General features: G+C 43.1%; 191 protein-coding genes, 2 tRNA genes and 1 pseudogene (1 of these 194 only partly in view). 74 read left to right on the top strand and 120 right to left on the bottom strand.

Annotated elements, in window-relative coordinates:
• The 4 genes from ACTXGF_RS16065 to ACTXGF_RS16050 form a co-directional block, all read right to left on the bottom strand.
• Positions 1-164, bottom strand: the 5' portion of a protein-coding gene (locus ACTXGF_RS16065; RefSeq protein WP_224737782.1) for a hypothetical protein. The gene continues 127 nt to the left of window position 1, outside the view; only the first 164 of its 291 coding nucleotides appear in the window; the start codon lies at positions 162-164; its stop codon lies beyond the left edge, outside the window.
• Positions 165-462: 298 nt separating this feature from the next.
• A complete protein-coding gene (gene glyS, locus ACTXGF_RS16060; protein WP_443534639.1) occupies positions 463-2,556 on the bottom strand; it encodes a glycine--tRNA ligase subunit beta in 2,094 nt (697 codons plus the stop codon).
• 9 nt (positions 2,557-2,565) lie between these two features.
• Positions 2,566-3,567 carry a glycine--tRNA ligase subunit alpha gene (gene glyQ, locus ACTXGF_RS16055; protein ID WP_347163058.1) on the bottom strand — a complete coding sequence of 334 codons (1,002 nt, stop codon included), beginning with the start codon at positions 3,565-3,567 and terminating at the stop codon, positions 2,566-2,568.
• A 475-nt stretch (positions 3,568-4,042) separates the two neighbouring features.
• The gene (locus ACTXGF_RS16050; RefSeq protein ID WP_057761485.1) at positions 4,043-4,255 is read right to left on the bottom strand and encodes a PspC domain-containing protein; all 213 of its coding nucleotides are present in this window, start codon (positions 4,253-4,255) and stop codon (positions 4,043-4,045) included.
• A gap of 761 nt (positions 4,256-5,016) precedes the next feature.
• Here ACTXGF_RS16050 and nadR point away from each other — a divergent pair.
• The 3 genes from nadR (at position 5,017) to ACTXGF_RS16035 (ending at position 7,571) form a co-directional block, all read left to right on the top strand.
• The gene (nadR, locus tag ACTXGF_RS16045; protein ID WP_443534641.1) at positions 5,017-6,075 is read left to right on the top strand and encodes a multifunctional transcriptional regulator/nicotinamide-nucleotide adenylyltransferase/ribosylnicotinamide kinase NadR; all 1,059 of its coding nucleotides are present in this window, start codon (positions 5,017-5,019) and stop codon (positions 6,073-6,075) included.
• Between the two features lie 108 nt (positions 6,076-6,183).
• A complete protein-coding gene (gene pnuC, locus ACTXGF_RS16040) occupies positions 6,184-6,915 on the top strand; it encodes a nicotinamide riboside transporter PnuC (protein WP_443534643.1) in 732 nt (243 codons plus the stop codon).
• A gap of 221 nt (positions 6,916-7,136) precedes the next feature.
• Positions 7,137-7,571: an Mpo1 family 2-hydroxy fatty acid dioxygenase gene (locus ACTXGF_RS16035; protein ID WP_443534645.1), complete on the top strand. Its 435-nt coding sequence runs from the start codon at positions 7,137-7,139 to the stop codon at positions 7,569-7,571.
• Positions 7,572-7,770: 199 nt separating this feature from the next.
• Here the strand turns inward: ACTXGF_RS16035 and ACTXGF_RS16030 are convergent, their stop codons facing one another.
• The 3 genes from ACTXGF_RS16030 to ACTXGF_RS16020 all read right to left on the bottom strand — a co-directional run bounded on the left by ACTXGF_RS16030 (position 7,771) and on the right by ACTXGF_RS16020 (position 9,931).
• Entirely contained in the window at positions 7,771-8,382 is a 612-nt protein-coding gene (locus ACTXGF_RS16030) for a nitroreductase family protein (RefSeq protein WP_443534647.1), read from the bottom strand.
• 109 nt (positions 8,383-8,491) lie between these two features.
• Positions 8,492-9,205 carry a pirin family protein gene (locus ACTXGF_RS16025; protein ID WP_443534649.1) on the bottom strand — a complete coding sequence of 238 codons (714 nt, stop codon included), beginning with the start codon at positions 9,203-9,205 and terminating at the stop codon, positions 8,492-8,494.
• Positions 9,206-9,550: 345 nt separating this feature from the next.
• Positions 9,551-9,931 carry a DoxX family protein gene (locus ACTXGF_RS16020; RefSeq protein ID WP_443534651.1) on the bottom strand — a complete coding sequence of 127 codons (381 nt, stop codon included), beginning with the start codon at positions 9,929-9,931 and terminating at the stop codon, positions 9,551-9,553.
• 137 nt (positions 9,932-10,068) lie between these two features.
• Between ACTXGF_RS16020 and ACTXGF_RS16015 the strand changes: the two genes are divergently transcribed.
• Positions 10,069-10,974, top strand: coding sequence for a LysR family transcriptional regulator (locus tag ACTXGF_RS16015; RefSeq protein WP_443534653.1), 906 nt, complete (start codon positions 10,069-10,071; stop codon positions 10,972-10,974).
• Positions 10,975-11,011: 37 nt separating this feature from the next.
• On the opposite strand, the gene ACTXGF_RS16010 is transcribed toward ACTXGF_RS16015, so the two are convergent.
• Both ACTXGF_RS16010 and ACTXGF_RS16005 read right to left on the bottom strand, forming a co-directional pair.
• Positions 11,012-12,415, bottom strand: coding sequence for a Na+/H+ antiporter NhaC family protein (locus tag ACTXGF_RS16010; RefSeq protein ID WP_522885860.1), 1,404 nt, complete (start codon positions 12,413-12,415; stop codon positions 11,012-11,014).
• A gap of 210 nt (positions 12,416-12,625) precedes the next feature.
• Positions 12,626-12,700: transfer RNA gene (locus tag ACTXGF_RS16005), tRNA-Gly, on the bottom strand.
• Positions 12,701-13,229: 529 nt separating this feature from the next.
• On the opposite strand from ACTXGF_RS16005, the gene ACTXGF_RS16000 reads away from it, so the two are divergent.
• The 4 genes from ACTXGF_RS16000 (at position 13,230) to ACTXGF_RS15985 (ending at position 15,642) form a co-directional block, all read left to right on the top strand.
• Positions 13,230-14,042 (top strand): M48 family metallopeptidase, encoded by an 813-nt coding sequence (locus ACTXGF_RS16000; protein ID WP_057761502.1) that lies wholly within the window; start codon positions 13,230-13,232, stop codon positions 14,040-14,042.
• Between the two features lie 284 nt (positions 14,043-14,326).
• Positions 14,327-14,647 carry a BolA family protein gene (locus tag ACTXGF_RS15995; RefSeq protein ID WP_443535089.1) on the top strand — a complete coding sequence of 107 codons (321 nt, stop codon included), beginning with the start codon at positions 14,327-14,329 and terminating at the stop codon, positions 14,645-14,647.
• Between the two features lie 74 nt (positions 14,648-14,721).
• Positions 14,722-15,081 (top strand): SirB2 family protein, encoded by a 360-nt coding sequence (locus ACTXGF_RS15990; protein ID WP_443535091.1) that lies wholly within the window; start codon positions 14,722-14,724, stop codon positions 15,079-15,081.
• Positions 15,082-15,246: 165 nt separating this feature from the next.
• Positions 15,247-15,642 carry a hypothetical protein gene (locus ACTXGF_RS15985; RefSeq protein ID WP_371547533.1) on the top strand — a complete coding sequence of 132 codons (396 nt, stop codon included), beginning with the start codon at positions 15,247-15,249 and terminating at the stop codon, positions 15,640-15,642.
• Positions 15,643-15,834: 192 nt separating this feature from the next.
• On the opposite strand, the gene trxC is transcribed toward ACTXGF_RS15985, so the two are convergent.
• From trxC to ACTXGF_RS15970, 3 genes are all read right to left on the bottom strand, one after another.
• The gene (gene trxC, locus ACTXGF_RS15980; protein WP_443535093.1) at positions 15,835-16,266 is read right to left on the bottom strand and encodes a thioredoxin TrxC; all 432 of its coding nucleotides are present in this window, start codon (positions 16,264-16,266) and stop codon (positions 15,835-15,837) included.
• A gap of 152 nt (positions 16,267-16,418) precedes the next feature.
• Complete coding sequence (locus ACTXGF_RS15975; RefSeq protein WP_443535095.1) at positions 16,419-17,039, bottom strand: class I SAM-dependent methyltransferase; 621 nt, start codon at positions 17,037-17,039, stop codon at positions 16,419-16,421.
• Positions 17,040-17,198: 159 nt separating this feature from the next.
• Positions 17,199-18,071, bottom strand: coding sequence for an MBL fold metallo-hydrolase (locus ACTXGF_RS15970; RefSeq protein WP_443535096.1), 873 nt, complete (start codon positions 18,069-18,071; stop codon positions 17,199-17,201).
• Positions 18,072-18,401: 330 nt separating this feature from the next.
• On the opposite strand from ACTXGF_RS15970, the gene ACTXGF_RS15965 reads away from it, so the two are divergent.
• The 6 genes from ACTXGF_RS15965 (at position 18,402) to ACTXGF_RS15940 (ending at position 23,652) form a co-directional block, all read left to right on the top strand.
• The gene (locus tag ACTXGF_RS15965; protein WP_238052827.1) at positions 18,402-18,737 is read left to right on the top strand and encodes an ArsR/SmtB family transcription factor; all 336 of its coding nucleotides are present in this window, start codon (positions 18,402-18,404) and stop codon (positions 18,735-18,737) included.
• Positions 18,738-18,783: 46 nt separating this feature from the next.
• On the top strand, positions 18,784-20,487 hold the full coding sequence (locus ACTXGF_RS15960; RefSeq protein ID WP_443535099.1) for a SulP family inorganic anion transporter: 1,704 nt from the start codon (positions 18,784-18,786) through the stop codon (positions 20,485-20,487).
• Positions 20,488-20,724: 237 nt separating this feature from the next.
• The gene (locus tag ACTXGF_RS15955; RefSeq protein ID WP_057761519.1) at positions 20,725-21,051 is read left to right on the top strand and encodes a protein tyrosine phosphatase family protein; all 327 of its coding nucleotides are present in this window, start codon (positions 20,725-20,727) and stop codon (positions 21,049-21,051) included.
• A 66-nt stretch (positions 21,052-21,117) separates the two neighbouring features.
• Entirely contained in the window at positions 21,118-21,450 is a 333-nt protein-coding gene (locus ACTXGF_RS15950; protein WP_057761521.1) for a protein tyrosine phosphatase family protein, read from the top strand.
• A 387-nt stretch (positions 21,451-21,837) separates the two neighbouring features.
• Positions 21,838-22,695, top strand: a complete 858-nt coding sequence (locus tag ACTXGF_RS15945) for a bile acid:sodium symporter family protein (protein WP_443535102.1) — start codon at positions 21,838-21,840, stop codon at positions 22,693-22,695.
• A 195-nt stretch (positions 22,696-22,890) separates the two neighbouring features.
• Positions 22,891-23,652: a glutathione S-transferase family protein gene (locus ACTXGF_RS15940; RefSeq protein ID WP_443535104.1), complete on the top strand. Its 762-nt coding sequence runs from the start codon at positions 22,891-22,893 to the stop codon at positions 23,650-23,652.
• Between the two features lie 83 nt (positions 23,653-23,735).
• Here the strand turns inward: ACTXGF_RS15940 and ACTXGF_RS15935 are convergent, their stop codons facing one another.
• Both ACTXGF_RS15935 and ahpF read right to left on the bottom strand, forming a co-directional pair.
• The gene (locus ACTXGF_RS15935; protein WP_443535106.1) at positions 23,736-25,184 is read right to left on the bottom strand and encodes an alanine/glycine:cation symporter family protein; all 1,449 of its coding nucleotides are present in this window, start codon (positions 25,182-25,184) and stop codon (positions 23,736-23,738) included.
• A gap of 259 nt (positions 25,185-25,443) precedes the next feature.
• Positions 25,444-27,021, bottom strand: coding sequence for an alkyl hydroperoxide reductase subunit F (gene ahpF / locus ACTXGF_RS15930; protein ID WP_443535108.1), 1,578 nt, complete (start codon positions 27,019-27,021; stop codon positions 25,444-25,446).
• Between the two features lie 439 nt (positions 27,022-27,460).
• Between ahpF and ACTXGF_RS15925 the strand changes: the two genes are divergently transcribed.
• A complete protein-coding gene (locus ACTXGF_RS15925) occupies positions 27,461-27,709 on the top strand; it encodes an HP1242/YdcH family protein (protein WP_057761532.1) in 249 nt (82 codons plus the stop codon).
• Positions 27,710-27,878: 169 nt separating this feature from the next.
• Here the strand turns inward: ACTXGF_RS15925 and ahpC are convergent, their stop codons facing one another.
• A complete protein-coding gene (ahpC, locus tag ACTXGF_RS15920) occupies positions 27,879-28,445 on the bottom strand; it encodes an alkyl hydroperoxide reductase subunit C (protein WP_057761534.1) in 567 nt (188 codons plus the stop codon).
• A gap of 268 nt (positions 28,446-28,713) precedes the next feature.
• On the opposite strand from ahpC, the gene ACTXGF_RS15915 reads away from it, so the two are divergent.
• Together ACTXGF_RS15915 and ACTXGF_RS15910 are read left to right on the top strand one after the other, a co-directional pair.
• Complete coding sequence (locus ACTXGF_RS15915; RefSeq protein WP_057761536.1) at positions 28,714-29,625, top strand: hydrogen peroxide-inducible genes activator; 912 nt, start codon at positions 28,714-28,716, stop codon at positions 29,623-29,625.
• A 40-nt stretch (positions 29,626-29,665) separates the two neighbouring features.
• Positions 29,666-30,337: an HD domain-containing protein gene (locus ACTXGF_RS15910; RefSeq protein ID WP_443535111.1), complete on the top strand. Its 672-nt coding sequence runs from the start codon at positions 29,666-29,668 to the stop codon at positions 30,335-30,337.
• Here the strand turns inward: ACTXGF_RS15910 and ACTXGF_RS15905 are convergent.
• The 7 genes from ACTXGF_RS15905 to ACTXGF_RS15875 all read right to left on the bottom strand — a co-directional run bounded on the left by ACTXGF_RS15905 (position 30,315) and on the right by ACTXGF_RS15875 (position 39,136).
• Complete coding sequence (locus ACTXGF_RS15905) at positions 30,315-30,917, bottom strand: methyltransferase domain-containing protein (protein WP_443535113.1); 603 nt, start codon at positions 30,915-30,917, stop codon at positions 30,315-30,317. The genes ACTXGF_RS15910 and ACTXGF_RS15905 overlap by 23 nt on opposite strands.
• Positions 30,918-31,141: 224 nt before the next feature.
• Complete coding sequence (locus tag ACTXGF_RS15900; RefSeq protein ID WP_443535115.1) at positions 31,142-31,681, bottom strand: M48 family metallopeptidase; 540 nt, start codon at positions 31,679-31,681, stop codon at positions 31,142-31,144.
• A 210-nt stretch (positions 31,682-31,891) separates the two neighbouring features.
• A complete protein-coding gene (locus tag ACTXGF_RS15895; protein WP_443535117.1) occupies positions 31,892-33,454 on the bottom strand; it encodes a DUF1513 domain-containing protein in 1,563 nt (520 codons plus the stop codon).
• Between the two features lie 3 nt (positions 33,455-33,457).
• Positions 33,458-34,609: an imelysin family protein gene (locus tag ACTXGF_RS15890; protein ID WP_443535119.1), complete on the bottom strand. Its 1,152-nt coding sequence runs from the start codon at positions 34,607-34,609 to the stop codon at positions 33,458-33,460.
• 83 nt (positions 34,610-34,692) lie between these two features.
• Complete coding sequence (locus ACTXGF_RS15885; RefSeq protein WP_443535121.1) at positions 34,693-36,357, bottom strand: di-heme oxidoreductase family protein; 1,665 nt, start codon at positions 36,355-36,357, stop codon at positions 34,693-34,695.
• A gap of 306 nt (positions 36,358-36,663) precedes the next feature.
• Positions 36,664-38,124, bottom strand: coding sequence for an imelysin family protein (locus ACTXGF_RS15880; protein WP_443535123.1), 1,461 nt, complete (start codon positions 38,122-38,124; stop codon positions 36,664-36,666).
• A gap of 355 nt (positions 38,125-38,479) precedes the next feature.
• Positions 38,480-39,136 carry a YiaD family glycine zipper/OmpA-like lipoprotein gene (locus ACTXGF_RS15875; protein WP_057761553.1) on the bottom strand — a complete coding sequence of 219 codons (657 nt, stop codon included), beginning with the start codon at positions 39,134-39,136 and terminating at the stop codon, positions 38,480-38,482.
• 404 nt (positions 39,137-39,540) lie between these two features.
• Here ACTXGF_RS15875 and yihG point away from each other — a divergent pair, with 404 nt between their 5' ends.
• The 5 genes from yihG (at position 39,541) to minE (ending at position 44,258) form a co-directional block, all read left to right on the top strand.
• Positions 39,541-40,503, top strand: coding sequence for a 1-acylglycerol-3-phosphate O-acyltransferase, YihG family (gene yihG / locus ACTXGF_RS15870; protein ID WP_443535125.1), 963 nt, complete (start codon positions 39,541-39,543; stop codon positions 40,501-40,503).
• 366 nt (positions 40,504-40,869) lie between these two features.
• On the top strand, positions 40,870-41,967 hold the full coding sequence (locus ACTXGF_RS15865) for a hypothetical protein (RefSeq protein ID WP_443535127.1): 1,098 nt from the start codon (positions 40,870-40,872) through the stop codon (positions 41,965-41,967).
• Positions 41,968-42,038: 71 nt separating this feature from the next.
• The gene (gene minC, locus ACTXGF_RS15860) at positions 42,039-42,863 is read left to right on the top strand and encodes a septum site-determining protein MinC (protein WP_443535129.1); all 825 of its coding nucleotides are present in this window, start codon (positions 42,039-42,041) and stop codon (positions 42,861-42,863) included.
• A 289-nt stretch (positions 42,864-43,152) separates the two neighbouring features.
• Positions 43,153-43,965: a septum site-determining protein MinD gene (gene minD / locus ACTXGF_RS15855; protein WP_057761560.1), complete on the top strand. Its 813-nt coding sequence runs from the start codon at positions 43,153-43,155 to the stop codon at positions 43,963-43,965.
• Positions 43,966-43,967: 2 nt separating this feature from the next.
• A complete protein-coding gene (gene minE, locus ACTXGF_RS15850; protein ID WP_057762631.1) occupies positions 43,968-44,258 on the top strand; it encodes a cell division topological specificity factor MinE in 291 nt (96 codons plus the stop codon).
• An 86-nt stretch (positions 44,259-44,344) separates the two neighbouring features.
• Here the strand turns inward: minE and ACTXGF_RS15845 are convergent, their stop codons facing one another.
• From ACTXGF_RS15845 to pilG, 9 genes and pseudogenes are all read right to left on the bottom strand, one after another.
• Positions 44,345-44,872 carry a cytochrome b gene (locus ACTXGF_RS15845; RefSeq protein WP_443535131.1) on the bottom strand — a complete coding sequence of 176 codons (528 nt, stop codon included), beginning with the start codon at positions 44,870-44,872 and terminating at the stop codon, positions 44,345-44,347.
• A gap of 138 nt (positions 44,873-45,010) precedes the next feature.
• Positions 45,011-45,508: a hypothetical protein gene (locus ACTXGF_RS15840; protein ID WP_443535133.1), complete on the bottom strand. Its 498-nt coding sequence runs from the start codon at positions 45,506-45,508 to the stop codon at positions 45,011-45,013.
• A gap of 17 nt (positions 45,509-45,525) precedes the next feature.
• Positions 45,526-46,521, bottom strand: a complete 996-nt coding sequence (locus ACTXGF_RS15835) for a chemotaxis protein CheB (protein ID WP_443535135.1) — start codon at positions 46,519-46,521, stop codon at positions 45,526-45,528.
• The gene (locus tag ACTXGF_RS15830; RefSeq protein ID WP_443535137.1) at positions 46,511-53,386 is read right to left on the bottom strand and encodes an Hpt domain-containing protein; all 6,876 of its coding nucleotides are present in this window, start codon (positions 53,384-53,386) and stop codon (positions 46,511-46,513) included. Before ACTXGF_RS15830 ends, ACTXGF_RS15835 begins: the two co-directional genes overlap by 11 nt.
• Before the next feature lie 30 nt (positions 53,387-53,416).
• Positions 53,417-54,274 carry a CheR family methyltransferase gene (locus ACTXGF_RS15825; protein WP_443535139.1) on the bottom strand — a complete coding sequence of 286 codons (858 nt, stop codon included), beginning with the start codon at positions 54,272-54,274 and terminating at the stop codon, positions 53,417-53,419.
• A gap of 185 nt (positions 54,275-54,459) precedes the next feature.
• Positions 54,460-55,746, bottom strand: a pseudogene (locus ACTXGF_RS15820) (methyl-accepting chemotaxis protein); the annotation flags it as partial.
• A gap of 303 nt (positions 55,747-56,049) precedes the next feature.
• Positions 56,050-56,580, bottom strand: a complete 531-nt coding sequence (locus ACTXGF_RS15815; protein ID WP_160022438.1) for a chemotaxis protein CheW — start codon at positions 56,578-56,580, stop codon at positions 56,050-56,052.
• 3 nt (positions 56,581-56,583) lie between these two features.
• Positions 56,584-56,946 carry a response regulator gene (locus tag ACTXGF_RS15810; protein WP_057761573.1) on the bottom strand — a complete coding sequence of 121 codons (363 nt, stop codon included), beginning with the start codon at positions 56,944-56,946 and terminating at the stop codon, positions 56,584-56,586.
• 179 nt (positions 56,947-57,125) lie between these two features.
• Positions 57,126-57,503: a twitching motility response regulator PilG gene (pilG, locus tag ACTXGF_RS15805; RefSeq protein ID WP_102091826.1), complete on the bottom strand. Its 378-nt coding sequence runs from the start codon at positions 57,501-57,503 to the stop codon at positions 57,126-57,128.
• A gap of 687 nt (positions 57,504-58,190) precedes the next feature.
• Here pilG and ACTXGF_RS15800 point away from each other — a divergent pair.
• The 7 genes from ACTXGF_RS15800 (at position 58,191) to ACTXGF_RS15770 (ending at position 66,674) form a co-directional block, all read left to right on the top strand.
• Entirely contained in the window at positions 58,191-59,411 is a 1,221-nt protein-coding gene (locus ACTXGF_RS15800) for an efflux RND transporter periplasmic adaptor subunit (protein WP_443535142.1), read from the top strand.
• Between the two features lie 258 nt (positions 59,412-59,669).
• Entirely contained in the window at positions 59,670-60,392 is a 723-nt protein-coding gene (locus ACTXGF_RS15795) for a response regulator transcription factor (protein ID WP_057761578.1), read from the top strand.
• An 85-nt stretch (positions 60,393-60,477) separates the two neighbouring features.
• Positions 60,478-62,607: an ATP-binding protein gene (locus ACTXGF_RS15790; protein WP_443535144.1), complete on the top strand. Its 2,130-nt coding sequence runs from the start codon at positions 60,478-60,480 to the stop codon at positions 62,605-62,607.
• Between the two features lie 256 nt (positions 62,608-62,863).
• The gene (locus tag ACTXGF_RS15785; protein WP_057761581.1) at positions 62,864-63,634 is read left to right on the top strand and encodes a methionine ABC transporter ATP-binding protein; all 771 of its coding nucleotides are present in this window, start codon (positions 62,864-62,866) and stop codon (positions 63,632-63,634) included.
• A 19-nt stretch (positions 63,635-63,653) separates the two neighbouring features.
• Positions 63,654-64,340: a methionine ABC transporter permease gene (locus ACTXGF_RS15780; protein WP_057761583.1), complete on the top strand. Its 687-nt coding sequence runs from the start codon at positions 63,654-63,656 to the stop codon at positions 64,338-64,340.
• A gap of 170 nt (positions 64,341-64,510) precedes the next feature.
• Positions 64,511-65,488: a MetQ/NlpA family ABC transporter substrate-binding protein gene (locus tag ACTXGF_RS15775; RefSeq protein ID WP_443535147.1), complete on the top strand. Its 978-nt coding sequence runs from the start codon at positions 64,511-64,513 to the stop codon at positions 65,486-65,488.
• A gap of 337 nt (positions 65,489-65,825) precedes the next feature.
• A complete protein-coding gene (locus ACTXGF_RS15770) occupies positions 65,826-66,674 on the top strand; it encodes an aldo/keto reductase (protein ID WP_443535149.1) in 849 nt (282 codons plus the stop codon).
• Positions 66,675-66,774: 100 nt separating this feature from the next.
• Here ACTXGF_RS15770 and ccmE read toward each other — a convergent pair whose 3' ends face one another.
• From ccmE to ccmA, 5 genes are all read right to left on the bottom strand, one after another.
• Entirely contained in the window at positions 66,775-67,275 is a 501-nt protein-coding gene (gene ccmE, locus ACTXGF_RS15765) for a cytochrome c maturation protein CcmE (RefSeq protein WP_201579143.1), read from the bottom strand.
• Positions 67,276-67,518: 243 nt separating this feature from the next.
• Positions 67,519-67,740: a heme exporter protein CcmD gene (gene ccmD, locus ACTXGF_RS15760; RefSeq protein WP_443535151.1), complete on the bottom strand. Its 222-nt coding sequence runs from the start codon at positions 67,738-67,740 to the stop codon at positions 67,519-67,521.
• A 16-nt stretch (positions 67,741-67,756) separates the two neighbouring features.
• Positions 67,757-68,545, bottom strand: coding sequence for a heme ABC transporter permease CcmC (gene ccmC, locus ACTXGF_RS15755; RefSeq protein ID WP_057761594.1), 789 nt, complete (start codon positions 68,543-68,545; stop codon positions 67,757-67,759).
• A 286-nt stretch (positions 68,546-68,831) separates the two neighbouring features.
• The gene (locus tag ACTXGF_RS15750; protein WP_160023583.1) at positions 68,832-69,539 is read right to left on the bottom strand and encodes a heme exporter protein CcmB; all 708 of its coding nucleotides are present in this window, start codon (positions 69,537-69,539) and stop codon (positions 68,832-68,834) included.
• Positions 69,540-69,623: 84 nt separating this feature from the next.
• Entirely contained in the window at positions 69,624-70,253 is a 630-nt protein-coding gene (ccmA, locus tag ACTXGF_RS15745; RefSeq protein ID WP_443535153.1) for a heme ABC exporter ATP-binding protein CcmA, read from the bottom strand.
• Between the two features lie 162 nt (positions 70,254-70,415).
• On the opposite strand from ccmA, the gene ACTXGF_RS15740 reads away from it, so the two are divergent.
• From ACTXGF_RS15740 to ACTXGF_RS15730, 3 genes are all read left to right on the top strand, one after another.
• Positions 70,416-71,531, top strand: a complete 1,116-nt coding sequence (locus ACTXGF_RS15740; RefSeq protein WP_443535155.1) for a hypothetical protein — start codon at positions 70,416-70,418, stop codon at positions 71,529-71,531.
• A gap of 30 nt (positions 71,532-71,561) precedes the next feature.
• Entirely contained in the window at positions 71,562-72,380 is an 819-nt protein-coding gene (locus tag ACTXGF_RS15735) for a type III secretion system chaperone family protein (protein WP_443535157.1), read from the top strand.
• Between the two features lie 128 nt (positions 72,381-72,508).
• Complete coding sequence (locus ACTXGF_RS15730) at positions 72,509-73,423, top strand: histone deacetylase family protein (RefSeq protein WP_443535159.1); 915 nt, start codon at positions 72,509-72,511, stop codon at positions 73,421-73,423.
• A 33-nt stretch (positions 73,424-73,456) separates the two neighbouring features.
• On the opposite strand, the gene ACTXGF_RS15725 is transcribed toward ACTXGF_RS15730, so the two are convergent.
• Both ACTXGF_RS15725 and coaBC read right to left on the bottom strand, forming a co-directional pair.
• Entirely contained in the window at positions 73,457-74,239 is a 783-nt protein-coding gene (locus ACTXGF_RS15725; protein WP_101206033.1) for a sulfite exporter TauE/SafE family protein, read from the bottom strand.
• Positions 74,240-74,307: 68 nt separating this feature from the next.
• Positions 74,308-75,711, bottom strand: a complete 1,404-nt coding sequence (coaBC, locus tag ACTXGF_RS15720) for a bifunctional phosphopantothenoylcysteine decarboxylase/phosphopantothenate--cysteine ligase CoaBC (protein WP_443535161.1) — start codon at positions 75,709-75,711, stop codon at positions 74,308-74,310.
• Positions 75,712-75,839: 128 nt separating this feature from the next.
• Here coaBC and radC point away from each other — a divergent pair, with 128 nt between their 5' ends.
• The 3 genes from radC to ACTXGF_RS15705 all read left to right on the top strand — a co-directional run bounded on the left by radC (position 75,840) and on the right by ACTXGF_RS15705 (position 81,704).
• A complete protein-coding gene (gene radC / locus ACTXGF_RS15715) occupies positions 75,840-76,523 on the top strand; it encodes a RadC family protein (RefSeq protein WP_160023559.1) in 684 nt (227 codons plus the stop codon).
• Between the two features lie 349 nt (positions 76,524-76,872).
• Positions 76,873-79,803, top strand: a complete 2,931-nt coding sequence (locus ACTXGF_RS15710) for an acyl-CoA dehydrogenase (RefSeq protein WP_443535163.1) — start codon at positions 76,873-76,875, stop codon at positions 79,801-79,803.
• A 524-nt stretch (positions 79,804-80,327) separates the two neighbouring features.
• Positions 80,328-81,704, top strand: coding sequence for a dicarboxylate/amino acid:cation symporter (locus ACTXGF_RS15705; RefSeq protein ID WP_057761609.1), 1,377 nt, complete (start codon positions 80,328-80,330; stop codon positions 81,702-81,704).
• 118 nt (positions 81,705-81,822) lie between these two features.
• Here ACTXGF_RS15705 and ACTXGF_RS15700 read toward each other — a convergent pair whose 3' ends face one another.
• Positions 81,823-82,578 carry a TSUP family transporter gene (locus tag ACTXGF_RS15700; RefSeq protein ID WP_296208159.1) on the bottom strand — a complete coding sequence of 252 codons (756 nt, stop codon included), beginning with the start codon at positions 82,576-82,578 and terminating at the stop codon, positions 81,823-81,825.
• A gap of 464 nt (positions 82,579-83,042) precedes the next feature.
• Here ACTXGF_RS15700 and nhaA point away from each other — a divergent pair, with 464 nt between their 5' ends.
• From nhaA to ACTXGF_RS15685, 3 genes are all read left to right on the top strand, one after another.
• On the top strand, positions 83,043-84,245 hold the full coding sequence (gene nhaA, locus ACTXGF_RS15695; RefSeq protein ID WP_443535165.1) for a Na+/H+ antiporter NhaA: 1,203 nt from the start codon (positions 83,043-83,045) through the stop codon (positions 84,243-84,245).
• Between the two features lie 212 nt (positions 84,246-84,457).
• Positions 84,458-85,060: a DUF2799 domain-containing protein gene (locus tag ACTXGF_RS15690; protein WP_443535166.1), complete on the top strand. Its 603-nt coding sequence runs from the start codon at positions 84,458-84,460 to the stop codon at positions 85,058-85,060.
• 77 nt (positions 85,061-85,137) lie between these two features.
• The gene (locus ACTXGF_RS15685) at positions 85,138-86,526 is read left to right on the top strand and encodes an oxygenase MpaB family protein (protein ID WP_443535168.1); all 1,389 of its coding nucleotides are present in this window, start codon (positions 85,138-85,140) and stop codon (positions 86,524-86,526) included.
• A 132-nt stretch (positions 86,527-86,658) separates the two neighbouring features.
• On the opposite strand, the gene ACTXGF_RS15680 is transcribed toward ACTXGF_RS15685, so the two are convergent.
• Positions 86,659-87,393 carry an NUDIX hydrolase gene (locus ACTXGF_RS15680; protein WP_443535170.1) on the bottom strand — a complete coding sequence of 245 codons (735 nt, stop codon included), beginning with the start codon at positions 87,391-87,393 and terminating at the stop codon, positions 86,659-86,661.
• Between the two features lie 567 nt (positions 87,394-87,960).
• Between ACTXGF_RS15680 and ACTXGF_RS15675 the strand changes: the two genes are divergently transcribed.
• Positions 87,961-88,524 (top strand): NUDIX hydrolase, encoded by a 564-nt coding sequence (locus ACTXGF_RS15675; RefSeq protein ID WP_102091805.1) that lies wholly within the window; start codon positions 87,961-87,963, stop codon positions 88,522-88,524.
• An 82-nt stretch (positions 88,525-88,606) separates the two neighbouring features.
• Here the strand turns inward: ACTXGF_RS15675 and ACTXGF_RS15670 are convergent, their stop codons facing one another.
• Complete coding sequence (locus ACTXGF_RS15670; RefSeq protein ID WP_443535173.1) at positions 88,607-91,687, bottom strand: insulinase family protein; 3,081 nt, start codon at positions 91,685-91,687, stop codon at positions 88,607-88,609.
• A 296-nt stretch (positions 91,688-91,983) separates the two neighbouring features.
• Here ACTXGF_RS15670 and ACTXGF_RS15665 point away from each other — a divergent pair, with 296 nt between their 5' ends.
• Positions 91,984-92,445, top strand: a complete 462-nt coding sequence (locus ACTXGF_RS15665) for a universal stress protein (RefSeq protein WP_443535175.1) — start codon at positions 91,984-91,986, stop codon at positions 92,443-92,445.
• 99 nt (positions 92,446-92,544) lie between these two features.
• Positions 92,545-93,006 (top strand): universal stress protein, encoded by a 462-nt coding sequence (locus ACTXGF_RS15660; RefSeq protein WP_057761630.1) that lies wholly within the window; start codon positions 92,545-92,547, stop codon positions 93,004-93,006.
• A gap of 110 nt (positions 93,007-93,116) precedes the next feature.
• Here ACTXGF_RS15660 and ACTXGF_RS15655 read toward each other — a convergent pair whose 3' ends face one another.
• Positions 93,117-94,052 (bottom strand): LysR substrate-binding domain-containing protein, encoded by a 936-nt coding sequence (locus tag ACTXGF_RS15655; protein ID WP_443535176.1) that lies wholly within the window; start codon positions 94,050-94,052, stop codon positions 93,117-93,119.
• A gap of 220 nt (positions 94,053-94,272) precedes the next feature.
• Here ACTXGF_RS15655 and ACTXGF_RS15650 point away from each other — a divergent pair, with 220 nt between their 5' ends.
• Entirely contained in the window at positions 94,273-95,397 is a 1,125-nt protein-coding gene (locus tag ACTXGF_RS15650) for a YeiH family protein (protein WP_443535178.1), read from the top strand.
• A 302-nt stretch (positions 95,398-95,699) separates the two neighbouring features.
• Here ACTXGF_RS15650 and ACTXGF_RS15645 read toward each other — a convergent pair whose 3' ends face one another.
• The 3 genes from ACTXGF_RS15645 to ACTXGF_RS15635 all read right to left on the bottom strand — a co-directional run bounded on the left by ACTXGF_RS15645 (position 95,700) and on the right by ACTXGF_RS15635 (position 97,036).
• A complete protein-coding gene (locus ACTXGF_RS15645; RefSeq protein WP_045453470.1) occupies positions 95,700-95,909 on the bottom strand; it encodes a cold-shock protein in 210 nt (69 codons plus the stop codon).
• Positions 95,910-96,152: 243 nt separating this feature from the next.
• Positions 96,153-96,575, bottom strand: a complete 423-nt coding sequence (locus tag ACTXGF_RS15640; protein WP_102094045.1) for a YbaN family protein — start codon at positions 96,573-96,575, stop codon at positions 96,153-96,155.
• Between the two features lie 269 nt (positions 96,576-96,844).
• Positions 96,845-97,036 carry a hypothetical protein gene (locus ACTXGF_RS15635; RefSeq protein ID WP_443535180.1) on the bottom strand — a complete coding sequence of 64 codons (192 nt, stop codon included), beginning with the start codon at positions 97,034-97,036 and terminating at the stop codon, positions 96,845-96,847.
• Positions 97,037-97,286: 250 nt separating this feature from the next.
• Between ACTXGF_RS15635 and ACTXGF_RS15630 the strand changes: the two genes are divergently transcribed.
• Complete coding sequence (locus tag ACTXGF_RS15630; RefSeq protein ID WP_443535182.1) at positions 97,287-98,183, top strand: ABC transporter substrate-binding protein; 897 nt, start codon at positions 97,287-97,289, stop codon at positions 98,181-98,183.
• A gap of 109 nt (positions 98,184-98,292) precedes the next feature.
• Here the strand turns inward: ACTXGF_RS15630 and ACTXGF_RS15625 are convergent, their stop codons facing one another.
• The 4 genes from ACTXGF_RS15625 to ACTXGF_RS15610 all read right to left on the bottom strand — a co-directional run bounded on the left by ACTXGF_RS15625 (position 98,293) and on the right by ACTXGF_RS15610 (position 104,491).
• Positions 98,293-99,591 carry a VWA domain-containing protein gene (locus tag ACTXGF_RS15625; RefSeq protein ID WP_443535183.1) on the bottom strand — a complete coding sequence of 433 codons (1,299 nt, stop codon included), beginning with the start codon at positions 99,589-99,591 and terminating at the stop codon, positions 98,293-98,295.
• A gap of 214 nt (positions 99,592-99,805) precedes the next feature.
• Complete coding sequence (locus ACTXGF_RS15620) at positions 99,806-100,276, bottom strand: hypothetical protein (protein WP_443535185.1); 471 nt, start codon at positions 100,274-100,276, stop codon at positions 99,806-99,808.
• Positions 100,277-100,344: 68 nt separating this feature from the next.
• Positions 100,345-101,307, bottom strand: a complete 963-nt coding sequence (locus ACTXGF_RS15615) for a hypothetical protein (RefSeq protein ID WP_443535186.1) — start codon at positions 101,305-101,307, stop codon at positions 100,345-100,347.
• A gap of 250 nt (positions 101,308-101,557) precedes the next feature.
• Positions 101,558-104,491: a valine--tRNA ligase gene (locus tag ACTXGF_RS15610; RefSeq protein ID WP_443535187.1), complete on the bottom strand. Its 2,934-nt coding sequence runs from the start codon at positions 104,489-104,491 to the stop codon at positions 101,558-101,560.
• A 258-nt stretch (positions 104,492-104,749) separates the two neighbouring features.
• Here ACTXGF_RS15610 and ACTXGF_RS15605 point away from each other — a divergent pair, with 258 nt between their 5' ends.
• The gene (locus tag ACTXGF_RS15605) at positions 104,750-105,892 is read left to right on the top strand and encodes a formate/nitrite transporter family protein (protein ID WP_443535189.1); all 1,143 of its coding nucleotides are present in this window, start codon (positions 104,750-104,752) and stop codon (positions 105,890-105,892) included.
• A gap of 187 nt (positions 105,893-106,079) precedes the next feature.
• Here ACTXGF_RS15605 and ACTXGF_RS15600 read toward each other — a convergent pair whose 3' ends face one another.
• From ACTXGF_RS15600 to ACTXGF_RS15575, 6 genes are all read right to left on the bottom strand, one after another.
• The gene (locus ACTXGF_RS15600) at positions 106,080-107,003 is read right to left on the bottom strand and encodes a bile acid:sodium symporter family protein (RefSeq protein WP_443535191.1); all 924 of its coding nucleotides are present in this window, start codon (positions 107,001-107,003) and stop codon (positions 106,080-106,082) included.
• 305 nt (positions 107,004-107,308) lie between these two features.
• A complete protein-coding gene (locus ACTXGF_RS15595; RefSeq protein ID WP_102090473.1) occupies positions 107,309-107,815 on the bottom strand; it encodes a YbjQ family protein in 507 nt (168 codons plus the stop codon).
• 108 nt (positions 107,816-107,923) lie between these two features.
• Complete coding sequence (locus ACTXGF_RS15590; RefSeq protein ID WP_057761652.1) at positions 107,924-108,364, bottom strand: YbjQ family protein; 441 nt, start codon at positions 108,362-108,364, stop codon at positions 107,924-107,926.
• A 108-nt stretch (positions 108,365-108,472) separates the two neighbouring features.
• Positions 108,473-109,030, bottom strand: coding sequence for a UPF0149 family protein (locus ACTXGF_RS15585; RefSeq protein WP_101206057.1), 558 nt, complete (start codon positions 109,028-109,030; stop codon positions 108,473-108,475).
• A 290-nt stretch (positions 109,031-109,320) separates the two neighbouring features.
• Positions 109,321-109,557 carry a PA3496 family putative envelope integrity protein gene (locus tag ACTXGF_RS15580; protein WP_057761656.1) on the bottom strand — a complete coding sequence of 79 codons (237 nt, stop codon included), beginning with the start codon at positions 109,555-109,557 and terminating at the stop codon, positions 109,321-109,323.
• Between the two features lie 186 nt (positions 109,558-109,743).
• A complete protein-coding gene (locus tag ACTXGF_RS15575) occupies positions 109,744-111,201 on the bottom strand; it encodes a hypothetical protein (protein ID WP_443535194.1) in 1,458 nt (485 codons plus the stop codon).
• 435 nt (positions 111,202-111,636) lie between these two features.
• Between ACTXGF_RS15575 and serB the strand changes: the two genes are divergently transcribed.
• The 6 genes from serB (at position 111,637) to hemJ (ending at position 117,413) form a co-directional block, all read left to right on the top strand.
• The gene (gene serB / locus ACTXGF_RS15570) at positions 111,637-112,827 is read left to right on the top strand and encodes a phosphoserine phosphatase SerB (protein WP_443535195.1); all 1,191 of its coding nucleotides are present in this window, start codon (positions 111,637-111,639) and stop codon (positions 112,825-112,827) included.
• A 317-nt stretch (positions 112,828-113,144) separates the two neighbouring features.
• A complete protein-coding gene (locus ACTXGF_RS15565; protein ID WP_443535197.1) occupies positions 113,145-114,140 on the top strand; it encodes a DUF368 domain-containing protein in 996 nt (331 codons plus the stop codon).
• Positions 114,141-114,423: 283 nt separating this feature from the next.
• Positions 114,424-114,816 (top strand): AciT family ciprofloxacin tolerance protein, encoded by a 393-nt coding sequence (gene aciT, locus ACTXGF_RS15560; RefSeq protein WP_224737784.1) that lies wholly within the window; start codon positions 114,424-114,426, stop codon positions 114,814-114,816.
• A gap of 206 nt (positions 114,817-115,022) precedes the next feature.
• Positions 115,023-115,529, top strand: coding sequence for an SCP2 sterol-binding domain-containing protein (locus tag ACTXGF_RS15555; RefSeq protein WP_102090478.1), 507 nt, complete (start codon positions 115,023-115,025; stop codon positions 115,527-115,529).
• 245 nt (positions 115,530-115,774) lie between these two features.
• On the top strand, positions 115,775-116,938 hold the full coding sequence (gene bioB / locus ACTXGF_RS15550) for a biotin synthase BioB (protein WP_443535199.1): 1,164 nt from the start codon (positions 115,775-115,777) through the stop codon (positions 116,936-116,938).
• Between the two features lie 40 nt (positions 116,939-116,978).
• Positions 116,979-117,413, top strand: coding sequence for a protoporphyrinogen oxidase HemJ (hemJ, locus tag ACTXGF_RS15545; RefSeq protein WP_057762639.1), 435 nt, complete (start codon positions 116,979-116,981; stop codon positions 117,411-117,413).
• A 111-nt stretch (positions 117,414-117,524) separates the two neighbouring features.
• Here the strand turns inward: hemJ and ACTXGF_RS15540 are convergent, their stop codons facing one another.
• The 6 genes from ACTXGF_RS15540 to ACTXGF_RS15515 form a co-directional block, all read right to left on the bottom strand.
• On the bottom strand, positions 117,525-118,163 hold the full coding sequence (locus ACTXGF_RS15540) for a hypothetical protein (protein WP_443535201.1): 639 nt from the start codon (positions 118,161-118,163) through the stop codon (positions 117,525-117,527).
• 262 nt (positions 118,164-118,425) lie between these two features.
• Positions 118,426-118,917, bottom strand: a complete 492-nt coding sequence (locus ACTXGF_RS15535) for a hypothetical protein (protein WP_443535203.1) — start codon at positions 118,915-118,917, stop codon at positions 118,426-118,428.
• A 118-nt stretch (positions 118,918-119,035) separates the two neighbouring features.
• Entirely contained in the window at positions 119,036-119,752 is a 717-nt protein-coding gene (gene rph, locus ACTXGF_RS15530) for a ribonuclease PH (RefSeq protein ID WP_057761673.1), read from the bottom strand.
• Positions 119,753-119,933: 181 nt separating this feature from the next.
• A complete protein-coding gene (locus ACTXGF_RS15525) occupies positions 119,934-121,733 on the bottom strand; it encodes an AMP-binding protein (RefSeq protein ID WP_443535205.1) in 1,800 nt (599 codons plus the stop codon).
• Between the two features lie 509 nt (positions 121,734-122,242).
• Positions 122,243-123,970, bottom strand: coding sequence for an AMP-binding protein (locus ACTXGF_RS15520; protein ID WP_443535207.1), 1,728 nt, complete (start codon positions 123,968-123,970; stop codon positions 122,243-122,245).
• A gap of 353 nt (positions 123,971-124,323) precedes the next feature.
• On the bottom strand, positions 124,324-126,117 hold the full coding sequence (locus ACTXGF_RS15515) for a vWA domain-containing protein (RefSeq protein ID WP_443535209.1): 1,794 nt from the start codon (positions 126,115-126,117) through the stop codon (positions 124,324-124,326).
• 457 nt (positions 126,118-126,574) lie between these two features.
• Between ACTXGF_RS15515 and parC the strand changes: the two genes are divergently transcribed.
• Positions 126,575-128,881 carry a DNA topoisomerase IV subunit A gene (parC, locus tag ACTXGF_RS15510; RefSeq protein ID WP_443535211.1) on the top strand — a complete coding sequence of 769 codons (2,307 nt, stop codon included), beginning with the start codon at positions 126,575-126,577 and terminating at the stop codon, positions 128,879-128,881.
• A 251-nt stretch (positions 128,882-129,132) separates the two neighbouring features.
• Positions 129,133-129,492, top strand: a complete 360-nt coding sequence (locus ACTXGF_RS15505) for a hypothetical protein (RefSeq protein WP_165597893.1) — start codon at positions 129,133-129,135, stop codon at positions 129,490-129,492.
• A gap of 138 nt (positions 129,493-129,630) precedes the next feature.
• Here the strand turns inward: ACTXGF_RS15505 and ACTXGF_RS15500 are convergent, their stop codons facing one another.
• From ACTXGF_RS15500 to ACTXGF_RS15485, 4 genes are all read right to left on the bottom strand, one after another.
• On the bottom strand, positions 129,631-130,110 hold the full coding sequence (locus ACTXGF_RS15500) for a BLUF domain-containing protein (RefSeq protein WP_443535213.1): 480 nt from the start codon (positions 130,108-130,110) through the stop codon (positions 129,631-129,633).
• Positions 130,111-130,217: 107 nt separating this feature from the next.
• A complete protein-coding gene (locus tag ACTXGF_RS15495) occupies positions 130,218-130,697 on the bottom strand; it encodes a BLUF domain-containing protein (RefSeq protein ID WP_443535215.1) in 480 nt (159 codons plus the stop codon).
• Positions 130,698-131,069: 372 nt separating this feature from the next.
• Complete coding sequence (locus ACTXGF_RS15490) at positions 131,070-131,543, bottom strand: BLUF domain-containing protein (protein ID WP_443535217.1); 474 nt, start codon at positions 131,541-131,543, stop codon at positions 131,070-131,072.
• Positions 131,544-131,994: 451 nt separating this feature from the next.
• On the bottom strand, positions 131,995-132,501 hold the full coding sequence (locus tag ACTXGF_RS15485) for a hypothetical protein (protein WP_443535218.1): 507 nt from the start codon (positions 132,499-132,501) through the stop codon (positions 131,995-131,997).
• A 298-nt stretch (positions 132,502-132,799) separates the two neighbouring features.
• Here ACTXGF_RS15485 and ACTXGF_RS15480 point away from each other — a divergent pair, with 298 nt between their 5' ends.
• Positions 132,800-133,630 (top strand): Cof-type HAD-IIB family hydrolase, encoded by an 831-nt coding sequence (locus tag ACTXGF_RS15480; protein WP_443535220.1) that lies wholly within the window; start codon positions 132,800-132,802, stop codon positions 133,628-133,630.
• Positions 133,631-133,831: 201 nt separating this feature from the next.
• On the opposite strand, the gene ACTXGF_RS15475 is transcribed toward ACTXGF_RS15480, so the two are convergent.
• Positions 133,832-134,659: a 3-oxoacyl-ACP reductase gene (locus ACTXGF_RS15475; protein ID WP_443535222.1), complete on the bottom strand. Its 828-nt coding sequence runs from the start codon at positions 134,657-134,659 to the stop codon at positions 133,832-133,834.
• 375 nt (positions 134,660-135,034) lie between these two features.
• Here ACTXGF_RS15475 and ACTXGF_RS15470 point away from each other — a divergent pair, with 375 nt between their 5' ends.
• On the top strand, positions 135,035-136,168 hold the full coding sequence (locus ACTXGF_RS15470; protein WP_443535224.1) for an ABC transporter substrate-binding protein: 1,134 nt from the start codon (positions 135,035-135,037) through the stop codon (positions 136,166-136,168).
• Positions 136,169-136,249: 81 nt separating this feature from the next.
• On the opposite strand, the gene ACTXGF_RS15465 is transcribed toward ACTXGF_RS15470, so the two are convergent.
• The 11 genes from ACTXGF_RS15465 to pilM all read right to left on the bottom strand — a co-directional run bounded on the left by ACTXGF_RS15465 (position 136,250) and on the right by pilM (position 153,221).
• A complete protein-coding gene (locus tag ACTXGF_RS15465; RefSeq protein ID WP_443535225.1) occupies positions 136,250-137,461 on the bottom strand; it encodes an FUSC family protein in 1,212 nt (403 codons plus the stop codon).
• Between the two features lie 289 nt (positions 137,462-137,750).
• The gene (locus ACTXGF_RS15460) at positions 137,751-139,172 is read right to left on the bottom strand and encodes a glutamate synthase subunit beta (protein ID WP_102090376.1); all 1,422 of its coding nucleotides are present in this window, start codon (positions 139,170-139,172) and stop codon (positions 137,751-137,753) included.
• Between the two features lie 218 nt (positions 139,173-139,390).
• Positions 139,391-143,854: a glutamate synthase large subunit gene (gene gltB / locus ACTXGF_RS15455; protein ID WP_443535228.1), complete on the bottom strand. Its 4,464-nt coding sequence runs from the start codon at positions 143,852-143,854 to the stop codon at positions 139,391-139,393.
• Positions 143,855-144,718: 864 nt separating this feature from the next.
• Positions 144,719-145,807 (bottom strand): hypothetical protein, encoded by a 1,089-nt coding sequence (locus tag ACTXGF_RS15450; protein WP_443535229.1) that lies wholly within the window; start codon positions 145,805-145,807, stop codon positions 144,719-144,721.
• Between the two features lie 129 nt (positions 145,808-145,936).
• A complete protein-coding gene (gene aroB, locus ACTXGF_RS15445; RefSeq protein WP_443535231.1) occupies positions 145,937-147,043 on the bottom strand; it encodes a 3-dehydroquinate synthase in 1,107 nt (368 codons plus the stop codon).
• A 75-nt stretch (positions 147,044-147,118) separates the two neighbouring features.
• Positions 147,119-147,679 (bottom strand): shikimate kinase AroK, encoded by a 561-nt coding sequence (aroK, locus tag ACTXGF_RS15440; protein ID WP_296208225.1) that lies wholly within the window; start codon positions 147,677-147,679, stop codon positions 147,119-147,121.
• A gap of 205 nt (positions 147,680-147,884) precedes the next feature.
• Positions 147,885-150,236 carry a type IV pilus secretin PilQ gene (locus tag ACTXGF_RS15435; protein WP_443535233.1) on the bottom strand — a complete coding sequence of 784 codons (2,352 nt, stop codon included), beginning with the start codon at positions 150,234-150,236 and terminating at the stop codon, positions 147,885-147,887.
• A gap of 27 nt (positions 150,237-150,263) precedes the next feature.
• Complete coding sequence (locus tag ACTXGF_RS15430; RefSeq protein ID WP_102090382.1) at positions 150,264-150,797, bottom strand: pilus assembly protein PilP; 534 nt, start codon at positions 150,795-150,797, stop codon at positions 150,264-150,266.
• The gene (gene pilO, locus ACTXGF_RS15425; RefSeq protein ID WP_339728345.1) at positions 150,797-151,516 is read right to left on the bottom strand and encodes a type IV pilus inner membrane component PilO; all 720 of its coding nucleotides are present in this window, start codon (positions 151,514-151,516) and stop codon (positions 150,797-150,799) included. The genes ACTXGF_RS15430 and pilO overlap by 1 nt, the downstream gene beginning before the upstream one ends.
• Complete coding sequence (locus ACTXGF_RS15420; RefSeq protein ID WP_101204297.1) at positions 151,513-152,166, bottom strand: PilN domain-containing protein; 654 nt, start codon at positions 152,164-152,166, stop codon at positions 151,513-151,515. Before ACTXGF_RS15420 ends, pilO begins: the two co-directional genes overlap by 4 nt.
• Positions 152,166-153,221, bottom strand: a complete 1,056-nt coding sequence (gene pilM, locus ACTXGF_RS15415; protein WP_101204296.1) for a type IV pilus assembly protein PilM — start codon at positions 153,219-153,221, stop codon at positions 152,166-152,168. The genes ACTXGF_RS15420 and pilM overlap by 1 nt, the downstream gene beginning before the upstream one ends.
• A 193-nt stretch (positions 153,222-153,414) precedes the next feature.
• Here pilM and ACTXGF_RS15410 point away from each other — a divergent pair, with 193 nt between their 5' ends.
• Positions 153,415-156,051, top strand: coding sequence for a penicillin-binding protein 1A (locus ACTXGF_RS15410; protein ID WP_443535236.1), 2,637 nt, complete (start codon positions 153,415-153,417; stop codon positions 156,049-156,051).
• 159 nt (positions 156,052-156,210) lie between these two features.
• On the opposite strand, the gene ACTXGF_RS15405 is transcribed toward ACTXGF_RS15410, so the two are convergent.
• From ACTXGF_RS15405 to ACTXGF_RS15335, 15 genes are all read right to left on the bottom strand, one after another.
• Positions 156,211-156,735, bottom strand: a complete 525-nt coding sequence (locus ACTXGF_RS15405; RefSeq protein ID WP_290178582.1) for a DUF6586 family protein — start codon at positions 156,733-156,735, stop codon at positions 156,211-156,213.
• A gap of 166 nt (positions 156,736-156,901) precedes the next feature.
• A complete protein-coding gene (gene rpoC / locus ACTXGF_RS15400; RefSeq protein ID WP_057761718.1) occupies positions 156,902-161,119 on the bottom strand; it encodes a DNA-directed RNA polymerase subunit beta' in 4,218 nt (1,405 codons plus the stop codon).
• A gap of 151 nt (positions 161,120-161,270) precedes the next feature.
• A complete protein-coding gene (rpoB, locus tag ACTXGF_RS15395; protein WP_101204292.1) occupies positions 161,271-165,389 on the bottom strand; it encodes a DNA-directed RNA polymerase subunit beta in 4,119 nt (1,372 codons plus the stop codon).
• 765 nt (positions 165,390-166,154) lie between these two features.
• On the bottom strand, positions 166,155-166,526 hold the full coding sequence (rplL, locus tag ACTXGF_RS15390) for a 50S ribosomal protein L7/L12 (protein ID WP_057761722.1): 372 nt from the start codon (positions 166,524-166,526) through the stop codon (positions 166,155-166,157).
• A gap of 120 nt (positions 166,527-166,646) precedes the next feature.
• Positions 166,647-167,174: a 50S ribosomal protein L10 gene (rplJ, locus tag ACTXGF_RS15385; RefSeq protein ID WP_057761724.1), complete on the bottom strand. Its 528-nt coding sequence runs from the start codon at positions 167,172-167,174 to the stop codon at positions 166,647-166,649.
• Between the two features lie 457 nt (positions 167,175-167,631).
• The gene (gene rplA / locus ACTXGF_RS15380; protein WP_057761725.1) at positions 167,632-168,333 is read right to left on the bottom strand and encodes a 50S ribosomal protein L1; all 702 of its coding nucleotides are present in this window, start codon (positions 168,331-168,333) and stop codon (positions 167,632-167,634) included.
• Positions 168,333-168,764 (bottom strand): 50S ribosomal protein L11, encoded by a 432-nt coding sequence (rplK, locus tag ACTXGF_RS15375; RefSeq protein WP_057761727.1) that lies wholly within the window; start codon positions 168,762-168,764, stop codon positions 168,333-168,335. Before rplK ends, rplA begins: the two co-directional genes overlap by 1 nt.
• Positions 168,765-168,854: 90 nt before the next feature.
• Complete coding sequence (gene nusG, locus ACTXGF_RS15370) at positions 168,855-169,385, bottom strand: transcription termination/antitermination protein NusG (RefSeq protein ID WP_057761729.1); 531 nt, start codon at positions 169,383-169,385, stop codon at positions 168,855-168,857.
• A 71-nt stretch (positions 169,386-169,456) separates the two neighbouring features.
• On the bottom strand, positions 169,457-169,942 hold the full coding sequence (gene secE / locus ACTXGF_RS15365; protein WP_057761731.1) for a preprotein translocase subunit SecE: 486 nt from the start codon (positions 169,940-169,942) through the stop codon (positions 169,457-169,459).
• 51 nt (positions 169,943-169,993) lie between these two features.
• Positions 169,994-170,069, bottom strand: a tRNA-Trp gene (locus ACTXGF_RS15360).
• Between the two features lie 329 nt (positions 170,070-170,398).
• Positions 170,399-171,589 carry an elongation factor Tu gene (tuf, locus tag ACTXGF_RS15355; protein ID WP_057758488.1) on the bottom strand — a complete coding sequence of 397 codons (1,191 nt, stop codon included), beginning with the start codon at positions 171,587-171,589 and terminating at the stop codon, positions 170,399-170,401.
• Positions 171,590-171,812: 223 nt separating this feature from the next.
• Entirely contained in the window at positions 171,813-173,939 is a 2,127-nt protein-coding gene (fusA, locus tag ACTXGF_RS15350; protein ID WP_057761733.1) for an elongation factor G, read from the bottom strand.
• A gap of 344 nt (positions 173,940-174,283) precedes the next feature.
• On the bottom strand, positions 174,284-174,757 hold the full coding sequence (gene rpsG / locus ACTXGF_RS15345) for a 30S ribosomal protein S7 (protein WP_057761735.1): 474 nt from the start codon (positions 174,755-174,757) through the stop codon (positions 174,284-174,286).
• A 218-nt stretch (positions 174,758-174,975) separates the two neighbouring features.
• Positions 174,976-175,350 carry a 30S ribosomal protein S12 gene (gene rpsL / locus ACTXGF_RS15340; protein ID WP_011281154.1) on the bottom strand — a complete coding sequence of 125 codons (375 nt, stop codon included), beginning with the start codon at positions 175,348-175,350 and terminating at the stop codon, positions 174,976-174,978.
• A gap of 411 nt (positions 175,351-175,761) precedes the next feature.
• On the bottom strand, positions 175,762-176,868 hold the full coding sequence (locus ACTXGF_RS15335; RefSeq protein ID WP_201572714.1) for an EcsC family protein: 1,107 nt from the start codon (positions 176,866-176,868) through the stop codon (positions 175,762-175,764).
• 498 nt (positions 176,869-177,366) lie between these two features.
• Between ACTXGF_RS15335 and ACTXGF_RS15330 the strand changes: the two genes are divergently transcribed.
• Together ACTXGF_RS15330 and ACTXGF_RS15325 are read left to right on the top strand one after the other, a co-directional pair.
• Complete coding sequence (locus ACTXGF_RS15330) at positions 177,367-178,602, top strand: beta-ketoacyl-ACP synthase II (RefSeq protein WP_102091614.1); 1,236 nt, start codon at positions 177,367-177,369, stop codon at positions 178,600-178,602.
• Between the two features lie 3 nt (positions 178,603-178,605).
• Positions 178,606-180,339 (top strand): anthranilate synthase component I family protein, encoded by a 1,734-nt coding sequence (locus ACTXGF_RS15325; RefSeq protein WP_443535468.1) that lies wholly within the window; start codon positions 178,606-178,608, stop codon positions 180,337-180,339.
• A 155-nt stretch (positions 180,340-180,494) separates the two neighbouring features.
• Here ACTXGF_RS15325 and hisC read toward each other — a convergent pair whose 3' ends face one another.
• The 8 genes from hisC to ACTXGF_RS15285 form a co-directional block, all read right to left on the bottom strand.
• Positions 180,495-181,628 carry a histidinol-phosphate transaminase gene (gene hisC, locus ACTXGF_RS15320; RefSeq protein ID WP_443535470.1) on the bottom strand — a complete coding sequence of 378 codons (1,134 nt, stop codon included), beginning with the start codon at positions 181,626-181,628 and terminating at the stop codon, positions 180,495-180,497.
• Positions 181,629-181,702: 74 nt separating this feature from the next.
• Positions 181,703-182,998, bottom strand: coding sequence for a histidinol dehydrogenase (gene hisD, locus ACTXGF_RS15315; RefSeq protein WP_443535471.1), 1,296 nt, complete (start codon positions 182,996-182,998; stop codon positions 181,703-181,705).
• 251 nt (positions 182,999-183,249) lie between these two features.
• Entirely contained in the window at positions 183,250-183,942 is a 693-nt protein-coding gene (gene hisG, locus ACTXGF_RS15310) for an ATP phosphoribosyltransferase (RefSeq protein WP_101205353.1), read from the bottom strand.
• 94 nt (positions 183,943-184,036) lie between these two features.
• On the bottom strand, positions 184,037-185,305 hold the full coding sequence (gene murA, locus ACTXGF_RS15305; protein WP_114701832.1) for a UDP-N-acetylglucosamine 1-carboxyvinyltransferase: 1,269 nt from the start codon (positions 185,303-185,305) through the stop codon (positions 184,037-184,039).
• 111 nt (positions 185,306-185,416) lie between these two features.
• The gene (locus ACTXGF_RS15300; RefSeq protein WP_102091608.1) at positions 185,417-185,668 is read right to left on the bottom strand and encodes a BolA family protein; all 252 of its coding nucleotides are present in this window, start codon (positions 185,666-185,668) and stop codon (positions 185,417-185,419) included.
• A 164-nt stretch (positions 185,669-185,832) separates the two neighbouring features.
• Complete coding sequence (locus ACTXGF_RS15295; protein ID WP_443535474.1) at positions 185,833-186,828, bottom strand: alpha/beta hydrolase; 996 nt, start codon at positions 186,826-186,828, stop codon at positions 185,833-185,835.
• A 236-nt stretch (positions 186,829-187,064) separates the two neighbouring features.
• Positions 187,065-187,865 carry a BON domain-containing protein gene (locus ACTXGF_RS15290; protein ID WP_443535476.1) on the bottom strand — a complete coding sequence of 267 codons (801 nt, stop codon included), beginning with the start codon at positions 187,863-187,865 and terminating at the stop codon, positions 187,065-187,067.
• 267 nt (positions 187,866-188,132) lie between these two features.
• Complete coding sequence (locus tag ACTXGF_RS15285; RefSeq protein WP_443535477.1) at positions 188,133-188,570, bottom strand: YraN family protein; 438 nt, start codon at positions 188,568-188,570, stop codon at positions 188,133-188,135.
• A 190-nt stretch (positions 188,571-188,760) separates the two neighbouring features.
• Here ACTXGF_RS15285 and rsmI point away from each other — a divergent pair, with 190 nt between their 5' ends.
• Together rsmI and ACTXGF_RS15275 are read left to right on the top strand one after the other, a co-directional pair.
• A complete protein-coding gene (rsmI, locus tag ACTXGF_RS15280; protein ID WP_443535479.1) occupies positions 188,761-189,717 on the top strand; it encodes a 16S rRNA (cytidine(1402)-2'-O)-methyltransferase in 957 nt (318 codons plus the stop codon).
• 54 nt (positions 189,718-189,771) lie between these two features.
• Complete coding sequence (locus ACTXGF_RS15275; protein WP_443535481.1) at positions 189,772-190,791, top strand: adenosine kinase; 1,020 nt, start codon at positions 189,772-189,774, stop codon at positions 190,789-190,791.
• A gap of 112 nt (positions 190,792-190,903) precedes the next feature.
• On the opposite strand, the gene ACTXGF_RS15270 is transcribed toward ACTXGF_RS15275, so the two are convergent.
• Together ACTXGF_RS15270 and nfuA are read right to left on the bottom strand one after the other, a co-directional pair.
• A complete protein-coding gene (locus ACTXGF_RS15270; RefSeq protein ID WP_443535482.1) occupies positions 190,904-192,241 on the bottom strand; it encodes an O-acetylhomoserine aminocarboxypropyltransferase/cysteine synthase family protein in 1,338 nt (445 codons plus the stop codon).
• Between the two features lie 255 nt (positions 192,242-192,496).
• Positions 192,497-193,180 carry a Fe-S biogenesis protein NfuA gene (gene nfuA, locus ACTXGF_RS15265; protein ID WP_057761762.1) on the bottom strand — a complete coding sequence of 228 codons (684 nt, stop codon included), beginning with the start codon at positions 193,178-193,180 and terminating at the stop codon, positions 192,497-192,499.
• Between the two features lie 568 nt (positions 193,181-193,748).
• Between nfuA and ACTXGF_RS15260 the strand changes: the two genes are divergently transcribed.
• The 4 genes from ACTXGF_RS15260 (at position 193,749) to ACTXGF_RS15245 (ending at position 198,395) form a co-directional block, all read left to right on the top strand.
• On the top strand, positions 193,749-194,738 hold the full coding sequence (locus ACTXGF_RS15260) for an alpha/beta fold hydrolase (protein WP_443535484.1): 990 nt from the start codon (positions 193,749-193,751) through the stop codon (positions 194,736-194,738).
• A 139-nt stretch (positions 194,739-194,877) separates the two neighbouring features.
• A complete protein-coding gene (locus ACTXGF_RS15255; protein WP_443535486.1) occupies positions 194,878-195,945 on the top strand; it encodes a bifunctional nicotinamide-nucleotide adenylyltransferase/Nudix hydroxylase in 1,068 nt (355 codons plus the stop codon).
• 198 nt (positions 195,946-196,143) lie between these two features.
• A complete protein-coding gene (locus ACTXGF_RS15250) occupies positions 196,144-197,541 on the top strand; it encodes a nicotinate phosphoribosyltransferase (protein WP_443535488.1) in 1,398 nt (465 codons plus the stop codon).
• Positions 197,535-198,395, top strand: coding sequence for an SGNH/GDSL hydrolase family protein (locus ACTXGF_RS15245; RefSeq protein WP_443535490.1), 861 nt, complete (start codon positions 197,535-197,537; stop codon positions 198,393-198,395). The genes ACTXGF_RS15250 and ACTXGF_RS15245 overlap by 7 nt, the downstream gene beginning before the upstream one ends.
• Positions 198,396-198,506: 111 nt before the next feature.
• Here ACTXGF_RS15245 and ACTXGF_RS15240 read toward each other — a convergent pair whose 3' ends face one another.
• On the bottom strand, positions 198,507-198,785 hold the full coding sequence (locus ACTXGF_RS15240; RefSeq protein ID WP_057761772.1) for a type B 50S ribosomal protein L31: 279 nt from the start codon (positions 198,783-198,785) through the stop codon (positions 198,507-198,509).
• Positions 198,786-199,288: 503 nt separating this feature from the next.
• Between ACTXGF_RS15240 and ACTXGF_RS15235 the strand changes: the two genes are divergently transcribed.
• Positions 199,289-199,888, top strand: a complete 600-nt coding sequence (locus tag ACTXGF_RS15235; protein ID WP_443535492.1) for a YceI family protein — start codon at positions 199,289-199,291, stop codon at positions 199,886-199,888.
• Between the two features lie 233 nt (positions 199,889-200,121).
• The gene (locus tag ACTXGF_RS15230; protein ID WP_443535494.1) at positions 200,122-201,213 is read left to right on the top strand and encodes a GNAT family N-acetyltransferase; all 1,092 of its coding nucleotides are present in this window, start codon (positions 200,122-200,124) and stop codon (positions 201,211-201,213) included.
• Positions 201,214-201,368: 155 nt separating this feature from the next.
• Here ACTXGF_RS15230 and ACTXGF_RS15225 read toward each other — a convergent pair whose 3' ends face one another.
• On the bottom strand, positions 201,369-201,806 hold the full coding sequence (locus tag ACTXGF_RS15225) for a COG4315 family predicted lipoprotein (protein ID WP_443535496.1): 438 nt from the start codon (positions 201,804-201,806) through the stop codon (positions 201,369-201,371).
• Positions 201,807-202,363: 557 nt separating this feature from the next.
• Between ACTXGF_RS15225 and ACTXGF_RS15220 the strand changes: the two genes are divergently transcribed.
• On the top strand, positions 202,364-203,983 hold the full coding sequence (locus ACTXGF_RS15220; protein WP_443535498.1) for an FAD-dependent oxidoreductase: 1,620 nt from the start codon (positions 202,364-202,366) through the stop codon (positions 203,981-203,983).
• Positions 203,984-204,114: 131 nt separating this feature from the next.
• Here the strand turns inward: ACTXGF_RS15220 and ACTXGF_RS15215 are convergent, their stop codons facing one another.
• Positions 204,115-204,798 (bottom strand): LOG family protein, encoded by a 684-nt coding sequence (locus ACTXGF_RS15215; protein WP_057761780.1) that lies wholly within the window; start codon positions 204,796-204,798, stop codon positions 204,115-204,117.
• A 348-nt stretch (positions 204,799-205,146) separates the two neighbouring features.
• On the opposite strand from ACTXGF_RS15215, the gene ACTXGF_RS15210 reads away from it, so the two are divergent.
• Positions 205,147-206,067 (top strand): alpha/beta hydrolase family protein, encoded by a 921-nt coding sequence (locus tag ACTXGF_RS15210; RefSeq protein WP_443535571.1) that lies wholly within the window; start codon positions 205,147-205,149, stop codon positions 206,065-206,067.
• A gap of 48 nt (positions 206,068-206,115) precedes the next feature.
• On the opposite strand, the gene ACTXGF_RS15205 is transcribed toward ACTXGF_RS15210, so the two are convergent.
• Positions 206,116-206,838 carry a putative quorum-sensing-regulated virulence factor gene (locus ACTXGF_RS15205; protein ID WP_404693756.1) on the bottom strand — a complete coding sequence of 241 codons (723 nt, stop codon included), beginning with the start codon at positions 206,836-206,838 and terminating at the stop codon, positions 206,116-206,118.
• 197 nt (positions 206,839-207,035) lie between these two features.
• Here ACTXGF_RS15205 and ACTXGF_RS15200 point away from each other — a divergent pair, with 197 nt between their 5' ends.
• Positions 207,036-207,626, top strand: coding sequence for a M23 family metallopeptidase (locus ACTXGF_RS15200; RefSeq protein ID WP_404693757.1), 591 nt, complete (start codon positions 207,036-207,038; stop codon positions 207,624-207,626).
• 107 nt (positions 207,627-207,733) lie between these two features.
• Here ACTXGF_RS15200 and phoR read toward each other — a convergent pair whose 3' ends face one another.
• The 3 genes from phoR to dtd form a co-directional block, all read right to left on the bottom strand.
• The gene (gene phoR / locus ACTXGF_RS15195) at positions 207,734-208,825 is read right to left on the bottom strand and encodes a phosphate regulon sensor histidine kinase PhoR (protein WP_101205334.1); all 1,092 of its coding nucleotides are present in this window, start codon (positions 208,823-208,825) and stop codon (positions 207,734-207,736) included.
• Positions 208,826-208,883: 58 nt separating this feature from the next.
• Positions 208,884-209,588 carry a phosphate regulon transcriptional regulator PhoB gene (gene phoB, locus ACTXGF_RS15190; RefSeq protein ID WP_057761786.1) on the bottom strand — a complete coding sequence of 235 codons (705 nt, stop codon included), beginning with the start codon at positions 209,586-209,588 and terminating at the stop codon, positions 208,884-208,886.
• A 112-nt stretch (positions 209,589-209,700) separates the two neighbouring features.
• A complete protein-coding gene (gene dtd, locus ACTXGF_RS15185) occupies positions 209,701-210,153 on the bottom strand; it encodes a D-aminoacyl-tRNA deacylase (protein WP_404693758.1) in 453 nt (150 codons plus the stop codon).
• A 274-nt stretch (positions 210,154-210,427) separates the two neighbouring features.
• On the opposite strand from dtd, the gene asd reads away from it, so the two are divergent.
• On the top strand, positions 210,428-211,264 hold the full coding sequence (gene asd, locus ACTXGF_RS15180) for an archaetidylserine decarboxylase (RefSeq protein WP_443535502.1): 837 nt from the start codon (positions 210,428-210,430) through the stop codon (positions 211,262-211,264).
• 94 nt (positions 211,265-211,358) lie between these two features.
• On the opposite strand, the gene ACTXGF_RS15175 is transcribed toward asd, so the two are convergent.
• The 4 genes from ACTXGF_RS15175 to fadB all read right to left on the bottom strand — a co-directional run bounded on the left by ACTXGF_RS15175 (position 211,359) and on the right by fadB (position 216,651).
• Complete coding sequence (locus tag ACTXGF_RS15175) at positions 211,359-211,988, bottom strand: HD domain-containing protein (RefSeq protein WP_443535504.1); 630 nt, start codon at positions 211,986-211,988, stop codon at positions 211,359-211,361.
• Positions 211,989-212,227: 239 nt separating this feature from the next.
• On the bottom strand, positions 212,228-212,803 hold the full coding sequence (locus ACTXGF_RS15170; RefSeq protein WP_101205330.1) for an isochorismatase family protein: 576 nt from the start codon (positions 212,801-212,803) through the stop codon (positions 212,228-212,230).
• Positions 212,804-213,088: 285 nt separating this feature from the next.
• Positions 213,089-214,261 (bottom strand): acetyl-CoA C-acyltransferase FadA, encoded by a 1,173-nt coding sequence (gene fadA / locus ACTXGF_RS15165; protein ID WP_057761795.1) that lies wholly within the window; start codon positions 214,259-214,261, stop codon positions 213,089-213,091.
• Positions 214,262-214,491: 230 nt separating this feature from the next.
• Positions 214,492-216,651 carry a fatty acid oxidation complex subunit alpha FadB gene (gene fadB / locus ACTXGF_RS15160; protein ID WP_443535507.1) on the bottom strand — a complete coding sequence of 720 codons (2,160 nt, stop codon included), beginning with the start codon at positions 216,649-216,651 and terminating at the stop codon, positions 214,492-214,494.
• An 880-nt stretch (positions 216,652-217,531) separates the two neighbouring features.
• On the opposite strand from fadB, the gene ACTXGF_RS15155 reads away from it, so the two are divergent.
• Together ACTXGF_RS15155 and ACTXGF_RS15150 are read left to right on the top strand one after the other, a co-directional pair.
• Entirely contained in the window at positions 217,532-218,608 is a 1,077-nt protein-coding gene (locus tag ACTXGF_RS15155; protein WP_443535509.1) for a polyprenyl synthetase family protein, read from the top strand.
• Between the two features lie 71 nt (positions 218,609-218,679).
• Positions 218,680-219,498, top strand: coding sequence for a DUF72 domain-containing protein (locus ACTXGF_RS15150; RefSeq protein ID WP_443535511.1), 819 nt, complete (start codon positions 218,680-218,682; stop codon positions 219,496-219,498).
• Between the two features lie 101 nt (positions 219,499-219,599).
• Here ACTXGF_RS15150 and ACTXGF_RS15145 read toward each other — a convergent pair whose 3' ends face one another.
• A complete protein-coding gene (locus tag ACTXGF_RS15145; RefSeq protein WP_443535512.1) occupies positions 219,600-221,000 on the bottom strand; it encodes a surface lipoprotein assembly modifier in 1,401 nt (466 codons plus the stop codon).
• Between the two features lie 86 nt (positions 221,001-221,086).
• Positions 221,087-222,403: a Slam-dependent surface lipoprotein gene (locus ACTXGF_RS15140; RefSeq protein WP_443535515.1), complete on the bottom strand. Its 1,317-nt coding sequence runs from the start codon at positions 222,401-222,403 to the stop codon at positions 221,087-221,089.
• 515 nt (positions 222,404-222,918) lie between these two features.
• Between ACTXGF_RS15140 and ACTXGF_RS15135 the strand changes: the two genes are divergently transcribed.
• On the top strand, positions 222,919-223,659 hold the full coding sequence (locus tag ACTXGF_RS15135) for an SDR family oxidoreductase (protein WP_443535517.1): 741 nt from the start codon (positions 222,919-222,921) through the stop codon (positions 223,657-223,659).
• A 127-nt stretch (positions 223,660-223,786) separates the two neighbouring features.
• Here ACTXGF_RS15135 and sodB read toward each other — a convergent pair whose 3' ends face one another.
• Entirely contained in the window at positions 223,787-224,416 is a 630-nt protein-coding gene (gene sodB / locus ACTXGF_RS15130) for a superoxide dismutase SodB (protein WP_101205324.1), read from the bottom strand.
• Between the two features lie 552 nt (positions 224,417-224,968).
• Here sodB and rdgB point away from each other — a divergent pair.
• A complete protein-coding gene (gene rdgB, locus ACTXGF_RS15125; RefSeq protein ID WP_443535519.1) occupies positions 224,969-225,622 on the top strand; it encodes an RdgB/HAM1 family non-canonical purine NTP pyrophosphatase in 654 nt (217 codons plus the stop codon).
• 544 nt (positions 225,623-226,166) lie between these two features.
• Positions 226,167-227,510, top strand: a complete 1,344-nt coding sequence (gene tig / locus ACTXGF_RS15120; protein ID WP_160023344.1) for a trigger factor — start codon at positions 226,167-226,169, stop codon at positions 227,508-227,510.
• A 198-nt stretch (positions 227,511-227,708) separates the two neighbouring features.
• On the opposite strand, the gene ACTXGF_RS15115 is transcribed toward tig, so the two are convergent.
• The 4 genes from ACTXGF_RS15115 to ureE are packed head-to-tail and all read right to left on the bottom strand — an operon-like array spanning position 227,709 to position 230,665.
• Positions 227,709-228,446, bottom strand: a complete 738-nt coding sequence (locus ACTXGF_RS15115) for a HupE/UreJ family protein (RefSeq protein WP_443535521.1) — start codon at positions 228,444-228,446, stop codon at positions 227,709-227,711.
• A 49-nt stretch (positions 228,447-228,495) separates the two neighbouring features.
• A complete protein-coding gene (ureG, locus tag ACTXGF_RS15110; protein WP_341610615.1) occupies positions 228,496-229,185 on the bottom strand; it encodes an urease accessory protein UreG in 690 nt (229 codons plus the stop codon).
• A 57-nt stretch (positions 229,186-229,242) separates the two neighbouring features.
• The gene (locus ACTXGF_RS15105; protein WP_443535523.1) at positions 229,243-230,037 is read right to left on the bottom strand and encodes an urease accessory protein UreF; all 795 of its coding nucleotides are present in this window, start codon (positions 230,035-230,037) and stop codon (positions 229,243-229,245) included.
• The gene (ureE, locus tag ACTXGF_RS15100; RefSeq protein WP_443535525.1) at positions 230,027-230,665 is read right to left on the bottom strand and encodes an urease accessory protein UreE; all 639 of its coding nucleotides are present in this window, start codon (positions 230,663-230,665) and stop codon (positions 230,027-230,029) included. Before ureE ends, ACTXGF_RS15105 begins: the two co-directional genes overlap by 11 nt.
• Positions 230,666-230,686: the final 21 nt, after the last annotated feature.

Genomic DNA, 230,686 nt, shown 5'->3' with positions numbered 1-230,686 from the left:
CCGCGATATTCAGCCAAGCTGTTGCCACAGAAATTGCACTGACGCGGAGTGGTCACATCCCCTTCTTTTGGCATCATACTCTTAGGTGCACGCGGGTACATAAACTTATAAAAAGCCCACATTGAAGCCCAGATAATAAGGATGACGATAATAACAGCAAACACGGCAGTGCTCCTTCGATTACGGGTAAACGTGAGAAATAACGAAATCTACTAAATAAGATTATTTAATACGTTTTGATAGCATAAATTTTACCGTCAATAATAGCGATAATACAATGCCTTTACCGTTTAATTACTGATTGCGCTAACGGACGAGTTATATCCACTAGATAAACCTACCAACAAATCCGTCAACTGTACAACAAAAAACCTGGCCACGATAAGCCAGGTTTTTTTATCAGAAGTAACCGTCAAGTTAAAAGGACAGTCAAGTTAAAGTAACTATCAGCTTTTAGCAGGGTTACAGCTGTAGCTCGCTGATATCAGCTACTGTCAAGAACAAGGCGCGAAGCTGCTTTAGCAATGCCAAACGATTGTTTTTAAGCGCAGCATCTTCACTGTTGACCATTACTTGATCAAAGAACTGGGTCAACGGCTCATCTAAGCTAGCCAGCGTTTGCAATACTTGCGTATAGTCCGCTTGCTCAAGCAATGGTTGTACCACTGTCTGTGCTTGCTGCACATCTGCATATAGGTTTTGCTCAGCAGATTCAGACAGTAGTGCTTCATCGACTGTATCAGCCACGCTCACTTCTGACTTGGCCAATATATTAGCAACACGTTTGTTTGAGTCAGCCAACATCGACGCTTGTGATAGCTCGCTAAATGCTTGCACTGCACGGATACGCTGATCAAAATCAAGCGGCATATGCGGGTTAATCGCTTGCACTGCTTGAATCGTATCGACACTAACGCCCTGCTCCGTATACATCGCACGGTAGCGCGAGTTTAGGAATGCCATGACTTGGGTAAAAGTATCACCCATTTTGGCAATCTTGCTACCTTCAGCATCGCTATAGCCTTTAATCGCTTGCTCAACGAGCGCTACCAGATTAATCGGCAACTGCTTTTCGATCAAAATACGCAAGATACCAATAGCAGAACGACGTAAGCTAAACGGATCCTTTGAACCCGTTGGTGCTTGGTCAATCGCAAAAATACCAACCAATGTGTCCAAACGGTCAGCCAATGCTAGGCAAATACCAATCGGTGTTTGTGGTAATACATCACCGCTGAATTTCGGCAGATACTGCTCTTCTAAACTGGCAGCGACCGCTTCTGGCTCATTATTTAGGCGCGCATAATACGTACCTGCGATACCTTGTAATTCAGGGTATTCGCCGACGAGCGAGCTGGCCAAATCCGCTTTAGACAAAATGCCTGCACGTACGGTTTCATCAACATTGATATCGTGGCCTTGCTGCTGCATCAACGTAGCGATAAACGCAGCAAGTTTAGCAATACGCTCAGACTTCTCCCAAATCGTACCCAATTTGTCTTGGAATACGCGATTTTTTAGGCTTTCTGTGAGCGCAAACAACGGCTGCTTTTGATCTTGCAAGAAGAAAAACTCTGCATCAGCCAAACGTGGACGCACAACTTTTTCATTACCTTCGATAATCTGGTTAGGATCTTTTGATTCAATATTGGTAATAAAGATAAAGTAAGGCTGTAATTTGCCAGTTTTATCGGTTAAGCAGAAATACTTTTGATCCGCTTGCATGGTCGAGATAAGCGCTTCTTGCGGTACTTGTAAAAAGCGTGCTTCAAAGCTCGCTCGTAGCGCAATTGGGAAATCAACCAATGCGGTGACTTCATCCAACAAATCTTGCGGTACGATGGCATCAGAATTAACTTCATCTGCCAAAGCTTTGACTTGGTTTTTGATCAGCATTTGACGCTTATCAAAATCTGCCACTACTTTTAGATCGTCTAGCAACTGTTCGTAATCATTGGCATGAGCAATGTTATGGTAGTCAGGGCTGTGGAAGCGATGACCACGCGTTTGCGTACCAGTCTGATGACCTTGGATAGTGGCATCAATGACAGTATCATCCTGCATTAATACTGCCCACTGTACTGGACGCACAAACTCGTTACGGCTAGCACCTGAGCGCATACGCTTAGCAATCGGCAGATTATCTAGTGCAGTTTGGAAAATAGCAGGTAGTAGCTCAGTAGTCGCTTGACCACGGATAGTCTGCTCAAAACCAACATAGTCACCTTTATCGGTATTAATCGTCGTAAGCTCGCTGGCTTCAATACCCAAGCCTTTGGCAAAACCCATGGCCGCACGTGTTGGATTACCCTCTGCGTCAAACGCCGCTTTAATCGCTGGTCCGCGTTTTTGTTCAGTACGATCCGGCTGCTTATCGCTAATACCTTGAATCTGAATTGCCAAACGGCGCGGAGCAGCAAAAGCCTTGATGCTATCAAAGGTAATATCTGCTGCAGTTAATTGCTCAGTGACACTGGTTTGTAGCGCATCACGTAATGGTTTTAGGCTCTTTGGAGGTAGCTCTTCACACCCCAGTTCAAATAGAATAGTACTCATGGGATGCTCCTATTTATCGTTAGTAGATTGGTTAGTATCAGTAGTTTCTTTTGCTGAGTTGTCTGCTGCTAAGCTGTCCTTTGACACGTCTTCTTTTGGCAAATACTTATCAAGCGCGGCTTGGCGATGTTCTTCATCAGCCAATGGGAAGCCCAATTTGGCACGAGCTTCGACATAACCAAAGGCAACCTTACGAGCAAGCGTACGCACACGCAGGATAAAACGCTGACGCTCAGTCACTGAAATAGCGCCGCGTGCATCAAGCAAGTTAAACGCATGAGATGCTTTTAATACCATCTCATAAGCGGGTAACGGCAATCCTGCATCGACCAATTTGTCGGCTTGTTGCTCATAAAAGTCAAACATCTCGCCCATCATCGGCACATCAGCGTGCTCAAAGTTGTAGGTAGACTGCTCGACCTCGTTTTGATGAAAAACATCACCATAAGTCACACGACCAAACTCACCGTCTGCCCAGACCAAATCATAAACGCTATCAACGCCTTGTACATACATGGCCAAACGCTCAAGCCCGTAAGTGATTTCGCCAGTGACTGGGAAGCACTCGATACCGCCGACTTGCTGGAAGTAGGTGAACTGCGTGACTTCCATACCGTTTAGCCAAATCTCCCAACCAAGTCCCCACGCACCAAGCGTTGGCGACTCCCAGTTGTCTTCTACAAAGCGCACATCATGCACTAATGGATCGATACCAATGGCTCGTAGTGAATCCAAATACAACTCTTGGATGTTCGGTGGATTTGGCTTTAGTACAACTTGGAACTGATAATAATGCTGCAGGCGGTTCGGGTTATCACCATAGCGCCCGTCAGTAGGACGACGTGATGGCTGTACATAGGCCGCATTCCAGCGCTCAGGACCTAATGAGCGCAAAAACGTCGCGGTATGAAAAGTACCTGCACCGACTTCCATGTCATAAGGCTGCAATACAACGCAGCCTTTGTCGGCCCAATAATTTTGCAAAGTTAAGATTAAATCTTGAAAAGTCATCGGTTGAGAGTCTTTATCTTGTGTCATCGGGGTTATCGCTTGGGATGTCATAGTTTCGGTTTTCATAGTAAAGCCACTGTGAAATGAGTATTATTAAATAAATCTCTGATAGCGCACGCGCGACCTATTCGGCAACGACTCTATCTGCCTGCTCACCTTACTAAAAATTGACTATTTTATCCATATTTACATCAACTAAATTTGCATAGTGGGCACAAAACCTCGGTTGTATAGCGTATTTTCAGGCAAATCATCATGGAAGTAGTACTAATACAATAAATAAAAAAATACCCAAATGCGCTAGCATTCGGGCAGGAGGAAAATTGTGTCTTGGGCATCCTGATTGGTCAGGCTTTTTATTTTTTGGAGGTTTACTGTTTTTAGCAATTACGTCTAACTTAAACTTGACTCTTTAACTGGTTCAGAAAACATAATTTTAAAAAAGCTAATTTTGAAAATAACTATCAGGCTTCTATTATTGATAAGACTGACTGTTGGCTTTTGGCATAATTATCCATAGGATAATATAAATCAAAATGCCTGGTACTGCTGCGCTTAACGATGAGATGATTACGAATAATACTCTCACCCATGTTGGCGACCAACCAGCATATTCTGCAATGCCACCCATCACGCCTGCTATCATGCGATTGTTTGGTGAGCGATGTAATTTTGCTAACTTAGCCAAATCAAATACCTCTCTATTTTCTATTCTTGTTTATTTTTTATTCTATTTTTCTGATTGTCTTACGTATTTAGCTAAAACATTATCTTGCTTTGCTAACTTACGAATCAGTATATCAATAATTCAGGATTTATCTGTTGAAGGTATAGCAGTACTTTGTGAGTTTATGCTACTCAAGCTTACCCTAATCTGTCATAGCACCATGCAAGCCCCTGATTTTAAATAGTTATTTCAAAATGTTTCAAAATCATCTTTGTTGCTATAACCTTGCAATCTCGCTTCACGTATCTTGTTATTTTTAATTTAATCAAAGAGATAGGCTCGCTTCATAACGCTAAAATCGAGTGAAAATTTTAATAGCCTGAATAATCTTTTAGCTAACCAAGTTTACCCAGTTAAAAAAACCTCAATTAAAAATCCGCGATTCCGTGTACGTGCGATATACCTCATTTTTACAATAACCCACCTGCAAATCCTCCAAAAGCTTTATACCATGCTGATAAGTATACTATGCTGATAAGCAACTTAGGTTTTCAGACGTTCTATGATGAAAGTTAGAACCCTGCTCAACTGTTAGATAAAAATACCTTTACGAAGAAGATTGAAAGTAAATAACGTGGTTGGTATTACGATTCTTAATAGATTTCTGCTTTGGATCTTGATAGATATCTAGTTTGGATTATCTAACTTAGACAGCATTAGACATATTTTTTGGAATAGACATGGAACACTGAGATTAAAATAAAAAAATAATAAGGATAACTATGTACGACACTGGATTGATGATTGGTCATTTTGAACCCCTACATTTAGGACAGATGCGCAGCATATTGAATGCAGCAGGACAAGCCAAAACCTTGCATATCGTTATTATGGCGCATCCATTGCCGCATCCTGATTTTACTATTACCTTACAAGACAAAGCGCGTTGGCTACAGATGGCCTGTGCCGACTTGCCATTTATTCATATTCATACTACTCATGAGAGCGAACTACCGCTGCACGAAAATCTGTATAGTGCCAGTGATGATGTCAGTATTGATGTCGCTGCTAGTAATGCCAAATTGCAACGCTTAATGGACGCACTATCACTATCAGCAGAGACTGTATTGTTTATGGCGGAAAACCATCCGCTCACTCGCAATGACATACAAGAGCAGCTGCTTTTGCCAGTCGTTACTACGCCGCTACAGCCGGAATTTGACTCTTATGCGATTGCGCGTGATCCCGTTGCCCATTGGTCAGCACTTCATCCGCAAGCCCGCGCCGACTATACCAAGACTGTCGCTATCGTCGGCGGTGAAAGCTCAGGTAAAACAACGCTGGTACATAAGCTTGCCAATTATTATGGTGCCAGCTTTGCCCTAGAAATGGGGCGTCTGTATGTCGGTACAGATTTGGGTGGTAGCGAGGTTGGATTACAGTACAGTGATTATGGCCCTATTTGTCTCGACCATGCTGAGGCAATCCGAGAAGCTAAAGCCAATGCAACGGCCCCTATCACCATCGTTGATACTGACTTTGTCACTACGCAAGCATTTTGTGAAGAGTATGAGGGTCGAACACATCCCTTTGTGGCTGCTTGTATCGATGAATTTCGTTTAGACCACACCATTATGTTAGATAACAATACGCCATGGGTTGATGATGGTATGCGATCTTTGGGTACGCCTGAAGCGCGTGGACGCTTTGAGCAGCGTTTGATAGATATTTTTGCGCGTCACGATATTACGCCGCATATGATTGATCAGCCTGACTATGATGCTCGCTATCAGCAAGCACTACTATTGATTAATCAATATATCTATGGCAAAAAATCATAAACTGTACTGAGCATATTTATAATAATTTATTCACTAGCATATGTTATTCAACTAGCACATGGTAGTTAGCACTATGTTGATATCAGTATTTACTTGAGGGGAAAAGCGATGCGTATTCAGCTATTGGACAACATCACCGGAAAATGGGCGATGCAATGGATTATCATTTGGTTTATTTGCGGTGTTATTGCTTTGTCCGCAGGTTTTTGGCTCACGACAGACCATACCACGCTTGATTGGTTTTATTTAGCGGTCTCGTTCATTGGTTTGGTTTGCGTGGTCTCGCTATCATTCCGCAAAAACGTTATGGGCAATGGCTTTGGTATGGGGGCAACGGCTGGCGAAGTCATTGTGCAGGCAACGTCTGGCGCAGTTGGTTTGATGCTTGCTCCACTATTTAACTTTTTTACCCATGTTTACGGTATCTTTTATTGGTCGAAGCACACCGATCCTGATGGCGACATGATACCTAAATCAGCAAGTAAAGCTGTTTGGTTGATTACCGCTGCCTTCATCATCGTTGGACTTGCACTGTTCCCTACGGTAAATGACTTATTAGCGAGCTACGGCTATGCGGTCGTAGAGGATGATAGTAGTCTGTTTTTGGGATTTATCTCTTTCTTTTGGATTAATGTGATTGCCTTTGTGCTTTCTATTACCGCTCAGGCAGCTATGATTCTGCGTTATTCATTTAATTGGTGGTTGTGGATTATCGTCAACTTCGTCTGGCTCATTGTGAATCTGATGTCTGGTAACTATATCTTTGCTATTCAGACTATGGTGTATCAAGTAAACGCCTTTATCGGCCTGTATGAATGGCATCGTAGCGAGCAAAGATAATGCGTCTCTTATAGAAAAACCCCTTAGAAGTTTGAATAAAATCTTGCTGATATAGTATCAATAGTACGAGTAAACTTGACTGTGCCGTCTATCAGATAACATGGTAGACAGGCGCAATTAGTGCTACAACTGATGTTAACAATCATCTTCATACCGAGATCAGTAGCAAGTCCATTAGCTAGTATAAGTTACTTATCTTATTTACTAACAGGGAGGTTAGTATGTCTCGTCAACCAAAAATGTCCAAACGTACGCTAGAGCAATGGCTTAGTGAGTACTCTGTCAGTCACCAAAACTTGGTCAATAAAAAAATCCATTGGCTATGTGTGCCGACGATCTTTGTCAGTCTGTTAGGTATGGGCATGTCACTATCTGTGTGGTTTACCTTGGTACTAAGCGCATTAGTATTATTGTTTTATATACGCTTATCTACGCCACTGTTTTTAGCGATGGGAATGTTTATTCTTATCTGTCTATCAGTGATGGCAGCGATGCCATGGGGCTTTAAAGCGTGGGCAGCGGTATTTGTCGTCGCTTGGATTGGCCAGTTCATTGGTCATAAAATCGAAGGCAAAAAGCCTTCTTTCTTTAAAGATTTACAGTTTTTGTTAATCGGTCCAGCATGGGTGGCTAACAGTTTGATGCAGCGTAAATAGTCGTTAATCTCTGCGTAATTTTCTCAGGAACCTAGCTTAGCTGTAGGCTATTCGATAAAATCTATAATTCTCACCCTCAACAAAAGAATGTCACCAACAAAAAATCGCCACCCAGAGATTACTGAGTGGCGTTTTTTGTTTTACGTAAGCTTTTAGGACTATTTATTTTTGGGGACTATATAAAATAGACTACACTATCTTACGCACCAAACACTTTCATACGCTCTTCGACTGGCTTGAACGCTTTTTCGCCTGCTGGCTGCTCAATCGTTCCAAATACCAACTGTGCATTTAGCGTCCAGTCTTTGTCGATATCCCAAGCGCTAGCTACTTTTTGATCGATTACTGGATTGTAGTGCTGTAAGTTTGCGCCAACACCGATACTGGCTAGTGCCGTCCAGATAACATACTGATGCATGGCGCTGGTTTGGCTTGCCCAGATTGGGAAGTTATCAGCATATAGTGGCGCTGCTTCTTGCATGCCTCTAACGACTGCTTGATCTTCAAAAAACAATACAGTACCAGCACCGTTACGGAAACCATTGACACGCTCTTTGGTCGATTTGAACTTCTCTTCGTCACCAACGATTTCGCGTAATGTATCTTCGGTCATATCCCACAATTTACGATGATCATCGCCGAACAATACAACGATGCGCGTTGATTGCGAGTTAAACGACGATGGCGTGTGCAAAATAGCATGCTCAACTATTTTTACGATTTCGTCGTTAGCTACTGGCAGTTGGTTGCTTAGCGCATAGATAGAACGACGTTTCTCTGCTAGCTGCTGTAATGTTGTTAAATCTGACATAGTGTTTCTCCATGTTGTTGGTAAAATAGTTGTTAATAAAAATAATTTTTAGCGTTAATATTTATTGGTATGAGTACTTTAATTGATAAATTGCTTTGCTTCTCAATGACTACATAAATAGCGGTACTTCCATCACTAGCACACGGCTAGCTACTGTTGCATCCATCGTAAAGCTCTGAGTATCCCAAATGCAAAGGCCGTCACGAGTAGACAGGACTTGGCCATGTATCACGACCTCACCGCTGAGGACAAATACGTAGACACCGTTGTTAGGATCATTTAACTGGTAAGTTTGCGATATGCCTTCGTCAAAATCACCCATGCTAAACCAAGCATCTTGATGAATCCAAACCCCTGCATCATCAGCATTAGGTGATAGCACTTGGCTAAACTCGTTAGGTCGCATGATATCGCCCATATGCACTTGCTGATAACGCGGTGCGACATCCATTTTGTTTGGTTTCACCCAAATTTGCAAAAACCTCACAGCCTCTGCATCGTCACCGTTCATTTCACTATGGGTAATGCCTGTACCCGCTGACATTACTTGAATTTCACCAGTTTCTATGACGCCCTCGTTGCCGATACTGTCGCCATGAGCGAGCTTGCCGGATAGAGGAATACTAATAATTTCCATGTTAAGGTGCGAGTGATTGCCAAACCCCTGACCGCCAATGACGAAATCATCATTAATAACGCGTAAGACACCAAAGCCCATACGCTCAGGATTATGGTAATTAGCAAAGCTAAAGGTATGACTGCTTTTAAGCCAGCCATGATTGGCATCGCCACGTGAGTCTGCTGCATGATAGATTGTTTTCATAATTTGTCCTTAGCTATCAACAGATTAATCCTCTATATACTTATTATCGATTAATCTATTTAAACAATGGGCTTATTATAATTATTAATACTACATAGATAAACAACACTAAATGCAATTAACTATTCTGTTTTATAGAACAATTAGAGCAGTTCTAATGTACTACAGATTTTTTACATATATTAGCACAGCTAACTTTATATAAATTACTTTAAGTTATGCTTATATAGAAAACTGTCTGCTGTTGAGGTTTTCTGTGAAAATTTCATGACGCTCTTTATTTGAAAGTACCCCTTTATGATTATTCTTCGTAAACGTATAAGAGGTAACTCAGCCACTTATTGTTTATCGCTTATTGTCTATTGAGTAAGCACCCGCACCATGAGCAAAAATCATCAAAAACCCACCTGCGATTGAAATGTTTTTCATAAATGAGATCATCTGTGATTCGTCAGTCCAGAACTGATGAAAAATAATAGCTGACACGATGCTAAACCCAGCAAACAAAAAAGCGATTGGGCGAGCTTTATACCCTAGCAAGATAGCGATACCACCTAGTACCTCAAACGCAATTACCAATGGTAATAACATACCAGGCACACCTACTGACTCCATATAGCCTTGAGTAGTCGCATAATCTGTGATTTTACCAATGCCTGCAAAGATGAAAATGATTGATAATAATAGACGACCGAGCGGTGCGCTAAATTGCTGTGATTTGTCCATAATGATACTCCAAAAGTGTGTTTAATCATGTCTCTGAATAGAGAATAGCGCGATTATAGGCGTTGACTAGCATGGGATAAACAGCAATAATCACAAATATAAGTTCTTGGTGTAAGAACAATCATGAGGCATCAATAATGGGTCAATTAGAAGACATGGCGATGTTTGTACGCATTGTTGAGGCAGGTAGTATTACCAAGGCTGCTGAGCAGTTAAATATTGCAAAATCAGCCGTCAGTCGCCGACTTAAAGAGTTGGAAGAGCGTTTAGGCAGTCAATTAATCAGCCGTACTACCCGCCAATCTAAATTGACGCAAGCTGGTGAGCAATATTATCAGCAAGTGAACCATATCTTGCGTGCAGTTGACGCTATCAATGAGCATACTACTGACGCTCCTATGCGTATTGAAGGTACGCTAAAAATGACAGCGCCGTTGTCCTTTGGACTCATGCATCTGAACGATGTGATTGATAAATACGCCAATAAACATCCCAATCTGAGATTCGATCTGGATTTTTCTGACCGACGTATCGATTTGATTGAAGAAGGCTATGAGTTGGCCATTCGAATCGGCGAGCTACAAGATTCTAGCTATCAAGCAAAAAAGTTGGCATTGATTCGTTGTGTGATTTGCGCCAGTCCCGATTATTTGGCAAGAATGGGCATGCCTGAGACGCTAGACGATTTAGACAACCATGCGCTTTTGCAATACAGTCTTGGTCAAACCAATAGTATAAACTTGGTGGATACTGAAGGCAGAAGTCATCATCGTACGATAGATGCCAAAATCAAAGCCACCAATGGTGAGTTCTTAGTGGATTTGGCAGTCAAAGGGCATGGGATTACTTTTGTACCGACTTTTATTGCTTATAAACAACTGGCGCTGGGCGAGCTTGTACCTGTCTTTCAACACTATCAACTGCCAACCCTAACGGCTTATGCTGTTTATCCAAAGAACCGTTTTTTGTCGCAGCGTTGTCGCTACTTGATTGATTTCATTGCAGAGCAATTCGGTGATAATCCGTACTGGGATCAATATTAGCGCATGTTTCTGTTATCCCTAATGATATCAATTGTTACTAGTGTTGAGTCATATTATCCTCTTTAACCCGACTAATCGTCAGCCCCGTGAACCCGAATAGCAGTGTCAGCAGTAATGACAAATAACAGAAGAATGCATAAGGCAGATAATCTAACACCGGTACCCCTAATGCCTGACTGATAAACACCCCGCACACACTCCAAGGCACCAATGGATTAATCACCGTTCCTGCATCCTCAATCGTCCGAGATAAATTCTTAGGATGCAAGTGTAAGCGCTCAAACGTCGACCGAAATGCCGTACCTGACAATAGAATACTCAAATACTGCTCACCAATCAGCACGTTAATGCTTAGTGCCGACATCGCTGCGGCAAATATCGCTCGTCCTGATGTCGTCAATGTATCCTTAATACCAGATAGCAGTGCTGGCAGAATCCCTAGTGCGGTTAGTAACCCACCTAAGCTTAATGCTAGTATCACAATCGCCTGAGTAAAGAACATACTCTGTACACCGCCACGCGACAGCATACCACCTACCTCACCCAGCTCTAATGACTCAGCAGGGGCATAGCCTGCAAACAAGTAACCACCCAATTGACCAAAGCTTGGTGAGCTGTGGATATAAGTAATGATAAGTGCCGCAGCAATAGTACAGATAATCGTATAAATCGCATTGACCCGAAACAGTGCTAGTCCGACTAATACGACAAAGGGTAATACTGAATACCCATGTACCAAACCACTGTCTATCAGCTGACCTTGTAATATAGTCACTTGACTCAGATCAGCACTGGTCGTCTGTCCTGAGAACATCCAAAACAATATCACCGTCAGTATCCACGCAGGTACGGTTGTATACATCATATTGCGAATGTGCTCAAACAGATCGATACCCACTACAGAAGAGGCAATCGTACAAGTATCAGATAATGGCGACATCTTATCACCAAAGAACGCCCCTGATACTACCGCCCCCGCTGCTATCGCCACATTGGCATCAAACGCATTACTCATACCAATAAAGGCCACGCCAAGCGTTGCTGCAGTCGTCAAACTACTGCCTAGAGCAATACCAATAATAGAGGTCAAGATAAAGGCGGAAATATAATAGTACTCAGGTGAGATCAGCTGAAAGCCCATATACATAAGCGTTGGAATCGCTCCTGACATCATCAGAGCCGCAACCATCAGTCCGATAAAGAAGAACAAATAGATGGCACCAATACCACGCATGACACCTGAGGCCATTTGAGCTTGCATGTCATCAAAGCTGAGTCCTTTATACATACCGATAGCCAGTAGTACACAGATGGCCAATATAAGAGACAAGTGCGGCACCCAGCCAAAGCCAATCATGGTGACGCCCATGATGCCGATGACAATGGCGGAGATGATAAAGGCGAGCTTGGCACTGATTAATGTAAGCGGTTTTGGTGGCATTGGATGCCCTTATGTTGCTATAGGTTTAATTCGTTCAGGTATTCGGGGGTGCGCATCTATTCTTCAATATCGATAATCTCTGTCTTGCTGATAGTTAGCTTTAGTTTTTGATTTCTATGTTTTCGCTATTAGCTGACTTAGGACAGATTTTACACATAAAAAAAAGCCTCACTGTGAAGTGAGGCTTTTTGCGCTTTTTCAAGCCATATTTGGAGCGGGAAAAGAGATTCGAACTCTCGACCCCAACCTTGGCAAGGTTATGCTCTACCACTGAGCTATTCCCGCTTAGTATCAATCCGTAGCGTTGTTAACAACTACTCCGTCTCGATAGGCTGGCTATTTTAGCAAATATTCTGTGGGTGTCAACACCTTTTTTAGAATTTATTTCTAATATTTTTAGATAAATGCCTTTCTTATCGGATAAACAAACATAAGCAATTGATTTAAAAACAGGAATTAATTTTGATAATATAAAAAATATCTCACATTAATTGTAGAAATTTAATTCTGGAATTCACTTCCCTTAGCTTTATAACGGTCATAAGACAATCGATAAAAGAAAAACTCACTATTTTCACTCTAATAAAAAGATATCGCACTTACAATCATACGCTTTATTGTTACTTTTCCTATCTTGGTTTTAGGTGGTTAACATTATTATACTTATGTCCAATGGCAGTTAAGGTAAACTTTTACTGTTTAAGCGGATGAATGAGCACTACTAAAAGATTAATAAACACGACTCCCACATCTGCTGCACTATTTTTTAACTTGTTTGACTTTACGTTTTTCCATCTTATAGAGAGGATATTTTATGAAGAAGTTATTAACCACGACAGTGATGGCCGCTTCGTTGTCAGCACTCACCTTAACTGGTTGTACCAGCACTACCAATTCTGGCGCAGTTGGTGTTGATCGTCAGCAGTTGCTATTGGTGTCTAGTGAGCAAGTATTGGCACTATCTGCTCAAAGCTATGCCAAGACAATACAAGACGCAAAATCAAAAGGTGTGCTAGATACCAACACCGCTCAGCTAAACCGCTTAAAAAATATTGCGAATCGCTTGGTTGGTCAAGTTGGCGTCTACCGCGCAGATGCAGCCAAATGGCAATGGGAAGTCCACACTATCAAGTCTAACGATTTAAATGCGTTTGTGGTGCCGGGTGGTAAGATCATGTTTTATTCAGGCATCATCGATCGCTTGAATCTCACTGATGATGAGATTGCTGCCATTATGGGTCATGAAATCTCTCATGCATTACGTGAGCATTCACGTGAGCGTCTATCACGCGAGTATGCAACCCAAACTGGTATCGGTCTGGCTGCTAGTATATTTGGCTTATCACAAGGACAGGCTGAGCTAGCAGGTACTGCGGGTAATTTAGGCTTGAGCCTACCCCATAGCCGCACTCAAGAAAGTGAAGCTGATCAGATCGGTCTTGAGCTGATGGCACGTGCAGGTTATAACCCTCAGGCGGCTGTTACGCTTTGGCAAAAAATGCAAAAAGCAAGCCAGGGTGAGCCACCACAATTCCTCAGCACTCACCCAACGAGTAGCAGCCGTATCGCAGAGTTACAGTCATTGATGCCAAAAGTTACGCCTCTATATCAACAGTCGCGCCGCTAATAAGTAGATAACTAGCGACTTTTAGGTTTTAGCAGTGCATGTTTAGATATCATAGAAGCAAAGTACAGCCAAAGCGTTGTGCTTTGCTTTTTTAATTATAGCCGTACATGACAGGTTTTATAATTGACAAGTATTGCAGTTGATAAGCATTGTAATGGGCAGGGTTTGCAATTGTTCGATTTGGCAATCACACTCTATCCCGCCTACCGTGTCTGTTATAATGTCGACAAATATTATTTGCAGATTGCTCAATCAAATTATACAAAATACACTGAAGGATTGTTATGAGTACCACACCTACTGCCGACGCACTTCATGCCGAATTACAGGCGCTTGCGCCGCAGCATATCGAACTGATCAATGAGTCAATATCGCATGCCGGTTACTTTGAAGGTAAAGAAAGCCACTTTAAACTCACTATCGTTAGCGATGCATTTGAAGGCAAACGACTGGTCGGGCGTCATCAGCTTATATACGGCTTAGTCACGCCTTTGCTCACTTCACAAGGCGGCCAAGTACATGCCCTCGCTATCCATGCCTATACTCCGACAGAATGGCAAGGTCAAAGCCCTGCGAGCCCATTATGTGCTGGTCAAAACAAATAGACGATTATGTTTGAATCGCAACTACATATTTTAAATTAGCCTATATACTGCAGTTTTAGAGGGAGCAATATTCAATGAAACATCTACATATGCTGATGGCAGCGCTGACTGTTGTGCTATTTTTATATCAAAGCTACTTAGTACTCAGCGCAGATAGACGCGCACCACGAGCAGTCAAAATAGCCACGCATATTATCTATGCCCTGCTTATCTTGTCAGGTGCGATGATGCTAATGCAATTGATGGGTGCCAACGCTCCTGTACAGTGGGTGTTTGCCAAAATCATCTTACTTATCGCTGCTATTAGCTCAAGCATTAAAGCGTTTAAGGTTGATGCGACACCTGTGCAAAGAAAAACAGGTATTCTTATCGCTGCCGTTGCCTATATCGGTATTGTGATACTTGCCTTTGCCAAGCCAGCAAACTTATTTTAATAAGCGATTTTCTGTTTTAATAAGCAACCGTTTTAGAAAGCTATCCTTATGTTGATGATACGATTCGAAAATTTTTCATCATCGATGGATTTTCAATATCTTAATCGCGCTATTTTTGCTATCTTAAATAGATATAAATACAATCACTTAGCCACTGGAGCCATTATGAAAACGTTTACGACAGCGACACTACTAGCTGGCATTTTTGCGCTCTCAGGCTGTGCCTCTACTGGTAACATCACCCCGCAATATGTACCGCCAAGTACTTATCAAAATTATAATTGCCAAGCACTTAGCCAAGAGTACATTCGCGTCAACCGCTATGTCGAAGCGGCTCGCAATGAGCAATCTACCCTATCGGCATCAGGCGTCGGTGTTGGCGTCTCTGCGGGACGCTGGGGTATCTCGCCGAATATCAGCTTTGGTCTAGGCAAGAGCAACAATACCAAAGCACGCGACGCAAAATTATCGCGTCTCTATGGTGAGCGTGATGCAATTGTCCAGTCGGCACGTATTCAGCGTTGCAGTTTTGCCAATGGCATTAAAATTTATGGTGAATAAGTTTAAGAAAATGCAAGGCTATCTGCACCACTAAGATAGTGTGTGACACCGTAAAATAGTACATGAAATAGCAAAAAGCCAATATGCAGATCGCATATTGGCTTTTTTATTGCTGCGGTTTTTTATAAGAAAACATAAGTATTTGGATAAATAGCTTGGATGATAAACAGTCTTATCTGGCTCATATTACGACTATAAGCTTTGTACCCACTGAATGATTTGATGACTTGGTAGCGCGCCTGATTGTCGCGCGACTTCTTTACCATTTCTAAAAGCAACCATCGTTGGCAAGCTGCGAATGTTGTAAGGAGCGGCTGCCTGCTCGTATTTATCCGTTTGTACCTTAGCGAAGACCACCTGCGGTAATTGGCTAGCAGCGCTCTTGAACTCTGGCGCCATCATGATGCAAGGCTGACACCAACTCGCCCAAAAATCCACGATAGTCAGTACATCATTTTTTTGGATAACCTTATTGGCTGTTTGCGTATTTAACTCATGTGGACTGGCAGTCAATAATGGCTGGCCACATTTACCGCATTTTGGCGCAGCGCTCAATCGTGCAGCGGGTACACGGTTGGTTGCTTGGCAATGTGGGCATACTAGATGAAAACTTTGCTCACTCATTATTTAATTCCTATTCTAATTATTTTGTTGTTTCAAATACTGTTCATGAACGCTCTTATCTAAAGGCTATTTACGTTGATTATTGTAGTTATAGCGTAGTCTCGTCGCGTTGATTGGTAAATAATTTTAGCATATTTAATTGGGCTTATCCTTTATGCGATTTGCTGTGCCACACCGCTATACACATAGCTCATTGGTCTTGGGCCGGGCAAGTACGCTTCGCTCAACTCGTCAATGACAAAACCACCTTCTCTGATAAGCGCTGGAATATCGCGATCTAAATGACACCCACCTGCTATAGGTTTCCAAAAAGGTGTCAATCGATGCTGCCAGCGTTCAACAGAAGAGTCTGGTGCCAGTCCATGCTCACAAAATAGTAAGCGACCGCTAGGTTTTAGCACGCGCGCCATTTCTCGAAGCGCCACTACTGGGTCATCAATACTGCACAAGGTAAAAGTCATTACAATCGTATCAAATTGATCTGTATCAGCATGAATACCTTGTACATCGACGGCTATCACTTCAACCGGAATGCCAATGTCAGCTGCACGCTCACGAGCCAACGACTGCATTTGAGCCGCTGGATCCACACCGATAATAGAAGAGACTTTATTAATATCATAAAACTGTAAATTCAGACCGCTGCCAATGCCAATCTCCAACACCTTACCGAGCGCTTGCGGAACAATTTTAGAACGCGCTTTCATCACATTACCCGTACTACAGGCAATATCTATCATCTTTGGCAACACATAGCGCTCGTAAGGGTTCATTGCTCTCTCCAGTTATTGCCGCACTTAGCGCTTGCAGTTGGTCATACACAGTATCTAAAAATGGACAGTCTACAGGTTAGCATTCTTATAGATATCAATCATACGATACTTACGTAGAGCTGCATCAGGTAATGATCTTCAGTTATTAAACTGTTTAACTTATCCACCAAGGATATTGATCGGTACTTTTAGATAGCGCGTACCATTGTCCTCTGGTTCGGGAAAATGTCCTGCATCGATATTGATTTGTACAGCGGGAATGATAAGGCGAGGCATATCTAAAGTCGCATCACGGCGTTCACGCATCTGCACAAACTCTGCTTCGTTTATACTGTCTTTGACATGGATATTTTCTAATTTTTGCGCGGTTACTGTCGTCGTTGGACAATGCTGACGACCTTTGCTTGGATAATCATGACACAGATACATGACCGTATCTTCAGGAAGTGCTAGTAGCTTCTGAATAGACTGATAGAGTGTTTTGGCATCGCCGCCAGGGAAATCACAGCGCGCTGTACCGACATCAGGTGCGAACAATGTATCTCCAACGAATACTACTGTTTTCTCATCATCAGCGGCTAGATAAGCCATATCGGCACGTGTGTGACCGGGTACATACATCGCAGTGATAGTAATGTTGCCAATCTCTAAGGTCTCGCCTTCGTCTGTCAAAATATCAAACTGGCTGGCATCAGTGCGGAAACTGGTATCAAAGTTAAAAATTTTCTTAAAGATTTTTTGTACTTCGGTGATATGCTGACCAATGACTAACTGTCCGCCAAGGCTTTCTTTTACATGGATGGCCGCTGATAAATGATCTGCATGCGCATGGGTCTCGATAATATACTTGAGCGTCCAATCTTGCTCACGTACAAACTCAATCACTTCATCGACACTACTGGTATTGGTTCGGCCTGATTTAGCATCGAAGTTCAATACAGGATCGACAATGGCGCATAATTTTTGCTCAGTATCAGCAAGTACGTGGGTATAGGTTTCTGTATCGCTATCTAAAAAAGAATGAACTTGCATGGCGGCCTCTTTAATTATTTATACATAAGTTATTCATACATATTTTGGACATAGGAGTTTTTATCTTTAATTAACCCCTAAGTATGATATTCAGTCGTATATAATGCGTTCCTACGACTTATCTGATGCCCCCAATATAACAACCACTATACAATTTATCAATTTATATAATGTAATTAATGATAACTTGCTATGTGGCGTGATATCATTGATAATCAACTATATATTGTTCAAAACATCATGGCATTTGTTACCATCTAATGTAAGGAATTTGTTCTGACTACTTCTATTTCAGCCGAAGGTACACCTACTCGCAGTACCACTGACGATGTGTCATCTGATACTGCAGATTTAGTACCTGCCGATCTTGCCAAGCAAATGCAGCAAGCATCGCTACAAGCCAGCCAACTATTAAAGTCGCTATCGCACCCTGATCGCCTACTTCTTCTTTGTCAATTGACCCAAGGTGAATACTGTGTCGGTGAGCTCGAAGATTTAGTCGGGGTTGGACAGCCGAGCTTATCGCAGCAATTGGGTATATTGCGTAAAGATGAGCTGGTCGCCACACGCCGCGAAGGTAAGCAAATTTACTATAGTATCGCAAGCGAGGATGCGCTAGCTGTACTTGATCTACTGTATCAACGTTTTTGTGCCAAAGCAGAATAACGCCGCCCTCGCCTAATTATTTGTACTATCTACTGTGGTGATTGATATGTCCTCTATCGTCGCTCGTCTGATTCCAGCTTGGCTGCGTCAATACCAGCTCTCAGCGTTACCGACTGATCTCGTCGCAGGCATAGTCGTGGGCGTGTTGGTCATACCGCAGAGCCTAGGTTACGCGGTGCTTGCAGGACTGCCACCTGTCTATGGCCTATATGCAGCGATCGTACCTGTCCTCGTTTATGCGTGGCTCGGCTCTAGCAACGTGCAAGCCGTAGGACCAGTTGCCATTACCGCCATCATGACCGCCAGTGGTCTACTGCCTTATGCTGAGCAAGGCACTGAACAGTACGCACTGATGGCTAGCCTATTGGCACTGATGGTAGGTGCACTGCTGTGGATAGCAGGCAGATTAAAACTTGGCTGGATCATGCAGTTTATCAGTCGCGGGGTGTCTGCAGGGTTTGTAAGCGGTGCAGCGGTCCTTATATTTGTCAGTCAGCTCAAATATCTGACAGACATTCCGGTCACTGGCAATAGTTTGATTGGGTATTTGACTACTATGCAACGCTATGCCAGCCAGCTGCATCCATTAACCTTAGCTATCGGTATTACCGCATTTGCGCTATTGGTTGCTAATCGCTATGCAAGTGAGTGGATATGGCAGACGTGGCTATCATCGTCATATGCCAAATGGGCAGAGCGCTTATTTCCGCTTATTTTACTTGGCGTCGCTATCGTACTTAGTATGGCACTGCATTGGAGCACGTATGGTGTGGCGACCATCGGTCGTATTCCACAGGGGCTACCGAGCTTTACGTTACCGCATATCTCTGACCTACAAGAGGCGCTGAAGCTTTTGCCAACAGCAGGATTGATGGCACTAATCGTATTTGTGTCGAGCAGTTCAGTTGCCAGTACTTATGCTCGCTTGCGTGGTGAGAGTTTTGATGCCAATCGTGAGCTGACTGGACTTGGGCTGGCCAACCTGTCTGGTGGACTGTTCCAAAGTTTTGCGGTTGCTGGTGGTTTTTCGCGTACGGCTATCAATGCCGATTCAGGTGCGAAGACACCACTTGCCAGTCTCGTCACCGTACTGGTAATGATTGCCGCACTCATAGCCTTTAGCAATGCACTTGCCCCACTACCCTATGCACTACTGGGCGCAACCATCATGGCCTCTATCATTGGCCTGATAGATATTGCGACGTTGAAATCTGCATGGCAGCGCGATCGCTTAGATGGTGCTAGCTTTTTGGCCGCGTTCGTCGGTGTTCTGATATTTGGTCTAAACACAGGGCTGGTCATTGGTCTCATGGTGTCCTTCGCCAGTCTCATCTGGCAGTCGAGTAAGCCGCACGTGGCTGTCGTTGGGCAGTTGGGCGGCACAGGACATTTTCGTAATATCAATCGCCATGACGTCGTAACTTTTAGCAATTTATTGATGTTGCGTATCGATGAGAGTCTGTTCTTTGGTAATAGTGAATCTGTACATCGACGCATCCTCAATGCCATGCAGCAATATCCCGCTGCCAATGAAATCATATTGATTATGGCGGCCGTCAACCATATAGATCTGACCGCTCAAGAAATGCTTTGCACCCTAAACCACGAATTGGCGTTACAAAACAAGCGCTTACACTTTAGCTTTATCAAAGGTCCTGTGATGGACATCATCGGTCACACCCCATTGATTAGCGAGCTATCAGGGCAAGTCTATCTGAGTACCTTAGATGCTGTCGATGCGTTAAAATAATTTATAGTTTGCTCATAACAAAATCGCTGCGACATTAATTTCACTCAATCTCAATTACTATTGTCGCCTACAACACAATATCGCTATGATAGCGCCTGTGTTATGCTAGACGCACTAAATAGGGAGTCAATTAACCTAGAAATCGGTCTAAAAAATTGCTGATTTATAGTCCTTTGATATTCTTAGCCCAACCCTCAATAATAAATATACTTTAACAAATATAACTGAACCTATTTTATGACTGATGATTTAACGATTTATAAGCAAATATACCCAAGCCAATGCGTTAAGATTGCTGAGCTTGGTTATCGCTCAGTGCTTAATATTCGCCCAGATGCCGAAATTGAAACACAGCCTAATAGCTGCGATTTGGCAACGGCTACCGAACAGGCAAACCTAGCGTATCAGCATTTGCCGTTTGATGATGAGCGCCTAAGTATGCTAACGGTCGAGCAGTTTGCCGATTTTTATCACTCAATGCCCAAGCCTATATTAATGTTTTGCGGTACTGGTGCACGCGCCAAGCTACTGTACCAAAGCGCATTGATGCAAGGTCTGTTATAACAACAACCGTCGCTCGAACTAACACGTTTTATAAACCCAACAACACCAATAAAAAAAGGAGCTCTTATGAGCCATGAAGTTAGCTTTACCGGACAAATCACGCCTGACCAAGTGCCTATGATTGCCGAAAATGGTTTCAAAACCATTATCAACAACCGTCCTGATGGTGAAGAGCCAAATCAGCCAACCAGTGCCGAAATCGAAGCAGCCGCCAAAGAAGCTGGACTTGCTTATAAAGAGATTTCTTTTGCAGGTAATGAGCTAAATCAAACTCATGTTGAAACGTTTGCAGATTTCTTTAATCAAGCTGAGCAGCCAATGCTGATTTTTTGCCGCACAGGTAACCGCTCAAACGGTATCTATGAAGCCGCTAAGCAAATGGACTTACTAGATGACTAGTGCAGCATAAATAGACTAGACAGTTAGCGTATTTAGCCCACAGAATCTTGTGGGCTTTTTATTATGCGTATCATTATGTTCAAAGTTTCATTAACTACAAACAGCCCAATCACTACTTAGTCACTGCCTAATCATTTCCCGATAGCTTCCAACAACCTCGACCAACCTCAATAGTCACGATAAGTGGGTTACTATACGAGCGTAATACCGCTATTATCATTTGATAGGCTTGATCTAGCTTAGTGGTTGAGGCACCTAAATAGCTAGACGATTAAATACCAAAACACATGGAATGTGAGCAGCTGCCTGATGACAAGGTTGCCCCGCTGCTATTTACTTTCAAAACGCCATCTTGATGTGGCATTTTAGTTTTACAAGGAATGTTTGATGAATAATACCGCGCTAGCATTACTGCCACTAGCCCTTGCCTACATTATGTTCACTCTAGGAGCAGGGCTAAAACTTAGTGATTTTAAGGTCATTGCCAAATATCCAAAATCGTTCTTTGTCGGCTTAATCAATCAAGTTGTGTTGGTACCGTTGGTTGCGCTAGCAGTCGTGTTAGTAACGGCTCCGCCACCAGCGATTGCTTTTGGGATTATGCTGATTAGTTTTTGCCCCGGCGGCGTCACTAGCAACATGCTAACCTACTATGCCAAAGGAAATGTCGCTCTCTCTATCGCGTTGACCGGTGTAGTCAGCATATTGTCGGTCATTACATTGCCCATTTTAATTACGTTGGCTTTTGATCATTTTATGAAAGATCAGGCAAACTCTATTAGCGCGATAAAGATTGGCCTAGTCATGTTCTTATTGACCACATTGCCCGTATCTCTTGGTATGCTTGCTCGCCACAAATTTACTGACTTTATGGTACGTCGTAGTAGTCTTCTAAACGGCTTGGCTAGCGTGTTTTTTGTACTAATTGTCTTTGCTGCTATTGCCTCCAACTGGCAACTACTACAATCACAGTTCACTCAAATTGGTTTAGAACTTATCTTTATCATTGCTATTTTATTTGCTATTAGTATCTTAATCTCTAGAGTCTTAAAGCTTAGTTGGTTTGATACCAAAACCATCTCGATAGAAACCAGTATCCAAAATAGCACGACGGCTATTACCTTAGCCCCTATCATCATGGGTGTGAGCACACTACCCGTCATCGCGCTGCCTGCTGCTTTGTACGGTGTGCTGATGTATGTCGTTGCGCTGCCCGTTATTTTCCTAATCAAAAACAAGAACTGATGATAGCGAATGTAAGAAATAAAAAGCGTCCTTCTAAATAAGTGCCCGTCTAAATAAGCGCCCTTCCAAACATTGGATGGGCGTTTTTTTTGAAATAGGATTTACATGATAGAGACATGGCTCGGGTTATAGACTGGTCAATACTCAACATTGAGTACATAATAAAATGCTACTGTTATCGCCTAATAGGACTCTATGATGCAAAAACCGCTATTAATTATTGGGAATAGAAACTACTCATCTTGGTCGCTACGAGCATGGCTATTGCTCAAAGCATTCAATGTTGATTTTGATGAGCAGCTTATTGAGTTGTTTCATCCATCAGCACGTCCAACGCTCGAAGCACATTCGCCAACGGGTAAAGTGCCTATTTTAGTCTACGGTGAAAAAGATAATAAAGTAACCGTTTGGGACACATTAGCGATTGCTATGCATATTAATGAGCACTTTACGGATATTGATATTTGGACAAGTATTGATAAATCTAACGCTGAAAAACGCAATAGTAATCAAAGTAGGATAAATAGCGCCTATTGCCAAAGCATCGTGGCTGAGATGCATTCGGGATTGACAGGCATTCGTAACGAGATGCCGATGAATATACGAGCAACGGCTAAGATACAGCCAAGCGACGCTTGCTTAGCGGATATCGCTCGTATCGAAGACATCTTTGCCGATTGTTTAAAAACTCGCTCAGCAGACAGTTTCTTATTCGGAGATTTCACAGCATCTGATGTGTTTTTTGCTCCAGTGGTGCTGCGATTACAGACTTATGCTGATGCGTCTGATATTGCTTTGCAGCCACTGACTAAGCAATATTGCCAAACTATGCTAAATCATCCGTACATACAGGCATGGCAACAATCAGCACTGACAGAGACTCGTATTATTGAAGAAGATGAAGCAGGCGAGATACTGTCTGTCGTTGGCGTATTGGCGAATAAACATTCATTTTAGGCATAAATAGTATCTTGCATAAAAAAACCACTTCAGCTTAGCTAAAGTGGTTTTTTGTTTGATAAGACTTCGAGCATAACGTTTTACTGCTTTTGCTCTAATGCCTCTTTTACTGCTTTTTTACCCCATGCGCTCAGATCGAGATCTAATTTTTCATACTCTTTTGCATCAAATAGCGGCTCTTTAACCCCTGATTTTAATTGACTTGCAAAGTCGTCAAGTAGACGCTTAGCTCGTGGAAACAACATAATCAAGGCCAATAAGTTTGCTAGCGCTAGCACGCCCATCAACGGATCAGCGAAGAAGAATACTGTAGTAGCGGCAGGAGCCACTGCGCCCAAGAATAATATCGCCATCACGACAATTCGTAAAACCAAAGTCGCTTTTTTAATATTCTTTTTGATCAAGAAATTAATGGCGTTTTCGCCCATGTAGTAGTTATACATGATAGAACTTAGTGTAAATAACAATAGCGATATGGTCAGAATATACTGTGCCCAATTCCCAAGCTGAGTCGTTAACGCTTGCTGTGCCAGTACAATACCATCGACTTCAGCACCTGGTTGATATACGCCGCTCAGTAAAATCATAAATGCGGTAGCACTACATACGATTATCGTATCAATAAATACAGACAGTGACTGCGAGATACCTTGACTCACAGGATGAGTGGCATAAGCGGTAGCAGCAATATTAGGCGCAGAACCCAAACCTGCTTCATTAGAGAATAAACCACGCTTCATACCTTGCTCAATCGCCACACCAATACCACCGCCCACGACCGACTCAATACCAAATGCATTTTTGACAATCATTACCATCAACGTAGGCAGCTCTGTGACATTGAGCAATATAACAACAAGTGCCATACCAATATAGATTAATGCCATAACAGGAATGACAACGTCAGCTACTTTTGCAATGCGCTGAATACCGCCAAAGACAATAAATCCACCTGCAATGACCAATACCACACCCGATATCCAGCGATCAATCCCAAAGCTTTCAAGCGCAGAACCTGCCACCGTATTACCTTGGAACGCGATAAACCCGATAGAGAAGGATAGTAGTAAAGCGATAGCATAAATGACGGCAAGCCAGCGATAGTCTTTACCTAACCCATGTAAAATATAGGTCGCAGGGCCACCGCGAAAGTTACCATCAGTGTCTCTACGCTTATAAAGCTGGGCTAAGCTACACTCGACAATGCTGGTCATCATGCCAATTAAAGCCACAACCCACATCCAGAATACCGCTCCCGGTCCTCCTAAAGAGATGGCAACAGCAACGCCAGCAATGTTACCGCCGCCTACACGTCCACCGATAGAAACGAGCAACGCCTGACGAGCAGAAATTCCGTCGTCTCCTACTTCATCCGTTTTGAACACACGGAACATACGTTTAAAATATTTAAACTGAGCGAACCTACCTACGATGGTAAATAATAAACCAAAAATAATTAGCATAGGCACGAGCGCCCAGCCCCACGTTAGATCCCCGACTAGGGCAAAAAAAGCTTCAATGTATTCCATGCCTATTTTCCTTATAGTTCATGACGCTATGATAGGTTTTATTGCATACATTATTGCATCAACAACACGAGTTTGTAATGCAAATGTCGAATTTGTAACGTAAATACTGATATTTTCTGAGTGAAATCGCGTTATTTGTTTACTTAAGAGTCTATTTTATAAATATCAGGATTTTTTTTATATAGACGTATTTATGCGATAGCATAAAAAAACCACCTCAACCGAGGTGGCCTTTTATACTGAAACTAAACTGAACAGCTTACTGCATGACCAAGTATTCAAAGGCTGACAATGCCGCTTTGCTACCTTCACCCATCGCAATGTTAATTTGCTTAAATGGCACGGTGGTTACATCACCACAAGCGAAGATACCTTTACGATCTGTACGGCAGCGCTCATCGATTTCGATCTCACCAAAGCGGTTTAGATCAACGAAGCCTTTGATGAATCCAGTATTTGGTACTAAACCAATCTGTACAAACACCCCTGATAAATCACGCTCATGAGTCTCACCTGTGCTGCGATCTTGGTAGACGATAGAAGATACTTTGCCGTCAGTCGCTTTAATCTCTTGTGTTGCTGCACCGGTAATAAACTCAATGTTGGTCTTCTCTTTCGCTTTGTTGATCAGTACTTGGTCAGCTTTTAACTCATCAGCGAACTCGAGTACAGTAACGTGATTAACGATACCTGCCAGGTCCAATGCTGCCTCAACGCCTGAGTTACCACCGCCGATTACTGAAATGTCTTTACCCTTGAAGAATGGGCCATCACAATGTGCACAGAAAGCCACACCTTTACCGATATTCTCTTCTTCACCCGGTACACCAAGCTTTCTCCACTGAGCACCTGTCGCTAAGATAATACTACGAGTATTAAAAGTTTCACCAGTGTTTAGGTGGATACTGTAGTTCTCTTCTTCAGTCTCGCCGATTTCTTTAACGCTCACATGCTCTTTTAGCGTGATGTTGTATTCAGCCAAGTGCTTAACAAAGTTAGTCGATAAATCTGTACCATTGGTTAGCGGTACTGAAATCAAGTTCTCAATGTCTTGCGTATCTTTTACCTGTCCACCGATACGGTCAGCGACCATTGTAACTTTCAAGCCTTTACGCGCTGTATAAATAGCAGCAGCCACACCTGCAGGGCCAGCACCGATGATAGTAACGTCTTGCTGCTCTAATTGCTCAGCATCATCTTCTACTTCTGACAATAAGTCAGGGAACTGCTCTTGCAATTTTCCAATCAATTTAGCAGTGTCGATTAGGCCGTTAGCAAATGGCTTACCGTTCAAAAATACAGCTGGTACACCTTGGATTTTGTTCGTTTCTACTTGCTCTTGGAACAATGCACCATCAATCATTTCATTACTGATACCATCGTTTAGTAGCGCAAACTGGTTCAATGCCTGAACGACTTCTGGGCAGCTATGGCATGACAATGACACGTAGGTCTGGAACTGTAGTGGCTTATTAAAGCGCTTAACTAACTTTTGGATGCCTTCATCCAACTTTAGCGTATGACCACCCGCTTGCAGAATCGCCAAAATTAATGACGTAAACTCATGACCACCTGGGATACCGCTGAACACGATACCAGTGTCGTCTGATGCGCCATCAATGTGACTGACTACTTTGAAACTAATCGCACTAGGCAAACTATCGTCAGTTGCTTCTGCATCGAAGTTGATTTTGTCTGTCGTTCCAGCAATCTTGGTCAAAAAATCTACCAATTCTGCACGTTTTGCATGCGTACCATTACCCAATACAAAGGTAATTGGACGTGTCATGTTTTCGCTATAGCTCTTAACGGCATCTAATAAATTCTGATCTATCATGTTTGTTCCTCATTATGACTGAATATGTAACGGCAGCTGTCATGCCACGCGTCTAAATATGAAATAGTTGGTGTTAATAATTTTGTATAAAAGATTATATGTAGTGGGCTCTTGCCCTTTGATGTGTCTATTATCAAGCGTTTAGCGAATTTCGGCAAGCTGAGAAACTCAAACTTTATGTTTTATAAAACCAATCGTTTATTGATTTAAATAATTAAATATAAATACATAAGCAAATGATAGTGATGGTACATGGTCTATTTTTTCGCTACAATCGAATGGTATTGATAGCAATATGCATTATCAATATCGTGAAGTAACTATCTTTATTACCATTAAAATTTCACCCCTTCCAAACAAAGTCTCACCATCATAAGCGTCTTAACCATAACGTGCTTACGCTTATTCTAAGCCTGCACTAAATAACAAGGATGACAACATGACAATGACAGACACATGGCAAGATCACAGTGATATTATCGATGAGTTAAAGCAAAAGGACACGCATTTTGCGAGTATCTTTGACGAGCATACGACTCTAGATAGGCAAATTAATAAGCTTGAAAACGATGTGGTCAAGCATGCCAGTCGCGACGAAGAAATCGAACAGATGAAACGACGAAAGCTACAGCTTAAAGACGAGATTTATAAAACCATTGATAAAAATAAAGCACAGTCTCGCGCTTAATATTGCGTCTATACTTAGAGATATGCTGAAAAATAATACTAACAATATCTATGCTTAAGACGTAAAAAGACCCCATCAACTTATGTTAATGGGGTCTTTGTTTGTAGCACTACCTTAAATCAGATGTTTAAGATACGGCGCTACTTTTATCTAAGTATAAAATAACTACTTAGATTTTACCAACTAGATCAAGACTTGGCTTCAATGTGTCGCCGCCTTGTTCCCAAGCTGCTGGGCAAACTTCACCGTCGTTTTCACGAACATACTGTGCTGCTTTCACTTTACGTAGCATATCTTTTGCACTACGGCCGATACCGCCAGCATGGATTTCAGCTACTTGGATCAAGCCATCAGGATCTACTAAGAACGTACCGCGCTCAGCCAAACCTGCTTCTTCAATCATGACGTTAAAGCCACGAGTGATTTTACCAGTAGGATCGCCGATCATTGGGTATTGTACTTTACCGATAGCTTCTGAAGAATCATGCCATGCTTTATGCGTGAAATGCGTGTCAGTAGATACTGAGTATACTTCAACACCAAGGCCTTTTAGCTCGTCGTAATGAGCGGCCATGTCTTCTAGCTCAGTTGGGCAAACAAATGTGAAATCAGCTGGGTAAAATAGGAAAATCGCCCAGTTGCCTTTTACGTCTTCTGAAGTGATGGTTTTGAACTCACCGTTTACGTATGCATCTGCTGAAAATTCTGGGATTTCTTGATTGATAATAGACGCCATGGTTGGCTCCTCTATAGTTAAGTAAATTGGAAATTATTTATATGGTTTTTTCAATTAGCCCTCTAGCTCTCTGGGCTACCTGACAAACTATACGCGAATTCTATAGTTAATCCAGTTAAAAGTTTTTAATGTGATGTTTTGTTTTATTAAACTTGTTAAACTATTATCTCTACATTTTATCATTGGTGCTTAATTGGTAATTTGCTACCTTATAAAGGTTGACCAAACATAATAAATTGCATTAAAAACCCACTAATAGAGAGGTTTTATGATTACTTTACGACAACTTGAGTTTGCCCTAGCCGTGGCTAAACATCGTCATTTTAAACGTGCGGCTGAAGATTGCAATATCTCGCAGTCTGCACTGAGTTTGGGTATCGCAGAGTTAGAAAAACAACTAGATACTCAGATTTTTGAACGTAATAATAAGCAGGTATTGATTACCCCTATCGGTCAAGACATCCTCACGCGTGCGCAGCGAGTGTTTTCTGAGGTAAGCGATTTGACCACACGTGCCCATAGTCATCAGACGCCGCTCGCCTATCCTATGACTGTCGGTATCATTCCGACGATTGCGCCTTATTTGCTGCCAAAAGTACTGCCTGCGCTGCGTGCACAATATCCAGAGTTCCGTATGACCATCGTCGAACAACAGACAGAGCGTCTGCTTGAGCAAGTACGCTACGGTCATATCGATACGGCTATCATTGCACTACCGTATGCGGTAGATGGGCTACACAGTTTTGAGTTCTGGAGTGAAGACTTCTTCGCTGTATTTCCAAAAGATGACATACATGCCAAGCTTGATACCATCAATGCTGATGAACTGGCGACTGCCAACCTCATGTTACTTGGCGAAGGACACTGCCTAACCGATCAGACCCTGTCTGTCTGTCATTTCGACCGTGCACAAATGAAATCAAGCTTCTCAGATGCCAGTTTAAATACTTTGATTCAAATGGCACTTGCCAATATGGGCACAACGCTAGTGCCTGAAATGGCACTCGATCAGCTACACCTGCAAAACCAAAATGCCGTCGCCATACCATTGGCTGAAGACGGGCCGCATCGCCATATTGCCTTTGTCACCCGTTTGAACTATGCGCGTGTCGATGATGTTAGCTTGCTTGGAGATGTATTCAACAAAGCATTTAAAGATGCGGTAGCTAATAAAGAATAATCAAACCATTTTTACCACGGTCATAGTGAAAAAATGACATATGAAAACTGTCTCAAATAAGCATGATGAGCTTGGCAAGTGCTGTGCAAAGTACTTGTCAGCTATGACCAGCGATATCTCGCCAAAGCAAATAGATAGGCTTTGGCAAGATATCGTAACGCGCTATGGCGAACCACAACGTGCTTATCATACACTCAATCATATTAAGCAGCTATTGGTAGAGTTTGAAAGCACTAAACACCATCTGTCTGAGCCGCATATCATTGCATTGGCACTGTACTATCATGATGTGATATACGACCCAACACGCTCCGATAACGAGCTAAAAAGTGCAGAATTTGCGATGGATGCTTTGAGGCCTTATCTCAATCAAAAGCAATGCCGACAGATCCACGCTCTCATTATGATGACGGCTAATCATCAGATAGATACTTTGGTAGACAGTGACAAATACAACGATGCTGCGTATCTGTTAGATATGGATTTGAGTATCTTAGGTGCGCCTTGGCCTACCTACAAACAGTATGCAAAGGCAATACGTCAAGAATATAAGCATGTCGCAGATGATACCTACCGTGATGGGCGCACTGCAGTGTTACAAGGATTACTAGCGCATCCCAAACTCTATCTGACTGACCATTACTATAATCAGTTAGAAACGCAAGCTCGAGATAATATCAAGCGCGAGCTTACTTCGCTCGCAGCTTTATAAATAGCTCACTACCCTGCCGTGCTGGATGTGAATTATAGCTGGGCTCCATAATATCGATATCAAAGTGACTTTGAAAACGCTGTTGGTACTCTTCCTTGCTGCCGCCGAATGGTGGCTCTTGGCGTCCAAAATCCGTGTCAAACAACAACCCAACCAGTTTACCTTGTGGCTTTAACAGCATTGCCATCTGTTGCACGTATTCATCACGTCGCGATGGATTGATCGCACAAAAAAACGTCTGCTCAAGTATCCAATCAAATTGACACTGCTCAGCTGACAAACTAAAAAAGTCCGCACAGATCAGATATTCAGATGGAAAATCAGGATAGCGCTCTGCAAACGCTTCAATCGGTGCAGGGGCAAAGTCAACCAGCGTGACATTGGTAAAACCTTGCTCATATAAATAACCCACTTCATAGGCGTTACCTGCACCTGGCACTAATATCGCTTGACCTTTCGCACTCTCAGGTAACTGGTCAATATAAGCTTTTAGCGGTGGCGATACCTGCCCCATATCCCAACCGATGCTGTTCTTCTCATAACGCTGCTGCCAAAACTCCGCTTGGTTGACGTTTTTCATATGACATCCCTGTATATAAACCTGCTGATTAAACGAAACGATTTGTACCGTTATTCCTTATCATATCAGGCTTGTTCAGGCATGTCCCTATTTTAAAGGCGTGTCCTTATTTTAAAAATGATGACGGAAATAGGGTAAGGTGACTTTGCATAATGAAAGTTACATAGATGATATCGAGGTGCTTACTAGGGCTATTTATATGGGTAGATAGTTAGATGATAGGTTTAGTCCAGCTGTCCTGTCTTGCCCGCTAGGATATTATGCCATTGCTGGTAATCTGGCATCGCTGTGGCAACGGTTTGCCAAAACGCTCGGCTATGGTTGGCATGATGCAAGTGGCACAGCTCATGAACAATTACGTATTCGGTGCATTCGATAGGATAGGCAGGAAGATAAACCGACAGCCAAATTCGTTTTGCGCGCGTGTTGCAGCTGCCCCAACGCGTGTGCATTTTTTTCAAACGTATTTCATTGGCATAAGCGCCAACGATTGGCTGCCACTTATCAAATAGTGCAGGTGCGACTTCGGAGAGTTGTTGCCGATAGTAGGTGATTTTTTCATCAGGACTGAGCGTAAATGATTGCTCTGCACCCCATAATAGAACTGAGTTATTAGCAGTTGGAAAGTCTGACGACCTGCTCTGTCTACGTTTGTATTGCTCTAATACTTGCGGGTGATTTGCAATAGCCCACGGCACCCGCTTAGCCACAGCATGCAACATTTGTGGTGCTCTGACATGCATCGGTGCAGAGACCATCAACATATAAGGCTTTAAGCGAAAATTGATATTTTTAACACGCTTTTGACTGATATGTAGCTCGATGCCTGCCTGTGCAAGCTGCTGTCTGACAGTATCTAAATTGGTGTCTAAGCTAATGCTCTACCTCCTTGGCTGACTATTACTACTGTTCTAGTAATAGTCATTATTAATCACCATGCCTGTTCGTCTGTCGCTCTTGTTGAGCGTCATGGATCACAGTGCTTGCAAATGGTTGTCAAACGACATCATATGCAGTTGATTGTCTTTGATAATACGCTCAGAGTGTTCAGCATCATTTGCCTCCAGTGTTACCTTTGGTAAAGCATTTACTCTTAACGTGGTTAACTGACCTTGACCGTCACTGACAATAAATCCTGTCGGCTCAGTATGTTTATCAATTTTACTCATTGAAGCACTAGAATTGGCTAAAACTGAAGCCCCTGCACAATCTGGCAAGCTTACATCATCAATTAGCTTGCGAGTATGTAAATCATAAATTGCCGCACAGCCACCAATCGGCGTGGTCACACACAGTAAGTTGCGCTTACTATCCACCGCCACGCTAGCGATATATTGGTGGAAACGTTGCCATTGATTGTTTGGCATAGTGAGTGGTGTAAAGCTGGCGTCACCACGTTTATGAGTCAGCACTAACGGTACATTGATATGTTTTTCACCTTGGAACTGAATACCGATCATCACTGTGCCGTCATCGTGCATAGCTAAGTGGCGCACACTCATCTGATTATGCTCTGGAGTCACTTGCTCAAGCAATGTGCCATCATGACGATTCAGATAAACCAGTGATGGTCGCATGGTATCTAGATTTAGCTCTTCGCGTGAGGCCTGCTCGGTTTTGATACCACCATTTGCAATGACGAGCGTTTCGCTATCAGGATGCATAATCAGTTCATGCGGGCCGATACCATATGAATCAAACTCTGCTACTTTTTGATAAGCATCATGGGCATCATAGATACCAATTTTGCCTGCCAAACTCACCGTGTCATTCTCAGTTACGTAGAGCAAGCTGCCATCTAAGCTATAACAAGCATGACCATAAAAGTGACGGTCTACATCGGCTGTAAACGCATGTTGTACTTGCCCATTTGACGTATTAAGCACCCAGAATCTTTCGCTTGGACGACGACCCATGACGACGACATCACGTCCTTGATCCACATTGCTATGCTGAGTTTGAGCTTCAGATACATTGATAGGCAGAGGCTGAACAACGATGTCATGGACGCGCTCAGGCATAGTCGTCTGCCAAACAATTTGTCTGTCAGCATCAATACCTACTACGCCAAAGTCATGCTCATTTTGGCTTGATGTGGCATGATCTTTTGGCAGTGATGCGACACCACTGACCCAGCTGACTGGTCGCGCCAGCATCGTTGTCGTATGCACAGCAGCAAAGTCAGGCGTGTTACTTTTATCATCACCTATAGCATGATAAGCCTGCTTCCATGTTGCCGCTGCTTGCTCGCAAGCATAACGTAAGCGCGAAAGCTTCGGCGTTGAAACAGGTGCCGCACTTAATGCTTGCAACTGCGTACGAATACCATCTACATAATCTTGTAAACTGGCATCTGGATGCTGCTGCTTACGATGACGATGATGAATACCGACCAACGCCGCCGTGCCAACTGCTGTCAACACTGAAGTCGCCAAAAGCTCATGAGCTGACGAAGTTCTCCCAGACCGATTAGACCTGTTCATCTGGTCATGAGTCTGGGCTGTTGACACTGCTGTACTCGCTTCGATAGTAGACATTGTCTAATCGCCATCAGTGCTGTTAAAACCCACACGGATACCAAGTGCTGGGATTAACTGACGTTTAATCAGACGAGTGACATCAGTCAGATGATCGTATAACGCTTGTTGATCGTCCTTATTCGCTTTTGACAAATCTTCTGGCATTTGCGCCAATAATGCGGTTGTGTCAGCCAATGCGGTCGATAGATTATCTGAAACTTTGTTTTCATCATTGCTACCAAGAATAGCCGTCAATACTGGGTCAGTCATGGCTTTATTAATCGTATCTAACTTAGCATTGATGATAGCGCGGCTTTGACCAGCAGTAGCAGCAGGCAAATGGCCTTTTGCCTTACCTGTCAGACCGAGTGGCTGATCAATGGCGTTAGATTTCATGGTCTCAATCAATGATAGTAGAGAATTAATCCACTGATTTAGGCCTCTATCGCTTTCTGCTGTTTTGTCTATCGCCAATAGATCAGTCGCATTTTGCTGCCAGTTTTTCTCGATGTCTTTTAGACGCGTGCTCAACGCACTACTGGCGCTAATCACATAAGCACACTGACTAGCGTCTAGACTTTCATTAGCAAACAAAGCCTCTTCCAACCCTGGCACACCTTGTACGATAGCACTCTCACCAGCAAGCTGCTCTGGCGTTAGTTTTGGATTGGCAGCGATTAAATCAGCCACGCCACTGTGTACGAGTCCGCGCTCGTCAGGATAGTAGTTAATGTATAGATTGCTCATACTAGCAGTCGCAGGACCAAAGTTGACCATCTCAGCACTTGACCATGCTTGTGCCAACACTAGCCACTGTGCACGTAATGCTTGTAGCTCATCGCCACTTACGGGTGCTTGGGTACAATGCTTCTGCGCCAATTCGTTCAATAGATCGCTTTGCTTGGCTGCATCAGCATACGCAGGAATCACGATATCGTCTGCCACATGCGTCAAGTACGTTTTTGCAGTCTCAGGGCTGATATCTACTGCAACGATTTGCTCAGTAATTTCTTCGCTGTTTTCTACTGAGCTGTCGGTAGCTGTACTGTCTTGCACAACTTTTTGGCTGTCTACATCTGCAGCTTTGTTGTCATCGGCAGGTTTGACACAACTGATCAGCAGTCCAGCACTCAATGCAGATAGCGCCATTGCCAAAGCGTGGTTTATTTTCATAGGTTTCTCGGTAATGTTATAGGTAGTAATTTATAGCGTTTTTATGCTGACTTTATAATAGCGACTTTATTACAGTAATTTTATTATAGCGACTTTAGGAACGCATTAAGCTCTGCGCGACCTTGTTTGTCCAACTTCAATACTTGTTGCTTTTGCTTTTCGGCTTCTCCGCCATGCCACAAAACCGCTTCCATCAACGTACGGGCACGGCCATCATGTAAAAACGTTGCTTGAGGATCAACCGTTTGTGCAAGTCCTACGCCCCAAAGTGCTGGCGTACGCCACTCATAAGAATTGGCTAAAAACTCAACTTGGGCACTTTTCGGTGGTAGCTTACCAGCAATCGTACGATCAGCGAGATCATCGCCCATATCGTGCAACAGCAAATCTGTGTAAGGATAAATCACTTGGCCATGCTGCTCAAGATGATCATCGTCGGTTTTTGGCAACTGATATCTTGGCGTATGACAACTTTGACAACCCATATCATAAAAACGCTTTTTGCCAGCCAGCACAAGCTTATCATCTGCATTACGGCGATGCGGCACTGCTAAATTGCGAGTATAAAACTCTACAAATTTCGCGACCTCATCGTTTACTTCCACAGGTGATTTACCATTGCCCTGCTCATCAGCACCTGTCGCTGCATTTAGACAAGCGGTCTGCGTTGGCATACAGGATTCGTTCGGACGGATGTTCGACGTCAGACCCATGTCTTCGTTAAAGGCACTTTGGTTCTGAGTAATAAGTTTGGTTTGACCCGCTTTCCACCCAAATCGTCCAAGTGCACGCTTGCCCGTTTGTGGATCCATGACCCAGTTAAATTTACCACTGATATCACCATTGCTACTGTCGCTGGCTTGTTTTTTAATGTCATCGTCAGGTATTTGCTCTAGTAGCCCAAGCCCAATCATTGGTAGCGCCACACGGGGTGATACCATCATGTCATCGTCAAAAGCGCCGTAACCAGGTTTAGTCAAATTAAACGTTGGCGCACGTAGTGTCTCAACATATCCGTCAGCAAAGGTAACTGGTTTGTCTGTCCACTGCACTGCGATTCTTGCTTCAGCAGGCACGCCCTGAATACCGCGATCTTGTAGCTGGCCACCATACATAGGATGAGCCACCTTTTCAATCAGCGAATCCTGTAGCTGCTGGCGTTGCTCATCGGTCGTCGCTGGCATAGACAGACGAATTAACAAACTATCAGCATCGTCATCGGCAGTCATCGGCGCATGACCGCGCCCATCTTTGACATGACAAGACTGGCAAGCGGCCACATTAAATAATGCGCCCAGTCCATCACGACTATCAGTACTAGCAGGAGCAACGACCCATGGCTGCTTAAAGAACGCGTTACCAATAAAGAACGATCCTTTTCGAGAAGCTGCTAGGTTTGATGAAGGCTTCGAGTAGCTCTCAGCACTGCTAATGCTAATACCAGAATCACCGCCCTGCTTGATCTCTTGTGGGTCAAAGCTTACCAGTTGCTGCATTGGCACGCCTGCTAGTGTTTCTATATTTTTGACGTGTTCGGACGACAGCGATTGGCTGCTTTGATTACTTGAGGCCTGCTCTGAAGTATCATCAGTAACATCGTCAGAAGTATCGTCAGAAACGCTATCAGATGGTTGACACGCACTGATAGCCATTGCACTGGCGATAATTAGCGCAAGCTTAGAAGGTATATGTCGTAGGATTTGAGTAGCAAGAGGAGAATCAGAGGGGTTAACATAATTGGCGTTCATAGAAATTAATTGCCTTAGCGCTAGAGTAGAACCATGAAAATTTTGTCATACCATTTCATTATATGTCGTCACAATCATTGCTTATCGACATATAATGAGACGGTACACCAGCCAATTGGCTCATTTAATGCTCGTAAAAATGCGTTGCCAACGGTGGCTGACAACGCACGTATTATATCTAATCTAAGTATCTAATAAACAGCGGCTACTGACCTATAACGACTAATAAAACGTCGCAAAGCCAATGAAAGGCTTTTAAATAAGCGCCGCTAGCTTATAGATAAGGGCCGCTAGCTTAAATTTTTCTTAAAACTGTGACCCTGCATCTGCGTCTAGATTATCGATTCCAACTGCTTTTGCAGCGTTCTCGATACTGGCTGTGAGCTCTTGTAAGCTAGTGATGCCCGCTTCAACCCATCCACGACGGACGTTTTGTTCTTCAGCAGAGATACCTTCTTGGCTAGCTTGACCGACAGTTGCAATCATCTGGTCAATCTTGATGCCGTCTTTTTCGCCTTTTTCAACGATAACGTTGAACGCGCCTTCTACTTTGTTGAACTCAGCAGCCAATTTATCAGCAGCTTCTGTATGTCCGTTATCCGTCAGATAATCTTTGATACCGTAGCCGCCCACTGTCTTACCAGCGACTGTTGTATAGCTACCATTAAAGACGTTTTGGATACCGCGCGCATTATTGGCATAGCTTAAATGAGTCAAATCACTAAAGCATTCGTGCTCATCTTCGGTAGAACCAGTAACAAAAGCGACCTGCATACGCTCAGACGCAAGCTCACCTAATGCTAGGCTGCCCATTTGATACATAATTTGGCGCAGACCATTATCATATTTACGCGCTATCAAATCACTACGCAAGGTATTCTCAGTGTCAGGCTGCCACTGGGCTTCCATCGCGGTCAGATCATCAACCAATAGTTGAGTTGCAGCAGTTAAGAATTCCCCGCGGCGCTCACAGATACTGGTATCTTCATTGACGGTCTCACCACTAGTACACTGTCCGGCTTCAGTCGCATAGTCAGTGACTGGGCGATTACCTGCGCCTTCTTTTACGCCATTGTTGTCTTGACCCCATAGCATAAACTCAATCGCATGATAGCCAGTCGTTACATTGGCTTCACTACCACCGATTTCATTCATTTCTGCGAGTAGCTCAGGTGTGATTGTACTGGTATCTTGCTTGATACTACCGACAGTAATGCTGTCGCTATTGATAATGTTCTCTTGGCTGTTATATTCGCCTTCGTAGTCGTCACCGACATAATCAATTAATGCTTCATCAAGTGGCCAAGCATTGATCTGCCCTTCCCAGCTATCAATACTGTTGATAGCACGTTTATCATTGGCAGTCACAAAGCCTTCATCAAAACGGAAAATCTCAGTTTGTGAATATGGTTGACGTGCTGCTTTATAGGCAGCTTTTGCAGCATCAAGGTTTTTTTGTGTTGGAGTGGCTACGTAAGTTTCTACCGCAGTTTGTAGTGTTTTAGCCGTTTCCAACGAATCTTTATAAGCGGCGTGTGCCATATTTGCATAACTGATAATCAATCTATCAATATGTGCTTTTTCGGCAGCAGTCATCTCTGAATTATCCGCTGTCTCTGTGTTTGCTACTTCTGTTTGCGTTTCTGTCGCAGCATTGGTGTCTTCATCGGCTTGCTTTGTACAGCCCGACACCATTAACAATCCTGCAAGTGCAACAGCTAAAGTAGTTGGTAAAAGCTTACGGCTCGTTACTGTGGTAATCGTCATACATATCCTCAAGAAATATAGCAAAAAATTCGTTTTGGTTAAGTAGCCTCAATTATTTTGATAATCAAGCCATGTTACAGCAGGCTATCTTAGCCATGCACATTGACTCTCAGTGCGCACGATAAGACGTTTAATATTGCATTGATAGCAAACACTGACAAATTATAGTGTTATTGATAATCATTATCAATATTTAATTTAATATTAACTATATCTATCAATCATCACTGTTTTATTCAAACTGAAAACACAAAAAAAGAGCCAGCATATTGCTGACTCTTTTTAAAATATATGTGCTCAAATATCTAGCACATACTTAATAGCTATATAGCTATTTATTAGTTATAGCTATTGATTAGTTTACGCTCTGTGGTGCGTTAACTGTTAGCTCAACACGGCGGTTTTGACCACGGCCATATTCAGTGTTGTTGTCTGCGATTGGACGTGACTCACCGTAAGCAACAACGTTTACACGGTTTGAAGCAACACCGCGAGCTGTTAAGTAGTTAGCAACTGAGTAAGCACGATCACGTGACAGACCCATGTTATAAGATGCAGAACCTTTGCTATCAGTGTGGCCAGCGATAGTGATTGTGTTTTGGTTGTACTGGTTCATTGTTGAAGCAAGCTTATCAAGCGTTGGCTTGAATGATGAGCTAAGGGTTGCATCATCAAATGAGAACGTGATGCTACCTGGCATAACCAAATCAATGTTACCAGTAGTTGGATTTTGCTCAACAGTTACGCCTGTACCAGCCATTTGCTGCTCAAGCTGACGAGCTTGACGCTCCATGTAGTAACCAACGCCTGCACCTAGTGCTGCGCCGATAGCTGCATCACGACCAGTTTTGTCGCCGCCTGTTGCTTTTGAAATAGTTGCACCACCTGCTGCACCAACTAGACCACCTAGAGCAGCTTTGTTTAGACGCTGTTGTCCAGTGTTTGGATCTGTTGTACAACCACTAAGTGCTAAACCTGATGCTACTGCTGCAATCATTAAAGTATTACGCATAATATTTCCTCTTAAGTTTAAAAAATCGTGCTTTTTATAAAGATTGTCCATTAATCTTTTTTAAGTACTTATCTACATTCCCCATTATTATGGCAACTACAACCTATCTCTGTGTAATATTTTGTCATGCCTATGTATGAGAAGTGCAGGTTATACTTCAATGATTTTATAGGTCAAATCTTCGCGCCTTGCTACCACTAGTCACGTTTACAACCGTACACTACAACATGTTTCTGCTAAAATTATATTGCTGAGTTTGTCGGCTTTAAATAGTCATAAATAGTTAACATTATTGTGCTTTCGAAATAACTTGGCTATCAAATATTGGCTATTGAAAGCCTAGCTACGATAAATTCAGCGACATACAGCTTATTATTAATCAGATAGACTGAAAAGGATTGAGCATGCGATTGACATCTACCATTCGAAAAATGCATAAACGTTCGCCTACATTGGGTAAAGCTGTGTCGCTGGCAACAGCCACTGGTGTCATCGCCGCCAATAGCTTCGGTGGTAGTATTCCTTTATGGCTAATGGGCGTTGGTAAAGTCATTACTGGCGCTTCTATTGCAGATAAAGCCGTCATCAAAATTGCTACTCACTGGATCAGTAGCAACAGTGCCTTGATCGATAACATGTTGCCTCGCAAAGATTGGCGTATCAACTTACCCGACGATATTCATACCAATGGTAAATACCTGCTAGTGAGCAATCACCAATCATGGGTCGATACCAGCATCGTGCAGTATATTGGCGAAAAACGCTTGCCACTCACGCGATTTTTTACCAAGTTTGAGCTGATTTACATCCCTATCGTTGGTCAAGCTTTTTACTTTTTAGATTTTCCAATGATGCGCCGACACTCAAAAGAAGCCATTGCCAAAAACCCTGCGTTAAAAGGCAAAGACATCGAAGAAGCCAAACGTGCCTGCGCCCTACTAAAAGACAAACCTTTTACCTTATTAAATTATTTGGAAGGTACTCGTTTTACCAAAGCCAAACAAGCTCAGCAAAAATCGCCTTATAAGCACTTATTGAAACCTCGTGCAGGCGGATTATCATTGGCTATCAGTGCATTAGGTGAAGATATCGATGGCATATTAGACATGACCATCGTATATCCTGATGGTGTGCCAAGCTACGGCGATCTTTGGAAAGGTAATATCAAACGCTTGGGCGTTGATTTGCGCTACATCGATATACCAGATACGTTGTTCGAAAGTATCAAGCAAGGTGGCTACGAAAATGATGAAGACACAAAAGCTCAAATGTTCGACTGGGTTGAACAAGTGTGGCGTCAAAAAGATGAACGTATTAGCACTATGTTGGCAGACTTTGAAACCAACCCTAAAATGCAAGATGCCTAATGAGGATGCTCAGTAATACTAAACTGGCTGAGCGTTAAATTTTATCAAATACCAAGCACAGTCTATGCAAGCGTACTAAGTAGTAAATGTCGATGTAATAAATATCGAGCACGAGTTGAAAAGTTATTGAGGAACAAAGCTACGGGTACGAGTGTCACAATAGTCATATCTTACTTATGATGCTTACTCTTAAAACAGCCATGCATCATAAGTAAATTTTAATCAAAGATGGGTTGTGTTTTAGCCTTATTCATTGATAATGTGACTAAACATGAACTCATAGAGTTTCGATGTCTACTTTCATAGTAATTGGTAGTAAATATCGATTTCTGACCCATTTTTTGTGCCACTTATTACTTATAAGGTATGACTGTGCCCACCTCTACTACTAGCTCGCCGTTAGCTACCGAATCTATTTTGAGTCAGCCTCCTTATCCAATAAGTGATGAGCCACCAAAACCTAACCATCCAAAGCCGAGTCGCTTTAAGCTCACTTACGATATTGTCATGGTTATTGCGATCAGTATTGATCTGCTATTGATCAGTATCGATGCTATTTTGATGAGCAATTTTAGTAGTAATGCTGCAGAATGGCTAACCATCAGTGAAGCGCTCAATTGGTATCAGAGCACTCTACATGATCCTCTACGCAATGCTGGAGGGTTTTTTACTATCTTTTTGATCATTGAGTTGCTATTGCGCTGGGCAATTGCCATCAAACAAAAAGTCTATTATCGCTGGTTCTTTTTTCCCTTTGTTCATTGGTATGAAGTATTAGGCTGTTTTCCGCAGCTACGTGCTTTGCGACTGCTGCGAGCGGTCGTTATTGGACGACGTCTATATCAGCTTGGCTATCAAGTACTGCCGCAGACGTGGATCAACCGAATCAAGTTCTACATTGACCTACTGTTAGAAGAGCTCTCCGATCGCGTTATTTTGACAGCGATACAAAACTTTCGACAAGAGCTAACCAGTTCAGACACGCATAAATCATTCATCGAGTCGACGATTGCAAAAAATCGAAATGAAATTGAAGCGGCCGTACTATCGGTGCTGCGTACAGAGCTTGCACCGAAGCTGCAGAAACTGACTGCCTCATCAGGTGGTGGCAGTATATTGGCGAGCGAAATGGGCAATGCTATTGAAGAAGGGTTGGCCAATACACCTGAGTTGCGCCGCTATCTACGCATGATACCTATTGCGGGCAGCCTGATTGAATCACAGCTACATCACGTCGGGCACAATATCGGTGAGAACGTCGTAAATGCATTAAACAAGCGACTTTTAGACCCTAAGCGCTTGGATATATTAATGATGGAAATTGCTAGCAGTATTGCGCAAATAGATACCAATAATACAGCGCTAGATACTTTAATTTCTAGTATCATTGATGACAGTTTGACTGCGTTTGAAGCGCAAGTAAAAGTGCAGCAATGGAAACACCAAGATATGCTAAATCTATAGTTTAGCTATCTAATAGCATGATGTAATAAGAGACATAATACCGTGACAGAATTATTTTTAAGGGTTTGTATATGACAGTTTCAGCTAACGATAACCAGACTGCACCAGCGCTAGCTTTCTACGGCAAGATGCTGACGTTTTCACGCGTACAGTTTAGTACAAGCGATCTAGCAGCTATAGAAGCTCAGCTAACTGAAACGCTCAGTAATAAATCGAGCAATATCCCTATCCTTATTGATAGTGACGTTGAGCAGGATTTATCAGCACTAGTAGAGCTGTTATGGGCATGGGGATTGCAGCCTATTGGCGTGGTGACAGGTATGCTTGATGCGCAAGCACGTGAGCAGCGCTTAGCGATATTTCCAGCAGATGGTAAGCGTATTGAACGTATATTACCAAGTAAAAAAGCCTCTATCCCTACCCAACTATCAGCAGAGAATGACAACGCTGAAGCAGTTAGTGCTAACAACGTCGATAATGCTTCTACCACGAGCGAACCTGCCACTGAAACCACACTATCTAGTCTGCCAACCGAGACATTGGTAAGCACTCAGCATATTACTAGCTTAATCTATGATCAAATGCTGCGTTCAGGACAAAGCCTCAATCATGTTGGCGGCGACTTAATTTTGACCAGTAGTATCAATAGCGGCGCTGAAGCGATTACTGACAATAGCTTACATGTATATGGCCGTGCACAAGGGCGTTTGGTAGCAGGCGCAACAGGGGATAAAGATGCCCGTATATTCTGCCAAGTCTTTAATCCGTCATTGGTATCAGTAGCAGGAACTTACTGCTTGCGAGATAACTTACCTGAGCATGTTATCGACAAGTCAGTGCAAGTAAAATTTGTAGAAGGCGAAGGCTTAGTATTTACCGTGATGGATGAAGCTTAAGACGCCATTAAAAATAATACACCGTGAAGTGACTTTATAGAAAACTAAGGTAGTTAAGCTGCTCTATTCGACAAGCCAAAAACCATATTTATGACCCTACCAATACCACGCAAAGAGGCTAATGGAGCGATACATAGGTTGTTTTTCTGCTTTAGTATCGACCTGCTATAAATTTTTGTTTATTTATGCTAGGCTAGCTTCGAAGATAGTGTATATATGTTAGGTAAATAACATGTAATTTTGCTATTTATATAAAAGATATCCCATTGATTCATAGGAGTGTGCCATTGTGGCGAAGATAGTTGTAATCACTTCAGGTAAAGGCGGTGTGGGTAAAACCACGACAAGTGCTTCTTTTGCCGCTGGTTTGGCGTTACGTGGCTATAAAACAGTTGTTATCGACTTTGATGTAGGTCTACGTAATCTAGACTTAATCATGGGTTGCGAAAACAGAATTGTTTATGACTTCGTAGATGTCATCACTGGAAACGCGCGCTTGTCGCAAGCACTTGTCAAAGACAAACAGCTTGAAAACCTATATATCCTGCCAGCCAGTCAGACGCGTGATAAAGACGCATTGACCGACGAAGGGGTATCAGAGGTGATGGCTGAACTCTCAAAGCAGTTTGACTACATCATTTGTGACTCACCTGCCGGTATTGAGCGCGGTGCACAGCTAGCGATGTATCATGCGGATGAAGCTATTATTGTCACTAACCCTGAGATTTCTTCAGTGCGTGACTCAGATAGAATCATCGGTATTCTGCAAAGTCAGACGAAGAAAGTAGAAGAGAACCAAGGCACTGTTCGCGAGCATTTAATTATCACTCGTTATAATCCTGAACGTGCGGCTGCCAATGAGATGATGGATATTGATACTATCTCAAATGATATCCTAAAAGTTCCACTACTTGGGGTTGTTCCTGAGAGCCATTCAGTGCTCGAAGCGTCCAACCATGGCGAACCAGTTATTCATTATACCGACTCTGTTGCTGGTCAATGTTATGAAGACATTGTCGCCCGTTTCTTGGGTGAAGAGCGTCCATTACGTCATATTGACGTGAAGAAAAAGAGTCTATTACAGCGCTGGTTTGGAGGATAATGATGACTAAGAAAAAAGGATTTTGGAGTAGCCTATTTGGTACTGACGACAACAGTAACGCAGGTAGCGCAAATTTAGCAACTGAGCGTTTAAAAGTTATCGTTGCTAGCGAAAACAGATTGAACAATCGCTTAACGGTTGATCGTATCGAAAAAATGAAACGTGAAATCTTAGAGGTTGTGAACAAATACGTTAACGGTGTGCAGATTGATGATGTCAATATTAACCATCGTTCTGAAGACAGCTTAGATGTGTTAGAGATGAATATTAATTTGCCTGAGCATAAAAAATAACGTTCTAACAGTACGTATTTCTACAATGAATAAAAAAAAGCCCCAAGTTTGATACTTGGGGCTTTTTAATGTTGATCGATTATAGATTATTTCATACGGGCAATAAGATTGTCTTTTTTGACAAACTGATGGTATAACGCGGCTGCTATATGCAAGACCGTAAAACCAATAATCAGTGGCCAGATAATCTCAGTATGCAAGTTATTATAAAAACGAGCCAAACTTCTATCTGGGGTCACAAATACAGGGATTTGAAAGATACCAAAAATATCAACCGGACGACCGCCATATACTGCCATCAGTAAGCCAACCATTGGCATAGCAATCAGTATGGCATAGAGAGCAAAATGTGACAGCTGAGATACGAGCATTTGCCATTTTGGCATAGCTAACGGTGGTGGCGCCTTAGTAAAAATGCGGTTGATGACTCGGGCAATCATCCAAAATAATAGGCTCACGCCGAACGCTTTATGATATCCAATAAACAGATTGCTATCTAAATTCTCATATAGCAGTATCATTATCCATGTGGTTAACAGTAAGGCTGCACTAATCCAATGAAAAATACGGCTACTAACCGACCACTTTGATACATTCGAGTTGGCATTATTCATGAGTGACTCTACTACCTTTATCAGGAATTATCTCTAATCAGTTTTATAAGCCAGCTAATGCTCTTCAACAGATGAAGTCATTAACATTACTGGCTTACTATTTATAGAATGGAGAATACCTTAAATACAGGTGAGAATCTAGCCATCCGAATCAATCAGGTGGTGGGCTATTTTATCCAAATCTGGCACTAAGTAGATTTCGTCATCAATCATCACTGTTTGGTATAGGTAGGATGAGACGTCATTTTTATCAAAATACTCTTCCCTACCTTCGATATTAGCACCACTAAATTGTTCCGGTGTTTCTACATCTTTCACTTCAGAAATTCGTGCTTGCAGCTGACGCAAATCACCTGCCGCCTGTAAGGCAAAACGGTGATCAGTCGTATTACCTTCCAAAACAACCATTTTATCTGGAGTTTGATCTTGCAGTAGCAAATGAAATACAGCCAAATCTTGCTGTTGCCAGTCGTATCTAGAAACCTGCTGCTGAGACTCATCCACACTCAAAATTAGGCTGCTTGGAATGATCCAGTCCGGCTGGTTAACTGCTGGAACAATAGTGACGTCAAGCATACCGTTGTTGGTAGTCAACAGACTCACAGCCTCAAACGAATGTTTTAAAATTTGTGTCATACGTCACTCGCAATAAGTTAATGTGAATGGCTATCTGCCCTTTCACCAATGTAATCGGTTAGTTTTTTTGCTAAATCGGTAGGGCTACCAACAAAATTGCAATACCCTGAGTCAATGATAGCCTGAGGCTGACTTGGACATGCACTCAAGCTCGGATCTTGTGCCCATAATTGACTGTTATTGTCTTGGATTAAGTCTAGATACTGAGAGCCATCATTACCCATACCTGAAAATATAATATTAATAAGCTCGCTACCATGAACATCACTGGTATTTTTGAGCAGCTGCCCGATTGCAGGCTTATATTCACCATGCCAATCTTGATCCAATAGTATCACGCGACCTGTTGAATCACAGACAACCTGCTTATCAATAGGTACTATCAGACACTCTCCTGCTCGTAGCCGCTGTGAAGAAGCGATAATCTTACAGCGCCAGTCATTATGACGATTAAGTATGCGGGGCAACGTACCAATCATAGCCTGATTAAAATGATGTGCCAATAAAATACAAATTGGCAGTGTGGCTGGTACGTTATCTAAAAACTCTTTGACAGCACTAGGACCACCCATAGAAGCACCTAAAAATACGACATAATGCCAGTCAGTAGCGGTACTCTTGTAAGCTGGGGCATCTACTAGTGTTGGTAAATCAAGCAACTGGGCAAATTTACGCTTTAACTTACGTTGCCATTTTGCATATTCTTGCGATTCGTTTAGATACGGTGCTTGACTGAAGCCTACTAGTACTGCTGCTGGTTTGGATGCCACCGTCGCTATTGCCACACTGTCATCATAATCACTGTCTATCAGCCAAATATCGATAGTTGAGTTAGAAAGCTCACCTGTTTCCTGCCACTGTGCTCGTGACACACAGCCGACTAGCATAAAGCCGAAACCACGTACCGTATCTGAAAAAGCCATGCGCTGGCGGTGGTCTTCTGCCACCACCATCACTTTAATATCGTTTCTATTTTTTTTTCGCAGCGCTAAAACACGTGCATTATCCTTCATTAGTCAGGCTGACCCCTTCACCTAGTAATTTTTGCATTTTATCAAGCAGCTCTTTTTCTTGGAATGGTTTACCCATATAGTCATTCACACCAATCTCTAAGGCACGCTCACGATGCTTTTCACCAGTACGTGACGTTATCATAATAATTGGAATTTGCTTTAGACGGTTATTATGTCTGACTTGAGTGGCGACCTCGAAACCGTCCATACGAGGCATTTCGATATCAAGCAATATCATGTCTGGTGTCATATCTTGCAATATCTCAATTGCGTCAATACCATCTTTAGCGACTACCACATTGAACCCTTGGCGCTCTAAGAAACGTGAGGTTACTTTACGCACTGTCACTGAATCATCAACCACTAGAATGGTAGATTTAGACTCTATACGTCCTCTTTTAGCATCAGCAGCTTTCGTAATATTCTTGACCAATTGCGCATTACGCATAAGAGCAATTAGATCTAAGATGAGCATGACCGAGCCATCACCCATGATAGTAGCAGCTGAAACCCCTGGAATATTTGACAATTGTTGACCTAAAGGTTTGACAACAACTTCTATGCGCGAACCTGCAATCTGATCCACTTGCAAAGCAATATTCTGTCCGGTACGGTTTTTAATAATGATAAGCGGTAAGCTGGTATTGGTATTTACGACCAACTCATTTAATTTATTGCCTGATAAGATTTCATTTAGATAGCGTACTCGATACTCAGTGTCTTCAAAATTCAATGTGGCATCATTTGATTGATAATAGTCATAAAGCTTCTCTGGATTCACTCGAACCACGCGCTCAATCTGTACCAATGGAATTGCATAGTAGCGATCTGCAGCACGAACAACCAATGCGTCAGACACGGCTACCGTCAATGGTAGGCGCATTGTGAAACTTGAGCCTTTACCCAACTCTGAAACGACGGATACTGAGCCACCTAGTTGACGAATTTCACTAATAACAACATCCATACCAACGCCGCGTCCAGAAATCTGAGTCACTTGCTGACTCGTACTCAATCCAGCGTTGAAAATATATTGCATAATATCAAGGTCTGACAAACTATTATCGTCTGCATCAATTAGCCCCTGAGAAATGGCTTTGCTACGTACTGCTTCAACATCAATGCCTCGCCCATCATCTGTTAATTGAATGACGATTTCACTACCTTCACGATGCACTTCAAGGGTGATACGGCCGCTACGCTCTTTGCCTGACTTCAAACGGGTCGATGTGGTTTCAATACCATGGTCGACAGCATTACGCAACATATGCTCAAGCGGTGACGTAATGCGCTCTAGGATGGTTCTATCCATCTCGTCATCAGCATTAATGATGGTCAGCTCAACAGACTTATTAAGCTCGTTAGCTGTTTGACGTACGATACGTTCAAGACGTGGTGTCAAGCGCGTAAATGGCACCATACGTGAATTCATCAAACCATCTTGCAGTTCAGTCTGAGTACGAGACAACTGTAACAGCAGACTTTCACTATCACGTGTCTTTTCTAATAATGTATGGTTAATATCAACCAAATCCGAGGCCGACTCTGTTAAAGATTTAGACAGCTGATTTAAAGATGAGTATTGATCCATTTCTAGAGGGTCAAAGTCTTCATTATCGATGAGATCCTCATCTATCTGAGACAAAATTTGTGCTTCTAGCTCGATCTCCATACGACGTAGCTGATCTGCCAAGCGTTGTACTGTCGTACCCATCTCTTCAATACTGTTTGTTAGACTACTGATACCCATATCGATACGAGCACGGTTAATCGCTGACTCACCAGACAAATTAATCATGTGCTCAATCAAACCACCTGAGATACGAATCATCTCATTACTACTAGCGCTCTGATCTTCCTCATGAGTATCTCTAAGCATAGACGGCATTTCACTGATATCTTTTGCAAGATACTGTGAATCTTGGTTTTCTTTGGCAATTAGGATTGCTTCACGCTGGGCTTGTAGAGACTCTTTAGGTATCGTTTTTAGGCTATCAGGGTTTCTACCAAACTGCTCCAATGCTTCAATCAACAACGTAGGCGTTGGTGGATTAACATGTTGTTGGAGAATAAATACTGCATCAGCCAGCCAGTCATGACTTGCAACCAGTAATTCTAATACTTTTTTGGTGGCTGGACGTCGATTACTGACGAAGTCTGTATAAACTGATTCCATTTCGTGAGCTAAGTCAGCGATACCAGCGGCAGTGACCATTCGTGCGCCACCCTTTATGGTATGCAAGTCACGTTGGAGTGCTTGTAACGCTGTGGTATTACTCGTGTCTTTTAAAAACAAATGCAGATACTTATTACGATTGGTAAGCTCTTCTGCTTCTTCTAAAAATACCGCTAATATATCAGGATCAGGGAGTCCGTTAGCCCATGATTGTTTAATCATGCTATCTAAACTTAGGGTACTCAATGCCTCATTATCACTGTCAACAACATTGGCAGCAATGCTACGCTCTGTAGGTTCAAAATGATTTTTTGGCACTGGTATGACTAGATCGACTACCTCTGGTAACACTTTTGCTTTTTCAAGCTGGCGCAACTGTTCAATCAGCTCTGGAGTAAAGAAAGATTTCTTATGACTCACAATATGCATCACTTGTAGTGACATCGTGTCTTGCACCATTTGCATGATTTCAAGCCACTGCGCGGTTGGCGCTCTTCGGTTCTCTACAAACGACTCATAGACACTTTCTGCTTCATGGGTCAAATCGCCAATACTACGGATACCAGCCATCCGTGCACCGCCTTTAATCGTATGCAAATGACGCTGTAGAACCTTTAGCGCATTGACATTGGTGATATCGGCACGCCACTTATTGAAGCTTTCATCTAGTGCAGTATCAAGCTCTTGTGCTTCTTCTAAAAATATTTCTAATAGCTCAATATCAGTGTCAATGGTTTCGAACTGTAGGTCAGTTGCTGGAACAACTCTAACGGTGAAGCCAACGTCCTCGTTCTCATCCCTTTCTTGATAAATACTCTGTAGATCATCAATGACTTGTTTATCTATTTTTAAAGATGTACTTCCAGCTAAAGCATCAAACAAGCCTATCAGCTGAGCATGACCTGCGTGCAATATTGCTTGAATGTCTTGATTTTGAGCTTTATCGATATGATTACTCAAATAACGATACGCATTACCTAGCTCATCTAAAATTATGACGAATTTTGGGAATGCTTGTGCTTTTTTCATTAGAGAAGCTATTTGAGAGACTTGCTGCTCTATATAACCTTGAATATACTCTATCTCAGTATGATTCAACGCATCATCTAATTCCCACTCAGCATCGAGTAACGTATCAATATTACTGTCTAATAACTCTTCTATCGTCGGTTTCTTATTGATCATGACAGTAGTGTCATTAGCCACGTATTGCTCACCAAGCATGGCTTGCAATGACGCTATATCATGCTGACTCTGCGACCCATCGTCCTCTGTTGATACATCGTGCTGCTCTATATTTTGCTTATAGTTATTTAGATAACCCTCTATTAATGTGGCTGACTGGGCTAATGCTGCTAAGTGCTGAGCATTCATGCCTATATCTTGTTGTTGTAGTGACTCCAAGCTATGCTCGATGGTCGCACTGACTTCACTGATAGCGGCCAAAGCACTAGAGCCCGAAGCGCCGCGCAAAGTATGAAATGCGCGTACGATTTCATCTGTGATTTCTATATGACGCTGTTCTCTATTGTCTTTGACAAACTGTTCGATACAGTCAAGCAGCTCTTCTGCTTCATCAATAAATATCTTACAAAATGCTTTTTCTTCCTCAGTTTGAGGAGTAAGGACAATTGCTGCCTCTGCCATTTTTTCATTGACCGAACGAAAGGTCTGTAATGTAGAGTCTATAGCTTCATTACTGTCGTCATCATAAGCATTGTCAGTCTCAGTTGTATCAGACAATGGCATTGTTTTTTCAATCTTATCTATAGAACTATCTATTGACTGTGCAAACAACGCAGAATAACTAAATTCATTACCCTGCTGTTTGCTATACGCATCAGCACACGCAATCCACACTGGAACTACAGCTGGATAGTCTTGAGTACCCTGTTCAAGTGCTATGAGCATATCAGGATAAGCTGCCAATACATCTGTAATTAACTGCCTCATATCAGCTGAGATAGCGACACTATTATCTAAAACACGGTTAAGCATGTTTTCTATAGACCATGCCAGCTCCGCTGTATAGTTAGCGCCTACCATGCGGCCCGAACCTTTCAAGGTATGGAAACCACGGCGAATATCTTTCAAGCCCTCTAGATCGGTCGATGTCTTCTGCCAGCTTTCATACAATGGCACAATTTCCGCCAATACTTCATTGGCCTCTTCTATAAATATCTCTTTGATATCAGGATCTGCATCGTCGGCATCGGCTGGTAGTTGATTAGTCTCTCTAATAAAAGGTACAAGACTTTCTGGAATATCCAACGTAGATAGATATTCGTTGGTATTTGCTTCCTTGTTATTCGAGTCAGTAACCAACTCGGTACTATCGTTATTAGAATCGTTATCAGCATCATCGATTTCTAGTAGCGATTTTTCTAATTCTGCCTCATCTGATATAAACTCTTTAGGAGCAAGTTCAGCTAGCGTCAATCCAGTGTTGACCGGCTGCTGACTCATAAGATTACTACTTTGTAAAATAGTAATCGCAGGGTCGAAGCTTGGTGGGCGCTGCGCTGAAAAATCTGCTACCAACGCTGGTAGAATTTTTGTAGTTTCAACCACTAGATTCACAACATCATCTGTTACTGGCAATGTTTTATCTAATAAACGATTTAGTAGGTTTTCAATTGACCATGCTATCTCACTGATACTAAAGGCACCAACCATACGGCCTGAGCCTTTTAGAGTGTGAAAACCTCTACGCACTTCAGTCAACGGTGTTAGATCTTGTGAGTCTTGCGCCCAGATAGAAAGAAAATCTTCAAGATCAGTAATAATTTCAGTCACTTCTTCAATAAAGATATCGTGGACATCTTCATCTGTTTCGAAGTTATCAGGCTTCACATGTTCACGAGCCTGCTTTAGTGCATCACTTTCAGTATTGTTGGACAGACTCACACTATTTTGTTCAACTACATTTGCATCGTCTATATTGATAACAGGGTTAATTTCACCACTATCATCATAACGTACAACATTCGTCGCAGCTGACTCTTGAGCGAATACAGTCTTGTTAATCGTTGCTGGTGATTCGATATCAGTATCAAGAAGCTGTGTTGCTCTGGCCGTATGTTCATTTGCTAAAGTGAGCAGCTGCTGATCAAAAACCTGCTGTGCAAGATAATCAAGTAATAGCTCAATAGACGTTAAGCTTTCAGCCAACGCCTGCACCAAACTCCAGCTCGGGGTAGTAATATTACGAGTAGTTAACTGTGTAAATAGACTACCGATATCATCCATAGTATGACGAATTTCTGGCAATTCCATATCGTCAAAAGCTTGACCAATACTGGTAAAAGCCGTAGACGCTGGTAATAACCCAATATCTTGATGTTGTATATAATCGTTGAAATTTTGCTTTATCTCTTCTACTGCAATTCGAAGCTCACGTAGGCCATCATCGGTAGGAATAGAGTCATGTTTACTTGTTAATTCTGTCTCATTACTATTCATCACTTCAGGCAAAGTAGCAAAAGAGGTCGCATCACCAATCTTAAGAGAAATAGTTTGTTCAGTACTATAAATAGCGTTGTATAACTCTTGCAGCTTGCGTTCAATTTGCCATTGCTCTTGCGCAAAACTTGTTTCTGATACGAGAGACTGTTTCAAATCTACAAGAATTGATTCCACCTGAGACACATAGTAAGTCCAGCCTCGGTTTTTGAGCTGTTCTCTGATATGTTGTAAAGGAGCTACCAAGCTATCTGGATCATCCAGTTTGAAAATAAGCGCATCGAGCTGAGTTAATAATTGCGGTAAAAAACGAGACGCTGTCGTGCTACTTTGAGGTACTTTATCCAAAATAGACTGAGTACGTTTGCTACTGTGCGCTAGATAACTCAATTCGACATAGATTGCGGTGGTCAATCTTACAACTATAGTTGAAGGTACTTCATTTGATTGGGCACAAGATTCTATGACTTGATCAAGCTGACCTAATAATGGAGCATAACGCTCAGGAAGTGGTTTCTCGTTTTGGGCCAGATCGCTTAGCAGTAATTCGGTTAAACACCATAGTCTTTGTAAACCACTATCTTGTGTTGTCTGCCTGAGATACTGGCTAGCTTTTTCTAAGGTACTGAGTGCTGACGACTGATTTGTATTAGTGATCAGTAATGCTTGTACTTGCTGACGCCATACGAGTAGCAACTGCTGACACTGTTCACTTGTCAAGCTAGCAGTAGCTTGTTCTGTAGGTAGGGCGGCTTCAATATTATTGATAATATTTTCGTTATTCGCATGATCGTTTGCGTATTCATGCTGAACGTCACTAACATTTACAAGAATGTCAGTTTCTATATCTCGTTGAGACAAAGCTTGGGTCAGCTCATCAATTGCTCTACTTATTAGACCTCTATGATAGATTCCTGTACGCGCATACTGATTAATCTCTCGTTGTAATAATCGATGAGAGAACTGACCTATACGGCGCTCTTTAATAGAAAAATCGTCACAACTTTGTAATCCTGCGAGTTGACTCAACTTGCTAGCAACACCTGCTAGTAAAGGTAGTTTAAGTATGATGAGCGCACCATTAACCTGATGATAACTTGATATTAGTTGCTCATGGTCGATGCTAGATTCACCTAATTGCCAACCGTCAGATATCTGTGTTAACTGCTGATTGAATAATGGTAGCAACCACTGAAACGTCACTATGTCATTGGGCTGGTTTTTCATAGGTTTATCCTAACTCGTCTATGCACTAATTTAGGCACTAATTTTTTGCCACACATTAACCTGTGGGTGCGCAATGCGGCGCATATTTGAAGGACGCCAGAACAACGCCTCACCTGGAGCCAATATAATATATCCCTCTAACGCGCACTGCTCTGATAACCGTGCCAAAATATCACGCTGATCAAATTTACGAAAATATAGCAGCATGTTTTGGCAAATAATCACATTCTGAAGATGCGTAGTGGGTGGTTTTTGTTCAATAATATTGTGTACAGAAAAATTGACATGTGGCTGCAATACAGGCGCTACCTGCCAATTCTCCTGCATACTATTAGCCGCTTCTGGTGTGTCAGGCTTCGATCTGTTTAATGTACTCTTAGAAGGCAGCGGCTGAACGAACGGCTGACACGATTGCGGGATTAAAGTTTGTTGCCTGTTATCGTATTGTCCCAACCGTGCGCTTTTAATAGCCTCTTCGCTGATGTCCGTCCCTAATATTTCATAGTCTTGACATCGCTGTGCGGCCAAGCTCATGGCCAGTGACCAAGCTTCTTGTCCACTTGCGCAGCCAACACTCCAAATACGAAACAAACTATCAATGTTGCCTGCTTTACGATGCTGCAGTGCATACTCTGTGACAAAGTCGATAGAGGGTCTATGTCGAAAGAAGCGACTCTCATGAATGAGTACTTTATCTAGCAACTGCTGACGCAACTCATTATTTCTCGATAGTTGATACCATAATTGTTGAACACTCAATCCGTTCGACATCGCCGTACAGTCGATTGCATTAGCCAGCCACTGTAGCTGTATGTCTGGCAGCACAAATCCAGTCTCTTGCTCTATGTACTTCTGCCATCGCTGCACATCCAAACTGTCGACTTTCATCAAAGTATTACCCAATGTCAGATCAACTGTATTAAGCAGATGATTTGGCTTATTAACGTTATTTAAGCTAGATAAATCATCTACTATAATTACGGCTTCTTTTTATCATTCTTGGTACAGCAACTTTGTTCAATATACAGAAAAATAAAATGCTATCAATCTTGCTCTAAAAGAATAATTAATCACTAAACACTTTCTTTCAAGGCGCCTTCCGTATCCAACACTTCATAATCTACTAGCTCGTCGTCATTCGTTACCTTAAAGCCTGTTACCGATTCTTGTAGTGCTGCTGCCATTTCACTTAGTTCACCAATAGAACGGGCTGTTGCCATCGTTCCAGAAGAAGTTTGTGAGGTGATATCTTGAATGATGTTCATGGTATGAGAAATATGACCCGCAGACTCAGCCTGTTGTAATGCAGCGTTTGAGATGTTTTGAATCAAGTCAGCCAAAGTGTTAGAAACGCTCTGTACCTCTTCTAGCGCCTCACCTGCATCTTTTGCTAAGCGTGCACCGCGTACAACTTCAGAAGTTGTTGATTCCATTGACATAACCGCTTCGTTGGTATCAGCCTGAATGGTTTTTACCAATGTTTCAATCTGTTTAGTAGCGTTTGCTGAACGCTCAGCCAGACGCTGTACCTCATCAGCAACAACCGCGAAGCCTCGGCCCGCTTCCCCTGCCATCGATGCCTGAATAGCGGCGTTCAATGCCAAAACGTTGGTCTGGTCAGCAATATCGTTAATTAGTCCAACGATATCACCAATCTCTTGCGAAGACTCACCAAGGCGCTTAATACGTTTTGACGTTTCTTGAATCTGATCACGAATAACGTTCATACCCTCAATAGAGCGTTGTACAACTTCTGCCCCGTTATGAGAAATAGCAACTGAACGCTGGGCAACCGTTGCAGACTCTGCAGCGTTGTTTGAAACCTGATCAATTGAAACAGTCATCTCATTAATAGCGGCCGATACACCAGCAATTTCTTGTGCTTGGTGTTCAGAAGCTTCGGCCAGTTCAACAGCATTCATCTGCGTTTGCTCTGAAGACTGTGAGACTCGGTCAGCAGTGCTGTTAATAACCAAAACCAACTGTCGTAATTGGTCAATTGCAAAGTTGACTGAATCGGCAATCGCCCCTGTAAAGTCTTCTGATACAGTCGCATTAACGGTCAAATCACCTTCTGCCAAATCGCCCAACTCATCAAGCAGACGTAAAATAGCGATCTGGTTACGTTCGTTTTCTTCTTGGATTTGACGCGCTCGCTCAGACTCAGCTTCTGCTTCTTGACGACGACGCAAGGTTTCTTTTTCAATAAGCGATCGCTCTGATCCACCACGGTTTTTCAGTAGCTGGTACAAAGCAAACAGAATCCCTAATGCGCCGATTGCAAATACAGCCGCTGGCAAGATAACGGATTGATTGAAACTATCGAAATATTGACTTACCGATGATAGCGAGTTAACTAGCCAAATCAGACAAGCCAAACTTAATAGAACAAAAAATCCTAACAATAGCTTCCAAGTACTATCAGCGTCTCTGCCATCTGCTGATGTTTTGGACATACCAGCTACAGGTTTTTTTATCACATCACTCATCTTGCGTTTTCCTTTCAAACAGTCATCAAAGTCTAATTGTGGCTGACTTTGACAATCGTATTGTTATCTAAACAATGATTAGCAAAGCCTGTATAAATGCTGACATCGAACCCTATTATGTCAGTCGCTATTCCTCTATCATTACTCAATAGACAGGTATTTTATAAGTAATAGCTATATCGCAGCATCTGAATACTGAGGATCCTGTGCGAGCAAACTTGGCATAAATACATACCAGTCTTGGTCGTTTTTGAAAAACTTGCCATGGTTATAAGGCGCAAATGGCGACTCTGGATCTATGGCTTCTGGACGATACTGTTCTTGTGTGAACTGTTCGATACCAAGCACTTGATCCACCAGCAGTCCTGAAAAGTTATTGTCATAATCAATAACGATAACTTTTCGTTGGCTCATTTGTGTCAAGCGACTAGGTACTTGCAAAAAATGCGACAAATCCGTCAAAGGTAATAGTCGCCCACGAATGTTGGCAATACCTAGCATCCATGGCTTTACTAGAGGTAGGCTAGTATATTCTGGCATAGATAATACTTCTGATACCTGACCCATAGGGGCAACTAAGCGCTGTCCACCAATTTCAAATACCACACCTTGCCAATCAAACTCTTGGCCACCGCGGCGACCGCTTTTGCGCGCGCGTGCCAAATCTGCTAAACGCAGAAGCTCGATAAATCCTCTAGAAGCCACAAGTTACTCCATCACTTTGCGAATCATATTGACCAATCCACTTTCATCAACTGGCTTGTTCATATATTCTTTGGCGCCTTGACGCTTGCCCCAAACTCTATCTGTTTCTTGGTTTTTGGTACTAATCATAATAACAGGGATATGAGCAGTGGTTTTACCGCGAGTAATCTTGCGCGTGGCTTGAAAACCATTCATTTCAGGCATGACCACATCCATCAAAATCACATCTGGTAAATGTTCAGCTGCCATCTGGCAACCCTGCTCACCATTGGTCGCTTCCAACACTTGGAAGTTGTTTTTGGCAAGCATATCGCGAAATTTCGCCATTTCTGATGGCGAGTCGTCAATGACTAAAACGGTAGTCATAGGAGGTTCCTTTATGTTCTAAAATATCTGTGAAGATATATTGATATATGGTTCAGATAAAATGATTAAAAATAGCACTTATAAATCGACTGGTAGCGATTCTTTAATCATAACTATTCAGTATTGAATAATCTGGAGCGATAATATCAATCACTCCCTGTAAGTCTATATTTATTCGATTAACGGTACTGATTAATGGCATCAAAAAGCTCATCTTTACTAAATGGCTTAGTCAGATATTCATCAGAACCCACAATACGACCACGTGCCTTATCAAATAGACCATCTTTAGATGACAACATGATTACAGGTTTATCAGCATAATCGGGGTTGTTTTTTATTAGCGCACAAGTCTGATATCCATCTAGACGTGGCATCATAATATCGACAAAAATAATATCTGGATTGTTATCTACAATCTTCGCTAACGCATCAAAACCATCGATAGCGGTCACTACTTCACAGCCCGCTTTTTGTAATAAAGTTTCTGCAGTACGGCGAATGGTTTTTGAATCATCAATTACCATTACTTTTAAACCTTCAAAATTATTTTCCATTCTCATTGTCCTGTAAACGACTATTTGTTCGTAACGCTATATAACAATACAAAATTTTCTTGGCTATTTTAAACTTTTATATCATCTCTTGTCAGATCGATATAAGTACCTACATTTGCATTGTCTGCGTTGAAATTTGTTATAACAGCGAATCTTCTGCAATTGATGCCTACTGACTAATCGCGGTATCAATATAGCGTACTATACGCACTTTATTATTATTAATCTTACAAAATCTAGCGTTATTTGAGTGCCTCGAATAAGATAACTTACCCCGCGAATATCTAATAGAAGAGTCAAATATAACAACGATTCCAATTAACCATAAATCCATTTTCCAACATATAAATAGATTGAAATTTGAATTGAAGGCAACGCTATTATATTTTTGTATTGTATATAACTGGCAATGATATTACTGAATAATTTTCATTTGTAATAAAAATGTATCAATGCATTTTATAATGTTTGTTTTAGCACAGTTATTATTGCTTTTCCAGTAATTAGTAAAATTATGTTCGAACTCATTAGTATCACAAATAGCTGTTCTTATTTATTAAAGGTATAACTTCAACTTTACTTAATACTTGAATTATCAACTTTCTTAAGTTTAGTAAATATTTTACAGGCGTTCCACCGAGTTACAATTCACTATATAATGATATGACGATTACAATGGTGACTGCTATGACAGCTTCTAGACATTTAAGAAAAAGCCTCTATTTATTCAGCATGCTATTTATCGCTGCTTGTCAGCCGTCATCTATAAATAAATCAGCCGTTACTGACACTGAAGCAGAGACCGCAGACACGCCACTTATCATCACAAGCGACAGTGTCACAATGACACCAGAACATATCTTGAGTATCAAACCTTCAAGATATCAGCCGAGTCTCGGATTACAAGGTAATATCGAACCTATCAAGCAGACCACATTTGTTGCGGTACATCCGATTCGTATAGAAAAGACACTGGTTAGTGAAGGTCAATGGGTTGAAAAAGGCACGCCATTGCTTGTCTTTAGGCGTGTGGGTACGGCTAGCAAAACTGAAGATTTAAAGAAGCCTGAGCAAGTTAATTCAGAATCAGAGGATGCTAATCAGAACACTCCAGAAAATACGCAAAACTCCGATGCTGAATCTGCACAAGCTGCGCCAGACGCAGACATTGCTGTTGCAAGAAAGACTAATAATGATAAAACGTTAGAAGCAAATTCTGCGATAGATACTGATAGCAACATCACTAATCAAAATGCAGACATTAATACGGCTAAACAAGATACCCCGTATAATTCGATTACCATTCATGCTAGTTTCTCAGGGCGAGTAGAAAGCTTATCTGCTGATGCAGGACAACAGCTAGCGGCGCGCGCGTCTCTACTACAGATCAGTGACGAAACCAAGCTGCACTTTATGGCTACCCTGCCTATACAAGCAAAACCACAGCTCTCAGTTGGCCAAACGGTCAATTTTACCGCCGAAGGTATCTCAGACAAGTTTACGGGACAGGTCAGCAAACTGGTATCGACCAGTCAGCCCAAAAAGCTCTTGGTCTATGTTAATGTCATCGACAATGAAGTTAGTCGTGATAAGTTACTGCCAAATATGAAAGTCACAGGGCGCGTCAATTATGGTCAAATAGATGTAGGCACTATCGTACCTAGGCGCGCGCTACATGACGTCGACCTGACAGAGTTACAAACTCCTCCTTATATGCCGCTACAACCATTGACTGCAAACGTTTGGATTATAGGCCAAGATCAGCGTTTAACACGCCAACCTATTGAAGTAGTTGAATACGATCCTACTACGCAGCAGTATTTGATAGCAGGGGTTAGCAATGATAGCTTAATTTGTTTGGCTGACTTACCTGTTGATTCTAAAGGTAAAAAAGTCATTGTGTCGTAATAGCTTATGCTGACAGTTACATTGCGTAGAAACATTAACAAAGCTTCTCTTGTTTTGTAACAGCATAATTAGGCAATATGACCCTACTATATATAGCGTTATCCGAGTATTGAAATACGACTCATATTTAATTATTCGCTATTCTGTATATTTTAAAACGTAGAGGCTTAATAGTTTAACTATTTATTATTACCAACAGTCATCATTACCGAAAATGTTATATTTTTATAAATCACAATAACAATTAGAGGACATCCCATGAGTAAGCAGATTTTATTGATTGAAGACGATCCAGATTTGGCTGAGCTGATCAGCGATTATTTGACCATGAACTATTATGATGTGCATCATGCTGGTCTTGGTCAAGAAGGTCTCGACTTATTAGACACCAAAGAGCGCGATATTGATTTGGTTGTATTGGATCTCATGCTACCTGATATGGACGGTATGCAAGTATGTCAGAAGATTCGTGGCAACAAGAACAACATGACCAATAAAGTACCTATTATCATGCTGACCGCAAAAGGCGATACAACCGATCGCGTGTTGGGGCTAGAGATGGGTGCTGACGATTATATCGCCAAGCCTTTTGAGCCACGTGAGCTTTTAGCTCGTATTCGTGCGGTTATTCGTCGTCATGAGCAACCAAATCAAGCCGATAGCCAATCAGACAGCTTAACCTTTGGTCGTTTAAGCGTGTTCCCTGATAGTCATGAAGTCACGATCGATGACCAACCGGTACGCCTAACCACGCATCAGTTTCAGTTGTTACACTACTTTGCCACTCATTCTGGCAAAGTGTTGAATCGTGAGCAGCTCTGGCAAGCGATGCCAAATGATGACAGCTCAGATAACATTGACCGTGCAATTGATGTACATATTTCGCGTTTACGTGCTTTGATCGAAGACAATCCACGCCAGCCAAAACGTATTATTACCGTACGTGGCGTCGGCTATCAATTTGCCACTGATCAGGTGTAATCATAAAGGATGCCTAATTAGCTGACTCATGGTGTAAACTCTATACCATGAGTCAGTATAAGCGTTTAATAATAGAGATCGTTTAATGCAGCAATTGGGTTTTCGTTCCGTATTTGCCAAACTATTTGCCAGCGTTATGCTGGCACTTACTTTATTTGCTGTGGCAATGGTGCTGTTGACCCAACTTGTTCATGACAAAGACGCTGGCATTCGATCAGAGATATTAGCCACACAGATTCTGGGTCAAATCGATCCATTCTTGCACGAATTGAATATTTCCATCAGCAAAGACAATCGTTTGCAATCTCGTTTTATGCTGGCTGTCGTTAAGAAAAGCTTTGATATTTTTGATGAGTCACTGCAAGCAAAAATGGGACTGTATGACAGTGAAGGTCGACTGCTTATGCAAACTGACAATAGTGACCTACCCCTAGAGCTTCCCCCTACTCCTTCTTTATTTTCACGCGTTTTTCCATCACTTGCAGACACATCACCTACCAAGCAAGCCCAAGTGTATAGCAGTACGGGTTATACCTTACTGTATGAATCACGTTTAACGCCTAAAAAACCTGTCCTTTCGGCAGCCTTGAACTTGTTCACTGGTACGCTACTACTCTTGCTTATTATGGCAGGTGTACTATGGTTAATTGCTCGGACGATGACATGGCGTATTGACCAGTTAAGCCAGCAAATGACTCAATTGGGTGACGGTGATTTTACGGTGCGAGTGAATGCGCGTGGTAATGATGAAATCGCTGCACTAGCACGCGGATTCAACCAAGCAGCACAAAAAATTGAACACTTAATTGATGCCAATAATTTACTATTAGCACATGCTTCTCATGAGCTGCGCACACCGATTACACGTATCCGTCTACAGATTGAAATGATGGATATGTTAGCTGGTGCGCTGCCAACTGATACCAAAGCAAAATTCGATAAACGGGCACAAGCGATCAATAGAGACTTGTCAGGTCTTAATGACTTAGTAGAAAGTATATTACTGGTTAGTCGTTTGGATGCAGGTCATGCTTTACAGCAAGTTGAAAACTTAGATTTATACGATTTGGTAAATCAAGAGCGTCAGCACTATCCTGAAGCCACGCTGATTGGTGAGCACATCGTGATAGATGGTCAATCATCAATGTTGACTCATCTGATTCGTAATTTACTTACCAACGCTATGCTACATGGCAAGCCGCCTGTTACGGTATTGCTATATGGTGTTCAGAGCATAGAAGAAGCCGGAACTGTGCCTGACTATCTATTACAAACAGTGCTATGCAGCAGCTTTGTCGATTACAACAGTTTAGACTTTGACGATTATGAAGAAAACGCTGATGCCAAGGAAATTGAACACCATACCGCTAAACATGAAGCTACTAGTTCGGTTGATAAAAACAAATCAGACACAACTGACTCAATAGCAGAGCTACCGACGCCTATCATCTACAAAAACGGTGAGGATATAGCTGCTCGCAATGAAAACAACGAGAGCAACGATGACGCTAGTGTTGATAACGACCTTTCAGATGCAAGCTTGATAGACAGTGCTAGCAAACCCCAACCTACTACTGGCGAATCATCTTTACTTGCTGACTACTATAGCTTTACCAGTGAGTTGACCGACAGAATTAAGAAAGTTATTTGGAAGGCTGTTCCGGATTCTACTGAACCTACTAACGACACTGATACTACTAACAACGCTGGTTTGGTTGAAGTAGCATCCACAAACTCTATAAGCAACGTAGAAAGCGAGAATACTGACACTCTCATCGAGAACAGTGCTCAAAAATCAGATAAATCTATTACTGATACCGCTACTAAAAATAACGGCCCAAACAATACGAAAGATGATGCTAAATCTAACAGTTTAAGCAATGAGAACTCAGGCGCAGTCGTGCGTAAAGAAGGCTTATTTGCTAAGCATATGAAAAAAGCCAAAACTGAACCTGAACGTCCTTTGCCAAAATATGCTGTGCTGGCGGTAATTGACGAAGGCACTGGTATCCCTGAAGGTAAGCGAGAAGAAGTCTTTAGTCCATTTGTACGTTTGCAGCAGAAAAACAAAGGCTCTGGATTAGGGTTATCTTTAGTCTCACAAATCGTTACCGCCCATCAAGGACGCATTATTACAGATACGTTAAATGGTCATACTAGATTTTTGGTGACTATCCCCATTCATCACGATCCTCATTACAACTATCACGAGTAATCAATTCCCATCATTATATAGATAGCTATCACGCTGTCGCCTTCACACTTGCCATTTTAACTGCTTATTCTTAATAGCTATTAATCATAAGCCGGACACGTATGTGCATATCCAAAGTGCCTGATAATATGCTATATTACCGCCCCTTATTATACGGTTATTGACTGTTGTCGTTTTGACAAGCTTCTTACATATTGAAAGAGGCCTGATGACGCGTTTTTAACCATTAAAAAATTTATTAAATTTTGAGCCCTCCATGAATGACATGATTGTCTTAAACGATGTGACCAAAAGTTTTTTAAGCGACCGATCAATCAAAGACAAAGACGGCAAACCACATTGGTTTACCGCTGTTGAGCCGACATCTCTGACTATCAAACAAGGCGAAATCTTTGGTCTAATGGGTTATTCAGGTGCAGGTAAATCTACCTTATTGCGCCTAATTAATATGCTTGAACGTCCAGATTCGGGTCAAGTCGTGATAGACGGTACTGACCTAACCACGCTGTCTGCCAGTGAGCTGCGTATTGCTCGTCATAATATCGGTATGATTTTTCAGCAGTTTAATCTGATGTCTAATCAAACGGTCTTTGACAACGTGGCATTTAACTTAAAAATCTCAGGTTATCCAAGTCGCGACATACATAAGCGCGTTATGGATTGTCTTGCGATTGTTGATTTGACCGATCGTGCTGGTCACTATCCTGCGCAGCTATCAGGTGGACAAAAACAGCGTGTGGGTATTGCTCGCGCGATTGCCCCTAGTCCAAAAGTATTGTTGGCCGATGAGCCAACCAGTGCGCTTGACCCTGCAACGACCCGTAGTTTGCTGACTTGTCTACGCGATATCAATGAGCAGCTTGGCGTGACTATCGTCATCGTGACCCATGAGATGAGTGTTATTCGTAGACTTTGTGATCGCGCAGCATTATTGCATCAAGGACAACTATTAGAAGTTGCGGATGTGCGAGACGGTCTGATTCAAGCAACCACCCCGATTGGCAAAGGCCTAGTCGTCGAGGACTAATGAGGCAGGAGAAATAGATATGTTAACTGGTACTGAATTATCCGCCTCTATAGACAAGTTACTTGTGTTACGCAAAGAGATCGTGAGCGCGTTTATTGATACGTTTGTGATGCTCGGTATTTCGACCACGGTCGCAATCGTCATCGGTGGACTGTTTGGCGTATTCTTGTTTTTGTCTAGTGATCGACAGTTTTTGCAAAACAAGACGTTGTACGGTGTGCTTGGCGGTATTACCAACTTTATGCGTGCATTCCCTTTCGTAATTTTGATGATTGCGATGAGTCCGTTTACCAAGGCCATCGTTGGCACGGGTATCGGACCAATTGCTGCATCACTGGTACTTGCTATCGCTGGTTCATTTTATTTTGCGCGTTTGGTCGAGCAAAATTTGCGTGAAGTGCCGCGCGGTATTATCGAAGCAACTGAATCAATGGGTGCCAGGCCTTTTACCATTATTAAAGTACTACTTAATGAAGCGCGCTCAGGTTTAGTATTGTCAGTCACTATTCTTTGTATCAGCTTGCTCTCTTATTCAGCGGCGGCTGGTATGATCGGTGGTGGCGGTTTGGGTGATTTGGCTATTCGTTATGGCTATTATCGCTATCAAACCGAGGTAATGATTTTTATCGTGATTGTATTATCAATCATGGTCGTCTCGATTCAAGCCTCTGGTAACTGGCTCGCCAATCGTTTAGACAAACGTTAAACCGCTTTAGAGAATACTTGACTTTACGAGCGACTAGGTTTATTTTTGGCAACACTCAACCCTTATCTCAGCTCTTACAACAAAAGCAGCATTACTATTTATAATGTTGCTTTTTTAATGTTCAGACGATAAACGTTTTACTCAACCCCATTCATTATTAAGGACATATTATGAAATTAACAGATATCAGCCGTCAGTTAGCTACCGCATTTGCCGCTGTTGGTGTATCAGGTCTAGTTTTAGTTGGTTGCAGCAATTCATCAGCGCCAGAAGCGACTAAAGAGCCAGTAACCGAAGGTACCACTGCAGAAACTGCCGCTAGCGATATCGATCCTGACCATACCAAAATCGTTATCGGTACGACTGAAGGCGATTTTGCTGATATGGTTCGTAACCAAGTAAAGAGCACGCTTGAAGCTCAAGGTTATGAAGTTGAGTTGATTGCTTTTACTGACTATGTCCGTCCTAACCTTGCATTGGCTGAAGGCGATTTGGATATCAACATCTTCCAGCACAAGCCTTATCTTGATAATTTCAAAAAAGAAAACAATCTTGATCTAGTAGAAGCATTCCAAGTACCAACGGCTCCGCTTGGCATTTACTCAGGTAAAAAGACTAGCCTTGACGCTGCATTCAAAGGTATGAGTGTTTCTGCACCAAACGATCCAAGTAACTTTGCACGTGCTTTGGTTATGATGAACGATCTTGGCTGGATCAAACTGAAAGACAACATCGATCCATTGACAGCATCAAAAGCAGATATCGCTGACAACAGCAAATACGATATCGAAATCGTTGAACTAGAAGCTGCTCAATTACCACGCGCACGTGATGAAGTTGACTTCGCAGTTATCAACGGTAACTATGCTACTGACTCTGGTATCAAATTGACCGAAGCATTGTTCCAAGAGCCAAGCTTTGCTTATGTAAACTGGTCAGCGATCAAATCTGCTGATACTGGTAAAAAATGGGTTGAAGATGTGACCAACGCTTATAACTCAGAAGCTTTCAAAAAGTATGCTCATGAAACGTTCCCTGGCTACAAGTACCCAAAAATCTGGGGTACTGATCATAGCGCACATACGGACACTGCTGCTAAAACTGAAAGTGCTGACGCTCCAGAAACTACAGAAGCTGCTGCTCAGTAAGACTTTAAATCAAAAGTACCTAGTTTTTTAGGTGTTATGATTAATAGAAACGCCCATTACTTAGAGTGATGGGCGTTTTTTTGTCTTTGATTTTGGGAGAGCTGTTTTCCAATAGGTTATCAAAATACTAACTATGCATTAAATAACTATCAAATAACTATCAAAAATCACGTTACAGCCTGTTTGCCCTTTGTAGGAAACCGTCACTCACTCTTCCACTTGTCCTTGGTTTTTCTTATAGTGGACGGGCTCAATAGTAATCTACTCGTTAAACCATACTATTGATGACATTTAAAACTAATGAAAATTATAAGACACACATAATAAGGATAACAATATGAGCGTTAAAAACTATAATATTCGTACCGCTGGACAAGCAAATATCCCAATTCTAGGGCTAGGTACTTGGCAGTCAACTGGGCAAGATTGCGTAGACGTGGTCAAAAAAGCGTTAGAAATGGGGTATGAGCATATCGATACCGCTCAAGCTTATGGCAATGAAAAAGAAGTTGGCGAAGGCATCAGACAGTCAGGCGTGGCTCGTGATAAGTTCTTTTTGACTACCAAAATTTTTCCAGATGATATGAAGTTTGAGCCAGAAAAACTGGTCGCAGCAGCCAAGCGTTCTTTGGAAGATTTGGGTACAGATTATGTCGATCTGTTGCTGTTGCACTGGCCTGATGACCGCGTGCCGTTATCTGAGACCATTCCTGCGCTGTGTGAACTACAAAAGCAAGGCTTGACGCGTCATATTGGTGTTTCAAACTTCAATATTGCTAATATCATTGAAGCCAAGAAATATGCTGATGTGCCTATCGTCGTCAACCAAGTAGAGTTTCATCCGTTCATTAAACAAAACACATTGCAGACCTTCTTAAATAATCATCATATTCTACTAGAAGCCTACTCGCCATTAGCGCGTGGTGATGTATTTGATAACGAAGTAATTAAAGAGATTGCAGATAAGCACAACGTAACGCCAGCACAGATTTCACTAGCATGGATCTTATCAGACAAGTATCGTGTGGCTATTCCGAAAACGTCTAACCCTGATCACCTGCAAGGCAATCTAGATGCCATCAAGGTTGAGTTAAGTGCAGATGAGTTAGAAAAAATCGGTAACCTAGCCAGCTCTGACGGTCGTAAAATTGAACATCCTGACTATAGCCCAGTATGGGATGACTAACAGGATTAATAAGTACGATTAATTGATTAACCAAACAAAGCTCAATAAAAAGCCACCGATAATCGGTGGCTTTTTTATATGGTATGAAAACTCACAATCATTACTGTTGTAGCGTTTCGGTCTCATGAATCTTCTCAGCAGGATTGTACTGTTCAGAAGTAGGTATCGCTCCGCTGCGATTATTTTCTTTCATAGATTTAGCAACTTCTGGTGGCATATAGTTTTCGTCATGCTTAGCCAGTACTTCACCAGCGACGAAAGTATCGCCTTGCATTTTACCCGTAGCCACGACACCTGAATTTTCAGCAAATAAATCTGGCAGAATACCTTGGTAAGTCACTGGCACGGTTGATTGAAAATCAGTAATCGCAAACTCAACATTTAATGGATTGTCTGCTGCACGCTGCACACTACCTGCAACCACCATACCACCAGCACGAATACGTTTGTCTTGAGGCGCTTCACCTTGGGCAATCGCAGTTGCATCAAAGTAGTAGTCAGTTTGCTGCCCGATGGCATAGATAACCAACATAACTGCTACTGCCGCACCTACCAGCGTAAACATAACCCACGTCAGTTTTTTCCGACGAACTGCATTCATACCACTACCCCATTAATGAGTCACTGTTTTATAAACCATAATCAATCTATAAAACAGAAAAATTTGAAGAAACTACCATTAGAAAAACGTTCTGAAAATGTCTTTCTAATCGTACTCTTCTAATCGCTATATGGTAGCATTTTTCGGCCGAATCAATAAGCCTCATCACTGCCTATAAGGTCATATTTTTGTCAGTGTAAGGATACGGTTTCTTACGCTAAAACCCTGATATTAAGATGATTTTTATTCAGCTTGTTTGGTTACAGGCGTTGAGGTTTTGGTCGTTCGTTGTGCTTGTCGCGCTTGCTGGATGGTCAGCTGTTTGATAAGTGACTGTCGCTGTCTGCGGCTATAGATAATAAATGCCAACATCACGCCGATCGCTATCGCCCAGCACGACCACACAAAAACCCCATGCTTACCCATGGCGAAAAACTCAGATACGCTATAAAAGTAAGGCTGCATAGTATTTTCCTAGCCGTTATTTGTGTTGACCACGAATGTATTCTTTAACCCACGCTTTGCCTTGATCACGGTATAAAATCAGCGTGTTAGTACGATAAATCGCTAATGTCGCAACCAGTAAATAGCTGCCGATAATCATCAGTAATAAGGGCATCCACATATCTGCCGACATCTTCGGTGCGGCGGTCAAGCTAAAGGTCGCGCCTTGATGCAAGGTATTCCACCACTCTACTGAGTACTTGATAATAGGCAGATTCACTGCGCCCACGATAGATAAAATAGCAGCCGCTTTACCGCGATTGGCCGTATGTTCAAAAGCGGCAAACAGTGCCATCACGCCCGCATATAGAAACGCTAATATCAGCATTGATGTAAGGCGTGCATCCCACACCCAATAAGTACCCCATGTTGGCTTTGCCCAGATAGAGCCTGTAAGCAAACTGATGACGCATAGTAAAAACCCCATCGGGGCAAGTGCCTGCGCAACCAGACTGGCTGTTTTAATCTTCCATACCAAATAAATTACCCCCAAGACCGCAAGGGAAAAATAGATAGAAATGGCAAGACTGGCCGCTGGAACATGGATAAAGATAATGCGATAGCTATTGCCCTGAAGATAATCAGGCGGCGCAAAAGCAAGGCCCCATACGCTACCAATGAGCAAACAGAGACTGGCCAATATTGCTAACCACTTGACCCAAGGGCTAAAGATACGAAAAAACTGCTTGGTACCCACAGTGGTCAAGAAACCCTGCCAAATGCGCTGCCACAAGCTAGGGGATGAGACGTTATTCAGGTTGGGCATGGGAAGAAACCTATTACACAGCTTACTGGCGATAAAGGATGCGGTCTATAAAAGCACCACTATCAACTCACCTGCTGGCGTTAAACACTGGATAGAATCTACAAAGAGCTGTTTACGTATTCAATTGACTATTATAGCAAAATTGCCAGTTTTCACCACGATGTTAATACATGTGATGCAGATAACTAAATTTCGATAACTGGATTTAGATGGCTAGGTTTAGATAACTGGGCTTAAATAATCAAATTTCGACAACTGGACTTTAGGATTACAAAACGCAAATCGTTTAATTAAGCCATGACATTTTTAAAGTTGTAGCAATCACCCATGGCATGACCAAGACAGAAACAATACTTCCTGCTAGTAATAAGGCTAAAATAGGTAAACCATTCAGCCCAGAGGCAAATAAATCAACCGCACCCGTAGCAAAAATCAATACTGGCAACTGCATCGGTAAAGCAATCAAAGGCACCAATACTGCCCCATTCTTTAACGATAGCGTCAAGCTACTGGCAATCGCGGATAGCATTAGGAGCATCGGGCTACCTGTCACGATAGACGCCATCAAGATCCACGCTTCAAACCAACTGAGCTGAAATAAAGGCACGGCAAGCAAGCTAAGCGCTGCCACAATACCACTACTAAAAATCCAATGAATGACCAGTCTAATAAGAACCCATAGCGGTAATGACGCTTTGGCCACGACCAATTGCGCAAGCGTACCATTATCAAGCGCTGGCTTGAACAATCCATCAACGCCCATTACCAGTGACAGCAATGCAGCAATCCACACTGCTGATACGCCCAGACGCTGCAATAGCGCAGGTTCACTACCGACTGCCAGCGGAAACAAAGTAATAATCACTAAGAACAGTACCAATGGATACAACCATTGTACTGCTCCTTGCTGCTTGACTTGCCATTCGCGTCGCCATAGCTGCAGGAAGCCAATACTGCGAGGCACTGCGACAATAGCATTTGGACTTTTATTCATGGCTGCTACTGATCCTACTTGTATTGGACGGTCTGTCATTATTTGTCCTTGCACGTATACTGATGGTACTGATATCAATCAAACTTATACCATGTAATTTGACAAATCGAGCACTTGATTGGCGACACCGACTGCCTGATGGCTGGTCATTAGTATCGATCCGCCAGCCTGTGCAAAGTCGCATAACCGCTCTTCCATACGTGCCACCATATCGACATCCAGCGCCGTGAAAGGCTCATCAAGTAACCAGAGCGGTGTCACGTCAGGAGTTAACAAGTACAATCGTGCCAGCGTGATGCGCCGCGTTTGCCCAGCGGACAAATGACTTGAGCTGATCGTTTCAAACCCTTGTAGTCCAACCCATGTGAGCGCATCATCAATATCAGCAGCGCTTGGCGTAATACCATATAGGTTCAGTAGAAATGTCAGATTCTGGGCTACTGTCAAATTCGGATGAATGCCCAACTGGTGCGAGACATATAAAGGCTGAACTGGCAGACTCGACTGTCCTTGATAAGTAACTTCACCTGACGAAACAGGTAACAATCCAGCCAACTGCATGAGTAACGTGGTCTTTCCCGTTCCATTTGCCCCGATGAGATGGCAAATACTGCCAGCAGATAGCTGCAACGTAACGCCTTCGCACAGCGGTATCTCACCGCGCTGAACCGTCAGCTCCTCAAGTGCAAGTAAAGGCGTATCCAAAACCGTCATCAAAACCTCTGGTTATTTATCAAGCAGCAGTCAATATTCATCACAAACAAAGGCAATGTTCGTGGCATAATACCCTATGCTCGCTACAAACACACAGTATAACAAATTGTCGATTACTCTGACTTCAAAAAGTACGACCTCAAAAAAATACGACTTTAAAATATGACTTCAAAACCTATGCCGACTTCACAAGATAGCCAAAAACCTAATACTGCTGCAGAGACTAAAGATGACAATGACAATGCGGACACTAGATTGTCAAAAGAGCCATCAGCCAGCCGTTTGACAGTAGATAGCTTGATTGATGCTCAAGTCAACTTTATGCAGCAGTGGTTGCACAATCAAGCTGAGCCACTAGCGATGGAAGCTTGGCAATGGTTTGGTGCGCAGCCTTTAAGCAAATATATTACCTGCGATCATTTACAACAGCTGATGAAAGACTGGCTGTTAAATCAGCAGATGACTGAGGTGATGCGTACCGATATCCGTGATATTTTGCACACTATTATTTATCATCCAGTCAATGACAATGTGCCTTTATCTGAGCTGGTCGATGATGCCCAAGTTGAAACGCTGGCCAACTATATCGGTAGTCACGAGCAGCAGCGTAATATATTGATTCATACGCTGGTCGGTAACGAAACCTTTGCAGATTTATTGACCCAAACACTCTATCACGCTATCAATGATTTTATGGAAAGCACCCTCAATAAAGCAGGTGGCGTTGGTAAATTGATGAAGCTTGGACGCAGCTCTTTTGAAAAGGCGACCAACAGAAACCTCGATGAAAAACTGCAAACGTACCTGCATCGCAATATCAAAGATTTGACGCGCAAAGCCGAAGCCAATGCCCAAGAACACTTATCAAACGAAGAGGTGGCGCGTCTGATGGTCATGGGCTGGGATCGCATCAAGGACCAACCGATCAGCGAGATACAAACCTACTTAAGCGATGAACCCGGTAATAGTAGCATTGACCATATCGAAGCCAGTATCCAACAAAGCTATAACCGCCTGCGACTGTCACCGTATTTGCACAGCTTGGTCTCGGCAAGCATTGACACTTGGTATGCCAATCATCAGTCTGACACGATAGCGACCATTGCGGCGAGTTTGCACATTGATGAAGCGGCCATGAAGCAATGTAGCACTACACTACTGCCTATCGTGTACGATGCTCTTGAGATGCCTTGGTTAACGGCTCATATTCGTGAAATGCTAGCAGCGTTTTATGCACAACCTGCTATTAAAGAAGGCTTGGCATTCACTCACAATTAATTTACAACCCTTACTTGTCAGCATACTATTATGAGTCAACGCAATAAACTCAGCTTGTGGCAAAAAATCAAACGGTTACTGACTGCTGCCGCACCGCAGTCAGTCATTGATGGTGCAAGCAAGCAAGGGCGTGCATCACTTGCTGATAGCGAGATTAATAATACAAAAAATATATCAGCTGATATTTCTGATATCTCCCATGAGTTAGAGGCGAATCAGGACAGCGAACAGGATAACACTCAAGCTCAAGCAAATACATCTCAAATCAAAACCGATAACTTGAAAACCGATAGCGCAAGTGCAGAATCTCAAAACCAAAGTGACACGCCTATCGTCGACTGCTTAAAACAATACTTCAATGACAAGCAGTGGCACTACACGCATTATCGACCCAAAACCAACGACAGCCAAAAATCGCATCACTTATCCTTGAGAATGCGTCATAAGCAAATAAACTGTGGCTATCTGTTTCGGGTGCAAGAAAAAAACAAACTATTGGCCATCTACGGCATCTTGCCATTTTTGATACCAGAAACTCATCAAAGTGCCGCGATGCTACTCATCACCCAAATCAACTATGACATGCTAGTCGGTAATCTAGAGATGGATGTTAACGATGGTGAGATACGCTACAAAAATGCTATCGATGTCGAAGCGGTTGGTCTAGATAATGAGATCATTGAGCATTTACTACAAAGCGTGGTTGCGATGACCACGGTCGCTAACGAGCTATTTGGCAACTTGGTTAATAATCAAGACCCTGCTGAAGACATGCAAACGCTACTTGTCGAGCTACGTCAACAGTCAGACGCGCGCACGTTCTTTTTGCCGACTCAGTTTGTTCAATAGCTCAGTTCATTCGATAATTAAGTTCATTCGATAAACTGGCTTTTCAATCAAGCCATAACCAACGATAGCTGATACTTGTCCCTTTATTTTTCTATCCAAAAAACCATCAATACTAAGCTAAAAATCTTATGCTAAAAATTGCCTACTCTGACGTCTTTCGCTACTCCGTGCCAGAAAAACATCGCTTCCCCATGCAAAAGTACATTATGATTCCTGAGCGTCTACTGGCAGAAGGCACTATCAGCCAAGATAACTTCTTTGCCCCTGCTCGCTTAAGCGAAGATGAGATTTTGACCACCCATACCGCAGAGTACTGGTATCAGCTTAAAACCCAAACACTGCCGCGCAAGGCTGCTCGTGCTATCGGATTTGAGATGACACCGCAGCTGGTAGAGCGTGGTCGTTATATTGCTCATGCAACGTATGAGTGCGCGCTATATGCTCAGCAATATGGCGTAGCTATGAATGTTGCAGGCGGCACCCATCACTCTTTTGCTGGTCATGGAGAAGGTTTTTGCGTATTTAATGACGTCTGTATCGCTAGCAATTTATTGCTAAATCGTGGACAGGCAAAGAAGATTTTAGTGATCGATTTGGATGTTCATCAAGGTAATGGCAACGCCAGTATCATGGCAGATGAGCCACGCGTTTTTGTCTTTAGCATGCATGGTGCAAAGAACTACCCGTTTCGTAAGCAAGTATCAGACTTAGATATTGAGCTAGACAACGATACCGGTGATGCTGAGTATTTACAGATATTAGAAGATACGCTGCCACGCTTAATCGCTGAGGTTGCACCAGATATGATTTTTTATCAGTCTGCTGTCGACGTGCTCGCTACCGATAAGCTCGGCAAACTTAGTTTGACACAAGCAGGATGCAAGGCGCGTGATGAATATGTTCTGCAGCAAGCAAAAGCCGCCAATATCCCTGTCGCTATCGTGATGGGTGGCGGCTATTCAGAAGATATCGAAGATGTGGTCGAAGCGCATTGTAATACCTTTCGTTTAGCACAGCAGATATTTTTTGAAGAATTGGTCTAATAAAATATCGCTGAAAAGGCTTATATACTTTAGTTATAACAATGCGGTAATGCCTTGCCAACCGACACGTATTCCAAGCACGATTAAGATTAATAAAATAAGCTGACGAAAACGCGCTTGCGGTAAATAGCGACGCAAACGGATTCCAACCAAAAGAGTCACTATAGACAGCACACTCAAAAAAGTAATCAGCTGCCACTCACCACTGCTCAGTGCCATGATAGGCTCACGCAACACGATAATTTGAGCAATCTTTCCTAAGAAATAGCACATGTTACCGACTTTGGCGATGGTGTTTTTATCGTCACTGGCAGACAACAAATACATCATCAGTATGGTCGACATTGCATTGGTCGAGCCGCCGATGACGCCTGCACCAAAGCCAACGGCAATTAACATAGGCTTGGTGTTTGGTAGACGGATTTGTTTGCCGAGTAAGCTACTCACGACGTAGAAAGCAATGACCGCGGCCAACAATAAGAGAATATAAGCGCTATCGACCCATAGCAAGAGTTTCGCACCTAAAATGCTACCTAGTAAGCTAGTAAGCGCAAGTAACCAATAGCGTCTGCCGTAGTAGATAAAGTTTTGCCAAATAGTGCGCTCACCGCCTACTAGCCACGTCATCACATTAACGACTAGCGAGGGGAAAATCACTAACACAATGGCGTGTTGCAATGGGTACATACTAGCAAGCGCAGTGGTCGTCACTAGCGTTGCGCCAAGTCCGCTAATACCATGTAGCAGTGAGGCAAGCGCAAAAATGATCGTCAGCACTAGCATCTGAGTGCTATCGTTACCAGCTATATTCATCATATCGGTCACACCATTTGAGGCTCAACGTCCATACCTACATGCTATCTACACGCTTTGAGCCTGTAGCTCTAACTATCTTTACGTTGACCGATTGCTTGACCAATAATGCTAGCCAGTTGCTCAGCAATTTTATCTTTACTGGTCTTCTCAAGTGTTACCACGTCACGCTCATAGCGCTCAGAGAAAAACACCTGCATCGCATTGTCATCACTGGCAAAACCAATATCTGCACGTGAGACATCATTACAGGCAATCATATCCAAATTTTTTGCGACCAATTTACCACGGGCATAACGCTCAACATCTTGCGTCTCTGCTGCAAAACCAACGACAAATAGCTCTGGATGTGCCAAAGAAATCGTCGCTAGAATATCAGGATTTTTAACCAAACTGAGCGTCATGGCATCTTGTGTCTTTTTAATTTTTTGCGGTGCAGCTTCTTCCGTACGATAATCTGCCACGGCGGCGGTCGCGATAAAGATATCTGCTTTTACAAATTGGTTGTCATCATAAGACTGTAGCGAGTCACTATTGTCATTATGGCCGCTTACATCATCATCACCGCAACCACAGTCGCCATGATGGTGTTCGTGAGAATGGTTATGAGAGTGATCGTGCTCATGAGAATGGTCATGCTCATCTTCAAGGACAAATTGAAGCTCGCTATGCGTACCTTCCACACATTGCTGCGCGGCTATCAGCATATCTTCGGCAGACAGCACATCGATTCGTGTGACATTGAGCGGCGTGGGCAATGCCACTTTACCACCAGCTATTAAGACAACGTCTGCACCAGCAGCCACGCAGGCACGTGCCAATGCAAAGCCCATTTTTCCTGAAGAGTGATTAGACAAATAACGCACAGGGTCAATCGCTTCTACGGTTGGACCTGCAGTAATGACTACTCTTTTTCCCGCTAGTAATTGCGGCGTTGTATTCATCGCTATGAACAGTAACACCTCATCCAATAATTGCTCAGGCTCAGGCAATCGTCCTGCTCCGACATCACCGCATGCTTGCTCACCGCTAGCTGGCTGGATAATTTGATAATTCATATCGCGCAATGTTTGCACGTTTAGATTGACTGCTGGATGCGCCCACATCTGCTGATTCATGGCAGGAGCAATAATGACGGGCGCTGTAGTGGCCAGACACACTGTGGTCAATAGATCATCAGCCATACCCATGGCCAGACGCGCCAATGTATTGGCTGAAGCTGGTGCAATCACGATTAAGTCGGCCCACTTGGCCAGCTCAATATGCCCCATGCCTGCCTCGGCTTGCTCATCGAGCAACGAGACATGCACCTCGTTACCCGTCAACGCTTGTAGAGTCAGCGGCGTGATAAATGCTTGTGCACCCGTCGTCATGATAACGCGCACATCAAAGCCTGCCTTGACTAACAAGCGAGCAAATATAGCAGATTTATAAGCGGCGATACCGCCAGTAATAGCAAGCACAATATTGGACATAAGCGTGGCATCAACAAAAAAGTGAAAAGATAAAATTGCGCTTATAGTAACAATTATGAGATAAATTGGGTAAGATTTTCCGTATCTATCTCAGATAACGAGTATCAACCCATTTTCAAGGAGTGACAATGGCGATCAAAGACTGGCATGAGGATGACAGGCCACGCGAAAAACTTTTAAAGTTTGGTGCAGCTCATTTGTCTGATGCCGAGATACTGGCCATATTTTTGCGCACCGGTACTCAGTCTCAATCAGCGATTGAGTTAGCGCGGCATTTGATTGATCAGTTTGGTAGCTTAGCCGAGCTATTAGCCGCCCCTCAAAAGACGGTTCTTGCCTGCCATGGTATGGGACCTGCAAAGTACGCCCAAATATTAGCTTCACTTGAGATGGGTACGCGCTATCTGGACAGCCAACTCAAAACTGGGCAAGCACTAGGACGTTCACAAGCAGTCAAAGACTATATCAGCACCCAGTTGCGCGGCGAGCACCGTGAAGTATTTGCCGTTCTTTGTCTGGACAATGCCCTAAACCTTTTAAACTTCGAGATACTATTTACGGGTGGCATCTCATCATGCTCGGTCTGCATCAAGCACGTACTTCGACATGCGCTAAGCCACGCTGCTAGCCAACTTATTATCGCGCATAATCATCCTCATACCGATGCCAAACCATCGACGGCAGATAACTTACTGACCTATGAGCTAAAAAAAGCCTGTGACCTGTTAGATATCTCGCTTGTCGATCACATCATCGTCGGACGTAACGACACTTTGTCTTATGCCGAAAGCTGCCTTGCCCCTTTTGGCTAACTTTTTAGCTAGTTTTCGATAATGGCTAGCTATGTAGCCCACGTGTCTGTTTGGAAAACCTGCAAACAATTATGTTTGATACATATCATCGACAGAGCGTAGCATTTTGGCTCTTGATAGTTATCGACAACTGTTTCATATTAGTAGCCATTCTTGTCATTTATTTGTCAATTACTTACTAGACCGTTAATACTAATACTTAAGAGACTTAGAACCAAGGATTTAGTAATTAAAGAATCATTCGATTTACTTGTAAGACAGTGAATGGCAAGACGAAAAATAATTATAGTTAGCTCTTTCACTCACGTACTTTTCGCATTTTTTATTCAGCGCTTTAAAGGAGATAGTCATGGCAATTGGCTTGTTTATTTTGGCAGTCATCATTCAGTTAGCCGTGGTCTTGGCCATCTTTTTGTTGTCCTTATCACGGGTCACCGGTAGCATCGTCGCCCTGATTACGGTTATCGTCACCGCAATTATCAGCCCATGGTCGCTCATTTTGGGTATACCAATGGCACTACTGTGCTTGGTCTTACTCGTTGCACCGCTTCGCCAATCGTTAATCACTAAGCCTGTTTATAAGACGCTAGGCGGTGCGATGCCGAGTATGAGTGATACGGAGCGTGAAGCGCTTGATGCAGGTACTAGTTGGTGGGAAAAAGAGCTGTTTATGGGTGCGCCAAACTGGGATACCTTTGCCAATTATCCTTATCCGCAGCTCTCAGAAGAAGAGCAGAGTTTCATCGATAATGAAGTAGAGACCTTATGTGCCATGCTCGATGAATGGCAAATCCAACATAAAGATAAAGATTTATCACCTGAAGCATGGCAATTCATCAAAAGTAATGGTTTCTTAGGTTTAATCATTCCAAAAGAATTTGGCGGCTTAGAATTTAGCTCTTATGCGCAAAGCCGTGTAATGAGTAAAATCGCTTCGCGCTCGCCAACTGCCGCTGTGACCTGTATGGTTCCCAACTCGCTCGGCCCTGGTGAGCTACTGATGCATTATGGTACGGACGAGCAAAAGCAGCGCTGGTTGCCAGGTCTTGCGAAAGGTGATGAAGTGCCTTGCTTTGGTTTAACTGGGCCCGAAGCGGGCTCTGATGCAGGTGCCATTCCTGATACAGGTGTAGTCTGCTACGGTATGCACGAAGGCGAGCAAGTGCTTGGCTTACGCATGAACTTCTCTAAGCGCTGGATTACCCTAGCACCTGTTGCCACTGTTGTTGGTTTAGCATTCAAAATGCACGATCCTGAAGGTCTGCTTGGTAATCCTGAAAAGACCGATTACGGCATTACCTGTGCCCTCGTTCCAGCTAACCACGAAGGTGTCGTAACAGGACCACGTCACAATCCAATCGGCTCACCGTTTATGAATGGTACGGTCGATGGTAAAGACGTCTTTATCCCATTGGATTACATCATTGGTGGCGTCGAAAATGCTGGTCGCGGCTGGCGTATGCTAATGGAATGCTTGGGCGTTGGACGTGGTATCTCTCTGCCAGCTCTATCGACATCGGCCAGTGAAATGACTTACCTATCTGTCGGCGCATTTGCAAAAGTTCGCGAACAGTTCAAGATATCAGTAGGTAAATTCGAAGGTGTACAGGATGCTACTAGCCGTATGGCGAGTAACACTTATATGTTAGAAGCGTTCCGACATTTGGTCACTTGCGGATTAAACCAAGGTGGCACGCCCTCAGTCATGACGGCCATGGCAAAATACTATGCAACTGAAACCATGCGTAGTGTCGTCAACGACGGTATGGATGTGGTCGGTGGTCGTGCTGTGCAAATGGGTCCGCGTAATTTCTTAGCGACACCTTATCAGGCGATTCCTGTCTCTATCACGGTAGAAGGCGCCAACATTTTGACCCGCTCACTCATGATCTTTGGTCAAGGTGCGATGCGTTGCCATCCTTATTTATTCGACGAGCTTCAATTACTACAAAGCGAAGATAAAGCGGCTGCCACTGAAAAATTTGATACCCTTTTCTTCAAGCATTTAGGTTACACGTTTAACCGTGGCGCCAAAGCTTTTGTCGCAGGTTATATCGGTGGTAGCGATAAGGCTCCGAGTTTCGCAGATGCCTTTACCCGCCCCTATTACAAACATATTAACCGTTTAAGTGCGAGCTTTGCCCTAACTGCTGATATGGCATTAGGACTACTAGCAGGGGACTTAAAGCGTAAAGAGATGCTCTCTGGTCGTTTAGCAGATATTCATAGTCATCTATTTATTGCGACTGCTATTTTGCAGTTCTATGAACATGGTAGTAAATCAGAGTCTGAGCGCTTACATGCCGAAGTTGCGCTACAAAACAGCTTGTATACAATTCAAGAAGCCTTTGTGTCATTCTTCGCTAACTTCCCGAATCGTATGGCAGCAAATGTGGTTAGCTTTGTGACTTTCCCAAGTGGACGTATCTTCACCCTAGCAAGCGATGAGCTAAAACGCCAATTAGGTGATACTTTCATGGATGATTTTGCAGCCAACCCGTTCCGCGATTATCTAAAAACCATGGTTTATTACAATACCGATGCAGACGATGTAACTGGTCGTATGGAACATGCTTATCAGACGTTGGTCGAAATCGAACCGTTGTGGCAGAAGTTCAAAAAGGCAGAGCATCAAGACAGCTTTGAAGGTCTAACCTTTGAAGACCATGTGGTACACGCTAGTCAAAATGGTGGCATTACCGAAGAAGAGGCAGAAGTTCTGATTCAATATAACGCCATGCGTTTTGATTCATTATTGACTGATACGTTTGACGAGCATCTATCGGAAGCGCTAGAACGTGACAATCCGCATGCGCTTGAAAATGCAGTTCACCAACTGACTGATTACGCACAGCTAAAAAGACAAGCGCAGAGTAAAAATGGTATCGCTGTGGATACCGATGCATCTGCCGTTGATGAGCTAGCCACTAACGAACCAACTATTAACGATCTAGACAGTCCTGCAAACACAGACAATCATACTGGCGATGCCAATCCTAATCATGGTTATGAAAGTGATGGCGATGTAGAGTTGGTCAGTGAGCAAGATACTGTCAAAGAAGTAAATTCGCAGACAGATTTTGAAGAGTCAAAGCCTGAGATAAAGGCACTCGATCATCGACATCGTGATGCTGAATCACATCTTAACGAGCGTATGGGTAATAATCATAATCGTCATATTGCACCACCTGACGAGATCAACAATGAAGTAAGTGATAATGATATCAAACCTTTAGAGCGCCAATCTCCTTTGTCACGCGAAGAAAACGATAAGGTTTAATGGTCTATTCTGTTTTTAATATTGCTATTAGAAACTCAGTATTATTAGATTTTATAGTAAAACTTTCACTTTTTATTAGCCAGACTATCTATAAACGATAGTCTGGCTTTTTTTGGTCTATTGGAAATTCTGAGCTTAATTAATCATATGAGTCTTATCCTCTTGTTTCCATTTCGATAACTTGAAATCAATGGTTCAATATCAATAGTTTGACATATTCGCTTACCCTAAAAACTCTTTCATGAATATTTTGTTTCATATGGGAAACAAACCGTTTAGAATAAATATTGACTATATTATGGGCACATAGTTGTAACGAGGAATGTACATTTAGAATAAAATCAGAAAAAAATCTTGCAGTGCCCTTAGCTATTCTTTTATATTGTCCACGAAAATGTGACATCGAGCGACAATCACGGGAACTTAATAGTCATAACAAGCTTTGTAGTAAGGCTGATAAGTACAATCATGTTGGCTAACGAACCCTTACTATAAAGCTGTTATGCACACAAAGGATATGAATTATGTGGAAGAATTTGGGACTGACGGGCAAGATCATTGTTGCCATGGTGCTCGGTATTGGACTGGGCCTATTTCTAAACTACTCAGGATTGAACGGCGAAGGTGGCTTTGTTAATACTTATATTACCAATGGCTTCCTTGCCATTGTTGGTAAACTATTTGTCAACTCGCTAAAAATGTTGGTCGTACCTTTGGTGCTTATCTCACTGATTTGCGGTGTATGCGGTATTGGTGATATTCGCCTACTTGGACGTATTGGTACCAAAACGTTCATTATTTATATGATAACCACTGCACTCGCTATTGCGACTGCGATTGGTCTTGGCTCGCTATTCGGTATCGGTAAAGGCATGAATATCGGAACGGAAGCCGAGTTTGAAGCAGCGTCAGCGCCGCCTCTACTTGATGTGTTCTCTAACATTATCCCATCGAACCCCATCAGCGCGATGGCAAATGGCGATATGTTATCGATCATCTTCTTTGCTATTTTGATCGGTGTCAGTATCTTGATGGTCGGTAAACCTGCCAAAGGCTTAGTGCAGAGCCTAGAGCTGATCAACGAAGTTATCTTAAAGATGGTCACGATCATTATGAACCTTGCACCATATGGTGTATTTGCGCTATTGACCAAAGCAATGGCAGAGCTAGGTTTAGACTTGATTTGGTCACTACTGGGTTATGTCGCGGTATTGGTCGGTTCATTGGCCTTCCACTTCTTTGTCACTATGATGATTGTACTTAAGGTCTCTTCAGGCTTGTCTATCAAGACGTTCTTGGCAAAAATGCGTGAAGTACAGATCTTTGCTTTTAGTACCTCAAGCTCGAACGCGACGATTCCTATTACCTTGCGTACGGTTACCAAGCGTATGGGTGTAAACAACTCAGTTGCGTCGTTCACTGTTCCTTTTGGTGCTACCATCAATATGGATGGTACGGCTATCATGCAGGGTACTGCGACCATCTTTATTGCCAACATTTACGGCATTGATTTGGGCGTGACCGAATATTTAACCGTCATCTTGATGTCAGTACTGGCATCTGTTGGTACGGCTGGTGTACCTGGTGTTGGTCTAATCATGCTGTCTATGGTATTTGCTCAAGTGGGTCTGCCAATCGAAGGTATCGGTCTAATCTTGGGTGTGGATCGTATCCTTGATATGTTACGTACTGCTGTAAACGTCGGTGGTGACGCTGCTGTTACTACTATCGTGGCAAAATCAGAAGGCAAAATGGATCTGGCTATTTACAACGATCCTAACGCTGGTGCAAAAGACGTATTTGATGGTCATATCGATGAAGACAATGAGCGTGAGTTCTCTGAAGTCTTTAGCGATGGCATCATGGGTAGTGAATACGATGATGTTGATCGTCGCCGCTAACCCACGCTTGCGAGAGAGAAGTGCATAAAATAAAAAACCTCAGTCAAGTTGGCTGAGGTTTTTTTATGATCAATAACCAGTAAATAATAATGGTTGATACGGTTCTATCAACAACTAATTAGCCAAACACGTACTTGGTCAACATCGCCAGACAGACCAATACAATTACTGGACGAATCAATTTGCTACCGCCTTTAACCACCATATGTGAGCCGAAATAGGCACCGATGGTTTGTCCGACCATCATCGCTAGCCCCACTTTCCACAGTACGTTGCCACCCAAAATAAAGAAAATTAGCGAGCCAATATTGGTCGATAAGTTCAATACTTTTGCCGCGCCTGTTGCTTCGATAATTTGACGACCACGTAATGCTACATTGCCAAGCGCAAAAAACATCCCAGTACCTGGACCGATATAACCATCATAAAAACCAATCAACGGTGCCACGACTTTTTGCCATTTGCCCTCTGAGATACGCGGTGCAGCTTCTACTTCACCCAATCTAGGGGCAAATAATGTATAGATACCGATAGCCGCGATTAAAAATGGAATTATCTTTTCGAGCAAGTCAGGTGGTGACATCTGTACAGCGATGGTGCCAATAACAGAACCAATAAAAGCAGCGATGATAGCTACTTTGATACGTTGTGGTTTGACGACCCCTTTTCTAATCATAGTAATAGACGCCGCTAGGGCGCCTGATGCCGCTTGCAGTTTGTTGGTACCAAGCGTCAATACTGGTGGGATGTTGGCCAGTAGCATGGCAGGGATGGTCAATAATCCACCGCCGCCAGCGATAGCATCAATAAATCCTGCCAATGCGGCCACCGCAGTAAGCATTAAAATAATCTCTAACGAGAAAGTTAAGTCCATGACACTGACCTGCAAAATATGATAAGAAGAGAAAAGGAGTTTTGAGATAAGGCTAAAATATCGTTATCGATAAGCTGACAGCTTACCAGTGCTAGCAAAAGAAATAATGACACATCGCACAGCGCTGCTCATTATAAAGATAAAACCGTAAAAAAAGCCAAAAACGTAACAAAGTCTGCTAAATTTGTCTAATAACGTTCCGAATATGCTCAGCCAAATAGCGACTTATTAAAAAGATGTAACGACTTACAACTATTGTGCTCGTCAAATCCTCTTTATAATATTGCTATTGTGAATATAAAAAAGTAGACCGTTGGCACTGGCTCAACGTATTTTGTTGTCTATATTGATAAGAGTATGAGAAACTGTTTCTGTCTATTTGCTACCTCCACATTATAGGTAGCGCAGACATTGATAGATATTTGAGGTTATTTAGTAAATTGTATTTAGCGAATGAGGATGATATGGCAATACGAAGGATTAAAGCATTTTTTGAATTTGAGGCAGCAGGCGGTATCGTCTTAGCATTGGCTGCCATTGCTGCAATGATCATTGCCAACTCCCCTCTTAATGTTTGGTATGAAGGTTTTATTCATGCACCAGTTGCCATTCAGATTGGCGAGTTTGCGATTGCCAAAGACGCTCATCACTGGATCAACGATGGTCTGATGGCGGTTTTCTTTTTCTTGGTTGGACTGGAGCTTAAGCGTGAAGTACTGATTGGCGAGCTGTCCAACGTCAAGCAGATAATACTGCCAGCAGGTGCTGCACTTGGCGGCATGATTATGCCAGCGATTGTCTATCTGCTCTTTAACTACAATGAGCCTGAGTTTTGGAAAGGTTGGGCCATTCCTGCGGCTACAGATATTGCCTTTGCACTCGGTATTTTGAGTCTCTTAGGTAATCGTGTACCCAACTCTTTAAAAGTCTTTTTGGTATCTATTGCTATCTTTGATGACATTGGTGCGATTCTGATTATCGCTTTATTTTACACCAGTGAGTTGTCGCTAGAATCATTGGCAGTAGCTGGTCTATGTTTGCCGTTCTTATATGTTCTTAATCGCCGTAACGTCACCAATATCACACCATATCTACTCATCGGTCTGATCATGTGGATTGCCGTACTCAAGTCCGGTATCCATGCAACATTGGCAGGTGTGGTACTAGCACTGTTTATCCCAATGTTCGACCGTACTGATCCTGAGCACTCTCCGCTTGAAGAGCTAGAGCATGATCTACACAATACCGTCGCTTTTGGTATTTTGCCAATCTTTGCTTTTGCCAACTCGGGTATCTCGCTCGAAGGCGCAGGTTTTGCTGAGTTATTCCACTCAGTACCGCTAGGTATTGCCGCTGGTTTGTTTATTGGTAAGCAGTTAGGCGTCATGTTTATGTGCTGGTTAATCTTTAAGCTTGGTATCTCAACCATGCCAAAAGGTATGGACTATAAGCAAATTTACGGCGCAGCTCTATTGTGCGGTGTTGGTTTTACCATGAGCTTGTTCATCGGTGGTTTGGCGTTCGCTGGCGACACCACTATGTTTGATGAGCGCTTAGGTATTATCATGGGTTCAATCGTCTCTGGTATCGCAGGTTATATCATGCTGAAAATAAGCTTGAAAGACAATGCTAGCGGTACATCGGTCGATTTGACTCGCCCGCATTAATGATTGATGAATGCTGTGGGATGTAGAGCAGTTTATAATGGTACTACTAAGACACACCACCACTTATAAGATGCTCTATTTTATTTATATATGCGTTATCGAGATATTTATAAGTGACCTAGCAATCAATGACAAGACTATATAACGTGATTGATTGCATCATTTATTTGTGTTTATAGTTATTATCGTTATCACAGCTATCGGAGCTAACCATGTACCGACCTATACACCGCGTTGTACGTCAACTGGCATTAGGGTTATCTGTGTTCGGTAGTATCTACCTGCTAGCAGGCTGTGCAACACTCTCCAAGCAAGAATGTCTCGTCGGTGACTGGCAGGCTATCGGCTATAACGATGGCGTGGCAGGTTACCATTCAGATCGCTTAGCATCTCATACAAAAGCCTGTGCCAAAGCTAGCGTCGCCCCTGACTACCAAGCATGGGAGCGCGGTCGTAAACTTGGTCTGCAACAATACTGCACCATCAATAATGCCTATAACATTGGCAGACGTGGTCGTCATTTAAACAATGTTTGCCCTATTACTATGGCCAATACGTTGCAAGTGGCTAATCAAAAAGGGCTAGATTATTACGCCTTAGACAGTCAATTAGACAAAGACAATCACCTCTTAGGTACTTACCAATCAGAATTCGATAAGCTAGAAAATGGTGACATGCTAGACTTTGCTAATGAAAAAGAAGCCCGTGCACGGCTGCTATCTCTATCTGATGAGATTCGTGATATCAAACGCCGTATCCGAACAACACAGCAGCAATTGGATTCATTGAACCAATCCAGTAATTTTTATGAATAACTGGGGTGCGAAGCTAACGCAATGCAAGTTTTACGCTCTAAGGCACGCTTTAACTCTGAAAATGGTACTTGATAACTATGGATAAGAAAATCATCAATACGGCAAGTACTCCAACTGACAAACCTGACTTTCAATCATCGAATGCTCAATCATCGAACGCTTATCAGCGTCATGGGCGTACCACTGCTATCGATGACCATAGCGATTTGCAGGTTTTAAAACGCATTAAACGTTATCTATTACCAAAAGACTTTACGATCTCGCCTGCTCTACTTGATGAGATAGTGACAGGTTATGATATTGGCGATCCACTCGCAGACGCGTTAGCCGCTCAGAACATAAAATTTGCAAAGCCCTTACAGCATATTATTCTTGGCGATAGTTCAAACAATAATTCTGCAAGCAATTATCTTGTAAACAAAGACCTTGCAACCAATCCATCATTTAGCGCGCTCACTGAGCAATTTAGCAGCCATCCTGATTGGTTCGACCCGAAGCTTGCTCAGATAGGCGCGGTTGCCTATCGGCGCTATCCACTCATGCTCATTTGGCTACTGCGTAATGTTGCTCTGATGGCAGGCTATAGCATTCCTGCTCTCTCGTTACCGCTTATTCAGACGGGCGCACTGATGCATGATGCGCTACCGCGACTGATGCGTACTTATGCCTATATCTTGGCTGTGTCTGAACATCCCTCATCTAATATGAGTGCAGTTAATCAAAATAAACCTATCGAGCAAGTATTGGCTATTGGCTCTGAGGGCTGGCGACAATCGATCCAAGTACGTCAGATACATACCTTGGTACGGCAAAACTTACTCAAAGGGAAAGGCAGTGCTGCTACAGGTGTGATACCAAACGCCGAGCAACATCATAACCCTGACGGCAGTTGGAATACTGATTATTGGGGCATCCCTATCAATCAAACCGATATGATTGCCACCCATTTACAGTTCTCGTTACTGATTATGCGCGGTCTACGACTACTGGGCGCACGTATTAGTACAGAAGAAGCCGAAGGTATCTTGCATCTATGGAATCTTGCCAGTTATTGGATGGGTGTTGATCTAGACCGTTTACCAAAAGATGAGGCCGCGTGTTGGGAATGGCTCTATACCTATCTATCGATACAGCAGCTAGACTTTAAGATGGGTCAGCCACTGGCAAAAGCATTGCATGATTTGCCGCGTCAGCTGATGGGTGAAGACAATCGCCGTGGACGTTTCGTTGAAATGGTCAACGCAAGTGTCACCCGTACCTTAGTTGGTGATGATATAGGCGATGGGCTGGACTTACCAAAATCGAAGATACGCTTTGGCGTGTTGTCTTCAGTACCGATTCTTTTTGCGCTCGATACTGCACGGCAGCATAATGTGTCCGTAGCCCATAAGCTAGAAGCATTCCGTGCCAAGCGCCAAGATAATATGAACTGGTGGCTGAAAAAGAACGATGATTATTATAAATAGATGATCCTAGTCATTCCACTATAAAAGCATTACTGCGTTAACCTCCCTTGAAGTATTACATATACATCTACACTCGGTTGCCTTGTACTACTTTTAAATTGCATCGACTATATTATAAGTAGATGACATTTCTCAGCGTTTGTTTTCTACGCGGTAATACCATTCGAGCTGTCGATCAAACCCTGTTTCTAATAGGTTAGCAATTACCCGTCCTGTTAGCCCCCATACTGTCTCACCATCGACCTGCCAGCTAGGTGTTAGTATGGTAGCCATTTGCTCTTGCATTTTATACTCAATTTCATACTCTACCGTTGGTTGAGTGACTAATGACTCTAAATCTGCCCAAAAGATACGTGATATTTCTCCCGCTTCAGGTACGAGTACCAGGCCTGGGGCAATAAGCGCCACGATTGGGCGTACGCTCATACCACTTTTTGAAGTTTGGATCGGTAACTGACCAAGCAACTGGACTTTATTAGGTGGTAGTGCTGTTTCTTCGCAGGCTTCACGCAATGCGGTAACGACATTATTGCCATCGCCTCGATCATGTTTACCACCCACACAAGACACTTCACCCGCATGACTGTTCATGTGGGCGGCGCGGCGTGTTAATAATAATTTAGGCCTGCGCTCATGAGTAATAGCGACCAGTATTGATGCATCAGCAATTGGTGTCTGATATAGGCTGTCTAACACACGGCTACTATAAGAGGCATTATGAGCCTCGTACATCGCCGGACTTGTCAGTGCATTTAAGGTCTCATGTTGCACTCGCTCGGCTAATTGACGAAGCGTCGGATGACGAATAAAAGTAGGTACAGCAACTGACAGGTTATCGAAGCTCACAGCCTCCGGTGGGAATAACATTATAATTGCCCTATATTTTTATCGTTATTAAGCGGTATCACCAACATCTTTCTTATTTTCTATTATTAAAATCGTGACTAGTAAATAAAACCAACAATCTATCTATCTATTGTTTTCGACCGCTCGATTTATTAGCGGCTTTAACATTAATAATTACTGAACACTCACTAGACTAGCGCAATATAATAGTTGCTGCATGCTATTTATGTGACTGATTCATTGCTTACCAATGCTCAATAAATGCCCTGTTAACCAATAACAGTCAGCCTATATGCGAAATGATGCGTTACTGTTATCGTGATTCTGTCCGTCGATAATATGTGCTATCTTAAGACGATAGCTGCTCTTTAGAATAATATCTTATATAGTCGATCTTCTATAAGTCAGATGCATTTAAGTTAGATGCATTTAAGTTAGATTTATTGTCAGGTCTACGGATCGTAGTACTTGTCTCATCATCCTTATGTCTAACTTATCTCGAAACGATGACAGCAGCACTTCAGAATATAGGTCTTATAACCTATAAAAAACATCATACACAATAACTTTTATAACAAGGTAGTTGATATGCGCTATTGCCTCCAATGCGGTCATGAAGCAGAACGAAAAATCCCACCTACGGACAATATGCCGCGTTTGGTATGCCCCAATTGCCACTATATCCACTACGAAAACCCAAAAGTTATCTGTGGTTCTCTGGTGGTACATGAAAATAGAGTACTACTCTGCCGCCGTGCCATTGAGCCACAGTATGGGCTATGGACGATACCTGCAGGTTTTATGGAAAATGGCGAGACCATGGCTGAAGGCGCAGCACGCGAGAGCTATGAAGAGGCTGATGCCATCGTACTGAATCCGCATCTATACTGCATTTATGACTTGCCAGATATTGGGCAGATCTACTCTATTTATCTAGCCGATCTAAAAGATGGCGCGTATGGTATTGGCTCAGAAAGTCTCGACTGTGCACTGTTTAGCGAAGAAGATATCCCATGGGATACACTGGCGTTTGAAGCCATTCGCCGTACTCTAAAAAGTTACTTTGCTGATCGTAAGCAGTATAACGAGTTGTCAGAATTTCCGATTCATCAAGACAAAATTGGCAAAGATTTGAGTATCAAGCGATATTAGTCAATTACCTAACCGCAAAAAGCCAAGCATGATGCTTGGCTTTTTTGTGCTTAACTTTTAATCAATAACAAACCTAATCGTCTTAGCTCTTAATTCTACAAACCTCAAAACCAAGACCTTTTACCGTCTCTTCTTTGTCGTAAGGCGCTAGCACCGCGCGTACATGCTTTTGCCCTTGCAGATATTGTTTGGCAACGCGCTGCAAATCAGCAACCGTGACGGCTAATATCGACGCACGCATTTTACGCTGCCAGTCAACACCGCGATGATGCAGGTTTGCAAAGCAGGCTTTGATTGCTTCGCCTGCAGGAGAGCCCGGCTTATCCATACCCGAGATAATACCTAAGATAGCTTCTTCCAATTGCTCATCGGTCTGTGGCTCGTTTAATAACCACTCAATACTGGCGTCAAAGTGAGCAAAGGTCTCAGCGCACTGTGGATCACGATAGCTAAAGAATTTAAAGGCACAAGCGTTGGCATCGTAACCTGCACCGCCACCATAGGCACCGCCGCGCTCACGAATCGCACTGTGCAAATAACCGTTACGTAAGTAAGGCGCTAATACCATTAATGCAGCGGTATCAGGATGGTCAGCAGCTGGCACGGTATAAGCACTGGCATTATGATAGACATTGGTTGGTACTAACCATGCTAAATCTGCAACATCTAGCACGTCGTTTTTAACATCGTCGCCACTCTCTAACGTTTTACCCGCATCAGTCGCACCATTTAACGCAGTATCTAATTGCAGGTTTGCAAACTCACTTGGGATATTTGCTGCTGCGTTCGTTAGATCATTAGAAGCGGTCGTCGCTTGGCTGTCTTTCCAGCTATCAACGATTAAGCTACTCAAGCGTTTGGTTTGCTCTGCTTCACAGATAATAACGGCATGCTTAGGCAAACTGATCAGACGTTGATGTAAATCCATCAAGCTCGTAGCCAACTGATCCCACTGAGTATCATCTGTACTAGCATGTGCTAAGAAGTCTTTAAGTGCGTTCAATGCCGGTAGACCGCTGCGCACATATTCCAACTGCGCTTGGCGACTCATACCACGACTGGCCGTTTGCATCGCGTATGAATGACCAGATCCTGCTAGATTTGACTGCCAACCTGCTTGACGCTGCTGCAAGATTTCTTTGATACGGTCATGCTCAGAGAAGATACTGTGTTCCATCACTTCCTTGAGCAAATCAATCGCTTCAGGCTTACGATTTAGCGCACGCGTTGCCACCACAAAGTAGCTGCTAATTGCTTGGCTATCATCGACGTTGGTACGCTGGCTAATACGAGCGGTCACACCAGAAGAATGCGCTGCTTGCTTAGCTTGCATCTCATGAGCACTAAGCGAGTCAGTACCTAGCTCAGACAATAGACTTAAATAAATAGGCAACAATGGATGATTGATTACATCATTGACTGGTAGCTCATCTGCGCTCGCATTACCAATTGCTTCAGTGAGTGGGACAATCACTTGATAGTAATAAATACCATTAGTGCCCGCTTCATACTCAAATAGCGTGCTGTCTTGCCCGCTCAAACGCACCTGCTTTTGCGTGCCTTCTTTAAAGCTGATATCCGTTGGTACGTCTTCTAGACCTACTTTTGGTAATAAGCTTAAATCATCTGGCGCAGCTTGACGTGCAGCCAAATCTAAGGCTTGTTGCTTCAAGATAGCTTTGTCATCAGCAGTCAAATCCATCGCGATAGTATCCAAACGAGTCCGCTCAGCTGCTGCCAAACGGGCTGTTTTTTCGCTATCAGGCGTCATCGTTACGCGTACACGATGCTGATTGTCCAATAGATGCGTTTTAATCAAGTTCGGTAGCCACTGCGGATCGACGACTTGCTCACGTAGCCACTGTAGATGCTCGTCTACTTCCCACACGTCGATAGGATTGCCGTCATGAATAGCGGTACTAAAGCCCTCCAGCATGAGGTTCAGACCATAAGGAATGCTATCACCGCCAATGTGACGCTGATCAATCTCGATCTGGTGCAGAATAGTTTCGATGGTTTCGTCATCGACTGGTGAATTGGCCACTTCGGTCAGCAAGTCGATAATACCCTGCTCTACCGCTTCGGCGTGCTCAGGGTTGGAGCCGCGCAGTCCCGTATAAAAGACCATTTCGTAATGACTGTCATCAAGTCCCAATAGCGGACTTGGTGCTTTACCCAGTGGATGACTATCAAGATAAGCACGCAATGGCGAGCCTGCATGCTCAATCAGCACGCCTTCTAATAGACGCAATGCTAAGCGCTGCTTAGGATCGGTGATCGATGGTAGCAACCAAGCAACCACGTGATGCGTCTGATCTGGGCCCGCTTCGTCAGCCGTATAAGTATCTACCGCACTGATTGGTGCAGATAAGCGCTGCTCTGGACGCGATACGTGCTTTTTGCCCGCTTCAAATTGAGTCAATGCATCGTCATGAATTTTGGCTTGTGTTTCAGCAACAGGAATATTACCGAAGCTCATGATGACACTGTTTGACGGATGATAATGGCTTTGATGAAACTCGGTCAGCTCAGTGTGCGTCAAGTCAGGAATATCGGCAGGATCGCCACCTGAATTATAATGATAGGTCGTCGTTGGGAACAGATGATGAGCAACCGTATGATATAGCTGATCAATCTCGCCACTCATCGCGCCTTTCATTTCATTAAAAACGATACCTTTAAACTGCGGCTTATCATTTTCGTCAAGCTCCACGCGAATGCCTTCTTGAGCAAAATCGAGCGGATGGATATTTGGGAAAAACGACGCATCAAGATACACAGCGAGCAAGTTAAAATAGTCGTTTTTGTTTTGCGTCGCATACGGATAGGCCGTCCAATCAGCGGCGGTCATCGCATTCATAAAGGTATTGAGCGAACGTTTAATCATTGAGAAAAACGGATCACGTACTGGAAACTTGTTCGAACCACATAATGCCACGTGCTCTAAGACATGCGCCTCGCCTTTTGAGTCCATTGGCTGGGTGCGAAAACCGACCAAAAACGCATTTTCATCACTTGGGTGTACCAAATGATAATGCATCGCTCCTGTTTTTACATGCTGACTGATCAGCACATCCATCGATAGCGCCTCAATATGGCGATGCTCAATCAGCTCAAATGCTGGATGCAAGGTTAAATCAGCAGTAAATGGCGTGTCCGTCATAGTTATCCTTATCGCTTATCATGCGTATAGTGCCCTGACTGTCAGGGAAAATAGAGTAATAAATTGGCTAAAAAAGAGTTGGCTTAGCGCTATTAGTGGGGCTACGACATGGATAAGTCAAGGCAGCAGCTATGCAATAATCCACCACATAATCTACGCGGCTATCAACTTTAACTATTAAAGCCTTATAGTTGCAATTTCATTAATATCCACAATTTTATTATGGATTTATCGCTTAACAAAGGTGATTTGCACTGCTACTATAAAGTTAACTATTAACAGGAGTGGAGTATCTTATGAGCTACCAACACGTTTTACTGGTCACTGACTTACTATCCGATGCGGACAAAGTGGCGCTAAAAACCAAGCGTATCCTCGCAGGCTCTCCTGAAGCCAGACTGTCCGTCTTGCATATAGTCAAGGATGACATGGTGCGCTTCGGTTACGAGCTCGTGCCTGCCTCTAGCCTCTCGGGTGATGTCGATAGTGAAAAGTGGCAAGAAGCACGGGCTAAGCTGGCGCAATTTTTGGCACGTAATGAGCTGGAAGCAATCAACTCTGAGGTTACCGCTGCCATCTCTAATAGCAAAGGTATCATTAATTACTGCCGTGAAAAAGACGTCGATTTACTTATCATTGGACGTCATGAGCGCCATGGTATCGCCGCTTGGTTGGTTGGAGCTACTGCCGATAGTATCTTGCCAAATGTCCCTTGCGACAGCTTAGTGGTGAAGCTTGATCAGCCTGTCTCGGAATAATTGGCATTGCTCCAATTCGCTGCTAAAGACGACAAGCTTTACTTAACAGCGCCCTAGAGTAGTGCTATAGTAAATACTATCTGACATGAGGAAGACGCTATGAGTTACGAACATATTTTACTGGTCACCGACTTACTCTCTGATGCAGATATAGTCGCACAAAAGGCCAAGCGCATCGTCGAAAACCGTCCAGGCTCTAAGCTATCTGTTTTGCATATTGTCAAAGACACCATGGTTGGCTTCGGCTATGAGCTGGTGCCTGCCTCTAGCCTATACGATGAGATTGATGATGAACGCTGCCAAGAAGCACGTGCAAAACTGGCGCAATTTCTTGAACGCAATCAGCTAAATGCAGCAACGTCGGAAGTCACAACTGCCATCTCTAGCAGTGAAGGTATCGTTAGCTACTGTCATAAACACGATGTCGATCTATTGGTCATCGGTCGTCATAAGCGTACTGGTATCGCTGCATGGATCAGTGGCGCAACTGCGGATAATATCTTACCTAATGTACCTTGCGACAGCTTTGTCGTGAGACTGGACAAGCCCGTTTCAGCATAAAATATGCTTTGATTGTCTTATGTTATCTAGAGCATAACCTAAACAGAAAAGCGCAGCGTAACTTTCAACGCTGCGCTTTTTTATGGCTAATAATTTGAAAGTTATCTCAATTAGTCCTGTTGAATGATATCTATAAAGGTTTGCCAAATGGGGCTTTGATGACGGGCTTTATGCCAGACCAGCCACCATGTGCGTGATAGATCAATCCCCGCTACATTTACTTGTATCAACTCACCTGTCGCGAGTTCCGTCTCAATCACATGCTGTGATAGGCAACCAAGACCAATATCTGCACTCACCATGTGCTTAATGGCCTCTGATTGGTGTATCGCCTTTACCACTTCTGCATTGGGTAGATACTTAAGCAGTTGCTCATCGATAATCTGCCGTGTGCCTGACCCTGCCTCACGCACCAGTAACGGCAACTGCGCTAGCTGATTAATACTCAGCTGAGAGCAGTCCTCGTCTTCGCTATAGGTAGCCACATTCTTTAGCCACTTGCTATCACGCTTGGCAAATATCATCAGCGTATCAGTGCGCCACTCACGCTGCTCAATGGCTTTCATATCTACCGGACGCGGCATTCCTTCTACCAGCGCGATATCAATATTTAGTTGCTCAATTTCGCTCACCACTTCTTGCGTATTGGCAATATACATATCGACATTGGCATCGGGTAGCACCTCATATAGCTTGCCAAGCAATGACGGCAGCACATAGTTGCCGATAGTGGTACTGGCACCGATATGAATCTGTCCCGCTTGATACTGATGATAATGCTCAAGCGTGAGCGACTGACCCAAGATAGACTGTGCCTGTATATAAATCGGATGGGCATTAGGGTGTTGATTAAGCCTGCGACCGACGCGCTCAAATAGCGGCATCTGTAGTCTAGACTCCAGCTCTGTCAGTGCGCTACTGACCGCTGATTGCGATAAATGCAGCTCCTCACTGGCGCGACTGGTGCTGCCTGTCTGATAAATACTGACAAAAACAGCAAGCTGTTTAAGCGTAATCTTTGGCACTGCCTGCACAGATTTTTTCATAATATTGATGTTGCCTTATGTCAGTTTTTGCGCTGTTTTATTCGTGATGTTTGTCTTTTTTGCTGCTCATGCGCGGTATATCGACTTCTATCATAAACTCTAACCTAAAAAATCGATAGTTTATATCTTATTAATCTGTTTTTATTATAAATATAGCGGGCATATACTGTCTATTCATAAGCTTATACTTATCTTAATATAAGTAATAGGATGCCGCGTCATGCACACACTCGTCCAATCAGTCAGCAACTCCGTTCACAACTATACCCCCAATCACCGTCACTTAACGGGATTGGTAGTTGTTCTGATCGGCAGTCTATTTTGTTTATGGCTCAATACTGGTCTAGACACTTGGTCAAACGGCCGTATCGTTGGACTATCCTCTTTAACGCTAGCGATTTTGCTAGGTATGATCTTGGGCAATACCATCTATCCTAAATTCGCTGAACGTTTAAACGGTGGCGTTTGCTTTGCAAAAGGTCAGATATTGCGACTCGCGATTATGTTTTATGGGTTTAAGCTGACCATGACGCAAGTTGCGAGCGTCGGTATGCCAGCGATTATGACTGACGCACTGGTATTGTCGTCAACTTTTTTACTGACCTATTGGTTGGGTACTAGATGGTTAAAAGTCGATAAAGAAACGGTGATTTTGATTGGCTCAGGGGCAAGTATTTGCGGTGCTGCTGCCGTTATTGCTGCAGAGCCAGTGGTCAACGCGCAAGCTCATAAAGTCACTATCGCCGTGGCAACTGTGGTGGTGTTTGGCACTATCGCAATGCTACTTTATCCTTTTTTATATCATCTCGGTTGGTTACAGCCTTGGCTAAGCGCCCAGCAGTACGGCATGTACACTGGCTCAACCGTCCATGAAGTAGCGCAAGTCGTAGTCGCGGGTAATGCAATCAATACCGAGATTGGTGATACCGCGGTCGTGACCAAGATGATACGCGTCATGATGCTCGCGCCTTTCCTGCTTGTGTTATCGTTTGCGCTAACCAAAGAGCGTACCGTAGATAGTGCCACTATAGAAGATAAGAGCAATAAAAACGAGACAGCGTCATTTATGACTCGGGTCAAACAAGTCAAAGTGCCATGGTTCGCGTTTATCTTTATCGGCATTGTGTTGATACATACATGGGTGCCGATGTCTGAGAGTATCGTACGCAGTATGGTGATGCTAGATGATGTGTTACTGACGATGGCTATGTTTGCACTAGGTTTGACCACGCATCTAAGCGCGATCAAGCAAGCTGGCGTTAGACCGCTTATCTTAGGTGCTATTATGTTTGCCTGGTTAATACTAGGCGGTGGTCTGATTAATATCGGCATTAGCTTTATATAATAATTCGACTGTTGATTTTTAGCTTTTTACTTCACTGCACAATATAAAAGGCCTCCAACTATCTATAGTCGGAGGCCTTTTTGCATCTGTCATTTGATTTAATATGATTGGCTAAAACCTTTAATCTTGGACTAGTACTAACTTTAATACCAATCTCTTAAATACCAATCTCTTAAGTACTAATGCTCTAAACACTAATGCTGTAAATACCAAGTCTCTAAATGCTAAATCGTAGACGAAAAAAAACGAACCCGAAGGTTCGCTTTTCTACATCTATTCATCTATCTGTCTATAAAGACAAATTAGATAGCAACGATGTTATGTGCTTGTGGGCCTTTTTGGCCTTGAGTTACAGTGAACTCAACTTCTTGGCCTTCAGCCAAAGTTTTGAAACCTGAACCTGTGATTTCGCTGTAATGAGCAAAAACGTCTGCGCCAGTTTCTGGAGCGATAAAACCAAAGCCTTTAGCTTCGTTGAACCACTTAACTGTACCTTTTTGAACGTCTGACATAGTATAATCCTACTTTTAAATTTATTAATGGTCTAGTGACCGGTAACGCTTGCAAATAGCTACTGAACGATAAATATTAAAACGAAGGATTATAACTAATACTACGAGGTAATGATTTGGTGCAGAACTGCTCTTAAGCTTGGGCGTATTATAAGGGGTACATCCTAGTATCGCAAGTCTTATCTCATGTTTCGTGTAACCAGAGCCGTTTATTGGCTGATTTTGGCGCAAATTGCAGCGGATTTAAGCATTTGGTAAACGGAACAAATATATCGCTACCCCACTACAGACAGCGGCTACCGCCCATGCCATCCACATCATATCGGCAGGCAAACGATAAAATAACATAATTGTTGATGCTGCCATCATAACCGTCGCTAAACACTTGGCATAAAGCGGAACGGCATGATTCTCCTCCCAGTCACGGACGAATTTGCCAAAGTATTTATGATTAATCAACCAAAAATGAAAACGTCGAGAACTGCGCGCCCAGCAACCTGCTGCTAGCAAGATAAAGGGCGCGGTGGGCATCACCGGCAACAATATACCGATAATACCTAAGATAAAAAACAGCCAACCAAGCGTCACAAAGGTCCAACGCAGCATTGGGCTGTTGGATTGATCAGTCTTAGGTCGGTAATAGAACGCTTTTTTATTATCGGTCATATAAGTTGTCGGTCGTGTAAGTTGTCAGTTATGCCAAATGTCGATTGTCTAGAGTAGCGCCTATTATGTAAGCAGCGGCATAGAAGGCTAATCATGCAATATCGCCCGTCTGCGCACAAGACTATTTATATAAGGTTTTTGCTATTGATAGGTATGTTTGGTTAGTAATTGGGTAAGTACCAATGATAAATGCTGTACTCTTCTATTAACACGTCGATTGAAAGCACTTATAAAAACCCGTCACAAATGAGAACTGTTATAAAGAGCGGTTAACGAACACCAGTCATCACCTGCCATCGTCTTTCCCGATATGCTTGCATCACGTCTCGTAAGTCGTCTATGATGACGCAGTATCTATCGATAATAGCCATTAGCAGTACGGATTCATTAGCAGTACTGATCGAAAATAATGCAATACCAATCAATCTTGTCGGGGTGCTTTGATTTAACGCTGTAGACACAGCTCACATCATCGCTGAGACACACCCGTGAACCTGAAGCAGTTAGCACTGACGTAGGAAACAAGCATGACACGCCCTCAGAGGTCTATAAATAAGAGCAGTCTGTAGATGATGTACTGGTGATGATAACCATATCAAACGCCGAGCATCTGACAGTTAGCATCGAGGCTTCACTTTTCTTATTTGGCCTTTCTTGTTTTACTTAATCGTATCAGTCTGATTGTTTTCTATACTTAAAAAGGAAACAACCATGCAACCGACCACCAAACTTACTCTGACCCTCGAATGGTTTTTAAACCCTGATCATCTGCCCTTTATCGCTGGTGTGACCACGGGCGCATATGAGCAAGCAGGGCTTGATATCACCATTATCGAGCCAGACGACCATTATGATGGCTTTACCGAATTACAGAACCAAAGTATCGATCTGCATGTCAATGAGCCTATCCATCTGTTTGAGCATTACGCGCCTAATCTACGCGCACTAGGCTGCTTTTTTGAGACCGATGGCGGCATATTGATGCAGCGCGCTAGCATGGATAAGTTCAAAAACAATCAGCCTATCCGCATCTGTACCCCTGCTGCTGAGGAAAAAACCAATCGTATTGGCTTTGAGATATTGGCTCGCTATGCAAAGAAAAACGGCTTTAGTATCAGCCGTGATAATGTGAGCTTTGTACAAAAAGACTTTTATCATATAAAAAATCTGCAAGAAGACCCAAGCCTAGATGCTGCATGGCTATGCTTTTATAACTTTGAGGGCGTTGAGGCAACTCATGAAGGGTTGGACTTTGAATTTATCGATCAGCATCTGTCACCTTATCCGAACTTTTCAGCGTTAGAGATTCTGACGACTGAGGATATCTATAGTGCAAAAAAAGACGCGATAGATACCTTTATTCAAGTGACCAACCAGATGACTGAGCTGTGTAAAAATGATCCAGACGCTGCCCACCGTATGTATTATGACTATAGTAAAACTGAAGCAGATACGCTGATGGATGCCATCATTGATAACACGCTAGGTAGATTGATCATGCCAATCAAACCTGATGCAAGTAAGTGGGAAGAACTGCGCGAGATGCTGGCCGAGATCGATATCGTGACCTTAACCGATGAGCAGTATCAATCGCTGTGGGCGCTGTAGGCACTTTAGCAGTTAAGATATTTTGAATAATAAAAAACCGCCATCGTATTTGCTGTGGCGGTTTTTTATTTAGCTGTAATCGAATATTGAGGTTAGCGCAGTCATACTTTTATAATGAAGTGACTATACCAAGTTGCTTGGCTTCTTTAAGCCACATTGGAAACTCTTCTAGCATGTTTTCATACAACGCTTCTTCGCTGATATCATCCAAGTCATCGAGTTCAAAAAAGTCGCAATTATCAATCACGCGCCCTGTCATGTCGTCTAGTTTTTTTAGGATGCCATAACCACGACCACCCAAGCCCACAAATTGCCAGAATATCGGCAGTTTCGCGGCTTCCGTCATGACTCTCGTGATACCGCGATTGTCATTCACCCCGCCATCACTGATAAATAGCACGTAGATAGGCACGTCTAAACCGTCCTTTTGGTAAAACTCCGTCACGGCTTTCATGACCTCTGCTTCGTTATTGATGCGCGGGCCAAGTGCCCATTTGCGCCAGCCGCCATGAGCGTTGTTGATAAAACCGTCATAATTGCTCAGTCCAATCTCGCCCAAATACTGCGGATCTCGGGCAAACGCCCAGCAGTCTAGCGCTTGGTCGTCATCGAAGTTCACTGCCAATGGCAATATGCGGTTGACTACCTCTTGCACGCGGCCTTTTTTGTACTGTCTATTCATTGAGCCTGAGGCATCTAACACCAACGCTACTTTTGCGGTTAATTGTTGTAATTGGCGTTTCTCAAGCGATATCGTGGCTTTTTTGGCTAGATTGACCAGTTTTGGCGCTTTGTCTAGCATGACCTTTTCTAACGACGGTTTTGCTTGCACTGGCGTTGCGGTCGTCTCGAGTACTTGCGGGCTACTCTCTTCTACGTCACCACCGAAATGCTGCACGATGGCGGCAAGTCCACCATTAAAGCCTTGCGTGACGTTGGAGACTCGCCAAACGCCACCCTTACGATAAAGCTGCATGAGCATACTGGCTTGCTGCTGGGCAAAGTCTGCTGCTTGATACGCTGCTAGTGCTTTTTGCGATTGTTGCCAAATACCAATCTCTAACGATTGAATTTGATTGAGCGGCGTGTCGGCTGATAACACAAAAAACAAGCTGTCTATATTAGTAGCCAGTTTGGATAAACTCACCTCAAACTCGGCTTGGATGCCTTTACTTGCCGTTGGCTGTGACTCGTAATGGGTGAGCTTGATTTGTCCGCATGGTGAGGTCGGCTGATTATAAAAAACCATGTAATCATCATTGATCAGCTTGCCCACTGCGTCTAAGGCAAAGCAGCTGATGTCCATTTCTATTGGGCTTTGGCGAGTGAATTTGAGCGTGATGGGTGCGGTATCGTCAATAGCAAGGTTGCTTAGAGGCGCGCGTTGTCCGACGGTAAGATGGTTCATGGTGTTCCTTACGTTAGCGTGTTACTCCTTTGAAGATAATAGACTAATTACTGGCAATAAAAAACCGCTAAAGCATGAGCTGGAGCAGTTTTTTAATTTAACTAAGCTGAGAACTCAATGTTCTCTATTAAGAATAAATTGCCATCTAATCAAAATTACTTTACATATACTATGCAAATTTGCACAACGCTTTATTCATGCATTAAATAACTAATTAGCTCGGCTGTTTCTTTTTCAACCAATAATGACCTATTCCAAACCTAACTTCATGAGCATGACAGACATAAACAGTCTGACATAGCGTACATCGACATTCATAGTCAGTTTCAGGATAAGAAACATGCTGGACTTTCTGTAATATCTCTATCAGTCCCAGACTTTCTTGCCCTTCTGGTGTAGGTTTAACATATCGATATTTTGAACATCGACAAACACCTTCAGCAATATCATTTAGAAAAGTATTAAGCTTATCCATTGAACCTAAGATGTATTGCCTTGAACTGTCTTCTGGCCACGTTTCAGTCTTTTTGAGAGCCTCAAATTTATCAATATGTTTTACTATCTCTTTTAGAATACTCATATCTGAAATATTCATTATTTCATAAGTATTTATTTCACTAGGAATAAGTACTTTATCATCAAATGTCTTATTTTTTATAAACTTTATGATGTCATCAGTTTTCATGGTTATCTCTACTTTTTTTATAGCTACTTAATTATTTATACATATTAAATAAATTTTAATAATGTTATCTATATAAATACTTTTAAGAACTCTTCTACAGATACAACCTGAGCTTTAGAGCCTCTAAAATAGTAGCAAGCTAGCGCCTTCTTTCTGAACTTTTCATCAGTAGATATAATGAAATCGAAATGCCAAGCTAATGAGGCATGTTTAGCGTCCAGCATAGAGGCATTATGCAAACCTTTTTTATTAGTTATATTTTGAAACCTATCAGGAAAATAAGCTACCCAATTTAAAAGTAGAAATAGAAATTCAATTTTGTTCTCGATACCCGCCACATTATGAGACAGTAAAATCGGAAGGTTAGGATCATGATTGAACAATCGGCGTTCAACCTCTTTAAAGACCTCTTTAGGTGAGTATGATTCAATACTCTCATAACTTGAATCATTTATAATTTCTCGTAAATCGGGAATTAGATTTAAGACTGAATAACCTTCGATTTCATTCAAGGGATTAAGTTTTTTACTGGCATACTGAGAAACCTTTTCACCAATTTTATCTATAGGTCTTTTTAGAATAGGTAACTTCTTTGATAACAAAGAAAACGGTGTTGAAACAAGCTCATCAATGAGCGAATCAAATCTTTCTTGAGCCGTAACTCCTGTATCGATGCCATTCAAGCTCTGAATAAGCTTTTTATTTTTGTAATCAAGCCTTTGAGATAAAGAAGAATTCTTCGATTCAAAATAATCCTTATAGACTCTTTTTGAATCAGGGGATTTATGTAGAAACTGATTATTCCAATATATTGCGTTGAGCATATTTAAAACATTCAAATGCTCAACAACAAACTCTTCGCTTTTTACTTTACTGATTTCTATAAGTGTATATTCAGAGTAAATAACTTGGAATTCTGGTCTCTTCAATACTTCAAGTAAACTTGCGAAATTAGAACCTATTTCTCTTATCTTAGAGACTCGCAGTTCAGTCAGAACGTTTTGGTCTAGATAAACGGTGCAAACCTTCATAAGACTATCTCGTTTTAAGTAAGTTCAACTTTATTATATTATTACAAGAAACAATCGGCACTTATATATAAAATGAGCTTACATATAAAAAAATACACCACCATAAAAATGGCAGTGTATTTTTTGTTATTTACTTTTGCGCTAGGTACGAGCGCTGAGCTATTAAAGAGCACCGTCCCATGCATCGCATATTTGCCCCTTATTAAAGGACTCCGATGCTGAGGCCATGCTCTTTAAGTTTTTGCTTTAGTTACAACGCCTTTAACTGCTCCATCTGCGCCGTCATCGCGGTCAACTGCCCTTCTAACTCAGCCAGTTTCGCCTTCTCAGCATCGACCACTTCCGCAGGTGCTTTACTGACAAAGCCTTCATTGCCTAGCTTACGCGCGATACCTTCGGATTGACCTTTCAACTTATCATATGACTTGCCCAGACGTGCTAGCTCAGCCGTTGGATCGATTAGCCCTTTCATCGGTACGAGTACCCGTAGCTGACCGACCATACTTGATGACGATAGTGGCACTTCATCGCCTTCTTTGACGATCTCTAAGCTCTCAACTTTGGCAAGCGCTTTGAACTGGTTTTTGATACGTGAGAGACGCGCATCTTCATCGGCAGAGACGTTTTGTAGTAGCACTGGCAGACGTACCGCATTGCCCAGTTTCATCTCACCACGGATGTTACGGACGCTCGCGATTAGCTCTTGTAGCCACGCCATATCCGCCTCAACTTGCTCACTGATTTGGCTGGCATCAGTCTGTGGATAGTCAGCAACCACGATACTGTCGGTGTTTTTGCGACCCAGTAGCGGCGCGATGGTCTGCCAGATCTGCTCAGTCAGATACGGCATGATTGGATGGGTGAAGCGTAGCGCAGTCTCTAGTACGTGCAGTAGTACATAGCGGATTTGTGCTTTGCGCTCGTCTGATACCGAGTCATCATTTAGGCTGGCTTTGGCAAGCTCAACATACCAATCACAGTACTCATTCCAGATAAACTCATAGATATCTTGGCTGACCATATCGAGACGATACTGAGCGAAATGCTGATGAATGTCTTTGATGCTAGAGTTCAGACGACTCATGATCCATTTTTCTGGTAATTCCCAAACGTCAGGGTTTGCCGCTTGGTCGATAGGCTTAGCACTGCCTTCGCCATCAACACAGTTCATCAGTACAAAACGGCTGGCGTTCCAGATTTTATTACAGAAGTTGCGATAGCCCTCGACACGCTTTAGATCAAAGTTAATATCGCGACCAGTACTGGCTAACGAGGTAAAGGTAAAGCGCAATGCATCGGTACCATACGCTGGGATGCCCTCTGGGAACTCTTTACGCGTTTGCTTTTCGATTTTGGCCGCGTCTTTTGGGTTCATCATATTGCTGGTGCGTTTTTCGACCAGTGCTTCTAGCTCAATACCGTCGATAAGGTCGATAGGATCTAAGACGTTACCCTTTGATTTTGACATCTTTTGACCGTTGCCATCACGTACCAGACCATGCACATAGACGGTCTTAAACGGTACTTGCGGCGTGCCATCTTCGTTTTTCACGAAGTGCATGGTCATCATGATCATGCGCGCAACCCAAAAGAAGATAATGTCAAAACCTGTCACGAGCACGCTGGTTGGGTGAAAGGTGTCCATCACGCGTGGATCGGCGTTGACGTCTGCCCAATCAAGCGTACTGAACGTCCATAGACCAGAGCTGAACCACGTATCGAGCACGTCATTATCTTGGCGTAATACGACGTCATCGCTGAGACTATATTTACTACGCACTTCCGCTTCGTCACGGGCGACATAGATTTCACCTGTCGCATCGTCATACCATGCAGGGATACGATGACCCCACCACAGCTGACGACTGATACACCAGTCTTGTAGATCGGTCATCCACGCCATATACATGTTTTTGTACTGCGCAGGGACGAACTCGATGCTGCCGTCTTCTACGGCGTCAATCGCAGGCTTGGCAAGCTCTTTGACCGCGACATACCACTGATCGGTCAACCATGGCTCAACGATCGTACCGCCACGCTCAGCACGCGGGGCTTTTAGCGCATAGTCTTCGATATCTTCTAGCCAGCCCTGCTCGCCTGCTTGCTCTACAAGGAATTTACGCGCCGCAAAACGCTCAAGTCCTGCATAATCGCTCGGCGTAGTCTCTAACTCTGGCTCACGCGTTTGCAAATCAGGATAGACTTCCATCGCTGGCAAAATATTAGCGCGCTCATCTAGGATGTTGATCAGCGGCAAGCTATGGCGGCGACCCAATTCATAATCGTTAAAATCATGAGCAGGGGTGATTTTCACACAGCCTGTACCGAAGTCTTTTTCGACATAATCATCAGCGACGATAGGCACGACGCGACCTGTAATTGGTAAGGTAATGGTTTTGCCGACTAAATGTGCATAACGCTCATCGCTCGGATTGACCGCGACAGCGGTATCACCAAGCAAAGTCTCAGGACGCGTAGTAGCAACGACCAGATAGTTTTTACCATCTTGAGTGGTTAGGTCTGTATCCGTGAAATGATAGCGGAAATGCCACAAGCTGCCTTTTTCGTCGTGGTTTTCTACTTCGAGGTCAGATAGCGCGGTTTGGAACTTTGGATCCCAGTTGACCAAACGCTTACCACGATAAATAAGGCCATCGTCAAACAGGCGTACGAATACTTCTTTTACCGCGTTAGACAGACCATCATCCATGGTAAAACGCTCACGCGACCAGTCAACCGAGCTACCCAAACGGCGAATTTGGCTAGTGATGTTACCGCCCGACTCTTCTTTCCACTCCCATACTTTATCGATGAAATCTTCGCGCGTCATGTCACGGCGCTTGAGTCCTTGCGCCTCCAGACGACGCTCCACAACCATCTGGGTTGCGATACCGGCATGATCCGTACCTGGCTGCCAAAGCGTATTATCACCATCCATGCGGTGATAACGGGTGAGCGCATCCATAATAGCGTTGTTAAAACCATGTCCCATATGTAGCGAACCGGTGACATTTGGCGGTGGCAGCGCGATAGAGAATGACTCGTCTTTATCAAACGTCGGCTGAAAATAGCCGCTTTCTTCCCAGCCTTGATACATGCCTGCTTCGACTTGTGCAGGGTTATAGGCGCTCTCTAATTGATTTAGTGCCGCTTGGATAGAGGCGGTTAGGTTGTGGTTACTCATAATGGCATTATCTTTTATTGATTGAATGTGATCAAAGTTAATTGAATTAAAGAGAATATAAAAATTAGGAAAATAATGAATAGAGTGATTTTAACGCAGATAGGCAGATTTTGTTAGATGGTAAGGCAATTTATAAAGCCTGAAGGCGATTTATTACTCAAATTGTTAATCAATTAACAACAGCAATCAAAAGAATGAGAAATATAATAGAGATTACTTATGTAACAAAATCATTAGCCTATAACCAGCGAGCCAACCGTGTCCCAAGATACCGAGCATGACCATGATTCTCAGGCTAATCTATCAGACAGCGAGCGTCTGAGCGTGAACACCACTTCTCCTATGCCTAAAGATAATCATACGCTAGAAGAAAACAGCGATTCTTCTAAAGACATTGAGGTAGATAAGGATGCAGACGGCACTACAGATAGTGACGTAGATGAAACTACAGACAACGATGCAGACGAACCTATCAAAGCCACTGAAGACTTAGAAAACGATGATCTGCCAGAAGAAATCAGCGACGAAGACAAAGAAACCATCAAAAAGGTCGCCAGTGATGACAATTTAAGCCAAGCAAAAAGCTACGCCAGCATTTTAGTCGAGCAAGTTATCCACGCAAAAGAAACCTTTGAGCGTTCACTTGGCTCGCTATTTACCAGCGCCTTTACGGCTGGGCTAGAGATTGGCATCAGCTTTTTTATGATTTTATCAGCGTTTGCCTTGCTCAATGACGTGATACCAAGTCGCTATGCCATGGTGCTGTCGTCATTGCTGTATCCGATCGGCTTTATTATCGTGGTGATTGGTCAATCGTTATTATTTACGGAGCAGACTTCCCTCTTGAGCTTGCCTGTCTTAAATAAAATTGAACCGCTGCATAAGCTGTTACGGCTGTGGGGTATCGTTATCGCTGGTAATATCGTTGGCGGTTGTATCTTTGCAGCGTTAATGATTGGTCTGGGGCTACATATGCACCTGTTTACAGACCATGCTATCGATGTCTATGCCGAGCATATCTTAGGTTTTGAGTGGTGGGTTATCTTTGGTAGCGCGGTGTTGGCAGGCTGGATGATGGGCGTGGCTGCATGGCTAGTGACCTCTGCACGGGACACACTTAGCCGTATCGTACTGGTGACGCTTATTACTGGTAGCATTGGATTTTTAGGCTTGCATCATAGTATCGTGGGCAATATCGAGGTATTTTCAGCACTGCTATATGGCAATACCGTCAGTCTCTGGCGCTACTTGGTATTTTTAGTTGTGGTACTGGTGGGCAATACGGTCGGCGGTGTGGTATTCGTCGCGGTACTCAAAAACCGCACATTCTTATTTGAAATTGAAAAAGTCAAAGAGCAAGCCGCCGAGGCAAGAGCGAAAATGGACAGACGAAGATTTTAGACTTGAGATAAACTGGTTTGAGCTAAACTGATTTGAGTTAAAACGAGCACTAAACACAAAAGCCCATAACCTGCTTCATTATAAAAAGCGGATTATGGGCTTTTTTACTAAACCATACACTTTTGATTTTTGCCAAGTACTGTCTCAACGGGCGCAACAATGCGTTACTACGGTTATCTTAAACCTCTTACATTCTACGTGCTGCCAATACACTGTTTTCTATCTCGGTTCTTTTGGCTTTATTGTGCTGGGCAGTAAATACTCTGACCATGATACCAGCGGTCAAGAACATGATTAGCGTATAAATGGCTGGCGTCATCGACATCTTATAGTTAGCCAACAGCGTCAGTGCCATAAACATTGAAAGCGTACTGTTTTGTAGGCCGACTTCCATAGTAATCGAGCGTCTTTGTGCAGGATTTAGACCGAACCATTTACTGATGTAATAACCAAGCGCCATCGTCGATACGTTCAATATCAATGCCACAGGGCCAGTAGCGATTAACGCTTCAACGATAATGTCTCGTTGCACATAGCTTAAGAAAAGTACCAAGAAGCTCAAAAATATCACGCCAAAGCGAGACACCATCACCTGTCCCTTGTCTGCAGCATTAGGGGCGTAGCGTTTGATCAACATACCAATACTGACGGGTAAGATAGTCAGAGAAATTAGGCTGATCATGGTCTTGACCACTGGCAGCTGGAACTCACTACCCGCACCCATAAAGTATACGAGCGAAAAACTAAGAACGATAGGAATGGTAAATACGGTAATGACACTGGCAATAGCGGTCATGGTGACCGAAAGTGCGACGTCACCTTTGGCTAAATAGGTAAATAGATTCGATGTCGTGCCACCAGGACACAGTACTAGCAACATAACCCCAACGGCATACTCTGGCTCGAGAGACATGGTGGTTGCCAAAGCAAAACCTACGAGCGGCAAAAATATTAGCTGATTGGTCAAGCCTATGGCGACTGCTTTAGGGTATTTGACGACTCTCTTAAAATCATTGGTAACTAAGGACAATCCCATCCCCATCATAATCAAAAAGATACTAATGGGAATGACTTTTGCATTTATAAACGTGACTAACTCAACACCTTCCATAACTACATCCTTGTAGATAGAGCCCTTACACGGGCAGGTTTATGACAATCTCGTCATGCTCAATCAGCCAATCCTGCTGATATCTTGGGTAAAAGCCACCGACGTTGTCAGCTCTTTATATGACACTTTTTCATACAGTCGTGTTTTTAAACCGACAATTTTTGATAAAACTGGTTACTACGAACCGAAATAATAACGGAACGGCAAAATTCAGTATATCGTTGTAAAAGTGTATGGTTTTGATTTTTCTGACTACTCGTCAGTCAATTATAGGTTTTTACACTTGATAAAAAAGTAGAAATGATTTAGGCGGGGATTTTATGATTTATAGCAGATGTAGAGTGAATATGGTTAATACTGATAACAGCTGTACCGTAGGCGATGGCTTCGACCATACTGCCTAATTGGTTGACATTGGTTACCTCAAGGCGTAACCCATAGATATGCGTGTAGCCTTTGGCTTTTGCCTCAGTCCGCATACGAACAATGGCTTCGCGGCGCGCACGATCTAGCAAAGTCTCATAGGTGGTTAAATTTTTGCCAAAGACACTTAATACGCGAGCGATGATCATTTTGAAATAATCTTGAGCGATGACGACACTACCAAGTACCAGCTCGCCTTCACTGCCCGCTGCTAACTTGGGACGATATAGACGTTCGCTTGAGACAGTGATATCGCCCAATGCTTGCTCTGCTACTGTTAGCTGTGCCAAATGCTGACGCTCATGGCGTGACCCGAAGAACCAGCCAGCCGCGAATAAGAAGACAAACGGCCCATAGTTGATGAGCACTTGCGTGAGTGAATCATTCATAGCACGTTTCTCATCGTAAAAAGCATCGGTGCTTTTAGCATTATAGGATTCGGTATTGTAGTTTTTAGTATTGTAGTTTTTAGTATTGTAGCTTTCAGTATTATAGGATTAACCAAAAGGATTGAAACGCGGTAAATCATCGGGTGCGACTTGGGTCTGAGTATTTGTGTTTTGACTAGAATGGTTGTAACCATCGCTTGGTGGGTTTTGATATTGCTGCTGTGATATCGGCGCGACCTTGACCGCCGTACCATAGACAAACAGCTCTGATGCACCTTGGGCGATACTAGAAGTCGAAAAACGCAGACCGACCACCGCATCAGCACCTAGCGCCTCTGCTTTGACAATCATGCGATCGATTGCTTCTTGGCGTGACTCTTCTAATAGCTCGGTATAAGCCGTCAGCTCGCCGCCAACGATGTTTTTTAACCCAGCAAACAAATCCTTACCCACGTGCTTTGAGCGCACGGTACTACCGTACACCACGTCTAGGCGTTCAGTGATTTGATAATTAGGTAAGTGTTCAAGGTTAGAGAGTTGCACAGTCATAGGATGACCTTATCGGTGACTTATAAAATACATGGTAAACCAAAGCGCTGCGATACAGCATAGACAAGACAGAAACAGCACTGCTAGCGGCGCTGCTTCTAAGCTTTATTAATCGTTGGTATGGAACAATAAGAACAATTCAGTCAAATTGCCTTCGATGCTATTGGCCATCTGTACCATTTTGTCTTCGTCTTTACGCATCTCAGACAGCTCTGGATCTTCATCATCGATACCGCTTAGTACGATCATTGGCAAGGTCAATACTGCCACGTCTTCTGCCGTTTCTTGATCTTCAAACCAATCGCTTGCTTCGTCACCATACATGGCATCGACAAAACCAATTGACCAAGCAACGATGTCTGATTCGTCAGAGAAATCAACCGCCACTTCTTCGTTGCCAGCATCTTCACCAAATGGTAATTCAATAGGCGTCTCGTTTTTTAGCTCAGCCATAATCGAATCGCGCCAGCGTTTTATGCCGTCGATGACGTTGTCTGGAATCTCACTCACGTGACCTTCAAAGAGGGCATCCATCCAGTTAGGCAATGGACGACCGATGACTGTCGCCGTCAAAAAACCATGCGCTGCGACACTATCTAGCACGAACTGGCTTTCTTGATTGTCCAAATAGTCTAGTAATTCATCAAAACTTAGTTGGTTACTCATAATTTGGTTTTCCTTAGCAGATAGATGTCATCAATCGCAGTGGGCGATCGGTTAAATAAAAGAGGACGAGTACTTGGTTTAAGATTAAAGGCTGCTTAATTAACCAAACTCAAGCAACCTCTACCAGGCAAGTATTATCGAGATGAACTGGTTGCAAGCAACCATAGAAAAGTAGCAAACAGCAGACAACCAATTGGACTGTTTAAATGATTTCAATCATTAAAGTAGCCACTGCTGTAAAAGTAGCCACTAGAGCACTTTAGTCCACTGAAACGACTGATGCCAACAAATTAAAAATCATCATCATCCCAATCATCGCCGTCTTCATCGAAGTTGTCTATGTCGTCTAGATCGTCTTTTAACTCTTTAGCCAAACGCTTTTCTTCTAGCAAATTATCGATTAGCCGACGTTTTTCAAGACTACTTAAACGTGTACGTACGCTCGTCTCAGCTTCTTCAACCATCTTTGCATCATCATCGTCGACAAAATCATCATCAAAATCGTCGTCAATATCAGCGTCACTCATGACAAACTCCTATCATTTTTAGGCAAGGGTATTAAGAATACATCAATATATATATGCCTTATAAAGTCTCTATTGAATGTTGTCAATCCTTTTTCGCAATATGGTACATTTCAACTCTACGATTAAGATAGTCCAGTAGGCTATATAACAGACAATTGTAATATAAATGACCAAATACAGTGGGCATTAAATGTGTAGCTCATCCTCATCTTCAATCATCAGAACTGCGTTGCGCACATCAGCCAAACGCTGAATCAATGAGTCGTTAGCCCCATCAAATATCGCACACTCGCGCTCATAGACAGTGGTTGGACGCATAATGTTATGTACTTGTACATGATTGCTGATTTGCTTGAGACCGGCATTTGGCAATAGTATTAATAGCTGCTCTTTTTTGCCGATACTCTGGAGCAAATGGGTCATTGGCTCTGACTGCGCGTCATCACTCACGCCCGCTTTCGCTGGCAAAGCAAAGCGCGACAGCTCAATATGCTTGTCGTGGATGATTTTGTTGAGCATTAAGTATAGCTTGGCAAGCATCACGCCTGCGAGCGCTACTTTTGCATGGCTATTATCAGCCTTTAGTACCACACTTGCGCCATTATCTTCAAAGTGCGCTTCATTCATCGCACTCACGCCCAGTAGCAATGGCTGTCTTAGTAGCTCAGTCACGGCTTGATTCAGCAGCTGGGTGCAGAGCGCCAGATAAGGTAGACGCTGCGCAGGTGCAAGGCGTTCAAGCATATTGAACTCATCATGGAATACCACTTGAACTTTGACGCTATCAACAGACCGTGTGGCAGATAGCTTAGACGTATGGCTGGTAACTTGAGAAGCAACACCGTCTGTATCTGCTATTTCGCTTTCGCTACCTTCACCCGCACTCGCTAGATTGTCAGTATCACTACCTGTTTCTTGGTTTTGCTGAGTTCTAAGATACTCGTTCACTTCATTATGCACATTGAATTTGCGTGCATTAGTCACTTCGTCATCTGTAGCATTAGCCGTATTATCCGTCGCTACTTGACTGTCTGCTAAATGAGACGCTGATTGATCCATTGATTGGCGCTCAAGTTCACGGTCGTAGCCGCGTTGATCGACTGGTCTGTATTGGTCACGATACAGCTCTTGGATATCTCGACTCAATGCATTGATTTGCTCTTTGGTCGGACGAGCGAGGTAACCATAAATCAACCACAGCAGTAAATGTAGCAGCATAGTGCCAATAACAAACGGCCATTGCATGGCGATAATCTCGCCTTTGCTGACGTCTTTCAAAGTCAGTGCAACGCTACCGATGACTGCATCGCCATTAGTGGCGATTTGACGAATGGTGTCACCTTGCTGCATTGGCGCATTGCCTACTGGCACCAAGATATCGTCGTTGTTGTCCTTAATCAGTATCCGTGTGACGTCTTGCTCGCTGGTATAGCGATTGGCAATAACGCTTAAGCTCACACGGTCTTTATTTTCTAAAGACAACCTTGCTTCATCAATCAGCTGGGCGACCATCTGCTCACCTTTTAACGCACGACTATTGCTCAGCTGTTGGTCAGTACTAATGACCAATAACAGCGTCTGCAAACAAAAACTAACCAGAAGAATAATGGCAAACAACCCTTGCCGCGGCGCTAAATACGTCATGATATGTTAAACTTTTTTGGAGAGAAGAAATTAAAAAACGAGGCTACTGCTCATTTTTTGGCTAATTTTTAAACAATTGTGATGTGCGCCAACTGTAATGCGCACATAGTTATAAAGCAGTATTGATTATTAACGACTATCGACACCATCAATATTGTTGCCAGCTTCGCAATCTTTTGCGAAGGCATCATTAATAAGAAAGCACCGTCGGTAAACAAGCCAGCTTATCTCATCTACTATATCACCATAATAAGCCTTATAGCGTGAGCGCTTTATAAATTTATCATAATAACTTTATTGCATTTTCTATGGCTTCTTACGCCATAAAATCTGTTTTTTAGCATCATTGTTACTTTGCGCGTCATCTATAGGCGCTGCCCAGTAAAACTGTTATTATTCCTAATCTTATATGAGCATACAAGGGACAATTGAGCCATGCCAAAAAATACATCTTATTCGTTACCAAAAGACAGCAAAGCATGGCAACAAGCCGTTGATTCTATTGCGGCATTATTACCCGAAGATACCAATTTGCAAGACTTTGATGCGCTACAGTCGCTACCTGTTTTTGCGCTCATCGTAGTACTACCGACTCAGGTGTCCGCATTAGATATTCATCAGTACGTTCAGTCGTGGGTCGACGAACAGCCAAGTTGGCATCTAGTGACCGTTGCCGAAGATACTGACGCTAGCTTCGTCAATATCACGGTATCTGATACAGAGCCCACAGCAGCGGACGCACAGCGCCTACCCTTTACCCATACTCAGGTCTACCGTTATCTGTTAGTGCCAGTCACTGACACACTAATGCATCCTGGCAAAAAAACAGCAGCCGCTCACATTATTGATGATCAGCTGACCGCTCGCCTGCGTCGTGACCTAACTGAAGAATATAACAATACACGCAGTGCAGATAGCACAGGCAACATAAACGTCGTGGACTGTCATATTCTGTCTGTTGGTCATATGCTGCGGACACACAAGCTTGCCTGCTTTGACATGGATTCAACCTTGATCGAGCAAGAAGTCATCGTAGAGCTGGCAAAAACGGCTGGAATTGGTGAAGAAGTGGAAGCCATCACTGAAGCCGCAATGCGCGGTGAGATTGACTTTGATGAATCATTTGCTCAGCGTGTGGCCTTGCTAAAAGGCACTTCTACTGATGTGCTGGATGATATCTGTAGTCGTCTAACGTTATCGACTGGTGCGCGCACGACGATCAGTGCGCTAAAAGCACTGGGTTATCATACGGTGCTAGTATCAGGCGGCTTCACTTATTTTGCTCGTTACATCGCTGAGCAGCTTGGTATCGATGAAGTGCATGCCAATGCTCTAGATATCGAGGAAGGTGAAGTCACTGGTCATGTACAGTGGCCTATTGTCAATGGTGCCAAAAAAGCCGCTATCGTTGAGCATACCGCTGAGCGCTTGGGCATTGAGATGTCACAAGTGGTCTGTGTCGGTGACGGTGCTAATGACTTACCGATGATGGCGCTGGCCGATTTGGGTGTGGCCTATCATGCCAAACCAATCGTTCAAGCACGTGCTGATGCCGCTATCAACGTGACAGGGCTTGAAGGTACATTGTACGCTCTTGGCTATCCAACACTGGCGCCTACTGAGTAATTGCAGGACGCTTTATGCCATTTCATAAGCTAGGTTAATGTTTTGTCATTAATCTGGCTTTTATGCTTTAGGGCGTGGCTTAAAAAATAAAAGTAGCGTAGATAATATCGATATATTAACCAGCTATTCGACGATGTCTGACAAGATTTAGCCATTTTTAGACCAGTTAGATGCTTATCGAGTAAATGGAAGAAACTCCCTAGTACGTGATAATAATTAATAAAATCTGCTATGTACGCTGATGTTTAGCTCACGCCTGTTTTCATCTAATGCTTATTTTCAGATAACATTTATTTTTAAACGATAAAGGAATGCCCATGATGGCACCACAATCTCCACGGCCAACTCAGCCGTCAGCGCCAACACCATTAGAGCCAGATACGGTACCTGTACGTACCGATAGCCCAAAACAGCTGGTAGGTATCTATGTCAGAGGTATGGCCATGGGAGCAGCTGATATCGTACCTGGCGTCTCTGGCGGCACCATTGCGTTGATTGCAGGGATCTACGAGCGCTTGATTAACGCACTTGGCAGTATCGGCCCCAATCTTTGGACGATATTTCGTCAAGAAGGTGGCATCAAAGGATTCGCGGCGATTTGGCGACAAGTAGACGCGACATTTCTATTGTGTTTGCTACTAGGCATTGCCACTAGCTTTGCGACGTTGGCCGGTATCATTAAGCATTTATTGGACAACCAACCATTGCTTATTTGGTCGTTCTTTTTTGGACTGGTCGTCGCAACGGTGTTTATCTTACTTAGTGAAATTAAGCGCTGGAATATAGGACGTGTCGCACTGTTTGCGACTGGGCTTATTGTCGCTGTGGTTATCAGTAGTATGCCGTTACTCACGACCACACCAAGCTTACCGTATCTGTTTTTTGCAGGGGCAATTGCTATTTGTGCCATGATCCTACCGGGGATATCAGGGTCGTTTATTTTACTATTGCTAGGTGCTTACGATGCGGTATTAGAAGCAGTCGACACGATGAATCTGAGTGCCATTTTCACAGTCATTGCGGGCATGGCAACTGGGCTACTGCTATTCACGCGCGCACTTAAATGGCTACTGTCGCATTATTACCAAGCTACTTTGGCATTGCTGACAGGCTTTATTGCAGGCTCTCTAATAAAAGTATGGCCATGGAAAGTAGATGCGCTAGGCTCTCTCAACACTGAAGCTGTCCATAATGTCATGCCGTGGCAATACCCGACTGGCGCACAGTGGTCAACGACAGTAGGACTTATGCTACTCGGTGCCATCTTAGTTTCGCTATTATCGTGGTGGGGTAATCGTACCAATCGAGTCTAAGTATTCGACGAACTGTCAGTCCTGTTTGCTAGTTTGGCTCGGTCTGCTAGCTAATAAACGTCTTCCTAGACTAGCAAAACCATTTCCGTATTACTCAAAATAAGCGCCACTCCTCACGGCGCTTAGCCTAAAACCTAGCCATCAAATATCGCAAAAACAAGCCAAAAAACCAAACGTCAACGGTTGTCGCAAAGTCGCCTGTACCCTCTTCAGCTTTACTCAATAACCTCTCATAATAGTCTCATTGGAATTCACCTTATGAATAGCGAGATGAATGATGTTAATGACTATATTTTCTTTTATCGGTGTAGAGGCATGGAGCGGCGCGGCATGGCTGGGTTATGGACTGCTAGCCAGTTTAGTAGTGGTGCTCGCCTTGTCGTCATATCGTTGGCTACTGCTCTATCTGTTTGGCGGTATGGCTTACTGGTTCACCGTTGAGTTGATTCAAAATATATTAGCAGGTCGTCCTATGTTGATGGAGCTATCGTCATGGCATCGCTATATCATCGCTATGGGCATCAGTTGGTTACCGTTAGCAGCTTGGGTACTGTATCGAGCATTACGCTATGATGACGTGAGTCAGACAGTTAGTCAGCAACGTGAGCTAGAAGCCGCACGCTATATCGAACACACTCCTGTCTACGATGATAATTATCAGCCACGTTTCCGTTAAAACTGTCCTATTTATACCTCTGTTTTTTTATATCAACACCTTACTTACGTCAGTGACATCGAATGTTACAAGATACTTAACGCTCTCTACTTAACTCCTAAAGAGTTGACACCCTGTGATAGTTTATAATCCAGTTATATATTTGTCATGAAAACTGGTATAAAGTACGATTTATTTTTATGCCTCATTTCTTTAGGAGTTCTGCTATGTTTACTGTTCCTGTATTAGATATCAAATCTGATCCATTAGATGCTTTATTGGCTGTTGTTGGCTATCGTCTGTCTATGTTAGCTGATAGCGATAACGAAGACGTCAAAGCGTTATTCGCTGATCGTCAAGTTACGATTGAGTTTGCTAGTACTGAGTCTGATATCGCCCGTTCTTTTAGCTTTGACAATGGACAGTTTAGTCAACAAAGCGGTCATGCAAAAGAAGCCGATTTGACCATCACTTTCAAAGACTCTATGACTGGCGTTAGACTGCTAACCAAAGGTAGCTTGCCTGCCTTTATGACTGCTGTACAAGAAGGTAACTTGAGCATTGAAGGCGACTATAGCCTAATGATGTGGTTCAACAAACTTGCTAAGCATATCGTCCCAGCTATCCCAGAAGAGTGCAAACCATATATCCAAAAAGCCAAACCTTACGCTTATAAAGCACAGAAATTTGCTGAGCATTGGGTTGGTATCGCTAAGCACAAACTTGGTAAATAAAAAGAATGGTGCACTGAGCGGTAGTCATTGGTAGAATGGATGATATAGAACTAAGTAGCCAAACGTATAGTTACTATTTATGTGCGCTACTGTGACAATTATACATACTGTCTAGCAGTGTTCTGATTTTCTAAAAAGGTTGCGGTATACTATACGGCAACCTTTTTTGTTACCTTATAAATGACAATAGATAAAAACATTGGTTTTATTTAATACCCTCTCATTCTTATAAAAGGACTTACCTTATGGCAGGATTGCTTAGCATCTCCGAACCTGACGCCACCCAGCCAACTGATCTAGCTACTCAGCCAGATGCGACCAACAGTGATTTTTTGGCCAATCTAGCTACAGACGCGACTCAAACTGATAATAAAGTTGCCACCACGTATAGCCGTGAAGAAATCGCGCAACTGTTTGACTTACCTCTAATGGACTTGCTATTACAAGCACAGACCATCCATAGAAAGCACTTTACTGCTAATGAAGTACAAATCAGCACGCTACTCTCTATAAAAACGGGCAACTGCCCTGAAGATTGCGGCTACTGCTCACAGTCAGGTCATCATCGCGACACCACCAAACTACAAGCAGAAAAGCGCATAGAAGTTGATAAAGTCATCGCAGCTGCCAAGCGTGCCAAAAACAGTGGCTCATCGCGCTTCTGCATGGGTGCCGCGTGGAAACATCCAAGTGCCAAAGACATGCCTTATGTGGTTGAGCTAATCAAAGAAGTAAAAGCACTGGGACTCGAAACTTGTATGACACTGGGTATGCTCGATACCAATCAAGCAACGCAGTTGGCCGATGCAGGATTGGATTACTACAACCATAACCTAGATACTTCGCGCAGCTACTATGAACAAGTCGTCAGCACGCGTAGCTATGATGAGCGTTTAGATACAATAGAAAACGTGCGTAACTCTGGCATTAATGTCTGTAGTGGTAATATCGTTGGTATGGGTGAAAGCCGTGATGATCGCATCGATTGGGTACTTGAGCTGCTAAAAATGCCAAAAGCGCCTGAGTCAATTCCAGTCAACTTACTGGTGCCTATTGCAGGGACACCGATTGGTGACAAAGTATTGGCTGAAGGTCAGCTGTCTGTACTTGAGTGGATTCGTACTATTGCGGTCGCCCGTATTTGCTGCCCGACTAGCTACGTGCGTCTATCTGCTGGCCGCGAAAGTCTGTCAGATTCTGAGCAAGCCTTGGCATTTATGGCAGGTGCTAACTCATTCTTTTATGGTGACAAGCTTCTTACCACCGGTAACGCAAGTCAATCAGGTGACGACAGACTCATGCGTGAGCTTGGTCTAACCAAACAGTTTGCCGCACCAAGAGCGCCTAAAGTACTGCCTGTTATGGATGCGATGAATGGTCATCAAACACAAGTTGTATTGGCAGAGTAAGCCCACGCTAAAAAATACAAGCTAAGCAAGAGAAACTATGATGGCAGATTATTTTAACTGGATTAAAGCGGCACACATTATCTCTATGGTCTGCTGGTTTGCAGCGATATTTTATTTGCCGCGCCTGTTTGTCTATCACGCGATGAGCGACGATAGCATCAGTCATGAGCGCTTTGCCATTATGGAGCGCAAGCTGTATCGCGGCATCATGACCCCATCGATGATAGCGACATGGATCTTTGGTCTATGGATGTTAGGACTGGGCTGGGATGTCTATAAAACCCAAGGCTGGCTACACGTCAAATTGCTATTAGTAGTGCTACTGTCAGGCTATCATGGTGCTTGCGGCTTTTATCGTAAGAAGCTAATTGATAATCCACATTATAAAACGCATAAATTCTGGCGCTGGTTTAACGAAGTGCCTGTCTTTGCCTTAGTGATTATCGTCATTCTAGTCGTGGTAAAACCGTTTTAGCATAAGAAAACCAATTAGACATGCAAAATAAAAGCGTCCGTAACTTCAATGAGTTGCGGACGCTTTTTTATTCACTTATAGAACAGGTTGTCAAACTGGAAATATCAAACACTAAACACTAGGGCGCATAATTTGATAAACATTGCTTAAGTCATAAACGCGGTAACGAGCTGGTTCACGGCGATTTTCGCCAGCATAGCTCAGTATCAATGCCTGCTTGGCACGCTCATCGACCCAACCGACAAACAGTCCACTATGCTCGACGCCATTGTAGCCATGATTGATATAATAGAGCCAGTCGCCTGCTTCAATCTCACTGCTACTAGCATAGGGCCCTTGCGCATAAGTGCCTTTGTGTATGGTATTACGCGATACCCCTGCCCGATTAAATACAGCATTTAAATAGTCCCAGCAGCCACCTTGAATAATCGTGCGCTCGTTAAGTGCCATCTTGCGGGCGGTACTGACCACCTCACGTGCTGCCACACTACTCTGCGTCTCTGCATTGCTTAATAGCGGTAGATACTCGCTATCGACATTGTCATAGTTGCCTGATAAAAACGCTGGTAAGACTGTAGGTGCTGAACGCTGTACCTCAGGATAACGATAGGACGTATTCGTCGTTGATTGAATAGATTTTTGGGCGATAAGCATACTCATACTATCTGCATGAGCTTGTCCTACCATGCCGCAGGTAAATAGTAAAAAACCGCATGACGCGGCGACTGACGGTATAGACAAACGCAGCATGACTAACTCCTTGTCAACTAGATCTCAATGACAGTATCAATAATAAGAAGATAAATTTTATAATCCTACTTATAAACCATTTGCGCACAAATCTGCAAGCACTATTCGCCTGCGATAGGTGATAGACGGTATAAATATACTGATAGATGACGATATTGGAGAGGCACGTCAAGTGAAATTTAAAATGACACTTAAATTAGAAGTTTAGATAATATGAAGACAATAGCTATGCTTTAGTACAGTATGAAATGGAGAAAATATACTAATTACTCTTCATTTTAATATTTACATGGCGTTTCGTTAGCGCTTGCCCTTCTAAGATAGCTTTCGCAGCTTTTGCTTCTTGAACACTCTCAAAACCGGTAATATGATATTTATGAACGTCACTGCTATCGACAATCTGTAATTGCTCGCCAATCAGCGTTATCTTATCGCCATCTGTTAAATGAATATGCTCACGCTTACCTAGATTGTCATGGACCAGCTCGCCAGCCCTTACCCATAATGTACCGCTGCTAATCATACCGCTCATGGCTTTCTTATGCTGTTGACGCTTTTTATTGAAAATAAAGCTACCAATGATAAGCAGTGCAAGCGCACCAATGGCTAGACGCTCAGGCAACAAGCTCATCGCCATGGCAACTGCGACAGCCCCTACCAATAATGCAGAACCAAACCAAAACATGCCATTATCAGCAGCATTTGCTTGCCCTTGTAAGGTGATTTTGGCGCCATCATCAGTCAGCTTGAGCATGTGTTGTTACCTATTACATAATGTACGAATATTTTCTATTAAAAAACTGCCTATTAGCAGCTAACAGGCAGTTATTGACACTAAAAACAAAGACAGCATGCTTTATATAAACGCTAGTCTACCAACCAAGCGCCGTCTGTTGCATTTTTATCAATTCAGCAATGCCTTTTTCAGCTAATGACAGCATAGCATCTGCTTGAGCACGAGTGAACGGCTTTTCTTCAGCAGTGCCCTGCAGCTCAATGTACTCGCCTTTTTGGGTCATCACGACGTTCAAGTCGGTATCGCAGCTAGAGTCTTCTTCATAGTTTAGATCAAGATACGCTTCGCCATCTTTCATACCAACGGAAACTGCAGCAACTAATCCGATTAGCGGATCTGCTTTGAGTTTCTTGGCTTTTTGGATACTCTCTAGCGCATCGATAAGCGCAATCGCAGCACCAGTGATACTAGCCGTACGAGTACCACCATCCGCTTGCAACACATCGCAATCAAGATAGATGGTGTTTTCACCAAGTTTACTCAGATCAATCATGGCACGTAAGCTACGACCGATCAAACGCTGAATCTCTTGCGTACGACCTGACTGCTTACCGCGAGCCGCTTCACGCTGATTGCGCGTGTTGGTCGCACGTGGCAACATACCATACTCAGCTGTGATCCAACCTTTGCCTTTACCTTTGAGCCAGCGCGGCACACCAGATTCTACACTGGCAGTACATAGTACCTTGGTATCGCCAAAACTTACCAATACTGACCCTTCAGCATGCTTCGTATAATGGCGCTCAAAGCTGATCGAGCGAAGTTGGTCAAGCTCACGATTGTCAATACGCATAAAAATTCCTAGTACAATGTTATAAAAGCAGTGTCATAAAAATACCTATCAGTCGTTAGTAAACACATTGATAGGTATGTAGTCGACTAAAATCTTAAGATATCCTAACGTGACAACGGCGCAATAGCAAGATTCGCACCTGCCATTACGCCATCGTTATCAACAGAATATCAGATATAAACTATTCTAACCCTTCCATCTTACGCAATTCCTTACGTAGGATTTTGCCAACGTTCGACTTTGGTAATTCGTCAACGAACTGTATATGACGTGGGCGCTTATAGCCAGTCAGTTGTTTTTTGCCATACTCCAATAGCTCTTTTTCAGTCACGTCGCCTTTTTTGACCACAAACAGCTTTGGCTCTTCGCCGCGATCATCGTTCGGTACACCAATAGCACCGCATTCTACGACTGCTGGATGCTCACTCATCGCCTCTTCGATTTCGTTTGGATAGACGTTGAAACCAGATACCAAAATCATGTCTTTTTTGCGATCAACAATTTTGATAAAGCCTTTTTCGTCCATGATGCCGATATCGCCCGTTTTTAAGTAACCACTGGCTGTAAAGGATTCAGCAGTTTCTTTCGGACGATTCTGATAACCAATCATGACCTGTGGACCTTTTACGCAGATCTCACCGCGATCGCCCATGGCTACTATATTTTCTTCATCATCAATGAGTACGATATCGGTGCTAGGCGCGGGAATACCGATTTTTCCAGTAAATTCCGCAATAGTCATCGGATTAAATGCTACGACAGGTGAGGTCTCAGACAAGCCGTAACCTTCAACGATAGGCAGACCAGTGATTTTATGCCACTCTTTCGCTACGCTAGGCAATACTGACATACCACCGCCGATAGACGCTTTGAGATTAGAAAAGTCCAAATCAGCAAAGTTATCTTTGTGTACTAACCCATTAAACAAGGTATTTACAGCAGGGATAAACGCTGGCTTGTATTTAGCCATCTCTTTGATAAGCCCATCAAGATCGCGCGGATTCGGAATGAGTAGCGAGGCATAGCCTTGATACATACTACACATACCGCAGACCATAAATGAGAATACGTGATATAGCGGCAGTGCGGTCAAAATCACATCTCTACCATCTATATCATCATCAAATGCACTGTTCATCAGTGCGCTGACCTGTAACATGTTGGCGACTAGATTGCCGTGAGACAGCATCGCGCCTTTCGCTACTCCTGTCGTACCACCAGTATATTGTAGCAAGGCCACATCACTCAAGTTCAACTCAGGTCGTTGGTACTTACTGGCTGATTCAGCATTTAAGGCATGCTTGAAGCTCACGCTGTTCGGTATGCTATAAGCAGGAATCATCTTTTTGACATGACGAGCCACGAGGTTGACCACAGCTCCTTTAATCGTACCTAGCATATCACCAATGGTACACACGACTACATGCTCTACCTGACCTTTGTCTTCGGCCTCTTGATACGTTTTGGCAAAGTTTTCAACAATAAATAGTGCTTTAGCACCACTGTCATGCAACTGATGTGACAGCTCACGGCTGGTGTATAGAGGGTTTACATTGACCAAGACCATCCCTGCACGAATGATACCCAAAGCAACCACTGGGTACTGCAAGACGTTGGGCATCATTACCCCAACTTTATCGCCTTCGACCAGTCCTATTGATTGCAAATAACTGGCAATCTGTCGACTATATAGGTCTAATTGCTTAAAAGTAATCGATGAGCCCATGCAGATATAGGCAGGTTTTTGGCCATAACGGCTAAAATTACGCTCGAACACATCAAGTAAAGAGGTATTATCTTCTGGCATCTCGATGGTAGCATCGATGCTATAGCGCTCATATGCGCTCAGCCACGGACTATCACTGTCGATGGTCGGCATAGTAGGAAACGCATTGCTTTGATAAACGTCGTTGGTAGTATTGGCTTTATCATCAGTTGCAGCGCTATTATCTGTCGTTTTTTTATTAATATTATCCGTCATAATTTTCCCTAAATGTTACTGTTAAAAACATTGAATATGCTAATGGAAACACCATTTTTTATGATTATTGCTGACAGCAGAAGCTTATGAATAAGAAATAGATAAGTATGATCGGGTTTGTCATTCATAAGCTTTGCAAATTAAAGTGTGTTACTGGGTCTATGATAAATAATACTACCACTCAGCACGACCAAGTCGAGAACAATATTCACCACCATGATTTCACTAGTCACCTTAAGCAAAACCAGTACGATTTTTTGGACAAAAACAAAAATACGTCGATGGTCACTATAGCAGTTTTAATAGATATTCTCTATTAATAGTAGCTGTCATCCACAAATGTCAAAAGCGATAAAGACAAAAAAATGATAAGACAGCATGGTTGCAGCCTTATCATTTTTGGTTACTACTTTGGTTACTACAGTATCTAATCGTGCGTTACTTTCACATGTATCTTTGGTTGATACACGCATCTATCAAACAATTATATAGGTGCGTGTATCAGCAAATTAACCGTGGTTTTTTTCTTCAAGTACGCGTAGATCTTTACGCAAAATCTTACCAACGTTCGATTTTGGTAGCTCATCAATAAACTCAACACGACGAGGACGCTTATAACCTGTTAGGTTCTCTTTACCGTACTCAAGAACTTCTTCGGTGGTCAGACTTGAATCGTTACGGACAACATAGATCTTAGGAATCTCACCGCTTTTCTCATCTTCGATACCGATGACGCCACATTCCAAAATCTTAGGATGGCCAGCCATGACTTCTTCGACTTCATTCGGATAAACGTTAAAACCAGACACCAAAATCATGTCTTTTTTGCGGTCAACGATGGTCACATATCCGTTGTCAGCCATGATACCGATATCACCAGTACGGAAGAATCCATCTGCTGTCATGACTTCGGCAGTAGCATCTTCGCGGTTCCAGTAACCTTTCATGACCTGTGCACCACGAACACTAATCTCACCGCGCTCACCAAGTGCCACTTCATTACCAGCATCATCTAAGATCGCCACATCGGTTGCTGGCATAGGGACACCAATAGTGCCAGTGAATGTCTTGCTGTTGCTAGGGTTAGCGGTCGCGACTGGTGATGTTTCAGACAAGCCATAACCTTGAATAATAATATTACCTGTCACTTGGCGCCATTTTTCGGCTGTTGGGCTCAGTACCGCCATGCCACCACCCATCGACTGACGCAGCTTGCTATGATCCATCGCGATAAATTCTTCGTTATTGGCAAGTGCGTTAAACAACGTGTTTACCGCTGGGAAGAACGCTGGTGGGTTGGCTTTATATGCTTTTAACAAGCTATCAAGATCGCGTGGATTTGGTACTAATAATACAACACAACCGCGATACAGACCGAACATACCACATACGGTGAATGAGAAAATATGATACATCGGCAATGCCGTCATAATCACAGGTTGCTCACCTCTTTGATCGAAATCATCAAAAGCGGTGCCCAAAAAGGTATTAGACTGAATTAAGTTTGCCACCAAGTTTTTGTGCGTTAGCATTGCACCTTTCGCCACACCTGTCGTACCACCGGTATATTGTAGGACGGCGATATCATCAAGCGTGATATTGGTTGGGCGCTTATATTTGCTAGCCGTGACTTGCTTTAATGCACTTTTGAAACTAACGCTATTAGAAATACTATAGTCTGGCACCATTTTTTTGACATGGCGGACGACCGTATTGACCATAAAGCCTTTGAGCGTACCCATCAAATCGCCCATACCTGTAATCACGACTTTATCGACCACATTGCGACCGATGTCTTGATAGGTTTTGGCAAAGTTTTCGACCATGATCAGCACTTTGGCTTCTGAATCAGTCAACTGATGCTCAAGCTCTCTGGTAGTGTACAGAGGGTTGACGTTAACTAAGGTAAAGCCTGCACGTAGTACAGCGATGACAGAGATTGGTAACTGCAAAATGTTGGGCATCATGACCGCAACTTTATCGCCTTTGACCAATCCTAATGACTGTAGATAAGCGGCCATTTGACGGCTGTATAAATCTACTTCTTGGAAGCTTAACGATGAACCCATGCAGATATAGGCAGTTTTATCAGCATTTTCAGCGAAGCTTTTTTCGAAAATATCGATAAGTGACGTATTGTCGGCTGGCAACTCAATGTCATACTCCAGACCAAGTTCTTCATACGTTTTTAGCCAAACTTTATCGTCACGACGGGTTAAGTTTCCTTGATTTTCCATAATCTTTTCTCTCCTAGTAATAATACATTACCGTCAACCCACGCCAATCACAGTGTGATAAATATACAAAACGTCAGAGTCTTGCCTATCGTTATGATAAAAAGCAAGGCTGCGACATATTTGTATAGTGCTGAGCGAACAATATAGCGGTAAATAGCCCTTTGTTCATTAACATACACACTTTATACATAGTACTCAATACAAAAGATTGCTACACCAGTTCTCAAATAGGCTTGACGCTAAATATCCCTATAAATATCAATATATTAGACTAAAAATCTCAGTCAAGCTATTAGAAAATATGACCCTTAACTTCTGCTTCATAATGACCATCCCGACACGATATCTGTTCACTATTGGCTATTTTTTAGCGCACTCGCCAGCTCAGTTAACGTCACAAAGTTGCGACGAGTACCATCAGTATCGCTACTTAGTCTATCTGCGATACTACTTTTGGCAAGCTTAGTGCTATCACTGTACTGCCAGTCATTAATATAATCGCTTTGAGTCAAGCGTTGACCGAACCCTGCTACTGCCATCGCAAACTGAGTATCGATACTGGCTTTATTTAAAGCGTGGCTAGCTTTATTAATCGGTTGGCTAATCAGTTTAGAGCTACCACCTGTCGGTGCTTTATAACGAATTTTTAGATAGCCAAGCTCATTAGAGTTCTTTTTATTATTCGAACTAGTACTGGCATTGCTATTAGCATAACGGCGATCGCTGTATAACCCTTTTTGACCTTTTGGTGTCACCTCAAACAAAGCGATAACCGCCTTACCTGCCCCAAGCTCACCTGCATCAATTTTGTCATTATTGAAGTCTTCTTCAGCCAGTACGCGATTTTCATAACCAATCAAGCGCCACTCACTCACCACATCAGGATTAAACTCAACTTGGACTTTTACGTCTTTAGCGACGGTGTTAAATGTCGCAGCTAACTCATCACCAAAGACTTTTTTGGCTTCAGTTAGACTGTCAATATAGCTGTAATTACCATTGCCGTTGTCCGCCATCTGTTCCATCATGTGATCATTCAGATTACCGCGACCAAAGCCAACGGTAGACAAAGAGATACCGCGATCGCGATTGGCTTTGACCAAATCAAGCATATCATCGACATCACTAATACCAACGTTAAAATCGCCATCCGTCAGCATCATGATTCGATTGATACCGTTCTTTTTCAGTCCCTGTTCAGCTTGTCTGTAGGCCAATTTCAGAGCGTCTTCCCCATTGGTTGAGCCTGAGGCATTTAACCCCTCGATCGCAGCCAATATTTTTGCTTTTTGGTCACCACTGGTCGCAGGCAACGCCACACTAGTACTACCTGAATAGGTCACGATACTGATGCTGTCTTGAGCACGCATTTGCTCTGTCAACAGCTTAAGCGACGACTGTGCCAATGGCAGCTTATCGCGCGACGACATAGAGCCTGACACATCTACTAAAAATACGAGATTGGCAGGTGGCATAGATTGCTTGTCCGTTTTTTGCGACCAGCTACCATCAACGGCTTTGATACCGACCTTGACGATTTTATTATCCTGATCCGCTCTATCCCAAGGTGAGTCCACTACTTCAGTTGATACAACAAATGGGGCACTACCTAAGCGTTTGCCATCATCAAATTGATAGTTGAAATAATTAATCAATTCATCTACCCGTACGGCATCAACAGGTGGTAGTTGACCCTCGTTTAAATAGCGGCGCACATTGGCGTAGCTGCCCGTATCGGTATCGATAGACAAGGTTGATACCGCCATATCCGTAGTTCGATGTACAGGATTGGCTGCGTTTTTTTGATAGTTGTCTTTTGCCTCTGGCGTGACTATGATGCTCGGTGATGGGCGTACGATACCTGTCTGTGCCGCAGAACGTATCATCATCTGTTGGCTGATGACTGATGGCTTAACACTGGGTGACGCCATGATAGACTCTGACATCACTGCTGCATCTTGATTGACTGTACTGCTTGTCTCGGCTGGTAGCGTTTTGCTCATTTGTGAAGGGCTACAGGCTATCAATCCTAGACTGGTTATAGCAGTAATCAATAGTACATTTCTAGTAGTGTTTTTCCCTAGGTGCTTACTTTCTTTTTTTAGCATTGTAGAGGCAGAAACTTGAGATAAAGGATCAAATGACATAACAGAAATTCCTTATTGTAAGATAATTCAGTAGCGACTTGTCCGTGTCAATATATGGTTAATGCTATCTAAATAGGCAAAGCAGCCGCCTTATTCAGTCTATTAACTGTCATACTTTCAGTTATTAATTTTGCATTAAAACTATTTTGAACCTACTGTTTTTGGATTGATGATAGACAAAATATCTTAAATAAAAAGGATTCAACCTTAAGACATTTATTAACCATATAAAAAACAAATATTAGATTTACTATACTTAACTTAATCTATAAAAGCTATGAATCACCATACTATAAAAGACCCTTATAAGTACTTGTCTTAAGCACGTCACGAGATGTCGTATATTCTGACATACGTCTTTTTAATTGGTGCAATATCCTTTACGATAGCACTATCCTATTTGTATGCTTGAACCAATTATCTATACCTATTAAAACTGATAAGTGAATCCTATTTTATGTCTGATGTTATTGATCATACGATCGCCCCAATTATTCCTAATGAGCCGATGGATACTCGTTCAGTCGCAGAGTTCACTGAGCAGGCCTACCTCAACTATGCCATGTACGTCATCATGGATCGGGCGTTGCCAAATATCGCTGACGGTCTAAAACCTGTCCAGCGTCGCATCGTCTATGCCATGAGCGAGCTTGGGCTAAAGTCATCTGCTAAGGCCAAGAAATCCGCGCGTACGGTTGGTGACGTATTGGGTAAATACCATCCGCATGGTGATAGCGCTTGTTACGAAGCGATGGTACTGATGGCACAGCCGTTCAGCTATCGCTATCCGCTTATCACTGGACAAGGTAACTGGGGTAGCCCAGATGATCCGAAATCCTTTGCCGCAATGCGTTATACCGAAGCCAAAATGTCAGCTTATGCCAATACTTTGCTCGCAGAACTGGGACAAGGTACAGTCGATTGGCAAGATAACTTTGATGGCACGATGCAAGAACCAACTACCCTACCTGCCCGCTTACCTAATATTTTATTGAACGGTACGACAGGTATCGCGGTTGGTATGGCAACAGATATTCCGCCACATAACCTTAATGAAGTGGTACGCGCGGCCATTCGTTTGCTCAAAAACCCAGAGCTGTCGGTGAAGCAGCTCACGCAATCGATACCAGCACCTGACTTACCAACGCCAGCTGAAATCATCACTAGCAAAAAAGACTTGCAGGCGATGTACGAGACTGGTCGTGGCAGCTATAAGATGCGCGCCACGTTCCATATCGATACTAAAGAGAAGAATCTCGTCATCATTGATGCATTGCCCTACCAAGTCTCAGGCAATAAAATCCAAGAGCAAATAGCCAAGCTCATGACGGATAAAAAGCTGCCTTGGATCACTGATATTCATGATGAATCAGATCACGAGAATGCCTGCCGTATTGTATTAGAGCTACGCTCGACGCGGGTCGATGTCGAGCGTGTTATGAGTCATCTATTCGCCAGTACAGACCTAGAGAGTAATTACCGCGTCAATATGAATATGATCGGTCTAAATGGTAAGCCGCAGGTCAAAAACCTAAAAGAAGTATTGGAAGAATGGCTCATCTGTCGCCGTTCAGTAGTCACGCGCCGCTTGCAATACCGCCTTGATAAAATCGATAAGCGCTTGCACATTCTGGCAGGTTTGCTGATCGCCTATCTCAATATCGATGAAGTGATTCGCATCATTCGTGAAGAGGATGATCCAAAAGCAACCTTGATGCAGGATTATGACCTGACTGACATTCAAGCCAATGCTATCTTAGATATTCGTTTGCGTCAGTTGGCAAAATTAGAGGAAATTGAGCTGCGCCGCGAGCAAGATGAACTCGCTGCCGAACGTGCCATCATTCAAGAGTACTTAGACAATCCAGACAGTCTAACCAATCTGATGATCGATGAGCTTACCGCCGATATGAAAGAACACGGTAATGAGCGTGTGTCGCCATTAGCAGAACGCGAAGAAGCTCAGGCACTAAAAGAGTCAGACCTCGTACCGAGTGAGCCGGTCACTGCTATCTTATCAAAGGCAGGTTGGATTCGTGCCGCTAAGGGCCATGATGTCGATGCTGCTGGTATGAGTTACCGCTCAGGTGACAGCTATCAAGCGCACGTGCGCGGCAAATCAAACGAAAGGATTTACGTACTCGATAGTACGGGACGCAGTTACAGTATCGATGCGCACAACTTAGCGTCTGCGCGTGGTCAAGGTGATCCATTGACCAGTGTATTAAAGCCGCCAGCAGGCGCTAGCTTTGAGCAGCTACTAACGGGTGATAACGATCAACGCATTATCCTTGCTAGTTCAGCAGGTTATGGTTTTATCAATACCATTGGCAACCTCGATAGCAATCAAAAAGCTGGTAAAAACGTCATTAACCTAGCAACTGACAGTCGACTGCTCCCTGTTGCACGTATCGATGCGCCAGTAGAGACGGCCGCTAATACCGAAGGTGAAAATAGCAATGTGCGTGTGACACCTGATCATGTTGCTGTCGCGACCAATGCAGGGTATCTACTGATATTTGCTCTTGATGATTTGCCTGAACAGGCTCGCGGTAAAGGGAACAAACTTATTAAGTTGAAAGACGGTGAAGAGGTACTCGCTATCACACCACTTAGTCAGCAAGACAGCCTTGTTATCACTGCTGGCAAACGCCATGTGACACTCAAGCCAAATGATTTGGCTAACTATACGGGTGTTCGCGGTAATCGTGGTGGTCAGTTGCCAAGAGGCTTTCAGAATGTGACGAGTGTTGAAGTTGGGTGATTTTAGCTTGAGTAAGCTCGATTAATAGCCTAGTTGACGTATGGTGCGCCCCGTGCACCATTTTTAGAGATTATTATTATTTTAGTGTGTTGGGAGCACCATATAGCTAACCTATCCATGCTTATATTTTCTAAAATATATTATTGTAGATTAGTTAAATTTTGACATAATCAGTATATTTAAAATCGAATTGAAATTAATTAAGTTTCAAGTAACTAAAATAAATTTATTTAACTTTTTGGGAGTATATTGTGAGTGAGCAACATGTTTACATTTATGTTAGAGAACGAGACCATGTAATAAGCGACGAACAAAAAGAAAAAGCGTTTTCGCTTTTTGACGAAAATATTATTGAGTGTGAACATGAACCCTATTTTGACGCAGTTGAAAATTTAGAACTAACCCATTCAAATGTTGTTATTACTAGCCCATTTATTATGACCGCTGGAGATTTTGTAGCAACCAATAGATTTTGGCAATTAGATGACAATGACAACGAAGAATTTGAAAGCGATATTAATGAAACCATATCTATTCGCCCAAAAATATTACAAGAATTAGAAAACATACTAGGTACTAAAGTTGCTGTTGTATGGGAGCATCGAGATTAGCAACCGTAGGCTGGGCTTTTACCATGCAACAACAAGAACTTTACCTCTTCACTACGTCAACACAACTTACTTTCATCAAAAAGCCGCCCATACACAGTATAGGCGGCTTTTCTACGCTACTCAAAATAGAGAAATTATTTAAGACTTATTAGATACAGCATCCTCAAAGATCGCTTTCAGGAAGCTTGTAATCTGAGTGCTTTTCATTAGATACGGATTAAAGTCAGCACCTGCTGAAACGCTTTTTAGGGTATATGCTTCGTCTTCTGCACTTGATGTTAAATATTTTATTAAAAACCCATCCCACCTACGTTCTTCTATTTCCTCAATCTCACTGAGGTGGGGTACTAGGTAAGAGTACTCATTGATCAATTTTACTAGTATTTCATTGATAAGAGGTCTTGGACCTTCAATATTTTGAATAAAGTAATTGTCATTCACGACAAGCGCTGAGGTTACACCACTTTTTTCATTATTCCTCCGCCATTGCTCAAGCAGACGAGCCAACCCTACTCCATTATTACTGTCACTATTTCTGCCAATATACGTTAGGCTTAGCGTAATATGCTCACCCTGTCTTTTTCTATTTTCTAAAGGTTGGCTGGTAGTGATCTGCATGAGAAACCTTATTTGTAAAAAATTATCTAAATCAAAAGACACTTTATAGACGGCTTTTTTGTGCCAATTGAAATAGATGACTCTTATGATATGTAAATGCTACTCATCTAAAACCTATCGGATTCAGCACCTTCAAATATCGCTGTTAGAAAATTTTCAATCTGAGTACTGTTCATTAGATAAGGATTAAAATCAAAACCTGCTGAGAAACTTTTTAAGGCATATTCTTCATCTTCGGCACTTTCCGTCAGATGCTTGGTTACGAATCCATCCCATCGAAGCGCTTCTATCTCTTCCACCTTGACAACATTAGGAACAACCTTGAAATGCTCATCAATTATCTTCGCTAGAGCAGCGTTGACCGCCGGTCTTGAGCCTTGAATGTTTTGAACAAAATAACCGTCATTGATCACAAGCGCTGCAACTAACCCACTTTCCTCAAAGTATCTTCGCCACTGTTCAAGAGCACGAGTCAACTCTATACCTGTTTTCATTTCGATGTTTTTACCGATATACGTTAGGCTAATCAGCAGATGCTCGCCATGTCTTCTCCTATTTTCTGAAGTTTGACTGGTCGTTATTTGCATAAGAAAATCCATTTATATAATAGGTATATAAATTAATATACACTCTATCATAAAGTATAATCAATAAAACTCTTGCGAATTGACCAGCTTCTTATCATCCATACTTTAAAATAACATGACAAAAACAGGTATCACTAAGGCATTTCTAGTAGTTAAATCCTGCAAGAGTCAGGTATGAATAGTCACCTATGAACATCCGCCAATATTCTGTCCAATTGCTAAGAAAACATCCTGTACCGATACTGCTAACTTGCTTTCAACAAAAAGCCGCCTATACATAGGTATGGACGGCTTTTCTATTCTAGCTAGGGCAAGTGCTACTAACTACTCTAAGAGGTAAATGCTTAAAAACTAAATGCTACTCATTAAAAATTAATTGGATTCAGCATCTTCAAATATCGCTTTCAAAAAGCTTTCAATCTGAGAGCTTTTCATTAGATAAGGATTGTAGTCAGAGCCTGCTGAGAAGTTCTTTAGGGCATGCTCTTCATCTTCAACGCTTGAGGTTAAATGCTTAACTAAAAACCCATTCCAGTGGCGCGATTCTATTTCCTCTATATTCACAATATTAGGGACAATAGTTGAATGTTCGTCAAATATTTTTTCCAAGGCAGTATTGATAGCAGGTCTTGTTCCTTGAAAACTTTGAACGAAATAACCTTCACTAATGACTAAAGCTGAAACGATATCGTTTTCTTCAAAATATCTGCGCCAGTACTCAAGTGCGCGAGTCAGCTCAATCCCAGAATCTAGATCGACATTTTTGGCGATATATGTCATATGGATAAGAATATGCTCGCCATGCCTTTTTCTATCTTCTGAAGGTTGGCTTGTCGTTATGTTCATAAGAAACCTTATTTATAAAAAATTCATTTAAATCAAGGTATACTTTAAGATAAAGTATAATTAATAACGTTTTTTATCATTTGCTATGATTTTTTAGATTTATAACATAGAAGTTTCAATGATATAGCATACCGATATCCATAGTAGTAAAATTATACTACAAAGTTGTCACGTTCAGTATCTTGGCATTATTCCAATAGTTAACAAGCCTAATCTATATTCTCCTATAGCCCTGCCTCAACGCCCTTATATGACTGAGCCACGTTTACTGATTAACTAAATATTATAAACATCAATCAGATTCTTTAATGTCTATTAAGCTAGCCCGTTTATAGGTATATGAAACATAACCTACCCTCAATAAAAAGCCGTCTATGCTATGTATAAACAGTTTTGTATAGACGGCTCTGTTGCATGCTAATTGTTGCATATTAATTGAATAGCTAACGTATTAATACCGACCCATCTCAACGGTTGTTTCAGCAAGTACCGAGTCGCCTTGCCATGCTTGTACATCTACCGTATACAGATGGTTTTTTCCACCAGAGCAAGGCGGCTTATATGCACCGCCCGCCTCACCTTTGCGGTTACGGTATTCTGCGACCATCTCAATACCTACTGGCACTTCGTAAGTATGACCAAATACTCGTGGCACTTCTGCGCTCGTAGCACCCTCTGGTAGTGCGAACTCGACAATGCCATGGCCGCCATGCTGCATACGTTTATTGCTTACATCGTTGTAGACGAATACCAAGCTTTCAGCTCCTGTAGGAATGTTTGAGACAGTCATGCTAGGCGTGGCTGGACTTTTGCCATCATAATGTAGACATTGCTGCCCCTCAGGTATTTTTTTGCCATCCCAAGCAGCATCATTAAATTTAACATCCATTGCAAAAGCGTTGGCAGATAAAGCCACTGTTGCCAAAACTGTAACCGATTTTAAGGTGAAAAATTTCATACTTGTTCCTTTAGGTAGCTGATGCATTAATAATGATAGTCATCTTATTTCGTAGATTAGTTTTGATAATTGAATATAACTTTATAATAAATAGACACGATTAAGTTAATCATGTCGTTTAGCATTTTTGTTAATCCTTTGGACAAGCAATGAACGGTTCTACAGGCTACATGCAAATACTGTCTCAATAAGCATACTTGTAGCATCATAGGTTACTCGATAGGTATTTATCTGATTGGGTATGTTGTAGTAGTATCTGAATCATTGTATCTACACGACTAAAAATAATAGGATCATCATGTTTATCGAAGATAAGATTGCCAAAGAAAGTATGACTACTAAGATTTCGACCCCCAAAATCATCTTTTTTGACATCGATGATACCTTAAGCCGTAACGGCATTATCGCTGAACACAATAAATCGACGCTTGAGCAGCTTGCAGATACCGATATTAAACTAGTGATTTCGACTGGTCGTTCTAAAGCCATATTGCCTGAGGACATTCTAGCGTTGCTTGATGCAGATATATTGGACGCCATTATTTGTATGAATGGACAATACAGTTTTGATAAAAGCGGCCGAATCAGCCACTACCCGTTAACTGCTGAACAGACAGATAAAATCGTACGCCTGTGCCAACAGAGTGATTTGATTCATAAGTTTGACTCTGCCACTCATATCGCGTGGTCAGGTGAAAATGAACGTTTACGCGAGTTCAATGCTGTCACACCCAATTCGATCCTTGACCCTGAGTACTACAAAATAAATACCGTCTATCAATGCTCGGTATTTTTTAATAATCAGCAAGAAAAAATGCAGGATATCGACTTTGCTCAGTATGATTTAAAGTTGGTACATTGGCATCAGATTGGTGCCGATATCTTGCCAGCAGAGGCATCAAAAGCTCGCGGTATCAAAGATATGTGCGAGTACTATGCGGTAGATGCAAGCGAGTGTATGGCATTTGGTGATGGTATGAATGACTTAGAAATGTTCGACTTAGTTGGGTTTGCTGTGGCCATGGGAGATGCACAGCCAGCTTTAATAGAACGCGCTGACTTTGTCACTGGGACGATCGAAGAGTATGGTATTCAAACCGTGCTCAATCAGTTAGCAATAAAGTCGTAAGATTGTTCAGGCACATAAAGCCATTAATGTTTATTTAAAACAAGCCCTTACTAGCTGACTAGTATGGGCTTTTTGTTATGGGCTAGTTTTATATAGAAAATACAAATGAAAACTGTAGCGGTGATGATTTCATTACGTCGACGATCGTTTCTTTTCTTCTACAAATTTAATAGAACGTTAAGGCATTAGCTAAAGCCTCAATTAAGGCATAGTCAATCCACCATCGACGGCGATAGATTGTCCAGTAATAGCCATACTCAAATCAGATGCCATGAGCAATACTGAATTGGCAAAATCAGCTACCGAGGTTGCTTGGCGCAGCGGCGTCGTAGTCGCGATATAGTCAAATACCTCCTCAGTGGTTAAGCTACTTGCGTCGGTAGTTTTTAATAAGCCACCTGCCAGCAAATTAACCCGAATACCATACTGTCCAAGCTCGCTTGCTAGGTTGCGAGTCAGTCCAATCAACGCTGACTTGGCTGTGGTGTAATCGTAATAGGTCACCACTGGGTTGTAGACAAGATTGGTTGATATATTGATAATTTTGCCTACTTGCTGCGCTTTCATTTGCGGCAACACCGCTTGCACCGTATTGACTGCGCCTTTAACGATACCGTCCATTTGCTGCGAAAAATGCGTCCACTTTACTGTTTCAATACTGGTGTACGCAGCGCTTGGATTGAACTGATAATTCGGCAAAGCATTATTGACCAATATATCGATACGACCATGACGAGTGATGACTTCAGCTGCCATGGCTTGTACTTGCTCAAGCTCAGTGACATCCGCCTGATAAGCAAATGCTTGGCCACCTGTCGCGATGATATCAGCCACTACCGCCTCAGCAGCCTGTTTACTATTGAGGTAGTTGACGCAAACGATAGCGCCTGCTGCTGCCATTTGCTGTGCAATCTGTGCACCAAGCCCACGACTGGCACCAGTGACTATGGCGACTTTATCCGTAAGCAATGCTGGTATAACTGGGTGGCTTTTATTCAAGGTGTTTTGAGTTGAGGTACTTTCGGTCATTGTGCTGTATCCTTTATTATTATGGTATGGTTGGTGTCTTAGAGCCAAAGGCTGATATCTGCTTAAATGATGTTCGTCATACTTCGGCCTGCGCCAATCATAGCATGGTTATATGCTATCTTTTTTCGATTCGAGGTTAGCAGCTCGCTAGCAATTCTACTCAGAATTAGCTGTCATTCAGTTAGTCTTGCTACTCATCTCATTAGCCCAACTGGCTATTTTTATTAGTATTGTTAAGTATTACCTTAATAACAACCCTTTAAATTGTACAAATTAATGACCATAATAGTTTTATTGGCCATGTCAGGCTTTTATCTTTTTGGCTTTTTTATTGAATTTTTCTGATTTGCATTATCTTTATTTAGGAGAGATATTTTGACCCATTTATCATCGTCCCATCCAACTACTCACACCTCGGCTAGTGTCAGTCGCATAGTTCCAAAAGCATTGTTAGCAGCGGCTGTCGGCTTGGTACTTGCCAGTTGTAGCAACTCTGACGATGCAGCGGATGGCAGCGCTGCGGCGAGCAATGAGACGCTGAACCTTTACAACTGGTCAGAATATATGCCGCAAGAAATTTTAGATGGCTTTGAAGAAGAGACTGGCATCTCAGTTAATTACACCACATTTGACTCTAACGAAGCGATGTATGCCAAGCTCAAACTATTGGATGATTCTAGTCAGTATGACTTAGCGATTCCATCGACTTATTACGTCGAAAAAATGGCGAAAGAAGGACTGCTACAAGAGCTAGACAAATCAAAACTGAGCAATTTCAAAAACCTTGATACCTCATTTACCAATACCAAAGTTGATCCTGACAACAAATACTCTATCCCTTATATGTGGGGCAGCACCGGTCTCGCTATTAACGGTGACAGTGTCGATCCGAAAACTGTCAATAGCTGGAATGACCTATGGGATCCTAAGTATAAAGGTCAGGTGATGCTGACTAACGACGTGCGTGAAGTATTCGGTATGGCACTGCTGACTCTTGGCTACTCAGGTAATAGTAGCAATCCTGACGAAATCGAAGCCGCTTACGATAAGCTCACCACGTTGATGCCAAACGTCAAAACTTTTAACTCTGATGCGACACGTATGCCGTATATTGAAGGTGAGACGGCACTTGGTATGACATGGAATGGTGAAGCAGTCATGGCCAATGACGAAGGTTTGACTAGCTTGGTTTATAAGTATCCAACCGAAGGCGCTATCTTATGGATGGACAATTTTGTCATTCCAAAAAATGCTAAGCAAGTTGATGCAGCACATAAGTTTATTGATTATTTATTACGTCCTGAAAATGCAAAAATCGTCAGCGAAGAGATTGGCTACGCATCACCAAACATAGCAGCGCGTGAGCTGATGGATGAGAGCGTCCAAAACAATCCAACGATTTATCCTTCTAAAGAAGTATTAGCAAAAGCTGAGTTCCAAGAAGATGTAGGCGATGAAGCGTTGCAAGTGTATCAACAGTACTGGGATAAGCTAAAGACTGGTCGATAATAGTTTTGATGTAGCACTTTAAAATAAAGTAGTCTTTGAAAAATAAAAACGCTGATCCTAAATGGTCAGCGTTTTTTTGCGTTATAAATGTAAATCTGTCTCGCCGCCCTGCTCTTTCATTCGGCGCTGCTCACGGCGCTGATAGCCCAGACCAGATGCAGCAAACCAATGCGGCTTCGATGTTTGTAGTAAATCACTCAGCTGCTGTAATTGAGTTTGCAAGGTTTGGGTCAACCAGAAATACCCCTGCCACTCAAATGCTAGGTGCTGTACGCTTGGGTACTCTGAGACGGCAATACGGGTAATGGGTCGAAATACCTCATCGCTTGGACTACGTAACACTGCCGCCATATGCTGCATCGCTTGGGTTAGCTCATGCTGATAATGTACCAATAGAACATGGTTTTCTTCATCAATCTCAATATTCGCTAAGCGCGGTGCCGCACTTAACAGTAAATCAATCGTCCCGATAATATTACGGTGGGTACGTTGGATCGTCTCTAGCGTTTCTTTTTTGATTCCTGACTCACTGGCTGTCGCCGCGATATGTGGTCGCACAGCCAGCAGACGTTTATTAATCTGCTGTAACGCTGTGACCAACGCTCTATCAACGGGTACTTCCTTAACAGGAAAAGCCACTGGGTTTAATTTTTGAACAGAGTCATCTACTACTCCGTCTGTCGCGTCAATATGATGACCTACGCCAGCGTAGAGGCTACTACAAGCGTCAAGGTTGCTACTCAATAAGAATCGCCACATCAACGTTGATTTGAGCGGCAAAATCAGCGTCACTGCTACCGAAACGCCTGTCCCCAGTAAGATATTTAGCGCGCGGTAGATACCATCTTGACCAATGCTATTATTGCCTAAATCAGAGACAATCATCAACATAGTGATACCTGTTAACAGTCCTGTATACCCAAGCTGTCTAACGGCTAGATAGCCAATAATGCCACTTAGCAGACCAATGAGCGCATAGTCCACCCACAACCATGCACCCGCATTTTGATTAAACCATAACACCCCAAGCGCAGTACCAATACCTAATAAAGTACCGATTACGCGCTCTTTCGCCTTAGTATAAATAGCACCTTGGTATTGCAATAACCCTAAAATAATAAATACGGTAATGGTCGTCCATTCACCGTGCGGAAGATTGGTGATTTTATTGACCAATAGGGCCAAGATCACAGCTGTACCTAGGCGTGTGGCATGTAGGATATCTGCATGTTGGTAGCGAACATAGGGTTCGACAAATGGAGCAGTAATACGCTGATAAAGGGTGGGTTTCACGCAAGGCTACTCTTTTTGGGTGGAATGTTTAGGTGAGACATTCTAATAAAGTATTATTAAAATATCTCAATAACTAGCGGTAAGTATAAGTTAATATTCTATCAGCAAAATGACGGGCAAAAAATAACGCCTTTTACCTATTATTCACAGGTAAAAGGCGTTATAAAAAATATCCTAGCACACTATATTGATATCTACACTATTGAAGACTATTCACCAAATGACTCATCGAATTACTTATCAAGATCTGCATTAGTGTTAATGAATAATAGTCTATTGCGCTAGCGTATTACACTTCTAGGTAGTCTAGAATACCTTCCGCAGCTTCGCGGCCTTCCCAAATCGCCGTCACAACCAAGTCAGAACCGCGCACCATATCGCCACCAGCGAAGATTTTAGGATTTTGGGTCTGGAATTTGAAGGTTTGCTTTTCGGCTGCTAGTACGCGACCAGAGCTGTCCATCCCCACTTGCTGAGACTCAAACCAATCAGCAGGACTTGGTCTAAAACCAAATGCCATGATGACTGCATCACATGGGATGATCTCTTCAGAATTAGGAATTGGTTCAGGGCGTTGACGACCACGGTTGTCTGGTGCACCCAGCTGAGTAGTAACAACTTTCACGCCATTAACTTTACCGTTTAAGCCGATGATTTCTGTTGGCTGACGATTAAATAAGAACTCGACGCCTTCCTCGCGAGCATTGACCACTTCGCGGCGTGAACCTGGCATGTTTTCTTCGTCACGGCGATAGGCACAAACTACTTTTTCGGCGCCTTGACGGATACTGGTACGGTTACAGTCCATTGCTGTATCGCCACCACCAAGTACCACCACCTTTTTACCTTTAAAGTCGATGTACTCTTCAGCGTCTTTTTCCCAGTCATTGCAACGGTTCACGTTGGCAATCAGGTAATCTAACGCATCGTAGACGCCTGTCAGCTCTTCACCAGCGAAGCCGCCACGCATATAGGTGTATGTACCCATACCCATAAATACCGCGTCATACTCAGCCAATAGTTCATCAATGGTGACGTCTGTACCAATCTCTGTCTCTAAACGGAATTCGATACCCATGTCTTCAAAGATTACACGGCGATTGCGCATGACATCTTTTTCCATTTTGAACTCAGGGATGCCAAATGTCAGTAAGCCGCCAATCTCAGGGCGCTTATCAAAGACAACTGGTTTGACACCATTTCTGACCAAAATATCCGCGCAACCCAGACCCGCTGGTCCTGCGCCAATGATAGCGACTTTTTTATCTGTCCAAACGACTTCTGACATATCTGGACGCCAGCCAAGTGCAAACGCGGTATCGTTGATATACTTTTCAACATTACCAATGGTCACTGCGCCAAAACCATCATTTAACGTACAAGCGCCTTCACATAGACGATCCTGTGGGCAAACTCGTCCGCATACTTCAGGCAAGGTATTGGTACGGTGGCACAATTCAGCTGCCTGAAATATCTGACCTTCGGTGGCCAGTTTTAGCCAGTTAGGGATATAGTTGTGTACTGGACATTTCCACTCGCAGTACGGGTTACCACACTCAAGACAACGATGCGCTTGCTGAGCAACGGCTTCGTTTTCGAAAGGCTTATAAATTTCAACAAACTCTGTTGAACGCGTTGCAATGTCTTTTTTGGTTGGATCAAATCTTGGTACATCTAAAAACTGGAAGTTATTTTCTAAGCGTTTTGCCATGGTGCTATCTCTTTTATATAAGGCTCTTTTGCAGTGGGTGGCGACAGTCAGCGATGTTTGGTTTGTCTAAAATCTAAGACATATATCGCTGCTGTTACGTACCTGCTGAAAACCTGTGAGTTAAAACGTCTCTAAAAACGGAACGCTGGCTAACCTGATTAAAGCGACTGCCGATCCATCAATGCATTCCATTGATACGATAGGCAGTTACGTATCGGCTATTGTGGGTCGGCCATGGTAGTTTTAAGAAGGCTTGCAATGTTCGCCGCTTTTGGCTTAACCAAATAGAACTTACGAACATAGTGCTCAAAGTCATTCAGAATTGTCTGACCCCATGCACTGCCTGTTTTATCTACATGAGCTTCAATCACTTGTTGCAAATGAATGCGATGCTCTTCTGTTTGCTCGCTTGAAATACGGTTTAGATCGATTAGCTCATGGTTGCAACGGTCAAAGAAGTCGCCTTCCATATCGAGTACATACGCAAAACCACCCGTCATACCAGCACCGAAGTTAAGTCCAGTACGGCCCAAAATCGTGACGATACCGCCCGTCATATATTCACAGCAATGGTCGCCTGTGCCTTCGATGACTGCGTGTGCGCCAGAGTTACGGACGCCAAAACGCTCACCTGCTGTACCAGCAGCATATAGCTTACCGCCAGTTGCACCATAGAGACAGGTGTTGCCGATAATGGCCGTTTCTTGTGCTACAAAGTTTGAGTCTTTCGGCGGATAAATCACAATCTCACCGCCTGCCATACCTTTACCCACATAGTCATTGGCATCGCCTTCAAGCTCGATATTTAGGCCACCAGCATTCCACACGCCTAGGCTTTGCCCTGCGGTACCAGTTAGACGAAGCTTAATTGGCATATCGCTCATGCCAAGGTTGCCCCAGACTTGCGCAATCTCACCAGAAATACGAGCACCGATAGAGCGGTCACAGTTACCAACGAAATAGCTATAGTCGCCGCCCGCCCCTTTGCGAATGTTCACAAGCATATCGCTAATCATCTGCTCAGCAAGCAAGCCTTTATCAAACGGCTCATTACGCTCAACCTGACAAGTTTGTGCTTTGCCCACGCTGGCTGGGTGACTAAATAGCAATGGTGTTAAATCAAGATGACGCTGCTTGTCCGTATTACCTTCTAGAATATCAAGCAAGTCAGTACGACCGACCAGCTCTTCCATACTACGAACCCCTAGCGCTGCCAACCACTCGCGCGTCTCAGTTGCGACAAACTTAAAGAAGTTAATCAGCATTTCTGCTTCGCCAATGAAATGCTCATCACGCAGCTTGGCTTTTTGAGTAGCAACACCTGTCGGGCAATTATTTAAATGACAGATACGTAGGTACTTACAACCAACTGCAATCATCGGCGTGGTACCAAAGCCAAAGCTCTCTGCACCCAAGATAGCAGCTTTTACTACATCTAGCCCTGTTTTTAGACCACCGTCAGTCTGGACACGTACCTTATCACGTAACCCATTCACTCGTAGAGACTGGTGAGTCTCAGCCAAACCTAGCTCCCATGGCGAACCTGCATGATGGATAGACGATAGCGGAGACGCTGCCGTACCACCATCATAGCCCGAGATAGTAATCAGATCGGCATAGGCTTTTGCAACGCCTGTCGCGATCGTACCAACACCTGGACGTGAGACCAATTTAACGGATACCAGTGCATCTGGATTGACTTGTTTTAAATCAAAAATCAGCTGTGCCAAATCTTCGATAGAATAAATATCATGATGCGGCGGCGGTGAAATCAAGGTCACACCTGGCACTGAATAACGCAAACGTGCAATCAGCGCGTTGACTTTACCACCAGGTAGCTGTCCACCTTCACCAGGCTTGGCACCTTGAGCTACTTTAATCTGCATGACTTCAGCGGAACGAAGGTAGGCAGGTGTGACCCCAAAACGACCAGAGGCAACCTGCTTGATCTTTGAGTTGCGCAATGTGCCATAACGCGCAGGATCTTCACCGCCCTCACCAGAGTTTGAGCGACCACCGATGGTATTCATAGCCATCGCAATCGACTCATGCGCTTCAGGAGATAGCGCGCCTAGTGACATGCCAGCTGAGTCAAAACGCGTCAAGATTTTAGAGATATCTTCTACTTCATTGACATCGATACTGTTGTCGGTTTTCAGTTGCAACAAATCACGTAAGGTCGCGACCGGACGGCTATTAACTAAATCCGCATAATTACGGTAATTATCGTAATCACCTGTACGTACCGCGGTATGTAGGCTGTTAATCACATCAGGGTTAAAGGCATGGTACTCTTTGTTGAAGACGAACTTAAGCAGACCGCCTTGATCTAGAGGGGCACGACGCTTAAACGCATTGGCAGCCAATTGTGCTTGATCAGCAGCAAGGTCTGCAAAGGTAGCGCCTTTGATACGACTTTGTACGCCTTTAAAGCATAAATTGACGACTTCTTCTGATAGGCCGACTGCTTCAAACAACTGCGCACCGCGATAAGAAACAATGGTAGAGATACCCATTTTTGACAAGATTTTTAGCAAACCTTTATCTAAGCCTTTGCGGAAATTAACACGGGCCTGAATCGGATCACCAAGTAGCTCACCAGTCGCGACCAAATCATCAATGACATCATATGCTAGATATGGATATACACAAGTTGCACCGAAGCCAATCAATACCGCTATTTGATGCGAGTCACGTGCCAGACCCGTCTCAATGATTAAGTTAGCATCAGTACGGATACCTTGCGCGATTAGATAATGATGCACAGCACCAGTAACCATAATGGCGTTAGCGGGTACTTTGTCTGCATCGATATCTTTATCAGACAAGACAATCAATGTATTACCTGAGCGAATGTTATCTGCCACTTGCTCACAAATAGCCACGATAGCATCAGATAACTCTAAAGTACGGTCATAGTTCAGATCAATGCGAGCCATCTTGAACGCTGGATCATCCAAGGTTTCAAGCTGCTGCATTTTGCTGGCTGACAATACTGGCGATGACAAAATAATACGATGCGCATCTCTCGCAGATGGCGCAAATACGTTAGTCTCAGCGCCTAAACAGGTCTGCAACGACATTACGATTGATTCACGTAATGGATCGATTGGCGGATTGGTCACCTGTGCAAACTGTTGGCGGAAGAAATCACCGACATGGCGAATTTGCTGCGACAGTACAGCCATTGGCGTATCGTCACCCATTGAGCCGACTGGTTCTTGACCATTTTCAGCATTAGGGCGAATGATTTCTGTACGCTCTTCATTAGTGATGTGATACATCTTTTGTAGTGCTTTGAGTTTATCACCTCGGCACGCTTGCGTCGCCAACGTCTCTTCTAGACGCTCATCATCACGGACACGCGTCGCTTCTTCACGCAACCATTTACGATATGGATGCGCCGTTTTTAGTAAAGTTGCAATAGCCGTCGTATCTAAAATCTGACCTGTCAACGTATCAATGACTAGCATTTGACCAGGTCCAACGCGACCTTTGGCTAACACGTCTTGTGGCTCATAATCCCAAACGCCAACTTCTGATGCAACAGTAATATAACCATTCTTGGTGGTTACCCAACGTGACGGGCGCAAACCGTTTCTATCGAGCATACAGACCGCATAGCGTCCATCTTGAATGACTAGACCTGCTGGACCGTCCCACGCTTCCATATGCTGTGAGTAAAACTCATAAAACGCACGCAGATCCATATCCATGCTATCAACATTCTGCCACGCTGGCGGTACCAAGATAGACATCGCATGGAACAGGTTCATACCACCAGACATAAGCACTTCGAGCATGTTATCTAAGCTAGATGAATCTGAACCGGTACTATTTACAAGTGGTGTCAGCTCATTCAAGTTAGGCAGTTTGTCTGATTTTAGCTTTGGCGTACGGGCTTTAGACCAGTTGCGGTTACCTGTAATGGTATTTAACTCACCATTGTGCGCAAGATAACGGAATGGCTGTGCCAGTGGCCAGCGCGGTAAGGTATTGGTTGAGAAACGCTGATGGAATACTACGATATGTGACGCCAAACGCTCATCTTGCAAATCCAAGAAAAACGCTGGTAAATCTGAAGGCATTACCAAGCCTTTGTAAATAATGGTCTGACAACTCAATGAACAGATATAAAATAGCTCATCATCCGTCAAACGCTGCTCTGCTTTTTTGCGTGCAATAAACAGCTTACGGTTGAAGTCATCAGCTGCTAGGTCATCTGGCGCATTAACGAACACTTGCTTAAAGTCTGGCAATGTCTCACGACCAATCTCACCAACAATACTCAAGTCAAGTGGTACATCACGCCAGCCAGCCACTTCTAATCCTTGGGCGGTAATCTCATCACTTAATACTTGCTGGCTATGCTTGGCTTTATCGCTATCTAAATTAACGAACACCATACCGACAGCAAAGTTGTCCGTAATGGCAAATTGCTGCTCGTCAGCAATCTGTTTAAAGAAATCGGTAGGCGTCGCTAATAGTAAGCCACAACCATCACCAGTTCTACCGTCAGCAGCAACACCGCCGCGATGTGTCATACAACTTAAACTATGAATGGCAGTTTTTACCAAATCATGGCTCGCTTCACCCTCAATATGGGCAATTAGGCCAAAACCGCAATTATCAGAAAAATCATCTGGCGTGGCCAGGTGTGTTTGTGAGGAAATCATTGACATAGCTTGTCCTTTTAAGTAGACGGGCAACTTACATTTCCAATGCGGAGTATAAGTTGGTACCCGTAAGCAGAACGGGCTGATAGTGGATATTCTTGTGTTCGAATTGGCAAATAGTGCAATGCTCGATAGACATCATACTCTAAGAGAAAGTAAAACCCTTGACCCTCCTGGTCATTAGCTGATGTCTTGACATATGGTCCGTGTATCAAAAGATAGTAAGTAGCAGCCCTTGGCAACGGGAGAATCTACGCCCTTAAATGCCAGTTACTCAATCAGTGATATCTAATGCCATCCATTTAAGCATCATTTGTTATATTGTCATGTCTAGCATTTAGAGCTAAGCATACAATGACTTAATAACGGTGCACTTGTTTATCTTGAATATCTGACGCTCTGTATTCAAGCACTTTGTTTACCCTAAAAAGAGTGACAATAAGAGAGGTTGCGTCACTTACGATAACCTTATTATAGATAGTAAGTAACCGCGCTTGAGACAATAATATTTAGTAAAGAACTCTAAAAACTAAGAAAAAACCACTAAATAGTTGTTAAATAGACATTTTTTACGATAACTATACAGAACGTCGCCCACAGTTATATTAGTTAATGATTGTCGAAAAATCTAGTCTTTTCTATCGATTCATCAGCCATAAATTGTAAGAGGACTTATTACTATTGGTTATAAGACAAATAAAACTGCTATTAAAATTTTAATGTAAACCATATAAATGACAGTTAGCAAAAGGCTTGGATAATACTAAGCAATAGTAGCTTGCCGCTTATTGTGACGATAAAACTATTTTGTATAGCGCTAAAAAAACCCACTGACCAGATAGCTAGTGGGTTAAATTAATCAGACAAAAACTAATTACTCTTGTCTTCTATTAGCGCTTTTATACTGTCGCTATTATTTTTGGGAGGATTTACGTTAGCACTTTTGCCATTAGCATTTGAATTATTGTTCGTGCTGCTAGGGGGCTTAGGCGTTGGCACGACTGGTGGCTTCTTACTAGTAGAGTTCTCCGCTGGTGCCGCAGGCTTTTTGTTTTCTGGCGCGGGCTTATTTGCGTTGTTTTCGTCTTTTGGCGATGCTTCAGATATTGTCTGCGTCTCACCACCAACCGTACGCTCTTCACTAACAGATAACGTGGCAGAGGTATCTACCGACTGACGAATACTCTCTTGAGTGCTGCTACTATTAGCGCTTTCTTGGTTACCTCGATTACTGTTAGCACTGGCTGCTTGAGCGGCGGCATCATCAGCTTCTTCTTGCAAACGAGCTGGCACTTCGCGCTTAGTAGGTTTTAAATCGACGGCACGTGTACGTTTTGTACTTAGATCTTTTACTGGATCAGGACGCTCATAATTATCAATAATACTGACATACCGATTAATCTCTTCTGGCAATACACGTACGTTTGTAGGTAGCTTAAAGTCTATTAGCTTTGCGGCTCCTACCGCTTCTTGCGGGCTACTCATGATCCCATAAGTCAGCATATAACGGACTTGTTTTTCATCATCAAGATAACGGAAATAAGCAAATTTATCGCGATCTTGACGGCCTTCTAAGTAACTAACAATCACATCGTTTTCAGCGACATTCATTACTTGAACAGTCCACTTGCCTTTGTTAGCCAGCAGATAACGCTTGTCTTTGAACTCATCAGGATAATCGCGCAAATCTCGAATCGTTGCATCAAAGTTAATCGGTTGTACATCCGTATCTAACTCATGTAGCGATTCGACTTTTAATGGTTGCTCAAACTCTTCATTCAAAATCTCTGGCGCTGATATTGGTGCATTTTCAATTTTGGCACCCATGGCTGGCGTTTGACTAAACATCCATACTAACGCTGTGACCACCCCTAAAAGCAGGGTCACTATTAGCCAAATCAGTGCTTGACGACTGTATGATTGGCTAGCAGTACGCGTTTTTGTTTTTGATGTTGCCATGAGGCGGTCCTTGGTAAACACATGTTTTACAGCATGATATAAATGCTTATTTAAACAAAGGTACAGCCAACCAGTCGGCTATAAGTACGAGATTTTAGTATAAATATATAAGCGATAATTTTTAAGACGTTACGCGCTATGTTTTGACAAAACTTCATGCAATAGTTCGCCGTCAAACTCATTAGTCATTACCGCATCGCCAATTGATTTTAACAAAATTAGGCGGATTTGTCCGTGTTTCACTTTTTTATCGTGTCCCATTAAATCTAAAGCAGTGTCTACATCGATAGCTGGTGGCGTAATAGGTAAGTTTGCCAATTCTAAAACACGCTTAATACGTACAACTTCATCATCAGTTAGCCAACCAATTTTTTGCGATAGCTCGGCTGCTTGTACCATGCCAGCCGCTACTGCTTCGCCATGTAACCAATTGCCATAGCCTTCATGTGTTTCAATCACATGACCAAAAGTATGACCAAAGTTCAATAGCGCGCGCACACCTGACTCTCTTTCGTCTTGTGCCACTACATCAGCTTTGTATTGACAGCAGCGCTTCACTGCTTCACCAAGTACTGCCAAATCAAGCGCCATCATTGCAGGCAAGTTTGCCTCAAGCCACGTTAAAAACTCCTCATCCATGATAAGGGCATATTTAATAATCTCAGCTACTCCAGCCGATAGCTCACGTGCAGGTAGTGTCTTAAGCGTACTCATATCAGCAAGCACCATTTGCGGCTGCCAAAAAGCACCAATCATATTTTTACCTTGCGGATGATTGATACCCGTTTTACCACCAACACTAGAATCTACTTGTGACAGTAGCGTCGTTGGAATCTGAATAAAATTGACACCGCGCATAAAGCTAGCAGCAGCAAAACCAGTCATATCTCCGACTACACCGCCTCCAAGGGCAATAAGTGTCACATCACGATTGAAGTGTTCTGTCATTAGCGCATCATAAATCTGATCAATACTTGCCTGATTTTTGTATTGTTCGCCATCTGGCAGTACGCACACCTTTACCACAAACTGCTCTGCTAACTCATCTTCTAATGCTTTTAAGTATAAAGGTGCCACAGTATCATTAGTGACGATTAAAACCTGACGGCCACTGATATAAGGCGTGATTTGCTTCGCCATACTACTATGTTCAGTCGTAGATTGTTCAGTAATGACAATAGGATAATCATGACTTTGCGTATGAACTATTAGGCCATCATGAAACGGCATTACCATGTGATACTCCTAAAGCATTTCTAATGAGGTAAAAGTAATTGAGTCTGCATATCAATCGTAGTAGCCAGTCTATTACTAGTCTTCTTGGTGCGCTGATGCGTCGGTAGTGCAGTCGACGAATGATTCTAGCTGCTGCATCAATTGATTGACCATGTGGCGTGGGTACGTGTGACCAGTAGGCATAATAATATGGGCGACTTGGCGATAGAGCGGATCGCGAGCACTGTATAACTCTTGCAGTATTTTTCTAGGATTAGGCTGCTGCAATAATGGTCGAGACTTGTCTTTAGAGGTACGTGCCAGCTGCACCTCGACAGGTGCATTAAGATAAACGACGATGCCACGCTGTTTTAGGAACTCTCGGTTTTCAGCACACATGACTGCACCGCCACCGGTCGCTAATACGATTTGAGAGTTTTGGGTCAATTCATCAATGGCACGCGTTTCACGCTCACGGAAACCTGCTTCACCTTCTTTGGCAAATATCCAAGCAATGTCGGCACCCGTCTGCGATTCAATATACCAATCGCTGTCTACAAAAGTGCGACCTAACTGCTTGGCAAGCAGTTTTCCGATTGTCGTCTTCCCTGCTCCCATCGGACCCACTAAAAACACCGACGGTAATTCCTGCCCCATAATACTTACTCAGCTAAATTAGGTATGATACAACGTCATTGTTATTCTGGCTAGTAATGAGCTGTGATTATTGTGAGTAAAATTTAGAGCACACCATTCATCGGTACATACATAGATATCGCAATACTAAAATCCCTAATTGCGCGCATAAAAAAAGCAAGCTCTATGGCTTACTTTTTTTAACAATTAGTTAATCGCTTTATGACTAGTTCAGACGACTAGTACCGTCATTAATAAGCTTTGGAGTTACGAAAATCAGCAGCTCTTCTTTGTTATTACTACGTACATCACGACGGAAGGCACGGCCGATATAAGGCAAGTCTCCTAAGAAAGGCACCTTATCTACACCGTTATTGGTACGGTTTTTGAAGACGCCGCCTAATACCACTGTCTGACCATCTTCAATAATAACATTGGTTGATATAGAGTCCTCGGAGATGGCAACCTGATTATTGATAATAGTCGGCGTTCCGTTAGTAATGACCAATTGCAAACCAATTTTACCATCAGGTGTGATGTTTGGTGTCGCTTCCAGACTTAATGCAGCCTCTCTAAAGCTGGTTGTTGTCGCACCACTGGCTGATGCTTCTTGATACGGAATCTGAGTACCAGAAGAGACCTTTGCTGTCTGCTTGTCCGCTGTCAAAATCTTAGGTGTAGAAATAACTTCACCACGGTTGTCCGCCTGTAGTGCTGACAACTCAAGATCGAGCATCACATCAGACATACTGAGCAAACCAAAGGCGATACTACCTGCTGGATTAGAAACGCCTAAATCAACGTTTAGGTTATCAGGACGAGTAATATCATAAGAAGGATAAGAAACGGTTTGACCATTGACGGTCGTCGTCTCTACATCAAAATCTTTTAAATCCCATAAGGTTTGATCACTACCGCCAACCAGTAAACTACGGTTGTTGGCCGCACCGTTTGACAAGATACCCCAACGAACACCAATCTCTTTACTGAAGCTATCAGTTGCACTGACGATACGTGCTTCGATCATGACTTGGCGAACAGGAATATCAATTTTGCTGATTAGTTTATGAATGTTTTCGATACTGTCAGCAACGTCTTTGATAATCAAAGTATTGGTACGTTCATCAACCGTTACCGTACCACGATTGGATAACAACGTATTATTATCCTCACGATTTGCTAGGCCACTACTATTACCAGTCGCGCCGCTACCTTGCGAAATAAGCGTTAAGACATCTTGTGCTTTTGCATAACTTAAACGAATGTACTCAGTACGCAAAGGTGCATAAGATTGAACAGCTTGCTGCGCTTCTAGTTCACGTGCTTCTTGCTCAGCGAGCTCAGTAGAAGGCGCAACCAAAATCACATTACCATTCTCACGCTTACCCAAGTTTTTGCTTTTCAAAATAATATCGAGGGCTTGATCCCAAGGAACATTGATTAAACGCAAAGTGATGTTGCCAGCAACGGAATCACTTGCCACGATATTCATCTCAGTAAACTGCGCCAAAATATCTAAGACACTACGAACCTCAACATCTTGGAATTCCATAGATAGCGGTTCGCCACTATAGACTCTTTCTTCCAGCGTCGGCTCACGTAACAGCTCAGGCTTTTTAATACCAATATTCAACTGGTTACCTGATTGGTAAGCTTGATACTCATAATCGTCATTCATGTTAATGGTAACGACGCCATTCTGTCCTTGGTTTTTGGTATCAATACTACCAACAAGACCACTGTTAATATTCAATCGGCGTAGTAAGTTTCTCGGAACCGTACTACCAGTCAAGCGTACGACAAGTTTATTACCTTGGCGTTGCACATCTACTGGAATAGCTTCGTTGGCAAGTACCATACTGACATTACCGCCACCGTCGTTACCTGCTGAAAAATTGACTGCGCTTAGCCCATCATAGCTATACTGCTTGCTTACTTGTGAAGCTGCCAATTGCGGGTTCAAAAGTGGATTGACTCTGACCACCATCGTATCAGCTGGTACTTCGTTCTTCACGACTACCTTGCTCGTGGTACGTACAGGTGCCACTGGTACGGTAGAACTCTCAACGATAGGCGTAACGACCGCGGTCGTTGTCATACTATTATTGTTATTAAGTACATCTTGAATCGGGTCGCTAGTAATGACGGGACGATTAGGATCAGTGATGGTTAGCAATAAATCATTGCCTTCAATCGCTGTCGTATAATTTCCTGATTCTTTTAAACCAACGATGAGGCGCGTGGTACTGTCACTACTTAGCGTAGTAACGTCATTAATCGCACCGATGTTGTATTCGTTAAAACGGCTAGCAAGCCCATTCTGTACTTGTTCGAAATCTAGAACTAAGCGACTAGGATCATCAAGCTGATAGGCTGCAGGCAATACTGGCAATCCTGTAAAACCCAAACGCATTTGCGTCACTGCAGGTGCGGTCTGTACTACAGAGACATTATCGATGCGCTGTGCAGCATGAGCACTATTAGTTACAGCCACCATACTGACTGCCAGTGCTGAAATGGCAAAAGCAGAAGACATGCGGTTGCTCATCATCATTACCTTGTTATTGCGTACTGTCATTATTTATTCCTCAAAAAATCTGCCGACTTAGCTTATAGGGGATACCAGCGACTGGGGTTTTTCTACAAACCCGGCGCGGCTATCTGGCACAATTTCAATCAAGTTAACCTGGGTCGGCGTGATTTCAACAATACGGCCGTCATTCAATCCAAGATAATCGCCTACTTTAACACTCGCAACCGAACCATCAGGACGTTGTATCAATGCATATCGCTGACCTTCAGGCGAAATCACCACGCCTCGGAAGACCAATTGCGACAGTTCATACTGCTCAAGCGGTTCTTTGATTCTGTTGATATCTGGTCGCACACCATCTATAGGAGTGGTCGGGCCTTGTACATTGACCAAACTCGGTGGTAAAAATGGACTACGCTGCGAGCTAGCGCTATACACAAAATCCTCTACCAGTTCGGCTTTAGGCGGCGGCTCAATAGGTTGTGCAGGCTGATTGCGGATATCGGTCATTGCCTGCTCTGCCATACCTATACGGTCACTACACCCAGTCATAGATAAAACAGCGACACTTAAAACCAATAGCATGGGCATTTTTTGAATACTCATTAGTTGCCTCCTGCATTTGCATCAGTAGCAGCGGCTGTATCACCTTCAGGAGCCGCTTCTTTAGAGCGATAGGTCTTAGTTTGCAAGACTAGATTAAGCTCTGGCAAAACATCCAATGTAGGCTGCGGATTGCTGACTTCAAAATCATGCATCGTAATAATTCGAGGCAGTGCAGCAAGACCACTGATAAAGCTACCAAACTGATGGTATTCACCCAAAGCTGCAATACGTATTGGCTGCTCAATAAAGAATTCATTTTCAATTTCAGGCTCTACTGAAATATCCTGAAAACGGATATTGCTACCAACGCCTGTCATATTTATGCCTTCTACCAGTTCCGACACACGTGTATCTTTCGGCAGCTGATCTAACAAAGTATTAAATTCAGTTTCCATTTGGACCACTTGCGCCTGATACGCTTTTAAATGACGAGCGCGAGATTCTTTTTCACGGTAGCTATCGAGTAAGGTCTGTTGTTGGCTTTCAGCCGCATTGATCTCATCAATTTTGCTGCTGATGGGTAATGCCCATGACAATGCTGCGATGAAGGTAATGATAAGTCCAATGACTGTCACTTTTACAGGTAATGGCCAACTGCCATAGTTTTCTGAATCTAGCGACTCAAAACTACGGCGAAACTCATTTAGATCAAATTGCTTTTTTGGCTTTAAAGCAGATTTTTTGGTTTTAGAGAGGCTCTTTTTGCGGATAAGCTTCATAACGCACCTCCTAGACCAGTATCGGTATCAGCAGCAGTCGGAGTTTCCGATTGTACTCTAGTCGTTACTACAAACTGTACGTAACTGTCTTCAGGATAAACGGGGCGCGCCTGCTCACCAGTATTCACCGTATTATTGAGGACTGGAGCAGCCTCATAAGCGCTAATATTCTGTTGAATATTACTTACTGCTGAGTTGCCCATCCATTTACTGTTATCAAGGTTACGAATCAGACTAGACACAATGTTTGGATTGTCCGCTAAGCCTGTCAAAGTTAGGACATCGCCTTCACGTTTAAGGTTATTTAGATAAAGTGCTGGTGGAATAGCTTTAGCGAGATCGTCCCATAAACGTACAGGCACAGGACGTCGTCCTTGCAAGTCTTGAATGACTTGCATGCGTGAAATAATGTCTTCACGGCGCTGCTCTAAACTGTCAATCTCGGTCAATGCGGTGTCTAAGCGAGTGTTTTCTTGTTCGATCAATGCGTTGGCATCAAGCTGCTCATCAAGCTCATTATTAAAATAACTCCATGAAGCAAAAGCTGCTAATAGCGTCAGTAATGTCACCGCCACTATCAATGTCATAAACTCTTTGTTACGACGTTCACGTTCTTCTTGTCGCCAAGGTAAAAGGTTAATACGAGCCATTAGTCAAAGCTCCTTAACGCAAGACCGCATGCAGCCATTAAGCTTGGCGCATCGACCGCCAATTGCTCATTATCGATATTTGGTGCAATAGTCATATTGGTGAAAGGGTTGGCAACACTGACAGTTACACCCAGCTTTTGTTGTGCCATACCAGCGAGACCTGCAATGGAGCTACTGCCTCCTGCAAGCACCACATGATCGATACTGCTATATTGACTTGATGAGAAATAAAACTGTAAAGAGCGAGTGATCTGTTGAATGGTATTTTCTATAAAAGGGGTCAGTACTTCAGGATAATAATCATCAGGTAAGGTACGTTCGCGTTTACTCAATGTCGCTTCTTCTGCTGATAGGCCATAGCGATTTTGTATTGCCTCGGTCAGCTGAGCACCGCCAAACAACTGCTCACGACTATAAATAAACTCGCCATTCTTAGCGATATATAATGTGGTCTGATTATGGCCAATATCTACCAATGCTACTAGTTCTGGTACATTTGGCAGACTGTCTACCATCAATCCAAACGCACGCTCGATTGCATGAGATTCGATATCCATGACTTTTGTTTGTAGGCCACCAAAGGCTAGAGCATCGACACGCTGGTCGACGTTTTCTGAACGAGAAGCAGCAAGCAATACCTGAACCATATCTTCACTAACCAAAGACGGTCCTAATACTTCAAAATCTAGATTGACGTCTTCTAATGGATAAGGCACATATTGGTCAGCATCCAAACGTATTTGCGCCTCACGCTCTACATCGCTGAGTGTCATATCCATATCAATGATTTTAGTAATCACTGCGGAGCCAGAAACCGCTGTCGCAGCATTGCTACCCGCGACTTGGCAGCGTCTTGCCAAGCTCGTTATAATATTACCGGCAGCTTCTGTATCTACTAGAATCTTATCAACCACGATACCTTCCGGTAGTCTTTCAATACCATAAGATTTTAGGTGAAACATGCCTTGCTGACGCTGTATGTCAACCAACTTTACTGAAGTGGCACAAATATCCACGCCAATCAAATGTCGACTTTTGGAAGTAAATAGCCTCACTAGCTCTATACCTTATATTAAGTGTACAATCTGGTAGTTATTTGTAATAATTCAATACAATACTTTACTTAATTGATAGATTCAAGCATTTAAAAATATATTAAGGCCAACTTACACATTTATTATGACCTGCCTATTTTGTTCAATGTATAATAATATTGTCTGCTACAAATTCTAACTAATAAGTCTTATTATGGCCAAAACAAATGCTACCGCTCGTCTCATTCGCTTTTTGGTGGGACTCTTTATCGCTTGCCTAGCATTGGCAGTTGTTCTAGCACTTGCTGTACCTATTGGTTTTTATGGGATGGCCATGTATCTATCGCCGACCCTACCTAGTACGCAAGAAATTAAAACAGCCAAACTAGAAATGCCATTACAGATTTATAGTAGTGATGATAAATTAATTGGCCAATACGGCAATCGTTTATCTTTACCAGTTAGTTTTGATGAGATTCCTGAAGATTTAACTCATGCCTTTTTAGCAGCCGAAGATGCTTCTTTCTTTCAGCATAGCGGAATTAGCATTAAAGGTCTTGGTCGCGCTGTCACCGAAGCAGTCACTGATGACGATGGTCAAACCGGTGGCTCTACCATTACGATGCAGGTCGCTAAAAACTATTTTTTAAGTCCAGAACGTACTTTAAACCGCAAACTAACAGAGTTGTTTTTGGCCCGTAAGATCGAAGACGAACTGAGCAAAAATGACATCTTGACGTTATATGTCAATAAAATCTATCTAGGCGAAGGCGCCTATGGCATCCGCGCTGCGGCCAAAAAATACTATAGTAAGTCATTAGACCATCTAACCATTGCTGAAATGGCCATGTTAGCAGGTCTACCAAAAGCCCCTTCTAAATACAATCCTGTTGCCAATCCTAGCCGCGCATTGACTCGCCGTAACTGGATCGTTGGACGCATGCATGAGCTTGGCTATATTAACAAAGCTCAGTATGATGAAGCAGTCAACTCCCCTATCGGTATCAACCTATATAAAGAAAAGCTCGATGTAAACATGCCTTATTTGGCGGAAATGACGCGAGCTTCTTTAGTCGAACGTTATGGCGATCAAGTCATGCATGGTGGCTGGCGCGTACGTCTCACAGTAGATAGTAAAGCGCAAACAGATGCCGAAGCAGCAGTAGTAACAGGATTGATTGCCTACGAGCATCGCCATGGTTGGCGTGGGGCTGAAGCAAATGATGAGCCTCTCGAAAACTTCCGACGCTACAGCAATATGTCTCCTGCCAAAGTGACTAAAGTCAATTCTCGTAGTTTTAATGCAGTTCTACAATCTGGTGAAGAAGTGACCGTTAATTGGTCTGGTATGAAATGGGCACGCAAATATATTTCTGCCGACCGTATTGGTTATTACCCTAGCAATGCCAGTCAAGTTGTTAAGAAAAACGATATCGTTCGTGTGATACCTACTTCAAATGGCAACTGGCAATTAGGTCAAATACCTAAAATCCAAGGCAGCTTGGTTTCGTTGAATCCAGAGACTGGTGCTGTCAATGCATTGGTTGGTGGCTTTGATTTTAACCACAGTAAGTTCAACCGCGCTCTACAAGGCTGGCGTCAACCTGGCTCAACCATCAAACCTCTTGTTTATACCGCCGCTTTAGAAAAAGGTTATCGTCCAGATACCATAGTGTCTGATAAAGCTATCCAAGTAGGTGACTGGAAACCCAAAAACTCTGATGAACGTTTCTTAGGTGATATCACTTTACGTCGTGGTTTATATTTATCTCGTAACCTTGTATCTATTCGCTTGTTACAAGCTATCGGTATCTCAAGTACGCGCAACCTATTAGATGAATTCGGTCTTGATAAAGAAAAGCTGCCGACAACCTTGTCATTAGCACTTGGAGCAGGGCAAGCCACCCCTTTACAAATGGCCACGGCTTACTCAACTTTCGCGAATGGTGGTCATCGTGTCCAACCTTACTTTATTGAACAAATTTACAATTATAAGAACGAGCTGTTGTTTCAGGCAAATCCACGTCAAGCATGTGCACTATGCTTTAACGAAAAACTTGAAAAAGTTAATAGCAGCTTAGTTGAAGAGTATGAGAAGTCAATTGAAGCGCTTGATGATAGCACTAACGAAACAACGGCCGATAATTCATCATCAGAAAGCAATGATAATAGCGAAACAGCAGATAAAGAGCTTGATTTAACGGTATATAACGCAGGTCCACAGTCAGACCGCCTGAAAGCACCTGCCGTACAATATGTAAGAGCCAAACAAGCACCGCGTATACTGCAACCTAGAGTCGCTTTTGAGATGGCCGATATACTACGCGATGTAGTCCAACGCGGTACAGCAGTAAGAGCAAAGGCATTAGGTCGCAATGATATCGGTGGCAAAACTGGTACCACCAATCAGGCCAAAGATGCGTGGTTTGCAGGATTTCATCCTACCAACGCAACCGTAGTATGGATGGGATTTGATCAACCATCTACTATGGGCCGTCGTGAATACGGTGGTGTGGCAGCGCTGCCTGTATGGATGGACTTTATGAAAGCACAGCTCAAAGACACGCCAAGCCAATGGGTATCTATCAATAACCGCTCAAAATCCAGAAAGCAACAGCAAAGCATCATAGAGATGACTGATGATGGCGTCCTAGTTAACGATGACGCTAATAAATCAGCGAAACCAGTCAAGACTCAAACTCAGCAGCGTAAGCCTTCGGTTCCAGAGCCTACTGAAGATACCAGCACTCCACCATCAACAAAACCAAGCAGCAATCGTAGTGATGACAGCGTACCGGAGAATCCATTAACGGTGACACCCGTTAAAAGTATGCCACCGATGCCAGAGTAATAAACAAGACAATTCTTAATTAATAATAAAAGGCTTATTCAGTAATGACTGAATAAGCCTTTTTTATGCGCTGTAGACTATGATCTACCCTACTTAATCATACTTTCAAATGGTTCAATAAATAGCGATCAAAGAATAAATTTTCTAGTGTGCTTCCTATTAGAACTCGACCATACCTGCACGCAGTTGTTCAATCAGCTCTAAAAGCTGATTGCGCCATTCTCGTATTGTGGTCTCATCAGGCAGCCATTGATTGGATAAGGTGACAACATTGACAATCAAGTCTGGCGACGCTGATTGGCTACTTGGTGCTTCATCGACGATAGTATCTGGCGGTACTGCATACAGACAACGCTGATAAGCACGTTCTATATTGGCGATAAAGCCTTGCTGTTGCAGTTGCTGCAAACGCTGAATCTCAGGAGATACTTGGGTACGCTCGCTCAATGCTTGTTCAATATCAAGCAAGGTTGGCGCCGTCATATTTAGGCTATAGAAATGACCGAGCTCCTGAATAAATGCCAATAAAGCACCATGTAAATGAAAAATAGCAGTCTCACAATGGGCTTGGTATAACTGTTTGTCATTGGTACTTCCTGCAGATTGGCAAGATAAACGACAGAAATATAACTTTTGATTGGTTCGATCTGCTTGATATTTGGCGACGCGAGTTTTACCTGCCATTTGCTAACTATCCTTCTATGAGTAGTGAATTAGAGCGTATTTCCAGTGTACTATTTTTTTAGATAATAGCACCATGCCTTTCTCAGTTTTTTATACGCACAAAAAAGCCAGCAACTTAGGCTGGCTTTTTTATCAAATTAAGAATGAATCAAAATACTTAATGCGATTAATTATCTTGATTTAACTCTTGAGCAAATGCTTCGTCGAAGCTTGCAAAGTCTTTGCTATCAGTGCTTGCAGTCATATCAAACGCTGCATTCAAATCTTTATCTTGTAGCTTCTGATCTGCTTTTTCTTTGCGTGCTTTATGATAAGCAAGACCAGTACCTGCAGGAATCAAGCGACCCACAACCACGTTTTCTTTCAGACCACGTAGCTCATCTACTTTACCAGTCACAGCAGCCGCAGTTAGTACACGGGTTGTTTCCTGGAAAGAAGCTGCTGAGATAAAGCTTTCAGTTGCCAGACTTGCTTTGGTGATACCTAATAATTGACGCTCAAACTGTACTGGGAATTTATCTTCCGCTTCTAGCTTTGCATTCAACGCTTTGATATCTGCATACTCGACCTGATCACCTTTGAAGTGACTTGAATCGCCGCCGTCAGTGATTTCAACTTTACGCAACATCTGACGAATGATAACTTCGATGTGCTTATCGTTAATTTTTACACCCTGTAAGCGATAAACGTCCTGTACTTCGTTGACGATATAATCAGCAAGTGCAGTCTGACCTTTCAAACGCAAGATATCATGTGGGTTCTGTGGACCATCAGCGATCACTTCACCACGTGCTACCGTCTCGTTTTCAAAGACGTTGATTTGACGCCATTTCGGGATTAGCTCTTCATGTACTTCACCATCTTCATTAGTAATAATGAAGCGGTTCTTACCTTTAGTCTCTTTACCAAAGCTTACCACACCAGTCATTTCTGCCATAATGGCGTGATCTTTTGGACGACGTGCTTCGAACAAGTCAGCAACACGTGGTAGACCACCGGTAATATCTTTCGTACCAGAAGACGCTTGTGGTACACGGCCTAGAATCGAACCTGCTGCTACTTTCTCACCATCGCTTACGCGGATGATAGTTTCAGCTGGTAAGAAGTAAACCACTTCTTTGCCTTCGTCAGTGTTCAAGATAATCGCAGGACGTAAGTCTTTTGCTGAGCTTGAACGGTCACGAGTGGCTAAAATCTCAAATGAGCTCATACCAGTCGCATCATCAACTTTTACTGTTGCAGTCATACCGTCAGTGATGTCACTGAAGCGTGCTGTACCAGCAAATTCTGTAATGATTGGATGCGTATGCGGATCCCATTTAGCGATAGTTTGACCGCCTTCAACCTGCTCTTCGTCTTTCACAAGTACGCTTGAACCGTACGGTACTTTATAGCGCTCACGCTCACGGCCAAGCTCATCGGTCAATGCGATTTCAGCTGAACGCGATACGATGACTAAGTGACCATCGGTATGCTGTACTGTTTTCATGTTTTCAAAGTGCGCTTGACCAGCATTACGTACAGAGATGCTGTTGTCTACAGAGGCTGAACTCGCTGCCCCGCCTACGTGGAACGTACGCATGGTTAACTGAGTACCCGGCTCACCAATAGACTGAGCTGCCATAACACCGACTGATTCGCCGATATTCACTTTATGACCACGTGCAAGGTCACGACCATAACACTGTGAACATACGCCATGTTCGATATCACACGTAATTACTGAACGTACCCAGATATCATCGATTGCGTTATTATCAAGGACGTTAACCCAGTACTCATCGATCAATGTGCCAGCTGGAATCAATACTTTATCAGCATCGTCATTATAAGTAACGTCACGAGCAGTCACACGACCCAGTACTAGCTCACCTAGCTTCTCAATGATTTCACCACCTTGGATATGTGGTTTCATGAGTAGGCCTTCTTCAGTACCACAATCATCGCTAGTGATAACCAAATCTTGTGCCACATCAACTAGACGACGAGTTAGGTAACCCGAGTTAGCTGTTTTCAGTGCTGTATCCGCTAGACCTTTACGTGCACCGTGAGTTGAGATGAAGTACTGTAGTACGGTCAAACCTTCACGGAAGTTAGCTTTAATCGGTGTCTCAATAATTGAGCCATCTGGTTTCGCCATCAAACCACGCATACCTGCCAACTGACGAATCTGTGCCGCACTACCACGAGCACCAGAATCTGACATGATAAAGATAGAGTTGAATGACTTCTGCTCGTCTTCTTCACCTTGTGCATTGATAACTTTATCTGTTGCCAAGTTGTCCATCATCGCCTTAGCGACTTTGTCATTGGTACGTGACCAGATATCAACTACTTTGTTATAGCGCTCACCAGCAGTTACAAAGCCTTGCTCGAACTGATCTTCGATTTCGCGAACTTCGCCTTCTGCCACTTCGATGATTTGCTTCTTAAGTGGTGGAATGACCATGTCATCGATACCGATAGACACGCCAGATAGTGTTGCTTGAGCAAAACCAAGATACATCAATTGGTCAGCAAACATAACACTTTCTTTTACGCCAACTTTACGGTAGCAAGAGTTGATCAAACGAGAGATGTTTTTCTTCGTCATCTCTTGGTTACACTCATCAAACGTCATACCTTTAGGCATGATGTTCCAGATAAGTAGACGACCAGCAACCGTATCTTTGATACTGATTTCTTTAGTCTCGTTACCGTCTTCGTCAATTTGCGTCTCAGTAACACGCACTTTGATCTTGGCGTTTACATGTAGATCGTTTGAACCAATCGCACGCAATGCTTCATTAACGGTAGCAAAAATCATGCTCTCGCCTTTGGCATTGATAGACGAGCGACTGATGTAATATAGACCTAGTACAACATCCTGAGATGGTACGATGATCGGATCACCGTTTGCAGGTGACAAGATGTTGTTGGTAGACATCATCAAGGCACGTGATTCAAGCTGTGCTTCTAGCGTCAATGGCACGTGAACGGCCATTTGGTCACCATCGAAATCGGCGTTGAATGCAGTACAAACAAGTGGATGCAGCTGGATGGCTTTACCTTCGATCAATACTGGCTCAAATGCCTGCAGACCCAAACGGTGAAGTGTTGGCGCACGGTTAAGCAATACTGGATGCTCACGGATAACCATGGCCAGCATATCCCACACTTGTGGCTCTTCACGCTCTACCATCTTTTTGGCAGCTTTAATTGTAGTCGCTAAACCATGAGACAATAGTTTGTTATAAGTAAATGGCTTGAATAGTTCTAGTGCCATTTTCTTAGGTAGACCACACTGATGTAGACGTAGTGTTGGACCTACAACGATAACCGAACGACCAGAGTAATCGACACGCTTACCAAGTAAGTTCTGACGGAAACGACCTTGCTTACCTTTGATCATATCTGCCAAAGATTTCAATGGACGCTTGTTACTACCAGTGATGGCACGACCGCGACGACCGTTATCAAGCAACGCATCTACTGACTCTTGCAACATACGTTTTTCGTTACGTACGATGATGTCAGGTGCGCTTAGCTCAAGCAGACGCTTAAGACGGTTGTTACGGTTGATCACACGGCGATATAGATCGTTTAGATCTGACGTCGCAAAACGGCCGCCTTCTAGCGGTACTAGAGGACGCAAATCTGGTGGTAGTACTGGCAAGATGTTCATTACCATCCACTCAGGCTTGTTATTAGAATCACGGAATGCTTCTAATAATTTGAGACGCTTAGACATCTTCTTAAGCTTAGTCTCAGAACCTGTTTGTGGAATCGCTTCGCGTAGCTCATCAATTTCAAGATCGATATCGATATCTTTTAATAGGTCTTGAACTGCTTCAGCACCCATTTTGGCTGTGAATTCGTCACCAAACTCTTCAAGCGCTTTGTAATAATCTTCATCATCAAGCAACTGGTACTTTTCTAAGCTAGTTAGACCAGGCTCAGTAACAATGTAGCTTTCGAAATATAGAACGCGCTCGATATCACGTAGCGTCATGTCTAGCAATAGACCAATGCGGCTTGGTAATGATTTTAGGAACCAAATATGCGCCACAGGACTGGCTAGGTCGATATGACCCATGCGGTCACGACGGACTTTAGCAGTGGTAACTTCAACACCACATTTTTCACAGATAACGCCTTGGAACTTACGGCGCTTATATTTACCACATAAACATTCGAAATCTTTTACTGGACCAAAGATTTTGGCACAAAAAAGACCATCACGCTCAGGCTTGAACGTGCGATAGTTGATGGTTTCAGGCTTTTTTACTTCGCCGTGCGACCATGACTTAATAACATCAGGTGAGGCTAAAGTAATTTGAATGCTATCAAACTCTTGGTTACCGTTGCCGGTAGGGCTTTGCATGATATCGAGTAAATCTTTCAAGTTGCTTCTCCGTTATCTTTATAATCATCTGACAGCGTACCATTGACGCAGATAAGATGAATGAAGGCAATGAATAGGGTTGAGACAAATCACTAAAAGCAGCAGCAATAAAGCAGACTGCCTTTAGTGGACAACTAAGTTAAACAACGGGCTAGTTACTTTGTTTTAACTCAATATTAATACCCAGTGATTTGATTTCTTTGGTCAGTACGTTAAACGACTCAGGCATGCCTGGATCCATATACTGCTCACCATCAACGATGTTTTTGTACATACGAGTACGGCCTTCAACGTCATCCGACTTCACCGTTAGCATTTCTTGCAACGTGTAAGTCGCGCCGTATGCTTCTAGTGCCCATACTTCCATCTCACCGAAGCGCTGACCACCAAACTGAGCTTTACCGCCCAATGGCTGTTGCGTCACTAGAGAATAAGAACCCGTTGAACGCGCATGCATTTTGTCATCAACCAAATGGTTAAGCTTGAGCATGTACATATAGCCAACAGTTACTTTACGGTCAAACTTCTGACCTGTACGACCATCATATAACGTCTGCTGACCATCGCGATCCATACCAGCAAGCTCGAGCAAGTCTTTAACTTGGCTTTCTCTTGCGCCGTCAAATACTGCTGTGCCCATCGGCACACCGCCACGTAAGTTGTCTGCTAGCGCCATGATGTCATCATCACTTAAGCTATCAAGATCAACTTGCTCACCGCCTACTTGGTTATAGATTTTATCCAAGAAGTCACGTAGCTCTTTGATCGCTGCTTGAGATTTGAGCATACCGTCAATCTTCTCGCCCAACCCTTTCGCTGCCATACCCAAATGCGTCTCTAGAACCTGACCGATGTTCATACGAGATGGTACACCAAGTGGGTTCAATACGATGTCAACGGTATTACCATTTTCATCATAAGGCATGTCTTCAACTGGCATGATGCGCGATACAACACCTTTGTTACCATGACGACCAGCCATCTTATCACCAGGCTGAATACGACGCTTAACCGCTAGATATACTTTAACGATTTTTTGTACGCCATGTTGCAGGTCATCACCAGCAGTCAATTTGCGTTTTTTCTCAGCAAACTTCACATCGATGTCTTTTTGCTTATCAACCAAGTAATCAGCGATTTGCGTTAGACGCTCAGAGATTTCTTCTTCTACTGGCTGAATATCAAGCAACGTCTCAAGGCTCATATCTTTCATATCAGCCAATGCCATAACTGTCCCAGCTTTTAGACCAGCACCGCCGCTGACTTTTTGGCCATCTAGTAGATTACCAATACGACCACGTGCTGCTTCTTCAAAGATACGTAGCTCTTCTTTCAAATCTTTGCGATAGCTATCAAGCTGCGATTTTTCAATCGCTCTTGCGCGTGCGTCTTTTTCAACGCCATCACGGGTAAAGACCTGTACATCAATAACCGTACCTTTACTTGAAGTTGGTACGCGTAGTGAAGTGTCTTTCACGTCAGCCGCTTTTTCGCCAAAGATAGCCCGTAGTAGTTTCTCTTCTGGCGTTAGTTGCGTTTCACCTTTTGGCGTCACTTTACCAACTAGAATATCACCAGCGTCAACTTCAGCACCGATATAGACGATACCTGCTTCATCAAGACTTGATAATGCCGCTTCACCAACGTTTGGAATATCAGCAGTGATCTCTTCTGTACCTAGCTTGGTATCACGAGCCACACAAGTCAATTCTTGGATATGAATAGTAGTGAAACGATCTTCTTTAACTACTTTTTCAGATAGCAAGATTGAATCTTCGAAGTTGTAACCATTCCACGGCATAAATGCGATGCGGATGTTCTGACCTAGTGCTAGCTCACCAAGATCCGTTGATGGACCATCTGCCAAGATATCACCCAAAGCAATCTCGTCACCTTGGTTAACAATGATACGTTGGTTGATACAAGTGTTTTGGTTAGAGCGCGTGTATTTGATCAAGTTATAGATATCGATACCTGCTTCACCAGCAGTCATCTCGTCTTCGTTTACACGAACAACGATACGTGATGCATCAACATCTTCAATCACACCGCCACGCTTAGCGATAACACAAACACCAGAGTCACGAGCAACGTGACGCTCCATACCCGTACCTACTAACGGCTTATCAGCACGTAGCGTAGGAACAGCCTGACGCTGCATGTTCGAGCCCATCAAGGCACGGTTAGCATCATCATGCTCTAGGAACGGAATCAAACCTGCTGCAACCGATACTACCTGACTTGGTGATACATCCATATGCGTCACTTTTTCTGGCGGCATACGAACAAATTCACCATAGCTACGTACACTGACCATCTCGTCAGACAACGCACCATCTTCAGTCATCGGAGAATCAGCCTGTGCAATGACAGTACCTACTTCTTCGATTGCTGATAGATACTCAATAACATCAGTAACTTTACCATCAACCACACGGCGATAAGGCGTTTCTAAGAAGCCAAAGCTGTTGGTTTTAGCAAATGTTGCTAGTGAGTTGATCAGACCAATGTTTGGACCTTCAGGAGTCTCAATAGGACATACACGGCCATAATGGGTATCATGTACGTCACGTACTTCAAAGCCTGCACGTTCACGAGTTAGACCACCAGGTCCTAACGCTGATACACGGCGCTTATGGGTAACTTCAGACAACGGGTTGTTCTGATCCATAAACTGTGACAACTGGCTTGAACCAAAGAATTCCTTAACCGCAGCCGCTACTGGCTTAGAGTTAATCAAATCTTGTGGTGACAAGTTATCAGATTCCGCTGAGCTCAAACGCTCTTTGACCGCACGCTCTACACGTACTAGACCAACACGGAACTGGTTTTCTGCCATTTCGCCGACTGAACGAATACGACGGTTACCTAAGTGATCGATATCATCGACATCGCCGCGACCATTACGAATCTCGATAAGTTCTTTTAGAACGTTAACGATATCATCGTTGGTCAATACACTGCGTTCGCGCTGGATATCAGGATCATCAGTATTGTCAAATTCTAAACCAAGACGACGGTTGAACTTCATACGACCGACGTTTGATAAGTCATAACGATCTGCGTTGAAGAACATGCTCTCAAACAGTTTCTCAGCAGTTTCGACCGTTGGTGGCTCACCTGGACGCATTACTTTATAGATTTCGATCAACGCTTCTTCACGGCTTGAGGTACTATCAGCACGTAGCGTATCAGCAATATAACTACCTTGGTCGATATCGTTAGTGAACAGAATGCTGAACTCTTTGATGGCACCACTGGCTTCAAATGAGTTCAATTTAACCAATAACTCGTGGTCGATTGGCGTGTTTGCTTTAGCGATGATTTCGTCGTTAACGACAATATCTTCTGCTAAAATACGCTCATATAGATACTCATCAGGCACAGCAATCTTCGTCATACCTGCTTCTTCAAGCTGACGGATACGGCGTGCGTTGATGCGTTTGCCCTGCTCGACGATAACGTCACCTTCAGGTGATACGATATCGAACTGAGCCATTTCGCCACGTAGACGATCAGCAACTAAATCAATCTCAAACGTCTCTTCGCCTTTATAAACAGCAACTTTATCAAAGAATAAATCTAGGATTTCAGAAGTTGTTAGACCAAGTGCGCGTAGAATGATTGAAGCAAGTAGCTTACGGCGACGGTCAATACGAGCAAATACTAAATCTTTTGCATCAAATTCAAAGTCTAACCATGAACCACGGTAAGGGATAATACGTGCGTTATAAAGCACTTTACCACTTGAATGCGACTTACCTTTATCATGGTCAAAGAACACACCAGGTGAACGATGTAGCTGAGATACGATAACACGCTCAGTACCATTGATAATAAAAGTACCGTTAGCAGTCATCAAAGGCATCTCGCCCATGTAAACGCTTTGCTCACGGATATCTTTGATAGCAGCTTTGCTATCTTTGTCTTTGCTGTCTTTGTCTTTGATGATCAAACGGATTTTGACACGCATAGGCGCAGCAAACGTTGAACCACGTAAGATACACTCACGCTCATCAAATTCAGGCGTGCCTAAATAGTACTCAACAAATTGTAGCTCTGCGTTACCAGAGTGACTCTCAATTGGGAAAATAGAGGAATACGCAGCTTGCAAACCAGTATTCTCACGAGCTTTCGGCTTTTTGTGTTCTTGCAAAAATTGCTCGTAAGAATCTACTTGAATAGACAGTAAATAGGGAATGTCCATTACAGTGGGCAATTCAGCAAAACTTTTGCGAATACGCTTTTTTTCAGTATAAGAATATGCCATCGAGAGTCCTTACAGTAAACGTGGAAACAAATTAAAAGCGTGGCCAGTATGCATAAATACGATGCAAACGTGGCGACGTAAACGATAATATAAAACGGGTCTTCGTGTTCAGTTCATGTCTTTTCTGTCAATTACTACTTTACTCTTCAGTGCTTACCTAGCACACTTCACTTAATCTCGTCATTGCTTGCTAAATTCATGGTAAGTGAATCAGTCTATATGACTGTTGCAACCAAAAAATTCAATATTATATAATCTATAACGCATTGCCTATCAGGCTTACTTTACAAATACATTGCTGGAAAATAATGTCTACTAAGATTGCATCCATACCACTTGCCATCTAGACTATTTATTACCGAACCATGTTCCCTACACATACAAACTGTCTATGAGACTGAATATCGACAGTCATGCCACACCAAGTAGGCAACTTATGATCAACAGCTTTTTTAAGAATACCGCTTTTTTCAGGATTAATAATCGGGGTAACTATAACTTTTAGAATCAGTATAAACTATAGTGTTGATAGGAAAGCATGCAGACACAAAAAAATGCCAAACATCTACAGACGTTTAGCTCATATTAACTGATTTCAAAAACTGGCATGTGTGCTTGCATGTATATCGTCTGTCCTTTTGATGGGTATCCACCGTGATGTTGCATACGTATGTTGGCAGACACAAAAGGTCAAGCTACGAATTATAGTAAAAAAAAGCTGGCAATGCAAGGCATTACCAGCTTTTTTTTCGTACAGTGTTAAACTTATTTTAGCTCAACAGTTGCACCAGCTTCTTCAAGTTTCTTTTTCAACTCTTCAGCTTCAGCTTTAGATGCGCCTTCTTTGATTGGAGCTGGAGCGCTTTCAACCAAATCTTTCGCTTCTTTTAGGCCAAGACCAGTAGCTTCACGTACGGCTTTAATTACGCCAACTTTCTTCTCGCCAAAGCTGGCAAGAACTACGTCAAACTCGTCTTTTTCTTCAGCAGCAGCAGCAGCAGGACCAGCAGCAGCAGGTGCAGCAGCAACAGCAGCTGTTACACCGAATTTTTCTTCCATGTCGCTGATTAACTCAACGATATCCATTACTGACATTTCAGCGATTGCATTTAACACGTCATCTTTAGATAGTGCCATGAGAACTCTCCGTTATCTGATAAAAATTAATTGATTCTAATATCGCCTTGATTGCTTGCCTAATGTGACAATAAAATGCAACCAAAATTAGCGATGTTAAAGTTACGTTAAAACAAGCAATTAAGCAGCTTCTTTTGCGTCTTTGATTGCCGCTACAGTGCGAACGAACTTGCCAGGAACAGCGTTCATAGTCTGGACAAGCTTGGTCACTGGTGCATTCATAGTAGCCATCAAGATAGAGATTGCTTCGTCGCGAGTTGGTAGCTTCGATACGCGCTCTAGCTCTTCTGGACCATAAACTTCACCACCGACTGATACTAATTTGGTCTCTAAAGCTTTGTTATCTTTGCTGAAGTCAAAAACGACTCGAGCAGCAGATCCCAAATCTTCCATAGAGAAAGCCAAAAGTAGTGGACCAGTCATACGGTCTGACATGCTCTCAAACTTAGTGCCTTCAAAAGCGCGTTTTGCTAGTGTATTTTTTACCACTTTCAAAACAACGCCTTTATCACGAGCTTGTTCGCGCAGCTTAGTAAGCTGTGCAACACCAATACCGTGATATTCGGCAGCTACTGCTGAGTAAGCATTAGCAGCAACTTCAGACACTTCAGCCACAACTTGTTGTTTTTGTTCTAGCGTTAATGCCATAAGTTGACTCCTTTAATCTTATCAATCGACTTATAATAAAAGTGCCAAAAACAAGGTTTTTATGCGCTCAAACTGTAAGCTAAGACTGACTTGATACGACACATTACCAGCGGATTCAATTAATAAAAAAAGCATCTACTGGTAACGACTGATTACGGCACCGTTATCAGAATGACGTTGAGTAATAGTTTGAAGGTTATAAATAACCTTATCGCCCTATTCGCTCGTGTCTTAAACTGTGTGGGCCACCGTCTGCGTAGGACAACTAAGATTTTCATCTGTCGTCGATTAACAAAAGTGACTTATTATCATAAGCAACTATCCGAAGATCGCTAACTATGACTCTAAACTACTCTCTACCTACGGTCTTAGACAGCGTAGCAAATACTACGCTGACCTAATTCTTTAAAAACTGTTTGTGTTTATCATTCAAAATATTTGAAGATAAAAACTTTAATTATTTAGCAGTACGATAAGGAACAGCGTCGATCGTTAGACCTGGACCCATCGTGCTAGACAAGGTAATTTTCTTAATGAAAGTACCTTTAGAAGTAGCAGGCTTAGCACGCTTTAGATCAGAAAGAATCGCTTGCGCGTTTTGCTCGATTTGATCAGCAGTGAAACCAACTTGGCCAATAGTTGCATGGATGATACCAGCTTTATCAACACGGTACTGAGCCTGACCAGCTTTCGCATTAGTCACAGCTTCAGCAACGTTTGGCGTTACCGTACCAACTTTAGGGTTAGGCATTAGACCACGTGGGCCTAGGATAGTACCTAACTGACCAACAACACGCATTGCATCTGGAGCTGCGATAACAACATCAAAGTCCATGTTACCGGCTTTGATTTGCTCTGCTAGGTCTTCAAAACCAACAATGTCTGCACCAGCTTCTTTAGCGGCTTCAGCAGCAGCGCCTTGAGCAAATACAGCAACGCGTTTGGTTTTACCAGTACCAGCAGGTAGGTTAGTTGCACCACGAACTACTTGATCAGATTTACGTGGGTCAACGCCCAAGTTTACTGCGATATCGATAGACTCTTTGAATTTTAGCGCTGGCAAATCGTTTAGGATTTGAACCGCTTCTTCAATAGTGTACTGTTTTTCGTTATCAATACGGCTTTGAATTTCTTTTTGACGTTTGGTTAGCTTAGACATTATACACCCTCCACGGTAATACCCATTGAACGTGCAGTACCAGCGATGGTACGGACAGCAGCGTCAAGATCAGCTGCAGTTAAATCTGCATTCTTAGTCTTAACGATGTCTTCTAGTTGTGCACGGTCAACTTTACCAACTTTAGCAGTGTTCGGTGTACCTGAACCTTTAGCAATACCAGCAGCCTTACGTAGTAAGTATGCAGCTGGTGGTGACTTCATGATGAAGGTAAAAGATTTGTCGCTGTATACTGTGATCTCAGTTGGGATCGGTAGACCTGGCTCTTGGCCTGAGGTCGCAGCGTTAAATTCTTTACAGAACGCCATGATATTCACGCCTTTTTGACCCAAAGCTGGACCAATAGGTGGTGAAGGATTTGCTTTGCCTGCAGGCACTTGCAGTTTGATGTAACCATCAATCTTCTTAGCCATGATACTCTCCTAAATGGGTAATAGCGCCAAATCAACGTGGTATATACCTAATTGACTAACAGCTCCCCGGTTGATGAATTTTTTGCTAATTTAGTCTAGTTTTTCAACTTTACTAAATTCAAGCTCAACCTGTGTAGGTCGATTAAATACGTTTACCGTTAGATGTAGCTTAGACTTCTCATAATCCACTTTTTCTACCAACCCTTTAAAGTCAGTAAATGGACCATCGATAACCAACAACTCTTCGCCTGGCTCAAATAGAGTTTTAGGACGTGGGTCAGTTTCAGTCTGGTTCAAACGGTTTAAAATGCGATCAGCTTCTACTTGCGTAATCGGTGCAGGCATCTCAGGCGTACCACCGATAAAGCCCATAATACGTGGACAGTCTTTTACGATGTGCCAAGTATTATCATTCATTTCCATTTGGATCAATACATATCCAGGAAAGAACTTGCGCTCACTCTTACGTTTCTTGCCGTCTTTCATTTCGACGACTTCTTCAGTAGGAACCAATACATCACCGAATGACTCAGCAAAGTCACTACGATTAATACGATCAGTTAATGAACGTTGTACTTGTTTTTCATATCCTGAAAACGCTTGGACAATATACCAACGCATATCACGCTCCTGATCATTATAAATAAGTCGTTATGAGTAAATGTCTCGCTAATAGTCACTAATACGTGCTATTAACCGATAAAAATACCAACGAACCAATTAAAAAAGTTATCCAATAACCAAATAAAGAAACCAGCAATCGCAATCACGACAATCACTTGCCATGTATATTGAAAGGTTTCGTCTTTACCTGGCCATGTCACTCGGCGAAGCTCAACGGCAGCGTCTTTTAATAATATTTTAAAAGCACGGCCTTGATGCGTTAGCGCCAAACAGACTAATGCAAATACAACAAGTGCGACAATAATACCAATACGTACCCAGACATCGTTGGCAGGTTGCCAATAGCCTGGTAAATATTGATTTACTAGAGTCGCACCAATTAATACAGCTGCGGCAAGTAGCCACAAAATCAAATCTTTTATTGAGCCAGTCTTAGCCACTTCAACAGCAGTAGTACCGCTAGCTGAAACATGCTTATTTTTAGACAGCATTCCACCAGCAACCGCCTTGGCATCAGATAACTTAGTCTCGAGGTTATCTTGATCATTGCTCATAAAGAACTCGCTTCGGAGATGGTGGGGTACAACAAAGATGTGATAAGAAGATGGCAGGCGATGTAGGACTCGAACCTACAACCCTCGGTTTTGGAGACCGATGCTCTACCAATTGAGCCAATCGCCTATGGGTGTAAAGGACAGCATTATACAATATTTAGCATAGAATGCAAGCCCTTGACGGTAAAATTATTAATTTTACCTGATTTTGCACTGCCGCAATCTAAAATAACTGTTAGCGTTAAGTGCAGCGATAATATAACAAGCTATGCCGTAGATTACAATATGCTATCTAACAAATAATTGTCTCTGTCACACATATAGCTAATTCATTAATACACGCTAGGCATAATTCTATTTTCGAACATGCTTCAACTTTCTCCAATAAAAAAAGGCCACCCTAGATAGGATGGCCTTTTTTATGACTAATTCAAAAGCTCATTACTGAGACTTATATTAGTTCAATACGTTAGCAACAACACCAGCGCCTACAGTACGGCCGCCTTCACGAATTGCGAAGCGAAGACCTTTGTCCATAGCGATTGGGTGGATAAGCTCTACGCCCATCTCAACGTTATCACCAGGCATTACCATTTCAGTACCGTCTTGTAATTGGATTGCGCCAGTTACGTCAGTAGTACGGAAGTAGAACTGTGGACGATAGCCGTTTAGGAATGGTGTGTGACGACCACCCTCTTCTTTTGACAATACATATACTTCAGCGTCAAACTTGGTGTGAGGAGTGATTGAACCTGGCTTAGCTAGTACTTGGCCACGTTGTACGTCTTCACGCTTAGTACCACGTAGTAGTACGCCACAGTTTTCGCCTGCACGACCTTCGTCAAGCAGTTTACGGAACATCTCTACACCAGTACAGGTGGTTTTTTGAGTGTCACGGATACCAACGATTTCGATCTCGTCGCCAACTTTAACGATACCAGATTCAACACGGCCTGTTACTACAGTACCACGACCTGAGATTGAGAATACGTCTTCGATTGGCATTAGGAATGCTTTGTCGATGTCACGCTCTGGCTCTGGGATATAAGTGTCTAGTACGTTTAGTAGCTCTACAACAGCTGGTTGGCCGTATTTTTCTTCTGAGCCTTTTAGGGCTTCAGTAGCAGAACCTTTAACGATAGGAGTGTCATCGCCTGGGAAGTCATAGTCGTTCAATAGTTCACGAACTTCCATTTCTACTAGTTCTAACAATTCTTCGTCATCAACCATGTCACATTTGTTCATGAATACGATGATGTACGGTACGCCAACCTGACGTGAAAGCAAGATGTGCTCACGAGTCTGTGGCATTGGGCCGTCAGTTGCAGATACTACTAGGATTGCGCCGTCCATCTGGGCAGCACCAGTGATCATGTTTTTAACATAATCGGCGTGACCTGGGCAATCTACGTGTGCGTAGTGACGGCTGTCTGTGTCATATTCTACGTGTGAGGTATTGATTGTGATACCACGTGCTTTTTCTTCTGGTGCTGAGTCAATAGACGCGTAGTCTTTGGCTTCGCCACCAGAGGTGATTGCAGCTACGGTTGCGATTGCAGCGGTAAGGGTTGTTTTACCATGGTCAACGTGTCCGATTGTACCGACGTTGACGTGTGGCTTGTTACGTTCAAACTTGGCCTTTGCCATGGGTATTTCCTCTTTTTTTGGGGTTCAAGACTTAACTCATATAAATATGATTATTAAGACGATTTTGACCACATTAAGATAATTGTTAAAAGGTTGCACATACTAATGTGCAGATATTATAAGAAAATCGCGGCCAATAACAAGTCTTTTAACAAGTTATTGGCGTATTCTTCGGTGACAATACACAGACATACTCTATATTGTCACTTTCAGTAAGTTTTATTTACTCGTCATCATCTTTAGAGTTGAACTTAGAGATGATTTCAGCAGCAACTGATTTTGGAATTTCAGCGTACTTTTGGAATTCCATTGAGTAAGTTGCACGGCCTTGTGACATAGAGCGCATTTGAGTGGCATAACCAAACATTTCCGCTAATGGTACTTCAGCACGAATCTGTTTAGTACCGCCAGGTAGATCTTCCATACCCTGGACCAAACCACGACGGCGGTTAAGATCGCCCATGATGTCGCCCATGTAGTCTTCAGGTGTTTCAACTTCTACTTTCATTACTGGCTCAAGTAGCGCTGGATCAGCTGCTAAGAAACCTTTTCTGAAGGCCATAGAACCAGCCATCTTAAATGACAATTCATCAGAGTCAACGTCATGATAAGAACCATCATACAAGGTCGCTTTTACGCCAACTACTGGATAGCCTGCAAGTACGCCGTTTTTCATGCGCTCTTGGATACCTTTATCAACAGCACCGTGGAATTCTTTTGGTACAGTACCACCAACAACTTCTTCAGCGAATTCATATTCAGTGTCGCCAGCTGGATCAAGTGGCTCAAGACGTAACCATACGTGACCAAACTTACCACGACCACCTGTTTGACGTACGAATTTGCCTTCTTGTTCAACAGTGTTACGAATCGTCTCACGATAAGCAACCTGAGGTGCACCGATGTTTGCTTCAACGTTGAATTCACGCTTCATACGGTCAACAAGAATCTCTAGATGTAGCTCACCCATACCACTGATGATTGTCTGACCAGATTCTTCGTCAGTGTGTACACGGAACGATGGATCTTCTTTTGCCAAACGGCCAAGAGCGATTGACATTTTTTCTTGGTCAGCTTTGGTCTTTGGCTCAACAGCTAGAGAGATAACTGGATCTGGGAATTCCATACGCTCAAGAGTGATCACGTTGTCTTCATCACATAGCGTATCACCAGTAGTCACATCTTTCATGCCGACTAGAGCTGCGATATCACCAGTACGAATCTCTGCAAGCTCTTCTTGAGAGTTTGCCATCATCTGTACGATACGGCCAACACGCTCACGCTTCATCTTAACTGGGTTATAAACACTGCTACCCTGCTTCATTACACCAGAATAAACACGTACGAAGGTTAAGTTACCAACGAATTTGTCATTCATGATTTTGAACGCTAGTGCTGAGAAAGGTGCTTCATCCGATGCTTCACGGCTGCCTTCGCTTTCGTCTTTGTCATCAAGAATACCTTTAATAGCAGGTACGTCGATTGGTGCAGGTAGATACTGAATAACGGCATCTAGCATCTTCTGTACACCTTTGTTCTTAAAGGCAGTACCACAAAGAAGCGGGATGATTTCGTTATCGATAGTTAACTGACGAATAGCACCGTGAATTTGTTCTACAGTCAATTCACCGTTTTCTAGGTATTCGTTCATCAACTCTTCGTTTGCTTCAGCAGCGCTTTCTACAAGGTGCTCGCGGTATTCTGCTGCTTTTTCTTGTAGTTCAGTTGGGATTTCGCGCTCATCATACTGCATACCTTGAGACGCTTCGTCCCAATAGATAGCTTTCATGGTCACTAGATCAACAACGCCTTCGAAGTCATCTTCTTTACCGATTGGGATAACCAATGGTACAGGGTTACCACCCAAACGAGTTTTGATCTGTTCGATAACACGATAGAAATCAGCACCAACACGATCCATTTTGTTTACAAATGCAAGACGTGGTACTTTATATTTGTTCGCCTGACGCCATACGGTCTCAGACTGTGGCTGAACGCCGCCTACTGCACAGTAAACCATGCAAGCGCCATCAAGTACACGCATAGAACGTTCAACTTCGATCGTGAAGTCAACGTGACCTGGGGTATCGATGATGTTGATACGGTGTTCGTCAAACTGTTTAGCCATACCTGACCAAAAACAAGTTGTTGCCGCTGAGGTAATAGTAATACCACGCTCTTGTTCTTGCTCCATCCAGTCCATAGTGGCTGCGCCATCATGTACTTCGCCAATTTTGTGGCTAACACCGGTATAGAATAAAACACGCTCTGTAGTGGTTGTCTTACCAGCATCGATGTGCGCTGAGATACCAATATTGCGATAGCGTTTTAGGGGAGTTTTACGAGCCATAGTGTTTTCCTAGGAAAAGTCGTGTATATAATAATGTATTGTGTCTCTACCTCATACTCTATGACAAAGCGTTCAGCTTCGTAATATTACTTACTGATTATTGAGCCTAATACGGACAAAAAAAGAGCAAATACTAAGAATAGTGCGGCATCAAATTTGGGATGCTCTCCAGCAAAAAACTGTATTTGTTAAGAGAGACATCTGGATAGATGTCCGCCACCTCAGTCATCAATAAATAACATTTATATATGACCGAATGATGATGGCGGCAATCAATAGAATAAACAACAATGTAAGATTAAATGGCATGAGCCTCTAATCTTAAGCTACTATTAAAAAGTAGCTTAGAAACGGTAATGAGAGAATGCTTTGTTAGCATCTGCCATGCGGTGAACTTCGTCACGCTTTTTCATAGCAGCGCCTTTGCCATCAGCAGCATCATTCAATTCGCCAGCTAAACGCAAAGCCATTGATTTTTCAGAACGCTTAGCAGCAGCTTCAGCTAACCAACGCATAGCCAATGCAGTACGACGGGAGGGGCGTACTTCCATTGGTACTTGATAGGTTGCACCGCCAACGCGGCGAGCTTTTACTTCTACCATTGGGCGTACATTTTCTAGCACTTCTTCGAAGAAAGATACTGGATCTTCAACTTTGCGCTTCTCACTTACTGTCTCAAGTGCACCGTAAACGATACGCTCAGCAGTAGATTTTTTACCATCACTCATTACATGGTTGATGAATTTTGCAACAGTTTGGCTACCAAACTTAGGATCCGGTAGGATCTCACGGGCAGCAACGACGCGACGTCTTGGCATAATAAATTTCCTTATCTTCAGGAGTGTCTAACATTCACAACATCGACTACTTATCATTAGGATATAGCAGTGAGTTATCAGTTAGCCTTACTGCATGGTGGTATGTTTTGAGAGCAAATCACAGATATATATTTATATAAAAGCGATATTGCTACTGACACCAAACCCATGCACAGTTATTGGGTAGTGCAAAAAGCTTAGTTAATAACGTTTAGTTATTAAACTTTAGGCTTCTTAGCACCGTACTTAGAGCGACCTTGCTTACGGTCTTTAACGCCTGCGCAATCTAATGCACCGCGAACAGTGTGATAACGTACACCTGGTAGATCTTTTACACGACCACCACGGATTAGAACAACACTGTGCTCTTGTAGGTTATGACCTTCGCCGCCGATGTAACTTGATACTTCATAGCCTGAAGTCAAACGTACACGACATACTTTACGCATGGCAGAGTTAGGTTTTTTTGGCGTGGTAGTATATACACGAGTACATACACCGCGACGCTGTGGGCACGCTTCCAACGCAGGAACTTTTGACTTTTCCTTGATGGTTTTGCGACCTTTACGAATCAATTGGTTAGTTGTTGCCATAAGGCATCCTTCTCCCGTTTGGTATAAAACAAAAAAATGGGCCAATGCACCATCTATCTGACAATAATTGCAGATTTCGGGGCACCCATTTTTAGGACAGTGTATTATAAAGAGTTGTTGCTGCTATTTCAACCACTTATGAATGGTTTCGCTTTACAACATTTGATAGATATGCATTCAGCCTCTCATTGTATCACTTTATAGATTTTTCGCCGAAAAATAGCGTAATAAATAAAGTAAACAAAGCGAGCTCAAGCATCATTAAGAAAAGATGTTTAACATTGAAATGGTACTTGATAGTAACTAAGTGGTGGTATTTATCCTAATTTTCAAGTCGTGTTGCTCAATCAAACTAAGATAAATACCATTGCGCTTATAAAGCTATAACCCAACTAGCAAATAATATCTTTATTACTTGGCTTTTTTATCAGACGTTTGCTTGTCTGCGTCTTTTTTACTGCTAGTTTCTTCCTTATCAGTAACTTTTTCTGGATCACTGCTTTTTTCTTTGGGCTCTGTGTCTTTTTTCGCCTCATCAGTATTAGCCTTTTCTACTTTAGCCTCACTGCTGCTGTCATCAGTAATGGCACGATTGGCTAGTTTTGCCTCTGGTGCAAAAGTCGCTTGCGCAACGCCAATAACTTCGTCAATCAATTGGCTGTTATAGTGCATGCCGATCGCTACGGCGGTGACAGGAATAAAACGACGAACCCATGATAAATTGATCTGATCTAAATCTACACCTACTTGGCTTGCGACTTTGTCTATTTGCGCAGCATAGAAATTTACATTTTTATTTTTTAGACCGAGATTTTTAAGTTCACTATGTAATCCGTTGCTTTGAGCATTATCAAGCAAACCTTTACCAATACCTAGACCAGCTAGTAGCGCTTGTTTTTCTTGCATTTTGCTCAAATCAGCGTTTGATAGTAGTTCGTACGCCATCTTGACGCCTTGCTTACCTGTCAGCGGCTTATTATATACAGCAGCAATCTGATAAACTGTACGTAATGAAACCAATAATAGCCACAATGTATCAGCTAGCAAACCTGGTAGACCTGCCAAACCTGTCAAACCACCCATCATTGCAAGCGCGCGGTTTTGATTAGCAATATCAGTAGCTAGCGCATAACGCTCTTCGTCATCTAAGGTAGCAATGTTAGCAAAGCGATGTTCATTAGGTAAGTCGAGTTGACTCCAGTTGGCAGCGAGATTGGCAACTTGGGCAAATGCGCCATCAACTGTCGATTGAAAAAAGCTATTCGGCACGACTTTCTTGGCATATTTACCATAAGTAGCAAAACGTGGTCCTAAAAGTTGCTGCGTCGCCTTCAACGTTTGCTCACGAAACAAGTCTTGTTGGTAGTCTTCATCGCCTAGGTCTACGGCTTTGTATTGACGCGGTTTGCCTGTTTTAGCGTTTACGCTATCAATCATAGCCCCTACACGCTCTAGATTGTTTCGAGTAAAAGAGCCAATGGTATTGATACTTTTAGAAAGAGTACTACGCTTTGCCATCGTGATGTCCTTAATATGATGAGTTGGTTTTTAATATAGTTGTATTTTAATATGATAGTTAATTATTAATAATAACGAATCTATTATTTTAGCCAGTTATCGTAACCGGTGTCAGTGCGAACAATGTTATTAGAATCACAAATTTTGTATCTAAAGTATAATTCCGTCCATAGTCAGTAGCTAGTCTTACTTCTCATCTCTTTACTCAAAACTCAGTCATAAGTGTTATTTTGTCGTTATTTTACACTTGTCCAAAGATTTCCAGTGCTTGATACGTTATCATGTGCCATAACTGAGAGCATAATTGTACACTGAATCTATCTTGCCTCTGATAGACCGTTAACAGAATTTCGTTACCTAAATTCATGCTATCGTTATCTACATAGACTATTTTTTCATTATAATGCTCGAATTAACTCATAGTTAAACATCATATATAGATTTACCACGATTATTGCAACCAACTGCTAGCAAGTCGTTACTTATAAGGAATAGCATATGCGCCGCGTCGTTATTACTGGAGCAGGGATTGTCTCTTGTATTGGACATGATTTAGATACTGTCACCACTGCCCTTAAAGAAGGTCAGTCTGGCATCACATTTAACGATTCTTATGCTGAGCACGAGTTTAAATCACACGTGAGCGGTAGTATCAATCAATCAGAACTGGATACCAGTGGTATCGATCGTAAGCTGAAACGGTTCTTTAGTGACGCCAGTCTTTATGCTTATGTTAGTGCGCTAAATGCGATTGAGCACTCTGGCCTGTCACTTGATACTATCAATAACAACCCACGAGTGGGTGTAGTGGCAAGTTCGGGCGGCGCATCAACAGAAAACATTGTTAATGCTATCGATGCTATGCGCGAAAAAGGTCTACGCGGTGTCGGCGCAATGGCAGTACCAAAGACAATGGGCAGCTCAGTATCAGCTGCTTTAGCAACCGGCCTCAAAATCCAAGGCGTCTCCTACTCGCTCGCCTCTGCTTGTGCGACTTCGACACACTGTATCGGTCATGCTGCTGAGCTTATCCAATTGGGTAAAGCCGATGTGATATTGGCTGGTGGTAGTGAAGCTGAGCATTGGACACAGTCTTGTATGTTTGATGCCATGGGCGCAGTTAGTACTCAGTATAACGACACACCAAAACTTGCCTCAAGAGCCTATGACAAAGACCGTGACGGTTTTGTGATTGCTGCTGGTGGCGCGATGGTGGTTGTAGAGAGTCTAGAGCATGCTCAAGCACGCGGTGCCAATATTTTGGCTGAAATCGTTGGCTATGGTGCCAGCTCTGATGGTGCAGAAATGGTTGCGCCAAGCGGTGAAGGTGCTGTTCGCTGTATGCAACAAGCCTTGGCCGAAGCGGGTCTAGAAAGTGTCGATTACATCAATAGTCATGGTACTAGTACACCACTAGGCGATATTACTGAGCTTAAAGCGATTGCTAAAGTATTTGATAATGACGTCAGTAAAGTACCTGCTATCAGCTCAACTAAATCAATGACAGGCCATAGCTTGGGCGCTGTTGGTGCACAAGAGCTTATTTATTGTCTACTAATGCTACAGGACGGCTTTATCGCTCCGAGTATCAATGTTGACAACTTAGATCCTGCTGCTGAAGGTTTCGATATCGTCACCGAAATGCGTGAAGCAAATCTTGAAACCTTGATGAGTAATAGCTTTGGCTTTGGTGGTACTAACGCTACACTAATTATCAAAAAGTTTGACGCTTAACCCATGCTTGTATCAAATCACAATACAACTGAGCAGACAGATTCTGCGCCATCGCCAGCTAGCAAACCTAGCTGGCGTTTTGGTGATTTGTCTGCTGCAGAGCTGATGCCGCAGCTACAGCGTCACTTGCTCGCTCAAGATATTAGAGCAAACTGGCAACTTATTTGGCTTAATAATAATGGTCGACCCGTGATTGGTTTACTCCCAAAAGTCAGTTGGTCTCTATATCCCAATGATGAGCAAGATTCTAGTGATTTACACAATATTTACAAGGTGATTAAGAGTTTTCGTAGTACTGGCGTGCGTCGCGATACCGATGTAAATAGCGATGATCATAGTTATGCTGGCACGACAGCTTATATGAGCTATCTAGAGTGGCAAGAGGAGCTGATTGCTTATAGCAATGCTCAAGAAGTTAATCATGACACCTCATATATCAATAACGAAGAAAGCCCGAAACCCAGCTATCATCACGGGCTAATCGGTTTTATTGGTTATGATACTGCGGCCCATGAGCTAAGCCCTGCCGATAAGATTGAATTGGCAATGCAGCCGTGTGCTTCATTAGGACATTATGATATTTATCTAACGCCCACAACACATGCTGATACAGGTTGGGCGTTAAAGACTCATCTGACTGATGCTGACGTTTCTGAGAATATTGGTCATAAGACAAACGATAACCTCGTAACCACTCTTACCTCTTACCTAGACGAACTGGATCGAAAACTGTCTGATAAATATCTCAATCAACCACAGTTTAAAGATACATCAAACATCACTCCCCTAGTTTTAAGTCCGCGATGGAGCAAGCTTGATTATCAACAAGCATTTAATCGCACACAAGATTATCTACAGCAAGGCGACTGCTATCAGATAAACCTGACACAAAAATGGTCTGGCAGTTTAGCGCGTGAAAATAACGATGTTCAATCAGCCTTTTCGCTTATTGACTATTTGCCTGCGCTATATCGCAATACAAAAGCGCCTTTTGCAGGATATGTGAGCGTTGATCGTAATGATGGTGATTACCTAAATAAAAGCAGCAGCTTCAACGCAGACAGCAATCATTTTGAATTGTTAAGCTGCTCACCTGAGTTGTTTTTTACATTCACTAGAGAAATCGACACTGGCAAACACTCTATTCGCACCAAGCCTATCAAGGGAACCATGCCGCGAGGTGCGACTGACGAGCAAGATGAACTGTATAAGCAGAAATTAGTTAATAGCGAAAAAGACCGTGCCGAAAATGTCATGATTGTAGATTTACTGCGTAATGATTTGGGCAAATACGCCAAAATTGGCAGTGTGAAAGTACCACAGTTATTTGCAATTGAGAGCTTTAGCAACGTGCATCATATGGTCAGTACTATCACCGCTGAGCTAAAATCTGATACTCATCCGTTGGCTGTATTGTTTGGTAGTCTGCCTGCTGGTTCTATCACTGGCACACCAAAAAAACGCGCTGTTGAGATCATCGCTGAGTTGGAGTCTACGCCACGCGGTGCCTACTGTGGCACTATGGGTTATATGAACTTTGATGGTAGTGGTCAATGGAATGTACTCATTCGTACATTGCAAGCCAACGCTTTATCAAATGATAACTGTAATAAAGAAAGACACGTTAACCTGTGGGCAGGTGGCGGTATTACGGTCGCGTCTGATTGTGATGCTGAATACCAAGAATGCTTAGATAAAGTAGGTAATTTATTATCAGTACTGGCTCAAAAAACCTAAGATAGCGTACTCAAACATTATTACTAATTTAAAATTAAAAAAGCCTGCCAACGTTACGTTAGCAGGCTTTATTTTTAAGACTTATCGATAGTGCTTTACGTGATGAGTAAAGGGACTAACCTATTCACATTCTACATTAAGCTATCAATATAATTTTATTCAGCAACAACGCTAGCATCGACTTGCAAGGCTTTTAGCGCATCAATCAAACGGTTGTTCTGCTCTGCTGTACCGATAGTAATACGCAAGTACTCTGCAATACGCGGCTTATCAAAATGGCGAACGATAATGCCCTGCTCGCGTAACGCACTCGCTACAGCACTTGCATCGCCATCTTTTGAACGAGCAAAAACGAAGTTGGCATGTGACGGTAGGACCTTATAGCCTAATGTCGTCAGTTCTGCTGTTAGCGACGTACGTAAATCAATGACTTGCTGACGGGTTTGCTCAAAATACTCAGTATCTAACACACTCGCAGTCGCACCAGCTTGAGCCAACTTATCCAGCGGATAGCTGTTAAAGCTATTTTTCATCCGTGTCAGTGCTTCAATCAATGATGCATTACCAAAGGCCATACCAACGCGCAATCCAGCAAGTGAACGTGATTTTGAGAAGGTTTGGGTCACGATAACGTTATCACACTCATTGATTAAGCTCACCGCTGAGACTGGCACGTCTGCATTGCTTTCATCCATCTGAGCAAAATCGATATACGCTTCGTCAATAACAATGACCGCATTAGAATGCTCACTTGCAAGTTTACGGATATCAGCAAGTGATAATAGTAAGCCCGTTGGCGCATTAGGGTTGGCGATGATGATACCGCTACAAGGCTGACGATAAGCATCAGGGTCAATGCTAAAGTCTTCCTCTAAAGGAATCTGTATAAGCTCTACACCGAACGTCTGTGCATATACAGGATAGAAACTATAACCAATATCAGGTGATAACAGCGGACGCTCTTTTAAAAAGAAGCTCGCAAATACTAACGCCAAGACTTCATCGGAACCATTACCAACGAATACTTGATTCATATCAAGGTTGTATGACTCTGCCAATGCAGCACGCAAGTCATTAGATTCAGGAGCAGGATACAAACGTAGTTCATCAGCTTGCTGCTCTAAAACCTTGGCAATAGCCTCCCCTACTTTTGGTGAGGGTGGGAATGGGTTTTCATTGGTATTTAGTTTGCATAGATTGTCGTGTTGCGGCTGCTCACCTGGAACATAAGGTGACAAGTTGCGCGCTTTAGACGACCACAGTCTGGTGTCTATCTTTGACTCACTCATAAATTATCCTACTATTAGCCACAAAGACTATTAAAAATAAATATCAAAAGTAAAAGCTAAAAACTCAAAATCAATTACTGATAACGATAACGAGCTGAACGCGCATGGGCTTCTAAGTCCTCACGCTGCGCTAAAATATCAGCTGTCTCAGCCAAAGGTTTACTACCAGATTCACTACAATAAATGATGGATGATTTCTTTTGAAAATCGTAAACACCTAACGGCGAAGAAAAGCGTGCAGTGCCCGATGTTGGCAGTACATGGTTCGGCCCTGCACAGTAATCCCCAATAGCTTCAGGCGTATGACGACCCATAAAGATAGCGCCGGCATGACGAATATCGTTTAACAGTGCGTCAGGATTATCAACAGATAACTCTAAATGTTCAGGAGCGATACGATTGATAAGCGCCATACCTTCGCTACGATCTTTTACCAGTATCAGTGCACCGCGATTTTGCAGCGAGTCACGCGCGATATCTGCTTTTGGCAGCTCAGCCAGTGCTTTTTCTATCTCAAGTGCTACTTCGTTGAGCTGCTCTTCGCTAGTCGTCACAAAGATAGCTTGTGCAATACGGTCATGCTCAGCTTGAGACAATAGATCCATCGCTAGCCAGTCCGCTCTATCTTGTGCTTCGCCTTCTGCATATACCAATACTTCTGAAGGTCCAGCAATCATATCGATACCAACTTGACCAAATACCGCGCGTTTGGCTGCGGCGACATATTTGTTGCCTGGTCCTGTGATTTTGTCCACGGCTGGAATCGTCTCAGTGCCGTAAGCTAAAGCTGCTACTGCTTGAGCGCCACCAATAGTGAAGACGCGATCGACTTGGGCCAAATGAGCCGCTGCCAATACTAACGGATTGAGCACGCCTTTAGGCGCTGGTACGACCATGATAACTTCAGTGACGCCAGCTACCTTAGCAGGAATGGCATTCATCAATACTGAAGAAGGATAAGAAGCCAAACCGCCTGGTACATAAATCCCAACGCGATCAAGTGGCGTGACTTTTTGACCCAATCGGTTGCCTAGCTCGTCTTCATACTGCCATGTTTCTTGTACTTGGCGCTCATGGAATGTCTGTACCCGAGTTGCGGCTGTGGTCAACGCTGTCTTTACTTTTTCATCAAGATTGGCAAATGCTTCAGCAAGTGCTTCTTTAGACAACTCTAACTCTTGCATCGACGTTGCTGGATGTTGGTCAAACTGCTGAGTCAATGCCAACACGACGCTATTACCATCAGCTCGTACTTGGGCGATGATATCATCGACGGTATGTAATAGTTCAGCATCATTGACTGTTTCAAAGGCAAGCAACTGTGTCAATTGACTATCAAAATCGGCATCTTGGGTACTTAACTGGCGCATGACCTAATCCTATATCTGAGCATAAAGTAGTGCTAAAAATGAACGGTTTGGAACTGAGTAAAGTAGATTTGCACGGTAAGAGTATTGTGACTTATTCTATGTCTTCTTGTCTGAATTTTACGATGATTTTATGTTTTCGCAAGCTAAGACAACAAAACCAGTTTAGCACGCTACGTCACTCATAGCCTGCTAAACTGGTTTAAAAATTTGTATAACCGTGCTTTATATTACCAATGACTTGCACTGGATCATTAGCTGTTGGCGATACTATTTTTAAAGCTATCTAAGATTGGTTCTAGTAGTGCAAATTTGCGCTTATAGCTCACTTGATTGACGATCAGACGGGATGAAACATCGCAAATATGATCGCGGGCTTCAAGTCCATTAGCGCGCAGTGTGTTACCTGTGTCGACCACATCGACGATTAAATCACCTAGACCGACCAATGGCGCAAGCTCCATCGAGCCGTAAAGCTTGATGACATCAACCTGCTGACCTTGGCTTGCAAAATAAGCACGAGCGACATTGACATATTTGGTCGCAATACGCAGGCGACGATTTGGCAACGGTGCATCTTTCACACCCGCAGTCATCAGTTTGCACTGAGCAATCTGCAAATCAAGCAATTCATAAACATGATTGGCACCATGCTCAAGCAGCACATCTTTACCCGCCACCCCAAAGTCAGCAGCGCCATGTTCGACATAGGTCGGTACGTCGCTGGCACGCAAAATCAATACACGCACATTTGGATTTGAGGTTGGAAAAATCAGTTTACGTGAGGCTTCAGGATCTTCTAAAAGATCAACGCCAGCAGCACGTAGCAGTGGCATGGTCTCTTCTAGAATGCGGCCTTTTGATAAAGCCAAGGTTAGACCTGAAAACTCATCGTTTACTTCGTTTAATAAACCGCTGGCTGGTAAAGATTTGCTTGTCTCAGTCATAATGACATCGTGTCCATGTGCAGTCCCCTATTGAAAGGGGAGTTTTTAATTTATAACGTAATATAGGTAACAGTCGATATTGAGTCAATCAATATTAAGCGTTGGTATTAATACGCTCGATGTTCACGCCTAAGCTACGCAGCTTGTCTTCAACATGCTCATAACCACGATCGATGTGGTAGATACGGTCAATCAGGCTCTCGCCTTCAGCAGTCGCCGCTGCCATTACCAACGACATAGATGCACGTAAATCCGTCGCCATGACTGGGGCTGCAGTAAAGTTTTCGACACCTCGTACTACCGCAGTGTGACCATCAACCTGAATAGACGCGCCCAAACGATTGAGCTCTGGTACGTGCATATAGCGGTTTTCGAAGATGTTTTCGATAAAAGTACTTGTACCGTCAGCTAAGCAAGCAATCGCCATTAGCTGAGCTTGCATATCCGTTGGGAAACCAGGATGTGGCTGTGTACGAATATCAACCGCTTTTGGACGGCCTTTCATTTGTGCGCGAATCCAGTCATCACCGCTCGTGATAGTTGCACCCATGTCTTCGAACTTCTCTAGCACTGGCGTCAATAATAGAGCAGATGTTTTTTTGGTCAATACATCGCCGCGTGTCATCAAGGCACCAGCAAGGTATGAGCCTGTTTCGATACGGTCAGGGACAACTGAGTACTCACAGCCGTGTAGACGCTCTACCCCTTCGATGGTCATCGTTGATGTACCGATACCGCTTATTTTGGCACCCATCGCAACCAACATATTAGCCAAATCAACCACTTCTGGCTCTAACGCACAGTTGCCTAAGACAGTTGTACCTTTGGCCAATGCTGCTGCCATGATGACGTTTTCAGTACCGCCAACGGTAATCATATCAAATGAGAAATTACAGCCTAATAGCTTGCCACCTTTTGGTGCTTGGGCCTTTACATAGCCATTTTCTACGCTAATTTCGGCACCCATCGCTTCAAACGCTTTTAGATGCTGGTCAACAGGGCGTGAACCAATCGCACAACCGCCCGGCAATGAGACTTCGGCTTCGCCAAAACGTGCCAGTAACGGCCCTAGCACCAAGATTGAAGCTCGCATGGTTTTGACCAAATCATACGGGGCATAAAAGTTATCGATACTCTTGGTATCGCAAGTGACCGTATCATCTTGCTTTTGGATTTTGATACCCATACCACCGATCAATTCAATCAACGTTCGCACGTCTTGTAGTGACGGCACGTTATGCAGTGTCGTTGGAGTCTCAGCCAATATCATAGCTGCGAGTAACGGCAAAGCGGCATTTTTGGCGCCTGAGATGGTGACTTCCCCTGCGATACGACTACTACCAGTGATTAAAAATTGATCCATAAAGGTGACAACCTAGCGATGAGTATAGAAAATTATGAAAACCAGAATTACAGTCCTCAACCATACATATGGCCGATTCAGTAATATCTAGTCATATAGACAGCTATTTGATTAGCCTTTTGATTGAACGTCCCACTCAGCAGGCGTCAGCGCCTGGATATTGAGTGCGTGAATATCGCCACTCGCAATCTTATCATTGACTAACGCATACACTGCTTGCTGACGTTGAACCGCGCGTTTGCCTTCAAAGCTGGCATCGACCACGCGTACGTCAAACTTATTACCTTGGTTGGCAGCTTGAATAAAAGCGTCTGGGAAGTGAGTCTGTAAAAATGCGATCAAATCGTCAGCGTTCATGCTCATAGAATAGTCTGCCTTAAAGTTTAGAATAGGGTATAGATTTAAAGTGATGACATTATAACAAGAGTTTGCATATCTTACAGTACTGTCTTACTCAAGTGTGTTTAAGCATTGAGACAACGCTATCAATTAAACGGTAAAAAGTCGTCGATATGCATAGTGATAAGCTATTTGAGCGTTTTATCCAAGTAGGTCAAAACTTGCGCACGCACATCATTGACCCAGCGCAGCGGCGGTGCCATCGCGCCAATACTGGTTGCATGACTGGCCCCTTCGATTTCGCCCGTTTCAACGGTTACGCCTGCTTTTTTAAACGCTTCTGTCATTTTTATCGTATTCGTAACATGTACAATTTTGTCTTTTTCCGCCGTCAATAATAAATACGGTGGCTGCGCACCTTTAATCTGACGATCTGGCATCACCTCATCAGGTGTGGCATTAGGACCAAACGCTGTTGCACTACTGAACTTGCGGAAATCATAGCTATAAGGACCTGCAATCCCAATAACCGCTGCAATATCTGTTGGCTTAATACCATAAGGTGCCAAAAAGTCTTCGTTGGCAACGGCTGCAACGGCATTAAACGCGCCAGCAGAATGCCCCATCACCGCTAAGCGTGACGGATCTGCATGGAGGCTGGTCGCATTTTCAATACTCCAAGCAATCGCTTGAGCCGCATCTTTGACATAGTCAGGATAGACGTGCTCAGGCGCTTTACGGTAATTAATCACTGCGGTGACATACCCTGCTTTGGCTAAGCTCTGACCGACAAATGCATATTGTTCTTTATTGCCGCTCTCCCATGAACCACCATGGACAAATACCACCATAGGATAGCTAGTGTTGATAGTACTCTGAGATTTCATTGCTTGTGCTAGCGGTTTTGGATAATAGATATCTAGGTCTTGTGAAGGCTGATCACCATATAAGATATCCTTACTCACCCCAACGCCGCCACTAGAAGTAATCCCATTGACGATAGCCAACGGCGATAGTGCCTGTGCGTTTTGCGTGGCTAACGCGATACTGCCCAATGCCAATATTGCCGCACCACCAAATCTCAACGTTCGTGTTTTCTTATGAGCAGGTTTATTGTGTATGCCTATATTACCAATGACACTTGTTTCTTTATTTGGTTGTATATTTGCCTGTGAATCCTTCATGACCAGTATCCTATTATATTTATTTATCAATCAGTAGTAACAGGCTAACAGCGATAATGGTTCATCCATTAGCCAATGAGGTTTTTGATATTGGTATCATTGGCTAATGCGCTGACTCTGCTACGTTTTACTATTGATATAGTACTCACTGGCTGAAGATTTCTCGTGCCTTTACTGTTATCACTATTTAGGCTTATTGTGATTAATGTCATTTATCGCTTGGCGAACTAGAGTGCCTACTGGTTCTGATAAAGGTCAATATAAGGGCTTGATGACGGCTGCGTAGTATTGGTCTCTTCTTCCGTTATGACAATAGGCGTTGCCGTGCTGATAGTAGTATCTTGGGCAGCTGGCGCTACTGCAGGATTGGCCAAATTATTCTCATACATGATGTCATCATTATTTATTTTGACACCTCTATCGTCAACGACAGTCGTCAGCAATACCAACTCAGTGACCCCAACGGTGCCATTAGCGATATCAATCAGATGACTTTGCTGAGTAGGTGTAATACGACCCATAATATAGACCACGCCATTATTGGTAACGGCTTTAATTTGTGAAGCACTCACACCATCGCTAGCGGCTATTTTCGCCAGTAGCTTTGAAGTGATATAACCATCATGAACCGTTGAGCTATACCCTTTTGAAGCACTCACTTCCATCTCATTATAGACACGGCGTACATCTGGCATAGAGCTAACAACTTTTTCTACTTCTGCTTTGAGCGTTTCAGTTGGTACTTCACCTGTGAGCAATACTTCGCTGTTGAAGCTATCGATACCCATACGGCTGGTTTGCTGCAAGTCTTCTTTTAGCCCGTATATATTGATTTTGGCAGTATGTTCAATACTACGATCGAGCAGACGCTGCGGAATCGTGCGCTCAGTCATTGGCACGCCGTACGTTCCTTCTGTACTGTTGGTCAGATAGTTGGTGGCACAACCTGTACTGACAACGCAGGCAGCAATCATAATGCCAGTCGTAATACGGCGTGATGAACCAAAAATAGCAGTGCGCAAATGCATCGGTGTCATTATTTACCTCTTAGAACATGGTTGTGACAATTTTATAAATTGAACAAATCTTAATCTAGGCCGTGTTTTTATTTTGGAGAAAACACGCTCTAGTAGTGACGAGCTAAACGTAGCTGTAAGCTAATACTGTATCTAATTTATAGGAACTTGACTATAACCACTACTTTACTTAATTTTGGCCATCAGCGGTTAGCTTTTTAGTAACGAACCTTACTTGTCAGATGTGGTTAGATGCTTCATTTGGCAGCATCTATCTTATTTACCTTATTACCATGCACTGGCTATAAAAGCATTTTGAATCCATTCTGGTTGATGGTCTAACTGCCCATTTTTTGAATTTGACTTACTCATCGTGTTGTAAGCAATGACATCAAACCGGCAATCACAATGAGCATATTCAGGATACTGCTGCAAAAAGGACTGTGCTGTCTTAATCACTTTGCGTTGCTTGCTTGTCGTCACGCTGAGTGCTGCATCGCCATAATTCGAGAACTTGCGCTGGCGAACTTCAACAAATACTAATGTTGACCATGCTGAACCTGTCTCAATCATGACCAGATCCAACTCACCTACTTTTGGCTGTTGCCAATTTTGCGCGACTAACCTTAACCCTTGAGCTTGTAAATACTCACACGCCTGCTGCTCAAACCGACTACCTTGGCGTTGTTTTGGTGAGGTTAAGATTAAGGGCTTATGGTTCGGCATAGGTCGATTGGTCTGATTAACATTTGAGAATTATCATAGCACAACATGCTAAACTAGCCACTTCTGCGCATTCTACTCTCGCAATCTATCGATTTCTTCACTCATTATTTGATTGAAAAACCATAGACAAAGACTGTACATACTAGCGCACTATTATTTTTTAACGTCTTTTTAACGACCCGAGGTTTTCATGTCTACCCCTACTGCGATGCCAGCTTGTCTCTATATCGTTGCCACGCCAATTGGCAATATGTCCGACATGACATCGCACGCAATTGATGTCTTAAAGCAGGTCGCCATTATTGCCTGCGAAGACACCCGCACCTCAGGTAAATTACTGTCACATTTTGGCATCGATACCAAAGGCAGTAAGGCTGACGAGACAAAAGACTCAGAGACTCGTCCTACCAAAAGCAGTATCGAAAATGATGACACGACGACAAAGCAAAAAGGTCACAATAAGCTATGGGCCTATCATGAACACAATAGTGCCATTCAAACACCTAAAATTATTGAAATGATTGAGCAAGGTCATTCGGTAGCACTGATTAGTGATGCAGGTACACCTCTGGTCAGTGATCCAGGTTATCAACTGGTACAAGCCGCGCACGAAGCTGGCGTGACCGTATCACCTATCGTTGGGGCTTCTGCTGCCATTGGCGCATTGTCAGTAGCAGGGTTGCCTTCTGATCGATTTAGTTTTATTGGGTTTTTGCCAGCCAAAACGCATGGTCGTCAAAAACAGCTGAGCGATCTAATCGCACGTACCGAAACTTTAATCTTTTATGAAGCGCCGCATCGCATCATAGCTAGTTTAGAAGACATGGCAGCGATATTTGGTGCAGATCGCGCAGTGACTTTTTGCCGTGAATTAACTAAGACGTTTGAGACGGTACATAAGAGCACCCTTGGCGAGTTGGTCGAGTTTGTCAAAGCAGATGATAATCAGCAACGTGGTGAGATAGTCGTGGTCGTCGCTGGCGTCGGTGTGGCAAAAGATACTGACGACATCAGTACGCATGATAAATTGCTACAGCGTTTGCTAGAGGATTTATCGGTCAAAAAAGCAGCTGCACTGGCCTCTGATATCACTGGCGTAAAGAAAAATGCGCTTTATCAGCGTCTACTAGAGTTACAAGCTGACTAGTTTTTAATAATAAGAAAGACAATCGTTTATAGATGAATTTAGGAGAAATAAGCAATGTACGATGTAATGGCAATAGGCAATGCGTTGGTTGATCACGAGTATGTGCTGTCAGATGCAGCATTAGAAGAGACCGAGCTGACCAAAGGTAATATGACGCTGGCTGGTATTGAAGAGCAGCAGCAACTACTGGCTTACTTTAAACTGGCTGAGATTGAGCCATCAAAACAAGCAGGCGGCGGATCCGCAGCCAACACCATGTTTACCTTTGCTAGCTTAGGCGGTAAGCCTTTTTATGCTTGCCGCGTCGGTGATGATGATCAAGGGGCATTTTATCTCAGAGACTTACACGAAGCAGGTGTCGCGACCTCAGACAAATCTATTCATGCAGGCGGTGTGACCGGCTCATGTGTGGTTGCCGTTACCGAAGATGGCGAGCGTACCATGCAGACTTATCTTGGCACCTCAAGTGAGATTGTCGCTGACAATGTTGATTTTGACGCATTGACTCAAGCAGATTGGCTATATATCGAAGGCTATCTAGCGATGTCTGAGAGCATCCAACCAGCAATGACTCAATTACGTCAGCAAGCCGGCATTCATAATGCAAAAATCGCGGTGAGCTTTGCTGATCCTGCGGTAGTAAAATTTGCCAAAGATGGCTTGCTCAATATGCTCGGTAACAAAGTCGCAGTGATATTCTGCAATAGCGAAGAAGCCAAGCTATTCACCGATAAAAAACAAGTCAAAGCAGCGGCGCGTGCCCTGCTTGAATACTGCCAAATTGCCGTCGTCACTGATGGTGCCAATGGTGCGGTAATCGCTCACCAGCCTAATGACGAGGCAGAAGTTGAGGTGTATGACGTTGCAACGCCAGCAGTGGCTAACGTCATCGATACCAACGGTGCAGGCGATAACTACGCTGGTGCTTTCTTATACGCATTATCACAGCAGTATAGTCTGCCAGAATGCGGTCGTCTTGCCAGCGAAATATCAGCACAAGTTATTCGGCAGTTTGGACCGCGTCTTGCCTCGCAGGATTATCGAGATATTGCGCAGCGTGTACTGTCTGCTTAATGGTTAAACACATCTGTTGGACGCAAAACAAAAAGCCCATATCGATTTGATATGGGCTTTTTTTATATTAGACTTGCTTAAACAGTTGGCTCAATTTAATAAGCTCTTTGTATTAAGCAGTAGCTAATGCTTGCGCGAGATCGGCTTTGATGTCTTCGATATGTTCGATACCAATCGACAGTCTTACCATATCCGTACTAACGCCTGCATTTTCTAGCTCTTGCTCATTTAACTGACGATGGGTCGTCGTCGCTGGATGACAGGCCAATGATTTTGCATCACCGATGTTTACCAAACGAGTAATCAGTTGCAGCGCATCGATAAAGCGCGCACCAGCTTCTAGTCCACCTTTGACGCCAAAGGTCAAGATAGCAGAAGGCGTGCCTTTCATATATTTTTTGGCAAGCTCGTGCTCAGGATGGTCAGACAGACCTGCGTATTTCACCCAAGCAACTTTATCATGGTCACGCAGATATTCTGCGACGGCTTGTGCATTTTGCACGTGACGCTCCATACGCAGACTTAGCGTCTCCATACCTTGCAAGATACCAAAGGCATTTAGCGGGCTAAGCGCTGCGCCAGTATTACGTAATGGCGCAACGCGGGCACGGGCAATAAAGGCTGGTGCGCCTACATCTTTGACGAAGTTTACTCCATGATAGCTGTGATCTGGCGTATTCAACAGTGGAAAACGCTCAGGATAATCACCCCAAGCAAACTTACCGCTATCAACAATCGCACCACCGATTGAAGTACCGGTTCCGCTCATATATTTGGTCAATGAGTGAATCACAATATCTGCACCAAACTCAAACGGACGGCATATCGCCGGCGTCGCCACGGTATTATCAATCACGACAGGCACACCGTATTCATGAGCGACATCACTAAGCGCTTGAATATCCACAATATTACCGAGTGGGTTACCGATACTCTCGGCAAACACCATTTTGGTCTTGTCATCAATCAAGTCACGAATGGCTTCTGGGTCTTTATGATCAAAGAAGCGCACTTCGATACCTTGACGCGGCAATGCATGGGCAAACAAATTGTAAGTACCACCATATAGCGTTGATACAGCGACGATATTGTCGCCTGCTTCGCAAATGGTCTGAATTGCATAAGTGATGGCAGCCATACCAGAGGCTACGGCAAGCGCACCGATACCGCCTTCTAACGCAGCCACACGCTCCTCTAGCACTGCGTTGGTTGGATTCATGATACGAGTATAGATATTGCCTGCAACCTTTAAATCAAACAGATCTGCACCATGCTGAGTATTATCAAACGCATATGAACTGGTATGATAAATAGGCACGGCGACTGCTTTGGTCGTTGGCTCTACACTATAGCCAGCATGAATCGCTAAGGTCTCAAGACGTTGAGGGGTTTTTGATTGAGGAGTTTCTGATTGCTGGGCTGTTTGCTGGTCTGCTGATCCGTCACTCATAGTACATTCCTTTATTTTGATAAAAGATGATTTGTTGACGACATATTGCTCAAAGTCACCTTAAAAAACTGTCTGCTAAATCATAGCAATAAAAAAAGCTGAGTTCATCATAACTCAGCTTCTTTATTAAAAGAATAGCAAAATACTCATCTCTTCATGACAAATATTCATAAGCAGCAAACCAAACAGGCATATCTATACTAGAGATGATGGCCACCTTTGTAGCAGCCACTTTGCTTTTAACTATTTTTTATTTTATTTGTAGTAAGCATTCTCTGTACGAGTATGGTCAGTTTCATCAACCACTTGGGTCAATTCTGGAATTTGCTGTTTTAGCTGCACTTCAACGCCTTGACGTAGAGTCATATCAACCGCTGAGCACCCTTGGCAACCACCACCAAATTTCAATACAGCGGTTAGACCAATGCCTTCTTCATCAATCAGCTCAAGCAACTGTACGTCACCGCCATGCGCTGCCAAGCCAGGGTTAATCTCTGACTGCAATACATAGTTGATACGCTCTTCGACACTGGCATCAGCGCCTACTTTAGGCACTTTAGAGTTTGGTGCGCGGAAAGTCAACTGACCACCGAAACGGTCTTTATTATAGTCGATGACCGCGTCTTCTAGATAAGGTACCGACGCCGCCTCAATAAAGGCAGAGAAGTTTTCATACGTAAAACGCAAATCAGCGCTATCTTCTTCGCCCGGCTGGTTATAAGCCATGCAACACTCTGCACGCGGCGTACCAGGATGCTCAACGAAGATACGCACACCGATACCATCGGTATCTTGCTTAGACAACAAATCTGCTAAGTAGCCTTGAGCTGACTCAGTGATAGTGATGTTACTTTTTGCTTCGACTTGCTCGGTATCTAGGGCTGATTCATAGCCAGCAGTTTGGTCTAGTTGGTTATCAGCTTGGTTTTGCTCACTCATAATGTTTCCTATGGCGTTATGACACAAACGCTATATCTATTATTGCTACTGTGTCGTGAATTTGGATTTTTAAAATGTTTACGATTTATATAAGGCATGCAGACTGGCAATGATTGGTATTTATTATTGTATGACATTGGTCGACATGAGTATAAAGTTTAATCCGTCTATAGCAGTCATTATACCTGAATCACACATCAATTCCGACCACGCTACTGTGAATTGAACTGAGGCTATTGTAAATGGTTGTCATTGGTTTTTTTAATGATGCTAACAGGCGGCAAAGTAACTCAATATGTAAACCATGACGGATAAACACGCTGAATGACTATGTTGGCTGCCAAGTTATTCTCTATATAAAGACAGCGGTACCATTTATCAAGCGCACTCAGCTTTTTCGATATGCCATACCGTTCACATCTAGTCCGAGCAAGTCATCTGGTTTTGACGTAGTATTGTTAATTTGAATGATTGTGCGCAGTAGCGTTATTAGCATGGTAGCTTTTAATTGCCTTGTATAAATATCAGCTTGTATAAAGATTATGTATTTTTTGGATAGGATCATTTTATGATGACACGGACGTTGCACCTAGTAACTACCAAGGATGATGAGAAAATTGCCATTTGGAAAGTAGTCGATAATCCAGACAAAGATACGATAGCTAACACGTCAGAAAACAGCCTGCCTAACATCACACCGCAAAACATATTTTTGACGCATGGTACGTTTTCTGACAAGCAAACTTGCCTCAAAATCGCCGAATATTTTGCAGGGCTTGGTCATCATTGCTACATTATGGAATGGCGCGGACATGGTGATAGCTCGCTACCGAAAGAAAAATTCAACTTTGAGACCGTCGCCACTTACGACTATGAAGCGACTTTTCGTTATTTCTTTGAAGAATTAAAATTCAATAACCTGCACTGCGTTACTCATAGTGGTGGCGGTGTTGGTTTGACCATGTTTCTTGTCCAAAACCCAAGCTATATCGATAAGGTCAATAGCATCAGTATGTTTGCCTGCCAAGCTTTTGGCGCAGTAAAGGACTCGACCAGCCACGCGAAAATCTTTATGGCCAAGATAGTTACTCGACTGGTCGGCTTTATACCCGCTAAGCAATTAAAGGTAGGCCCTTTTAACGAAAGCTACTATACGATGACCCAGTGGTACGATTGGAATTTGCGTAAAAACTTTAAAAGTAGTTTTTTGAAAAAGGCTAATTTTGATAAAGGTAGAGCGAATACAGATGAAATAAACGAAATCACTTACCAGCAAAAGAATGCTGGCGATGACTTTATTGACTATCGACATCATATGGCTCAGATTACCATTCCCGTTTATTCTATTAGCGCAAAAGGCGATAAGTTTATCTCCCCTACTTGCGGCTGTCGTTTGTTTTTTGATGGCTTTAACAATTCAACCAATGTCTTTCGAGAGTACTCGCTCAGTAACGGCGATTTAGATGATTATACGCACAGTCGTATTATGATTAGCCGCAATGCTGCAACAGAGATTTGGCCAACGGTGACGGCATGGATAGAGAAGCATGCCAGTTAAAGTAGAGATATCGTTTGGACAATTTCGATAATGACACACCCCTAAACATCTTTATACTTGTCAGAAAGTCATAGGCTGTGTCAGTATTAGCGTCATTAATTTTTAATCAATAAAAATAAGTCGTAGGAAGTTGGCGTCTATGAGTGAATTATCAGAGCAACAGTCAGATAAGCAAAACCTAGATCAGAAAAGCAGTAAACACTATCGCTATCTAGTCTTTATCGGTCGCTTTCAGCCGTTTCATGCTGGTCACAAAGCCGTCATCGATGAGGCATTAAAACGCTCAGACGAAGTGATTATGCTCATTGGCTCAGCCAACTTGCCACGTAGCTTACGCAATCCTTTTAGCGTCGCTGAGCGTGCCGCAATGATTAAAGGTGCCTACGCTGAAAAAGAAGCCGCACGCATTCACTGTGTTGGCTTAGATGACGCACTCTACAATGACACCCGCTGGCTACAGTATGTGCAGGCAGGTGTAAAATCTGTCACTGGCGACTTGCAGACGGATATTGGTTTGATTGGTCATTCAAAAGACAGCTCATCGTACTATTTATCACTGTTCCCCAACTGGGACTCTGTGTCAGTGCCCAATTATCATAACTTATCAGCCACGCCTATTCGCGACAGCTATTTGATGGGTGCCACGCCAACACCTGAGCGTACGCCTGAGTCTACGCGCAATGTCCTCGATGCATTCAAAAAAACTGACGATTATCATCAGCTGCATGAAGAAGCAGACTTCATCGATAAATATAAAAGACAGTGGGAATCAGCACCATATCCACCGACCTTTATGACTGCCGATGCATTGATTGTACAGTCAGGCCATATCTTACTGGTTGAGCGACGCAGTATGCCAGGTCGTGGACTCTGGGCGCTGCCAGGTGGATTTCTAAATCCAAAAGAGACGCTGTTTGATGCTTGTATCCGTGAACTGCGTGAAGAAACTCGCCTCAAGGTGCCTGAGCCAGTACTGCGCGGCTCTTGCCATAGCCAACATACCTTTGATGACCCGTATCGCTCAGCGCGTGGTCGCACCATTACTCAAGCGTTTTATTTTCAACTCAAAAATGATCCAAAAGGTCTGCCAAAAGTAAAAGGCGGCGATGATGCGACCAAGGCATTTTGGCTACCCTTGGCAGAGCTTGATGCAAAAATGATGTTTGAAGATCACTACGCGATTATTACTAAAATGGTTGGCTTGTAGTTCGCTGCTAATCGTTTTTTCTAGTAGCTTTTTTTAGTAGTCTTTTTCTAATAGCTACTTGAGCAAATTATTATCAAAACAACTATCACTAAATATCGCACTAATAATTTGATATCAACGCCGATAGACGGCAATCAACCGCCGCCACTGCTCTTTCAGTAAAGCAGCTGCGGCATTTCAAAGCAGAGGAGTTCTGTGATGTATACCAGCAATCTAAACAACTTAATCTTAAATAGCGACAGCTATAAGACTTCACATTGGGTGCAATACCCAAGCGGTAGTGAATATCTGTCAAGCTACATTGAGGCGCGCAAGGGCGACTACGATGTGGTGTTCTTTGGTTTACAAGCCTTTATCAAAGAGTACTTAAGTACACCTATTACTCATCAAGATATCGATGAAGCCGAAAAAGTTATTCAGGCGCATGGCCTAACCTTCAATCGTGCTGGTTGGGAGCACTTGATCGAAAAACACGACGGCTATTTGCCATTGCGTATCCAAGCCGTACCCGAAGGCAGTATCGTGCCTGTGTCCAATGTAGTCTGCCAAGTGATCAATACTGATCCTGAGTTTTACTGGCTACCCAGCTATATCGAAACAGCGCTATTGCGTGCGATTTGGTATCCATCCACGGTCGCTAGTGTTTCTCACTATTGCAAAGACATTATCCGTCAAGCGTTAGAGAAATCAGCGGACAATACAGAGTCCTTGCCTTTTCGCTTGCATGACTTTGGCGCGCGCGGTGCATCGAGCCAAGAAACGGTTGCACTCGGTAGCTTAGCGCATTTGGTCAACTTTGCTGGTACTGACTCGATGACAGCGCTTATCGCTGCTAGTCGCTGGTATCAGATGAGCGATGATATGCCTGCATTCTCTATTCCAGCGGCCGAGCACAGTACGATGACAGCTTGGGGACGTGATGGCGAGACTGCTGCTTTTCATAATATGATCGAGCAGTTTGGCGGCGAAGACAAAGCCTTTTCGGTCGTCTCAGATAGTTATGATTTATGGAATGCCATTGACAATATCTGGGGCGACGCCTTAAAAGACGAAGTCAAAAATATGGGCGGCACCTTAGTCATTCGTCCAGACAGTGGCGAGCCTACCAAAGTCGTCCGTGAAGCGTTAGAGCGCTTGGCAGTGAAGTTTGGCACTACGGTAAACAGCAAGGGCTATAAAGTGCTGCCCGACTACGTACGCATCATCCAAGGTGATGGCATTAGCTCGCAAAGCTTAAGCAAAATTATTGATGTGGTAATCAAAGCAGGCTTTAGCATAGAAAACGTGACGTTTGGTATGGGCGGTGGTCTATTGCAGCAAGTCAACCGCGACACCATGAGTTGGGCAATGAAATCTAGCGCTATCTCTATCGATGGCGTATGGAAGGATATTTATAAAGATCCTGTCACCAGCCGCTCAAAACGCTCGAAAAAAGGACGATTGGCACTGGTAAAAGACGACAGCGGCCAGTTAGCAACCATAAAAGAAAATGAGATGAGCGACCCAACTGACGATCTATTACGTGATGTCTACGTCGATGGTAAATTGTTAATTGAAGACAGTCTTACGACTATTAGGGAACGTGCAGGATGGTAGACACTAGTAAACTGACATCGGTCGCAAAGGACGTTTTACTTGCCCCTGTCTACCTCTATCAAGGTCGAAAAATCAAGCGTGGTACAGTCCGCTTGCCTGAACCACATGGTGAAAGGCACGGCATGATTGAGCTGCCTCAAGCGGATAATAAGGTATCAACGCAAGACGCTAAGACATTTAACCTCATGGTCGTTGGCGATTCGGCAGCAGCAGGCGTGGGTAGCCAGACCCAGCAAGAAGCGTTGGTCGGTAAGCTCATACCGATACTGGAGCAAAACAAAGCTATCCAATCGAACTTTGCTCGACTCAATTGGTCATTGCAAGCGACAACAGGTCATACTAGCTTTGATATTCTACGCAGGTTATATGTCTTACCCGCTCCTGAGCAGCCTATTGATGTGATGTTGCTAAGCGTAGGAGTTAATGACACGACGTCCAACGTCTCTGTGCATAAGTGGCAACAGCAAATTGAAGACATTATCAATATCGCACAGCGCAAATTTGGCGTACGAGAATTGGTTTTTTTAAGTTTGCCGCCGATGGCGCAAATGCCTGCAATCCCTGCCCCGCTCAATAACTTTGTGGGTGCAAAAGCATCGGTGCTTGATGGGATATTGCAGCAGGTCTGTGCGGCTCATGCTGGTGTTACGTATATGGCAACCGACTTTACACGGATGCTAGAAGAGCATGCGAATGGCTCGGCTATCGATATCAATGTGATGTTTGCCAGTGATGGATTTCATCCTAGCAGTCTGATGTACGGCTATTGGGCACAGCAGATCGTAGAGACTATTATTCAGTTACTAGATTCTGTTCAGTTATTAGACTTATCTACCACTGAGTTTGAGCGCTAAATAGCCTGATAGCCTGATTTTTAGATAATAGAAAATTAAGCAATAAAAAACCGCTGAATAATCAGCGGTTTTTTATTGCTTAGCAAAATATATTTACACCATAAGTGCAAATTATTCAGCAGCGTCTGCAGCTTTCTTGCTACGGCCGCCAAATGCGCCAAAGCGTTTGTTGAAGCTTGCAACACGACCTTCAGTAGAAGTTTTACGTTGCTCACCAGTATAGAATGGATGCGACGCACTTGAGATATCAAGTGGGTAGTATGGGTATTCTTTACCTTCGTATTCACGAGTCGCTTTAGTCTTAGCAGTTGAGCGAGTCAAAAAGAACACGTCAGCGTTAGTGTCGTGGAATAAAACTTCTTGGTAATTAGGATGGATATCTTTACGCATAATATACTCTCTAGGTCCGATGTATGTACGACGTCTAAATACAGCATCATCGATGATGTATCAGACAAATAATGACATACGTAACTGAGGCACTAAGGACATTACAAGTATGGCAACTGCGTCACTGGCTTATTCCAGCACCCAACACCACCCTTCTGTTCGCTTAGCCTTTCCCCAGCGGGAAAATTAAACCGCGATTTTAACGGTTTTTGATTCAAGACGCAAGGAGCAGTTGTGATAGAGATATGTGATAAGTTGTCACTGAAAGCTCGAGAGTATTGAGATAGATGATTGATTTTAGTACAGTAATAAAGTTAGTTAAATTAATCAATTATATCTACTATTGTAGATAATCTAACTAAATACAACCTTAGCTCTTAATTGTACATACTATGCTTAAAGGGTACAGCTACGCGATACAAACTCCATTTAAACATCGCTACTAACAACTAATTTACTTCTCAATCACTCATAACTTAATTAGATTAAATAAGGATCATTTAATGATAAATACTAAAATAAGCACGGCCACCAAAGCACTATTTATTGGCTCAGCATTAGCAGTTACTACCATAGCAAGCGCCGCCCTACCGACCCAATGGCAGCTAGATGACTCACATACTCGCGTCGGATTTTCTGTGAGTCATATGGGATTCTCGACCACCATGGGTCACTTCAGTGATGTCGAGGGCATGGTGAATTATGATATGAAAGCACCAAATCAAACTAGCATGAACTTTACCATTGCGACCGATAGTATCGATACCAATTGGGATGCCCGTGACAAGCATTTAAAGACTGATGAGTTTTTTAATGTTGCAAAGTATCCAAACATGACTTTTAAATCTACTCAGGTCACATTCATCAATCCACAACAGGCTAAAGTAACCGGTGACTTCACTTTGCTTGGTCAAACCAAACCACTAACCTTAAATGTCACGTTAAACAAAATCGCTAATAGCCCTCTTACCAAAGAGCCAGTCGTTGGTTTCCGTGCCACTGGTACACTTGATCGCGCTGCTTATGGTATGACCGCTTACGCTGACGGTATCACGACCAACGTCCCTATCCAAATTGATGGTGAGCTAGTAGAAAAAAAATAATTGTAAGCTTATAGCTCTCTAACGGCTTTCTACAAAAACAAGAAAGGCAGCACTACCCTCGTTTATAGAGGCAGGCTGCTTTTTTATTTCCTATAGACTCTTCTACGCTCTTATCACGTATATTCATTATTTTACATAAAAGATTTTTATATACTTGAAGGCTTCATACTTTGTTGTTATATTCGTATATACGGATTTACGAATATATAACGCAACACTGAGGGAGCAGCAACGTGGATACAGTACAAGTTGATTACATAGCGATAGATGCTGAGTGGGATAAGAAGGTATCAAGTCATCATTTTGATATATACCACTTGTCTGGTTGGATTGCGGCCTCAGCTGTCATCGATAAGGGCAAGCCTCAAGGCATCATCGCTCACTATAAAAACAAGGAAGTATTGTTACCCATTATAATTAGAGACATTGACTCAGAGCACTGGGATGCTACTTCCACTTATGGTTACGGGGGGCCGTTGATGGACAAAACCCTCACTGATGCCGAGTTAGACGTCGTACTAGATGAGATAAGAGCTTTTCTTTGCGAAAGAGGCTGCGTGTCTTTGTTTATGCGGTTGCACCCGATTATTAATAAAGAATGGATACCCACAGTTGGCAAAGCACTGACTCACGGACTGACCTTGATGTCTGATTTGAGTAAGTCAGAAGAAGAGCATTGGAGCGAAACACAAAATCGACATCGCCGTGGTATCAAAAAAGCCATAAAAATGGATGTCGTGACAAAAACAGAATTCTTGACTAGGCAAAACGCGATGGTGTTCTCAGACATTTATAAAGAGACGATGCGACACGTCAATGCCAGTGATTACTACTTCTTTGATGATGATTATTTTTTTAATTTGCTTGAGAACCTTCAAGAAAAAATACTGTTGATAACCGCCTATCAAGACGATAAACCAATCGGGTCCTCTATATATACGCTCTGCCAAGAGTCTGGCATTATGCAGTTCCACCTTGGCGGCACGCTGAACGCCTATACGCATCTGCAACCTTCTAAACTTATCACTCATGTCGCTCGCAATTGGGGACGAGAGAACCGTTATGAGGTGCTACATCTTGGTGGCGGCGTTGGCTCCAATTTAGATTCTTTATATGAGTATAAGAAAGGCTTTAGCTCGCAAGAGTTACTATTTAAGACTTATAGACTCGTTGTTAATGCAGTGAAATATACAGAATTAGTAGCTGATATCTGGTTCATGGAAAGTGATCTGCTCTCAGACTTTTTTCCTTTATATAGAAAAGAGCCTAGCAAAGAAGAAGTGTTAGAGACCATTCAGGTTGAGCCTTTAGCAAATGTGACATAGTACAGGTCACATCTATTATTAGAGAATATACGCACGGTAGTATTCTCGATAGCGGAAAATAGAACCAAACAAACAAAAAGCAGCCTGCTTCTATGATTGAAAACAGGCTGCTTTTTTATCTTAACGTTTTCGAGTCAGTCTATATCTAATGCGTACTATTTACTTGGGATAACGTGCCAAACGCCAAGTTTATCATCACCGTCTTTGTCACCAACTTTTGTATCGTTAGCATAGAAGTATAAAGGCTTACCGTTCATTGCCCATTGATATTTGCCATCTTCACGCTTGAATGCAGCGAACTGACCTGAGGCTTTGGCATCACTGGGTGCTTTGAAAATTGGCCACACAACTTGGCAGGCTGCACCGCAATCTGACTTGTTCATAGAGTCTTTATCAAACGTATATAACGTCATATGGTTAGTAGCATCTACCAATACCCCATTCTTGCTAGTGACTGGTGCGGTATTATTGCTCGCTGCCTGTACTTCATGCGTACCCGACATATCATTACCGACTACGTTTTTTAAAGTAGTACAGCCAGTTAGTGCCAATACACCTGTTAGTGCCGATAACATCATTATATTTTTCATCATAACTTCCTTGTAATTTTAGTCGTATTTTTTATAGCGATAAGCCTGTGGTTGTTTACTTTGTCGACTGTCCCTATTGTTAATTTTGACCTTTGTAATTCTGAACAGTCATCAAAACAGAACCTACGCTTCTTGTTAAGCAAAATGAATATAGCATATGCATTTAAGTTATCTCGGCTACCAATATATATACTTACAAAAGCGATCGAATTTTACAAAACAATAAAACGAGCTTATTTTCGATTTCACAAGTTTGCCACTTCTCTCGTTTACTCTATTTTTAGACAGGCTCGTTTGTCTGAAAAAATTCACACATATAGCGACTCGTTGACAAAACTCATGCATCTTCTTACGTATTTCCCATCATATTGTCTGTAGTTCTTCGTAAAATAAACCTATAGAGATGAAGAGTGGCTAAACAATAGAAAAGATGACTATTGAAGTTCAGATTTGTGTGTTGAACTTAATTACCTTCGCACTCATATCAAGAAATATAGAACATTTGATACATATACCGAGCACGGCCTAATACAGATGCTATTAAGGATACAACGACGACAATGACTCAGTCTTTTGATAAAAAATACGCTCAATCCTTTAATCGTGATGCTCATTCTGGGGTGTTATCTTATGGGGCACAAAACACTCAACCTAAAAAGCGTGTTGGCATTTTGGGCGGCGGTACTGCGGGATCGACGATTGCGATTCGACTTGCTGCGTTAGGATTAGAGACCTATTTGTTTGAAAAGAAAAAATCCCTCATTGATGGTCCACCTATGTGTCATTTGCACGCAGGTGGTAATTTATATCGTGAAATACCGGATGAGGATTGCGTAGCGCTGCTTAAGCAATGTATCGATATTTTACGCTTATATCCGCATACTATTGACGTTCGTCCTACTGTGTTTGCCGTACCGACACGTGACGAGGGGCTGCCTGAAGACTTACTACCGCGTTTAGATATTCTGACTGATGCTTATCAAGAACTGATCGAGCAAGATGCTAATAATAAAGTATTGGGTGAGCCTGAAGATTACTACCAACTTTATAGCCATGAGCAATTGATTGAGTTGTCTGAACGTGAGCAAGTCGCTGTACCAAGTACAGTTGATGAATGGATGATTCCAGTCGCTAGATACTTAGATTTGAACAAAGTTAAATTTCCGTTAATTGTTGTTCAAGAATATGGCTGGAACATTTTTCGTTTAGCCGCTTCTGCCAAGCTTGCGCTCGAAGAGTACGACAATGCGCACGTGTTTACCGAAAATGCTGTACAAAAAGTCGTGCCGGTAGATTGTGAAAACTGTACCAACGCTGACCATCATGTCACCAAATGGCGTATCGACTATCAACAAATCCATAGTCAAGAACATGACTCTCAGCCTGAGTCTATCGAAGTTGATTATCTAGTCAATGCTTGCGGATTCCGTACAGGTGTTATTGATGATATGGTCGGTGTGGAAGTTACGCGTATGGTTGAGTTTAAATCGTCTTATGTGACCCATTGGGGCGATGCTGGTGGACAGATACCAGAGATTATCGTCTACGGTCAACGAGGCACGCCAGAAGGCATGGCGCAGCTTACGCCCTACCCTGGCGGATACTTTCAGATTCATGGTATGAGTAAAGCCATTACTCTGTTTGATGATGGTCTTGTCGCATCAAGTGAAGACAGTGCGCAGCCAAAACTGCCACAGCAATATGTGCACTATATTGAAGATGGTTGGGATAAAGCGCCCCTGCAAGCACGTAGCCAACAAGCGATTGAATATGTGGCTGAGTTTGTACCGACATTTAACAGCGCACGTACTGTTGGTAACGCGCTATACGGTGGACAGCAGATTCCTGGACAAGATGATACGCTGCGAGTAGCTGACGTGAGCTTGTACTCTAATATACGCTATGCCCGTGCAGAAAACGTCAAAGCATCTTCGACCTTGATTGCCGCTGATCAAATCGTTAATGAGCTGACAGATCTAGGCTTGATAGAGAACGATACACCTCTGAATCGTAGTCGCTATGCTCATGAGTGGTCGTACCTTGTCCATAACGATAGCCTCGCTGTCGATGAGGTTGCACGTGAGCTCGCTGAGCAGCGTGGATTCCCAATCGCGATGGCTGATGTTAATCATAGTATTCGTGAAGTAGCATTGGATGATCTCACGCCTGCTGATGCCTAATAGGCATGTTTCATTGATAGGTTGTTAACACATATAAAAAAGGAGCAGATAACCGAGGTTTGGTTGTCTGCTCCTTTTTTGCAATAGCTTTTGATATTTAAGCATTTGCTGTGTATGAATAGCTATACGGCTTAACTATTACTACCAGCCATTTTCTCTGTATCCACAGCATCATCTATGGTCACTACTGTCTGTAGCATATCGATCGCTTCGCTGATGGTATTACACACCACTAGACGGTCTAAATCTTCCTGCTTCATAAAGCCTTGCTCAGTGGTATATTTCAAATGCTCAATCATACGGTCATAAAAACCATTGATATTCAGAATGATCATTGGTTTTTCGTGCTGGTACAATTGACGCCACGTGGCGATTTCCATAATCTCTTCTAACGTTCCTAGCCCCCCTGGTAGCGTAATAAAGGCATCGGCATACTCTGCCATGACGGTCTTACGCGTGTGCATAGTGTCAGTCAAATGCAAGCGAGTCAGCTGCTCATGAGCGATTTCGTGTTTGAGCATAAAGGTTGGAATCACGCCCACTGCTTGCGCGCCGCCATTGATTACTTCATCCGCAACTGCGCCCATCAGACCGATACTAGCGCCACCATATACTAGCCCCATGCCATTGTTTGCCAAGGCGCTGCCGAGCTCGCGCGCCGCCTGTTCGTATACGTCACCATTACCCAAGCGTGAGCCGCAATACACAGCCACGAGCGGCATTGATAGGGCAGACTTGTCGACTGCTTTTTCAATATTTGTAATGTCTTTGCTCGTGATTACGTCATAAGTGTCATCGTTGATTTTCATTTGCATATAGCTTCCTTAATTACCTGTCAGTTTTTATTGAGTGCTTGTTATTAGTGAAGGCTGCATACCGACACCTATCATTTATATTGTCATGCACATGATTCATAAGACAAACTCAACCAAGCTATATAAAACTTGGAAGTCATATTTGAGCAACTGTCTTGCAAGCATTTATCTTAACATAAGCAATGCTACCACATAGTCACAACGATTTATCACTACGCAACAACTACACTTTCAAGATGCGCATTTATTGTTCATCATAGTTCGATATTCATTATCTACTAATAAAAATACTAAGGTATACCCATGGATAATCATAACGCCTCTCATACTGCCGAGCCATCAAGCTCTATGGTTAATAACAATCTCACTCATAAAAGTAATGTGCATGACGCGAGCAATATTGACACTTACTCATTAAGCATCATGACCGATCGCAACCAAGCATTGGCAGCCACTGTCTATCGCCCTAAAGATGCGACAAAAAAAGCTATCATGATGGCACCCGCCACAGGTATTAAGCGCCACTTTTATCATAATTTTGCGACCTACCTAGCAGAAAGCGGCTTCGGGGTGCTGACCTTTGATAATGAAGGAATCGGTGAGTCACTATCGACCGATCTGGCAAAATGTAGCGCTTCCTTGATCAGTTGGGGTCGCCACGACATGCCAGCTGTACTTGACGCCTTACAAGATGAGTTTCCTGATGCCTCTTATCATCTTATCGGTCATAGCGCAGGTGGTCAGCTCATCGGCTTGATGCCCAACTATCAGGCGATTGGCTCAGTGTTCAATGTCGCTTGCTCGTCAGGGCGTATCAAAAATATGGGCATGCCCTATAAACTCAAAGCCATGGGTTTTATGGATGCGTTTATTCCATTCACTAATTTAACACTAGGCTATACGCCGTCAGACAAAATCGGTATGGGTGAGCCACTGCCACGCGGCGTGGCTCGTCAATGGCGTGAATGGTGCAATGGCGCGGGCTATATCAAAACCGCATTTGGCAAAAGCATACATACGCATTTCTATGATGAGCTCAGCATGCCAGCACTATGGCTTGGCTTTAGCGATGATGATATCGCCAACAGTGAAAATATGGACGATATGATAAGGGTATTTACAAAAATGCCCGTCGAAAAGCGATTCTTAGACCCTGAAGATTTTGGACTAAATCATATCGGTCATATGCGCTATTTTAGCAGTAAGACCAATATCAAAGCACCGCAGCTATGGCAGATGGCGGTGACATGGTTGCACGAACAGCCATAAGCTTATCGTCATGTAGCCCCTTATATATTAGCTACGTAACAACTCAGATTACTTTTCTGCGTTTTCTGCTTCATCTAGTTTTAAGCGTTTAGTCAGTGCCGAATACAGGGATGGCTGCATATTATGAATATTGCCTATCATCCATTTAACATAGCTGATAGGCACGTCCTTGATCGGCTTGCCTTTATGCTTACCAAACGGCATTTTGCTCACAGGAGTCGCTTTATTGGAGATAGCATGTGCTGCTGCAAAATCTGTCGGCGCAATTTCTAGACGCTCGCAGCATGCTTGATACAGCAGATAGCACATTCGAGCATCGCCAAGCGCGTCATGAGCGGCAATTGTCATTGCACTCGCCTCACCTTTGCCCAATAACTTCTCGATACACTTGGACTGACCGTAAGCACGCCATTCTGGAAAGGCTGCCCGCGCAAGTCTCACCGTACAAATCAGCTTAGCAGAAGGACTGCCAATCACTCGCCAATCAAAACGTACGTTATGACCAATCAAGTACTCCGGTAATTCAAACTGCTCCAACTCAAAACGCTCAAGTCCAGCCACATCATCATCGGTAATACCATGCACCTTTATGACAATGGGTGAAATAGATCGACCACTGTTAAAGTATTTCATCCACTCAAAACCAGTTGCTACATTGATAGTTGCAACTTGGATAGGTCTGGGGTCACTACCCTGATCTGTTTCGGTATCGATAACCAACGCCGTTTCGCGCGTGGCAGAAATATCAGCAGGCTTAAAAGCATCATTCATAAAGTATTAACCATCAGTAGCAACTGTCTATGCTCAGCAGAAATGTTAAGTAGATAAAACTGTATTTGCTGTCTACATCCTTAACCATAAGAATATCTATGGGGGTAAAAACGATAGATAACAATGCGATACATACGTTATCAGACGAAGCTTTTATAATAAAAACTCAAATGACATAAAATATATATGAGACATCAATGCTAGCAGATGGAAATAACCAACCTCCCAGACCTTCTTTTTTCAGTCGTCTAATAAGCCTATTGATTAAGGCTGTCGTATTGCTAGCACTGTTATTTGTCTTCGATAAGCTACTACCTAGTATTAGCCAACAGACGCAGTCATTTGTGGTTGCCAAATGGCAACAATTAAGTCTATTGCAACAAGAGCTGCCGACCGAAAACAGCTTGCCCAATCCACTACCAGAACGAGACCTGACAGACACTTGGGGCGCGGCACGTAGCCAAGGCCGCTCCCACGAAGGCATCGATATCTTTGCACCGCGCAATACTCCCGTGCAGTCGACTACGCAAGGTGTGGTAAGCAAGGTTGGTGAAAACACATTGGGTGGGCGCGTGGTCGTGGTGGTAGGGCCTGGTGGTGCAGGACATTACTATGCTCATCTAGAAGACTATGCTGACATCTCTCCCAATGACTGGGTCAATCAGGGCGATGTAATAGGTTATGTGGGTGATAGCGGTAATGCAAAAGGGACACCGACACACGTACATTATGGTATCTATATTAATGGCAGTGCGGTCAATCCTTATCCGCTTTTGCAAAAGGATTAACGAATACAGAAAAGTATGTCGTTAACCTAATTTGAAATAATGATAGGTTTAGATTAATCAAAAAACTTAAGCCGAAAAAACAACGCTAATATAAGCCAGAAATTGTATTAATTGGCTGTGACAGATCTGACATAATTTGAAGGGAATACCACACTAAATGTCGACCCTTCCCCTTCTACTGAATCGATTTGCAATTGCGCTTCGTGTTGGTGCAGTACGTGTTTTACAATCGCTAACCCCAATCCTGTACCACCTGTTGCACGGCTACGACCTTTGTCGATACGATAGAAACGCTCTGTCAAACGGGCGATATGCTCTGACGCAATACCGATCCCATCATCTTCGACCGCGAAACGGCAGCCATCAGACGTCCTTGTCCAACTGATAGTGATATTGCCACCCTTTGGCGTATATTTGATCGCATTGATTACTAGATTGGATAGCGCACTATTCAAGTACATCTCTGACCCATACAGCCCATCATACGTATCTATATGCAAATGAATGATATGTTTGTACGCTTGGTTGTAGGCCTGTGCATCGTCATAGATATTGGTTAGTAGCTTAGTCATATCTATATAATGCAGCTCGTGTGACTCTTCGATTTCAATCTTAGAGAGTAGCAGTAAGTCGTTCACGATTCTGTTCATACGGGCTGTTTGCTGCGTCATCAGCTCAAAACCGCGACGCCATTGCGGCGGCATATCTGGCTGATCGGAGAAATTTTCCAGATAGCCCATCATCACAGTTAACGGTGTTCTAAGCTCATGCGAGACATTCGCCACAAAATCCTGACGCATTTGCTCTAAGTGCCGCAGGCGAGTCACGTCATATACAAACAGCAATTTTTCATCGCCAAAAGGGGTCAATTCGCACTTTAAGTAGCGACTAGGATCTCGCCATGATTCTATATGGACGCCATCGTTAGGTATCGTTGTACCTTCATAGTACTGGCGGAACTCAGGTACAGTAATAAAGTCAAAAATGTTCTGACCTTTATCTTCTGGCTGTAGCAGCAATAAGTCTTGTGCCGCCTGATTCCACCATTCTAGACCATCATTGTTGTTGAGCAAAATCACTGCATCGCGCAGGGCTCGTAGTGCACTGCCGATTTTTTTGAGTTGCTCTGCTGTACTTTGAGTAGATATTTGCTCTAGTAGAGCTGATTGCTCACGTTGTGCTGGCGCTATCTTGTCCATTTTTTATCCTTACCACTATCCGCGGCCTTTATATCGCTGCGGCATTATTTGTACAAGATTAACTTGGCTCAATCAGGCTAGAAAAACGGTAGCCTGTTCCACGTACCGTCTGTATCAATGTATCACAGTCATAAGGTCGCAGTAATTTACGTAGACGTTTGATATGCACATCGATGGTTCGGTCTTCGATATATACATTGCCGCCCCATACCTGATCGAGCAGCTGCGTTCGTGTATAGGCGCGCTCAGGGTGACTCATAAAAAATGCTAATAGGCGATACTCTGTGGGCCCAACATCAACGATTTTACCTGCAGCTGTCACGCGCTGACTCTTAGTATCTAGACTTAACTGTCCAATTTCGATAGGTTTATCGCTACTCATAGCACTACTGCGGCGTAGTACGGCTTTGATTCTGGAGATCAATTCACGAGTCGAAAAAGGCTTGGTCATATAATCATCTGCACCTGCATCAAGACCATGCACCTTACTGTCCTCTTCACTTTTTGCCGTTAGCATAATGACTGGTATTTCAGAGAGCAGCTCATCATTTTTTAGCATGCGACAAAAATCCACACCGCTCTTGTCACCCGGCAACATCCAGTCTAACAGTATCAGTGATGGTCTATGATCGACCACCTGCTGATGCGCCTCTGATACGTCAGCCGCTTGTAAGCTATCAAACCCAGCCATCTCTAGCGTCATGACAACCATTTCACGAATCGCAGGCTCATCTTCAACAATCAAAATTTGCTCATTATACATAGGACATTCTCGGTGTTAGAGGACAAAATCTAGCATGTAAAAAGGCGATATATACTCACCAGTCTCTACCTATTAAACGGATTAATTATGACAGCTTGATGACACTCTAAAATCAGATTTCTAGTAAAAAATTGAGCGGCCCATCATTGACGCTCGACACTTGCATATCAGCACCAAACTGACCAGTTGCCACATTTGGATGCTTAGTTTTGGCATAGTCGACCAGTTGTTCAAATAATGCTTGTGCCGCAGCTGGTGCCATCGCACCACCAAAGTCTGGTCGGCGACCTTTGTCTGTTTTTGCCATCAAGGTAAATTGTGAAACTAATAATAGCCCACCAGCAACCTGCTGAACGTTTTTATCCAGTTTACCAAATTTGGCCGGATCATCGTCATTTTCAAAAATGCGATAGGTCAATATTTTGTCAATCATACGCTGGGCAGCGGCGAAATCGTCTTCATGCCCTAAGCCAATATATGCCAACACCCCATGTTCAATCTCGCCAATACACTGCTGATCGACGACCACACTAGCGTGCTTCACCCGTTGTATGAGTGCTTTCATTTACTGATTCCTTAACAGATTATGGCCATACAATAATATGCTGTCCATGATAAAATACCGTCATTAACTTAACTATTATTAGGGCGTGTTTGATATTCACAAATAGGTACTGCGGATCGCTAAAACTGTTCCAGACAAGGCGTAAAACGACGATAATGCTCATGCCCTATCTAGATTTACAACGTAGTATGGCGCAATTTTAGCCACTGTCAGTGCCATGGTCGAATTTCCAACACGCCCCTATTACATTACACCTTATTTTGGTAGCCTTATTATGAATGTATTTACCACCTTACAACAGCTTGTGCCGCAGCAAAAGCTCAGTAAAGTCGCTGGACGTTTGGCCGCCAGTCGCCATCCTTATGTCAAACGCACCTTTATCCGTAGCTTTGCCAAAGCTTATAATATCAGCTTAGACGAGTACGAACGCCAAAGCCTTAACGCTTATGAAAGTTTTAATGACTTTTTTACCCGCGAGTTAAAAGAAGACGCTCGTACTATCGACGCCACTGCAAACGGTATCGTGAGTCCTGCGGACGGTATTATCTCTCAGCTAGGACAAATCGAAGACCACAAACTACTACAGGCAAAAGGTCGTCACTATGATGTCGGCCAACTACTTGCTGATAGTGAAGATGGCAGTTATTTCGCTGATGGTAGTTTTGCGACTATCTACTTGGCGCCTAGCAATTATCACCGTGTGCATATGCCATTTACTGGTACATTGACCAAGACTCGCTATGTACCTGGCACCCTGTTTTCGGTAAATAATACTACGGCTGCTAACGTGCCAGACTTGTTTGCACGTAATGAGCGTCTGGTCTGTATGTTTGATACCAAGTACGGCAAAGCAGCCGTTGTGATGGTTGGTGCTATGATCGTCGCTGGTATTGAAACTGTCGCCACTGGCAAGATTGCTCGTACTGACGACATATTCGAGTCTGATCATGACATGCAGTTTGCAGCAGGCGAAGAGCTTGGACGCTTCTATCTAGGCTCAACGGCTATCGTGGTATTACCAAAAGCAGCAAAGGCTGACTGGCTAGATAGTATGCAAGCCAACAGCATCGTGCAAATGGGTCAGTTGCTAGGAATGGCAAACGCTCAATAACATGTTTGTATAAAAGCACTTAAAATATCAGCCCAATTAAGCGTAAATCATCATGCTTAATTGGGCTTTTTTTATGCCTGCTACTTATGCAGATTTATGCGTCAATCAGCCAACCTTGCTGAGTTGCGTATGCAATATTATGTGAGAGCCAATCATGGATAGGAGGGAAGCTATCTTTGATAAATGCATGCGCACCTGCCACTTGCGAACGCGTGACACCAAGCTCAATCCACGTTTTACCATCGGTATTTAGATTGAGTAAAAACGGCAATAAGCGATCGACCACTCTGAGCAACTGGCTCTCTTTGCTACTTCCTGTTTCCTGCGCTTCCCAAACCTCGCTTAAATCACTAATACCATTGCCTCGCTCACGTTGCAATCTGGCAATGCCTGCACGCTCTTCGACGTGTGCATCAGTACGCGTATCGGCATATAAAAAAGTATCGCCCGCATCAATCTCGCCCAAATCATGAACCAATGCCATCTTCAGCAATTTTTCATAATTGACGTCTAGCGCAAATAATTCAGCAATCGACCAACAGGCCATCGCTAAATGCCAAGAGTGTTCGGCGGAGTTTTCTTTACGAGTGGTCTGTGTCACATAGCTGCGGCGATTCACGCGTTTGAGCGCATCTAACTCTAATAAGAAATGAGTGACATCGTCGATGTCGATATGTGAAGTAGATTCGGAATTAGTTAATGATATAGAGCTGACTTGCGACATTGATTTTCTCTGATTTTCTCTAGTTATTGGTTTTAACGCTTATAAGTTCTAGCGACTTTAAGTTTCATTGCTCAAGGTATTATAGTTAGTTTGATATCTAGCAATGGTCAAAAGACTATTACCGTTATCAAAAAAATAGCGCTTATTTTACCAAGCGCTATCTATTATAAGTTAGAAGATAAATGGTTAAATTGAATCTCTATTTATCCAAGTCTTTGAGCAACTAAGGCTTAAACCACCTACTTGATCAAATTAATAATGGTTTTAAACGCAGGATCTTCACTGCTACGGCATAGTTCAAACAAGATTGATTCGACAGTGCTGATTACCCCACCTGCACGGCGAATACGGCGAATTGCTTGCTTTTTGTCATAAGGAAAACGAGAACCCACTGCATCCCCAATAATGACAGGCTGCATACCATTATCCAATAAATCTAGTGCCGTTTGCATAATACAGACATGTGCCTCAGCACCAAAAAGCAACACGGTACTACGGTTCTGCTGCGCTAGATGGTGCCATGAATCATTGTTATCGCAGGCACTAAAGGTAACCTTTTCAAAGCTCTTGGCATTGTCTCCTTCGAGTACATCGCGCAGCTCTGGTAAGGTATCGCCCAATCCTTTTTTATATTGTTCATTGAGCATGATTGGAATATTGAGCGCTTGCAGCCCTTTAATCAAGGTAACGGTTTTTTTGACAATATTTTCGTGATCGTAGATATGCGGCGTTAAGCGCTCTTGCACATCGACAATCATTGCTTGGGTATTCTCACGAGCGATTCGATAGGTGCGATCATTAATCATAGTAGACATAGTACACTCCTTGTACGGCTGACAGTTGCAACTAAAAACTATTTTAGAATTATCATAAACAGTGCCATGGTTCATCTTTCTCTTATTTAGTCATAGTTTCATGAATGCGTCAATGGAGATAATTTTTAATCGCCGTAATACTCTATTTTTCGACTCCGTGATTTATTAGCTTACCAAACATTAATTTGATCCATAAAAAAACCTCCAGCCGTTATGACTAGAGGTTCTTCGTTAGCGAGTAGCTACTTATTGAATGTTCAAATAATCTTGTTTATATAAATAAGATTAAACACGCTCAATAATAGTAGCAATACCTTGGCCAAGACCAATACACATTGTCGCTAGACCGATTTCAGTATCTGACTGCTCCATTGCATTTAGCAATGTCACTGTGATACGAGCACCTGAACATCCTAGTGGATGACCTAGGGCAATGGCACCGCCGTTGATGTTAACGATGTCTTGCTTGTCAGATAGGTTCAGACCTTTTAATACTGATAGACCTTGAGCAGCAAACGCTTCGTTTAGCTCGATGGTTTGCATGTCATCGATACTCATGCCAGCACGCTTCAATGCTTTTTGGGTCGCAGGTACAGGACCATAACCCATGATAGCTGCATCACAACCAGCCACAGCCATACTACGGATACGGGCACGTGGCTTTAGACCTAGATCTTTGGCTTTTTGTGCGCTCATTACTAGCATTGCTGACGCACCGTCAGATAATGCAGATGACGTTGCCGCTGTTACTGTACCGCCTTTTGGATCAAACGCTGGACGTAGCTTTTGCATTTGCTCCATCGTTGCATCTGGACGAATCACTTCATCGACCGTACATAGTTGCAGACGGCCAGCAGCATCATGACCTTCGATACCGATGATTTCATTGTCAAAACGACCTTCAGTAGTTGCAGCCCATGCGCGGCGATGTGACTCAAGACCAAACGCGTCTTGCTCTTCGCGCGTGATGTTGTTCATACGACCTAACATTTCAGCAGTCAAGCCCATCATGTTTGATGCTTTTGCATAATGCTTAGAAGCAGCAGGGTTCAAATCAACACCGTGCATCATGCCAACGTGACCCATGTGCTCGACACCACCGATGATGAATACATCACCTTGGTTGGTCATGATTTGTGCAGCAGCAGTATGTAGTGCCTGCATAGAAGAACCACATAGACGGTTAACCGTTTGGCCACCAGCAGTCTTTGGGATACCAGCTAGCAAACCGATGTTACGACCGATGTTCAAGCCTTGCTCTAGTGTCTGGTTGACACAACCCCAGATAATGTCTTCGATATCATTGGTATCAAAGTCATTACGTTCTACTAGCGCACGTACTAGTTCCGCTGACATGCTATCAGCACGTACATGACGGAACATACCGTTTTTGGTTTTGCCCATTGCCGAGCGCACGCCATCTACGATGACCACATCTTTTGGACTTAAAGTTGTCATACCATATTCCTTTTCAATTTTTATTGTCAGTGTAGTCAGCTCAATTTATGACTATTACCTCATTAATCTCGCTCAAAGTACAATAGGTACATTTGCGCTTGATTTACTCGTACTAGCATTAAACCGAACCAACTATAATCGTACGTTCGCTATTGGAGACGATTCATGTCTCAATTGCTTTCATGCAAAATAGCAAACGTACTGCACTTCATCCTAGTAATGACTGACTATTACGCTGTTGCGTAAAAAGTCTCGCCTGCGGCTGCCATGTCGCGAATCTTTTGTGGCGCTTCATAAGCTTTGCCAAGATGTGCGTATTTTTCACATAGTGCCAAGTAGTTATCTAGACCCATTTGGTCGACATAACGGCATGGGCCACCACGGAATGGAGGGAAACCTACGCCCATAATCATCGCCATATCGGCCTCGCTTGGTGTGCTTACGATGTTGTCTTCTAGGCAGCGAACGGTTTCGTTGCAGAAGGCAATCATAGTGCGATCGATGATTGCTTGATCGTCAAACGTTTGCTTTTCGCTGTCAGTCGTGGCTTTTAGCAGCTCGTAAGTGGCTTCATCAGCAACTTTCTTTGGCTTGCCGCGCTTGTCCATTTCGTACTTATAGAAACCGATACCGTTTTTCTGACCTAGACGCTCATTGTCATATAGATGTTGGATAGCACCTTTATAATCCGGCTTCATGCGATCAGGGAAACCATCAGCCATCACTGCTGCGCCATGTACACCTGTATCTAGACCGACTACGTCGATTAGGTATGCAGGGCCCATTGGCCAGCCGAATTTTTCCATAACTTTATCGACATGAGCAAAGTCAGCACCTTGCTTCAGTAGCAAGTCAAACGCGCCAAAGTATGGGAACAATACACGGTTTACCAAGAAACCTGGGCAGTCGTTAACCACTACTGGCACTTTACCCATTTTAGAAGCAAGGGCAACAGTAGTCGCGATAGCTTCTTCAGATGATTTCTCACCGCGGATAACTTCTACCAATGGCATACGATGTACTGGGTTGAAGAAATGCATACCGACGAAGTTTTCTGGACGCTCAAGCGCTTCTGCTAGGAACGTAATAGAGATAGTCGAGGTGTTTGACGCTAGGATACAGTCGTTTTTTACCAAGCCTTCTACTTCTTTTAGTACCGCACGCTTCACGTTTGGATTTTCTACGACCGCTTCGATAACGATATCAGTCTCAGCAAAATCACCGTAGTTCAAAGTAGGACGGATACGGCTTAAGGTTTCACCCATTTTTGCTGGGGTCATCTTGCCGCGTTCTACCATTTTGCCAAGCAGTTTGCTCGCTTCACCCATACCAAGGTCTAATTGCTCAGACTTGATATCTTTCATGATGATTGGCAAGCCTTTGCTGGCTGCTTGATAAGCAATACCGCCACCCATGATACCAGCGCCTAGTACAGCGGCTTCACTGATGTCATGTGCTTGTTTGCTGTGTTTTTTGGCCAGTTTTTTGACTAGCTGATCATTTAAGAATAGACCAACCAAGCTCTCTGCTTGTGGCGTCTTAGCCGCTTTAGCAAAACCAGCAGCTTCTACTTCGATCGCTTTGTCACGTGATAAATTAACGTGCTTTTCAATCGTTTCGATAGCGATTGCTGGTGCTGGGTATTGCTTAGGATTCGCTTTAGCGAAAATAGCACCTTTGGCACTGTTGAACGCCATTGCTTGCTCAAGCTGGTTTAGCTTAACTGGAGCCAGTTTTTCTTCACGTTTTGCTTTCCAATCAAGCTCACCTGAGATACATTTTTTGACTAGGTCAATTGCGGCATCTTGCAAGTCATCAGCAGGTACAGTCGCGTCAACCAAGCCTAGCTTCAATGCTGCCAATGCTTTCTTTGGGCTACCAGTCGCGATCAGCTCAAGTGCGTTATCGATACCGATGATACGCGTACTACGAACTGTACCGCCGAAACCTGGGAAGATGCCTAGCTGAGTTTCTGGCAGACCGATGATCGCTTTGTCACTCATGACACGGTATTCACAAACCAAAGTCATTTCACAACCGCCGCCCATCGCCGCGCCATTGATAGCCGCAACTTTAGGGAATGGTAGGTCTTCAAAACGATTGAAAGCGTCATTAACATGAACGACCCAATCTTTGATCTCGCTTTCTGATTTTTTGAAAGAACCGACGAATTCTGTGATATCAGCACCAGCGATAAACACGCCTTTGGCTGAAGTAACGATAAGACCTTTTACGTTGTCGGCTTTTTCTAACGCACTAACTGCTTCACCAAACTGTTTGTTGGTTTCGGCATCAAATTTGTTCACGCTCTCATTTTCGGCGTTGTACTGCATGTTGGCGATGCCATCCTCTAGCATTGTCACCGTGATGCGATTTCCTTGGTATACCATTTGAAACTCCTTTCTATATAACGAAAGCTACGTTTTGAATTAAAATAAATAGCCAGTTACTGTTAGTAAAATGGGTAATAGCACTGTGCGCTTGTCATGTTATAAAGACAAACATATAACCAGCTCACAAGTGAAGATGTCTTTATTATCCAGCGCTCATCATGATGCACGTATTTTGCGTCTCTTGCATGACATCATATGACGCTTCATTTATATACTGCTGTTGCAAGTACTGATGTTCAAAATATTGACTGAGACTTGGTCTAACACTCGGTATCGACGATTGAACATCCTGAGAAAAAACCCAGTAGGGTCACCATCAGACCATTTTCACGTCAATTAGTGTAGGGGATTATGCACCTAACTGTCACAAGCTAATACCATACTCGCAAGTCACTCTTAAATCACTTGCAGGCATTTACCTTACGATAAAAGTGTTTTAGTGAATAAATGTATACTGAATTGTTAATTTAGATTTATTTCGTGTTGTTGGCTCAACGAATGCCATCTTTGGAACGATAGTCCGTTGGTGCTATCTAATAAGTGCCAATTGATCGATGCTACTTGGTCAGTGCTAACTATTCAGTGTCAGCATTCAGTACCACTTTTCTACGGTAATAAGATTAACGTGCCAGCCTAGCTTGCTCTTTTATCAGAACATATTCAACCAGAGAGTGACATCATCCATCGGTAACGAAATCTTGTCGTTATATTGCAGCTAAAACTGCTCTATTTTCGAATAGACTTCGGCAGAAAAACGCAAAAAACAATCAATTGATACCGTGTGTCACATAAGCGATATGACCTATCATGCTACACTAATAGCGTTTTTACCTTATCCCTAATAAGTTTTACTGTATCCCTGATAAATGGTTGGATTATGACTGTTTCCCTTACTTCTAGCACTACCTGTACTGGCGTTATCCCTTTTGACTTTGTTTCCTTTCAAAGCACTGAGCAGTTTCATGGTGCTGTGCGCGAGCAATTGGCGCAAGATATCGAAGTCTTGTTTGCTTATGCCAAGCTCCCTAGCCCGCTAGTAGATGCCTGCCGTTATGTGATGACAGGTCAAGGCAAACTGGTACGCCCACTGATGGTTGCCAGCGCTTTTGCCAGTATTAATAGCAGTGATAATGAACGTATAGACGAACCTAATGATGACATTGATACTCTCGATGCTGATCTAGACACGCTACTAGAAAACGACTCAGACTATGATATGTCGCGCCGTGCTGCATTGGCGGTAGAACTGCTGCATACTTATTCGTTGGTACATGATGATTTGCCGTGTATGGACGATGATGAGCTGCGCCGTGGGCAGCCGACCGCGCATATAGCCTTTGATGAAGCGACGGCTCTGCTAGCAGGAGATGTATTGCAGACGCTAGCCTTTGAAGTATTGACCGCGGAGATGCCAACCTTTGCACCATTCGATGCAGCCATCGCAAGTCAGCTTATGGCAATATTTGCGCCGCGCGCCAGACGCATGGTGTCAGGTCAAATGCTAGACCTCAATGCCGAAGCCAGTGCCAATATCGCGCAGGATGATTTAGAAGCCATTCACCGTGACAAGACAGGGGCGTTGATAGAAGCGGCGATGCTCATGGGCGGCGTCTGTGCTGGTGCAACGGCTCCACAGCGCATGGCACTACAAGAGTGCGCGCAACATATCGGTCTTGCCTTTCAAGTCCAAGACGATGTGCTAGACGTCACCATGACGACTGATACACTTGGTAAGCCTGCAGGTAGCGATGAAAAACTCGACAAATCTACCTATGTAAAACTAATGGGTGTCGATGACGCGACTAGCTATGCGCAATCACTATTTAATGACGGACGTGCAGCTATTTCTCATGAACTATATAGTCGTGAGCTTAGCGACAATGAATATGCCGTTGGTACAGACAATGATGCGCTACTTGCACTGATTGAATGGCTCTGGTCACGTAAAAAATAGCTTGTCGAATAGCAGCTGATAACAGATATCGTAGTAAATTTCATTACCCAAAACGGCAGTGAGTGGTCAACATGGACAGTTCCCCTACCCCGCGCATTTACCTTGGCACTGGTGGCTATAGCGATACCGACTTGCTCGGTACACTGTATCCCACCGGTACCAAAAAGACCGATTTCTTACGTGAATACGCCAAGCAATACGGCGCAGTCGAAATCAATAGTACCTTTTATGCGCCCATCGGACAAAAAGCCTTTGCTGGGATGGTTGATAAAGCTTATGTACAAGCTGAAAGCGAGTTGAAGTTCGCCGTCAAACTGCATCAAGACTTTACTCATGCACGCAAAGGCACTGCCGAACATGCACAAGCATTTCTAAACGCCTTATCTCCACTTATCGAAGCAAATGCTTTAGCACCTTTATTACTGCAGTTCCCACACGGCTTTGATCGTACTCGTGAGCATCGACTCTATTTAGCCAATCTCGTCAGTTGGTTTCAAGACTATCCACTCGCCATTGAGTTTCGTCATAACGGCTGGCACACACCGCAAGTGGTTGATAGCTTTCGGCAGCAAGGACTCATTTGGTGTAGCGTCGATTACCCCAAGGTTAGCGGATTACCGCCGTCACGATTGATATTCACTGAACGCACTGGCTATCTACGTATGCATGGCAATAACCTAAACTGGTGGGATGCGATGAGTGCGGCTGATCGCCATGATTATCGCTATAGCGAAGCTGAGATGCAGGACTGGGCACAAGCGATTGCCAATCAGCGTCAACATTTTGATACGCTCTATATTTTCTTTCAAAACACTGTAAATGCACACGCCTATTATAATATCGTGATGCTGCGAGAAGCGTTGGGTAAGTTTGGGTTTGAGGTTTCGTGAATGTACGGTGAATATATAGGAGTAACATTATTGACAGAGCTCAAAAACATCTAAGGAGAATGTGAATATTTACTGCTCTTGTTTAACGTTGCATAAAAAAATCAAAAACTTTTATCTATTTTTACAAAGGCTATGCTGTTACTACGCTCATAAAGTGACAAATTACTATCAATTTTCTGGTACTCATAGTTTAATTTTGGTGTGAACCCTTTCCAACTAAGTTTTCTATGTCCTAGGGTTGTACTAAATTGGTATTCATCATCTTTACGTTTTTCACCATAAAAGAAATTATCTGCTTTAAAATCTCGCTGAGCGTAACGCAAACTACTTCTCAAACTAATTTCATTCCCAGAGAATGCCATTCCGCCACGTATACCGTAACGATCTGACGACTCAGCCTGATCCTTCAAATCATCGCGCATCAAATCTGCACCCACATAAATTAGCCATCTAGGTTTTGGTTGGTAAAGCAAAATCCATGCGGTACTGTTAGTATGACCATTGTAATAATTGGCTAAGTCATCCCCTTCATAACGTTTTTGCAAGTGTGTGAAGCTACTAGATACTTGCCATTGGTCTGATATTTGTCGACTGTATTCTAAAGTCGCAGCATAGTTCTTATTATATCGACTCCCACCTAGCAAGTTTTGCTCGACCGTCGTTATAACACCCCATGATTGCTTGATATCTTTATAACGATAGCCTAAATTTGATTGCAATGTTAATTCACTATAGTCACTATTATCCCAATAGCTTACGCCGCCTAAGTCTACGTTTTTATAAATATAATGATTACCTTCAAGGTTTTTTTCTTGCGTAGCACCGATTTCATAACGTATACCGTGTGCGTCTTGCGGGAATGAGTCATCACTACGAATAAATGTAGCTTCACCAATCACTAATTCTTTTAAATCAGATGCCTGATTGACGTTGTCAGTGGATTCATAACTTAAGTTTAGCGTGGGCTGCCACTCTTGAGACTTTTTGATACTGCTTAATATCTGGCTAACCAGAGCTTGTAGCGCTGGTGCAAGATAGGGTTCAGCGGTCTCTAATTGTACCTTTGCTTCAGCATAACGCTTATCTTCATATAACATCATTGCCAAATCAAATCTTGGATAATATAGATCTGGTTGACGCTCTAGTAGTCTCTGATATAACGTAATGGCTTCTTTTTGGCGACCATAATGTCGATATAGTGCTCCTAATCCATAGTTGTATAAAATTGAATCGAAGTTTACAGTCGTACGATATTTAGCTAATAATTTTTCTAGTTTTTGCCAATCTTTACTGACAATAGCGAAATTAATGCTTTCTTCTAGACTGCTACCTTCTGCTAGTGGTGTAACATTTGGCGTATTAAGACTAGGTTGGTTAAGTAATAATTCTGGTTGTATTTGTGGTGTCTTTTCGAAGAACACAGTTTGGGTTGGTGGTGATTCTTGGGCTATGGCTGTGGTAGATAATGCGATGCAGCAGGCTGCATAGAGCTTTATTTTCATTATATTTTACCAATATGACGAAAAAACCGTTTGAAATATAGAATAATACTTCAAACGGTTTTATTTATTTAAGAATAAGTTTTCTATTATTTAGAAATTTCACCACGAGTGCCACCGAAGCCAATCGTGTCTTTACCATCAAATACAACCTTACCAGAAATCTCTTCAGCTTTTTTACCATAGAAATCTAGCAGGTAGTTTCCGTCTTTGAAACCTTGTTGAGCTACTGCAGATATTCCAGTTCCTGAAATTGCACCTTGCTGTAAATTAACGGTATCGCCTAATCCAGTGATTGATCCAGTGCCAGTACGATCAGCAAAATTAATATTGTAAGATAAAGTACCTTCCTTGATACTGTTCGTAGTTTCAAAAGTGCTTGAATTAAAAGAGTTTTGATAAGTACCGTTAAAAGCTTTACCTTTGTAAGTAGCACTTCCCAGCATTGGGATGGCATCTGCCGTAGTTTTTAAACCTCTGATAGAAATATCTGATTCTCTACTGTCTGTGATTATAGCGCCTGTCTGATTGTTATATGAAATTTGACCTGAATAATCACCCATAACAACAGAATACGGCTGGTTGTAGACTACAGATTGGATTCTAGATTCTTGCGTAAGCGCGTTTCTTATACTACTACTAGATGCTCTTGTACTGGCCGTAATAGCACCAACTGGATACCTAGCATCTGAAATACCTTTTGCTGCACTCGCTTCTGCTAATAGGGCTTTCTTAGCATTATCTGCGACGATAGAATCTAACACAATTTGCGCATCTGTTGCATTAGCTGTTTTATTAGCCTCGGCATAAGCCGCAGCTTGCTGGTCAGTTAATCCAGACTTTTTAGCTGCGGCTAATAATGCGACACGGTTAGTTTCAATTTTCTGTAAGCGTTCCGCTTCAGCCTTCTCAGCAGCAGCCTTCTCAGCAGCAGCCTTCTCAGCAGCAGCCTTCTCAGCAGCAGCCTTCTCAGCAGCAGCCTCTTCAGCAGCAGCCTCTTCAGCAGCAGCCTTCTCAGCAGCAGCCTTCTCAGCAGCGGCCTTCTCAGCAGCAGCCTTTTCAGCAGCGGCCTTCTCAGCAGCAGCCTTCTCAGCAGCAGCCTTCTCAGCAGCAGCCTTTTCAGCAGCAGCCTTCTCAGCAGCAGCCTTTTCAGCAGCAGCCTTTTCAGCAGCGGCCTTTTCAGCAGCGGCCTTTTCAGCAGTGGCCTTTTCAGCAGCGGCCTTTTCAGCAGCGGCCTTTTCAGCAGTGGCCTTTTCAGCTTCAGCCTTCTCAGCTTCAGTTTGTTCTATTGGTGGATTTACATTTGTAGATAAGTTTGAAGAACCATTACCAGTGCTGCTGCATGCAACAATGCCTACTGCTAGAACGGTAAGAACACTTATTTTTGATAGATATATTAAAGACACTTTGCTGCTCCATTGAATATTAAATTATCTTTCAGCTTAGAAAGCTGAACTCGACATATGTATGTAAATTATATTACAGCATTGTGTTTGATTTGTATAATATATTGTTAATAATAAATCTTTAAATTGAATGAACGGTAATATTTAGAATGAAAAGAAATAATAATGTAAAGTTAATGAGTAGCTCTAATTACATTACAAAATGAAGTACTTATTGAACGCAGAAACAAGCAAAAGTAGACATTTTATCAGATTTAAGAAACTATCTTATAACGCCTTTCCCCTTCATCTAAACCTTCAGCAAATAAAGAATGCTTTTCAACGCTAACCTCTTAAACTCTATGCTTTACATCCGCATAGACACAATAGATAAATTTATCCAAAACAAGCATACAGAATCGCTCTACTTATTCGTTTTGCACACTGGTAACTTATAATCCTATAAATCAAGAGACATCAGTCAAAACGCAATATAAGCGTACTGATATTCACTTATACTATTGGAGAAAGTATCGATGACAACACTACAAAATAAAGTCGCGATTGTAACCGGTTCATCAAAAGGTATCGGCGCGCAAATAGCCTTATCACTTGCAGAATCAGGGGCTAAAACCGTCATTAATTATGCAAATGATGATTCAGCAGCCAATGATATCGTAAGTCAGATTAAATCAGCAGGCGGTGAAGCCATTGCCGTTCAAGCTGATGTTAGCAATACCAAACAAGTCGAAGCAATGTTTGATGCCACTATCAGCGCGTTTGGTAAGCCAGATATCTTGGTCAATAGCGCAGGTATAATGATTAATAAACCCATTGCCGAGACCACCGATGAAGACTTTGACCGTATATTTGCTATCAATGTAAAAGGCACGTTCAATACGTTGCGTGAAGCTGCGACTAAACTCAATGACGGTGGCCGCGTTGTAAACCTCTCAAGTACGACCACTCGTATGCTACTACCTAGTTACGGCACCTACTGTGCGACCAAAGGCGCGGTCGATCAGCTAACCCGTATATTTGCCAAAGAAATTGGCGAGCGCAATATCACGGTCAATGCAGTATCTCCCGGCCCTACTGACACTGAGCTATTTCATCAAGGTAAAGCAGATGAAACGGTAGAGAGACTTGCCAGTATGTCACCGTTTAATCGTATCGGTGAACCAGTCGATATTGCTCATGTGGTAGCATTTTTGGTCAGTGAAGAAGCCGCTTGGGTTACTGGACAAAATATCGGCGCAAACGGCGGTATCGCCTAATAGCGATGCTCTATCAAAAATATGTTTTGAACAGATATCAAAATAGAGAGCTATATAGAAAGCTAGCACATAAAAAAGGACACCTCGCGGTGTCCTTTTTTTCAATCAAATACTTAATCGTTAAAAATTATTCTTCAACGCCAGCATCTTGACCTTTATATTTTGCGTTTGCGTAGTCCCAGTTCACTAACTTGTCTAGGAACGTGTCAACATAGTCAGGACGACGGTTACGATAATCTACATAGTACGCGTGTTCCCATACATCACAAGTCAATACAGCTACTTGGTCGTGTGCAAGTGGGGTGTCAGCGTTAGCCGTTTTGGCGATTGACAGTTTGCCACCGACTTTATCAGCAACTAGCCATGCCCAACCTGAACCAAACTGAGTCAATGCTGCGTTTTTGAACTCTTCACGGAATTTATCGTAGCTACCGAAATCTTCTTCGATTTTTGCTTTTAGATCGCCAGTAGGTTCGCCGCCGCCGTTCGTTGGCGTCATGCAGTTCCAATAGAACGTGTGGTTCCATACTTGAGCTGCTTGGTTAAACATACCTTGCTTGCTGTCATCTTTAGCAGTCGCTACGATGATTTCTGGCAATGTTTTGTCTTCTAGACCAGAACCTGGCAACATGTCTTTTAGCTTGTTTACATAAGCAGCATGGTGCTTGTCATGATGATACTCTAGCGTTTCGGCACTGATATGTGGCTCTAGTGCATCTTTTGCATATGGTAGGTCTGGTAAAGTAATGTTTGACATAATTATTTTATCCTTGCTGTTTAGCCGTTAGTTTATAAAAACTTGCTTATAGAAACTGAATTTTACGCTATTTTTACACCGCAAAAAACACTATAAAATAGCGGACTAAATTGGCTGAGTTTATTGTTTGAAATGAACTTTATCGCTTGATACACGGTACTGCTCAATACAATATCACGTATCATTATGAATCCAAAATTAACCTAGCGGTTACTGCTTGCTATTATTCTTTGCTTAAAAGCCAAGTGTTTGACTTCATAAGCATTTATTAATTAAATATTCAAAAGTTACAGGATATAACTCGCTGTAGCTTAGTATCTATTATAGCAATAGTGACCAATAATATCAGTTACCAAATGTTATAGCCCGTACAATCTGTATAGCGATTGGTTATTTATTAAGCGGTAACTGCATTCACTCTAAACTCATGCGTTATCATAATTAGTATAACTACTTCAACCGACAAACAATTTACCGATTAACGCTATAGAAGGTAAATAAAGCCTACTCGAATAATAATGTTTCATCATTTTCATATAACGGACTGACTCTATGAGCACCACTGATACCTCGTTAACTGCTACCCATCCGACATCTGGCAACCAATGGGTACTGGCCAGCAACAACAAAGGCAAATTGGCTGAGTTTAAACGGCTATTTGCCGAAGCGAACTTGGACGTGACGATTGTCCCACAAGGTCAGCTTGATATTGAAGACGCCATCGAGGATGGCTTGAGCTTTGTAGAAAACGCCATTATCAAAGCCCGTCATGCGAGCCGTATCAGTGGGCTGCCTGCGATTGCGGATGATTCAGGACTGTGCGTGCCTGTACTAGGTAATGCGCCAGGTATCTACTCTGCTCGCTACGCTGGTGAGCACGGTAACGATAGTAAAAATAACGCCAAGCTTATCGCTGACTTGCAGCCTATCCGCGCAGCAGAGCCAGATACTCCGATCAAAGGTATGTTCGTTTGCGTACTGGCAATAGTGCGTCATGCTGATGATCCGCTACCGATTGTCGCCCAAGGATTATGGCATGGCGAAATCTTGGATACGCTACATGGTGACGGCGGTTTTGGCTATGATCCATTATTTTGGTTACCTGATTTGCAAGCCAGTGCGGCTAGTCTAAGCGCTGCTGATAAAAACAGCATCAGCCATCGTGGTCAGGCAATCCAGCAGCTATTGGCGCAGCTACCTTTATAAGTACTTTATAGCTGTTCTATTTATAACTATCCATAACTATCCGTAAGTGCGCTCAATGCTCATAGTGCGCTCACAACCTTATCGCTGTTTTTTATCCGTTATCTTATTTATTGACTATGAATATGGCTAAATTTTTATATAAAATTAAGCCATATAAGAGCAAGCAACATAAGGAAACATGCTGTCAAAGAGATAATTTTTACTTTAATAAACAGATAGATTATACTGTTCTACTTTTAAAATTTTGTTGAAATCCGTTATTTGGCTGTATAATTCACCAAAAAGCGTTATTATGCGGTGCATTAACGGTTTATTATCGATATTTGATAGCATGGACAACCTCAGCAGGTTCACCTTTTGGTATCAGCGGCGATTGCTACTGACACTGAATTTGACGTTGTGCGCTATCGCTATCCCCTATTTATTTCAACGGCAGCCCGTTGTACATGCCCGTAATTTGAGGCGCGGTCTGTCTATTACAATTTAACCCTAAGTACTATTTCATTAATCAAACGTACTACTTAATCCTAAAGGTGTAATTAACATGGCTACAGATTTACAAGTCACAACCAACAAGCTATCTAATAAAGAAACCCAGCTAACGGTTAAAGTGCCCGTTGAAAAAATTCAAAACAAAGTTGAAGGCCGTATTCGCCAAGTTGCGAAAACTGCCAAGATTGACGGTTTCCGTAAAGGTAACGTCCCTATGTCACACATCCGCTCTCAGTACGGTGCTGGCATTCAACAAGAAGTTATCAACGATGTCATCCGTGATACTGTATTTGAAGCGATCAAATCTGAAGACATCCGCGCTGTTGGCATGCCTAACATCGACGACGTAAAACTTGAAGACGATTTCTTGGTATATCAAGCCACTGTTGAAATCTTCCCAGAAGTTGACGTACAAGGTATCGATGAGATCGAAGTTGAGCGTCACACTGCACAAGTGAGTGAAGAAGACGTTGACACCATGATCGAAAACCTACAAAAGCAACGTGAAGAGTTCGTTGAGAAAAAGGGCATGGCTGCAAAAGACAACCAAGTGACTTTTGACTTTGAAGGTTCTATCGACGGCGAAAAATTCGAAGGCGGCTCTGCTGAAGACTTTAAACTAGTTATCGGTAGCAATCAGATGATTCCTGGCTTTGAAGCTGGTATCAAAGGCATGAAAGCTGGCGAAGAAAAAACTATCGACGTGACTTTCCCAGAAGATTACCAAGCTGAAAACTTAGCTGGTAAAGAAGCTCAGTTCAAAATCAACGTAAAATTGGTTGAAAAATCTAAGCTACCTGAAATTGATGATGCGTTCCTAGAGCTATTCGGCGTAAAAGAAGGCGGCGTTGAGAAATTGAAAGAAGACGTACGCAAAAACATGGAACGTGAAATCAAAAATGCTGCGCGTAGCCAAGTTAAGCAAGCGACTTTTGACGCATTGCTAGAAAAGAACGAGTTTGACGTACCAAACGCTATGCTAGAGCAAGAAATCGAGCGTCAACGTAACATGATGATGCAACGTTTCTCTCAGCAGTTCGGTGCCAATGCTGATAGCTTCGATAAAGACATGCTGCCAAATGAACTATTTGAAGAGCAAGCGCTACGTGCTGCCCGTCTTGGCATCATCGTTGCCCGTGTTATCGATACTAAAGGCTTAGAAGTAGATCAAGAGCGTGTAGAAACCTTCATCAAAGAAGCCGCTGAAAACTACGAAGATCCAGCAGAAGTTATCGAGTACTACACCAATGACAAGCAGCAGCGCGCTAACATTGAGTCTGTAGTACTAGAAGACCAAGTAGTAGATTACTTGATTGCTCAAGGTAAAGTAACTGATAAAGAAGTTAGCTACCAAGACTTGCTAGCGGCTCAGCAACAACAGCAGCAAGCAATGTAATTGATACGACCAGCTGTCTTTTTAGATATGCTGTAGTCGGTTATCAAAACTAAAATGCGCCCCCGACCTTTTGATCGGGGGCGCATTTTTTATGGCTTTCGTTAACTAGATAAAATCAGCCATAACTATCGACTTTACAAACATCGAACCTACAAACATCGAATCTACAAGCATCGTACTTGTAATATGAAGCGCGTTTTACACCAAAACAGGCGCAAATACAGCGCTCAATCCTAGCAGCACCAGCCCACGCTGTAACCACAAGCTATCACTAAAGCGTTGCTGCAACTGCTGGCTAACCAGCGTACCAACTGCATATAGCGCTAGCATCGTAATCATCATTCCTGCATAAAAACCCAGCTGTCCACTTATACCGACATTCGCTGGTACTTCCATCGCGTGTGCCATGCCATGAAACACCGCCAGACCACCAAAGCCAAATAGTGACACCTGCTGAATACTTGGCGTGCGTGCTGTATGGGTCTGAGCAGAGAATACCTCTTGTCTACTTTTTTGGCTCATCAAGACCATAGCCAATACAACCACCGACAGTGATATCGCCACTTCAATTAGCCCAGATGATGCAGCAAACGCGATACCGCCAATCAGCACACCAGCTGTGCCCAATATCGCACCTAAAGACAACCCTGCCGTCAATGACATCATGCCTAAGCGCTGCTTTTGTAGACCATAAAACAACATGCCCATGCCTACTGCCAAAAATAGATGATCAAGGCCAGTTACTGGATGCATCAGTCCTGCTTGCAACGTACCTAAAAATGACGGCGCTTGCGCGGTAGTTGAGTGAATATGACCTGAATGCGCCTGCGCCAGTGACGGTAGCATTAGCGATGTCATCATCACAGCTGAACCAGACACGATATGACGAGCTGAGAGCGCTTGTGAAAAGCGAGAGTTTTTTAAAGTCTTTATCATGCGATTTTTCCTTATTATTACTATTCTAATTGTCGGTGTGGGCGACTAGCTAAGCAAGCATGCCATGTTCTTTAATAAAGGCGATAATCTCATTTAGCCCATCGCCTGTTTTCATGTTGCTAAAGACAAAAGGTTTGTCGCCACGCATTTTTTTGGCATCGCGTTCCATCACTTCAAGCGAAGCACCAACCATTGGTGCAAGGTCGGTCTTATTGATAATCAATAAATCAGACTTGGTAATGCCAGGGCCACCTTTACGAGGTATCTTATCGCCTGCAGAAACATCAATAACGTACAAGGTCAAATCAGACAACTCTGGGCTAAACGTTGCGGCTAGATTGTCGCCACCTGATTCAATAATAATTAACTCCAACCCTTCAAAAGTCGCTTGTAGCTCAGCAATCGCAGTCAGATTAATAGAAGCATCTTCGCGAATAGCTGTATGCGGACAGCCGCCCGTCTCTACACCGCGGATACGCTCAGCGGGCATAGCATCATTGCGGGTCAAAAACTCTGAATCTTCTTTGGTATAGATGTCATTGGTCACGACTGCCATATTGATCGTATCGCGCAGGTTTTGGCATAGTCTTAATGTCAAAGCGGTCTTACCACTACCAACTGGCCCACCAATACCAAGGCGTAAGCACGATAAAGTAGAAGACGGTTTCTGGCTATCGCTATCAGTCTGTACGTCTAATGCAGCGTGAGAATTTTTTGATTTGAGCGGAGTTAGAGACATATTAATTTCCTAAAATAGTGTGTATATTAATAAGTATAAATAGAAATAAAGGTACAATTATGAGCGGAACAACCGACTGTATTGCTTCTCATGCATACTCGAGAGAATAGCCAAATTGGGCAAGTTATTAGAGATATTAAGCGATTCATAGAGGTCTTGGCATAACTGCTGACAGTCCGACTCTTCACTATTACCTACAGTATTGGCCGTGTTTGTCGACATAACTAGAGCATCAAAGACATGCTGTACATCATCGCTTAGAGCATCAACCTGAGCACCCAAATCGCTTTGTAATTGCCACAGAATACGCTGACCTGCCATCTGTCCTAGCGGCACTGTCTTGACAGCGGCGAGCACCATATTCTCTAGTTGCGCAAATCCATAGGTAGTCATCGACTGCGCTAATGGCAGCTGCCAATGCTGAGAAATATGAGCAAATAGCGGCAAAAATCCATCTTCAGGTATTTCGGCCGGTATGCCAAGACTCAATACTTCGTTGAGCCAAGATACCATCGCCTGTGCTAGCTGCTGCGACTCCAGTACAAACTCTTTACTCTCTAGGCCAGCGTGATAATCATGTGCTAAATTTGCTGCTAGCGCTTCATGACCTTGGCTGAGTGCGCACATTATCAGCCCTAATACAGGCAGCTCGTAGCCAATCACCGCAAGCGCTAGATAGTCCTGCATAAATGTAAGCGTACTGGCTTCATCAGAGACAACCCCTGACTCAATCGCTGACTCCACACCTTGCGAATAGGTATAGCTACCAATCGGCAAATTGCTCGATGCCAGCATCAGTAGCTGTCCAAGTTGGGCAGATTGAGCAGGCTGAGCACTGGTATCAACCATCATTCGAACGACCTACAAGCGCATCATGATGACTATGGCTATGTCCGTGGCTGTGGCTTTCATCATGGCTATGGTCATGGCTTTCCTTATGACTATGAGAGTCACTATGCGAATGTGCATGGGAGTGAGAGTGGCCATGCGCATGCCCTTGGCCCGTTTGATAAGCGCCGGTTTCAGGCTCAAATGGCACTGAGGTAGACTCGATATGTAAGCCAAGATTTTCTAACATTTGTGCCAGCACATGATCGTTTTCAAAATATAGCGCATAGCCTCTATTACCCTGATCAAAACTGTGGTCAAACATCAATGGCACATGACGATTGCCCAAATGATAAGCGCCTTTCATTAGTAGAAAGTCATTGTCAGCAGTCACTTTGGTCACAGCTTGTGGCTTAGCGATCACTTGCATCAGCTCACCTGACGCATTGATAAGGACATCATCTCCTTTTAAGACGCCTGTACGAGGTAGGTCAACACCAACTGCCTCACCTGAAACAGTAATGGCTCTAAAGCGAGAATGCTGACGAGTATCAAAGTCTAACAGTAGATAATCATCGGCTTTATACTGTTCTGCCAATTGCGCTTTTTGGGTATCGCTAAGCGTACTTAAACGGGTATTAAATATTTTCATTATTCTTCTCTGACTGTTGTT

It is taken from the genome of Psychrobacter sp. 1Y6, assembly GCF_052258385.2.
GTDB lineage: Bacteria > Pseudomonadota > Gammaproteobacteria > Pseudomonadales > Moraxellaceae > Psychrobacter.
Note: the sequence above shows the minus strand (reverse complement) of the source record. Positions and strands in the feature narration are given on the sequence as shown.

What these genes read in the sequence shown, in the direction of transcription:
- ACTXGF_RS15215 (WP_057761780.1), bottom strand. Translation starts at nt 204,798, where the DNA reads ATGCAAATGAAAATCAACGATGACACTTATGACGTAATCACGAGCAAA.
- ACTXGF_RS15795 (WP_057761578.1), top strand. Translation starts at nt 59,670, where the DNA reads ATGAGTAAGCAGATTTTATTGATTGAAGACGATCCAGATTTGGCTGAG.
- ACTXGF_RS15925 (WP_057761532.1), top strand. Translation starts at nt 27,461, where the DNA reads ATGACAATGACAGACACATGGCAAGATCACAGTGATATTATCGATGAG.
- ACTXGF_RS15300 (WP_102091608.1), bottom strand. Translation starts at nt 185,668, where the DNA reads ATGAGCATGAACGCTGACGATTTGATCGCATTTTTACAGACTCACTTC.
- ccmE (WP_201579143.1), bottom strand. Translation starts at nt 67,275, where the DNA reads ATGAATGCAGTTCGTCGGAAAAAACTGACGTGGGTTATGTTTACGCTG.
- ACTXGF_RS15895 (WP_443535117.1), bottom strand. Translation starts at nt 33,454, where the DNA reads ATGTCTACTATCGAAGCGAGTACAGCAGTGTCAACAGCCCAGACTCAT.
- ACTXGF_RS16030 (WP_443534647.1), bottom strand. Translation starts at nt 8,382, where the DNA reads ATGTCAGATTTAACAACATTACAGCAGCTAGCAGAGAAACGTCGTTCT.
- nhaA (WP_443535165.1), top strand. Translation starts at nt 83,043, where the DNA reads ATGGCAATACGAAGGATTAAAGCATTTTTTGAATTTGAGGCAGCAGGC.
- ACTXGF_RS15200 (WP_404693757.1), top strand. Translation starts at nt 207,036, where the DNA reads ATGCTAGCAGATGGAAATAACCAACCTCCCAGACCTTCTTTTTTCAGT.
- ACTXGF_RS15645 (WP_045453470.1), bottom strand. Translation starts at nt 95,909, where the DNA reads ATGTCAGACGTTCAAAAAGGTACAGTTAAGTGGTTCAACGAAGCTAAA.
- yihG (WP_443535125.1), top strand. Translation starts at nt 39,541, where the DNA reads ATGCGATTGACATCTACCATTCGAAAAATGCATAAACGTTCGCCTACA.
- rpsL (WP_011281154.1), bottom strand. Translation starts at nt 175,350, where the DNA reads ATGGCAACAACTAACCAATTGATTCGTAAAGGTCGCAAAACCATCAAG.
- fusA (WP_057761733.1), bottom strand. Translation starts at nt 173,939, where the DNA reads ATGGCTCGTAAAACTCCCCTAAAACGCTATCGCAATATTGGTATCTCA.
- ACTXGF_RS16000 (WP_057761502.1), top strand. Translation starts at nt 13,230, where the DNA reads ATGAAGAAGTTATTAACCACGACAGTGATGGCCGCTTCGTTGTCAGCA.
- radC (WP_160023559.1), top strand. Translation starts at nt 75,840, where the DNA reads ATGGCGATCAAAGACTGGCATGAGGATGACAGGCCACGCGAAAAACTT.
- ACTXGF_RS15650 (WP_443535178.1), top strand. Translation starts at nt 94,273, where the DNA reads ATGCACACACTCGTCCAATCAGTCAGCAACTCCGTTCACAACTATACC.
- ACTXGF_RS15975 (WP_443535095.1), bottom strand. Translation starts at nt 17,039, where the DNA reads ATGAACCCTTACGAGCGCTATGTGTTGCCAAAGATGATAGATATTGCC.
- ACTXGF_RS15595 (WP_102090473.1), bottom strand. Translation starts at nt 107,815, where the DNA reads ATGAATGATTCACTCACGCAAGTGCTCATCAACTATGGGCCGTTTGTC.
- ureE (WP_443535525.1), bottom strand. Translation starts at nt 230,665, where the DNA reads ATGAAAATATTTAATACCCGTTTAAGTACGCTTAGCGATACCCAAAAA.
- hisG (WP_101205353.1), bottom strand. Translation starts at nt 183,942, where the DNA reads ATGACTGAGACAAGCAAATCTTTACCAGCCAGCGGTTTATTAAACGAA.
- ACTXGF_RS15950 (WP_057761521.1), top strand. Translation starts at nt 21,118, where the DNA reads ATGAGCCATGAAGTTAGCTTTACCGGACAAATCACGCCTGACCAAGTG.
- ureG (WP_341610615.1), bottom strand. Translation starts at nt 229,185, where the DNA reads ATGTCTCTAACTCCGCTCAAATCAAAAAATTCTCACGCTGCATTAGAC.
- ACTXGF_RS15275 (WP_443535481.1), top strand. Translation starts at nt 189,772, where the DNA reads ATGTACGATGTAATGGCAATAGGCAATGCGTTGGTTGATCACGAGTAT.
- ACTXGF_RS16010 (WP_522885860.1), bottom strand. Translation starts at nt 12,415, where the DNA reads ATGCCACCAAAACCGCTTACATTAATCAGTGCCAAGCTCGCCTTTATC.
- ACTXGF_RS15405 (WP_290178582.1), bottom strand. Translation starts at nt 156,735, where the DNA reads ATGGCAGGTAAAACTCGCGTCGCCAAATATCAAGCAGATCGAACCAAT.
- ACTXGF_RS15680 (WP_443535170.1), bottom strand. Translation starts at nt 87,393, where the DNA reads ATGTTATTCCCACCGGAGGCTGTGAGCTTCGATAACCTGTCAGTTGCT.
- rplK (WP_057761727.1), bottom strand. Translation starts at nt 168,764, where the DNA reads ATGGCTAAGAAGATTGATGGTTACATCAAACTGCAAGTGCCTGCAGGC.
- ACTXGF_RS15880 (WP_443535123.1), bottom strand. Translation starts at nt 38,124, where the DNA reads ATGACGATTACCACAGTAACGAGCCGTAAGCTTTTACCAACTACTTTA.
- dtd (WP_404693758.1), bottom strand. Translation starts at nt 210,153, where the DNA reads ATGAAAGCACTCATACAACGGGTGAAGCACGCTAGTGTGGTCGTCGAT.
- murA (WP_114701832.1), bottom strand. Translation starts at nt 185,305, where the DNA reads ATGGATCAATTTTTAATCACTGGTAGTAGTCGTATCGCAGGGGAAGTC.
- ahpC (WP_057761534.1), bottom strand. Translation starts at nt 28,445, where the DNA reads ATGGCGTCTATTATCAATCAAGAAATCCCAGAATTTTCAGCAGATGCA.
- ACTXGF_RS15955 (WP_057761519.1), top strand. Translation starts at nt 20,725, where the DNA reads ATGACTGATGATTTAACGATTTATAAGCAAATATACCCAAGCCAATGC.
- pilG (WP_102091826.1), bottom strand. Translation starts at nt 57,503, where the DNA reads ATGGAAAATAATTTTGAAGGTTTAAAAGTAATGGTAATTGATGATTCA.
- ccmD (WP_443535151.1), bottom strand. Translation starts at nt 67,740, where the DNA reads ATGCAGCCTTACTTTTATAGCGTATCTGAGTTTTTCGCCATGGGTAAG.
- ACTXGF_RS15750 (WP_160023583.1), bottom strand. Translation starts at nt 69,539, where the DNA reads ATGAATAAAAGTCCAAATGCTATTGTCGCAGTGCCTCGCAGTATTGGC.
- rplL (WP_057761722.1), bottom strand. Translation starts at nt 166,526, where the DNA reads ATGGCACTATCTAAAGATGACGTGTTAAATGCAATCGCTGAAATGTCA.
- sodB (WP_101205324.1), bottom strand. Translation starts at nt 224,416, where the DNA reads ATGTCAAACATTACTTTACCAGACCTACCATATGCAAAAGATGCACTA.
- secE (WP_057761731.1), bottom strand. Translation starts at nt 169,942, where the DNA reads ATGAGCAATGATCAAGATAACCTCGAGACTAAGTTATCTGATGCCAAG.
- ACTXGF_RS15525 (WP_443535205.1), bottom strand. Translation starts at nt 121,733, where the DNA reads ATGACGGATAATATTAATAAAAAAACGACAGATAATAGCGCTGCAACT.
- ACTXGF_RS15800 (WP_443535142.1), top strand. Translation starts at nt 58,191, where the DNA reads ATGACAGCTTCTAGACATTTAAGAAAAAGCCTCTATTTATTCAGCATG.
- ACTXGF_RS15155 (WP_443535509.1), top strand. Translation starts at nt 217,532, where the DNA reads ATGACTGTTTCCCTTACTTCTAGCACTACCTGTACTGGCGTTATCCCT.
- hemJ (WP_057762639.1), top strand. Translation starts at nt 116,979, where the DNA reads ATGGCAGATTATTTTAACTGGATTAAAGCGGCACACATTATCTCTATG.
- ACTXGF_RS15430 (WP_102090382.1), bottom strand. Translation starts at nt 150,797, where the DNA reads ATGAGTATTCAAAAAATGCCCATGCTATTGGTTTTAAGTGTCGCTGTT.
- ACTXGF_RS15450 (WP_443535229.1), bottom strand. Translation starts at nt 145,807, where the DNA reads ATGGCAACATCAAAAACAAAAACGCGTACTGCTAGCCAATCATACAGT.
- ACTXGF_RS15575 (WP_443535194.1), bottom strand. Translation starts at nt 111,201, where the DNA reads ATGACGTATTTAGCGCCGCGGCAAGGGTTGTTTGCCATTATTCTTCTG.
- ACTXGF_RS15175 (WP_443535504.1), bottom strand. Translation starts at nt 211,988, where the DNA reads ATGTCGCAAGTCAGCTCTATATCATTAACTAATTCCGAATCTACTTCA.
- nusG (WP_057761729.1), bottom strand. Translation starts at nt 169,385, where the DNA reads ATGCGTTGGTATATTGTCCAAGCGTTTTCAGGATATGAAAAACAAGTA.
- ACTXGF_RS15735 (WP_443535157.1), top strand. Translation starts at nt 71,562, where the DNA reads ATGAGTCAACGCAATAAACTCAGCTTGTGGCAAAAAATCAAACGGTTA.
- fadB (WP_443535507.1), bottom strand. Translation starts at nt 216,651, where the DNA reads ATGGTATACCAAGGAAATCGCATCACGGTGACAATGCTAGAGGATGGC.
- ACTXGF_RS15725 (WP_101206033.1), bottom strand. Translation starts at nt 74,239, where the DNA reads ATGATGAATATAGCTGGTAACGATAGCACTCAGATGCTAGTGCTGACG.
- ACTXGF_RS15245 (WP_443535490.1), top strand. Translation starts at nt 197,535, where the DNA reads ATGGTAGACACTAGTAAACTGACATCGGTCGCAAAGGACGTTTTACTT.
- ACTXGF_RS15460 (WP_102090376.1), bottom strand. Translation starts at nt 139,172, where the DNA reads ATGGCAAAACGCTTAGAAAATAACTTCCAGTTTTTAGATGTACCAAGA.
- ACTXGF_RS15775 (WP_443535147.1), top strand. Translation starts at nt 64,511, where the DNA reads ATGAAATTAACAGATATCAGCCGTCAGTTAGCTACCGCATTTGCCGCT.
- ACTXGF_RS15420 (WP_101204297.1), bottom strand. Translation starts at nt 152,166, where the DNA reads ATGGCTCGTATTAACCTTTTACCTTGGCGACAAGAAGAACGTGAACGT.
- ACTXGF_RS15135 (WP_443535517.1), top strand. Translation starts at nt 222,919, where the DNA reads ATGACAACACTACAAAATAAAGTCGCGATTGTAACCGGTTCATCAAAA.
- ACTXGF_RS15255 (WP_443535486.1), top strand. Translation starts at nt 194,878, where the DNA reads ATGAGTGAATTATCAGAGCAACAGTCAGATAAGCAAAACCTAGATCAG.
- ACTXGF_RS15630 (WP_443535182.1), top strand. Translation starts at nt 97,287, where the DNA reads ATGCAACCGACCACCAAACTTACTCTGACCCTCGAATGGTTTTTAAAC.
- ACTXGF_RS15565 (WP_443535197.1), top strand. Translation starts at nt 113,145, where the DNA reads ATGATGGCACCACAATCTCCACGGCCAACTCAGCCGTCAGCGCCAACA.
- ACTXGF_RS15640 (WP_102094045.1), bottom strand. Translation starts at nt 96,575, where the DNA reads ATGACCGATAATAAAAAAGCGTTCTATTACCGACCTAAGACTGATCAA.
- ACTXGF_RS16020 (WP_443534651.1), bottom strand. Translation starts at nt 9,931, where the DNA reads ATGGACAAATCACAGCAATTTAGCGCACCGCTCGGTCGTCTATTATTA.
- ACTXGF_RS15690 (WP_443535166.1), top strand. Translation starts at nt 84,458, where the DNA reads ATGTACCGACCTATACACCGCGTTGTACGTCAACTGGCATTAGGGTTA.
- rph (WP_057761673.1), bottom strand. Translation starts at nt 119,752, where the DNA reads ATGCGTATTGACAATCGTGAGCTTGACCAACTTCGCTCGATCAGCTTT.
- ACTXGF_RS15270 (WP_443535482.1), bottom strand. Translation starts at nt 192,241, where the DNA reads ATGAGTGACGGATCAGCAGACCAGCAAACAGCCCAGCAATCAGAAACT.
- ACTXGF_RS15285 (WP_443535477.1), bottom strand. Translation starts at nt 188,570, where the DNA reads ATGCCGAACCATAAGCCCTTAATCTTAACCTCACCAAAACAACGCCAA.
- gltB (WP_443535228.1), bottom strand. Translation starts at nt 143,854, where the DNA reads ATGTCAATGATTTCCTCACAAACACACCTGGCCACGCCAGATGATTTT.
- ACTXGF_RS16025 (WP_443534649.1), bottom strand. Translation starts at nt 9,205, where the DNA reads ATGAAAACAATCTATCATGCAGCAGACTCACGTGGCGATGCCAATCAT.
- trxC (WP_443535093.1), bottom strand. Translation starts at nt 16,266, where the DNA reads ATGAGTGAGCAAAGTTTTCATCTAGTATGCCCACATTGCCAAGCAACC.
- ACTXGF_RS15845 (WP_443535131.1), bottom strand. Translation starts at nt 44,872, where the DNA reads ATGAATAATGCCAACTCGAATGTATCAAAGTGGTCGGTTAGTAGCCGT.
- ACTXGF_RS15995 (WP_443535089.1), top strand. Translation starts at nt 14,327, where the DNA reads ATGAGTACCACACCTACTGCCGACGCACTTCATGCCGAATTACAGGCG.
- ACTXGF_RS15235 (WP_443535492.1), top strand. Translation starts at nt 199,289, where the DNA reads ATGATAAATACTAAAATAAGCACGGCCACCAAAGCACTATTTATTGGC.
- glyQ (WP_347163058.1), bottom strand. Translation starts at nt 3,567, where the DNA reads ATGACTTTTCAAGATTTAATCTTAACTTTGCAAAATTATTGGGCCGAC.
- ACTXGF_RS15335 (WP_201572714.1), bottom strand. Translation starts at nt 176,868, where the DNA reads ATGGCAAAGCGTAGTACTCTTTCTAAAAGTATCAATACCATTGGCTCT.
- tig (WP_160023344.1), top strand. Translation starts at nt 226,167, where the DNA reads ATGGCTACAGATTTACAAGTCACAACCAACAAGCTATCTAATAAAGAA.
- ACTXGF_RS15515 (WP_443535209.1), bottom strand. Translation starts at nt 126,117, where the DNA reads ATGTCATTTGATCCTTTATCTCAAGTTTCTGCCTCTACAATGCTAAAA.
- ACTXGF_RS15330 (WP_102091614.1), top strand. Translation starts at nt 177,367, where the DNA reads ATGCGCCGCGTCGTTATTACTGGAGCAGGGATTGTCTCTTGTATTGGA.
- rplJ (WP_057761724.1), bottom strand. Translation starts at nt 167,174, where the DNA reads ATGGCATTAACGCTAGAACAAAAACAACAAGTTGTGGCTGAAGTGTCT.
- ACTXGF_RS15940 (WP_443535104.1), top strand. Translation starts at nt 22,891, where the DNA reads ATGATGCAAAAACCGCTATTAATTATTGGGAATAGAAACTACTCATCT.
- glyS (WP_443534639.1), bottom strand. Translation starts at nt 2,556, where the DNA reads ATGAGTACTATTCTATTTGAACTGGGGTGTGAAGAGCTACCTCCAAAG.
- ACTXGF_RS15935 (WP_443535106.1), bottom strand. Translation starts at nt 25,184, where the DNA reads ATGGAATACATTGAAGCTTTTTTTGCCCTAGTCGGGGATCTAACGTGG.
- ACTXGF_RS15480 (WP_443535220.1), top strand. Translation starts at nt 132,800, where the DNA reads ATGTTTATCGAAGATAAGATTGCCAAAGAAAGTATGACTACTAAGATT.
- ACTXGF_RS15915 (WP_057761536.1), top strand. Translation starts at nt 28,714, where the DNA reads ATGATTACTTTACGACAACTTGAGTTTGCCCTAGCCGTGGCTAAACAT.
- ACTXGF_RS15865 (WP_443535127.1), top strand. Translation starts at nt 40,870, where the DNA reads ATGACTGTGCCCACCTCTACTACTAGCTCGCCGTTAGCTACCGAATCT.
- ACTXGF_RS15585 (WP_101206057.1), bottom strand. Translation starts at nt 109,030, where the DNA reads ATGAGTAACCAACTAAGTTTTGATGAATTACTAGACTATTTGGACAAT.
- ACTXGF_RS15885 (WP_443535121.1), bottom strand. Translation starts at nt 36,357, where the DNA reads ATGAACGCCAATTATGTTAACCCCTCTGATTCTCCTCTTGCTACTCAA.
- ACTXGF_RS15700 (WP_296208159.1), bottom strand. Translation starts at nt 82,578, where the DNA reads ATGGACTTAACTTTCTCGTTAGAGATTATTTTAATGCTTACTGCGGTG.
- ACTXGF_RS15840 (WP_443535133.1), bottom strand. Translation starts at nt 45,508, where the DNA reads ATGACACAAATTTTAAAACATTCGTTTGAGGCTGTGAGTCTGTTGACT.
- ACTXGF_RS15960 (WP_443535099.1), top strand. Translation starts at nt 18,784, where the DNA reads ATGTCCTCTATCGTCGCTCGTCTGATTCCAGCTTGGCTGCGTCAATAC.
- rdgB (WP_443535519.1), top strand. Translation starts at nt 224,969, where the DNA reads ATGAGCACCACTGATACCTCGTTAACTGCTACCCATCCGACATCTGGC.
- hisC (WP_443535470.1), bottom strand. Translation starts at nt 181,628, where the DNA reads ATGAGTGAGTCAAAGATAGACACCAGACTGTGGTCGTCTAAAGCGCGC.
- ACTXGF_RS15785 (WP_057761581.1), top strand. Translation starts at nt 62,864, where the DNA reads ATGAATGACATGATTGTCTTAAACGATGTGACCAAAAGTTTTTTAAGC.
- aroB (WP_443535231.1), bottom strand. Translation starts at nt 147,043, where the DNA reads ATGGTAATGCCGTTTCATGATGGCCTAATAGTTCATACGCAAAGTCAT.
- ACTXGF_RS15325 (WP_443535468.1), top strand. Translation starts at nt 178,606, where the DNA reads ATGCTTGTATCAAATCACAATACAACTGAGCAGACAGATTCTGCGCCA.
- ACTXGF_RS15170 (WP_101205330.1), bottom strand. Translation starts at nt 212,803, where the DNA reads ATGTCTACTATGATTAATGATCGCACCTATCGAATCGCTCGTGAGAAT.
- ACTXGF_RS15825 (WP_443535139.1), bottom strand. Translation starts at nt 54,274, where the DNA reads ATGAAAGTCGACAGTTTGGATGTGCAGCGATGGCAGAAGTACATAGAG.
- ACTXGF_RS15970 (WP_443535096.1), bottom strand. Translation starts at nt 18,071, where the DNA reads ATGCAAGTTCATTCTTTTTTAGATAGCGATACAGAAACCTATACCCAC.
- ACTXGF_RS15580 (WP_057761656.1), bottom strand. Translation starts at nt 109,557, where the DNA reads ATGAGTGACGCTGATATTGACGACGATTTTGATGATGATTTTGTCGAC.
- ACTXGF_RS15675 (WP_102091805.1), top strand. Translation starts at nt 87,961, where the DNA reads ATGCGCTATTGCCTCCAATGCGGTCATGAAGCAGAACGAAAAATCCCA.
- nfuA (WP_057761762.1), bottom strand. Translation starts at nt 193,180, where the DNA reads ATGAGTGAGCAAAACCAAGCTGATAACCAACTAGACCAAACTGCTGGC.
- ACTXGF_RS15615 (WP_443535186.1), bottom strand. Translation starts at nt 101,307, where the DNA reads ATGAAGGTTTGCACCGTTTATCTAGACCAAAACGTTCTGACTGAACTG.
- ACTXGF_RS15115 (WP_443535521.1), bottom strand. Translation starts at nt 228,446, where the DNA reads ATGATAAAGACTTTAAAAAACTCTCGCTTTTCACAAGCGCTCTCAGCT.
- ACTXGF_RS15435 (WP_443535233.1), bottom strand. Translation starts at nt 150,236, where the DNA reads ATGACAGTACGCAATAACAAGGTAATGATGATGAGCAACCGCATGTCT.
- ACTXGF_RS15730 (WP_443535159.1), top strand. Translation starts at nt 72,509, where the DNA reads ATGCTAAAAATTGCCTACTCTGACGTCTTTCGCTACTCCGTGCCAGAA.
- ACTXGF_RS15810 (WP_057761573.1), bottom strand. Translation starts at nt 56,946, where the DNA reads ATGACTACCGTTTTAGTCATTGACGACTCGCCATCAGAAATGGCGAAA.
- phoB (WP_057761786.1), bottom strand. Translation starts at nt 209,588, where the DNA reads ATGTATAATGAGCAAATTTTGATTGTTGAAGATGAGCCTGCGATTCGT.
- ACTXGF_RS15240 (WP_057761772.1), bottom strand. Translation starts at nt 198,785, where the DNA reads ATGCGTAAAGATATCCATCCTAATTACCAAGAAGTTTTATTCCACGAC.
- ACTXGF_RS15620 (WP_443535185.1), bottom strand. Translation starts at nt 100,276, where the DNA reads ATGAAAACTGATGACATCATAAAGTTTATAAAAAATAAGACATTTGAT.
- ACTXGF_RS15670 (WP_443535173.1), bottom strand. Translation starts at nt 91,687, where the DNA reads ATGACGGACACGCCATTTACTGCTGATTTAACCTTGCATCCAGCATTT.
- ACTXGF_RS15475 (WP_443535222.1), bottom strand. Translation starts at nt 134,659, where the DNA reads ATGACCGAAAGTACCTCAACTCAAAACACCTTGAATAAAAGCCACCCA.
- ACTXGF_RS15790 (WP_443535144.1), top strand. Translation starts at nt 60,478, where the DNA reads ATGCAGCAATTGGGTTTTCGTTCCGTATTTGCCAAACTATTTGCCAGC.
- serB (WP_443535195.1), top strand. Translation starts at nt 111,637, where the DNA reads ATGCCAAAAAATACATCTTATTCGTTACCAAAAGACAGCAAAGCATGG.
- ACTXGF_RS15655 (WP_443535176.1), bottom strand. Translation starts at nt 94,052, where the DNA reads ATGAAAAAATCTGTGCAGGCAGTGCCAAAGATTACGCTTAAACAGCTT.
- ACTXGF_RS15945 (WP_443535102.1), top strand. Translation starts at nt 21,838, where the DNA reads ATGAATAATACCGCGCTAGCATTACTGCCACTAGCCCTTGCCTACATT.
- ACTXGF_RS15740 (WP_443535155.1), top strand. Translation starts at nt 70,416, where the DNA reads ATGACTTCAAAACCTATGCCGACTTCACAAGATAGCCAAAAACCTAAT.
- ACTXGF_RS15600 (WP_443535191.1), bottom strand. Translation starts at nt 107,003, where the DNA reads ATGGAAGGTGTTGAGTTAGTCACGTTTATAAATGCAAAAGTCATTCCC.
- ACTXGF_RS15770 (WP_443535149.1), top strand. Translation starts at nt 65,826, where the DNA reads ATGAGCGTTAAAAACTATAATATTCGTACCGCTGGACAAGCAAATATC.
- ACTXGF_RS15290 (WP_443535476.1), bottom strand. Translation starts at nt 187,865, where the DNA reads ATGACACCGATGCATTTGCGCACTGCTATTTTTGGTTCATCACGCCGT.
- ccmA (WP_443535153.1), bottom strand. Translation starts at nt 70,253, where the DNA reads ATGACGGTTTTGGATACGCCTTTACTTGCACTTGAGGAGCTGACGGTT.
- ACTXGF_RS15150 (WP_443535511.1), top strand. Translation starts at nt 218,680, where the DNA reads ATGGACAGTTCCCCTACCCCGCGCATTTACCTTGGCACTGGTGGCTAT.
- minC (WP_443535129.1), top strand. Translation starts at nt 42,039, where the DNA reads ATGACAGTTTCAGCTAACGATAACCAGACTGCACCAGCGCTAGCTTTC.
- ACTXGF_RS15985 (WP_371547533.1), top strand. Translation starts at nt 15,247, where the DNA reads ATGAAAACGTTTACGACAGCGACACTACTAGCTGGCATTTTTGCGCTC.
- ACTXGF_RS15490 (WP_443535217.1), bottom strand. Translation starts at nt 131,543, where the DNA reads ATGAACATAACGACAAGCCAACCTTCAGAAGATAGAAAAAGGCATGGC.
- ACTXGF_RS15990 (WP_443535091.1), top strand. Translation starts at nt 14,722, where the DNA reads ATGAAACATCTACATATGCTGATGGCAGCGCTGACTGTTGTGCTATTT.
- rpoB (WP_101204292.1), bottom strand. Translation starts at nt 165,389, where the DNA reads ATGGCATATTCTTATACTGAAAAAAAGCGTATTCGCAAAAGTTTTGCT.
- rpsG (WP_057761735.1), bottom strand. Translation starts at nt 174,757, where the DNA reads ATGCCAAGACGTCGCGTCGTTGCTGCCCGTGAGATCCTACCGGATCCT.
- ACTXGF_RS15220 (WP_443535498.1), top strand. Translation starts at nt 202,364, where the DNA reads ATGACTCAGTCTTTTGATAAAAAATACGCTCAATCCTTTAATCGTGAT.
- ccmC (WP_057761594.1), bottom strand. Translation starts at nt 68,545, where the DNA reads ATGCCCAACCTGAATAACGTCTCATCCCCTAGCTTGTGGCAGCGCATT.
- ACTXGF_RS15555 (WP_102090478.1), top strand. Translation starts at nt 115,023, where the DNA reads ATGTTTACTGTTCCTGTATTAGATATCAAATCTGATCCATTAGATGCT.
- hisD (WP_443535471.1), bottom strand. Translation starts at nt 182,998, where the DNA reads ATGCGCCAGTTAAGTACCCAAGATGCCGATTTTGATAGTCAATTGACA.
- ACTXGF_RS15495 (WP_443535215.1), bottom strand. Translation starts at nt 130,697, where the DNA reads ATGCAAATAACGACCAGTCAAACTTCAGAAAATAGGAGAAGACATGGC.
- ACTXGF_RS15660 (WP_057761630.1), top strand. Translation starts at nt 92,545, where the DNA reads ATGAGTTACGAACATATTTTACTGGTCACCGACTTACTCTCTGATGCA.
- ACTXGF_RS15780 (WP_057761583.1), top strand. Translation starts at nt 63,654, where the DNA reads ATGTTAACTGGTACTGAATTATCCGCCTCTATAGACAAGTTACTTGTG.
- ACTXGF_RS15520 (WP_443535207.1), bottom strand. Translation starts at nt 123,970, where the DNA reads ATGGAAAATCAAGGAAACTTAACCCGTCGTGACGATAAAGTTTGGCTA.
- ACTXGF_RS15485 (WP_443535218.1), bottom strand. Translation starts at nt 132,501, where the DNA reads ATGAAATTTTTCACCTTAAAATCGGTTACAGTTTTGGCAACAGTGGCT.
- tuf (WP_057758488.1), bottom strand. Translation starts at nt 171,589, where the DNA reads ATGGCAAAGGCCAAGTTTGAACGTAACAAGCCACACGTCAACGTCGGT.
- ACTXGF_RS15900 (WP_443535115.1), bottom strand. Translation starts at nt 31,681, where the DNA reads ATGTTGATGGTCTCTGCACCGATGCATGTCAGAGCACCACAAATGTTG.
- ACTXGF_RS15705 (WP_057761609.1), top strand. Translation starts at nt 80,328, where the DNA reads ATGTGGAAGAATTTGGGACTGACGGGCAAGATCATTGTTGCCATGGTG.
- ACTXGF_RS16015 (WP_443534653.1), top strand. Translation starts at nt 10,069, where the DNA reads ATGGGTCAATTAGAAGACATGGCGATGTTTGTACGCATTGTTGAGGCA.
- phoR (WP_101205334.1), bottom strand. Translation starts at nt 208,825, where the DNA reads ATGGACAAGATAGCGCCAGCACAACGTGAGCAATCAGCTCTACTAGAG.
- ACTXGF_RS15260 (WP_443535484.1), top strand. Translation starts at nt 193,749, where the DNA reads ATGATGACACGGACGTTGCACCTAGTAACTACCAAGGATGATGAGAAA.
- ACTXGF_RS15210 (WP_443535571.1), top strand. Translation starts at nt 205,147, where the DNA reads ATGGTTAATAACAATCTCACTCATAAAAGTAATGTGCATGACGCGAGC.
- ACTXGF_RS15830 (WP_443535137.1), bottom strand. Translation starts at nt 53,386, where the DNA reads ATGAAAAACCAGCCCAATGACATAGTGACGTTTCAGTGGTTGCTACCA.
- minE (WP_057762631.1), top strand. Translation starts at nt 43,968, where the DNA reads ATGACTAAGAAAAAAGGATTTTGGAGTAGCCTATTTGGTACTGACGAC.
- ACTXGF_RS15205 (WP_404693756.1), bottom strand. Translation starts at nt 206,838, where the DNA reads ATGAATGATGCTTTTAAGCCTGCTGATATTTCTGCCACGCGCGAAACG.
- ACTXGF_RS15500 (WP_443535213.1), bottom strand. Translation starts at nt 130,110, where the DNA reads ATGCAGATCACTACCAGCCAACCTTTAGAAAATAGAAAAAGACAGGGT.
- fadA (WP_057761795.1), bottom strand. Translation starts at nt 214,261, where the DNA reads ATGACAACTTTAAGTCCAAAAGATGTGGTCATCGTAGATGGCGTGCGC.
- ACTXGF_RS16035 (WP_443534645.1), top strand. Translation starts at nt 7,137, where the DNA reads ATGTCTCGTCAACCAAAAATGTCCAAACGTACGCTAGAGCAATGGCTT.
- ACTXGF_RS15710 (WP_443535163.1), top strand. Translation starts at nt 76,873, where the DNA reads ATGGCAATTGGCTTGTTTATTTTGGCAGTCATCATTCAGTTAGCCGTG.
- ACTXGF_RS15145 (WP_443535512.1), bottom strand. Translation starts at nt 221,000, where the DNA reads ATGAAAATAAAGCTCTATGCAGCCTGCTGCATCGCATTATCTACCACA.
- ACTXGF_RS15905 (WP_443535113.1), bottom strand. Translation starts at nt 30,917, where the DNA reads ATGAAAAACGTCAACCAAGCGGAGTTTTGGCAGCAGCGTTATGAGAAG.
- nadR (WP_443534641.1), top strand. Translation starts at nt 5,017, where the DNA reads ATGTACGACACTGGATTGATGATTGGTCATTTTGAACCCCTACATTTA.
- asd (WP_443535502.1), top strand. Translation starts at nt 210,428, where the DNA reads ATGAATGTATTTACCACCTTACAACAGCTTGTGCCGCAGCAAAAGCTC.
- ACTXGF_RS15225 (WP_443535496.1), bottom strand. Translation starts at nt 201,806, where the DNA reads ATGATGAAAAATATAATGATGTTATCGGCACTAACAGGTGTATTGGCA.
- aroK (WP_296208225.1), bottom strand. Translation starts at nt 147,679, where the DNA reads ATGGGGCAGGAATTACCGTCGGTGTTTTTAGTGGGTCCGATGGGAGCA.
- pilO (WP_339728345.1), bottom strand. Translation starts at nt 151,516, where the DNA reads ATGAAGCTTATCCGCAAAAAGAGCCTCTCTAAAACCAAAAAATCTGCT.
- ACTXGF_RS15890 (WP_443535119.1), bottom strand. Translation starts at nt 34,609, where the DNA reads ATGAAAATAAACCACGCTTTGGCAATGGCGCTATCTGCATTGAGTGCT.
- ahpF (WP_443535108.1), bottom strand. Translation starts at nt 27,021, where the DNA reads ATGATAGATCAGAATTTATTAGATGCCGTTAAGAGCTATAGCGAAAAC.
- bioB (WP_443535199.1), top strand. Translation starts at nt 115,775, where the DNA reads ATGGCAGGATTGCTTAGCATCTCCGAACCTGACGCCACCCAGCCAACT.
- ACTXGF_RS15105 (WP_443535523.1), bottom strand. Translation starts at nt 230,037, where the DNA reads ATGATGGTTGATACCAGTGCTCAGCCTGCTCAATCTGCCCAACTTGGA.
- coaBC (WP_443535161.1), bottom strand. Translation starts at nt 75,711, where the DNA reads ATGTCCAATATTGTGCTTGCTATTACTGGCGGTATCGCCGCTTATAAA.
- ACTXGF_RS15835 (WP_443535135.1), bottom strand. Translation starts at nt 46,521, where the DNA reads ATGAAGGATAATGCACGTGTTTTAGCGCTGCGAAAAAAAAATAGAAAC.
- ACTXGF_RS15665 (WP_443535175.1), top strand. Translation starts at nt 91,984, where the DNA reads ATGAGCTACCAACACGTTTTACTGGTCACTGACTTACTATCCGATGCG.
- ACTXGF_RS15540 (WP_443535201.1), bottom strand. Translation starts at nt 118,163, where the DNA reads ATGCTGCGTTTGTCTATACCGTCAGTCGCCGCGTCATGCGGTTTTTTA.
- ACTXGF_RS15295 (WP_443535474.1), bottom strand. Translation starts at nt 186,828, where the DNA reads ATGAAGGATTCACAGGCAAATATACAACCAAATAAAGAAACAAGTGTC.
- pnuC (WP_443534643.1), top strand. Translation starts at nt 6,184, where the DNA reads ATGCGTATTCAGCTATTGGACAACATCACCGGAAAATGGGCGATGCAA.
- ACTXGF_RS15610 (WP_443535187.1), bottom strand. Translation starts at nt 104,491, where the DNA reads ATGAGTAACCACAACCTAACCGCCTCTATCCAAGCGGCACTAAATCAA.
- ACTXGF_RS15875 (WP_057761553.1), bottom strand. Translation starts at nt 39,136, where the DNA reads ATGCGTAATACTTTAATGATTGCAGCAGTAGCATCAGGTTTAGCACTT.
- rsmI (WP_443535479.1), top strand. Translation starts at nt 188,761, where the DNA reads ATGTCTACCCCTACTGCGATGCCAGCTTGTCTCTATATCGTTGCCACG.
- ACTXGF_RS15590 (WP_057761652.1), bottom strand. Translation starts at nt 108,364, where the DNA reads ATGACTGTGCAACTCTCTAACCTTGAACACTTACCTAATTATCAAATC.
- ACTXGF_RS15910 (WP_443535111.1), top strand. Translation starts at nt 29,666, where the DNA reads ATGAAAACTGTCTCAAATAAGCATGATGAGCTTGGCAAGTGCTGTGCA.
- parC (WP_443535211.1), top strand. Translation starts at nt 126,575, where the DNA reads ATGTCTGATGTTATTGATCATACGATCGCCCCAATTATTCCTAATGAG.
- ACTXGF_RS15250 (WP_443535488.1), top strand. Translation starts at nt 196,144, where the DNA reads ATGTATACCAGCAATCTAAACAACTTAATCTTAAATAGCGACAGCTAT.
- ACTXGF_RS15410 (WP_443535236.1), top strand. Translation starts at nt 153,415, where the DNA reads ATGGCCAAAACAAATGCTACCGCTCGTCTCATTCGCTTTTTGGTGGGA.
- rplA (WP_057761725.1), bottom strand. Translation starts at nt 168,333, where the DNA reads ATGTCTAAGCTAACCAAACGTCAAAAAGAAATTCAAAGCCGTATTGAT.
- aciT (WP_224737784.1), top strand. Translation starts at nt 114,424, where the DNA reads ATGACTATATTTTCTTTTATCGGTGTAGAGGCATGGAGCGGCGCGGCA.
- ACTXGF_RS15625 (WP_443535183.1), bottom strand. Translation starts at nt 99,591, where the DNA reads ATGAACCATCTTACCGTCGGACAACGCGCGCCTCTAAGCAACCTTGCT.
- ACTXGF_RS15685 (WP_443535168.1), top strand. Translation starts at nt 85,138, where the DNA reads ATGGATAAGAAAATCATCAATACGGCAAGTACTCCAACTGACAAACCT.
- ACTXGF_RS15535 (WP_443535203.1), bottom strand. Translation starts at nt 118,917, where the DNA reads ATGCTCAAGCTGACTGATGATGGCGCCAAAATCACCTTACAAGGGCAA.